Here is a 230686-nt window from a genome sequence, read left to right on the forward strand (position 1 = left end):
CTCGCCGCCCCTCCGCGAAGATCATCGCCTTCGCCAAGGGGGCCGGTTATCTTTTGAAGGATTATCGCCGCAAAACAGGCGCAGACGCCATCGGCCTCGACTGGTCGGTGCCACTCGGTTTCGCAAGGGACTTGCAGAAGGAAGGCCCGGTACAGGGCAATCTGGACCCCATGCTGATGGTGGCGGGTGGCAAGGCTCTGGAGGACGGTATCGACGCTGTGCTGCAGGCTCTGGGACAGGGCCCGCTGATCTTCAATCTCGGCCATGGCATCACGCCGCAGGCCGATCCGGAAAACGTTGCAAGGCTGGTGCAGCGGGTGCGTGCCGGCGGAGCCGGGGCATGAGCGGCGAGAAGCAGACCTCCGCCCGCTCAGGAAACAGGGCTGCCCTTCGCGCAGGTATGGCGCTCGGTGTCTTTGCCGCTTTTGTCGCTTTGTTGTTTTACGCCGATCCGGCCGATCTCTATCTGTGGATCAAGGCGCTTCATATCATCGCGGTGATTTCCTGGATGGCGGCGATTTTTTACCTGCCGCGCCTGTTCATTTACCACACCGATGCACCCACCGGTTCGCAGCAATCCGAAACCTTCAAGGTGATGGAACAGCGGTTGATCAAGGTCATCATGAACCCGGCGATGATGATCAGCTGGATATTAGGGCTTTATCTCGCATGGTCGGTTTATGGTTTTTCCGGCGGCTGGCTACATGCGAAAATCGCACTGGTGGTGCTACTAACCATCGCCCACGTCTATTTCACCCGCAGTGCCAAACGGTTCGCCCGGGATGAAAATATCAGGCCTGCCCGTCACTGGCGGTTGATGAACGAGGTTCCGACGGTACTGATGATCCTCATAGTCATACTTGTGGTTGTGAAACCCTTCGGTTAAGAGGTCGCAATGATAAATTTCGCGGAATTCGTGCTTTCCTCTTGCAGTAGCCCTATTCAATCGCTATTTTCGGACCACTCATCTCGTGGCATGTGAATTATTCAGTCATCTGCGGCTTCTCCCTCAGCATCTGATTCGCGAACACGCCCTCCCCCGACATTACATTATCAAACGGTCTTTCCTTCATGGCTGAAATGAAGCTTCAGGAACTTAAGAGCAAATCGCCTACCGACTTGCTAACTTTTGCTGAATCCCTGGAAGTTGAAAATGCGAGCACCATGCGCAAGCAGGAGCTTATGTTCGCAATCCTCAAGGTTCTCGCGAGCCAGGACATCGAAATTATCGGCGAAGGCGTCGTTGAAGTCCTGCAGGACGGTTTCGGTTTTCTACGGTCCGCAAATGCAAATTATCTGCCGGGTCCGGACGATATCTACATTTCGCCCTCGCAAATTCGCCGTTTCTCTCTGAAGACCGGCGATACTGTCGAGGGGCCGATCCGTGGGCCCAAGGAAGGCGAACGTTATTTCGCGCTTCTCAAGGTCAACACGATCAACTTTGACGATCCTGAAAAGATCCGTCACAAGGTTCACTTCGATAACCTGACGCCGCTTTATCCGAATGAGCGGTTCAAGATGGAGCTGGAGCTTCCGACATCGAAGGATCTGTCGTCGCGTGTGATCGATCTGGTCGCGCCACTTGGCAAGGGCCAGCGTGGATTGATCGTCGCGCCGCCGCGTACCGGTAAAACTGTTCTCTTGCAGAACATCGCGCATTCCATCACGGCTAACCATCCGGAATGTTACCTGATCGTTCTTCTGATCGACGAACGTCCGGAAGAAGTCACCGACATGCAGCGCTCGGTCAAGGGTGAGGTGGTGTCGTCAACCTTCGACGAACCGGCTGTACGCCACGTCCAGGTGGCCGAAATGGTCATCGAAAAGGCGAAGCGCCTTGTCGAACATGGCCGCGACGTCGTTATCCTGCTCGATTCCATCACTCGCCTCGGCCGAGCTTATAACACTGTCGTTCCGTCTTCCGGCAAGGTCCTGACCGGTGGTGTGGATGCCAACGCGTTGCAGCGGCCGAAGCGTTTCTTCGGTGCCGCACGTAACATCGAAGAAGGTGGTTCGCTGACGATTATCGCGACCGCGCTGATCGACACCGGCAGCCGCATGGACGAAGTCATCTTTGAAGAGTTCAAGGGTACGGGTAACTCGGAAATCGTGCTTGACCGTAAGGTCGCTGACAAGCGTATCTTCCCGGCGCTCGATATTCTCAAGTCCGGTACACGTAAGGAAGACCTGCTCGTGCCGCGTCAGGATCTCCAGAAGATTTTCGTGCTTCGCCGTATTCTCGCGCCGATGGGAACGATGGATGCCATCGAGTTCCTGATCGACAAGTTGAAGCAGACCAAGACCAATTCGGATTTCTTCGAATCGATGAATACCTGATCCGGAGTTTTACCGGTCCCATCGACAAAGCTTTAAAGCCGCATCCGTTCATTCGGATGCGGCTTGACTGTTTTAACCGAGGTGAATGATGCCAGCTTCCGCCGATACCATTTATGCGCTCTCCAGTGGAGCATTGCCGGCCGGCGTCGCAATTATCAGGATCAGTGGGCCCGGAGCGTTCGATGCCTTTGTCACGTTGACCGGTCGTGACCTTCCCGCACCGCGGCAGGCGGTTCTATGTTCGATTCGAAACCGAAACAATGAGATCATCGACCAGGCGCTGATGATCGTTTTCCCTGCACCAAATTCCTTCACGGGTGAGAACTGCATCGAAATCCACAGCCACGGAAGCCGCGCGGTTGTCGCATCAATTTTTGCCGAACTCGAACTGCTCGAAGGATTTCGGCCGGCGGATGCCGGCGAGTTCTCCCGCCGAGCGTTTGAAAACGGCAAGATGGATCTTCTCGAGATCGAAGGTCTGGCGGATCTGCTGCAGGCTGAAACGGAGATGCAGCGGCGTCTGGCGGTGGAGCAGAGCACCGGTAAGCTGTCAGCGCTCTACGATGGCTGGGCAGGCCGGTTGACGCGTGCTCGCGCCCTGATCGAGGCAGAGCTGGATTTCGCCGACGAGGAAGATGTGCCGGATTCAGTTGCCGCGCAGGTGTGGGACGCGATGACGCAACTTCACAGTGAAATCACCAGCCATCTCAAGAACGGCGGAAGCAGCGAGATCATTCGTGACGGGTTCAAGGTGGCGCTGGTGGGAGAGCCTAACGCTGGCAAGTCTACGCTTCTTAATGCTCTGAGCGGCCGTGACGTTGCTATTGTCACTGACATTGCTGGTACGACCAGAGACGTGCTGAGCGTTGATATTAATCTCGACGGTTACCTGGTCCGCATATTCGATACGGCCGGAATTCGGGAAACGCAGGATGTGGTGGAAAAGGAAGGTGTAAGGCGAGCCGTTCTGACAGCGGAAACCGCGGATCTCATTTTGATATTGCAAGATAACGATTCGACTCCGAAACAATCGATCATTTCGCTGGAAAATGCTCGCCATTTGCATCTACGGACAAAAACCGCGATTTCCTCTTCTACAGTTGACGCTGTTTTTGATCTTAACATCTCCGCAAGGGAAGGCGTCGGTCTCGACGAATTGCGTTTATTGATCAAGCGAGAGATTGAAAGCAGGGTTGGTGTTGCACAGACATTGGTCCCTGCCCGCGCCCGTCACAAAAAACGACTTGAAGAGACGCTGAACTATGTTAGTGATGCGCTCAATTCCAAGACCATGGACCTTGCGATAAGGTCGGAATATTTGAGACTCGCAGCAACATCGCTTGGACGCATTACGGGTCGCATCGATGTGGAAGATTTGCTGGGCGTGATCTTCTCGGAATTCTGCATAGGAAAATGATTCACGTGAAACATTGGTGGCCGATACGGCAAAGCCGATGATTTGGGATAAGGCGCAGAGATATGCACCAGTCATTTGATGTCATTGTTATCGGTGGTGGACATGCCGGCAGCGAAGCTGCGGCGGCCGCTGCACGACATGGCGCTAAAACCGCTCTCGTTACCCATAAGCGAGAGACTATTGGGGTGATGTCCTGTAACCCGGCAATCGGTGGTCTCGGTAAAGGACACCTGGTCCGCGAAATTGACGCGCTGGACGGTTTGATGGGCCGGGTTGCTGATGCAGCGGGAATTCAATTCCGTATGCTCAATCGCAAAAAAGGCCCCGCCGTCCGCGGGCCGCGCACGCAGGCTGATCGGCGACTTTATCGCGAGGCGATGCAGCGGGAAATCAATGCGATTGAAAACCTTAGCATTATTGAAGGCGATGCATTCGATATTGACATGACCAATGATCGGGTATCTGCCGTAATCATGGCGAACGGTAGCCGGATTCCTTGTGGTGCTGTTGTGTTGACGAGCGGCACTTTTCTACGCGGCCTTATTCATATCGGCTCCGAAAAGATTCCCGCAGGCCGTGTTGGTGAAAAACCGTCTGTCGGTCTTTCCGAAACACTTGCCCGCCTCGGCCTTGCCATGGGGCGATTGAAGACTGGCACCCCTGCCCGGCTTGATGGTCGCACGATCGATTGGAACGCTGTGGATCGGCAAGCGGCCGATGAAGATCCCGTTCCGTTCTCTTTTATGACGGATCGCATTGTCAATCCACAGATCGAATGTGGCGTAACCCGAACGACGCCGGCCGGACACAAGATCATTCAGGATAATATTCATCTGTCAGCGATGTATTCGGGACAGATTGAGGGTGTTGGTCCGCGCTATTGTCCGTCGATCGAAGACAAGATTACACGCTTCGGTGAACGGGACGGCCACCAGATATTCCTAGAGCCAGAAGGCCTTGATGAGCACACAATTTATCCAAATGGTATTTCGACGTCGCTTCCTGCCTCAGTTCAGGAGCAGTTTATCCGCACCATCCCCGGCCTTGAGCAAGTCAACATCATTCAGCCCGGCTACGCGATTGAATATGACTATGTCGATCCGCGTGAGCTGAAGCCTTCTCTGGAATGCCGGAAAATTCCGGGATTGTTCCTGGCAGGGCAAATCAATGGCACGACGGGTTATGAAGAGGCAGGCGCCCAGGGTCTGGTTGCCGGATTGAATGCGTCGCTATATGCAGGGAACGCAGACCCTATCCATTTCAGTCGTACCGAATCCTATATTGGTGTGATGATCGACGATCTCACCTCCAAGGGTGTCAGCGAACCCTATCGAATGTTTACGTCGAGAGCCGAATATCGGCTTTCACTTCGCGTTGACAACGCTGATCTGCGACTTACGCCTGTCGGTCAGATGGCCGGCATTATCGGGCATGACCGCCAAAAACGCTTCGCAGATTTTATCTCAGATCTGGATCGGGGTCGCGAGCTGATGAAGAGCATTTCCATCAGTCCCTCCCAGGCTGCTAAACAGGGATTGAAACTCAACCAGGACGGTCAACGTCGTTCGGTTTATGAAATGCTCGCCTACCCCGATATCACGATGGAAACTCTTACCACTCATTGGCCGGAGCTACGGGCGCTTAATACCAAGGTCGCTGAGGTTTTGGAAATCGAAGCGAGTTACGCTGTCTATATGCAGCGCCAAAGCGCGGATATTGTCGATATCAAGCGAGATGAAGAGAGAAAAATCCCCAATGATTTCGATTTTCAGTCTTTGTCCGGTCTCTCCAACGAACTGAAACAAAAGCTGGAAAAGGCACGTCCAGAGAACATTGCCCAGGCTGCGCGTGTTGACGGTATGACACCTGCTGCGATATCGCTGCTTCTCGCACTTCTGCGGAAAGGCTCCGCATCGGGAAGTGAAAAATTGCGCATGCACCAATAGCGAGTCGGACCATGAAGATAAACGGCCAGAGTGTTTCACGTGAAACACAGGAGAGGCTCGAGCATTTCGTCGAGCTTTTCAAGAAGTGGAACAAAACCACAAATCTGGTTGCGCCTTCGACTCTCACTGAGCTCTGGAGCCGGCATGTCGCGGACAGTGCACAGATATTTCAGCTCGCCCCTCAACCGCAAAAATGGATTGATCTGGGAAGCGGCGGCGGTTTTCCGGGCGTCATTACAGCGATTTTTCTCGCGGAACTGGGTGATGGTTGGGTCGATCTGGTAGAGAGCAACAATAAAAAGGCTGCGTTTTTGCGAATTGCGCTGAAGGAAACCGGCGCAAGAGGCGCGGTTCATCCAGTCAGAATTGAAAAAGCGCCTGAAACCGTTGAAAATTGCGATGCGATTTCGGCGAGAGCCCTCGCCGAGATGAATTTACTTTTCGAATATATTCACCCGTGGGCGCAGAATAATCCAAATCTCAGGGCATATTTCAATAAAGGCAGGGATTATGAATCCGAACTGCAGAAAGCGCATGGCCGCTGGCAGTTTGATCTGATAAAACACCAGAGTGCCATTGAGGCAGATTCTGTTGTTCTTGAAATCAGTAACCTCACTAAGAGGCACTGACGAGCTGGTCAGGTGCGGTATGACTTCTGAAAAAAACCGGATTATCGCAGTCGCAAACCAGAAGGGTGGCGTTGGAAAAACAACGACGGCCATCAATCTGGCTACTGCATTGGCGGCTATTGGTGAGCGGGTGCTGATCATTGATCTTGATCCGCAGGGTAATGCTAGCACAGGTTTAGGAATCGACCGCAAAGAGCGCAAGCTTTCTTCCTATGATCTTCTGGTGGGTGATCATACCGTTTCCAAAGTTGCGGTTCCGACAGCAGTTCCGAACCTCGATATCGTCCCGTCAACGATGGATCTTCTGGGCTTTGAGATGCATGTTGCGAATGTTGCCAACCGCGTCTTTCTGTTGCGTACCGCCATGGAGACGCAGGAAGCCAGAGACTATTCCTATATTTTGGTAGATTGCCCGCCCTCTTTTAATCTTTTGACGATGAATGCCATGACCGCCGCCCATTCGGTGCTGGTACCGTTGCAGTGCGAGTTCTTTGCGCTGGAAGGCCTCAGCCAGCTGCTGGATACGGTTAGCCAGATACGCGGCTCCGTCAATCCGCAGCTTGATATTCAGGGTATCGTTCTCACGATGTTCGATGCGCGCAACAATCTTGCCCAGCAGGTGGTTTCCGATGTGCGGATGCATCTGGGAGAAAAGGTTTACCACACTCTCATTCCGCGCAATGTTCGGGTTTCCGAAGCGCCGTCTTATGGTAAACCGGCAATTCTTTATGATCTGAAATGCGCTGGCAGTCAGGCTTATTTGCAATTGGCGTCCGAAGTGATCCAGAGAGAGCGTCTGCGCAAGGCGGCCTGACGTTTTGCCGGACTATATGGAGTAATATCTTATGAGTGATGATCTTTCCAAGCGTCGACTCGGACGCGGTCTTGCGGCGTTGATCGGCGAAATGGATCAGCCTGTGCCGGTGGGTGAACCGCAGCGCGCCGTTAGTGCGGATCGCGCCATCCCGATCGAGTTCATCGCTCGCAGCCAGAGAAACCCACGTCGACACTTTGACGAAAATGAGTTGCAGGATCTTGCCTCATCCATTCGTCAGCACGGGATTGTTCAGCCTGTGGTCGTGCGAACGATTGGCGTCAACCGTTACGAGATAATCGCTGGTGAACGGCGCTGGCGCGCGGCACAGCTGGCCGGTTTTACGGACGTTCCTGTCATCGTTCGGGATGTAGACGACCGCACGGCTCTGGAGCTGGCTATCGTCGAAAACGTCCAGCGTTCCGATCTCAATCCGCTTGAAGAAGCGATGGGCTATGAGCAGTTGATCGCCGAACATGGCTACACTCAGAACGACCTCGGTGAAATCATCGGCAAGAGCCGAAGCCATGTTGCAAACAGCCTTCGTCTTCTGAAACTTCCCGATCCGGTTCGGGACATGTTGGCGGACGGTTCGCTTTCCGCTGGCCATGCGCGCGCGCTTGTTTCCACTTCCGATCCGTCGGGTCTGGCTCGGACTATCGTTTCCAAGGGTCTTTCGGTGCGTGATGCCGAGCGCCTGGCGCAAAACGACATCAAGTCGCAGGGTGACGTCTTGGAGAAGCGGCCTTCGGCTGAGAAGGATTCCGATACGGTCGCGCTTGAACGCAGCCTGTCGGATGCTCTTGGTCTGGACGTGAAGATTAGCCACAAAGGCGGATCGGGACAAATCCGCATCGGATACCGCACGCTAGAGCAGCTGGAAGCCGTTTGCCGCCTTCTGGAGCAAAAATAAGCAAGTATTTGTTTTAATTGATAAAATACCCGCGTTTAGCGGGTATTTTTATGCCGTGGTGCTCAAAAGTCGATAGCGCGGCCGTTTATTTCGTAGTCACCGAAACGAACAGGTTCCGCGCCGCCGCGACCGCCGGTTTCCTGCGGCAATTGAAGATCCGCCTGTTGTTTGCGCCGTTCTTCCGCTTCCTTCAACGCACGTTCCGCCGCCGGCGAAAGCCGCTTGAGCATTTCCGCGCCGTTGTCATTATCCGCATCCTGCATGAGTAATCCTCCCTATGACGGGATATTGAAATATGTTTGCCGTTCACCAGATTATATAAACAGATGGGCTTTATAAACCCCGGAATATTTCCTGAGTGGTAACAAGGAGAATTTGACATATGAACATGATGCGCACGGCAATGCTTTTGGCCTTCATGACGGCATTGTTCATGGGTGTCGGTTTTCTGATCGGCGGTAAGGGCGGCATGATGATTGCCTTGCTTATTGCCGCTGGTATGAATCTTTTCTCCTACTGGAATTCGGACAAGATGGTCCTGTCGGCCTATCGTGCACGCGAGATCGATGAGGCGAATGCGCCTGAATTTTTCCACATGATCCGCGATCTCTCGCATAATGCCGATCTTCCGATGCCCAAGGTTTATATTTATGACAGCCCGCAGCCGAACGCCTTCGCGACGGGAAGAAACCCGCAGAATGCCGCTGTCGCCGCCTCGACGGGCCTGCTGGAGCGCCTCACCCCTGAAGAAGTGGCTGGTGTCATGGCGCATGAGCTGGCCCATGTGCAGAACCGAGATACGCTGACGATGACTGTGACCGCGACGCTGGCAGGCGCCATCTCCATGCTCGGCAACTTCGCGTTTTTCTTTGGTGGCAATCGTGAAAACAACAATAATCCGCTGGGCTTTATCGGCGTACTGGTTGCGATGATCGTGGCGCCGCTCGCCGCGATGCTGGTGCAGATGGCCATTAGCCGTACCCGGGAATATTCTGCCGACCGACGGGGCGCGGAAATTTGCGGCAATCCGCTCTGGCTTGCTTCGGCACTGCAGAAAATTTCGGGCATGGCGCAGAGCATTCATAATGAGGATGCGGAGCGTAACCCGGCGACGGCGCATATGTTCATCATCAATCCCCTGTCCGGTGAGCGCATGGACAATCTGTTTTCTACGCATCCGAATACGGAAAACCGGGTGGCGGCACTTCACGCCATGGCGCAGGAGTTTTCCCCGCGAGGATCGACGCGAACGCCATCGGGTGATAGACCTCAGCGCAAATCAGGCTCCGTTCCCAATACGGGCTGGGGACGAGGCAAAGAAAACGAGCGCAAGGGACCGTGGTCTTGACATCCGATACTCAAAATAAGCCGTCGCGGTCCAAAAAACCGGGACAGGACCATGCAAGGGGCCGCGAAGACGGCCCTTCGTCTTTCCAGGATAAACCGGGCCTTGCTGCACGCGTTGCCGCAACCCGCATTCTGGCGGCCGTTCTGGAAAAGAAAACCTCGCTGGACGGTATGCTGGACAGCGAAAACGGCAATCCCGTCTATCGCGCGCTATCCCTTGCGGACCGGGCGCTGGTGAGAGCGATCGTCAACAGCGCGCTTCGCCACCTTCCGCGTATCGAAGCCGCCTTGTCGATGCTGCTTGACGGACCGTTGCCGCAGGGCGCCCGGTCGCTTCATCACGTCCTTGTCGTTGGCGCAGCGCAAGTGCTTTACCTTGATGTCCCCGATCATTCTGCGGTCGATCTTGCCGTGGAACAGGCACACCGCGATCCGCGCAACAGGCGTTTTGCCAAGCTGGTGAATGCCGTCCTCAGGCGATTGGGCCGGGAAAAAGCAGAAATCGAAAAGGCGATCGCGGATGTGCCCGTGCTGCCGGACTGGTTCTACGCTCGGCTTGTTTCGGCTTATGGAGATGAGGTTGCCAAACGGATTTCCGAAGCGCAGTTGACGCCCTCTTCCATCGATCTCACGGTGAAGACCGATCCGGCTGTCTGGGCGGAAAAGCTGGGTGGTACGGTTTTGCCGAATGGCAGTGTCCGTCTCGGTGAATTTGAAGGCCAGATTCCCGCGCTTGAAGGCTTTGCCGAGGGTGCCTGGTGGGTTCAGGATCTCGCGGCCAGCATGCCTGTGAAGCTGATGGGCGATATTTCCGGAAAACGTGTTGCCGATCTCTGTGCAGCTCCTGGCGGCAAGACTGCCCAGCTCGCGCTTGCCGGCGCGAAGGTGACTGCCCTGGACCAGTCCGGCAATCGTCTTCGCCGCCTCAGGGAAAATCTCGACCGGCTTGGTCTTCACGCCGAAACCGTTGAAGCCAATATGCTGAAGTACCAGCCGGAACAGCTTTTCGACGCCGTTCTTCTGGATGCCCCCTGCTCGTCTACCGGCACGTTGCGTAAACATCCCGATGTCTGCTGGACGAAGGACGAGAATGATATTGCCAAGCTTGCCGCTCTTCAGGGCCAGATGTTGCGACACGCGCTCACGCTGGTGGGAGCCGGCGGCATTGTGGTGTTTTCCAATTGCTCGCTCGATCCCTCTGAAGGGGAAGCGATGATTGCACAGGTGCTGGCGGAAAACCCGGACTTCGAGCGTGTTGCCGTTCGCAAGGACGATTGGCCAGGAATGGAAGCCGCCGTCACTGCCGAAGGCGATCTTCGTACAACGCCGGATATGTTCGGCGGCATCGACGGGTTTTTTAGCAGTGTCTTGCGTAAGAAGTAGAAAAAAGCCAAGCTTCCGCGAATCATTGGATAATTGCCGATACGTTCCGATCATCACGGTTCACTCATAAAAACAAAACATGTGAAACGGGAAACACAGCTTGTCAGGGTCCTTTGCAGGCAGCATCAATGCCGCCGGTCTTCTCTCGCGGATGGCGTATCGTCATCTGTGTGTGGGCCTCGCTCCTTTGCGCCTGCGCATATCCCGGTTTGCCAATCGCGTTCCCGATGGTCTCGTGGCGGCGCCGACTGATCTGAGGGCAATCGATCCGTATTTTGCCGAGGAATTGCTGCGGGGCCGGATTGCGCTCGCCGGCCGCGTCGTCGAAACCGGCGGTCTATCGCCATTTCAGGTGGACTATCCCTCGCTGGTTTTTGAAGAGCGGCTGCATGCATTTGGCTGGCTGCGGCATATCCGTTCCGATAGATCGAGTGAGGCCAGCAAGCGGGCGCGCCGTATCGTCGCCGAATGGATGACTATACACGGCAAGCGGGTTGCGGGGATTGCCTGGTCTCCGGAGATCGCGGCACAGAGGCTGATTGCCTGGCTGTCCCATTCTCCCGTCGTTTTACATGAGGCCGATGCGGGTTTTTATCGTCGTTTCCTGAAAAGTCTTGCGTTTCACGTGCGTTATCTCGACAGGATCGTCAAATATGCGCCGGATGGGGAAGCGAGGCTGCGGATCAGGATTGCGCTGGCCGTCGCGTCCATAGCCATGCCGACCCGCCTGTCCCATATTACTCGGCACGGAATGAAGCTGGCGCAGGAAATGGAACGCCAGATTCTTCCAGATGGCGGGCATGTTTCCCGCAATCCGAGGGTCATGCTGGATTTGCTGCTTGATCTTTTGCCGCTTAGGCAAAGCTACATCAATCTCGGTCACGATCTGCCCTCGGGGCTGGTGCCGGCGATTGACAGGATGTTTCCGGCCATCCGGTTTTTCCGCCATCAGGGCGGCGATCTGGCGCTGTTCAATGGCGCCACCGCCACGCTTGCCAATGAACTGGTGTCGGTACTTCGTTATGATGAGACAGCCGGCCGGCCGTCCAAAATGCTGCCGGATGTCAATTATCATCGTCTTGCAACCGATGAGACGGTCATCATCGTGGACACTGGTCATCCAGGCTCGGCGGAGCTTTCGCGTAACGCCCATTCGGGCTGCCTGTCCTTTGAGATGTCCTGTGGCAAGAGCCGGTTCATCGTCAATTCGGGCTTCCCGAAAAACGCAGCACCCGAATATCAGCGGGCGAGCCGCTCGACGGCGGCCCATTCAACGGTCACGCTGGCCGACACGTCGTCTTGCAGACTGTCCCGCTCGAGACTGCTCGGGCCGATCATGGTTTCCGGTGTCAGTCAGGTGGAGAGCCGCCGCGGAACGGATGCAAATGGCAATGATGTCCTGTGGGCGTCGCATGACGGTTATTTGCAGAATTTCGGTTGCTATCACGATCGGGAAATTGAGCTGAATGTTGCCGGTACGAAGATAAAGGGCCGTGATCTGCTTCGGGCCGACGAGAATGTGGTGAAGGCGCAATTGCAATCCATATCGGCTGTATCGCGGTTCCATATCCACCCGCACATCCAGCTATACCAACAGGACGAGGAGTCGGTTTATCTTGAGGCAGCGGATGGAACCACCTGGCTGTTTTCGGCGCCGGGACTGGAGCTTTTCGTGACCGAGGATGTTTTTATGGCGGATGCATCCGGCATGCGGCCTTCGCAGCAGATCGAGCTGCCATTCAATCTGGCGAATACTCGGGAAATCCGCTGGATCATCGAACGCAAGGCGTAGAGGATTCCTGGCGAGTTTCAGGCAAAAACCGCCATAGTTTTCGCCGTTCCGCGTCCCCGCTGTTTATTAATATGGCAAGCTGTGTTAACGCGGCGGCAATTGCTGGATCAATCCCAGTCCAGCCTGTCCTCCCCGTCAAACGGAGTATGCCCGATGGCTGTCGTTTCCAAAAAAATCCCCGCTCCCGATAAAGTCAAAATCCGTACAGCCCTTCTTTCCGTTTCTGACAAGACGGACATTATCGAGCTGGCAACTGTCCTGTCCAAACTTGGCGTCAAGCTGCTGTCGACGGGTGGCACGGCAAAGGCCATCGCTGACGCGGGACTGCCGGTAACGGATGTTTCCGATGTGACCAATTTCCCGGAAATTATGGATGGTCGCGTCAAGACCCTGCATCCCAACGTGCATGGTGGACTTCTGGCTATCCGGGATGATGCTGATCACGTCGAGGCAATGAAGGCTCACGGTATCGAGGCGATCGATCTCTCCGTCATCAATCTCTATCCCTTCGAGGAGGTTCGCGCCAAGGGTGGCGACTACCCGACGACGGTCGAGAATATCGATATTGGCGGCCCGGCAATGATCCGCGCTTCGGCCAAGAACCACGCCTATGTCACTGTTGTCACCGATCCGTCCGACTACCCTGCGCTGGTGGAAGCCCTGCAGGCCGATGACGGTCAAACCTCCTACGCGCTGCGCCAGACCTTCGCCGCCAAGGCATATGCCCGCACTGCGGCTTATGATGCGGTGATTTCCAACTGGTTTGCTGAGGCGCTGGCTATCGAAACGCCGGATTATCGTGCCATCGGCGGTGCGCTGAAGGAAAAGATGCGTTACGGCGAGAACCCGCACCAGAGCGCCGGTTTTTACCTGACCGGCGAAAAGCGCCCCGGTGTTTCCACGGCGACGCTTCTTCAGGGCAAGCAGCTTTCCTATAACAACATCAATGATACGGATGCAGCCTACGAGCTGGTAGCGGAATTCCTGCCGGAAAATGCGCCGGCTGTAGCGATCATCAAACACGCCAACCCCTGTGGTGTTGCGACGGGTCCCACACTTGCAGAAGCCTACCGGCGCGCGCTGGCATGCGATTCCGTTTCGGCCTTTGGCGGCGTCATCGCCTTGAACCGCACGCTCGATGCGGAAACGGCAGAAGAGATCGTCAAGCTCTTCACCGAAGTCATCATTGCACCCGATGTGACGGAAGAGGCCAAGGCCATTATCGCCCGCAAGCCCAATCTGCGCCTGCTGGCAGCTGGTGGCCTGCCAGATCCGCGCGCGGCCGGCATTACGGCCAAGACGGTTTCCGGCGGTCTTCTGGTTCAGAGCCGTGACAACGGCATGGTGGAGGATCTGGAACTGAAGGTGGTCACCAAGCGTTTGCCGACACCTCAGGAACTTGAAGACATGAAGTTCGCCTTCAAGATTGCCAAGCACGTGAAGTCCAATGCGGTGATCTATGCCAAGGACGGCCAGACGGCAGGTATCGGCGCCGGACAGATGAGCCGGGTGGATTCCGCCCGTATCGCCGCCCAGAAGGCGGAAGATGCGGCCAAGGCACTCGGCCTTGCTGAGCCGCTGACGCGCGGCTCTGCCGTGGCTTCTGAAGCGTTTTATCCCTTCGCCGATGGTTTGCTTGCAGCTATTGCAGCAGGTGCCACCGCAGTCATTCAGCCCGGTGGTTCCATGCGCGACCAGGACGTGATCGATGCGGCCAATGAGCACAATGTGGCGATGGTCTTTACCGGCATGCGTCACTTCCGCCATTAAGCAAAAACGGCGCAGAGAATTTAAAAGGCCCGGAAAGTGATTTCCGGGCCTTTTGTTTCACGTGGGACAGTCCGATGCCCGTATTGGAAGCGGGTCAGGTAACCGCGCCCACCTGCCACGGCACAAATTCATTGTCGCCGTAGTCGTAAATCTCGCTGACGGTCTTGTCTCCCGAAGCGACTGCAAGAATGTGCTCGAAAATTCGTTTGCCGGATTCCTCGATGGTTTCCGCGCCGGTAACGATCTCGCCGCAGTTGAGATCCATGTCTTCCTTCATGTGCTCGTACATTTCGGAATTGGTGGCAATCTTGATGCAGGGTGCCGGCTTGAATCCCGATACGGAGCCGCGGCCGGTGGTGAAACAGATGACGTTACAGCCGCCGGCGACCTGGCCGGTCACGGCAACAGGATCGTAACCGGGCGTATCCATGAAGACGAAGCCCTGTTCAGTAACGGTTTCCGCGAATTCGTAGACCGCCTTCAGTGGCATGGAGCCACCTTTGGCCACTGCGCCCAGCGATTTTTCAAGAATGGTGGTTAGTCCACCAAGCTTGTTGCCGTGCGATGGGTTGTTGTTCAGCTCATCGCCGTTGCGAGCGGTATAATCCCGCCACCAGTCGATGCGCTGCAACAGCTTTTCGGCGACCGCAGGCGTGACGGCACGCTTCGTCAGCAGGTGTTCAGCGCCGTAAATCTCCGGCGTTTCGGCAAGAACCGTTGTACCGCCGTTGCGGACGATGAGATCTGATGCATATCCCAGGGCCGGGTTTGCCGATATTCCGGAGTAACCATCCGAACCGCCGCATTCCAGCGCGACCTTCAGTTTTGAAAGCGGCTGTTCAGTGCGCTGGGCAGCATTGACCATTGGCAGTATCGCCTTGATCTCGGCAATGGCGGCATCGATCGTTTTTCGTGTGCCGCCGTGCTGCTGGATCGTCATGGTGCGCAGCCGTTCGCCCTCCTCCATCTTGTAATGTTCGAGGATAGGGGCGATCTGGTTGGTCTCACAGCCGAGGCCGATCAGCAGAATACCGCCGAAATTCGGGTGGCGGGCATAACCCTGAATGGTGCGGATCAGAAGACGATAACCTTCCGATTTCGTATTGAGCGCGCAGCCGCCGCCATGGGTCAGCGCCACAACGCCGTCGACATTGTCGAACCCTTCAAGGCCGCCCTGCTTGTTGAAATAATCGGCGATGTAACGCGATACGGTGGCGGAACAGTTCACGGATGCGATGACGCCGATGTAGTTGCGCGTGCCAACGCCACCGAGACCCCGGTCAAAACCCTTGAAGGTCCGCCGCTCGCCCTCGGGCAGCATGCCTTTTTCCTCGATATCGACACTGAACTGATGCGTGTGTTCGGAAGGCACCATGGCGAGATTGTGCAGATGCACATGCCGGCCAGGCTCGATATCCTGTGTCGCGATGCCGATCACCTGTCCGTATTTCAGGACCTCGTCTCCGGATCTGATAAACGTCAGGGCCACCTTGTGGCCGCGTCCGATCAGCTCCCGCGCTGTCAGATCGCCTCTGCCCGTCGCACCACCGGCCGGTATCGACCGGCGTGCCACCGCGACATTGTCGTTGGCGTTCAGCAAAATGGTTGCCTCGGAATTCTCACTCACGGGTTTTTCTCCTCCCCGGTACATTGCCTGCTATGTTTTGAATTTAGCCGTCTACCCAGCGTCTCTTGGAACCTTCCAGATGGGTATGCATGGCCGCCTGCGCCAGCAGCGGATCTTTCAACTCAAGGGCCGCCAAAATCGCCTCGTGCTCCTGAAGGGCGTGGGTCCAGGTATCGCGATCCTCAAATTTCACACGCAATTGTGCCGAAATCGGGCTGTGGCGCTCATCGAAGAGGTTTGCCACCAGCCGGGCCAGAACGCTGTTACCGGATTGTTCGGCAATGGTGACGTGGAAAAGCCGGTCCTGATCGAGAGGTTTGCGCGCGGCCTCGATTTCCTGCTGCATCGTGTTGAGAATCTGGCGAAGGTTTGCAATCGTTTCATCGGTCATGCGGCTCGCCGCCAGTACGATTGTCGCGCCTTCCAGCGCTGCGCGCGCCTGCATCAGTTCGGAGGGGCTGTCGCCCAAGGATTTGGTGTTGTGGGTTGTCTGAAGGGCCTCGGTGGAGACATAGACACCGGAACCCATGCGGATTTCGACGGTGTTGTCGATTTCAAGCGCAATCAGTGCCTCGCGCAGTGATGGTCTCGAAACCCCGAGCTTCTGTGCCAGTTCCCGTTCGGCGGGAAGTCGTGTTCCGGGCAGAAACTCTCCCAGATCGATCAGCTCGCGTATCTGGTCCGCAATCTGCTGATAAAGCCTGCGTGGTTCCGCTATTTTGGCCTGACCATTCATGTGTTTTCTGACGAACCTTGTCTGTTATCTGAATTTGGCCTTACCGTAGCGCCAAGCGCATCAATACGCAAGAAATTACTTAAATGCATGAATTTACAATGTTATTTCAATAAGTCTTTTGAGATGATTTTGCGTGTACCAGACGCGGGATTCAAATTTTGGGCTAATTGGCTTGACCATTTTAAAAAAGCGGCCTAACCATTTGGCTCATTATTGCCCCCGGTGGAGCGGGGAGCGCGGGTGGAGGTTTCTTGATGTCGCAGGGCGCATCGACAATTCGAGGCGATTTTTCGCCTGAGGAGACGGCGCGCGGCCTTGGTTCAGGCCTCCTGCGTCTCGAAAACATCAGCAAGGAATTTCCGGGCGTCAAAGCGTTGTCGAATGTGCATTTCGACTTGCGCAGCGGCGAGGTTCACGCTGTCTGCGGCGAAAACGGTGCCGGAAAATCCACCCTGATGAAAATCATCAGCGGCGTTTACCAGCCAAGCGACGGAACCATCCTGCACAAGGGCGTCAAAGTGCAATATGCATCGCCGCTGGAATCCGAAGCCGCCGGCATCGCCATCATCCATCAGGAACTCAACCTCGTTCCGCATCTTTCCGTTGCCGAGAACATCTATCTCGCCCGCGAGCCGCGCCGTGGTTTCCTCGTCGACCGCAAGAAGCTGCGGCTTGATGCAAAGCGCTGTCTCGATCGGCTGGGCGTCGATATCGACCCTGACCAGATTGTCCGCGGCCTCTCGGTCGCTCAATGTCAGATGGTGGAAATTGCCAAGGCGCTTTCCCTGGATGCTGAAGTCCTCATCATGGATGAGCCGACCTCATCGCTGACCGAGCAGGAAACGCGGCTATTGTTCAAGGTGATCCGCGATCTCAAGGCTTCTGGCGTCGGCATCGTCTATATTTCTCACCGGCTCGATGAAATGGCCGAAATCGTCGACCGCGTGACGGTTCTGCGGGACGGGCGTTATATTTCGACCGACGATTTTGCATCGATCACCGTTGACGATATCGTCACGCGCATGGTCGGGCGTTCGCTGGAGGAGAAGTTCCCGGAACGCACGTCGCGCCCTACGGATGATGTTATTTTCTCGGTGGAAGGGCTGACGCGCAAGGGTGTGTTCCACGATGTCGGTTTCTCGCTGCGGCGCGGTGAGATTCTCGGCTTTGCCGGACTGATGGGTGCGGGTCGCACGGAAGTCGCACGGGCGATCTTCGGTGCCGATCCTCTGGATGCTGGCAAGGTCGTTTTCAACGGGCGGGAGCTTTCCATCAGTTCCCCGCGAGATGCCATCGAAGAGGGTATCGCCTATCTGTCCGAAGACCGCAAAAGCGATGGTCTTGCGATCAAGATGTCGGTTGCGGCCAATACGACGCTTGCCAATATCGGCGAGGTCTCCAACCGCTTCGGGCTGATCGACTTCAAGAAGCACGACGATGTCGCCAGACGTTACGTCGATCTCCTCAACATCCGTACCCCTTCGATCGAACAGACGGTGCGGCTGCTTTCAGGTGGCAATCAGCAGAAAATCATCATTGGCAAATGGCTGTTCCGGCAGTCGCGCGTGCTGTTTTTCGACGAGCCGACGCGCGGCATCGATGTCGGCGCAAAATTCGCGATCTACAAGATCATGGACGAGCTGGCTGCACAGGGCATCGGCGTCATTCTCATCAGTTCGGAACTGCCGGAAATTCTGGGACTGACGGATCGTATCGCCGTTTTCCACCAGGGCCGGATCACGGGCGTGCTTGAGACCGCCAAGACCAATCAGGAAGAAATCATGCGGTACGCGTCCGGTTACGGCCGGGCCGCGCAGTGAGGAACGACATGGCTAATATTGCAGAACCCAAGAAGAGCTTCGCTTTCAGCGACCGCCAGAAGGACATCATCCAGAAGTTTGCGGCTCTTGGCAGTCTCGTTGTGCTGGTTATGGTGTTTTCCGCCACCAGCAGCGCCTTCTTCTCCGTCAACAATGCCATGACCATTGCGCTTCAGGTGACCTCCATCGCCCTTCTCGGCATTGGTGCGACCTGCGTCATCATCACCGGCGGCATCGATCTTTCCGTTGGTTCGGTGCTTGCTCTGGCCGGTGTCGTTGCTGCGCTTGCGGTGAAGGAGTTGGGTATGCCGGTGCCGGTCGGCATGCTGCTTGGCATTCTGACGGGGTCGCTTTGCGGTCTTATCAATGGCCTCATGGTCACGCGTTTCAAGCTGCCGCCCTTCATCGCCACGCTCGGCATGATGTTGATCGCCCGTGGTGTGGCACTACAGATCACCGGCGCGCGAGCGGTTTCCGGCCTCGGCGAATCCTTCGGTGAACTCGGCAACGGCGCCCTCTTCCGCATCGTCAATATTGGTGATGACGGTTTTCCGAACGTGGTGTTTCCGGGCATCCCCTACCCCGTCATCCTTATGGTGGTGATTGCGCTGGCTGTTTCCTTCATGCTCAACCGCTCCATCCTTGGCCGTCACATCTATGCCGTCGGTTCGAATGCGGATGCTGCGCGTCTGTCCGGCGTAAACGTCGCACGCGTCACCAATTTCACCTACATCCTGTCCGGTACGCTCGCCGGGTTGACCGGTTGCGTGCTGATGTCGCGCCTCGTCACAGCCCAGCCGAATGAGGGCGTGATGTATGAGCTGGACGCCATTGCCAGCGCCGTTATCGGCGGCACATCGCTCATCGGCGGCGTGGGTACGATTTCCGGCACGGCAATCGGCGCCTTCGTCATCGGCATCCTGCGCAACGGTCTCAATATGAATGGCGTGTCCGCCTTCACGCAACAGATCATCATCGGTCTTGTCATTCTGGTCACCGTCTGGATCGACCAGCTGCGCAACCGCCGCTGATACAGGGCTGCGGACCCTATCCGCAAACAAGATCGGCACGGGAGGCCCGGTATGCCGACATCACGGAGGAAGAAATGAACAAGCTTACGACCGCCCTTCTGACATCCGCAATCGCGCTGTGGAGCGTCTCCACCGTGCAGGCCGGCGAAATCGCCGTCATCGTCAAGACCGTCAACTCCACCTTCTGGCAGAACGTTCAGAAGGGCGCCGATGCGGCGATGAAGGACTCTGCCGGCAACACCATGACCTTCCAGGGTCCGGCTTCTGAATCGGCCATCGCCGATCAGGTCAACATGGTTGAAAACGCTGTAAACCGTAAGGTTTCGGGTATCGTTCTTGCTCCTTCCGATCCTGATGCGCTGGTTCCGGCTGTCAAGAAAGCCTGGGAAGCCCGCATTCCCGTGGTTCTGATCGACTCGCAGCTCGCCAAGGGTTCCGAGCAATATTATCAGTCCTTCCTGGCGACCGATAACAAGAAAGCCGGCGAACTGGCTGCTCAGGCGCTGATCGACAAGGTTGGCAAGGAAGGCAAGATCGCCGTGATGTCCTACGTCGCCGGTGCCGGTTCGGAAATCGGACGCGTTGGCGGTTTCACCGACTATATCCAGATGCATTCCAACCTTAAAATCGTAGGTCCGTTCTATTCGCAGTCGCAGATGGCGACGGCGCTGAACCAGACAACCGACGTTCTGGCCGCCAATTCCGATCTCAAGGGCATCTTCGGCGCCAACGAACCCACCGCAATCGGTGTAGGCCGCGCGCTCGCCCAGGCCGGTAAGGCAGGCAAGGTGGTCGGCATCGGCTTCGACGGTAACCAGGACCTTCAGGGCTTCGTCAAGGACGGCACGCTGGCCGGCATCGTCGTTCAGGGTTCGTATCAGATGGGCGAAAAGGGCATCCAGACCGTTTCGAAGCTCATCAGCAAGGAAAAGGTCGAAAAGTTCGTCGACACCGGCGTTGTTGTTGTCACCAAGGACAATATCGAGAAGCCGGAAGCCAAGAACGTTCTTTATTAACGCATGCCGGCGCGCCGCTCATTGAGTGGCGCGCCTCACAAATTTCAGAAGCGGGATTTCAGTCAATACCGCATACGGTTTTCAACATCCGCTCTACCGAAAAATTCAGGAAGCCCTTGCGATGAAAGTCTCCGATACACGTAAATTGCCGCGCCGTGCCGTTGAAGTCACGGTCATGGGCCTTGGTTGCGCGCAGATGGGTAATCTCTACCGCGTTACGCCCTACGAGGAATCCAAAGGCGCGTTTGACAAGGCATGGGAAAGCGGCATTCGCTATTTCGATACCGCACCTTTTTACGGTTACACGCGTTCGGAGCGTCGTCTTGGAACCATGGTGACGGAGCATGACCGAAGCGAATACACCCTCTCCACCAAGGTCGGTCGCGTCATGGTTCCCGATGAAACTGTGGGCCCGGAAGAGGACGCCTATATTGCGCCGCTGCCTTTCCGGCCGGTCTATGATTATTCCTATGACGGTATTCTGCGCTCCTTCGAAGCGAGCCAGCAGCGGCTCGGCGTTCTGAAGCCGGATATTCTCTATGTGCACGATATCGGCTCTTTCACGCATGGCGAAAAGCACCAGCACTACTGGGAGCAGCTGACCACTGGCGGCGGCTTCCGGGCACTCGGCAAGCTGCGCGAGGAAGGGTCGACGGGTGCTATCGGCCTCGGCGTCAACGAGTGGGAAATCGTCGGCGACGCCATGGATGTTTTCGACATCGACGTTGCCATGCTTGCCGGCCGTTATACGCTTCTGGAGCAGCAGAGCCTTGCCTTCATGAACCGCTGCGCGGAAACCGGCGTTGCGATCGTGGTCGCCGGTGCTTTCAATTCAGGCATTCTGGCAGGCAACCGCAAATTCAACTATGCCGATGCGCCTGCCGACATTATCACGCGGGTGGATGCGCTTCAGGGCGTTTGTGACGACGTTGGTGTTTCGTTGCAGGCGGCTGCGCTACAGTTTCCGCTCGGGCATCCGGCTTCGGTCACGGTCGTATCCGGCGCGCGCAATGCGCAGCAACTTGCCGCAAACATCGAATGGTTCGAACAGGTTGTTCCGGACGAATTCTGGTCGGAGCTGCAAAAGCGTGGCCTGATTTCCGAAGGCGCACCCGTGCCCGGCACAAAGGCCTGAAGCGATGATCATCGATGCCCACCAGCATTTCTGGCTGATGAAGGATCGTGCCGGGCAATGGCCGCCACCGTCTCTGGCTGCCATCTACCGTGATTTTCTTCCGCAGGATCTGTTTCCTCTGCTGGCAAAGGCCGGAGTTTCCGGAACGGTGCTGGTGCAGACGATGGAAAGTACGGCCGATACGGATTTCATGCTCGATCTGGCTGGCAGCACCGATTTCATCAAGGGCGTGGTCGGCTGGGTGGACATGAAGTCCGCGGATGCTGTGGCGGAAATCTCCCGGCGGGCAAAACATCCTGCCTTCAAGGGCGTACGGCCGATGCTGCAAGGCATGGATGATGTGACCTGGATCGACGATCCCGCGCTCGATGCCGCCGTGGATGCGCTGGTGAAACATGCACTGGTGTTCGATGCGCTGGTCCTGCCGCCGCATCTGTCGCATCTTCTCGCTTTCGCGCGCCGCCATCCGCAATTGCCTGTTGTCATCGATCACGGGGCGAAGCCGCTTATCGCCACGGGCCAATATGGGGACTGGCGCAGGGACATGGCAGCTTTGGCGGCCCTTCCCAACCTCCATTGCAAGCTGTCCGGCCTTTTGACCGAGCGTGGCGAGCAGAGACCGGAAGCCGTCAGGCCCTATGCCGAAACCATTCTGGAACTGTTCGGCGGCGAACGCGTGATCTTCGGCAGCGACTGGCCGGTATTGCGGCTGGCTGGCGACTATCAGGAATGGCTGGACTTCTGCCGCGAAATCGTGCCTGAGCACGACCATGCGGCCGTCTTTGGCGGCAACGCCGTTCGTTTTTATTCCCTTCCCAACAGGTGATGCATGCTGGCGATTTTCTGCGAGACCCCCGGTCAACTTGTCCCCAAGGAACTACCAAAGCCGGCCCGTGGCGAAGGTGAAGTGCTGGTGCGTATTCGTCGCATTGGTGTCTGCGGCACGGACCTGCATATTTTCACCGGTAATCAGCCTTATCTTTCCTATCCGCGCATCATGGGCCACGAGCTTTCCGGCACGGTGGAAGAGGCGCCGGAAGGCAGCCATCTTTCGGCGGGCGATGTCGTTACCGTCATACCCTATATTTCCTGTGGTGAGTGCAGCGCCTGCCGCAAAGGAAAGAGCAATTGCTGCCGCAACATCGGTGTGCTTGGCGTTCATCGCGATGGCGGCATGGTCGAATATCTGAGCGTTCCGCAGCAATTCGTGCTGAAGGCGGAGGGCTTGAGCCTCGATCAGGCGGCAATGACCGAATTTCTGGCGATTGGCGCGCATGCCGTGCGTCGTGGGTCGGTGGAAAAGGGTCAGAAGGTCCTGATCGTCGGTGCCGGTCCGATCGGCATGGCGGTTGCGGTTTTCGCCGTTCTCGATGGCGGTGAGGTGACGATGATTGACGGGCGCACCGACCGGCTGGATTTCTGCAAGGACCATCTCGGCGTTGCCCATACGGTGACGCTTGGCGAGGGCGACAAGGATCGCCTGTCGGATATCACCGGCGGCGATTTCTTCGATGCCGTTTTTGATGCGACCGGTAATCCTAAAGCCATGGAGCGTGGCTTTTCCTTCGTCGGCCACGGTGGTTCCTATGTGCTGGTTTCCATCGTTGCCAGCGATATCTCCTTCAACGATCCGGAGTTTCACAAGCGCGAAACCACGCTGCTCGGCAGCCGCAACGCCACGCCGGAGGATTTCGAGCGGGTGTTGCAGGCGCTGCGGGAAGGCAAGGTACCGGAGGCACTCATCACTCACCGCATGACACTTGCCGATGTGCCTTCCAAATTCGCCGGGCTGATCGATCCGAAAGCCGGAGTCATCAAGGGCATGGTGGAGGTCGCATGACGACCGACACACCCATCCTGCAATTCGGTACCAGCCGCTTTCTTCTGGCGCATGCGGATTTGTTCATTTCGCAGGCGCTGGAAAAAGGCGAGGCCCTCGGGCGCATCGCAATCGTTCAGACGACCGGCAATGCGGAGAGCCTGAAGCGTGTGGCAGCATTGAACGATGGCACGCCCTATCCGGTGCGCATTCGCGGCATTCGCGACGGGCAAGAGGTGGATGAGGAAATTCCAGGTAAGGCTGTCGCGCGCGCGCTGACGGCGGCGGCCGACTGGGCCGAGGTGCGGCGCATCGCCTGCGGGGCAGGGGTCATTCTGTCCAATACGGGTGACCGCGGTTATGAGCTGGATTCGTTCGACGGGCCGGGTCTTGCCGACGACTTCACGCTTGTACCAAAGAGTTTTCCGGCAAAGCTCTGCCTGTTGCTGCTGGAACGTTTTCAGACCAATCCGGAAGCCCCTGTATCGATCTTTCCTTGCGAGCTTGTTCCGCGCAACGGCGACCGGTTGAAAGAGGTTGTTCGCCAGCTTGCCGACGAATGGCAGCTGCCGGCGGGTTTTGGCTTCTACCTGAATGAGAAATGCCGTTTTGCCAACAGCCTTGTAGACCGCATCGTTTCCGAGCCGATCGATCCGGTTGGCGCAGTTGCCGAGCCCTATGCGCTTTGGGCAATCGAGAAGCAGGAGGGCCTTGTTCTGCCCTGCACCCACCCTGCGGTGGTGCTGACTGATGATCTCGACCGCTATGAAAAGCTAAAGCTGTTCCTGCTCAATCTTGGCCATTCATATCTGGCGGAGCGATGGTTGCGGGATGCCCGTGAGAAAGACGAGACGGTGCGGCAGGCAATGGCCGACGATGCGCTTTCGGGAGATCTGGAAACGCTCTGGCGGGACGAGGTTCTGCCGGTCTTTGCCGCAGAAGGCATGGGAGAAGAAGCGCAAGCCTATATCAGTGCTGTGCGGGAGCGTTTCCTGAACCCCTTTCTCGCCCACCGGCTCGCGGACATTTCAGGCAATCACGATGAAAAGAAACGCCGTCGTTTTGTCCCGGTCATCGCAGCGGCGGAACGTCTGGGGTTAAACGTGCCGCAGCAGAAACTGCGTGCGGCGCTCGCCACCATCAAGCAATAACGGAGTTTTGTATGCAGCGCATGGGAATGGTCATCGGCGTCAAACCGGACATGATTGCGGAATATAGAAGACTGCACGCCGCCGTCTGGCCCGAAATTCTGGCGCTCATCAGCGATTGCAACATCCGCAACTACACGATCTTCCTGCGCGAACCGGAAAATCTGCTGTTCGGATATTGGGAATATCACGGCACCGATTTCAGCGCCGATATGGCGAAGATGGCGGCAAGCCCAAAGAACCAGGAATGGTGGTCTTTCACCATTCCCTGCCAGCAACCACTCGAAAGCCGCAAGGAGGGCGAGTGGTGGGCAATGATGGAAGAAACCTTCCACCACGACTGAACGATTTCCTTTGACACTGACCGCGAGTGAACGGCCATGACCAAAATTACTGATCTGCGAGTTTTCGACCTGCGTTTTCCGACCTCCCAGAGCCTTGATGGTTCGGATGCGATGAACCCCGACCCGGATTATTCGGCGGCTTACGTCATTCTCGACACCGATGAACCGGAACTGAAAGGCCACGGGCTGACCTTCACCATTGGCCGCGGCAATGAGATTTGCTGCATGGCCATCAAGGCGATGCGCCATCTGGTGGTCGGAACCGATCTCGCCACGGTGACCGAGAACCCCGGCAAATACTGGCGCCACCTGACTGGTGATAGCCAGCTTCGCTGGATCGGCCCGGACAAGGGCGCGATGCATCTCGCCACCGGCGCTGTCGTAAATGCTGTCTGGGATTTGCTGGCCAAAAAGGCGGGAAAGCCGGTCTGGCAGCTTGTTGCCGATATGAGCCCGGAAGAAATCGCCGATATCGTCGATTACCGTTATCTGACTGACGTGCTGACGAAGGACGATGCGCTTGCGATCCTCAAAAAAGCCGAAAGCGGCAAAAAGGAACGTATCGAGACGCTGAAGAACGAAGGCTACGCCTGCTACACCACATCAGCCGGCTGGCTCGGTTATGACGACGCCAAGCTGCGCCGTCTTTGCCAGGAAGCGATCGATGCCGGTTTCAACCATGTAAAGATGAAGGTTGGCCGTGATCTCGAAGACGATATCCGCCGCCTCACCATCGCCCGCGAGGTGATCGGCCCCGACCGTTATCTGATGATCGACGCCAACCAGGTGTGGGAAGTGGATCAGGCGATTGAATGGGTCAAGCAACTTGCCTTCGCCAAGCCCTTCTTCATTGAAGAGCCGACCAGCCCGGACGATGTCGCCGGCCATCGCAAGATCCGTGCAGCCATCGGCTCCGTGAAGGTGGCAACCGGCGAAATGTGCCAGAACCGTATCATGTTCAAGCAGTTCATCGCCGAAGGTGCAATCGACGTCGTGCAGATCGACAGCTGCCGCATGGGTGGTCTCAACGAGGTGCTGGCGGTTCTGTTGATTGCTGCCAAATACAATTTGCCGGTCTGGCCGCATGCCGGTGGCGTCGGCCTTTGCGAATATGTGCAGCATCTGTCGATGATCGACTATCTCGTGGTTTCCGGCACCAAGGAAGGCCGCGTGATCGAATATGTCGACCATCTGCACGAGCATTTCATCGAACCCTGCGATATTCGCAATGCCGCGTACATGCCGCCGAAGCTGCCCGGTTTCTCCATTGAAATGAAGCCGGATTCTATTGCGACCTACACGTTCAAGGGATGATTGAAGGATAACAGCGCTTCCGTGAGGCGCTGCCACTCCGCTTCGCTGCCGGGAAGGCCGAAACGCATGTCGTTCGGCCTTTCATCAAAAATGCGCACCAGAATGCCGTGCAGGCCAAGGTGATCGAACAGTTCTTTGGCCCGGTGGTCCCGCACCAGGGTAAACAGGGACGTACCGCCGGCAATCTTCAGGCCCGCTTTTTCCAGCAATTCACTCATACGCTGTGCTTCTGCCGCAAGCCGGAGGCGCATGGATGATTGCCATTCCCTGTCTGCCAAAGCCTGCGTCGCGATATTGAGCGCCGGCCCGGATACTGCCCAGGGGCCAAGCCTTGCCTCCAGCTCGGCAGCGATGTCGGGATGCGCAAGCGCAAAACCGAGCCGGACCCCTGCCATGCCATAGAACTTGCCGAAGGATCGCAGTACCACCAGCGCGTCGCGCCCTGCGACATTTGCAAGGCTTTCCGTATGTCCCGTCTCGATAAAGGCCTCGTCTACGACGAGCAGGCCGCCTTTGCGGCGCATCGCCTCGGCCAGCGACAACAAAGCTTCTCGATCCGTGATGCGACCATCGGGGTTGTTGGGATTGACCACCACCGCATAGTCGTAAGCTGACAGACCACTAATATGGTCTACCTCGGTCACTGTCAGTCCGGCCATGCGCGCGGTTCGGGCATGTTCGGCATAAGCGGGTGAGAGCACGGCTCCGCTTTTCGCTCCGCGCTCGAGTGCCAGGTGAGCCAGCAATGGCATCAGCATCTGGGTGCCGGGGGACAATGCCACATGCCCCGAGGATGGTGCGCCGAAAGAGGCGACGGCCAGCCTTTTCAATTCTTGGGCCGCGTCAGGCTCCGGCAGGCGGGCAAATGCGCTGGCGGGAACGGGAGAATGCGGGTAGGAGTGCGGATTGATCCCGGTCGACAGGTCGATCCACGGTTCCGGCGCTTCAGGAAACATCAGACGCGCCTTGCCGAGATTGCCGCCGTGACGGATCGCAGCCTGCGCTTTTTCCGGTACCTTATCGCCCATGTTCTTCGCTCTCGCTTTCCTGTCGCTCTTGATCGAACGCCTGACTGGATATCCGGACTGGCTGTTCAAACGCATCGGTCATCCCGTCACCTGGATCGGTTCGCTTATCGCGCTGCTGGACAAAAAATGGAACCGGGAGAGTGCTTCATTTTCGCAGCGCAAGGCGGCAGGCGTCGTGGCGCTTTCCGTTTTTCTGGCGCTGACGGTGCTTGTTGCATGGTTAGTGCAATCGGTTCTGCTTTTATTGCCCCTTGGTCTGTTGCTTGTTGCGGTGCTTGGGGCGTCACTTCCGGCCCAAAAAAGTCTGGAACAGCATGTGGAGGCCGTCGCCATTGCGCTGGAACGCGAGGGGATTGACGGCGGGCGCAAAGCTGTCTCCATGATCGTCGGGCGCGATCCGCAGGCGCTGGATGAGGCGGCAATCTGCCGGGCGGCAATTGAAAGCCTGGCTGAGAATTTCTCTGACGGCATTGTCGCCCCTTCCCTCTGGCTTGGTCTTCTGGGGCTGCCAGGCGGTGCGGGTTATAAGGCAATCAACACGGCCGACAGCATGATCGGTCATCGCTCGCCACGCCATGAGGCCTTTGGTTGGGCGTCGGCCCGGCTGGACGACCTGGTCAATTTGCCGGCATCGAGACTGAGCGGCGGTCTTCTCGTGGTCGCCGCGTTTTTCGTGAAGGGTGCATCACCGAAAGGGGCAATTGCCGCGATACGCCGCGATGCGCGGCATCACCGCTCTCCCAATGCCGGCTGGCCGGAGGCGGCATTGGCCGGGGCACTGAGCTTTGCGCTGGCCGGGCCGCGCTCCTATGGCGGGCAGATGATCGAGGCTCGTTTCATGGGCGAAGGCGGAAGAGCGACACTGGTTGCTGGCGATATTCGCACGGCGCTCAGGCTGGCGAGGATCGCAGACTTCCTGCTGATCGCGCTGTTCGGATTGCTGGCAATCCTTATCGCGCTATAGAAAGCAGTCTGTCGAGATCGAGGTGGTTCTCCATATGGGCCGCCAGGCGATCAAGAACGGCATGCACCTGCGCATCATAGTTCAGTTGCGTGCTCTGCCCACCAAGGCGCTCAAGCCACGCCCCGCGTTGGCGGTCATCCGCAAACAGGCCGTGGATATAGGTGCCTAAGATGCGGCCATCGGGCGAAATTGCGCCATCGGCATGCCCGTCAATGGTCGAAAATGGCAGGTTGCCCGCAGCACCCGTCGTTTCGCCAACATGCATTTCATAGCCGGATAAGGGAATTCCGTCGAAACTTTGTCCCTGGACGGAAACGAGCCTCTTGTCACCGGTCAAAACCGTCGTCACATCCAACAGGCCCAACCCATCGACCGTCATTGGTGGTCCTTCGATGCCGTCAGGGTCGGCAACGGTTTTTCCAAGCATCTGGTATCCGCCGCAGAGACCGAGAACATAACCGCCGCGGCGCACATGTGCCTTGATGTCGATGTCGAGGCCTGCATTTTTCAGCACGGCGAGATCAGCTATGGTGGATTTCGAACCGCAGAGCAGAACCAGCCGGCAATCGGCGGGAATGGTCTCGCCCTGCCGCACTCGGATCAGCTCCACATCCGGCTCCATGTCGAGCGGATCCAGATCGTCGAAATTGGAGATATGCGGCAGGATTGGCACGGCAATGCGGATTTTCGCGCCGGGCTTTTGTTGCGCCGGGCCGGTAAGCCCAAGGGCGTCCTCCGCTGGCAATTTCGCAGCATCGGAAAAATGCGGCAACAGCCCGATGGACGCCCAGCCGGTCTTTTCCGCGATCATCCGCATGCCGTCTGAAAACAGCGTAGGGTCACCGCGAAAGCGGTTCACGATGAAGCCCTCTATCATCGCGGCATCATCGCGTTCGAGAACGGTTTTTGTGCCCACGAGGCTGGCGATGACCCCGCCCCGGTCGATATCGCCGATCAGGATCACGGGAGCATCTGCGGCGCGGGCAAAACCCATATTGGCGATGTCGTTAGCGCGGAGGTTGATTTCGGAAGCACTTCCCGCCCCTTCCACCAGCACCAGATCGGCCTGTTGTTTCAGGTGCTCGAAGCTCTCCAGCACATGCGGCATCAGCCCGGCTTTCATGTGCTGATAATCGGCTGCCTTGGCATTGCCGACAATTTTGCCCTGTACGACGACCTGTGCGCCGGTTTCGCTCTGCGGCTTTAAAAGCACCGGGTTCATGTGAACCGACAGCGGAACGCCTGCTGCCCGCGCCTGCAGCGCCTGCGCGCGACCGATCTCGCCGCCATCGGCAGTGACCGCCGCATTGTTCGACATGTTCTGCGGCTTGAACGGCATGACGGACAGGCCACGCCTGACGAAGGCGCGGGCAAGGCCAGCCACCATCAGCGATTTGCCGACATCCGAGCCGGTTCCCTGAAACATCAGCACACGTGCAGTCATGTCAGTATTCTATCCCGGCCTGCGCCTTTACGCCCGCCTTGAAGTGATGTTTGACGAGGGTCATTTCCGTCACCATGTCGGCAGCGTCGATCAACGGTTGTTTGGCGTTGCGGCCGGTAACGATGACATGCAGATCGGATCTACGGTTGGAAAGCGTTTCGACGACCTCTTCCAGCGGCAGGTAATCATAGCGGAGCGCAATGTTCAGTTCGTCGAGAACCAGCAATCCGATCGTCTCGTCAGCCATCAGTGCTTTCGCTTCCTCCCAGGCCTTTGTAGCCGCCGCGACATCGCGCTTGAGGTCCTGCGTGTCCCAGGTAAACCCCTCGCCCATGGTGCGCCATTCCACCCTGTCGCCGAACAAAGTCAGGGCCTGCTGTTCACCCGTCGACCATGCGCCCTTGATGAATTGGACGACGCCGACCCGCCGCCCGGTGCCGAGCATGCGCAAAGCGAGGCCGAAAGCGGCCGTGGATTTGCCTTTACCAGGGCCGGTATTGATCATCAGCAGACCTTTTTCGATGGTCTTTTCCGCGACTTCGGCATCCTGAACCGTCTTGCGGTTGACCATTTTCTGCCGGTGGCGTTCGGCTTCGCTGTCGCTGATATCGCGTGTCATCGCGTTTTCCTTCTCGTCCAGCGGCGCGGGACCGTATGCCCCCACCATTCGGAGCGGCGACTATACTCAATTTGCCGCACCCGGCAATCGACAAGCCGGCAGCATTGACCGTCACGCCCGTTCAGCCTAAGGGTAAGGCACTGACGGTCTTTTCCCGGCAACGGGAAAAGCTAAGAGGGAACACGGTTCCACCCCATAACGGGTCATTCCGTGGCTGCCCCCGCAACTGTAAGCGGTAAGCCCGCACTATGAAGCCACTGGACCATAAAATTGGCCCGGGAAGGTGGTGCAGGGTGTTTTAAAGCCGCAAGCCAGGAGACCTGCCGTTTCAGGAAAAAACGTCTCCCGGGCGGGGTGCTCCGGTCAGCCGGTCGAATTGATTTGCAGCCGCGCTTTTCAGTGCGCTGTTTTCGACATCCGCACCCCGATGAGTTTAAAGGCGCGGAAAGCGGAACGGTTTGGATATTACCACAACATCTTCTTGTGCGGACGGGACAATGGAAGCCAACACAGCTTCCGGCGTGGTCGTTTTTGTCTGCCGAAGCTGTCGCGACGACACCGATCCCAATGCGGAGCCGCGCCCCGGCACCATCCTTGCGGAAGCTGCCATCGCAAAAGCGCGTGAATCCGGCATCGATGTTCGCTCCGTCAATTGCCTTGCCAATTGCAAACGCGGCCTCAGTGCCGTGCTGCGCGGTGCCGATGGCTGGTCCTATGTATTCGGCGGGCTGACGCCCAACGATGCGGAAGACCTGCTCACGGGCGCGCAAATGCTGGCCGCCTCCGCAGATGGCCTGATGCCTTGGCGCGGCCGCCCCGACACATTGAAGCGCTGCATGGTGGCGCGCATTCCCCCATTCGATTTTACCGAGGAGAGATCATGAGCACCCTTCTGGACCGCGTTCCCTGCACCATCGTCACTGGCTTTCTGGGGGCTGGAAAAACCACGCTGCTGCGCGGTCTCCTAGAAAAGCTTGATGGCAAGCGGCTTGCCATCATCGTCAACGAATTCGGTGATATCGGCATCGATGGGGATATCCTCAAGGGATGCGGCATTGAGAGCTGCCCGGAGGAAAACATCGTCGAGCTGGCCAATGGCTGCATCTGCTGCACGGTGGCGGATGATTTCCAGCCGGCCATCGAGCAGATTCTGAGCCGCCAGCCGAAGGTGGAGCATATCCTCATCGAGACCTCCGGCCTTGCCCTGCCCAAGCCGCTGGTGCAGGCATTTCAATGGCCGGCCATCAAGAGCCGCGTGACGGTTGACGCTGTGGTTGCCGTGGTGGATGGCGCTGCCCTTGCCGAGGGTCAGGTGGCGCATGACATGGAAGCCCTTGCCGCCCAGCGCGCAAATGACGAAGCCCTCGATCACGACGATCCGGTCGAAGAGGTTTTCGAGGACCAGATCGCCTGTGCCGATCTTATCGTGCTGACCAAGGCGGATCTGCTCGATAGCGCCGGTCTGGAAAAGGCGAAAGCTCATATTCTCGAGCATTTGCCGCGGGCCGCAAAGATCGTCGTCGCCTCGAATGGCGTCATCGATCCGGCCGTGCTGATCGGCCTCGGTCTTGCGGTTGAAGAGGATATCGAAAACCGCCGCACCCATCACGATGGTGAACTCGACCACGAACATGACGATTTCGACAGCTTCGTCATCGACCTGCCGGCCGTGATCGATCCGGAAGCGCTGGCGGCTCGTATTGCCAAGACGGCGGCTGCGGAAAATGTTCTGCGCATCAAAGGTTTCGTCGAAGTATCCACCAAGCCGATGCGCCTGCAGGTGCAGGCAGTCGGTAGCCGCGTCAACCATTATTACGACCGTCCCTGGGCGGTCGGTGAAGAGCGCCGCAGCCGCCTCGTCGTCATAGGCGAAAAGGGCCTCAACCGCGAAAAGATCGAACAGATGCTGGCCGCCTGATAGAAATGCACATTCTCGCCACCACATCTTCGTCTCTGGACGACCTGATCGAGCCGGTTGATCTCAACCAGCCGCGATCGGACGTGGTGATGCTGTCTTTTTCGGCAAGCGATCTTGCCGGGCTGGAACAGGCATGGCGGCAGGCAGAGGGCGCGCTTCCGTCCCTGTCTGCCGCCAACCTCTCCGAGCTTCGGCATCCGATGTCGGTCGATCTGTGGATTGAAAAGACGGCCGAACATGCCCGTGTCATCCTTATCCGGATTCTCGGCGGCGCGGAACGCTGGCGCTATGGCGTCGATCAGCTCAGCACGATGGCGCGGCGACGTGGCATAAAACTTATGCTCCTGCCGGGTGAATGCAGTGAGAGAGACGAAAAGCTCGAAGCAGTCTCGACTGTTGATCGCCAGACGTTGGCGTCCGTCCTCGCCTTCTTCCGCGAGGGTGGGCGGGAAAATATGGACCGGCTTGCCATTGGTCTTGCTGCCCTTGTAGGTGGTGGCGCATGGCCAGATATCGAGGCTCAACCGCTGCCGAAAGCCGGCTTTTACCGGCCGGGTAAAGGCGTCGTGGATCAGGCGGAAGCCTGCGCCGGTTTTCCCGCCGTTGCAGCTGTCCTTCCCATTCTCTTTTACCGCTCCATGCTTCTTGCGGCCGATGCGGCGCCCGTGGATGCGCTTTTTAACGCGCTCTCTCAGCGCGGTTTTGCGCCATTGCCGATTTTCGTCAGCGGCCTCAAGGATGGGGAGGCGATCCGCTTTCTCGAAACCGTACTGCCCGAACTCCAGCCCGCCGCCATCGTTGCCGCCACGGCTTTTGCCAGCCAGATGGACGACAGCGGTAAAACCCTGTTTGACCGCCTCGGCGTGACGGTGTTTCAGGTGGTTATGGCGACGACGCGACGGGACGGCTGGGCGGAAAATGCGCGCGGTCTCAACCCTTCCGATCTTGCCATGCATGTAGTTCTGCCGGAACTCGATGGCCGGATTCTTGCTGGCGCAATCTCATTCAAGCAGGTGCGGACTGATGGCGGTATCAGCCTCATCAATGTACCGGAGGCTGATCGCGTCGAACAGGTGGCAAACCGAATCGCTGCCTTTCTGCAATTAAAACAGTCCACGCCACAGGAACGGCGGATCGTCATTCTGATGCCGGATTATCCCGGTGCTGCGCCGGGGCGCACGGGTTATGCCGTTGGTCTTGATGTGCCGCAAAGCGTGCTTGAAATGCTGCGCGATCTGGCCGCGGCAGGATATGTGGTCTCGGATATTCCCGAAACGGCGCGGGCTTTGCTGCGTTGTGTCGAGCAGCAGGAAGCGGCTGTCGAACTTTCAGACTATCGTGATTTTCTTTTGGGTTTGCCTGAAGGGGTTGCCGCCTCCGTGGATAGCACGTGGGGTTCGGCCGAACAGGACGACGCACTAACCGACGGCGCATTCCGTTTTCGCGTCGCCCGTTTCGGCCAGATATTCGTGGCCCTGGCACCGGATCGTGGGCGAAATGAGGATCGGCGGGTGGATTACCATGACCCTGCCCTGCCGCCACGTCATGCGTTGGTCGCTTTCGGCGCCTGGATGCAGCGTGTCGCAGGGGCGCATGCCATTGTGCATGTCGGTGCGCATGGCACGCTGGAATGGCTGCCCGGCAAGACAGTTGCGCTTTCCCGCGATTGTTTTCCTGAAATCGTCACCGGGTCTATGCCGGTGGTCTATCCGTTCATCGTTTCCAATCCGGGCGAAGCGGCGGTTGCCAAACGGCGGATCGCTGCCGTCACGATCGGCCATGTTCCGCCTGTGCTGGTAGATGCCGGGCTTTCGCCGGAACAATCGGCTCTGGAACAGCTCGTCGACGAATATGCGCAGGCGGATGGGCTCGACCGCCGCCGCCGTGACCGGCTGGCGAAACTGATCGTAGAGAAGGCACTGGAAACCGGTCTTGCGGCGGATGCCGGTGTAGGTGCGAAGGACGATGCCGATGCGGCGCTGTCGCGCATCGACGCCTTCCTCTGCGACCTGAAGGACTTCGCCATCAAGGATGGCCAGCATGTTTTTGGCCGCAGCCCCGAAGGAGAGACCGATCTTCTGAGGCTTGAAAGTGCTGCGGCGGAAAAAACAGCGCTGCTTGCCGCGCTCGATGGCCGCCATATTGTCCCCGGTCCTTCCGGCGCACCCGCGCGCGGGCGTCTCGATGTCCTGCCGACGGGCCGCAATCTTTATGCTGCCGATCCGCGCACCATGCCGACGCCGACGGCTTTCGAGCTGGGCCGCATGGCGGGCGAAGAAGTGCTTCGGCACCATCTGCAATCCCATGGCGACTGGCCGAAACATCTGGTTTTTGATCTCTGGGGCAGCGCCAGCCTGCGCAATGGCGGCGAGGATGTGGCGCAGGCGCTGCATCTGATGGGAGCGAGACCGATCCATGACCCGGCGACGGGCCGCGTCACAGGCATCGAGGTTCTGCCGCCGGCCAGTATCGGGCGGCCGCGTGTCGACGTCACATTCCGGATTTCCGGGCTGTTCCGCGACATGTTTCCGGCGTTGATCGCTCTTCTAGACGCCGCCGCCAAGGCTGTCGCGCGGCGGGAGGAAGCGCCGGGTGACAATCCGCTGGCGGAAGAAGCGGCGGCACTCGGGCATATACCGGCACGCATCTTCGGCTCCGCACCCGGCACCTATGGTGCGGGCACTGAAGAGAAACTCGCCAGCGGAAAATGGGAGGAACGTGAGGAACTAGGGCAAGCGTATCTGGATGCGGCAAGCCATGCCTTTGGTGGTGCGGATGGGCTTGAGATTTTCGAGGATGCCGGTTTTGTCGAGCTGGTACGCCGTGCCGATCTTCTCGTTCACACCGGTGACGATCCGGGCCGGGATCTTCTCGACGGCTCGTCAGATGTCGCTTTCATCGGTGGTTTTTCCGCCGCAAAAGCACTCCTTGGCGGCGTTGCCGATATTGTGGCGCTGGATACGACCGATCCCGCGCGTCCGCGCGCGCGATCCATTTCGCAGGCGCTGACGCGCGTTGTTCGGGCCCGCGCCGTCAATCCGCGCTTCATTGCCGGCCAGATGCGGCACGGCCCGCGCGGGGCGGCGGAATTTGCCGAGACGGTTGACCGGCTGATCGGTTTTGCGGAAACCACCCATGCGGTATCTTCCTCGCTGATCGAGGAGCTTTACGACGCCTATTTCGGCAATGAGGACGTGCGCGATTTCATCCTGCGGGAAAATCCGAATGCGGCGGAGGTCATGGCGACGCGCTTTTTATCTGCCCGTCGTCGCGGGTTGTGGCACAGCCGCCGCAATGCGGTGGATGCGGAACTTGAAATGCTGATCCTGCCCCGTTCTGAAAGGGTCGGCGCATGAGGACGGCCCCTTCCGATCCGGTCCAGCCGTTTGGCCGCCGTGGGACGTGTCCGGCCTTATCGACCCCGATGCTGACCGGTGACGGATACCTGTCGCGCATCGCATTCGAGGCGGATATTGCGCCCCATGATATGATAGCACTTTGCGAACTTGCCGAGCAGCACGGCAACGGGCTGATAGACATCACGGCACGCGGCAGCCTGCAATTTCGCGGCCTGACGCGGGAAAGCGCCTGCGACCTGGAGAATGATGTTCTGGCGCTCGGTTTGCCGCTTCGCGACGGACTGGCAGTCGAGACCTCACCTCTTGCCGGTCGGGACGATCGGGAAATCGCCGATGGCAGTGCTATTGCGGATGAGATTCGCAGAGAGGCTGCCGCGCTGGCGTTGCATGACAACCTCGCCGCAAAAATGTCCGTCATCATCGATGGGGGCGGCCGTCTTTCCATGGGCGATTTGCTGGCCGATATCCGTCTGAAGGCGGTGCGGCTCGATCATCGAGTTTTCTGGCAATTGCTTGTCGGAGGTCCGGAGAGCAAGGCGCTACGGGCGGGATTTGTTGAAGCCGACAAGGCGGCGGATGTGGTCCTGTTGCTGCTCGTCCATCTGGCGGGCAAAGGACCGCTTGCCCGTGGCCGCGATCTGGATTTGCGGACGATAAAGGCGATTTGCGGAGACCGCCTGGTAGATAGCGAGAGCGAAGGCGAAACGCCTGCGCCTTCTTCGCCCCTGGGGCTGATGGCGGCCGGTGATGGTACCTTTGCTGCCGGTATCACTCCTGCTTTCGCGCAAGTTCGTGCTTCCGATCTGTCGCGGCTCTGTGGACTGGCGCACGGATTTGATATCGAAACATTGCGGCCGTCGCTCAATCATAGCCTGCTATTTTTCGGGTCGCGGGATGCTTGCGATGCGCTGATGCAGACTGCGGACAGTGCCGGTTTCATCACAAGGGCAGGTGATGCGCGGTCTTCCATCGCTGTCTGTCCCGGCACGCCGGGATGCGCTTCGGCTTTCTTTCCCACACATGATCTGGCGGCCTTTGCATCGCGGGAATTAGCCTCCATGCTCGATGGCTCCTTCACACTGCATCTCTCCGGCTGCGGAAAGGGTTGCGCGCATCCCGCCCCGTCGCTTCTGGCCTTTTCCGGCACCGCCGATGGTCTGGCCTTTTCGTTTTCGGGCCGCGCCTGCGACCCGCAGGACGGTATTTTACCTTTCGAGCAACAGAGGACGGCGCTTTCGCGGCTTGCCCGTCTTTGCGAAAAAGAACATAAGCCCGGGGAAAACGCTGCCGACCTGCTTGCCCGTCTGGGTAAGGAGGCAATCGTTGCCGCGCTTCGACAGGATGACCGATGACCGACCATGACTATATTCGCGACGGCAATGCGATTTACGAGCGCTCCTTCGCCATCATTCGCGAGGAAGCGGATTTGTCCGCTTTTACCGAAGATCAGGCGGATATCGCCATTCGCATGATCCATGCCTGCGGGCTGGTGGAAGCGGCCAGCCATTTCCGTTTTTCTCCGGATTTCGTTGTCGCTGCACGTGGTGCTTTGCTGGCGGGCAAGCCCGTTCTGTGCGATGCGGAAATGGTCGCCCACGGCGTGACCCGCGCCCGCCTTCCGGCCAATAATGACGTGATCTGCACCCTTCGCGATCCGCGCACCCCTGAGCTTGCGAAAACGATTGGCAATACCCGTTCCGCCGCCGCACTCGATCTCTGGGCGGAAAAGCTGGACGGTGCTCTCGTTGCTATCGGCAACGCGCCGACAGCGCTGTTCTATCTTCTGGATATGCTTGAAAAAGGCGCTCCACGTCCAGCTGCCATCATCGGCATGCCGGTCGGTTTTGTCGGTGCGGCGGAATCGAAGGATGCGCTGGAGGCTAGTTTGCTCGGCATTCCCTATGCCATCGTCAAGGGACGCATGGGTGGATCGGCCATGACGGCCGCTGCCGTCAACGCCGTTGCGAGGGCAGGTCTGTGAGCGCGGCTCTTTTCGAAAATTCCAAGGGTAAACTCGTGGGCGTCGGCACCGGCCCCGGCGATCCAGAGCTTCTGACGCTGAAAGCCGTGCGCGCCATCGAAAATGCCGATGTCCTCGCCTTCTTCTGCAAGAAAGGCAGCAGCGGCAATGGTCGCGGTATCGTTGAGGCCTTCATTCGTCCGGGCACACTGGAAATGCCGCTGGTCTATCCGGTAACCGTCGAGAGCGACAAAAACGGCGAGGATTATCGCGGTGCGATCGCCGCATTTTTTGATCAGTCGGCCATGGATATTGCCGCTCATCTTGATGCCGGGCGGAATGTCGCTGTGCTGTCGGAAGGCGATCCGCTATTTTACGGCTCCTATATGCATCTTCATCTGCGGCTTGCGCCTTCCTATGAGGCGGAGGTCGTTGCCGGCATTACCGCCATGTCCGGCTGCTGGTCGATGGCCGGTCTACCGCTGGTGCAGGGTGACGATATCTTGAGCGTGCTTCCCGGCACGCTTGCCGAAGATGTTCTGACAGAGCGTCTGTCCGGCACGGATGGCGCCGTGATCATGAAGGTCGGCCGCAACCTGCCGAAAATCCGCCGGGCGCTTGAAAAGGCCGGCAAGCTTAATGAAGCGCTTTACGTGGAGCGCGGCACGATGGCGAATAGCCATGCGGTGCGGCTGATCGAGCGGGACGCATCACCCGCCCCTTATTTTTCTCTGGTTCTGGTACCTGGCTGGAAAACCAGACCCGCTGGCGGTGAAGCGCCATGACCGGCAGGCTGGTCGTTGTCGGCCTTGGCCCTGGCAGTTCTGCGCAGGTGACACCGGAGGCGCTAGCCGCCGTTGAGGCGTCGGAGGATTTCTTCGGTTACATTCCCTATCTCGATCGGTTGTCGCTCAGACCCGACCAACGTCGCCATGCCTCTGACAATCGCGAGGAAATCTCCCGTGCCGAACAGGCTCTGCGGCTTGCAGCCGGGGGCGGCAAGGTCTGCGTGGTTTCGGGCGGCGATCCCGGCGTTTTTGCCATGGCGGCGGCTGTTTGCGAGGCGATTGAACATGGCCCGCGCGAGTGGCGCGAAATAGACTTCTCGGTCGTGCCGGGCGTGACGGCCATGCTTGCGGTTGCTGCACGAGCCGGCGCGCCGCTCGGGCATGATTTCTGCGCTATCTCGCTGTCGGACAATTTGAAGCCCTGGGGCATTATTGAAAAGCGGCTGATCGCGGCTGCGGAAGCCGGATTCGTGATGGCTTTCTATAATCCCGTCAGCAAGGCGCGCCCGCACCAGCTTGGCACCGCCTTCGATCTTTTGCGCGCACATTTGCCCGGCTCGGTGCCGGTGATCTTTGGCCGTGCGGCAGGCCGTGCGGATGAGCGCATCCGGGTCGTGCCTTTGTCGGAAGCATCGAGCGACATGGCGGATATGGCCACCTGCATCATCGTCGGTTCGGTGGAAACCCGTCTTATCGAGCGTTCGGACAAAGATCCGCTGGTTTACTCGCCACGTTTTTCGAAAAGAGAAAGCTGATGGCGGATGGCGGTGAGCGCAGTCGCTATATCCGGCACGTTCGCGCCATCGAGGATTGCGGCGTTCAGCTGTGGCGGCCGCTCGATCATGACAACCGGCAGGCCAAGCCGCCTCGCCGCTTCGATCTTGCCGTAACTGGCGTTGCCGCCGGAGTTCTTGGAAACCACAGTGCCGATACGGTTTTCCTCCAGCATGCGGATCTCTTCATCCAGCGCAAAGGGGCCGCGCGCGGTAATATAGCGAGCATCCGGCACCTTCAGCGGCGGCTCTACCGGATCAACGCTGCGAATGAGATAGCTGTGTTGGGGTGCGGCCTCGAAAGGAAGAAGTTCCTGCCGGCCGAGCGCCAGAAACACCCGCTTGCCTTCATCGCCGAGCGCGATAACAGCCTGTTCGACGGTATCGACCCTCTGCCATTTGTCATTCGGTTGGCGGTCCCAGGCGGGGCGAGAAAGTGCTACAAGCGGAACTTTGGCAAGTCTCGCCGCCTCCACTGCATTTGCGGAAATCCTCGCCGCATAGGGATGGGTGGCGTCGACCAGAATATCGAAATTCCCGGTGCGGATGAAATCCGCCAAACCCGCAGCACCACCGAACCCGCCACTGCGCATCGGCACCGGCTGTTCCACTGGCGAAAGCGTACGACCGGCCATGGAGAGCAGGATTCGGTAGCCGGAGTCCACCGCCAGCTTGCCGGCCAGAATGCGGGCATCCGCCGTGCCGCCAAGGATGAGTATGGAGCGTGTCATGACGTCTGAATATTCCGGAACGGGCAACGCTTCCACTCAAAAGAAGGCTTCCACTGAAAAGAAAGGCAAGCCATGGCTTTTCATCGTCGGCATAGGCGAAGATGGGCTGGATGGGCTCGGTCGGAATGCCGTGGCGGCAATAGAGGCGGCCGAGATTGTTTTCGGTGGCAAACGCCATCTGGAACTGGCGGCTGCAGCCATTCGTGGCGAGGCGCGCCCTTGGCCGGTGCCGTTCGATGCGGAGATGAGCGATGTCGTGGCGTTGCGCGGTAGACGGGTCTGCGTGCTCGCCTCTGGCGATCCGTTCTTTTATGGCGCCGGCGTCACACTTCTGCGGCGAATACCGTCGCAGGAGACAGTCTGCTATCCCTCACCTTCCGCCTTCTCCCAGGCCGCGGCGCGGCTTGGCTGGGCTTTGCAGTCGACCGAATGCGTGTCGTTGCACGGGCGTTCCATCGATCTTTTGCGACCGCATCTGCATCCCGGAGCGAGGATCATCGCGCTTACTTCGGATGAGCGCGCGCCCGCTCTCATTGCGGAATTGCTGTCTCAATCCGGTTTCGGCCAGTCGGAATTTGTCCTGCTCGAAGCTTTGGGCGGAAAGCGGGAGAGGCGGCGGCAAATCAGGGCGGTCGATTTTACCTTTGACGACATCGATCCTTTGAACGTCGTGGCTATCGATGTCGTTGCTGCGGAGGGCGCACGCGTCCTGCCTTTTGTGCAGGGGCTGGATGACAGCCTGTTCGAACATGACGGGCAGATCACCAAGCGTGAAATCCGTGCCGTGACGCTTTCATCGCTGGCTCCGCGCCGGGGCGAGCTGCTGTGGGATATCGGTGCCGGTTCGGGTTCGATTGGTATTGAATGGATGCTGTCGCACCCCTCGCTCCGTGCCATCGCCATAGAGCAGCACGCGGAAAGAGCCGAACGTATCGCCCGCAATGCCGAGGCATTTGGCGTTCCGGGGCTTGAAGTCATGATCGGTGCAGCACCTGCGGCTTTTGAAGGCCTGCCTCAACCGGATGCGATCTTCATTGGTGGTGGCGGCAGCGAAACGGGCGTGTTTGAGGCTGCTATGGAGGCCTTGAAGCTAGGCGGGCGGCTGGTTGCCAATGCGGTGACGCTTGAAATGGAAGCGGTGCTGCTTGCGGCCCATGCCAGATTCGGCGGTTCGATGATCCGTCTCGATGTGTCGCGCGTTGTTGCTGTCGGCTCCATGTCGGGCTGGCGTCCGGCCATGCCGGTGACGCAATGGAGCTGGGTCAAGCCATGGTGACTGTCGCTGGTATAGGCTGCCGCAAGGGCACGGGTTCAGATGCAATTATTGCAGCCGTGCACGCTGCCGAGCTTGCTTTTGGCATGACCGTTGAATGCTTGGCGACTGCGCCGCTCAAGGCAAAAGAAGCTGGTCTTGCGGAAGCGGCGAAACGTCTGGCGCTGCCGCTTGAAATCGTATCGAAGGAACAGCTCGAGGCGGCTGCTTCGAAAACAATGACATTTTCACAGGCAAGCCTTGATCATGCCGGGACGCCCAGCGTCAGTGAAGCGGCGGCACTTGCTGCCGTCGGAGAAAATGCGCGGCTGGTCGCGGCGCGTCTCGTGGTTGGCGATGTGACGGTAGCCATCGCCACGACGAGCGACGCGCGAAATGACCGCGCCATCGAACATGGAGAACAAAAATGACGGTTCATTTCATCGGCGCCGGTCCGGGCGCCGCCGATCTCATCACGGTGCGCGGGCGCGATCTTATCGCTGCCTGCCCGGTCTGCCTTTATGCGGGCTCGCTGGTGCCGAAGGCGCTGATCGAGTATTGCCCGACGGATGCACGCATTGTCGATACGGCAGCACTGTCGCTTGATGAGATCGAGGCGGAGTTCGTTGCGGCGGCAAAGGCCGGCAAGGATGTGGCACGGCTGCATTCCGGTGATCTGTCCGTCTGGAGCGCCATGGGTGAACAGATCCGCCGGCTGGAACGGCTGGGTCTCGAGTATACCGTGACTCCAGGTGTGCCCTCTTTCGCTGCCGCCGCTGCCACCCTGCAGCGGGAATTGACGGTGCCGGAAGTGGCGCAAAGCCTTGTTCTGACCCGTATTTCGGGCCGCGCTTCGAAAATGCCCGAGGGCGAGACGCTGAAAGCCTTCGGTGCGACGGGGGCGACACTTGCCATCCATCTCGCCATCCATGCCATCGGCCAGGTGGTGGAAGAACTGACGCCGCTTTATGGTTCCGATTGCCCAGTCGCCATCGTTGTCCGCGCCTCCTGGCCGGATGAGCGGGTCATTCGCGGCACGTTGTTCGACATCGAAGGAAAACTGGCGGCCGAACCGGTGGAGCGGACGGCGCTGATCTTCGTCGGGCACGGGCTTGCCTCGACGGATTTTCGCGAGAGCGCACTTTATAGTACCGATTATGTCCGGCGGTTCCGCTCCCCGAAGGAAGATGCGAAGGGCTGATGCGACGGCGTGGAGGCGGTGCGTCCCTTCAGCGTTCCCTGACGATCGAACACCAGAATATCAAGCTCGATGCCGGCCACCTTCAAAGCGGCAGCCGCTGTTACCCAGGCTTTTTCCGCAACGATCGCGCCGAGGTCTATCCCCGCGCGTTCGGCCAGCTCAAAGGCGTGCGCAACCATGTTGGCCTGACGAATGGCGAGGGCAAGATTTTCATCTCCGCCAGCCTCGGTTGCGAGTACCGCCAGCGCATCAAGATCGGCCAGGCCTTTCTTGGAATGCACGTCCAGCATGCCCTGGGCGAGCTTCGTCATCTTGGCGACGCCGCCGGCAATGGTTACCCGTTCGACGGGGTGGCTGCGCAGATATTTCAGCATGCCACCGATAAAATCACCCATGTCGATCAGTGCGGTCTCTGGCAGGCCGTACACTGCCTGCCCCGCCTTTTCCGAGGTGTTGCCGGTCGCGCCGAGCAGATGGGTGCAGCCGGTGGCGCGCGCCACATCGATGCCGCGCCAGATGGAGTGGATCCATGCCGAGCAGGAAAACGGGATGACGATGCCGGTGGTGCCAAGGATGGAAATGCCGCCGACAATACCGAGCCTGCCATTCAGGGTCTTTTCCGCGATTTTCTCGCCGTCCCGAACGGAAATCTCGACTTCGAAATCGGCATCGTTACCGGCTACTTCGCGAATGGCGGTTTCGATCATCTTGCGCGGTACGGGATTGATCGCGGGTTCGCCCGGCGGAAGGGGCAATCCAGGCCGGGTGATGGTGCCGACGCCTTTTCCGGCCTTGAAGGTTATGCCGCTGCCGGGCTTTCCCCGTCGCACGGTGCTTTCGATCAGCGCACCATGGGTCACGTCGGGATCGTCGCCTGCATCCTTGACGACGCCGGCTCTTGCAAAGTTTTCACCTTTTTCCTCGGTGGCGAGAGAAAATGCCGGCCTCGCGCCGCTTGGAAGTTCGACTTCGACAGGGTAAGGAAACTCGCCGGTCAGAAGGGCAGCGCAGGCCGCCTTCGTGGCGGCTGCCGCGCAAGTGCCCGTGGTCCAGCCGCGGCGAAGGGTCTTTCCATCCGTTTCCATATGAATTCCTATAGCCGGGACGGCTATTTCCGTCATCGTTAAAAAAGCAGCCGAGAAGAATGTCGATAGCGCAGGTTTTGAACAGCATCGCCGCAAAAGGTCCGGTCTTTGAGGCCGGGCATGTCTGGCTCGCAGGCGCGGGTCCGGGCGATGTGCGTTATCTGACGCTCGAAGTGGCGCTCGCCCTTTCGCAGGCCGATGTGATCGTGCGCGACGCGCTGGTGAGCGACGATGTCGTTTCCCTCGGGCCCCAGGCTGAAATCGTGTTTGCCGGCAAGCGCGGCGGCAAGCCGTCGGCAACACAGGACGACATCACTGCCTCGCTGATTGATCTCGCCCGACAGGGTAAGAAGGTGTTGCGGCTTAAGGGTGGCGATCCGTTTATTTTCGGGCGTGGCGGCGAAGAGGCGGAGGCGCTTGTCGGCGCCGGCATCCCATTTCGCATCTTGCCGGGCATGACCTCGTCGCTTGCAGCCCTTGCTTCAGCGCGCATTCCCGCCACCATGCGCGGTATCAGCCGCGCTGTCACGCTTGCCACCGGCCATGCCGCCGGGACCGAAGAGGATCTGGATTGGCTGGCATTGGCGAAGACACAGGAACCCATCGTCGTTTATATGGGGCTTAAGAACATAGGCTCGATCGCCGGTCTTCTGATGCAGGGCGGTCGTTCGGGCAAGACGCCGGTCGCCGTCATCATGTCGGCAACGACCGCGCAAGAACGTATTTTCATCGGCACACTGGAAAGCATAGCTGACGATGCAAAACGGGAAAAATTCGAGGCGCCGGCGCTGATCGTTATTGGCGAGATTGTTTCGATGCGCGACCGACTTGGGGTGCCGACCTTATGACCACACGGGCAATCATCATCGGCGCACCGCGCTCCGGATCCGGCAAGACCAGCGTAACAATCGGCTTGCTCAGGGCCTTTGCCCGGCGCGGCATCAAGGTGCGCGGCATCAAGACGGGGCCGGATTATATCGACCCCGGCTTCCATGCCTTCGCCACCGGCACATCCGGCCTCAATCTCGACAGCTGGGCCATGCAGCCGGAATTGCTTCGACACCTGTTGTTCCAACAGGCTGATGGTGCCGACCTCGTTTTGATCGAAAGCGCCATGGGCCTGTTCGACGGTATCCCCGTGGCGGAAAACCGCACCGGTTCTGCGGCGGATCTGGCCCGGCTGTTCGGCATTCCCGTGCTGCTGGTGCTGGATGTGTCGGGTCAATCGCAGACAGCCGCTGCTGTTGCCTATGGTTTTGCTCACTATGATCCTGTTGTGACCATGGCGGCGGTGGTGCTGAACCGCGCCGGCAGCGAAAGGCACCGGACGCTGTGCACGGAGGCCATCGAAAAAATCGGTCTGCCTGTCGCAGGATGCGTCCTGCGTGATCCGTCACTCATCCTGCCGGAACGGCATCTGGGCCTGGTGCAGGCCAGCGAACATCCGGAAATCGACGCGCATATAGAACGGCTGGCGGATGCGATGGAAAGGTCCATTGATCTCGATGCCTTGCTTTCGCTCGCTGCGCCTGTGGATGTGCCCTCCGGCTCGGTGGAGGCAGCGATTGCGCCGCCCGGCCAGCGCATCGCGCTTGCGGACGACGCGGCTTTCACCTTTCTTTATCCGCACCTCAAGAACCACTGGCATGCAGAGGGGGCGGAGATCGTGCCCTTCTCACCGCTGGCCAGCGAGGCGCCCGATGAGACCTGCGACATTTGCTGGCTGCCAGGTGGTTATCCTGAACTTTACGCTGGAAGGCTTGCCGATGCTGCCGGGTTTAAAGCGGGGATTGTCCGTTTTGCCGAGACGAAGCCGGTGCATGGCGAGTGCGGCGGCTATATGGTTTTGGGAGCGGCGCTGGAAGATGCCGATGGCGTCACCCATGCCATGACCGGGCTTCTGTCACATGCCACCAGTTTTGCCACGCGCAAGATGAACCTAGGTTACCGGCAGGCTGCAATCGTGGCAGATGGGCCGCTGGGCAAAGCGGGTGAGGTTCTGCGCGGCCACGAGTTTCACTATGCGCGTGTTATCGATCCGGGTCACGATGAGCCTTTCGCTCAGATTGCTGACGGGCAGGGTCGTCCGCTCGGCCCCTCCGGTGGCAGGCGGGGTCTTGTTTCAGGCACTTTCTTCCACGCGATAGCCAAAGCCGGGTAAGCAATTTGGCGTCCGGATGCGGGGTTGCGTCAAAGTGGAGCGGGCTGAGAAAGTTTGTAGTCTGGTGCGATAGGTAAGTGCTATATAACCACTGTCGTCCCGAGTTTCCGAAACGCTATTTCAATGAAAAGACTGCGCCTATTCATTTCTGCCGCCCTTGCCGTGGCCATGATACCGGTTCCGCTCGAGATCGGTGCTGGTCAGATGCAGGCTCACGGCGGCGAAGATTATGCAACGCTTGAAAAACTCGGCGCGGCGCTGTTCGATGATGCCAATCTTTCCATGAACCGCACGATGGCGTGTTCCACCTGCCATATGCAGGCGGCGGGTTTTTCCGATGCGCGCGAAAGCGACAAGGTCGGCCGGGACGTCTCTCTCGGCGATGACGGGATTTCGCTGGGCGACCGTAATGCGCCGACTGCAGCCTATGCCCGGTTCACGCCGCCATTCGGCAAGAACGCTGCGGGAGAGTATGTCGGCGGGCAATTCTGGGATGGTCGTGCCTCCCTGCTGGAAGACCAGGCGGGTGGACCACCGCTCAACCCGATCGAAATGGGCATGCCGGATAAAGCCTCTGTCGTCAAACGGCTCAAGGAAAACCCTGATTATGTTGCGGCGTTCGGCACACAGTTCGGCAACGATGTTTTTCAGAGTGACGAACGCGCCTTTGCTGCGATGACCAAGGCGCTGGCGAGCTTCGAGCGTTCCGATGAATTCTCCACCTTCGATTCCAGGTATGACCGTTTCCTGCGCGGCGAAGAAAAGCTGACCGATCAGGAGGAGCTGGGCCGGGTTCTTATCTCCTCGACGCAGTTCACCAATTGCAATACCTGCCATGAAATCCGTGGCGCCAAGGGTTTGGAAGACGGCCTCTTCACCAACCACAAATATTTCAACATCGGTGTTCCGGCCAACACGTCGGTCAGGGCAGCCAACGGCTCCAAGCCGGATGCGGTCGATCTCGGATTGGCGCAAAATCCCGCCGTGGCCGGCGATCCGGCTCAGCGCGGCAAGTTCAAGGTGCCTACCCTTCGCAACGTCGCTGTCACTGGTCCCTACATGCACAATGGCGTGTTTAAGGATCTGCGCACGGTGGTGCTGTTTTACGTGAAATACAAAAGCAAGAAACCCAGCCGGCAGATCAACCCTGAAACGGGTAAAACCTGGGATGCGCCGGAAGTACCTGATAATATCGCCATGACAGAGCTGACTTCCGCACCGGCGCTGGACGACAAGCGTGTGGACGCCATCGTCGCCTTTTTGAAGACGCTGACTGACAAAAGATATGAACATCTTTTGCCAAAGGAAGATGGGCAAGCGACCGCGCCGCCTGCCCAACCGGTTTCGGTGAGTGTTACGCCGAAAGCGCCTTGAATTCTGCGAGAACCGCGTCACCCATTTCGGAGGTGCTGACCTGACGGGAACCGTCGGACATGATGTCGGCGGTGCGGATGCCCTTGTCGAGCACGTTCGCAATTGCAGTTTCGAGCTTCGTTGCCTCATCAACCATGTTGAACGAATAGCGCAGGCACATGGCGAAGGACGCGATCATGGCAATGGGGTTGGCGATGCCCTTGCCGGCAATGTCAGGTGCCGAACCGTGCACCGGCTCGTACATGGCCTTGCGCTTGCCGGTCTTGGCATCCGGTGCACCAAGCGATGCCGACGGCAGCATGCCGAGCGAGCCCGTCAGCATGGCAGCGACGTCGGAAAGCATGTCGCCGAAGAGGTTGTCGGTCACGATCACGTCGAACTGCTTGGGCTTGCGCACCAGCTGCATGCCGCCGGCATCGGCCAGCATATGCTCCAGCTGAACGTCCTTGTATTTCGCAGCGTGGGTTTCGGTGACGACCTGGTTCCACAAAACGCCAGATTTCATGACGTTGCGCTTCTCCATGGAGCAGACGCGGTTGTCGCGTGTGCGTGCCAGTTCGAAAGCGACGCTGGCGATGCGCTCGATCTCGAAGGTGTCGTAGATCTGCGTGTCGATACCGCGCTTCTGGCCGTTGCCGAGGTCGATGATCTGCTTGGGCTCGCCGAAATAGACACCGCCCGTCAATTCGCGGACGATGAGGATATCGAGACCCTCTACCAGCTCCGGCTTCAGTGAGGAGGCTTCGGCAAGTGCCGGGTAGCAGATGGCGGGGCGCAGGTTGGCGAAAAGTTCGAGATCCTTGCGCAGGCGAAGCAGGCCGGCTTCCGGGCGGTGTTCGTAGGGAACGCCATCCCACTTTGGGCCGCCCACGGCGCCAAACAGGATCGCATCGGCGGCAAGGGCCTTTTCCATATCTGCGTCGGAAATCGCGACGCCATGGGCATCATAAGCGGAGCCGCCGACCAGGCCTTCCTGCGTGGTGAAGCCGGCATTTTTCGCGCTGTTCATATAGTCGATCAGCTTGCGGACTTCGGCCATGGCCTCGGGGCCGATACCGTCACCGGGCAGAAGGAAAAGCGTGCGGACTGTCATGAGAACCCTCCTTGGGCGGCGCGCCGGAAACCATCATGAAGGGTTTTCTATTGCGGCGAGCGCGGCGTCAAACTCGTTTCCGTCCTGCCGCCTCACAAGTCTATCGCCAGCCGAACGGGATCGGGGGCTTCTTATCCCCGCCTCAACGGCTTTTCAAGCAAAGCAAAAGCCGATCCGGTACGGTTTTGTACCGGATCGGCTTTTAAAAGAGGATAGAATTGCGGTCAGGCCCAGGGGCGGACCGAGGCATTTGCCTTTTCGAACGTGTCGATAGCGCCGGAATGCTCAAGTGTCAGGCCGATGTCGTCGAGGCCGTTCAGCATGCAATGGCGCTTGAATTCATCGATCTCGAAGGTGATCGTGCCGCCATCAGGGCCGCTGATTTCCTGGCGTTCCAGATCGATGGACAGAACGGCGTTCGAGCCGCGCGATGCGTCGTCCAACAGCTTTTCGAGATTCTCGGGGCTGACGACGACAGGCAGGATGCCGTTCTTGAAACAGTTGTTATAAAAGATATCGGCGAAGCTGGTGGAGATCACGCAGCGGATGCCGAAATCGAGAAGCGCCCATGGTGCATGTTCGCGCGAGGAGCCGCAGCCAAAATTATCGCCCGCGACGAGGATCTGGGCGTTCTGGTAAGCGGGCTTGTTCAGCACAAAATCGGGATTGGGCGAGCCATCTTCGAGATAACGTGACTCAGCAAAAAGGCCAGTGCCAAGACCCGTGCGCTTGATGGTCTTAAGATAGTCTTTGGGAATGATCATATCGGTGTCGATATTGACGACCGGCATGGGCGCAGCAACGCCCGTCAGCTTGGTGAATTTTTCCATCTGTCGCTTCCCGTGTTTCCCTAGTCACAAAATCCGGCGTGGACTGACGCCCGCCGGATATTTTCTGTCGGGAAATACTGCAAAACGGATCGCTTTAGAAGCGCAAACCCGCATTCTTCGGTACGCCGCGTGCAGCGTTCTCGCATTTTGACAGGATTAACGATCTCAGAGATCGATGATCGTGCCTTTGCCGTCGTTCCAGACGCGCATGTCGCGCTGGTTGCGGGGCTTGACCGGAATGGGTGCCGGCTTCACACGCGCCGAAAGCAGACGGGCAGCGCTGAGAACGGCGAGCACGCCGATAAAAGCGACCGTAAGCGAGGCGGTAAACAGAGCCACCAAAGCCAGAAGTGCGATGCCGGATGCGGCAATGAAAAATGAACGGATGCCTTGCATGATTCAACCTTTCTTTCCAGACGAATGTGGGCCTTCTTCTTCCGGCTTGCAAGAGGATTCAGTGGATTGTCGTGTTGCAGATGTCACAAAAGCTTGACACAAGTGCGGCATGACTAATTTTTTCGAAAATATTCCTGTGAGACCGCGCCGTTCGCTGCTATCGGTTCCGGCCATCAATGTCAGGGCGCTCGAAAAAATCCGCGATCTCGATTGCGATGGGGTTATTCTCGATCTGGAGGATTCCGTTGCACCCGATGTGAAGGGCGCGGCGCGAGAGAATCTGGGCAGGCTGTTTTCGGATGCGCCCTTTGTGGGACGCGAGATCATTATCCGTATCAATCCGCTGTCAACGCCGGATGGTATGGAGGATTTAAAGCTCGTGCTTTCCTGCCGGCCGGATGCGGTATTATTACCGAAGGTAGAGCAGTCCGCCGATATTCACGATGTGGCCGACCTTCTGGCGGAGGCCGATGCGCCCCAGGGCTTGAAAATCTGGGCGATGATCGAGACGCCGCTCGGTGTGTTGAACGCAGCGTCCATTGCTGACGCTGCCCATACGCCGGATGGACGGCTTGCCGCTTTCGTCCTCGGACTGAACGATCTGCGCAAGGAGACACGGGTTCCTTCCGTGCCCGGGCGAACCTACCTCGTGCCATGGATGATGCAGGTGGTGCTTGCCGCCCGCGCCTATGGGCTTGATGTCATCGATAGCGTGTCGAATGATTTTCGCGATATCGCGGCTTTTGGCACCGAGTGCGAGCAGGGCCACGCCATGGGCTTCGATGGCAAGATGCTGATCCACCCGGCCCAGATCGAGCCCGCCAATCGCCACTTCGGCCCCGATGAGGCCGCTGTCGCTGAAGCCAGGGCGATTATTGACGCTTTCGCAAAACCCGAATCTGTGGAATTGAACGTCATCAACATGAACGGGCGGATGATCGAACGGCTGCATGTGAGCCAAGCCGAAAGGCTGGTCGCCATGGCCGATATCATCGCACAACGAAAGGCGCAAAAGACGTGAAGGTCTATCGTTTCATTACAGGTCCCGATGACGCGAAGTTCTGTCACCGGGTCACCGAAGCTCTGAACAAGGGGTGGGAACTTGCCGGTTCGCCCAGCTACGCCTTCAACGCCGCAAGCGGCGTCATGCATTGCGGCCAGGCCGTGACCAAGGTGGTCGAGGGCAAGGAATACCACCCGGATATGAAGCTCGGCGAGCAATAAGAGGCGTGGCTGTCGGCGGGCTCAGCGCTCCGCCGCGGCCTCGTCGGCGCTTTCCTCGATCCGCTCCATGTCGTCATCCGACAGGCCGAAGTGATGGCCGATCTCGTGGATGAGGACATGGGTGATGATGTCGCCCAGCGTTTCCTCATTCTCGGCCCAGTAGTCGAGAATGGGGCGGCGATAAAGCGTGATGCGGTTCACCATCTCGCCGGTTTCCATGGTGAAACGTTCGGAGATACCGCGCCCCTCGAACAATCCCAGCAGGTCGAACGGTGTTTCGAGCGCCATGTCCTCGAACACTTCGTCTGTCGGGAAATCAGAGATCTCGATGACGAGATCCTTGGTCAATGCACGGAATTCTTCTGGCAGGTGGCCATATGCCTCGATCGCAAGCGACTCGAAGGCGGAAAGTGTCGGCGCATGGCGGTCCCGCCAATCGTCGGTCTGGTCTATGCGGGCCATTTCTGCTCCTTGTTGAAGGCCCATATAAACACTTGCTGCGCAAATTTCGAGACCTGACTGCTTCGCTTGCCAAAAAAGCATGAAATTCTTGGCGTTAGAGTTACTTTTCAAACATCCGTCATCTTGACATAAACTGATGTCTCGCGTAATTCGCACCCAAATTGATGGCGTATTGCGCCTTCTGTTTATTCCGCCCCTCAAAGGCGGCTTCACCGGCAGACTTTCAAAAGGGCATTCAGTCCTGACGGATTTCCGCTACTCCGACTGATAAAAAGACGGCCAGCTTGCTTTGGCGAGCAGAGCCGGAACGAACATGAAAGGATAACAAATGTTCGCAGTCATCAAGACCGGCGGTAAGCAGTACCGCGTAGCGGCCGATGCCGTGCTGACCATCGAAAAGCTGGAAGCAGAGGCAGGCGCAACCGTAGAATTCACCGAAGTTCTCGTGATCGGCGAAGGCGCCGACGCTCAGTTCGGTGCTCCCTTTGTCAAGGGTGCCATCGTCAAGGCTGAAGTTGTCGAGCACAATCGCGGCAAGAAGGTCATCGCCTTCAAGAAGCGTCGTCGTCAGAACTCCAAGCGTTCGCGCGGCCATCGTCAGCATCACACTGTCGTCCGCATCACGGACATCGTTGCTGCCTGATCGGCGCGACACGGGAAACAAGGTTTAAAGGAGAACTCCAATGGCACACAAAAAAGCTGGCGGTTCATCGCGTAACGGTCGCGATTCCGAATCCAAGCGCCTTGGCGTAAAGAAGTTCGGCGGCGAAGCTGTCATTCCAGGCAACATTATTCTGCGTCAGCGCGGAACCCAGTGGCATCCGGGCGCCAACGTTGGCATCGGCAAGGACCACACGATTTTCGCACTGACCGCAGGTAACGTGAACTTCCGTACGAAGGCCAACGGCCGCGTATTCGTATCCGTGGCCCCGAAAGCGGAAGCCGCAGAATAAGCCGGTAAGCGTCATATGCAGCCGGTGTCCCATCGACCCGGCTGAGACGTATCAGGTTCAGTCAAGAAAACAGGGGAGATGGGGTACCACCCAACTCCCCTTTTTCTTTAACCCCCAGGAGGGACTGAACCATGCAAGCTGAATTGTTGAGGGTTGACCAATCACGGTCACCCGAAGAGCGGCCGAGGCCCGATCGGTCGAGGAGCGATTGCCCCGTTTTACTGTCGCAGAGGCTGGTTTTACGTAAGCCTCACGAAGAAGACATCGACGCCCTTGCCCATCTTGCCAACAATGCCAATATCGCGACCATGGTGTCGCGTATGCCGCACCCGTACACGGCCAAAGACGCCGCGGACTTCGTGCGACGCACCAATGCTGGCGAGATCGGCAAGTGCGTCTATGCGATTACCCGCATGGACAATGGCGAGTTTCTGGGTTGCTGCGCGCTTGAACCGCAGGAAGACGAAAAGACGCTGGAAATCGGTTACTGGCTGGGGGAACCCTACTGGAACCGGGGCTACATGACCGAAGCCACGCATGCGCTGATCGACATGGCCTTCCGCACGCGTGAAATCGACCAGATCGATGCCCGCTGCCGGGTCACCAACATCCCCTCGCGCCGGGTCATCCAGAAGTGCGGTTTCCAGTTCCAGGGCTCCGGCATGGTCGGTTCGCTGGCACTGGGCGGCATGGTACCGGTAGAATGGTACAGGCTGGACCGCAAGACCTGGGTTTCGCTGAAGAGCTGGGGGGACATGGGATGAGCACGATCGAGCTTACCCGTCACCGGGCAACTGCGACGGTCGCGCCGCCCGGCCCCTGCCCGGTCATCGAGACGTCGCGTCTGGTGCTGCGTCCGCAGCGGCTTTCCGATGCCGGCAGCATTGCGGAATCGCTTGGCGATTTTGCCGTGACCAGGATGCTGGCCCGTGTTCCCGCGCCGTATCATCGACAGGATGCGCTGGAATGGCTGGTCCTGCGTACTTCAGGCACCCTGCCCGATTGGGATTTCGCCATCACAAGCGGTGACGATACCCTGATAGGCGTCGTCTCGGTCGAATTGCGGCATGGCGAGTGGCATCTCGGCTACTGGCTGAACCGGTTCTACTGGGGCAAGGGTTACATGACCGAGGCGGTGGCCGCCGTGGTCGAGCGGTTCTTCCGCCGCATGCCCGGTGTGGTTCTCCATTCCGGTGTGTTTGCGGATAATCCGGCTTCGCTGCGCGTGCAGGAAAAACTGGGCTTCCGGGTGACCGGCTGCCACCAGATTTACGCCACGGCGCGTGCTGCGATGGTGGCGCATATCGATACGGCGATCACGGCTGAGGATTTCGTTCCGCAGCACCGCTGACAATCAAAACAAGGCCGGTTGCCGCAAACCGGCCTTGTCTCACGCAGGCGCTTCCCGCACGATAGTCTTTGACCTTGTGGAGAAGCGCTTGTATTCGAAACGACGATATTTTTGTTTGGCACAACGCCTTGAGCTGATGTGCCCGCAAACCGACAGAACGGCAGTCCGATGAAATTTCTCGATGAAGCAAAAATCTATATCAAGTCCGGTGATGGCGGCGCGGGCGCCGTTTCCTTCCGACGCGAAAAATTCATCGAGTTCGGCGGCCCTGATGGCGGCGATGGCGGACGCGGCGGCGACGTCTGGATCGAGGTGGTCAACGGTCTCAACACGCTGATCGACTTCCGCTTCCAGCAGCATTTCAAGGCCTCGATCGGACAGCACGGCATGGGTAAGACCCGCACCGGCGCCAAGGGTTCCGACGTGGTTCTGAAAGTGCCTGTCGGCACGCAGATTTTCGAGGAAGACAACGAGACGCTGATCGTCGACCTGACAAAGGAAGGCCAGCGTTTTCGTCTTGCCGCTGGCGGTAACGGCGGTTTCGGCAACGCCTATTTCAAGTCTTCGACCAATCAGGCGCCGACCCATGCCAATCCGGGCCTTGCGGGCGAAGAAAAGACGCTCTGGCTTCGCCTGAAGCTGATCGCTGACGCCGGTCTCGTTGGTCTGCCAAATGCAGGTAAGTCGACATTCCTCGCGACCGTGACGCGCGCGCGGCCGAAGATCGCCAATTACCCCTTCACCACGCTGCATCCGAACCTCGGCGTCGCGACCATTGACGGCCGTGAATTCGTGCTGGCCGATATTCCCGGCCTGATCGAAGGTGCGCATGAGGGTGTGGGCATCGGCGACCGTTTCCTCGGCCACGTGGAGCGCACCCGTGTGCTTCTGCATCTCGTCTCCGCGCAGGAAGAAAAGGTCGGGCAGGCCTATAAGACTGTCAAGGCCGAACTGGATGCCTATGGTGGCGGCTTGACCGACAAGCCGGAAATCGTGGCGCTTTCGCAAATCGACGTGCTGGACGAAAAAGAACTGAAAAAGAAGGCAAAGGAACTGGAAAAGGCCTGCGGCCGTCCTCCGCTCCTTCTGTCTGCCGCTGCCCACATTGGTATGACGGAGGCGCTGCGCGCCCTTCGCGATATCATCGTCTCGGCAAGCAATGGCGGCGAGACTGCCCTTCCCGACCGCTCTATGCCTGTGGATAGCGAGGCCGAGGAAGAGGACGATCGCCTATGAGCCTCACCCGCAAACCGCTGGGTAGCCACCACCGGATCGTCATCAAGATCGGTTCGGCACTTCTGGTGGACCGGAAAAGCGGGCTCAAAAAAGATTGGCTTGACGCCATTTGCGAGGACATCGCTGCGCTGAAGAAAAACGGCGCAGATGTTCAGGTGGTGTCTTCTGGCGCCATCGCGCTCGGCCGCACGGTGCTCGGTCTGCCCTCCGGCGCGTTGAAGCTGGAGGAAAGCCAGGCAGCGGCGGCCGTTGGCCAGATCGCTCTGGCGCGGGCATGGTCGGAAAGCCTGTCGCGGCATGAGATCGTTGCTGGCCAGATTCTGCTGACGCTGTCCGACACCGAGGAGCGCCGCCGTTACCTCAATGCGCGCGCCACCATCAACCAGCTGCTGAAGATCGGTGCGATTCCGATCATCAATGAAAACGACACGGTGGCAACCACCGAAATCCGCTACGGCGACAATGACCGTCTGGCCGCCCGCGTGGCCACCATGACCGGTGCCGATCTTCTGGTATTGTTGTCTGATATTGACGGGCTTTACACGGCTCCGCCGCATCTTGATCCGGATGCGAAGTTCCTTGAGACGATTGCAGATATTACGCCCGAGATTGAGGCCATGGCAGGCGGTGCGGCTTCCGAGCTTTCACGCGGCGGCATGCGCACCAAGATCGATGCCGGCAAGATCGCGACCGCTGCCGGTTGCGGCATGATCATCGCTTCCGGCAAGACGCTCAATCCGTTGAAGGCCATCGAAAACGGCGCCCGCTCCTCGTGGTTTGCGCCATCAGGCACACCGGTGACGGCGCGAAAGACCTGGATTGCCGGTCAGTTGCAGCCGGCAGGTGAGATTCATGTGGATGCGGGTGCGGAAAAAGCGCTCTATGCCGGTAAAAGCCTGCTTCCCGCAGGCGTGCGGGTGGTGAAGGGCAATTTTGGACGCGGCGATGCGATTGCCATCATCGGTGTTGAGGGCCGAGAGGTCGCGCGCGGCCTTGCAGGCTACGATGCGGAAGAGGCGCGTCTTATCATCGGTCACAAGTCCAACGAGATCGAGGCGATACTCGGCTATGTCGGGCGTGCGGCGATGATCCATCGCGACGATCTGGTGATGACGGGTGCCGCCGTGAAAGTTAAAAATACTGAAAAGGATGAGGTCCATGCCTGAACAGGCCGTGAAGCAGAGCCATGATATTGATGCACTGATGATGACCATCGGTGCACAGGCAAAAGCTGCTTCGCGACCGTTGTCCATCGCAGGTACCGATCAGAAAAACCGTGCGCTTCTCGCCATGGCGTCCGCCATCGAGGCGTCGAGGGAAACGATCCTTGCCGCCAACAGGAAAGATCTGGCGGCGGCGGATAATAGCGGCCTTGCCGCTTCCTTCATCGACAGGCTTACGCTTGACGATGCGCGGATCGCCGGTATCGCCGAAGGCATCCGCTCGGTTGCCGCGCTGGCTGATCCGATTGGCGAAGTCATTGCCGCCTGGGATCGCCCGAACGGTCTGAAGATCGAGCGCGTGCGCACGCCGCTTGGCGTCATCGGCGTGATTTACGAGAGCCGTCCGAATGTGACGGCAGATGCCGGCGCGCTCTGCCTCAAGGCGGGCAATGCGGTCATCCTGCGCGGCGGCTCGGATTCGCAACATTCATCGCGTGGTATCCATGCCTGCCTCGTCGAGGGCCTGAAGATCGCCGGTCTTCCCGAGCATGCCATTCAGCTGGTGCCGCTCACCGACCGCGCTGCCGTGGGCGCGCTTCTTGGTGGATTGAATGGCGCGGTTGACGTGATTGTGCCGCGCGGCGGCAAAAGCCTGGTTGCGCGGGTGCAGTCTGAGGCGCGGGTTCCGGTCTTTGCGCATCTGGAAGGTATTTGCCATATCTATGTCGACGGATCGGCCGATCTCGACATGGCGAAACGCATCGTCGTGAATGCCAAGATGCGCCGCACCGGCATTTGCGGCGCGGCGGAAACGCTGCTGGTGGATGCCGCTGTTGTTGCCACGCATCTTGAACCGCTCGTCAAGGGCCTGATCGAGGCCGGTTGTGAAGTACGCGGTTCGCAGGCCGTGCGTAATGTTGTCGAGGGCTTGAAAGCCGCAACGGAAGATGACTGGCGCACCGAATATCTCGATGCGATCATTTCGGTTGCTGTCGTGGACGGTATTTCCGGCGCGATCGACCACATCAGCACCTATTCGTCCAACCACACGGAGGCGGTGATCGCCGAGGACCCAGCGGTGGTCGAGCGTTTCTTCAACGAACTCGATTCGGCCATTCTGCTGCATAATGCTTCCACGCAATTTGCCGATGGCGGTGAATTCGGAATGGGTGCGGAAATCGGCATCGCCACGGGCAAGATGCATGCACGCGGCCCGGTTGGTGTCGAGCAGCTCACGTCGTTCAAATACCGCGTGCATGGCACCGGTCAGACGCGGACCTGATAGTTGCTGGTCGAAACACGCCTCGACAGACGTTATCTCACCATGCCGCATGCGGAGCGCGGCATGGTCGTCGGGCTGTTTGGCGGCTCCTTCAATCCGCCGCATGCCGGCCATGCCCTTGTTGCCGAAATAGCGCTCCGCAGGCTGGGTCTAGACCAGCTCTGGTGGATGGTGACGCCAGGCAATCCGCTGAAAAGCCGCTCGGAACTGGCGTCTCTGGAGGATCGTATCGCTGCCTGCGAAAGGCTGGTCAGCGATCCCCGCATCAAGGTGACGGCTTTTGAAAAATCGCTGGGGATCAGCTACACGGCCAATACGCTTGCCAAGGTGAAAGCAAAAAATCCGCATGTCCGCTTCATCTGGATCATGGGAGCCGACAATCTGAAAAGCTTCCATCGCTGGCAACAATGGCGAAGGATCGCCGAGACCTTTCCGATTGCGGTGATCGACCGGCCGGGTTCCACCCTCTCCTACCTCTCCTCCACCATGGCGCAGGCCTATAGCCAGGCGCGGATCGATGAGGATGATGCGGGTGTTTTGTGGAAAAAAAAGGCGCCTGCCTGGGTCTTTATCCATGGTCCGCGTTCCACGCTCAGTTCGACGGCGCTCCGCAATAATCACAAATGATGTATGCGACAGCCGTTGAAGGCTCCATATCTTGAAAAGTTAATGCTTTGGTGCCACCTTAATCTGGTGACGCACAGATTCGCGTCGCCAGTGCCTGTTTTGTCATTCTTGGAAAGGGAAAACCTCTGACAACAGTACACGCCAAGGGAAGAGCATTTGTTGCTATCCCGAAGGGTCAGGACAGTGGCGCCGATGCCGCCGACCACGCCCTCGAAACCGTCCTCGCGAGCCTCGAGGACTCCAAGGCTGAAGATATCGTATCTCTCGACATTGCCGGAAAATCGGCGCTTGCGGACTACATGGTGGTGGTCTCCGGGCGATCGAACAGGCATGTCTCGGCGATCTGCGAGCATCTTCTCAAGGATATGAAGGATGAAGGGTTTGGAAGCGCCCGCGTCGAAGGTCTCGAGACCGGAGATTGGGTGCTGATCGATACCGGAGATATCATCGTTCATGTGTTCCGTCCGGAAATCCGTGTCTTCTACAACATTGAAAAAATGTGGGCGACGCCGGAAATGCCGGAAGACACGCTGCATTGATGCGGTGAGCCTTTGACGTCGCACATCGGGCCTCCCGAATATCATTTTTGATTTCGGGTCGATGTGTGTGGTCGGAAAGCAAGCCGGCCGCATAGGAATCCGTAGGCTATGCTGTTAAGAGCGTGACCCTGTTGGGTCACGATGGATGCAGGTTTGCGATGCGGATTTCGATTTTTGCGGTGGGACGGCTGAAATCCGGCCCGGAAAAGGATCTTGCGACCCGTTATATCGAACGCCTTGCCAAGACCGGCCCGGCGATCGGGCTGGAGTTTTCGCGCGTGATTGAGGTCGCGGAAAGCCGGGCATCGAACGCGGAGACGCGCAAGCGCGAAGAAGCGGCGATGCTGGAAAAACATCTGGCTGATGGTACCGTGCTCGTGCTCCTGGACGAGCGCGGCAAGGCGCTGGATAGCCCGGCCTTTGCCTCGTTTTTTGGCGATCTGCGTGATAGCGGCAAGCGCGACCTCGTGATCGCGATTGGTGGCGCCGACGGCCTAGATCCTGCACTTTACGATAGAGCGGCGGCCGTTCTTAATCTCGGCAAGCTCACATGGCCGCACCAGATCGTTCGTATTCTGATCGCCGAACAGCTTTACCGCGCCGTCACCATCCTCTCCGGTCATCCCTATCATCGCGTTTGAGCGTGATCTTCATGTGGAAAATTGTCTCAATTTCAACATGAAGCTTCGCGAGACGGAAAGGCGTGAAGGCTTTGAAGCCAGCCTGTTTCTGGCCTCTTGGAAGATTGGGGCAAAATCCCTAGTATCGGCGCTCCTGCTTCGGCATCAAAGAAAGTTCAAATGGACAAGAGGTCTCAACGAAAACGCCACGCTGCCCTTGCGGGCGCGGTTTTCGCTGTCCTTGTCCTGGGGATTTCCCCCGTTGAACGCGCCTTTTCGCGCGATGATGCGGGTGCCGCGCCTGCTGGTGAGGGTGATTCGTCGCCGGAGGCGCTTCAGACGCTGGAAAAGCGCCGTGATCAGAACCGCCAGGATCTGGAAGAGCTGGTCGACAGCATCGGACTTTCGGAAGACAAGACCCGAAATCTCGAGGAGAGCATTGCTTCCCTTAATCAGGACAGCGCCCGTATCCGCGAGGAGCTGATAGCGTCGGCTGCACGCCGCAAGGCGCTGGAAACCAAGATCAGCGATGGCGAGGATCGTCTGGCCAAGCTTTCGGTCCGCGAAGATGGCGTCAAGGCATCCCTGCGCGAGAGGCGTGGTGTGCTGGCGGAGGTTCTGGCGGCGCTGCAGCGTATGGGCAGAAACCCTCCCCCCGCCCTTCTCGTTTCGCCTGATGATGCGCTGGCTTCGGTGCGCAGCGCCATTCTTCTCGGCGCCGTCGTGCCCGGCATTCGCGGTGAGACCGACAAGCTGGTTTCTGCTCTCAAAGAATTGACCGACGTCAGGCAGGCAATCGCTCGCGAAAAGGACGATCTTACGGGTATGATGACGGCAAGTCTGGAAGAGGAAAAACGCCTCGACTTGCTGCTTGCTGAAAACGACCGCAGAAATTCGCAGACGGCCGCGGCGCTGGAGGCGGAACGCAAGCGATCCGAGGAGCTTGCAAGCAAGGCGACCAGCCTCGAAGGTCTGGTCGGTTCGCTTGAAAGTGAGATCAGTTCGGTGCGGGAAGCTATGGAAAGGGCGCGTGCGGAAGAGCAGCGCGTGGCCCGTCTTTCCGAAGCGGAACGTGAGAAGGAGCGTGCCGCAGCCGAGGCGGGAATGCCCGATAAAAACCGTATTGCGCCCGCATATCCCTTCGCGAGTTTGAAGGCAAAGCTGGACCTGCCGGTGGCTGGAGATGTGTTGCGCCGGTTCGGCGATGCGGATGGTACGGGCCACTTTTCCAAGGGAATTGTCGTCGCGACCGGGCCTGAGGCCATCGTGACGGCACCCGCAGACGGCTTTGTTGTATTTGCCGGAGATTTTCGCAGTTACGGCCGAATGATCATCCTCAATACGGGTGACGGATACCATGTGGTCATGACGGGAATGGACAATGTGAGGACACGACAGGGAATGTTTGTGTTCTCCGGAGAGCCAATCGCCTCCATGGGTGCAAAAAGAGTAGCGAGTGCAGCAGCATTGGCGCTGGAAACCGACCGGCCAACGCTCTACATTGAGTTCAGGAAAGATGGTGTGCCGGTTGATTCCCAACCTTGGTGGACCGCAAAAAATACCGGAAGGGCGCACAATGATTCGTAAGGTTTCGCTTCTCCTTATCGGTGGGCTTATGGGCGCCACGGCGATGAGTGTGATTTATTCGGCGAGCATGCCGGCACAGGCGGCCGGGCCTTCGACCTATAAGGAACTGTCAATCTTTGGCGACGTGTTCGAACGGGTGCGTGCGCAATATGTGACGCCGCCGGATGACGAGAAGCTGGTCGAGAATGCCATCAACGGCATGCTCAGCTCGCTTGATCCGCATTCGAGCTTCATGAATGCCAAGGACGCCAACGACATGCGCACCCAGACCAAGGGTGAGTTCGGCGGTCTCGGCATCGAAGTGACCATGGAAAATGAACTGGTCAAAGTCATCTCGCCGATGGACGACACGCCGGCTTCGCGCGCAGGCATTCTTGCCGGCGACTATATTTCGGAAATCGACGGTACGCCGGTTCGCGGTCTGAAGCTGGAGCAGGCGGTCGAGAAGATGCGCGGCGCGGTCAAGACGCCGATCAAACTGACGATCATCCGCCAGGGCGCCGACAAGCCGCTCGAATTCACCGTCATGCGTGATGTCATTGCCGTACGCGCGGTCAAGTCCCGTGTCGAGGGCGATGTCGGTTATCTCCGCGTCATCTCATTTACCGAGAAGACCTATGACGATCTCGAAAAGGCGATCAAGAAGATCAAGACGGATGTGCCGGCTGACAAGCTGAAGGGCTACGTGCTCGATCTGCGTCTCAACCCCGGTGGTCTGCTCGATCAGGCGATCAATGTTTCCGACGCCTTCCTCCAGCGTGGCGAAGTCGTTTCGACCCGTGGCCGTAACCCGGACGAGACCCGTCGCTTCAATGCGACAGCTGGCGATCTGACCGATGGCAAGCCGGTTATCGTGCTCATCAACGGTGGCTCTGCTTCGGCGTCTGAAATCGTCGCCGGTGCGCTGCAGGATCTGCGTCGCGCGACTGTGGTCGGCACGCGCTCCTTCGGCAAGGGTTCGGTCCAGACGATCATCCCGCTCGGCGAGGCCGGCGCGCTGCGTCTGACCACGGCGCTTTATTACACGCCGTCTGGCAAATCGATCCAGGGCACGGGCATTACGCCTGATATCAAGGTCGAACAGCCGCTGCCGCCGGAATTGCAGGGTCGTGTCACGACAGAAGGTGAATCCAGCCTGACCGGCCATATCAAGGGCCAGAGCGAAACGGACGAAGGTTCGGGTTCTTCAGCTTACGTTCCGCCGGAAGCCAAGGACGATATCCAGCTGAATTATGCGCTGGACCTGTTGCGCGGTGCCAAGACCGATCCGTCGTTCCCGCCGAACCCGGACAAGGCTGTGGTCAACAAGCAGTAAGATGGATGCGCCGGCCAGCCGGCGCATTTTCTCGATTGCCTAACCGTTTGGACGGATCGTTCATTGCCTTCTGACCTGCGAAAACCGCTTCTGGGTCGACAGAAAAAAAGCGCCGGTATCAACCGGCGCTTTTCCGTCATTATGGTTCTGTCCGCGCTTGCAGTTCTGACGATCGGCGGGCTTTCCGTCTATACGGCCCTGTCGCCCGGCAATCTCCAGAAGACGGCTTCCGGGCCGGACACCCAGCCCCAGCTCCCCGAAGATGCTCCGAAAACGGCAGCAGCCGATGTGGCGGATCCTGACGACACGGCTGGTCTGAAGCCGGAAAGCGGCCGCTCCGGCGCGAATATAAATCAGGCGACGATGCCGGATGGCAATGTGGTATCGGTCTATTCTCCTCGCCCCCGTGACAGCGACGGACCGGTGCTGATGAGCGGCCAGACCTACGGTCAGGATCCGCGCATGGCCACGCGGCCGAATGATGCATTACTGGAAGAAACCGCATTCGGCAGATTGCCGGTCGTCGGTGCCGATGGTTTGCGGCCGATGGAGCAATATGCCCGGCCATGGTCCGGCGCGCGCGGCACCCGGGTGGCGATCGTGGTCGGTGGTCTCGGCCTCAGCCAGACGGGTTCGCAAAAGGCGATCCGGGAACTGCCGCCGGAGGTGACGCTCGGTTTTGCTGCAAGCGGCAACAGCCTGCAGCGCTGGATGCAGGAAGCACGCCGTGAGGGGCATGAAATCCTTCTCCAGATACCGCTGGAGCCCTTCGGGTATCCCGGCACCAATCCCGGCCCGGACACGCTGCTGGCGGGCGATCCCGCGAAGGTCAATATCGACCGGCTGCATCGCTCCATGGCGAAAATTACCAATTATACTGGCATCATGAATTATCTCGGCGGGCGTTTCCTTTCCGAGCAGGCGGCGCTCGAGCCGGTCATGCGCGATATCGGCAAGCGCGGGCTGCTTTTTCTGGACGATGCCTCTTCGGCGCAGTCGCTGAGCGGCGGGATTGCCAAAGCCATTTCCGCGCCGCAGGGCTTTGCCGATGTTCTGCTTGACGGTGAGGTCACCGAAGCCACTATCCTGCGCAAGCTGGACGAATTGGAGCGGATCGCGCGACGTAACGGTCAGGCGATCGGCGTTGCCTCGGCTTTTGACGAAAGCATCGCTGCAATCTCGAAGTGGTCGCGGGAAGCGGGCGGTCGCGGTATTGAGATCGTTGGTGTTTCTGCGCTTGTCTCGCAGCAGGCGGGGCAGTAAACCTTCTGCGCGGCCATTCCTTAGCGCCTTTTCGGCGCGCAGACAGTGCGGGTTTCCAATGACAATCAAAGCAGAAGATTTGCCTTACCGTCCCTGTGCGGGGATTATGGTTCTGAACGCCGAAGGCCTTGTCTGGGCCGGCCGGCGCATCAGGGAAGGCAATTCGGAATATGACGGTTCACCGCAATTGTGGCAGATGCCGCAGGGCGGCATCGATGACGGTGAACGGCCTTTGACGGCCGCCATTCGCGAACTTTACGAAGAGACGGGGATGAAAACGGTGACGTTGCTGGCGGAAGCGAGCGACTGGATCCATTATGATCTGCCGCCCGAACTGATCGGCATCGGCCTGAGAGGCAAGTACCGCGGGCAGGCGCAACGCTGGTTTGCCTTCCGTTTCGGTGGCGACGAAAGCGAAATCCAGATCGACCCACCTCCAACAGGGCATACGGCTGAATTCGACGCCTGGGACTGGAAGCCGATGGAAAGCCTGCCGGAGCTCATCGTGCCCTTCAAGCGCGCGGTCTACGAGAAAGTGGTTGCGGAATTCCGGCACCTTGCCGGCAAGTAATAAAAAAGGCGGCCACTGGCCGCCTTTTCTTTGGTCGATTGCGAAAGCTTATTCTGCTTCGTTGGCGGAATCGGCGTTGAGTTGGCCGTATTTTTCCGCACCGATCTTGCCGAGAAGTTCGAGCTGGGTCTCAAGGAAGTCGATGTGACCTTCCTCGTCGATCAGCAGTGCTTCGAACAGCTTCATCGAGACATAGTCTCCGGCCTCGGAACAGATGTCGCGCGATTTCTTGTAGGACGTCCGTGCGTCATATTCGCCCGCCAGATCGGCTTCGAGCACTTCCTTGACGTTCTGACCGATGCGCAGGGGAGCCAGGGTCTGGAGGTTGGGATGACCTTCCAGGAAAATGATACGATCGATGATCTTGTCGGCGTGCTGCATCTCTTCGATGGATTCCGCACGCTCCTTCTTTGCAAGCTTGGTGTAGCCCCAGTCATTCAGAAGTCGGTAGTGAAGCCAATACTGGTTTACCGCACCGAGTTCTAGAAAAAGGGCTTCGTTAAGCCGCTCGATGACTCTTGTGTCGCCTTTCAATGTCCGCTCTCCTGTTCTCTTCATGGAATCGCTTCAAGCGGGACATAAAATCAAAAACATCTGCTTCCGTCGAGTGGCGACGGGCGTGATATTCTTCAGTTGTCTGTATGATCAGGTCGACGACAGTCGGGAAACAGCCGCAGCAGCGGCCACGTTTTTCCATGGCATGATACACTTTTGCCGGAACGATAAGCTGCCAACAGTCCTCATCGAGGAGTTCGTTAATGACGTCCCGGATATCGTGGTCGGTGATGTAATTGCAGCTGCAAACCAGCATGATCGACTGCCTGTATGACGCAACACGTTGTTTTCGTTCTTAAACCAAAACAGGACACCCACTGTCAAGAAAAACCTCCGAGGATATCCGAAAGTGAACTCTGGATTCATTCTAAACTATACGAAAACTGTCGTATTTTCATTAGTTTAGCAGTTCCTATATTGCGGTATTTTTCGATCAAGTTTTTGTGCGTGGCGATATCATCAGGGCAAATATCACGAAAAGTTTACCTGCTTCCTTCCCGTTAGAAGGGTGCCGATCTCAGGCGAAATATTGCCCGCCATTTGCGGTCATCGTGGAGCCGGTTATGAAACCAGCCTCGTCCGACACGAGAAACAGGACGCAGCGCGCGATTTCTTCCGGTTCGCCCAGGCGCCCGACCGGGATTTGCGGCACGATCCGCTCGGCCAGCACTTTCTCCGGTATAGCCCTCACCATCTCCGTGCCGATGTAACCGGGGCAGATGGCGTTGACGGTAATGTTGCGGCTTGCGCCTTCCTGGGCGAGCGCCTTGGTGAAGCCGATATCGCCAGCCTTTGAGGCGGAATAGTTGACCTGGCCTGCCTGGCCCTTCTGGCCATTGATGGAGGAAATATTGACGATGCGACCGAAGCCGCGATCGCGCATACCCGACCAGACTGGATGCGTCATGTTGAAGACGCCGGTGAGGTTGGTGTCGATCACCTCGCGCCATTGCTGCGGTGTCATCTTGTGAAACATCGCATCGCGGGTGATGCCGGCATTGTTGACGAGAACCTCGACGGGGCCGAAGGCCTCTTCAACCTGGGCTATGCCTTTCACGCAGGCATCATAGTCTCGCACGTCCCATTGAAACGCGGGGATGCCGGTTTCTTTCTGGAAGGCCTCTGCCCTATCGGTCGTGAAGGCGTAATTGACGGCCACCTGGTAGCCGGCTGCCTGCAAGGCGCGGGCTATTGCTGCGCCTATGCCGCTTGTCCCGCCCGAAATCAACGCAACCCGGCTCATATGGCCTCCATTTCCTGAACTGTTTTAGCCGTGCTCAACGGCCACAGAAATGCGGCCAATGGGAGACCGCTTCTACCCTATTGGCCGCTGAACCGGAATTGCTTTTTGGAAGGCCGCACGGCGGTTTTCAGAGCGCCTCGATGCACATGGCAACACCCATGCCGCCGCCGATGCAGAGCGTTGCGAGGCCCTTCGATACGTTGCGGCGGCGCATCTCGAAAATCAGCGTGTTCAGCACACGGGCGCCGGATGCGCCAATCGGATGGCCGATGGCAATCGCACCGCCATTGACGTTGACGATATCAGGATCAAGACCAAGCTCACGCACGACAGCGCAGGACTGTGCGGCAAACGCTTCGTTCGCCTCAACGAGGCCGATATCGCCGATCGACCAGCCTGCCTTGGCCAACGCCTTGCGCGAGGCGGGGATGGGGCCGGTTCCCATGATCTGCGGATCGACACCCGCCGTCGCCCAGGAGGCGATGCGCGCCAGCGGTTTGATACCGCGCTTTGCCGCTTCCTGCTCCGACATCAGAAGTGTGGCAGCCGCGCCATCATTGAGGCCGGAGGCGTTGCCGGCCGTTACCGTGCCCTCCTTGTCGAAGGCGGGGCGCAGCTTTGCCATGGTTTCCAGCGAGACGCCGGTACGGATATGTTCGTCAGCATCGATGATGATATCTGCCTTGCGGCCCTTGACCGAGAAAGCCACGATCTCATCTGCAAAACGGCCGGCGCTCTGCGCGGCTTCGGCCTTGTTTTGCGATGCGACAGCGAACTGGTCCTGTTCATCACGGGAAAGCTGCCATTGCCGGGCGATGTTCTCGGCGGTTATGCCCATGTGGTAGCCGTAAAAGGCATCCGTCAGGCCGTCTTTCAGCATGGTGTCGATCATCTTGAAATCGCCCATTTTCACGCCACCGCGCAAATGCGCGCAATGGGGCGCCATGGACATGGATTCCTGCCCGCCGGCAATGATGATGGCCGCGTCGCCGGTAACGATCTGCTGCATGCCGAGTGCGACGGCGCGCAGGCCGGAACCGCATAGCTGATTGATGCCGAAGGCGGTTGCCTCCTGCGGAATGCCGGCTTTCATCGCCGCCTGGCGCGCCGGGTTCTGCCCTTCGCCTGCCGTCAACACCTGACCGAGGATGACCTCATCGATTTCACGGGCTGCGACACCGGCGCGCTCCAAGACGGCGTTGATGACGGTTGCCCCAAGCTCGTGGGCGGGCGTATTGGCAAAGCCACCATTGAAAGAACCGACGGCAGTGCGCGCAGCGCTGGCAATCACGATTGAAGGCGTCATCTGTTTCTCCTCACTTGCGGGCGGAGACTGGCAAAGCTTTGAATACAAGTCAAATGCCGAAAGTTGCTTTAAAAGATGTTGCTAAATCAAGCCGGAATCTTGCGGAAAATTGCTGCGCAAAAAACAAACTGTTGCGATGCACAAAACATTTGTCACGAGGCTTGTTTTGCGCATACACTTCGCGCGGGAAGAGCAATAACACCAAAAAACAAGAAAATACCATCATCGCGAGGAGGCGGGCATGGCAAAACACGACGGCGAAACAATCATTAAAAAATATGCCAACCGGCGGCTCTACAACACCGGAACCAGCACCTATGTGACGCTGGATGATCTGGCGCAGATGGTTAAACGCGGCGAGGACTTCAAGGTTCAGGACGCCAAATCATCCGAAGACATCACTCATGCGGTTCTGACGCAGATCATTGTTGAACAGGAAGCCAAAACCGGCAATACGCTTTTGCCAACGGCGTTTCTGCGGCAATTGATCTCCTACTACGGTGACCAGATGCAGATGGTCGTTCCGACATTTCTCGAACATTCGATGAAAACCTTCTCCGATCAGCAGAGCCAGATGCAGGAGCATATGGCCAAGGCGTTCGGTGACGGGTCGCTTGCCCGGAATTTCCAAGCTCCATTGCAAATGATGGAAGAGCAGATCCGCCGCAATACGGAACTGTTCCGGCAGGCAATGCAGGGGTTCACACCTTTTGCAATGCCGCAGGCGCCCAAGGAAACGCGCAAGCCGAATGCATCCGAAATAGATGAGCTGAAGTCGCAGCTGCGCGCATTGCAGCAAAAACTCGATCAGCTCTGAAGGAGGCTGGAGCATTTCGGGTGAGACCCCTCAAATGCTCTCTCCGGTTCTTCAGTTTGCTGCCCGTTCCGGGACGCGCAACAACAGAACAAACCCCAACCCCAGAAACACGATGAGGGTGGCCATGCCGATGTGTGCGGAGCCACTGAGGTAGGTTGCTATTGAAAAGGACAGCGTCGCCATGAAACTGGTGGCGCGGCCCGATAGCGCATAGATGCCGAAATAGCGTCCCGCCTCGGCAATGGTGATGTTGCGCGCCAGATAGGAACGCGACGAGGCCTGAACGGGACCGAAGGCGAGGCCAATCAATATGCCATAGAGCAGATAGGCCTTTTCAGCGCCGGTTGCGAAGATGCCGCCATTGTCCGCTGTCGGCAATTGGATCCAGCCAAACAGTGTCGAGCCCTTTTCTGTCGAGATGATGCCGACCGTCGCGATGAGCAGAAGAACCAGGCTGATGAGGATGGTGATCCGCGAGCCAAGTTTCTGATCGACGCGCCCGGCCGCAAAGCAGCCCACGATGGCGACAACGTTGAGCAGGATGCCGAAGAGGCCGATTTCCATCGTCGCCCAACCGAACATTCCCGCCGCAAATACGCCACCCAGAATGAGCACGCCGTTGACGCCGTCCTGATAAAGCATACGTGCAATCAGGAACCGCAACAGGACAGGTCTGTCTCGAAGTTCGCGCAGGGTTGTCTTGAGCTCCGCAAGACCAGAGCGGATCGCCGCTCCGAAGGGTAGGCCCCTGTCCGCATCCGGGGTCAGCAGAAACATCGGCAGAATGAAGAGCAAATACCAGATTGCAGCTATCGGGCCGGTTATTCTGGCGTCCTCGCCGGTTGCGGGATCGAGACCGAAAAGCGGCTTGATACCGGCGATAGTCAGCCCTGTCTGTGGATTTGCGGCCAGAAGCGTCACTACGGCAATCAGCACCACCATGCCGCCGAGATAACCGAGCCCCCAGGCGAGATTGGAAATGCGTCCGACATTCTGCGGATTGGTCAGTCGCGGCATCATGGAATCGTTGAAGACGATCGAAAACTCCGCCGCGATGGATGCGAATATCATGCAGACGATGGGCAGGATGATCGGCGAACCCGGTGCTGCAAACCAGAGGAATAAAAGACTGACGATCTTGATGGCGGCAAAAAAGGCGATCCACGGTTTGCGCGCGCCGGACTGGTCGGCAATGGAGCCGAGGATGGGCGAGAAGAGGGCGATGATGATCGAGGAGACCGTCGCCATATTGCTCCATGTCGCCTGCGCCGAAATAGGATCATCGGTGAGGCGGGCGACAAAGTAGGGTCCGAAAACGAAGGTCGTAACGACCGTGAAAAAGGGCTGTGCCGCCCAATCGAACATGACCCAGCCCCAGATGCCGCGTTTGGCAACCACTGTTTCCGCATTTGGGGAGGGGACAGTCATTCATCGTCCTATCGGATATGGGGGATAAAATGCGTGATGCCGGCGCAAACGCTTCATTTATGGCCATCCGGGCCAGTCACCCGGATGGCGTTTGTCGAATGGTCGATCAGCGCGTCTGAACGATATCACCAAGCAGCCCTGCCGCCACTGTCAGGCGGGCGAGATTGGTATCGCCGCTTTCGCTCAGTGCACCGAGTTCCGAGACGATGCGATTGACGCGCACGCGGTCGGCCGCATACCAGGCCTGAACCGGGTCCTTTTCCTTCGCATACTCGGTGAGGGCCGAGATGACGATCCGGCGTCTCGACAAGGCGATCTGGTCCTGGCTGCGCAGAAGAGCCAGGCTCTCGTAGTGATCGGCCGGCGTGATGCGCTGGCTGGCATCCAGCAGCCGCGCGACACGGAAGGTCGAGGATACCGTGGCGTAGCTTTCGGCGGCGCGGGCAAGCGTCGTGCCCGCATTTTCGGCGATACGCATGATCTCTGGCACATAGACCAGCAGGGAAAGCGTATCCAGCTCTTCCAGAAGGCCAGAGGGAACACCGTCGATTTCCGTGACCCCAAGCTCGCGGCGATATTTCGCCGCTGCCGGCGATAGCGTCTTGATGGCAGTTTTCAGGCGCTCGATTTCGGTTGCCATGTCGCTCGTTCCAGCGCCCACGCTCCCGGTTTGCAAATAAAGCCTGCTTGCATCGGAGTAGATGCGGGTGATCGTGGCATAAAGTCCGTTCTGGACTTCTCCGCCGATCTTTCCGTCAAGCGCGTCGACCTCGCTCCAAAGACGTTTGAGGCCGAAACCGTCCTCCACGATCACCGCTGCCTTGACGACATCCGCCGACAGGAGGCCGCTCGCATCGGCGAGTTTCTGCACGAAGCCAGGGCCGCCGCGGTTTACCACGGCATTGGCGAGCGCTGTCGCAACGATTTCGCGGTGCAGGCGATGCGCCTTGATATCGTCTGCATAGTTCTTCTGCATCTTGGCCGGGAAATAGTCTGCGAGCAGATGCTGGAGATAGGGTTCGTCGGGCAGCGGGCTTGCCACCAGAGCGTCGAACAGTGTCAGCTTGGCATAGGAAAGCAACACGCCGATTTCCGGCCGGGTCAGCGGCTTGCCGGTGGCATATCTTTCGCTGAGCTCGGCATTGCTCGGCAAGGTTTCGACCTTGCGGTTCAGTTGGCCGGTTGCCTCCAGCGCGCTCATCAGGCGGCCGAGTTCTTCCCGGTTTGCAAGCCCAAGCCGCTCCGTCAGCGAGATTGCCAGCGATTGCAGGTAGTTGTTGCGCAGCACCAGCTGCGCCACTTCCGGCGTCATGGAGGCAAGAAGCTGGTTGCGCTTCGGCATCGTCAGGCGACCGCTATTGACCGCGGAGGCGAGGGCGATCTTGATATTGACCTCGACGTCGGAGGAGTTCACGCCGGCCGAGTTGTCGATGGCGTCGGAATTGCAACGCCCACCCGCCAGCGCATAGGCGATACGGCCCTTCTGGGTAATGCCGAGATTGGCGCCTTCGCCGATGACCTTGGCGCGCAGCTCGGTGGCGTTGACGCGGATGGGGTCGTTCGCCCTGTCACCCACCTCGGCGTTGGTTTCCACCGCCGCCTTGATATAGGTGCCGATGCCGCCGAACCACAGAAGATCGGTTGGCGCCTTCAGAATGGCGGTCATGATCTCGAAGGGTGTAGCGACGGATTTGTCGATGCCGATGGCAGCGACGGCTTCCGGCGTCAGCGTCACCGATTTTTCGGAACGCGAGATGATCATTGCGCCTTTAGAGAGCGTTGAACGGTCGTAATCCTGCCAGCTTGAGCGTGGCAATTCGAAAAGCCGCTTGCGCTCAGCGAAGGATTTGTCGGTATTGGGATCCGGATCGATGAAGATGTCGCGATGATCGAAGGCTGCGATCAGCCTGATCTTTTCCGACAGCAACATGCCGTTACCGAAAACGTCGCCGGACATGTCGCCGACACCTGCCACTGTGAAGGGCGTGGTCTGGATGTCGGTGTCCATTTCGCGGAAATGACGCTTTACCGTTTCCCAGGCACCGCGTGCGGTGATTCCCATCTTCTTGTGGTCGTAACCGGCGGAACCACCCGATGCGAAGGCATCGTCCAGCCAGAAGCCGGCGTCGTGGGCGAGGCCGTTTGCCGTATCGGAGAATGTCGCTGTCCCCTTATCGGCGGCGACGACGAAGTAGGGATCGTCCCCATCAAGCCGCAACGTATCGGCCGGCGGTACGACGGCGTCGTCGACGATATTGTCGGTGATGGACAGAAGAGTGCGGATATAGGTCTTGTAGGCTTCACGGCCTGCATTGAAGACCTCGTCGCGGGAGCCGCCAACAGGCAGGTTCTTCGGGAAAAAGCCGCCCTTGGCGCCAACGGGAACGATCACCGCATTCTTGACCTGCTGCGCCTTGACGAGACCGAGCACTTCCGTGCGGTAATCCTGGCCGCGATCCGACCAGCGCAGACCGCCGCGCGCCACTTTGCCAAAGCGCAGATGCACGCCTTCTACTTCGGTTCCGTAGACGAAGATTTCGCGGAAGGGACGCGGATCGGGCAGGCCGTCCAGATGTTTGGGATCGAACTTGAACGCCAACAGGTCACGCGGCGTGCCATCGGTGTTTTTCTGGAAGTAGTTGGTACGAAGCGTGGCGTCGATGGCGTTGACATAACGCCGCAAGGTGCGGTCTTCGTCGAGATTGGGAACACCGCTCAATGCCGCTTCGATCGTCTTGTGCATCTCTGCCAGTTTCTTCAGCCGCTTCTTCTCGTCGATGGACGGATCGAAGCCAGCCTTGAACAGCGCGAAAATATTCCGTGAAATGGCCGGATATTTAAAGAGCGTTTCGGAAATATGCTCCTGGGAATAAACGATTCCGGTCTGGCGCAGATAACGCGCATAGGCGCGCAGGACGGACACTTCGCGCACGGTTAGGCCGCAGGCGAGGATCAGCCGGTTGAAGTTGTCATTATCGACCTTGCCCGAGAAGGCAGCAAGGAATGCTTCTTCGAGTTTCTGTCCGTATTGCGGCAGATCCAGCGTCACGCCCTTGGCGACGGCGAGTTCCATATCATGCAGCACGATGTCGCGCTTTTCGCCATCCGAGATGACGCCGATGTCGAAGGTGCGCTCACTGATGACGTTGAAACCGAGGTTTTCCAGCAGCGGCACACGGCGCGACAGTGGCAGATGGCCATCCCGATGGAAGATCTTCAGCGACAGCGTCTCAGCTGACTGGCCTTCCTGCTGGTAAAACTCGATGCGGACCGGCTCACCCTTCACGGTGGCCAGAATATCCGCCATGTCGCCAATCGCCTCTTCCGGCGTGAAGGCTTCCTGATAGGCCTGATCCACCTCCAGCACCGGTGCACCCGGTTCGGAAAGGGCAACGAAATGGTCTATCCAGCGTGCTGCGATATCGCTGACGGCATCCTCCAGCTTGTCCTGCGCGATACGCGGCGTCTTGCCTTCCGTGCGGCCGACGATGAAATGGACGCGGGCGACAGCGCCTTCGGGGAAGGCCGGGTAATAGGCGGAAATATGCCCGTCATAGATCTTGCTCAGATAGTCGCCGATCTTCTCGCGCACATAGGAATTGTATTCCTCGCGCGGCACGAAGATGATGGCCGAGACGAAGCGGTCGAAACGGTCGATACGTGCGAGGACGCGCACGCGTGGGCGGTCGCTCAGTTCCATGATTTGCTCGATGAAGCGGATCAGAAGATCCGTTTCGATCTGGAAGAGATCGTCGCGCGGATAGGCTTCCAGCGTGTTCTGCAGAATGCGGCCGGAGTGGCTGTTCGGATCAAAACCGAAATGCCGCTCGACATCCGCAATTTTGGCACGCAGCAGCGGGATGTGCTTTACCGAACGCGTATAGGCGGTGGCGGTGAAAAGGCCGACGATGCGCAATTCACCGATGACATTGCCATCCTCGTCGAAGCGCTTGATGCCGATATAATCCATATAAGCGCGGCGATGCACGATGGACTTCACATTTGCCTTGGTGACGATGAGGAAATCCGGACCGTCGAGGAAGGCGAGGATTTCAGGCGTCGTCGTCACGGCGTCCTTGCCAAGGCGCAGCACGCGCACATCCGGATCGCTCAAACTGCCGAGGCCGATGCCGTCACCGCGCTCGATTTTCGCGTTCTTTCCCTTTCCGGAATAGGTGTAATCGCGCATGCCGAGGAAGGTGAAATTGTCGTTTCGAAGCCAGTTGAGAAACTCGACGGCTTCCGCGCGCTCGGTCTTGCGCCGCGAGGAGCCGCGTTTTGACAATTCGTCTAGGGCTTCGTCGAGTTTCGACAGCATGGGCCGCCAGTCTCTGTAGGCGGACTGAACCTGCGCCAGCACGAAACGCAATCTTTCTTCCAGCGCCGTTGCGGCCTGCTGGGTCAGTGGGGCGATGTGCAGCTGGATGAGGCTGATATTCCCGGCGGGATCGTCATCAGGCTCCGCAAGGCGATAACCCGCCTGCGCCGTTGCATCCGGCACCAGAATGGGGTGGACCGCGAGATAGAGGCCGCGATAGCTGCTTGTGACCTCACCCATGACGGAATCGTAGAGGAAAGGCATATTGCGGCCGATAATCGTCAGAACCGTTACCGGAATATCCCGCGGGGTGACGCCCTCCACCTGGGCGATGCTGATATGGGGCGCGTCTCCAGTCCAGCGCGAAAGAGCCTCGAAACTGTGCGCCGCGCTTGCGGCCAGCATTTCGGCGGAATAATATTCTATGTCGTCGGCGCTTGCTCTTCCATAGAGTATACCCGGATCAAGAAATGGCGCGTTTTCGGCAATTGCCTGCTGTCGTGCTTTTTCGATCTGTTTTTCGCGTTTTGGATTATTTCTGTAGCCCATTTGATGTGGATTCCTCCAAAAATCACACTTTAACGTAAAAAAGCACCGTCAATTTGCGGATTTTGCCTTTTCATTCGAATCGGATATTGGCGTGTAATTACGAAGAGTTTAAGAGGCTTTCGTGTTTCTTCACTTGGGAAGTGAAATTTTTTTGCTTCTTATACGGTAGGGACCGGTTACGAAGCATTTGACAGTATTCCGGTAGCCCATTTATAGGTGGTTCTTTGGCCGCCATGTGATGTTGCGGCCACGGTCGAAGCAAATTATTGATTTGTGCCTATTTTTGTGGTACACCAACGATACTGATCCACAGCGTGGCATTTGTGTGCCCAAAAACACCACGAAAGCAACACCTCTTTTGCACGCGGTTTCCGTGACATATCGAGCGTTTACGTTATCGAAGCCCGCAATGCGGGAAGGTGTGTTTTTGCGTGCACGGCTGGACCAGTGCGGAGTCACCTGACGGTTCCCCCGTCTCATCAGGGCCTGACCGACCCAACCCCGGCGTTGCCGGGTATGTAACAGGGAGTTTTTAGAACGAATGACGACCCAGCAGAAGAAATCTCCAGCACATCACGGTTTCAAAACCGGTGAAGCGATTGTGTATCCCGCTCATGGTGTCGGTACCATTTCTGCCATCGAGGAACAAGAAGTTGCCGGCATGAAGCTTGAGCTTTTTGTCATCGATTTCGAAAAAGACAAGATGCGTCTTAAAGTTCCCGTCGCTAAAGCCGTGAGCATCGGCATGCGCAAGCTTTCCGAAGGCGATTTTGTCGAGCGGGCGCTGAAAGTGGTGCAGGGCAAGGCGCGTGTGAAGCGTACCATGTGGTCGCGCCGCGCCCAGGAATATGATGCGAAAATCAATTCCGGCGATCTTATCGCGATTGCTGAAGTTGTGCGCGATCTTTACCGTGCGGAAAACCAGCCGGAGCAGTCCTATTCCGAGCGTCAGCTTTACGAAGCTGCTCTTGATCGCATGGCGCGCGAAATTGCTGCTGTCAACAAGATGTCTGAAACCGAGGCTGTTCGCCTGGTGGAAGTCAACCTTGCGAAGGGTCCGAAGCGCGGCAAGGCCGTCGAAGAGGACGATTCTCAGGAAGAAGCCGCGTAATCACCGGCTTTCTCCTTTTTTAAAAAAACCCGCCAAGAATGGCGGGTTTTTTTGTGCCTGATCTACAGGATGCGAATTTTCGTACCCTTGCGCATATGAGGCAGAATGCGCCTCATGTCGCGGGGATGGAGAGCGACGCAGCCGGCGGTCGGCTCGTATCCCGGGCGGATCATGTGCATGAAGATTGCCGAACCGCGGTTCCGACTCCTCGACGTGATGTTCCAATCGAGGACGAGGCAAACGTCATAAAGGCCGTCCTTTCGCATCATCTCCTCGTGGCTCAGTGCGAAAGGGGACTTGACCAACCTGTTGTAACTGGCGCTGCGTGGCTCGTCGCACCAAAGCATGGATTGCTGCGTCCGTTGCATCGGCAATGTCGTGGCGATGGCGGGGGTTCGGTCGCCGCGATAAAATCCGTGCAGCAGGCGCGTGACGGAAATCGGTGACTTTCCATCTCCCTCGCGTTTGAGCACGGTACGGCCGTTGCGCCCGATCGCTGCGGGAAAGGTGAGATGCCCGAGCTGAACGATGGCCCGGCTTATTTTCAAAGGCGCCGGCCGAACCATGAGCGTCGATGCGCGTTTATGTTGCTTTACGGGCTGTCTGCTCATGTTTTTCACGAGATTTTGCTTTGCAGGTTATCTAACGTGAAGTCATAGCACTTCGTAATATCATGGCAATGGGTTGACCTTTTATCGGCAAACCGCTGAATTGGCTGACAATTAGAGCGCCGTGCCTTATTTCGGAGGCACAATGGATGCTCTAACTCTTTTAAACTACGCATTGCGCTTTCCGAAAATCAACGGCGATTTTTGGGCCGATGCGCTAAAGTAAGAAAGGCTGAGAATCCGAATGACGGCTCGCACTATCCTTTTGGTGGACGACGACGACGATCTTCGGGAGACGCTGACTGAGCAACTATCTCCCTACGAGGAATTCTCGCTTCTGAGCGGCGCAAACGCTGCGCAGGCGATGCAGACCGCAAAGACTGCCCAGGTCGATCTTCTGATCATGGATGTCGGTCTTCCTGACATGGATGGCCGCGAGGCGGTGAAGCTGCTGCGCAAGGGTGGCTTCAAGGCACCGATCATCATGCTGACCGGGCACGATACCGATTCCGACACTATTCTCGGTCTCGAAGCGGGCGCCAATGATTATGTGACGAAGCCATTCCGCTTCGCCGTCCTTCTGGCCCGCATCCGGGCGCAGCTGCGTCAATACGAGCAGAGCGAGGACGCGGTTTTCACCGTTGGCCCCTATCAGTTCAAACCCAGCCAGAAGCTGCTGACGACTGAAGACGGCAAAAAAATCCGGCTGACGGAAAAGGAAGCGGCGATCATCCGTTATCTGTACCGCGCCGGGAGCGCCGTCGTTACCCGCGACGTCTTGCTGGAAGAGGTCTGGGGTTATAATTCCGGAGTGACGACGCATACGCTCGAAACGCATGTGTATCGTCTGCGCCAGAAGATCGAGCGAGACCCCTCCAATGCCGAAATTCTGGTGACCGAGAACGGCGGATACAAGATCGTTCCCTGAACGAACGCCCTTTCTGCGTCCGAGAGGACGCAGAATATTCTAACATCTTGTATTTTGAAGGCCGATATCCGAAAACCGCTATAGTGGTGCAGGCGGTTTTCTGGAGTAGCAATCGACATGGCCTTGACGGATGACATCATGCTTCTGGGGCAAGTGCCGTTGTTTGCGGGCTTCAGCGACGATCAGTTGCGGCTGATCGCCTTCGGCGCGGAACGCCGCCGCGTGGCGGCGGGTCAGACTTTGTTCCGGGAACATTCCCCGGCCGAGTGCGCCTTCGCGGTGACGTCAGGCCATTTCGAGCTATTTACGGCCGGGCGGGATGGAAAACCCGCGTTGCAGGCGACACCGGGCAAGGGGGCGCTTCTTTCGGAGCTGGCGCTTTTCACGCTCTGTGAGAGGAAATTCACCGCTATTGCCGCGGAGGATTCCGAGGTCATCCGGATAACGCGCATTCTCTTTCACCGGCTTGTGGAGGAGTTTCCGGAGGTTGCCGATATCGTGTCGGCACGCATTCGCGATAATATCGCCGCACTCGCGGCGGGCGCGGCCCGTTTGCAGAACCGCTTCTCCTGATTTTAAAGAGACAGCGCTTCAGAAACGGAAATGGGCCGTAACCGGAACGTGGTCGGATGGCCGGTTCCAGCCGCGTGCTTCGCGCAAGATATCGATCTTTTCAAGCGAGGGGCCGAGATCCTGCGACGACCAGATATGGTCGAGACGGCGGCCACGGTCTGCGGCTTCCCAATCCTTCGCGCGGTAGCTCCACCAGGTATAAATCTTTTCACTATCAGGCACGTTCAGCCGCATCAGGTCGAGCCAGTTGCCCTTCTTCATGATATCGAGCATGCCGTCGGTTTCCACCGGCGTATGGCTAACGATCTTCAGCAGTTGCTTGTGCGACCAGACGTCATTTTCAAGCGGCGCGATGTTGAGATCGCCCACGAGAATGGACGAGGTGCCGGGCAAGCCGTCGGCGCGAAGCGCCTTCATCTCTTCGATGAAATCCAGCTTGTGGCCGAATTTCGGGTTTATCGACCGGTCGGGTTCGTCACCGCCAGCCGGAACATAGAAATTATGCAGCCGTATGCGGCGCGATCCAACCTGAAAAATCGCGGAAATGTGTCGTGCATCGCCTATACCGCAATAGTCCTGACGGTGATCTTCTGTCAGCGGAATTTTCGAAGCGATCGCCACACCGTGATAGCCCTTCTGGCCATGGATGATGACGTGCTCGTAACCGAGCGCCTTCAGCGGCTTCATCGGAAACTCGCCATTCGGGCATTTCGTTTCCTGCAGGCAGAGAATGTCGGGTTTGTAACGCACCAGAAACTGCTCCACGATCGGCATTCTGAGCCTGACCGAGTTGATGTTCCAGGTGGTTATCGAAAACGACATGCATGTGCTCCGCTTCTATAGCCTCGAAGCCGATTGTTCCGAGACATGTTTCCGGGGCGCAGGCTTATAACATCGCGATGAAAACGGGAATGCATTTTAGCGGCAAAATGAAAAAGGCGACCGAAGGGCCGCCTTTTGAACTGTCGCCGTGGACCGCCCGGCCTTTAGCCGCGTTTGCGGACTTCTTCGTAGTTGATGTTGAAAACGCGTTCGTCGAGGTTAACGCCCGTCTGCACGTTGAAGATCATGACAGTCGTGTCCTTGTTCTGGGCATCGGTCGTCGTCCATTGCCTCAGATCGAAGGTTTTCGGGTCAAACATCAGGGTAATGGTGGAATCGCCGAACACGCTCTTGTCACCCAGTACGATGGTGGTCAGGTCCGACTCTTCCTTCACGTTCCGGACCTTCTGGTTGCTCAGATCGATCTTGTCGGACAAAAGCAGGCTGAGCGGGGTCTTTGACAGTGGATACAAATCCCATGTCTTCAGCTTCATGTTGCCGATGACGACATTCTTGCCGTCGGAGATGACCCGCATGGGCGACGGGTCTTCATAATTGAAGCGAAGCTTGCCGGGCCGTTCGATGTAAAATTTGCCGCCGGTCTGTTCACCGCGCGGGCCAAACTGGACAAACTCTCCCATCATGGTTTTGACCGACGAGAAGTGATTGGCAATTTTCTGCGCGGTCGCGCTGTTACCGGCAGCCTGAGCAAATGCGTTGAGCGGCGACAGGCCGGCCATGACCGCAGCCATGGAAAACGCCGTCAGCACGCCACGTCGCGTCACGCCGTTCTCTGGTGTGTTTGCGGTGGCAATCTCGCCGGTGGTGAGGTCGTTCATTCTGTTCTCCTTCATCGCAGCGATTTTCCGCATAAAGGCGGCGGCTTCATGACGTTGAAAGCGTGTAGTAACGCTTCTTCGCCCCGCTTGGTTGCCGTCTTCGCCTCACGCATGTCGTTATCCCGAAACCACGACAGCCTTTTGGGCGACGGGCATTACCGCTCGATGATGTCTGCTTCCGTTGGTACGAGTATTTCGCGTTTTCCGGCATGATTGGCGGGGCCGATAATGCCTTCCTGCTCCATGCGTTCGATCAGCGAGGCGGCGCGGTTGTAGCCGATGCCGAGACGCCGCTGGACGTAGGAAGTGGAAGCCTTGCCGTCCCTCAGCACGACAGCCACGGCCTGATCATAGGGGTCTTCCGAATCGGAGAAATTGCCGGCGCCAGCCGGGCCGCCGCCATTGCCTTCCTCATCGTCTTCCTCGGTGATCGCTTCCAGATATTCCGGCGTGCCTTGCGTCTTGAGATAGGCGACGATCTCTTCCACTTCATTGTCGGAAACGAAGGGACCGTGCACGCGCTGAATGCGGCCGCCACCGGCCATATAGAGCATGTCGCCCATGCCGAGCAGCTGTTCGGCGCCCTGTTCGCCCAGAATGGTGCGGCTGTCGATCTTCGACGTTACCTGGAAGGAGATGCGGGTCGGGAAGTTCGCCTTGATGGTGCCGGTGATGACGTCGACGGACGGACGCTGGGTTGCCATGATGACATGGATACCGGCGGCACGCGCCATCTGAGCGAGGCGCTGTACGGCACCTTCGATGTCCTTGCCTGCCACCATCATAAGATCCGCCATTTCGTCGATAATGACGACGATATAGGGCAGGGGCTTCAGGTCGAATTCTTCCGTCTCGTACATTGCCTCGCCGGTCTGGCGGTCGAAGCCGGTCTGCACCGTGCGGGTGAGGATTTCGCCCTTGTCGATGGCCTGCTGCACACGGCTGTTGAAGCCATCGATGTTGCGCACACCGATCTTCGACATCTTCTTGTAGCGCTCCTCCATCTCGCGCACCGTCCACTTCAGCGCCACGACGGCTTTTTTCGGATCGGTAACGACGGGGGAGAGCAGATGCGGAATACCGTCATAGATCGATAGTTCGAGCATTTTCGGGTCGATCATGATCAGGCGGCATTGCTCCGGCGACATGCGGTAAAGCAGCGACAGGATCATGGTGTTGATGGCGACCGACTTGCCCGAACCCGTGGTACCGGCAACGAGAAGATGCGGCATTTTGGCAAGATCGGCGATGACGGGTTCGCCGCCGATGGTCTTGCCGAGCGCCATGGCGAGCTTGGCCTTGCTGTTTTCAAAGTCGCGGCTGCCGACCAGTTCACGCAGGAACACGGTTTCCCGCGTCTGGTTTGGAAGCTCGATGCCAATGGCGTTGCGGCCAGGCACGACGGCAACGCGCGCGGCGATCGCGCTCATGGAGCGGGCGATGTCATCGGCAAGGCCAATGACGCGCGAGGATTTGATGCCGGGTGCTGGTTCCAGTTCGTAGAGCGTGACGACCGGGCCGGGGCGGACGTGAATGATTTCACCCTTGACGCCGAAATCCTCGAGAACCCCTTCCAGAAGGCGGGCATTCTGCTCCAGCACTTCCTCGTTCAGCGTATGGTCGCGAACGACGTTCTTGGGTTCCGCCAGAAGATGCACGGTGGGCAGCTGGAAACCGTCTGCGGCAATAAAGGAGGCTTGCGCTTCCCTTGCCACGCGCTCGCTGGGCTTCGGGCGTGCGGAAGGGGCGGTTATTCTGGGTTGGCCGCGCCCAGGTGCCTGTCTTGCCACGAACTTCGGGTCGTTCTCGTCCAGGCTGTGGTCGTCCGAGAGAATGCCGTTGGGCAATCGCCGACCGTCTGCGTCCAACGACGGTTCGTCGTCCCCGTCCGCATCATGATCGGGCGCGATGGAGGGAGGCGACATCTGGCGACGGGATGCGGCGCGTTCTTCGAAAGACGGTTCCGCGCGCTGGTCGAGGCGGTTGATCGCCGTCTTGAGGCGGGAGGGTTCGTTCAGCGTGCCGAATTCATATTCGTTGAAATCGTAAGGGTGTTCGAATTCGCCGTGCAGGGATTTCGACTTCAGGCCGAACAGGCGGCGAAGGCGGGCCTGCGAGATGTACCAGTAATGTGCGATTGCGCCGAAGGCGAGAATATTGGCGAAGAAGCCTTCGCCCTCGTCATCGTCTTCTTCCTCTACCTGACGGGTGGCACGGGCCTTGTTTGCGACCGGCGCGCGTTCTTCCTGTTCCAGGTCATCTTCCGGGCGTCCCACGAGACCGGCGGCAAACAGCATCATCAAGGCGGCGGGAGCAGCGAATATAGCGCCCAGCACCGTCGCAATCGTGCCGGTGGGGTAAGCGCCGATGAAGAGAGCTGGGAAGCGCAGGATCATATCGCCGATGACGCCACCGATGCCGTTCGGCAGCGGCCATGTCACGGGCGCGGGAAAACAGCCGAGCGAGGCGGCGCAGACGATGGCGCCGGCGATCCAGGCGACGAGGCGGGCGGGTATCCGGTTGAACTTGCGACCGGCGATCAGGGCGATCGCCCAGGCAATCACCGGCAAAAGCGCGATGATTGCGGAAAGGCCGAGGAACTGCATCACGATATCGGCGAAGATTGCGCCGCCGTAACCGAGAAGATTGGTGGGTTGGTTGCCTGTTGCATAGGACAGGCTCGGGTCCGCCACGTTCCATGTGGCAAGTGCGGTAATCCCCAGCGCAATCGTGGCAAGCAAGGCAAAACCGGCAAGAGCCATGACCTGCCGCACGAAAAACGCCGTCAGCACGAAACGCGTGTGACGACCGTCGAATGTCGGAGAATTCATTCTGCCCATGTCCCTGAACCCGTAGTTTTTGTGGTTTCGGCAAGATCCGGCAGTTGACCAGATCCCGGATTGACAGGGAAAACTAACAGCTTGCTGGTTAATGTCGTGTTAACCATGCGGTTTTTTAAAAGCCGCTTCCGGATTTGCGGCAAAGAAAAGGCCCGCCGAAGCGGGCCTTCTTTTGGGAGAGGGGATGGAGAACCCCTTTTCCCGGATATCAGGAGTGGTAGGCGGCTTCGCCGTGGGTCGCAAGGTCGAGACCTTCGCGTTCCGCTTCGACCGGAACCCGCAGACCAACGATCACGTCGACGATCTTGTAGAGGATTGCCGAGACGACTGCGCACCATACGATGGTGATGGCGACGGCAACGAACTGCGTCCAGAGCTGCGAGGAGATGGAGAAGTCCGCCTTGCCCGTGCCGCCAAGCAGCGGAGACGTGAAGATGCCGGTGCCGAGGGCGCCGATGATGCCGCCGATGCCGTGGACACCGAAGACGTCAGCTGTGTCGTCGTAGCCGAACTTGTTCTTCACAACCGAGACGAAGAAGTAGCAGATCGGCGAGACGATGAGGCCGAGAACGATAGCGCCCATGGGTCCGACGGAACCGGCCGCAGGCGTTACGGCGACGAGGCCGGCGATCATGCCCGAAGCTGCGCCCAGCATGGAAGCCTTGCCGCGGGTGAAGCTTTCAACCAGCGACCAGGAAACGATGGCTGCTGCAGTGGCGAGGAAGGTGTTCATGGTTGCAAGAACCGCACCGCCAGATGCTTCGAGGTTGGAGCCGGCGTTGAAGCCGAACCAGCCGAACCACAGCATGGCTGCGCCAACCAGCGTCAACGTCATGGAGTGCGGGGCCATCATGTCCTTGCCGAAGCCAGTACGCTTGCCAACCATGATCGCGCCGATCAGACCGGCGATACCGGCATTGATGTGAACGACCGTGCCGCCGGCGAAGTCGAGAGCGCCCATGCCGAAGATCAGGCCGTTCGCGTCCCAGACCATGTGAGCGATCGGGAAGTAGACGAAGGTGGCCCACAGGATGGTGAACAGGATGACTGCCGAGAACTTCACGCGTTCCGCGAATGCACCGATGATCAGCGCGGGCGTGATGGCCGCAAAGGTCATCTGGAAGGCGATGAAGGTGTATTCGTAGATCACGACGCCCTGGGAGAAGGTTGCCGAGGTGCTGTCAAGCGAAACGCCGGACAGGAACAGCTTGCCGAAACCACCGAAATACGGGCCGGTGCCGCCGCCGAAGGCGAAGGAGTAACCGTAGATTACCCAGACGAGCATCATGACCGCGCCGATGACCGTGCACTGCATGAGAACGGAGAGCATGTTCTTGGTGCGCACGAGGCCGCCATAAAACAGGGCGAGACCCGGAATGATCATGAAAAGCACGAGGATCGTCGCGACATACATGAATGCGGTATCGGCTTTTTCCGGAACGGGGGCCGCCGCTGCTACTGCCGGCGCGGCATCCTGCGCAAAGGCGATTGCCGGGGCCATCAGGGCTGCCACACCGGCACCCAGTTTGCCGAGCGTTGAAAACTTGTTGAGTTGCATAGCTAGAAAACTCCCTGTCAGCCGTGCTTCAAAGCGCTTCTGTGTTGGTTTCGCCGGTACGGATGCGCACGGCCTGTTCGATAGAGTAGACGAAGATCTTGCCGTCGCCGATCTGCCCGGTTTTTGCAGCCGACGCGATTGCCTCGACAGCCTTGTCGACGACGTCTGATGCAACCGCGATCTCGATCTTCAGTTTGGGAAGAAAGCTCACCGCATATTCCGTGCCGCGATAAATCTCGGTATGTCCCTTCTGGCGTCCGTAACCCTTTACCTCGGTCACGGTCAGGCCTTGGATGCCGACGCCGGTGAGCGCTTCGCGCACTTCATCCAGCTTGAACGGCTTGATAATGGCCATCACAATTTTCATCTGGTTTCCCATCCTTTGTTTGTCCTCGGCACGGAGCCGACTCTCCTCGCGCTGGCAGATCAGTAACAGCGACTACGGACATACATTCAAGGGGCGTGCCAGTTTTGATGCGGCCTCTAAGTTATTGAAATATAAAAATTATATGACAGGCGTCTGAAAAACGGGCATTGGGTGGCGCAATTTTCGTCTATTAAATGTGCGATTTTTTAAAAAAGCGCATTATTTAAGCATTTGCCCTTTTGCGGATCAAACCTTCCTGTGCGACGGAGGCGATCAGTTCACCCTGTCTGGTGAAAATATTGCCACGGGTCAAACCGCGTGCTCCCGAGGCGCTGGGGCTGTCCTGCGTGTAGAGCAGCCAGTCGTCCAGCCGGCAGGGACGGTGGAACCACATGGCGTGATCGAGGCTCGCCACCTGAATGGCCGGATCGAAGATCGTCGTTCCGTGGGCATAGAGCGACGTGTCGAGCAATGTCATATCCGAGAGATAAGCGAGAATGGCCGACTGGAAACGTGGATCGTCAGGCACATTGCCGACAGCGCGAACCCAGATATCCTGCTGCGGTTCCAGCTTTTCCTTCGAAATATAGTGGGTCAGCGAAACCGGCCTGATCTCTATCGGGCGCTTGTTGCTCCAGTATTTGCGGATCGAAGCGGGTGCGTTGGCGAGGAAGGCCGCCTGCATCTCATCTTCACTCATCAGCCTTTCGGGCGGCGTCACATCCGGCATTCTTATCTGATGATCGAAGCCGTCCTCGACGATCTGGAACGACGCCGACATGGAGAAAATCGCCTTGCCATGCTGGATGGCGACCACGCGCCGTGTGCAGAAGCTTGCACCGTCGCGAATGCGTTCCACCTGGTAGAGGATGGGCACCAGCGGGTCGCCGGGGCGCATGAAATAGGAATGCAGTGAATGAACGAAACGGTCGTCATCCACGGTTCGTTGAGCTGCGATCAATGCCTGCGCGATGACCTGGCCGCCGAAAACGCGCTGCCAGCCGATTTGCGGGCTTTCACCCCGAAACAGGTTTTCTTCCAGCTTCTCGAGATCGAGTGTGGAGATCAGATTGGCCATCGGATCTGACGTTTGCGAGGGATGCGACATTTTTTCGGCCTGCTCCGGCTGTAGGAAGACGTCACATGGTCTATAGTGCGCCGATGATGCGTGCACAAGATTTGAGGAGAAGCGCGATGCTGGACGTGGTGGTGGCAGGCGGCGGTTATGTCGGCCTTTCCGTTGCTGTCGCAATTAAGCAGGCAGCCGGACATCTTAATGTGCAGGTGGTTGAAGCCGCTCCCGAGGATGTCTGGAAGAAGGACGTCCGCGCCTCCGCCATTATCGCGGCGGCCACACGCATGCTCGACGTTTTCGGTATATGGAACGAGATTGAGCCGGAGGCCCAGCCGATCCACAAGATGATCGTCACCGATTCGAAGACCGCCGATCCGGTTCGCCCGGTGTTTTTGACATTCGACGGCGCGGTGGAGGAGGGCAGGCCCTTCGCTCATATGGTCCCGAATGTCGCGATGGTGGGTGCGCTGCGAGGCCTGTGTGAGCGCCTCGGCGTCGAAATCCGCCATGGTCTCAGTGTTTCCGGCTTTTCCGCCGGCCCGCAATCGACGGCTATTTCACTTTCCGACGGCTCGTCGCTTGAGGCGCGACTGCTCATAGCCTGCGATGGGGTCCGCTCGGCTTTGCGGGATATGGCAGGAATAAAAACCGTGCACTGGAATTACGATCAGTCCGGGATCGTCACCACCGTTGAACACGAGCGGCCGCATGAGGGCTGCGCGGAGGAACATTTTCTGCCGTCGGGGCCTTTCGCCGTGCTTCCCTTGAAAGGGAACCGCTCCTCGCTTGTCTGGACCGAACGTACGGCCGATGCCGACAGGCTGGTTGCTGCCGACGATCTGGTGTTCGAGGAGGAACTTGAACGCCGGTTCGGCCACAAGCTCGGTCCGGTCCGTCCCGTCGGTCCCCGTCGCGCCTTTCCGCTGGGCTTGACGCTGGCGCGTTCCTTCGTCGCGCCACGTTTTGCACTTGCCGGCGATGCGGCGCATGGAATTCACCCGATTTCCGGTCAGGGCCTCAATCTCGGCTTCAAGGATGTTGCGGCACTGGCCGAAACCGTGGTCGAGGCCGACCGTCTCGGCCTTGATATCGGCTCTCTCAACGTTCTCGATCGTTACCAGTCCTGGCGGCGTTTCGACACGTTGCGGATGGGCGTGACGACGGATGTGCTGAACCGGCTTTTCTCCAATGATGTCGGTCCCATTCGCGTCATGCGTGATTTCGGTCTGGGTGTGGTCGATCGTTTGCCGGGTCTGAAATCCTATTTCATCGGTCAGGCTGCCGGCACGACAGATGCGGGCGCGCCGCGCCTGCTTGCCGGCGAGGCGCTCTGATACTGCCGTTCCTGCCTGTGCCGGAGCGGCTTTCCAGCGATTGCCGCTTGACAGTCGATTCCGGTGTTTTCCGCCGGAAGCCGGTGCCGCAAAGCTGAATCCGGACAATGACTTACCCGGATTCACAATCTGGTATAGGGCAGGCATCTGCCAACCAGATGTTGCGGAGAACAAAAGCTGAATCCATTGGAGTCAGCGATTCGTATTCGATTCGTTCGCAGACTGTTCCGTATCCGAATCGATTCCGGTTTCGCCGGATTCTTTTTAATATTTCAAGTATCTGAATAAAAAAGGAAAATTCCGGCGAGGAAGGACCTGTTACCACTTTGCGGACAAGGCCTATTGCCTTTGTCGGCGGGCATTGCCATGTGTGTTGCGTGTGCGGCCCGTATCAGTGAATGGCGGGCGGTACAGCAAGCAGATGAAGTCGATTCACGGATAGTACGTTGAATTTTCGCCCCATGATCCTGAGCGGCCGCGGTGTCACGGCCGTTCTCGGCCCCACCAATACCGGCAAGACCCATTACGCCATCGAGCGCATGGTGGCACATGGCAACGGTGTCATCGGCCTTCCGCTGCGCCTTCTGGCGCGTGAGGTCTATACCCGTCTTGTCGAAAAGGTGGGCGCGCCGAATGTGGCGCTGATAACCGGCGAAGAAAAGATCGCCCCTCCTAAAGCCAAATATTCCGTCTGCACGGTGGAAGCCATGCCGCGCGAGACAACGGCCGCATTCGTCGCCATCGATGAAGTGCAGCTGGCCGGTGATCTGGAGCGCGGGCATATCTTTACCGACCGCGTGCTGCATCTGCGCGGGCGGGAGGAAACGCTGCTTCTGGGTGCGGGCACGATGCGCCCGATCCTCGAAAAGCTGCTGCCGGGAATTACCGTGGTCGAACGTCCGCGCCTGTCGCAGCTTTTTTATGCGGGCCAGAAGAAGATAACCCGCCTGCCGCAACGCACGGCAATCGTCGCCTTTTCGGCGGAAGAGGTCTATGCAATTGCCGAGCTGGTGCGTCGCCAGCGTGGTGGCGCAGCCGTTGTGATGGGCGCGCTTTCGCCGCGTACGCGCAACGCCCAGGTGGGGCTCTACCAGTCCGGCGACGTCGAATATCTCGTGGCGACGGATGCCATCGGCATGGGCCTCAACCTTGACGTCGATCATGTCGCCTTTGCGCAGGACCGCAAGTTCGACGGCTATCAGTTCCGAAATCTCAATCCGGGCGAGATCGGCCAGATCGCCGGCCGCGCCGGCCGCCATCTTCGCGATGGCACCTTTGGCGTGACGGGGCGCGTCGATCCATTTGACGACGAGTTGGTGGAGCGTATCGAAACCCATCAGTTCGACTCGGTAAAGGTGCTGCAATGGCGGACGAAAAATTTCGATTTTTCCTCCATCAGCAATCTGCGTCTGAGCCTCGAAGCCGCCCCGGCGATCCAGGGACTGTCACGGGCCTTGCCGGCGATCGACCAGCAGGCGCTCGAATATCTGTCGCGCTACCCTGAAATCATCGACGTGGCGACGACGGAGGCGCGGGTGGAAAAACTCTGGGAGGCCTGCGCGCTTCCGGATTATCGCCGCATTGCGCCCGCTCAACATGCTGATCTGATCTCAACGCTCTATTTCGATCTGGTAAAACGTGGCACGGTGAACGAAGATTTCATGGGCGAACAGGTGCGCCGCGCCGATCGTACCGATGGAGAGATCGATACCTTGTCTGCAAGGATTGCGCAGATCAGAACATGGACTTATGTATCGAACCGCCCAGGATGGCTTGCCGATCCGACACACTGGCAAGAAAAGACGCGGGAAATCGAAGATCGATTGTCCGATGCTCTACATGAAAGGTTGACGAAACGCTTTGTTGATCGCAGGACATCTGTGCTCATGAGGCGCCTGAGAGAGAATGCGATGCTTGAAGCTGAAATCAGTGTAAATGGTGATGTCTTCGTAGAAGGACATCACGTCGGCCAGTTGGCCGGGTTCCGGTTCACGCCGGTGCCGGGAATGGAAGGGCCGGATCAGAAGGCCGTGCAGGCTGCTGCGCAGAAGGCGCTCGCGCTCGAATACGAGGCGCGTGCCGCGCGTCTGCACGCCAGCGGAAACGGTGATCTCGCTTTGAGCTCCGATGGTCTGGTTCGCTGGTTGGGCGAACCGGTGGCCCGCCTTTCGGCAGGCGACAATATCATGAAGCCGCGCGTGATCCTCTTTGCCGACGAGCAGTTGAGCGGCAATGCCCGCGATCATGCGCTGGCGCGCGTCGAACGTTTCGTTAATCATCAGATTGCGACCGTGCTGAAGCCGCTGGACGATATTTCGCGCGCCGAAGACCTTCAGGGTCTGGCGAAGGGGCTGGCGTTCCAGCTGGTCGAAAATCTCGGTGTCCTGTTCCGCCGTGACGTCACCGAAGACGTGAAGTCGCTGGATCAGGACGCACGCGCCTCCATGCGCCGCTACGGCGTGCGTTTCGGCGCCTATCACGTCTTCCTGCCCGCGCTTCTCAAGCCAGCTCCGGCGGAGCTTGTGACGCTGCTCTGGGCGCTGAAGAACGATGGTCTCGGCAAGCCGGGTTATGGCGATCTCATTCCGGTGCTGGCCGCCGGTCGCACCTCTGTCGTGACGGACCCGACCTTCGAGCGGATGTTCTACAAGCTCGCCGGTTTCCGTTTCCTCGGAAAGCGCGCCGTGCGTATCGACATTCTCGAGCGTCTGGCCGATCTCATCCGTCCGCTGTTGCAGTGGAAGCCCGGTCAGCAGCCGCGTCCGGAAGGCGCTTATGACGGCCGCCGTTTCACGACGACGACCGCGATGCTTTCCATTCTCGGCGCAACGCTCGACGACATGGAAGAAATCCTCAAGGGTCTCGGTTATCGTGCCGATCAGGTAACGGCGGAAGAGGCGCAGGCCTTCCTCGCCAACCAGACCGGTGCTGCCGCTCCGGCCGCTTCTGAAGCGGTGACGGAAGACGAGAGTGCAGAGACCGAACACGAGGAACCGGCTTCGGAAGAGCAGGTTTCCGAGACGACGACTGTCGAAGCTGCTGAAGAAGCGCCGGTTGCGGAAGCTGTGGGCCAAGAGGCTGCTGTTAGCGAGGCTGCGCCGACGGAAAGCGCCGAGGCTGCTGAGCCGAAGCCTGTTCTTCTTTGGCGTCCGGGTGGTCGCAACGAAAACCAGCGTGGTGAAAACCGTCGTCCCGGCAACCGCGGTCAAGGCCGTGGCGAGGGTCGCGATCAGGCGCCACGCGAACAGGGTGAACGTCGTGGCGAAGGCCGTCGCGATAATCGTGACGGAGCAAATCGCGAGGCTGCCAATCGTGGCGGTGACGGTGAGCGTAAGCGTGATGGCGGACGTCCCGACCGTGGCAACAACCGCAATAATGATCGTCAGGATCGCGGGGAGCGCAAGGACAGGCCGGACCGCAATGACCGTGGCGGGAAACCGCAGGGTCAGCAGCGTTTCGAAGCCAAGCCGCCGCGTAAGGAAAAGCCGATCGATCCGGATTCGCCCTTCGCCAAGCTTGCTGCTCTCAAGGAGCAGCTGAAGAAGTAAGCCATGGGGAGCAACGAACAGCCACTCGAAAGCACGCGTCAGCGTCTGGACAAGTGGCTGTTCTTTGCCCGCATGGCCAAATCCCGTTCACTTGCCCAGAGTTACATTCAGTCGGGCAAGGTCAAGGTCAACGGTGTCTCCATTCGCCAGCCCAGCCATCTGGTAAAGGCCGGTGACAGGCTCGATATCGGTTTCGAGCGCATGGACAAGGTGCTTGTCGTCAAATCCGGGGGCGAGCGGCGCGGACCCTATGAAGAGGCCAGACTTCTCTACGACGATCTGACGCCGCCGCGCGAGCCTTCCGACAGGCTGAGCCCGCTGGAGCAGGCGATACGTCAGCCGGGAAGCGGTCGCCCCACCAAAAAAGAGCGCAGGGCGCTCGACAGGTTCCTGTCGGACAGCGACGGAAACAAAGAATAGAATAAACCTTCAAGTCTTAGCGGTTTTTCAGAATTGTTTATCCTTGCTATCTGAAGGCAAAGGCATTACCTCACTTGCAAAATTGCCCTGTCTGAATTCCGGGCGACGGCTTGTGTTCCGAAGCCCACAGACCCGGCCTGCATATTCTGGAGTTCATCATGACATATGTCGTGACCGACAATTGCATCCGCTGCAAATACACCGATTGCGTTGAAGTCTGCCCTGTCGACTGCTTTTACGAGGGTGAAAATTTCCTCGCTATCAATCCTGACGAATGCATCGATTGTGGTGTGTGCGAACCGGAATGTCCTGCCGAAGCGATCAAGCCCGACACTGAGCCGGGTCTCGACAAGTGGCTGAAGCTGAATACGGAATATGCGGCGATCTGGCCGAATATCACCATCAAGCGCGACCCCTTGCCGGAAGCCAAGGAAATGGATGGCGTGACAGGCAAGCTCGAGCTTTACTTCTCTGCCGAGCCGGGTAAGGGCGACTGAGTTCTCAACGACTGGTGTCCTTGGTATCATGATTTTAAAAGCCCTCGCAGCGTCAGCGTGAGGGCTTTTTGCCGACCTTCAGCGAGTTATCCGCCGCGGCCTGATTGCAATGTGGTCGATAGCAGGGTCAAAAGCGCCACGCTGTCTTCCAGGCTTTGGCGCTGGCGGCTTTGCAATATCGCCGCTTGCAGGCGGTTCATCTCACGGGCGATCGCCGCTGGCTGCCAGGTTCGCAGCGCCCTTTCGATAACCGGTTTCCTGCGAAAATGGATGTGGCGTCCAAGCGTTTGCATGACCTGCCCGGCCTGCTGCTTTTTCTCATCCATTTCGGCGCGCATCTGATCCAGCAACTGAAATTGCTTGAGGCATCCCTGAAGCACGAGAAAGATCGGCGTCTTCGACGAGACGATCTTCTGGGTGGCGTGGAAAAAGGCGTTTCTGTCGCCCTTCAGGATGGCATCGACGGCGTCGTCAGCCGAAACCGTGCTGGCATCGCCGATGATTGCCAGCACATCATCTTCCTCGATCACCTCTGCGCCACGGCAATAGAGCGCAAGCTTGCGGATCTCGTTGCGCGAGGCAATCCGGTCGCCGCCCAACTGCTCGATCAGCCTCTGCCGTGCGGCCGGGGCAATGCGCAGATTGTCGGCAGACAGTTCCTGATCGATCAACGCATTCAACGAACGGGCGTCATCCGCATAACACGGGATTGCTGCGATAGAGCGAGCGGGTTCTGCGATCTTGCGCAGGCCCGTGCCTTTTTTAATGTCGCCGGCCTCGATGATGAGAAAGCTGGCTTCGGGCGGCGTCTCAGCCAGAATCTGGAGAGCATCCACCAGAGCCTTTTCAGCCGAGGCACTTTTGATCCAGACGAGTTTTTCGCCACCGAAAAGGCCGATGGCGTTCACCTCGTCGAGAAGGCGGCCGGGATCGCCCTGCAGGTCGGATGCGCTCAGCTTCAACGATGCAAATGCGTCATCCGGGTCAATGCCGGTCTTTTTGGCGATGAGGTTGGCCCGCTCCGACACGAGGCCGCGATCCGGGCCGTAGAGCACGAAAACGCGAAAGCGCTCCGCCGGATTTTCGGCGAAGCGCTCAAATTCATGCGATTTTATCTCTGTCACGGCCGCCGCTCTCAGCGGCCAAGGGTGGCAGCGATATCGGTACGGATGATTTCAGCCAGTTCCCGGGCCGCACGGTTTTCTGCGTCGCGGATCGCCCTGATCTTGGCGAATTCCTGCTGTGGCAGATCCACCTGCGCCGTTACGCTACGCCGCGCGGAGCGCAGGATCTGGCCGTCGGAAATACGCGTCAGGACGTAATTACCGTTCATCACAACACGGCCTGGGTAAGGGCCGTTATAATTGCTGTTGGTACGGGTCGTCAGATCGTAGTTCTCGACTTCCGTGGACGTGGCGCTCGAGCTTACGGATAACTTGACGTTGTACTGAGCCGTAGCCGGTTCACCCGCACCGCCGGACACCAGGAAGATCAGCTGATTGCGCACTTCCTGCGTTATGCGGTCGCCGGCATTCGAGATGCTGACAGCCGCCAGTCTCTCCTTGGTTCCGGAAGCCTCGCCGTAAAGCGGGCGCACCTGGCAGCCTGCCAGAAGACCGGCCATCATCACGACGGAAACTGCTGCCGCAACGCGGCTCCATCTCGAAAAAACGTCAGACAACAATGTTCACAATCCTCTGCGGAACCACGATGACTTTTTTGGGCTCGCCACCGGCAAGAATGGATTTGACGGCATCCAGCGCAAGGGCAGCCGCTCGGACCGCATCTTGATCCGCATCGCGCGCGATTGTCAATTCGCCGCGCTTCTTGCCGTTGACCTGAACAGGCATGACCACATCGTTTTCCTCGACCAGCGAGGGTACAAAAGTTGGCCACGGCGTCTGGGCGACGAGACCCTCGTTGCCCAGCGCCGACCAGCATTCTTCGGCCAGATGCGGCGTCATGGGGGCAATGATGCGAATGAGGATTTCGACGGCATCACGCGCCGCCGCCTTGACGTCATCAGGCTTGCCACCAGCCGCGACATCCGCCAACGGAGCTGCGAGCGCGTTGACCAGTTCGTAGATGCGGGCGATCGCCTTGTTGAAGGCAAGCTTGTCCAGATCCTCCTGAACGGCCTTCAGCGTCTTGTGGGCCGCCTTGGATACCGCCAGGCCCTCGCCCTCGCTCGCGGGCTTCGGCGTGACGCTCTTCAGTTCGGTCGCGACTTCGCCGATGATGCGCCAGACGCGCTGTACGAAGCGGTTTGAGCCTTCCACACCGGCTTCGGACCAGATGACGTCGCGGTCGGGCGGGGAATCCGACAGGACGAAGAAGCGAGCGGTATCCGCACCGTAGGATGCGATGATGTCATCCGGGTCGACCACGTTCTTCTTCGACTTCGACATCTTCTCGATCGAGCCGATCTTCACTTCCGCACCGGAGGACAAGAGGAATGCCCGGCGGGCACCGTCAGTCTCTTCGATGCGCAGGTCGGCGGGCGCTACCCATTCACGGGTCAGGCCTTCACCGTGGCTATAGGTCTCGTGCACAACCATGCCCTGCGTGAACAGGCCCTTGAAGGGCTCCTTGACGCCGACATGGCCGGTCTCGCGCATGGCGCGGGTGAAGAAGCGCGAATAGAGCAAGTGCAGAATAGCATGCTCGATGCCGCCGATATACTGGTCCACCGGCAGCCAGTGGTTTGCGGCCTTCGGATCCGTCGGCTCATCTTCCCAAGGCGCGGTGAAGCGCGTGTAGTACCAGCTGGAATCGACGAATGTGTCCATCGTGTCGGTTTCACGGCGTGCGTCATGGCCGCATTGCGGGCAGGCAACGTGACGCCATGTGGGGTGGCGATCCAGTGGGTTGCCGGGCACGTCGAAGGTCACGTCGTCGGGCAGCTTGACCGGCAGGTCCTTCTTCGGAACCGGAACTACGCCGCAGACTTCGCAATGGATGACGGGTATCGGGCAACCCCAGTAACGCTGGCGGGAAATGCCCCAGTCGCGCAGGCGGAAATTGACCTTGCGCTCGGCCTGCGGCGTGTTGCCCAGCGTCTGGGCAGAGAGCTTCTGCACGACCGCCTCAAAGGCGTCAGTCGTGTTCATGCCGTTCAGGAAGCCGGAGTTGATCATCACGCCATCATCGGTGAAGGCGACGTCTTCAATGGTGAAGCTGGCAGCGTCGGGGCCTTCCGGCGCAACGACGGCCACCACCGGCAAATCGTATTTACGGGCGAAATCCAGATCGCGCTGGTCACCCGAAGGGCAGCCGAATATCGCGCCGGTGCCGTAGTCCATCAGCACGAAGTTGGCGACATAGACCGGCAGTTCCCACGTCGGGTCCAGCGGATGCACGACCTTTACGCCGGTATCGATACCCTTCTTTTCCGCTGTTTCCAGCGCCGCGAGAGACGTGCCATGGCGGCGGCACTCGTCGCAGAACTCGGCAATATCAGGGTTCTTCTCCGACAGCTCTCTTGCCAGCGGATGGTCGGCGGCGATTGCCAGGAAGGATGCGCCGAACAGGGTGTCGGGACGCGTTGTATAAACGGTGATATCGGCAAAGCCTTCCGGCACTGTGCCAGCAACGGTCTGCCAGCGCAGCGACAGGCCTTCGGAGCGGCCGATCCAGTTCTTCTGCATCAGGCGTACTTTTTCCGGCCACTGATCCAGCGTGTCCAGCTCGTCCAGCAGATCCTGGCTGAAATCGGTGATTCGGAAGAACCACTGCGTCAATTCGCGCTGTTCGACCAGCGCGCCGGAGCGCCAGCCGCGGCCGTCTATGACCTGCTCATTGGCCAGAACGGTATGGTCGACCGGATCCCAGTTGACCTTGGACTGCTTGCGGTAGACCAAACCCTTTTCCATGAAATCGACGAACAGCGCCTGCTGGCGGTGGTAATATTCCACATCGCAGGTCGCAAATTCGCGGGTCCAGTCCAGCGACAGGCCCATGGATTTCAGCTGGCCACGCATGGTGGCGATGTTCTGATAGGTCCAGTCCTTCGGGTGAACCTTGTTCTGCATAGCCGCGTTTTCGGCAGGCATGCCGAAGGCGTCCCAGCCCATGGGGTGCAGAACGTTGAAGCCGCGCGCGCGCTTGTAGCGCGCAACGACATCGCCCATCGCGTAGTTGCGGACGTGGCCCATGTGAATGCGTCCCGACGGGTAGGGAAACATCTCTAGAACGTAATACTTCTCGCGCGGATCGCTGTTGTCGGTCACGAAAACCTTGTCTTCGTTCCATTTCTGCTGCCAGCGCGGCTCGGCGTCGCGAGGATTGTAACGTTCGATGGCCATTGTTTAGAATTCCGGGTATCGAGGGGAAAAATTTGCGCTGACCTTCACCATGAAACGACCGGGGCGTCAAGTTTGGCGGGGCCTCCGGGCGTTCAATCTTGGCCAGCGTGCCTCAAATGGTGCTAAACCCGCTTGGCATCAAGGCAATCGGCGTCTAGTTAGCGTTCAGAATGTTTCAAATAGAGGTCCTGTGATGGAAATCGAAGCACGTCTTGAGGATGTCAGGCAACGCATAGCGGAGACAGCGGAAAAGTCCGGCCGCAAGGCGACGGATGTTTCTCTCGTCGCCGTCTCGAAGACGTTCGATGCGCAAGAGATCCAGCCGGTGATCGACAGCGGCCAGCGCGTGTTCGGCGAGAACCGCGTACAGGAAGCGCAGGGCAAGTGGCCTGCGCTTAAAGAAAAGACATCGGGTATAGAGCTGCACCTGATCGGGCCGCTGCAGTCCAACAAGGCGGCGGATGCCGTTGCGCTGTTCGACGTCGTACAGAGCGTTGATCGGGAAAAGATCGCCCGTGCGCTTTCCGAGGAGTGCGTCAAACAGGGCCGCAGCCTTCGTTTTTATGTGCAGGTCAATACCGGGTTGGAGCCACAGAAGGCCGGCATCGATCCACGCGAGACCGTCGCCTTCGTGGCTTTTTGCCGGGACGAGCTGAAATTGTCGGTCGAGGGCCTGATGTCCATTCCGCCTGCGGATGAAAATCCCGGTCCGCATTTTGCGCTTCTGGCGAAGCTTGCCAGACAATGCGGCCTCGAGAAGCTTTCCATGGGCATGTCGGGGGACTTCGAGACTGCGATAGAATTCGGCGCCACCAGCGTGCGTGTCGGCTCGGCAATCTTCGGTGCCCGCTAGAGCATTTCCGGTAAAAGCGCATAGCCGGTTTACTGGAAATGCCCTGAAGCTCTGAAAACAAAAAACCCGGCACGACGGCCGGGTTTTCATAAACGGAAAGACTTTCGATCAGTAGTGATCGTCCTCGTCTTCGTCCTTCGGAGCCGATTTCAGCGAGCTGAGCTTCTTGAAGACGGCGTCCGCGTCGATCTGCTTTTCTTCTTCGTCGCGCTGGAAGTTGTAATCCAGACCTTCCGTCGCCGTTGCCGGCTGCAGCGTGTTGCCAAGCTCTTCTGCTGTCGGCAGCGGGCGGCCGCGCGATGCGCGTTCAACTTCAAGATCTAGATCGATCTGGCTGCAGAGACCAAGCGTTACCGGGTCCATCGGGGTGAGGTTTGCCGAGTTCCAGTGGGTGCGGTCGCGGATCTGCTCGATGGTGGATTTGGTGGTGCCAACAAGACGCGAAATCTGCGCGTCCTTCAGCTCAGGATGATTGCGGACCAGCCAGAGAATGGCGTTCGGACGATCCTGACGCTTGGAAACCGGCGTGTAGCGCGGGCCACGGCGCTTGGATTCCGGCACACGAACCTTTGGCTCGGAAAGCTTGAGCTTGTGGTTCGGGTTGCCTTCAGCGCGGGCGATCTCGTCGCGGGAAAGCTGTCCGGTCGCGATCGGGTCGAGACCCTTGATGCCCTGCGCGGCTTCACCGTCGGCGATTGCCTTGACTTCGAGCGGATGCAGTTTGCAGAACGTGGCGATCTGATCGAACGACAGCGCGGTGTTGTCTACCAGCCATACAGCCGTAGCTTTTGGCATGAGCAATTGTTGAGCCATAGATACAGTCCTTCTGTCCGTCCGCGCCGGGGTCGCGGGCGTGGTATCAACCACTGATTTCCGGGATATTGGCGCTCTATAACTGGATTGCATCATAATTGCAATTCTTTGCGAAACAAATGCCTTTGTCTAATTGCCGTGTGCATTTGAACTGCTATGAATTCAACACATGCCTGAGGTGGGAGTCTCAAGGTCGCGCATATCAAGCCATATCTGGTTCCAGGAGGAGTTCATGTCTGCCAAAATCTACCCCGTGCTCAAATCGGCGAAAGCCCGCACGCTCATCGACAATGAGCGTTACCAGAAATGGTATCAGGAGAGCGTCGAGGATCCCGAGAAGTTCTGGGACAAGCACGGCCGGCGGATCGACTGGTTCAAGCCCTATACCAAGGTCAAGAACACGTCCTTCAAGGGAAGAGTGCCGATCAAGTGGTTCGAGGACGGCCTGACGAACGTCTCCTACAACTGCATCGACCGGCACCTGAAGACGCATGGCGAACGCACGGCGATCATCTGGGAAGGTGACAATCCCTATATCGACAAGAAGATCACCTACAATCAGCTCTATGACTATGTCTGCCGCCTGGCGAACGTGCTGAAGAAGCATGGTGTCAAGAAGGGCGACCGGGTCACCATCTATATGCCGATGATACCCGAGGCGGCCTATGCCATGCTCGCCTGCGCCCGCATCGGCGCCATTCATTCGGTCGTGTTCGGCGGCTTCTCGCCGGAAGCCCTGGCCGGCCGCATCGTCGATTGCCAGTCCACCTTCGTCATCACCTGCGATGAAGGCGTGCGTGGCGGCAAGCCGATCCCGCTCAAGGAAAATACCGACAAGGCGATCGATATTGCCGCCAAGCAATATGTCATCGTCAACAAGGTTCTGGTCGTGCGCCGCACCGGCGGCAAGACCGGCTGGGCGCCCGGCCGCGACATCTGGTACCATCAGGAAATCGCCACGGTGAAACCGGATTGCCCGCCGGTGAAGATGAGGGCGGAAGATCCGCTGTTCATCCTCTACACGTCAGGCTCCACCGGCAAGCCGAAGGGCGTGCTGCACACCACGGGCGGCTATCTCGTCTATACGTCGATGACGCATGAATATGTCTTCGACTACAAGGACGGGGAGGTCTTCTGGTGTACCGCCGATGTCGGCTGGGTCACCGGCCATTCCTACATCGTCTACGGGCCGCTGGCGAACTGTGCGACGACGCTGATGTTCGAAGGCGTTCCCAACTTCCCGGATCAGGGACGGTTCTGGGAAGTCATCGACAAGCACAAGGTCAACATCTTCTACACCGCACCGACGGCGCTCCGATCCCTGATGGGGGCGGGCGACCAGTTCGTCACGCGTTCGTCGCGCGAAAGCCTGCGGCTTCTCGGCACGGTGGGCGAGCCGATCAATCCCGAAGCGTGGGAGTGGTATTACCATGTGGTCGGCGAGGATAAGAGCCCCATCGTCGATACCTGGTGGCAGACGGAAACGGGCGGCATTCTCATCTCGCCGCTGCCGGGTGCGACGGACCTGAAGCCGGGTTCGGCGACAAGGCCGTTCTTCGGCGTGCAGCCGCAGCTGGTCGATGCCGAAGGCAACGTGCTGGAGGGGCCGGCCGACGGCAATCTCTGCATCATCGACAGCTGGCCGGGCCAGTCGCGGTCCGTTTACGGGGATCACCAGCGCTTCGTCGACACCTACTTCTCGACCTATAAGGGCAAGTATTTCACCGGTGACGGCTGCCGGCGCGATGAGGACGGTTATTACTGGATCACTGGCCGCGTCGATGACGTGCTTAACGTCTCCGGCCACCGCCTCGGCACCGCCGAAGTCGAGTCGGCACTTGTTTCGCATCATCAGGTTTCGGAAGCGGCGGTCGTGGGTTACCCGCATGCCATCAAGGGGCAGGGCATTTATTGTTATGTCACGTTGATGGCGGGCCAGAGCGGCGACTATGCGCTGCGCGAGGAGCTGGTAAAGCACGTCCGCAACGAGATCGGGCCGGTTGCGACGCCAGACAAGATCCAGTTCGCGCCAGGCCTGCCGAAGACCCGTTCGGGCAAGATCATGCGGCGTATTCTGCGCAAGATCGCGGAGGATGATTTCGGCGCGCTTGGGGATACATCGACGCTTGCAGATCCCGCGGTGGTCGAAGATCTCATCGCCAACCGGCAAAACCGCACGGCGTCCTGATTTTCTGGAAGAGGCTGCTTTGGCAGCCTTTTTCTTTTCTGTATTCGCATAAACAAAAACACCCGGAGGCTGACCTCCGGGTGTTTTAATTTTATCCAGACAGGATTACTGGCCGCGGATCTTCTTCAGGTCCGCCAGAACGGCGTCAACGACGTCGGCACCGATTTCAGCCTTGTGCTTTTCGTAGACGACCATCGACTTTTCGCGGATACGTGCCTGCTCTTCCGCAGACAGCGAGTTCACTTCAAGTCCTGCAGCCTTGATCTTTTCCAGCGACTTCTGGTTCAGTTCGCGGATGACCTTGCGCTCTTCGTCACGGCCGACGACTGCGCATTCGCGCAGGGCCGTCTGTTCTTCGGGCGTGTAGCTGTCGAAGATCGGCTTGGAGAAGAGGAAGAGGAACGGCGTGTAGGCGTGGTTCGTCTCGGTGATGTACTTCTGCACCTCGTAGAACTTGGAGGTGTCGATCGTCACATAGGGGTTTTCCTGTGCGTCGATCGCGTTGGTTTCAAGTGCCGAGAACACTTCACCGAAAGCCATCGGCGTTGCATTGGCGCCGAGGTTCTGGAAGGTGTCGAGGAAGATGTTGTTCTGCATCACGCGAACCTTCAGGCCGGAAAAGTCTTCCCACTTGTTTACGGCGTGCTTGGAGTTCGAGAGGTTGCGGAAACCGTTTTCCCAGTAGGCCAGGTTTACGAGGCCCTGTTCTTCCAGCTTCTTGTTCATCATGTCGCCGAAGGCGCCGTCCATCACGGCATCGGCTTCCTTGGCATTGGAAAACAGGAACGGCAGGTCGAAGACGCCGAGCGACGGGATCAGGCCGACGAGCGGTGACGAGGACGTAACAACCGCTTCCTGAACGCCGGAGCGCAGGGCCTGCGTCGCCTGAAGGTCACCGCCGAGAGCGCCGCCCCAGAATGCCGTCAGCTTCAGCTTGCCGCCCGACTTGTCGTCGAGGCAGGCCTGCATGGCCTTGATGCCGTTGCCGACCGGGTGGTCCTGGTTGATGCCGTTCGAAACGCGGATGTTGCGGCTGTTGAATTCAGCCATTGCCGGGGCTGCGGCGCCCACCGCGAAAGCGATGGCCGTGGTGGTCAGAAGAAGCTTTCTCATAATATCCTCCCTTGGATTTTGGTTGAGAAGTGGCGATTAACGAAGGTACTGCAGCGGAACCATCACGATGTCCGGGAAAATCACGAGCAACGCCAGAACGATGGTTTCTGCAACGAGGAAAGGCCAGACACCGATCGTGACCTTGCCGAGCGGGATGCGTCCGACGCCTGAGACGACGTTCAGCACGACACCGACCGGCGGGGTAATCAGGCCGATGGCATTGTTGATGATGAAGAGGACGCCGAAATAGACCGGGTCGATGCCTGCCTGCTTGACGATGGGCATCAGAACGGGCGTCAGGATCAGGATGGTCGGTGTAAGGTCGAGCGCGGTTCCTACGATGAAGACCAGCACCATCATGGCAACCATCAGAAGCATCGGACGATCGATCAGCGGTTCGATATAACCGGCGACTTCGTTTGGAATGTTCGCAGCCGTGATGAGCCATGCGGAGACGAGGGCTGCGCAGACAAGGAACATGATGATCGAGGTGCTCTTGGCAGCGCGCAGAAGAACGTGGAACAGATCCGCCGGCTTCAGTTCGCGGTAGATCACCATGCCGACGAAAAGAGCGTAGCCGGCAGCGACAACGGCGGCTTCCGTCGGCGTCATGATGCCTGCCTTGATGCCGCCCAGAATGATGACCGGCATGCCAAGCGCCCAGCCGGCGCGGACCGTGGCAACCAGACGTTCCTTGCCCGAGGTCTTGGGCAGCGGCTTGATGTTATCCTTTCGGACCACGATCAGCCAGGCGATGATCAGCGAAATGCCCATCAGAATGCCGGGTACGATACCGGCAAGGAAAAGCTGGGTGATCGAAACGTTTGCGGCGACGCCGAAGACGATGAAGGCCATGGAAGGCGGAATGACCGGGGCAATGATGCCGCCTGCAGCGATGAGGCCGCCGGAGCGCGGAATGTTGTAACCAGCTTTCGCCATCATCGGGATGAGGATCGCGGCAAGGGCTGCGGTGTCGGCAGCGGCCGAACCGGAGATGCTGGCCATGATGATGGCCGCGACAATCGCCACGATGCCGAGACCGCCCCTGATATGGCCCACAAGCGCAATCGCAAAGTCGATGATGCGGCGGGAAAGACCACCGGAGTTCATCAGTTCGCCAGCCAGAATGAAGAAGGGAATGGCGAGCAGCGTGAAGGTGTCCGCGCCCGAGATCATGTTCTGGGCGATGATCGCGGTGTTGAACATGCCCATGTACCACATGAGCACGACGCCACAGAACATCAGCGAGAAAGCGACGGGAACGCCAATCGCCATGGCTCCGAGAAGAGAGCCGACAAAAACGAAAAGTGTCATGGTATCAGCGCTCCGAAAGCTGTTCGATCGTGAGGTTCTCGCCGGCGAACTGGGCGATTTCATCCTCTGTCACGCGGCCCGTCACATAACGGTAGAGGCGTTCCAGAGCGATGATGAACATCAGGCCGCCGGTGAACATGCCGATGCCGTAGACCCAGATCATCGACAGCTTGGTGACAGGCGCATGCATGCTGGCGTTGATGGCAGACTGCTTCCATGTTCCCCAGAAGAAGATGGCGGAACAGCCCAGAATGATGATGTTCGACAAGACCATGCAGACGACACGGGCGCGGCGCGACAGGAACATCACGAGAGTTTCGATGCCCATATGGCTGTTTTCACGGAAGGTCAGTACGGCGCCGATGAAGGTCAGCCATACGAAGAAGTATCGCGACAATTCTTCCGAGATATTTATGCCGGAATTCATCGTGTAACGCATGACAACGTTGACGAAGACCATGATCGACATGCCGGCGAGCAGCAGGACGAGAATGATTTCGAGAATCCGGTAAAAGAGATTGATGGTCTTTTGCATTTTCCCCTCCCGAAGAAATATCTGGAGCATTTTCGACGAAGGATCGCCCTCAATGCTCCACCTATGGGTTTTCGCAATTCTGGGCGCAAAACCGCGATGCAGTTTTGCTGGATTGCCTAGAGCAGCCCGCGTTTCGCCAGGTTGCGCATGAGGGCCGCGGTGCCGAATGTCCATTCCGGGCATTCGTCTGTCGTCGTGACCCAGTTGATCAGCTTGCCGAGCTTGGGCGTGGAGATTTCGACACGGTCGCCCTTGGAGTGGGTGAAGCCGAGACCCGGGCCATGGCGGTCCTTTACCGGCGCGAACATCGTACCAAGGAAAAAGACGGCGCCGTCAGGATACTGATGGTTGCGGTTCAAGAGCTGGGAAGCGAGGTTTTCCGGCGTGCGGCTGATCGCCTGCATTGCGCTTGCACCGGTCATGGTGAAGCCGTCCTCGCCTTCGACCAGAAGCGATATCTGCGCCTTCTTCACTTCTTCGATGGTAAAGCGTCCATCAAACAGGCGGATGAAGGGACCGATTGCGCAGGATGCGTTGTTGTCTTTTGCCTTGCTGAGCAGGAGGGCGGAGCGGCCCTCGAAGTCACGCAGGTTGACGTCGTTGCCGAGCGTCGCGCCAACGATACGGCCGTCGGAGGCAATGGCCAGCACCACTTCCGGCTCCGGGTTGTTCCACTGCGACTTCGGGTGAACGCCGATCAGCGCGCCGCAGCCGACGGAGGCCATGGCCTGCGCCTTGGAGAATATCTCCGCATCCGGACCGATGCCAACTTCCAGATATTGCGACCACAGGCCCATTTCCTGCAGCAGTTTCTTCACTTCGGCTGCTTTTTCCGAACCGGCCTCAAGTCCCTTGAGATTGTCGCCGAGAACCGGCGCCAGCCGTCCGCGTATTTCCTGCGCGCGAAGTGGATCGCCCTTGGCCTGCTCCTCGATCACGCGTTCCAGCATGCTGTCGGCGAAGGTCACGCCTGCAGCCTTGACGGCCTGAATATCGTTGGGGGCGAGAAGTTCACCAGCGGAGCCATCCAGAAAGGCCTCGAGCGCGCCAAGCGCCACGAATGTGCCGGTGTCTGCAAGCAGCTCCACCAGATCCGTCTTTTCCAGAAGTTCCGACATGGTCGGCGAAAGAGAGGTGAGGTCGTATAGCACGCCGCCCTTTAGCAGAACGGGGCAGGGGCCGCCTTCGCTTTTCGACCATACGCGGCCGACGAGCAGGGCGTTTTCAAAGTCTTCAGGCAAAATAGCGGTAGCGTCGATGGACCTTGAGCCGGTCATATATATCCTCCCCTTCAGCCCTCCGACAGCCGCCTCCTGCGGTCATATTGTCTGGATGTCTGACAACCTAATCTCATTCTTCTTAGTATGACTTTTACAGCGAGTCTAGCGGCACCGCAGACAAAATTATCGTCTTTCGCCTCTGGATTGCCGGAAAGCAGCGAAACCTGTCCTATAGCTTTGCCGTTTAAGCTTCTGTTTGCGGCTCAGAAGATATCCAGTTCCAGATTGACCCGGCTTGCTGCCCCGAGCAGATGTTTGCGCATCGCATCCTTGGCCGCAGTCGCATCGGCGCGTTCGACGGCTTCGAAGATTGCCACGTGTTCGGCGATCGTCACCTCGAGGATTTCCCCGAAAATAGCACGGGAGAAGGCGATGTTGATAGCCGAGCTGATGCGTTCTGCGATAAAGCCGAGAAACATCAGGAAATATTCGTTCTGCGTCGCTTCCGCCAGAATACGGTGAAAGTCGAGATCGGCCGCAACGCCCTCCGTCGACCAGTCGTCGGTCGTTCGCATCTTTTCCAGTGCCGCCGCCAGCCGCGCCAGCTGCTGCGGGTTGCGGTGGAGTGCTGCCAGACCCGCCGCCTCGATTTCCATCGGCATGCGAAGCTGGAAGAGATCGCGGAAATTTTCCGGATCGTTCAGACGGGACCGCTCGATGCGAATGGACAGTCTCTGCCGGGGATCGGTGACGAAAGCGCCCACGCCTTGCCGTGTTTCGACAAAACCTTCGTTGCGCAATTGCGCGATCGCTTCACGGATGACCGAGCGGCTGACGCCGAAGGTTTTCGCTAGAACATGTTCCGTCGGCAGCCTGTCGCCCGGCCCGAGTTTCGAATCATTGATTTCGCGGGCGATCTCCGCGGCGATCCGGCCGGGCAGATGATCGTTGCGATGTATCTGACTGAACTCCAGCGTCATGATTGCTCCCGTTCCACAGAAACGATTGGTCCGTTTTTCCCGCGGCAGGCGACTTCCTCCTTCGCCGTCAGCGGGGTTTTCAGAGGCGGCGTATTCCGCCGCCTTTGCTGTTTCTCGATTAGCTATCCGGTTGCAGGGTTATCTGGCAACCGGGATTCATCCGCAAATCGGGGTCAAAGGCATTTTTCAAACCCGTGATCATCCGGCGCTGCACATCAGATAGCCGGCTTTCGAAATCGGGGCGTTTCAGGCGGCCGATGCCGTGCTCGGCGCTGATGCTGCCGACGTAACGGTCAAGGACTTCGTTGACGAGGGTTTTCGATTTGTAGATGAAGGCTTCGCGCTCCTGCGGCGTTGCTCCGTTTGGCGGCAGCACGTTGAGATGGACGTTGCCGTCTCCGACATGGCCATAGGAAACCGCCAGGCATTCCGGCAGTTTTTCCGCCAGTTCAGCCTCTGCTTCGGCCACGAACGCCGCAAGTTTTGACAGCGGCACGGAAATATCGGTGCGCATATGGCTGCCGCGCAGCGCCTGACCCTCGTTCATGCCCTCGCGGAAAAGCCACAGCGATTGCGCCTGTGCTCGCGAGGAGGCGATGACGCCGTCCAGCACCAGACCGTCTTCCATGACGCCCTCGAGGAACCGTCCCATCAGGTCGGCAGTGTCTACTAGCCCCGAGCCGGAAATTTCCATCAGCACATAGGCCGGATAATCTCCGGCGATCGGCATTTTAAGGTCGGGGATTGCTTCGATTGCGAGCGTGAAGGCGACGGGCGGCATGAATTCGAAGGCGGACATCAGGTCGCAGCATTCGCGGCGGGCGCGGCGATAAAGCTTGATGGCGTCATCCAGCGAATTGAGGCCGAGCAGTGCCGTCTCGACATGTTCTGGATTGGGGTAGAGCTTTACGGACACGGCCGTGATGATGCCGAGTGTTCCTTCCGCGCCGATGAAAAGCTGCTTCAGGTCAATGCCACGATTGTCCTTACGCAGCGTCGACAGGCCATTCCAGATGGTGCCATCAGGCAATACCACTTCGAGACCCAGCACCAGTTCACGGGTCATGCCGTAACGCAGAACGTTGATGCCGCCAGCATTGGTGGAGACGTTGCCGCCGATGCGGCAGCTGCCCTGCGCGCCGAGCGACAGCGGAAAGAACATTCCCTTGTCCTGAACCGCATCCTTGAATTCCGACAGAATGCAGCCGGCTTCAACGACAGCCGAAAAATCGTCGCTGTCTATTGTGCGGATGGCGTTCATGCGCTCGAGGCTCAGCACGACCTGACGCTTTGGCTCATCGGGAATGCCGCCGAGCACCAGCCCGGTATTGCCGCCCTGAGGGATGATGGCGAGACCGAGTTCGGCGCAGGCGCGAACCGTATCGGAGACTTCCTTGGTCGAACGGGGGCGGATGACGGCTACCGCCGAACTGGTGACGTCGCCATGCCAGTCGCGGCAATAGCGCAGCATGTCTTCCTGCGATGTCAGCAGCAATGCCTCGCCCAGCCTGTTCTTCAGCGAGAACCGCAATTCCTCGATATCGTGTTCGCTCACGATCGTCATTCCACCCTCTCCGTCCAATCCGCCCTAAAATATCCGGGCAAAGGTCTTTCGCCCTTGCTTTTGCCGGTTTGTGAAAAAATACTATTTTCAATCAAACCATATAAGGTTATCAGACAACCTTACAAGCTAATTTATCGGTTCACGAGCCGATGATGTTTTTTCGGTCTCGGGAGAATGACCGGGCCAAAGAGGAGGAAGATATGCATATCGCAATCATCGGTGCTGCAGGCATGGTTGGCCGTAAGCTGACGCAGCGTCTCGTCAAGGATGGATCGCTTGGCGGCAAGTCGATTGACAGATTCACGCTTATCGACGTGTTTCAGCCTGAAGCGCCCGCCGGCTTCTCCGGTGCGGTTGATGCGCGCGCAGCCGATCTGTCCGCGCCGGGCGAAGCCGAAAAGCTGGTCGAAGCCCGCCCCGATGTGATCTTTCATCTTGCTGCCATCGTATCCGGTGAAGCCGAACTTGATTTCGACAAGGGCTACCGTATCAATCTCGATGGCACGCGTTATCTCTTCGACGCCATCCGCATTGCCAACGGCAAGGACGGTTACAAGCCGCGTGTGGTCTTCACCTCGTCGATCGCCGTATTCGGTGCGCCGCTCCCTTATCCGATTCCGGATGAGTTCCACACCACGCCGCTGACCAGCTACGGCACGCAGAAAGCGATCTGCGAGCTGCTGCTCTCTGATTATAGCCGTCGCGGTTTCTTCGACGGTATCGGCATTCGCCTGCCGACGATCTGCATTCGTCCCGGCAAGCCCAATGCGGCCGCTTCCGGCTTCTTCTCCAATATCCTGCGCGAGCCGCTGGTTGGCCAGGAAGCGGTTCTGCCGGTGCCGGAAAGCATTCGCCATTGGCACGCTTCGCCGCGTTCCGCTGTTGGTTTCCTTCTTCATGGCGCAACGATCGACGTGGAAAAGGTCGGTCCGCGCCGCAACCTGTCCATGCCCGGCCTCAGCGCCACCGTTGGCGAACAGATTGAAGCGCTGCGCAAGGTTGCGGGCGAAAAGGCCGTTGCCCTCATTCGCCGCGAGCCGAATGAGATGATCATGCGAATGTGCGAAGGCTGGGCGCCCAGTTTCGAAGCAAAGCGCGCCCGTGAACTTGGCTTTACGGCTGAAAGCTCCTTCGAAGAGATCATTCAGGTTCATATCGAGGACGAACTGGGAGGTTCACTGAAATGAGTGTCGGCGGGGAGGAGAAGAAGCGGTCGGTTGCCTTTATCGGCACAGGCCTGATGGGCGGGCCGATGGCCCGGCGTCTGCTGGGCGCGGGCTTTTCGGTTGCGGTGTGGAACCGCAGCGTCGAAAAGGCTGAGGCGCTGGTTGCCGATGGCGCGGTTCTCGCGGCATCGCCGGCCGAAGCCGCCAGGGGTGCCGATATCGTCATCACCATGCTGAGCGATGGCAAAGCCGTGGGCGAGGTGCTGTTCGAGGCGGGTGTGGCCGACGCGCTGGAAAAAGGCGCTGTTGTCATCGACAGCAGCTCCATTGCGCCGCCTATTGCGCGCGAGCACTCCTCCCGGCTACGGGCAATGGGCATTCATCATGTCGATGCGCCGGTCTCCGGCGGTGTGCCGGGCGCAACGGCGGGTACGCTCGCGATCATGGCCGGTGGCGATGAGGCGCTGATCTCTGGTCTTTCGGATTTCTTCGCGCCGATGGGCAGGCTCACCTATGTCGGCCCCTCCGGTGCTGGCCAGCTTTGCAAACTCGCAAACCAGCAGATCGTCGCCATCACCATCGGCGCGGTTGCCGAGGCGATGATGCTTGTGGAAGCGGGCGGGGCATCCCGCGAAGGGTTTCGTAACGCCATACGTGGCGGTTTTGCCGAAAGCCGGATATTGGAATTGCACGGCGAACGCATGGTGAAGCGCAATTTCGCGCCAGGCGGACCCTCCAAGTTCCAGCTCAAGGATCTGAACGGGGTGCTGGCGACGGCGAAGGATTTGTCCCTGACGTTGCCTTTGACCCAGCAGGTAACGCGGGAGTTCGACGATTTCGTCAGCGATGGTGGAGCCGATATCGACCATAGCGGTATCCTGCTTTACCTCGAAAAACTCAACAACCGGGAACAGGGCTGAGGCGGTCTCATGAGCGACGACAAGACACCCGTGCGGCGGCTGCGATCCCAGGACTGGTTCGACAACCCTGACCATCTCGACATGACGGCGCTCTATCTGGAGCGCTTCATGAATTATGGCGTGACGCCGGAAGAGCTGCGTTCCGGCAAGCCGGTCATCGGCATCGCGCAGAGCGGCAGCGACCTGACGCCCTGCAACCGCGTCCATGTCGAACTGGTCAAGCGGGTGCGCGATGGTATCCGTGATGCGGGCGGTATCCCCATCGAGTTTCCGACCCATCCGATGTTCGAAAACTGCAAGCGACCGACAGCGGCGCTTGACCGCAATCTTGCCTATCTCAGCCTGGTGGAAGTGCTTTACGGTTATCCACTCGATGGCGTCGTGTTGACCACGGGCTGCGACAAGACCACGCCTTCGGCGCTGATGGCGGCAAGCACGGTTGATATTCCGGCTATCGTCTTATCCGGCGGGCCGATGCTCGACGGATATCATGACGGCGATCTGGTTGGTTCCGGCACGGTCATCTGGCGCATGCGCCGCAAATACGGCGCCGGCGAAATCACCCGCGAGGAATTCCTGCAGGCGGCGCTCGAATCCGCTCCTTCGGTCGGTCACTGCAACACCATGGGCACGGCCTCTACCATGAATGCCATTGCCGAAGCGCTCGGCATGTCGCTGACCGGCTGCGGCGCAATCCCGGCCGCTTACCGCGAACGCGGCCAGATGGCCTATCGCACCGGCCGCCGCGCCGTCGAACTGGTTGTCGAGAATATCAAGCCTTCGGATATCATGACGCGCGAGGCGTTTTTGAACGCGATCCGCGTCAATTCGGCGATCGGCGGTTCGACAAATGCCCAGCCGCATCTGGCGGCGATGGCGAAACATGCGGGCGTCGAACTTCGCGAGGAAGATTGGCAGGTTCACGGTTATGACATTCCGCTCATCGCCAATGTCCAGCCCGCCGGAAAATGGCTGGGCGAGAAATATCACCGTGCCGGCGGTACGCCCGCCATCATGTGGGAGCTTCTGAAGGCAGGCAAGCTTGACGGGAGCTGTCCGACCGTGACCGGCAAGACCGTGGCGGAAAATCTGGACGGGCGGGAATCGACCGACCGCGACGTAATCCTTCCTTACGATAAGCCGCTCAAGGAACGGGCCGGTTTCCTCGTCCTCAAGGGCAATCTGTTCGATTTCGCCATCATGAAGACGAGCGTGATCTCGGCGGAATTCCGGCAGCGTTATTTGAGCGAGCCGGGTCGTGAGGGGATTTTCGAGGGCAAATGTGTAGTTTTCGATGGTTCGGAAGACTATCACGCCCGTATCAACGATCCTTCTCTCGATATCGATGAGCGCACCATTCTCGTCATTCGCGGGGCCGGACCGCTCGGCTGGCCGGGTTCGGCTGAGGTCGTCAACATGCAGCCGCCGGACGCGCTGTTGAAAAAAGGCATAACCAGCCTGCCGACAATCGGCGACGGCCGGCAATCGGGAACCGCGGATAGCCCGTCGATCCTCAATGCCTCGCCAGAAAGTGCCGCCGGTGGAGGACTGGCATGGCTTCGCACGGGTGATGTAATCCGCATCGACTTCAATCAGGGCAAGTGCGACGCGTTGGTACCGGATGCAGAGCTTGCTGCCCGAAAGGCCGATGGCATTCCTGCGGTGCCTGCGGATGCCACGCCCTGGCAGCGCATCTATCGTCAATCGGTGACCCAGCTTTCGGACGGTGCGGTTCTGGAAGGGGCCGCGGATTTCCGCCGGATTGCCGAGAAGATGCCCCGGCACAACCATTGACCATTCATTTGCAAGCGCATGACGAAAGATCCCCGGCCAAGACCGGGGATTTTTCTTGTCCAGCCGGTTTCACTATTAATTGCGACCTCCTAATGTACACCCAACATCCGCATTACAGGGGCAGGGCATGACAGATATTTCGATGATTGAGGCAGCGCGCCAGCGCATCGGCGAACATGCGGTGCGGACACCGCTTCTGTCGTCGCATTTTCTGGATGAGATTGCCGGGCGAAAGCTGTTCGTGAAGGCCGAGTGCCTGCAAAGAACGGGTTCGTTCAAATTTCGCGGCGGCTGGTCGGCGGTATCCGGTCTGCCGGCCGATGTGCGCGCCCGTGGCGTGATCGCCTTTTCCTCGGGCAACCATGCGCAGGGCGTCGCGCTTGCTGCTCGTCTGCACGGCGTGCCTGCCGTGATCATCATGCCCTCCGATGCACCAAAAATCAAAATCGACAATACCCGCGACTATGGTGCGGAAGTGGTGCTCTATGACCGCGCGAATGACGATCGCGACGCCATTGGCGACCGCCTGTCGAGCGAGCGCGGACTGACCCTTATCAGGCCCTACGACGAACCTCTGGTGATTGCAGGGCAGGGGACTGTCGGGCTGGAAATCGCCGAACAGGGCTTGGAACTCGGTATCGATGCGGCCGAGGTTCTCGTGCCTTGCGGCGGCGGCGGCCTCACATCCGGCATCTCCCTTGCCCTTGCGGCGAAAGCGCCGAACTACAAGGTCAGGACGTCAGAACCCGAGCGGTTCGACGATGTGGCGCGCTCACTCGCAGCGGGCAGGATTGAGCGGAATGCAACGACTTCCGGTTCGATCTGCGATGCAATCGTCACGCCTCAGCCCGGTAACATCACCTTCCCGATTATGGTTGGGCTTTGCGGAAAAGGCATTGCCGTAACCGAAGATGAAGCACTGCGGGCCATGGTTCTCGCCTTCAATAGGCTGAAGGTCGTCGTTGAGCCGGGCGGCGCGGTGGCCTTGGCGGCGGCGCTGTTTCACGGCAACGAGCTGGAGAGCGAAACGGTGATTGCGGTTGCCTCCGGCGGCAATGTCGATCCGGAGATCATGGCGAGCGCACTGTCCCGTTTCGGCTGAGATCAGGTGGGATCAGGCCTCGAGCCGTGCCGCAACCTCGTTGGCCATCGCCAGCGAGGCGGTGAGGCCGGGGCTTTCGATGCCGAAAAGATTGACGAGACCGGCAAGTCCGTGGGTTTCCGGCCCGTCGATGCGAAAATCCATGGCCGGTTCATCGGGTCCTGAAATCTTCGGCCGGATGCCCGAATAGGCCGGGACCAGCGCGTGTTCCGGTAGGCCCGGCCAATAGCGGCGGATCGCGTCGCCAAAACCCTCCATGCGGCGGGGATCGACGGCATAATCAATAGTGTCGACCCACTCCACATCCGGCCCGAAACGGGCCTGACCGGCAAGATCCAGGGTGAGGTGCACGCCAAGGCCGTGGGTGTGCGGAGCGGGGTAGATGAGCCGTGAAAAAGGCGACTTGCCGGTCAGCGAAAAATAGCTGCCTTTGGCGAAACGCGCCTCCGGGATCGTGTACTTCGGCAATCCCTCGATCTGTTTTGCCGCCAGCGGTGCCAGAAGGCCGGCGGAGTTGACGAGTAGCCGGCATGTCAAGCTGAGAGGTTCCTTGCCGCCAACGTGAACGCGGAAACCGTTGCTGGTCGCTTCCGCCCTTTCGAACGGTGCATTCAGGGCGAGGGCTGCGCCATGGTCTTGCGCGTCGCCGAGCAGCGCCAGCATATAACCATGGCTATCAATGATGCCGGTCGAATGTGAAAGCAGGGCCGCTACGCAGTTGAGCGCAGGCTCGAGCGACAGCGCCTGCGTGGCATCGATCAGTTCGAGGTCGTCGCAGCCATTGGCGTTACCCTTTTCCTTGAGTGTCGCCAACAGAACCGTTTCGTCCGCATTCGCTGCCACGATGAGTTTGCCGCAGCGGCGGTGCGAAACGCCATGGCTCTGGCAGAACGTATAAAGCCGCTCCCTGCCTTCAACGCAAAGGCGTGCCTTGAGGCTGCCTTCAGGATAATAAAGCCCGGCGTGAATAACCTCGCTGTTGCGCGAAGAGGTGGCGGAACCGAATTCCTTTTCGCCTTCGAGGATGATGACGGAAAGACCACGCATCGCCAGCTCGCGGGCCGTCGCCAGTCCGATCACCCCGGCTCCTATGATGATGGCGTCGATATCCGTCATGGTCCTTATCCGAGCCTGCCAATGATTTTGAACGGAAATGCCGTCTGCGACGTTGATCCTGCGCAATGGGTAGATTGATGCTTGTCCGGCGGCAAGTCGCGATCCGTATTTTTCCCAATGCGCCGAACTTATGGAATTTTATCTCTACTGAAACAGTGGGGAATAAAGCTATTCTTAACGGGAAATAAGCAGTGCCCGCTTTGACGGGCCGAGCAGGGAAGGGAGTTGTACAATGTCTTATTCCAAGGCCGGAAAAGCAAAAGACTTTGTCTCGCAGCCCCAGTCGCAGCGAAACTGGAGAGATTCGGTTCACGCGGCTCTTGTCGGCGTGTGCGTGGCTTTTGTCGCGGCGGTCATACTCGGTCTCGTTCCCTGATCCTCCCAGATTTTCTCATCAGGAAACTTGAGAAAAAAAGGCCGGTCGCTCCTCCGACCGGCCTTTTTATATTCATTCACGCCTTCAGATAATCCTCCGCCAGATCGACCCAGAAGGCTGTTCCGATTGGCAGAATGTCGTCGTTGAAGTCGAATTTCGGATGGTGCAGCGGCGGGTCGTTTTCGGTGCGCGCGGTGCCGAGGAAGAAGTAGCAGCCGGGCCGTTTTTCAAGCATGTAGGCGAAGTCTTCCGCGCCCATGGACGGGCGCTGCATTTCAACCACCTTTTCCGCCCCGGCAAAACGACGGGCCAGACCGGCGACATATTCTGTTTCCGCCTTGTGGTTGACTGTCGCATTGTAGCCGCGCTCGTAATCGAGCATGACACTCATGCCATAGCTGGCCGCTTGGCCTTCGGCTATCGCCCGGATACGCTTTTCCAGTTCGTCGCGCACACCCGCGTCGAAAGAACGGATGGTGAGCAGCATTTCCGCCTTCTCGGGAATGACGTTGCTCGCAACACCAGCATGGAATGCGCCAACAGTGACGACCGCCGACAGTTGCGGATGGATGTTACGGGACACCACCGTCTGCAAGGCCATGATGATACTGGCGCCCGCAACGATAGGGTCGGCCGCATCCTGCGGTTCGGCGCCGTGGCCGCCATATCCGTTGACGGTGATCCTGCATTCATCGACGGCGGCAAGGATCGGGCCGTCACGCAGGACGAATTGTCCGAAGGGCACGCCGGGATCGTTATGGAGGGCAAAAACCGCATCACATGGGAAGCGGTCGAACAGTCCGTCCTCGATCATGATGCGGGCGCCGCCGAAATTCTCCTCCGCCGGCTGGAAGATCAGATGCAGGGTCCCATCGAAATTCCTGCGTTCGGCGATGATCTTCGCGGCTCCCAGGAGCATGGCCGTGTGTCCGTCATGGCCGCAAGCATGCATGACGCCATCATTGGCGCTTGCATATTCCGCTCCAGTTTCCTCACGGATCGGCAGGGCATCGATATCGGCGCGAATGCCGAGCGTGCGGGCACTGTCGCCATTGCGGAGCGTGGCGACGATACCGGTTCCGGCAAGTCCGCGCGTTACTTCGTAACCCATTTCCACCAACTGTCCGGCAATGAAATCCGAGGTCTGGAATTCGGAAAGACCGATTTCGGGATGCCGGTGCAGGTGGCGGCGGATTGCCACCACATCCGGCATATGGTTGGCGAAGGAGGCAATGTTTGCGGTCTGTCTGGTCATTTTCGAAGTCCCTGGTTACGCCGCTTTTTTCCAGCGCTTTTTGCAAATTTCATAGCAGCATATACGCGGGCATGTAAGGGGCGTTCCCGGAGCCGGAATGCCTTGAAATTCATCGCTTGCATCGTATCGCGACAGGTGGCATGGAACTATAGACGTCCTGGGGCATTAGCGTTTCGGATGTGGCGCAGGCCTTCTCGGCCTCGCGTTGCCCTTCAGGTGTCAAAGGGGGACTATCTGACGTTGCGCGAACAATTTTCGCCGTGGGGGAAGGTGCGAAATCCGGTTGGAACGGCATTGCCGGGCCATAGGGCGAAATTTTCCTGTCGTCGAAAATCCATTCTCCGCAGAGATCCCCGGCTTTGCATGGTCGGAGGGATCGCGCAGCAAAACGCCGTGCTTGCGGATATTCGCCGTTTGACGATGCGTTGCACACAACGTCTGATCCGGTTCACCGAAGGTTCAGGATAAGTCATAAATATAGCGTGGCCCGATTTCGTGCGTATTCCCGCCACGGACGAAACGCCGGTCAAGTCGAACAGTTCTCCATAAAGTTCAGAATACGAGCCGATGTCATTTCATATTACCCCGACCGCCGCCGCCCGTGATTCCGAGACGAAGCAGATCGATCACAATGATTCGATCCGCGCGTCCTATATGACGGTCGAGGAACTGCATGATGCCGGTGCCGCGCTTTCGCGCGACGGTGCCGATACCCTTCCCGGCTTCATGGAGTTCGACTTCTTCGAGCGCCACCGTGAGAACGAGAAGGAAATCCTGCGGGTCTACCGCACAACGGCCGTCGACGCGGAAAATGGCGCGACGATAACGCCGGCGGCGGAATGGCTGCTCGACAACCACTACGTCATCGAAGAGGCGATCCAGGAAGTCCGCCGCGATTTCCCGCGCAAGTTCTATCGCCAGCTGCCGACAATGACGGTGGGCGGCGTGACGATCCCGCGGGTCATGGCGCTCGGCTGGCTTTATGTCGCCCATACCCACAGCACGGTCTCGCGCGAGAACATGACGGCGCTGGTGGATGGCTACCAGACGTCGAAGACGCTGCAGATCGGCGAATTGTGGGCGCTGCCCTCCATCATCCGTTTCGTCCTCATCGAAAATCTTCGCCGCATCTCCATTCGCGTGGAACGCTCGCGCCGCATGCGCCAGAAGGCGAATGAAGTCGTCGACGAAATCATTCGCCTGAACGATGCGGAAGCCTCCGCGGCACTTCTCAAGCAGGTCGATTCGCTGGTCGATGACCCGACCTTTGCGACGCAGTTCCTCTATCGCCTCAGAAACGGCTCGCAGACTTCGGGTTTTGCGGTGGCCTGGCTTGAAGAACGCCTGCATGCTGCGGGTACCGACGCTGAAAACGTCATGATGTCGGAACACAACCGGCTGGCCTCCGGCAATGTGACGATGGGCAATATCGTCAAGAGCCTAAGGGAAATCGACGATACCGAATGGTCGGTGTGGTTCGAGGAAGTCAGCCATATCGACAAGGTCCTGCGCGAGGAAACCGATTACGAGATTCTCGATTTCGGTTCGCGCAACACCTATCGCAACACGATCGAGCTTCTGGCGCGTCGCTCCCCCAAGACAGAGGTAGAGGTCGCGCGTGCCGCCGTGGAAATGGCGAGATCCGGCGAGCCTGCCGAGGTGTCTGAAAACCATCGCGTCAATGTCGGCTCCGTACTCGTCGGCCAGCGCCGGTTCGAGCTTGAAAAGGTGCTCGCTTACAGGCCGCTGGTCTCGCAGCATATCGTCCGGTCAATGCGCAAGTTCAACTGGCTCGCAATTGCGGCGCCAGTGTTTCTCATCACCGCGCTCGTCATGCTTGCCGTCGGCTGGTTCCTGGCCGAAGCGGGCATGCCCTGGTATGTGGTAACCGCATTCCTCCTGATGTTTGCATTGCCCGCTTCGGAAGGCGCGACCGGTCTGTTCAACACGCTCGTCACTTTCTTCGTGAAGCCGTTCCGGTTGGTCGGATACGAGTTCAAGAACGGTATTCCACAGGACGCCCGCACGCTTGTTGCCGTGCCCTGCATGTTGACCAGCCGCGACAGCGTCGACGAGATGATGCGCAATATCGAGGTGCATTATCTCGCCAATCCGCATGGCGAGATTTATTTCGCGCTGGTCAGCGACTGGCGCGATGCCCAATATGAGCAGTCCGGCGACGATCTCGAGATTCTCGAATATGCCAAGCGCGAACTGGCGGCGCTGAACAGCCGTTATGCCTTCGATGGCAAGACGCGTTTTTACCTGCTGCACCGCCGCCGCATCTACAACCCGTCCGAAGGCTGCTGGATGGGCTGGGAGCGCAAGCGTGGCAAGCTTCATGAACTGAACATGCTGCTGCGCGGCGACAAGGACACGACATTCCTCGGTGGCGCCAATATCGTGCCGGCCGATGTCAAATATGTCATGACGCTTGATGCCGATACGCGCCTGATGCGCGATGCGGTGACCAAGCTCGTCGGCAAGATGCATCACCCGATCAACCGCCCCGTCATCGATCCGGTCTCGGGACGTGTGGTTGAAGGTTATGGCCTGTTGCAGCCGCGCGTTACGCCTTCGCTGACGACGGGCAAGGATGCCTCCGTCTTCCAGCGTGTCTTCTCGATCAATCGCGGTATCGACCCTTACGTCTTCACCGTTTCCGACGTTTATCAGGACCTGACCTCCGAAGGCACCTTCACCGGTAAGGGTCTTTACGACGTGGATGCCTTCGAGGCGGCTCTTAAGGGCCGGATCGAGGAAAACTCCATCCTCAGCCACGATTTGCTCGAAGGATCCTTTGCGCGATGCGCGCTGGTGACCGATGTGGAACTGGTCGAGGATTTCCCAACCCGCTACGAGGTGGAAGTCTCGCGCCAGCATCGCTGGGCGCGTGGCGACTGGCAGCTGCTTCCCTATATTCTCGACCGCGCCCGTGGTGTTACCGCGATCGGCCGGTGGAAGATGGTCGATAACCTGCGCCGTTCGCTGACGCCGATTGCCTGGTTCTTTGCCTCGATCCTCGGCTGGTATTTCATGGACCCGCTCGGCGCGCTGATCTGGCAGATCCTGCTGATCTTCTCGCTGTTCGTCGCTCCGACGCTCTCGCTGCTTTCCGGCCTCGTGCCGCGCTCCACTGATATCGTACCGCAGGCCCATTTCCATACCATCTGGTCGGAAATCCGCGCCACCAATGCGCAGGTTGCGCTGCGTATCGTCTTCATTGCCGATTCTGCCTGCATGATGACGGATGCAATTGTCCGTTCGCTCTACCGTCTGCTCGTCAGCCACAAGCTGATGCTGGAATGGCGCACCGCCGCCAGCATGCAGTCTAGCGCCCAGGGCGGCATCACCTATTATTTCCGCCAGATGTGGCATGCGCCTGTTGTGGCCATGCTCGGCCTGTTGTTTGCGGCGCTGCCCGGTGACAATGCCTTCCTGATCGGCATTCCATTTACTCTGCTCTGGGTTCTGTCTCCCGCCGTTGCCTGGTATGTCAGCCAGTCGGCGGAAACCGAAGACCGGCTGTTCGTTTCGGAACACGTCTCTTTCGAGCTTCGCAAGATCGCGCGTCGCACATGGCGTTATTACGAAGCCTTCGTGACACCGCAGGAAAACCACCTGCCGCCGGACAACTTCCAGGAAACGCCGGAGCCGATTGTTGCCTCGCGTACATCGCCTACCAATATCGGCGTTTACCTGCTTTCCATCATTTCGGCGCGCCAGTTTGGCTGGATCAGCTTTGCCGATACGCTGGAGCGGATCGAGAACACGATCCAGACCGTCGAGAAGATGGAGAAACATCGCGGCCATCTCTACAACTGGTACCATACGGACACGCTGCAGACGCTTGGTCCCCGTTACGTTTCGGCGGTGGACAGCGGTAATCTCGCCGGTCACCTGATTGCGGTTTCGTCTGCCTGCCGCCAGTGGGCAGAGGCGCCTTCCGCGCATCTTCAGGGTAATCTCGACGGTATCGGCGATCTCGCCGGTATTCTGCGCGAAACGCTGAAAGCGCTGCCTGACGACCGCAAGAACCTGCGTCCGCTGCATCGCCGCCTCGAAGAACGCATCATCGGTTTTTCGAACGCTCTTGCCTCGGTCAAGCGCGAGCATGAATTCGCATCGATCCGCGTCATCAATCTTGCGGTACTCGCGCGCGACATCCAGAAGCTCGCTACCAATGTCGATCACGAAGTGAAGTCTGCGCAGAGCGCGGAAGTGACGCGCTGGGCGCAATTGCTCGTGGATTGCTGCGAGGCGCATATTTCAGACAGCGCCATCGACCTCACCAATATGGAGCCGCTACGCCAGCGTCTTGCATCGCTGCGCGACCGCAGCCGCAACCTCGCTTTCTCGATGGATTTCACGTTCCTTTATCGCAAGGATCGCCGTCTTCTGTCGATCGGCTACCGCGTCGAAAGCAAGGAACTGGACGAGGCCTGCTACGACCTTCTGGCTTCCGAATGCCGCCTGACCAGCCTGTTTGCCATCGCCAAGGGCGATCTGCCGACCGAGCACTGGTACCGTCTCGGCCGCCAGGTCGTGCCGATCGGTGCGCAGGGCGCGTTGGTCTCCTGGTCGGGTTCGATGTTCGAATATCTGATGCCTCCGCTTGTCATGCAGGAGCGTCAGGGTGGCATTCTCAACCAGACCAACAATCTGATCGTCAAGGAACAGATGAACCACGGCCGCCGTCTCGGCACGCCATGGGGCATTTCCGAAGCGGCGTTCAACGCCCGCGATCACAACATGAACTACCAGTACACCAACTTCGGTGTGCCGACGCTTGGCCTCAAGCGCGGTCTCGGCCAGAATGCTGTCATCGCGCCCTATGCGTCGATTCTCGCCAGCCAGTACGATCCTGACGGTGCGCTGGAAAACCTCGACAAGCTGCGCAAGCTTGGCGCGCTTGGACAGTACGGCTTCCATGATGCCGTGGATTTCACGCCGACACGTGTGCCTGACGGCAAGGTCTGCGCGGTGGTCTACAACTATTATGCCCACCACCACGGCATGTCGATCGCGGCTGTCGCCAACGTCGCCTTTGACGGTGTGTTGCGCGAACTCTTCCATTCCGACCCTGTAATCGAGGCGGCCGAACTCCTGTTGCAGGAAAAGGCACCGCGCGAAGTGCCTGTCATGAGCGCCAAATACGAGCCGGAAACCCCAGGCAAGGAACAGGCAGACCTGCTGCGTGCGGAAGTGCGCTCCATCGCCGACCCGGCCGTGCGCGACCGCGAAGTGGTGTTCCTGTCGAACGGCCATTATTCGACGATGCTCACCTCAACCGGTGCTGGATATTCGAAATGGAACGGTCAGGCGATTTCCCGCTGGAAGGCCGACCCGACCGAAGATCGTTGGGGAACCTTCATCTTCCTGCGCGATACCACCAATGGACAATGGTGGAGTGCGACGGCTGAGCCGCGTGTCATCGAAGGCGAAAAGACCAAGACGATCTTCACCGACGACAAGGCCGAATTCCACAAGAATGTCGGCGATCTGCAGAGCGTCGTTGAATGCATCGTCGCCACCGAGCACGATGCCGATGGCCGCCGCGTCACGCTGCTCAATGTCGGTTCCGAGGATCGCTACATTGAAGTGACCTCCTATATGGAGCCGGTCATTGCGTCGGAAGACGACGACAACGCCCATCCGCTGTTCTCGCGCATGTTCGTGCAGACGGAGATCGGCCGGCGCGGCGATGTCATCCGCGCCTGGCGTAACCGCCGCAGCCCGAATGAGCCCGGAACGATCATCGCGCATCTTGCTGCCGATAACGCCGGCCCATCGCGCCCGACGGAGTTCGAGACGGACCGTGCCAAGTTCATCGGCCGCGGCCGATCGCTCGGTGAAGCGGCTGCATTCGATACGGGTGCCACGCTTTCCAACACCGACGGCTTCACGCTCGATCCTATCCTGTCGTTGCGACGCACTGTGCGCGTACCGGCCGGCAAGAAGGTGAGCGTGATTTTCTGGACGATTGCCGCGCCGAGCCGTGAGGAAGTCGACAAGGCGATCGATCGTTATCGCCATCCTGACGCATTTGCCCATGAACTCGTGCATGCATGGACGCGCACGCAGGTGCAGATGCGCCATGTGGGTGTCACTTCGCAGCAGGCCGCCGCTTTCCAGCATCTCGGCCGTTATCTGACCTATCCGGACATGCATCTGCGCGCGGATTCGGAAACGCTGAAAACGGGTCTCGCTTCGCAGCGGGCGCTTTGGCCGCTTGCCATTTCGGGCGATTTCCCGATCTTCAGCCTGCGTATCAACGACGATATGGACATGGATATTGCCCGTGAGGCGCTCAGCGCTCACGAATATCTGCGTTCGCGCGGCGTGATCTTCGATCTCGTCATCGTCAACGAACGGGCCGCGTCGTATGCACAGGATATGCAGCATGCGCTGGATCATATTTCCGAGGCACAGCGTCGCATCAATCCCGCCGATGGTGGTAGGCCGCATGTGTTCTCCGTTCGCCGCGACTTGATGGACGAAGAGACCTGGAGCGCGCTTCTGGCGGCCTCCCGTGTCGTGCTGCATGTGCGGAATGGCAAGATCGTCGACCAGATCAACCGCGCCGTGTCGCTTTTTGCGGCGCATCGCGGTCCTGACGGCGCGACTGAGGCCGCGCAGGCTCGCCTGCCGGTGCCTGCGTTCCCCGTCGCTGAGGCTGTCGAGGATGCGGGCGATCTCGATTTCTGGAACGGTTTTGGCGGTTTCGCCAAAAGCGGAGAGGAATATGTCGTGCGCCTGCATGGTGGGCAATCCACACTGCATCCTTGGATCAACGTCATCTCGAACGAAAGTTTCGGCTTCCATGTGTCGGCGGAAGGCGCTGGTTTCACCTGGAGCCGCAATTCCCGTGACTATCAGCTGACACCCTGGAGCAACGATCCGGTCATCAACCGGCCGGGCGAGGCCTTCTATGTTGCCGATGTGGAAACAGGAAAGCTCTATACGCCCTGTGCTGCCCTTTCGCGTGATCCGGAAGCCCTGTTCGAAACCCGTCATGGTCTCGGTTACTCCGTAATGACCGGCAAGACGGATAAGCTTGAAGTCGAGGTGACGCAGACGGTAGACCGTGAAAAGCCGGTCAAGTTCTCGCAGCTCATCGTACGCAACAAGGGTTCGAAAAGCCGCCGCCTGAAAGTCTATGCTTATGTGGAATGGGTGCTGGGCAATAATGGCCAGAAATCTGCGCCGTTCATCCTGAGCAGGCACGATGCCGGCAGCAATGCGATTTTTGCCTCCAACCCTTACAGCATCGACTATAGCACCCGCACTGCCTTCCTGACGCTCGACAGCGAGGCAAGCGGCTTTACCACCAGCCGCCGTGAATTCATCGGCCGCTTCGGTTCTGCACAGGCTCCACAGGGCATTATGTCCGGTGCGGCACTCAGTGGCAGCACCGAGGTGGACGGCGATCCCTGCGCCGCCTTGATGCAGGAAATCCACCTGAAGCCGGGCGAAGAACGGCATATGACCTTCATTCTCGGCGATGCCGACAATGCGGAGGAGGCGGCAACGCTGGTCGAACAAGTCCGTGCGGCGGATTTCCAGTCGGTGCTGGAGGGCAGCAAGGCGTTCTGGACTGGCTTTACCGGCCAGTTGCAGGTTACCACGCCCGATGCCGGCTTCAACCACATGGTCAATAGCTGGTTGCCCTATCAGGCGCTGGCGTGCCGCATCCTGGCGCGCACGGCCTTCTATCAGTCGAGCGGCGCCTTCGGCTTCCGTGACCAGCTTCAGGACACGCTGGCATTCCTGCTCTACCAGCCGGATCTCGCTCGCAAGCAGATCCTGCGTGCGGCAGGCCGCCAGTTTGCGGAAGGCGACGTCCAGCATTGGTGGCTGCCTTTGACCGGTGCAGGTGTCCGCACGACGATCTCTGATGACGTGGTCTGGCTCGCTTATGCGATCAACCAGTATGTCTCGGCTACGGGCGATGCGGCCATCCTTGATGAAAGCATCCCCTTCATCAAGGGACCGGCATTGATGCCGGGGCAGCACGATGCCTTCTTCCAGCCGGAGACGAGCGACAAATCCGCTAGCCTCTACGAACACGCGGCTCTGGCGCTTGATCTCGCGATCCATCGCACCGGCGAAAACGGTCTGCCGCTGATCCTCGGCGGTGACTGGAACGACGGCATGAACCGTGTCGGCATCGGCGGCAAGGGCACCAGTGTCTGGCTTGGCTGGTTCCTGGCCGGAGCGCTTCGCGATTTCATAGCGATCGCCGAAAAGCGCGGTGATACAGACCGTGTCGGCAGGTGGTCGGCGCATCGCGAAAAGCTTCGCAATGCTCTCGAAACTGCGGGTTGGGACGGCAGCTATTACCGTCGCGGTTATTTCGATGACGGCACGCCGCTCGGTTCCGCCACCAGCGAGGAATGCCAGATCGATTCACTTGGCCAAAGCTGGAGCGTTCTTTCCGGCGAGGGTGAAGAAGGGCGGTCACGGCAGGCGATGGACGCTGTCATTGAGCATCTGGTCGATGAAAAGGCCGGTATCATCCGTCTGTTCACCCCGCCATTCTCGCGGGCACCGCATGATCCGGGTTATATCAAGGGATATCCGCCGGGTGTGCGCGAAAACGGCGGACAATATACCCACGCGGCGACCTGGGTAGTGCTTGCCCTTGCCAAGCAGGGGCGTGCGCAGGAGGCGTGGAACTGCTTCAAGCTGCTCAACCCCGTCAACCATGCGCTCGACGCGGCATCCTCCGAAACCTATCGGGTCGAACCCTATGTGGTGACCGCCGATGTCTATGGTGAGGGCGCTTATGCGGGTCGCGGCGGCTGGAGCTGGTACACGGGTTCCGCCGGCTGGCTCTATCGCGCCGCGATCGAGGGCATTCTCGGTATCACCCGAACCGAAGGCAAGCTTCACATCGCGCCGTCGCTGCCCGAAGACTGGAGCGGCTTCTCGGTGAAGATCACGCTGGACGGTAAAGCAAAGGACATCGTCGTCAGCCGTAAGGCCGGCACGGCAGAGGTCTCTGTATCCGTCGACGGCAAGCCCCTGTCGGCTGACGATCGGGTGATCCCGTTCGACTGACGACCGGCTCTACGTTTGCTTTTAAAATCAGGCTCCTGCGGTGACGCAGGGGCCTTAATTTTTATTGTGGCTGCCCTGGTATTGTTTGTCTGTACGGAGGCGCGGTAACAGCTTTGTCCTGGCGGGTATCTCCAGCATCATCTCAATTAGAGAAATGACACAGCCTCGCGACGGTCTTGCAAGGGCCAACGAGAATGTGAGCCGTGCTCCTCTCGACGTGGCACGCAGGCAGAGCAGTTTTACAGAGCCATGTTTCTGCGCTGTTTTATCGCTGAATGCTGATGGCCAAGGCCAAGGCCAAGGCTAAGGCTAAGGCTAAGGCTTGGCCCTTTCCTGCATTATCAAGGCACATGTCTGCAGCTTCGCAGACCTTGGAAAACGGACAAAGAAAAAGGGCGGACACCACGGTGCCCGCCCTTATTATATTCCGTAAGCCAGAGTGTCAGGAGGCGATGGCTTTCGGCCGGGGCTGGCCCTCGTCCTCTGTCAGCAGGCCGCTGGTGCGCAGCAGCGAGGTGAAGCGTCCGCCACGCTGGCTGAGCTCGTCGAACGTGCCCTTTTCAATGATACGGCCCTGATCGAGGAACAGCACCTGATCGGCATCGCGCACCGTGGAAAGGCGGTGGGCGATGATGAAGGTCGTGCGGTTCATTCTCAGCGCGTCCACGGCGGCCTTAACCCGTGCTTCCGTTTCCACGTCCAGCGCGCTGGTTGCCTCGTCAAGGACCAGGATGGGAGCGTTCTTCAGGATAGCACGCGCAATGGCGATACGCTGGCGCTCGCCACCGGACAGGCGGTTGCCGCGTTCACCCACCTGGGTCAGGTAGCCGGTGATACGGCTGTCGATGAAATCCGTCGCAGCAGCAGCTGCTGCTGCTTCCACGACCTCCGCGTCGGTAGCAGATTCGCGACCAAGGCGGATGTTTTCGCGGATGGAGCGGTTGAGAAGGCCGGCATCCTGGAACACCGTGGCGATGGAGTTTCTGAGCGAGTTCTTCGTCACCGTCGAGATGTCGGTTCCATCGATCAGAATCTGGCCTGAATCCGGATCATAGACACGCTGCAGAAGATTGATGAGCGTGGTCTTGCCCGCGCCCGTCGGTCCGACGATGGCAATCGTCTGGCCGGCCTTGGCCGTAAACGAGATGTCGTGGACGCCCTGCTTGGTGTTGGCGAAACCGAAATTGACGTTGCGGAACTCCACGGTGCCGGAGACATTTGACAATTCGCGGGCGTCGCCCGGTTCTTCCCGTTCCTTGACGGAATCCTCCAGCACGAAGAAATCCTCGAGCTTTGCGCGCGCCTCGAAAATCTGGGTCACGAACTGACGCATCTGATCGAGACGGCCGATGAGAAGATTGGCGAAACCGATGAAGGCAATGACGTCACCGACGCGCAATTCGCCGTTCTTCACCAGCACGGTGCCGATGACGAGGATGATCATCATCGAAACGGTCGACGCAGTGCGGTTCAAGGCACTTGCGAAAGCCCACCAGTCGAGCACCGGATATTGGGCGCTCAGCAGTTTTTCGGTGAAGGATTTCAGCGCCTTCGTTTCAGCCTCGATGCGGTTGTAGCTGTGCAGGACGGACACGTTGCTGATGGAATCGCTGACATGGGCAAAAACGCTGTGATAATGCTCCTCGACCGAAGCCTGGCCATCCTTGGTGCGGCCCATCACCCACTTGCCAATGAACCAGTAGACGATGCCAAGACCGATCAGGACGAAGCTGAGGCGCAGGTCCATGGCAATGGCTGTCGGAATAAGCAGTACGAGTGCGACGAAAGTCGCCAGATGCGTGCGCATGAATTCGAGCCACAGGCCGAACAGCGTCTCGCTGGCGCGCAGAAGCGTATGCAGCGCGTTCGAGGTGCCGCGCAGATGGTGCCAGGAGAGCGGCATGGAGATGATCCGGCCGAAGGCTTCCGTCAGCAGGGTCGCGCGGCGACCGTGGGCCAGCCGGTCGGCCTCGCGGGCGACAGCGACATAAGCCACGGTGTTGAAGACGCCGAAACCCGCCCACAGGATGAGGATGGACGTGACATCGGAGCCGGAGGAGATGGCGTCGATGATCCGTCCAAACAGCACGGGTTCGGCAATGGTGATCGCTGCAAGAATGATGTTGGCGATGACAACGATCAACACCCGCCATTTATGTACGGTCAGATAGCGCAGGGCGCGTGTGTAAACCTGAAACAAAGTCAAATTTTCAATCCAGTCCAGCGTCTGTTTCGAGCGGTTGATTGTTCGGTCTCAATACAATGCTGTTTTAGCAAGGTTGCATGAGACGGCGAAATTTGTGTAATTATCGCTCTTTCAGTCTGAATGGCGGCTTAACAAACCGAGCACGCGTGCGAACCGAAAAAAAACTGAACCCGATGTTTCTAGGGGACGCCGTCACAAGATTTTGCATGTTCGTTTCAGGGATTGCTAACGACGATATGTTCAGTCTGAACCGACCGGCGCCCGAGTAACATGACGTACTCGTGGGACCATGTCCTTCATGTCATCCCTTCCAGCCAAGCTCCGGGCATGTGTCTTTATGCATGATATTCTTCACTTCATCTCTGCGTGCTACCAGGCGGGAAACGCTGATCGTGTTCGCTCCGAATTTGTAACACTTATTCGCGAATATGGTTTCGAATATTTCCTCGTCAGCCGGCGGATGACCGGGGAGCTTGCTTCCACCGGCCAGATTCTCGCACAACATCTCCCGGAAGGGTGGATCGAGGTCTACCGCGCCAAGAAATATAATCTTGTCGATCCCGTCCGTAAGGTGATCGGCATGGTGCACAAGCCGTTTCAGTGGAAAGAGGCGCTTGAGGGCCTGCCCCGCGCGATGCATCGAAAAAGGGCGAATGTGTTTTTTCACGATGCCGGCCGTTACGGTCTGCAGGGTGGGTATGCCTTTCCGGTGCACGGGCGCGCGGGATTCATCGGCGCGGTGTTCCTTGGCGGCGAGGACCGGCAATTGCCCTCGTTGCACGTTGAGCTGCTGGATGCGGCCACGCGCGCGGTGTTCTGGCGTCTGCTCGATCTTTCAGGCCAGGTCCATAACCTCAACAACGCGCCGAATGTTTCCGCTCTTGAACTTACAAGGCGGGAAATGGAAGTTCTGACGCTGATGGCTGATGGCATGACCTCAACCGAAATTGGACGCCAGCTATCGATCTCCAATCACACGGTCGACTGGTATATCAATGGAATCCAGCGTCGGTTCAGCGCCAAGAACAGGCAGCATACTGTAGCACTCGCCTTTCGCAACGGCTTGCTGAGCTAGTTACGACAGTACGCTTCTCTCCCGAATTGCCCTTTTCAAGACCGGGTTTTGCTGCTTAATTCCGCAGTGCAGCAGAAATTCTGTTTTGGCGTGTGGGGAGACCGTCTTGAAAATATCGAAAATACTTGTTGCCAACCGATCCGAAATTGCGATCCGAGTTTTCCGGGCAGCGAACGAGCTGGGGATAAAAACCGTCGCCATTTGGGCGGAAGAGGACAAGCTGTCTTTGCACCGCTTCAAGGCGGATGAAAGTTATCAGGTCGGCAGGGGTCCGCATCTCGCCAAGGATATGGGACCGATCGAGAGCTATCTTTCGATTGAGGAGGTCATCCGCGTGGCCAGACTTTCCGGCGCGGACGCGATCCATCCCGGTTACGGCCTTTTGTCCGAAAGCCCCGAATTCGTTGAGGCCTGTAACAAGGCTGGCATCACCTTCATCGGACCGACGGCGGATACGATGCGCCAGCTCGGCAACAAGGTTGCCGCCCGCAATCTGGCGATCTCGGTCAATGTTCCCGTTGTTCCTGCAACCAAGCCGCTGCCGGACGATATGGCCGAGGTGGAGCGGCTGGCCGAAGAGATCGGTTATCCCGTGATGTTGAAGGCCTCCTGGGGCGGCGGCGGTCGCGGCATGCGCGCCATCCGCAAAAAGGAGGATCTGGCACGCGAGGTCACCGAGGCCAAGCGCGAGGCGAAGGCCGCTTTCGGCAAGGACGAGGTCTATCTCGAAAAGCTGCTCGAGCGCGCCCGCCACGTCGAGAGCCAGGTTCTCGGTGATACCCACGGCAATGTCGTGCATCTGTTCGAGCGCGATTGTTCGATCCAGCGCCGCAATCAAAAAGTGGTTGAGCGCGCGCCGGCACCCTATCTCAGCGAAGCGCAGCGTCAGGAACTGGCCGCCTATTCCTTGAAGATCGCGGCTGCGACCAATTATATCGGCGCCGGCACGGTCGAATATCTGATGGATGTCGATACCGGCAAATTCTACTTCATCGAGGTCAATCCGCGCATTCAGGTGGAGCATACCGTCACCGAAGTCGTGACCGGCATCGATATCGTCAAGGCGCAAATCCATATTCTGGAAGGGGCCGCCATCGGCACGCCGGAATCGGGTGTGCCGAAACAGGAGGATATCCGCCTCAACGGCCATGCGCTGCAGTGCCGTATCACCACGGAAGACCCGGAGCACAATTTCATTCCCGACTACGGCCGTATAACGGCGTACCGCTCGGCGTCCGGCTTCGGCATTCGTCTGGATGGCGGGACGTCCTATTCGGGGGCGATCATCACCCGTTATTACGATCCGCTTTTGGTGAAGGTAACGGCCTGGGCGCCGCAGCCGGATGAAGCGATCAGCCGCATGGACCGCGCGCTGCGCGAATTCCGAATTCGCGGTGTTGCGACCAACCTCACCTTCCTCGAGGCCATCATTGGCCATGCGAGTTTCCGCAACAACACCTATACGACCCGCTTCATCGATTCGACGCCGGAGCTGTTTGCACAGGTCAAGCGTCAGGACCGCGCTACGAAGCTGCTCACCTATCTTGCCGATGTGACGGTGAACGGGCATCCGGAAACCAAGGGCCGCGTTAAGCCACCGGCAAATGCGGCACAGCCGGTGGTTCCCTACATCGATGCGCCGACGCCTGATGGCACCAAGCAATTGCTCGACCGGCTGGGGCCGAAGGGCTTTGCCGACTGGATGCGCAACGAAAAGCGGGTGCTGGTAACGGACACAACGATGCGCGACGGCCATCAGTCGCTGCTGGCCACGCGCATGCGTACCCATGACATTGCCGGCGTCGCAAGCGTCTATGCCAAGGCCTTGCCGCAGCTTCTGTCTCTGGAGTGCTGGGGCGGCGCCACTTTCGACGTTTCCATGCGCTTCCTGACGGAAGACCCGTGGGAGCGCCTGGCGCTGATCCGCGAGGGTGCGCCGAACCTGCTGCTGCAAATGCTGCTGCGCGGTGCGAACGGCGTCGGGTACAAGAACTATCCAGACAATGTCGTGAAATATTTCGTCCGTCAGGCTGCGAAGGGCGGTATCGACCTGTTCCGCGTGTTCGACTGCCTGAACTGGGTGGAGAATATGCGCGTATCGGTGGATGCGATCGCCGAGGAGAACAAGCTCTGCGAAGCGGCCATCTGCTACACGGGCGATATCCTCAATTCTGCGCGTCCAAAATACGACCTGAAATATTATACCAACCTCGCCGCCGAGCTGGAGCGTGCAGGCGCGCATATCATCGCCGTCAAGGATATGGCGGGACTTCTGAAGCCTGCCGCTGCCAAGGTGCTGTTCAAGGCGCTGCGGGAGGCGACCAGCCTGCCTATCCATTTCCACACGCATGACACATCCGGCATTGCGGCTGCGACCGTGCTTGCCGCCGTCGATGCGGGCGTGGATGCGGTGGATGCCGCCATGGATGCGCTTTCGGGCAACACGTCCCAGCCCTGCCTCGGTTCCATCGTGGAAGCGCTGGCCGGATCGGAACGCGATACGGGTCTCGATACGGAATGGATCCGCCGCATCTCCTTCTACTGGGAGTCGGCGCGCAACCAGTATGCGGCTTTCGAAAGCGATCTGAAGGGCCCTGCCTCGGAAGTCTATCTGCATGAAATGCCGGGTGGGCAATTCACCAATCTCAAGGAGCAGGCGCGCTCGCTCGGTCTTGAGAGCCGCTGGCACGAGGTCGCGCAGGCCTATGCCGACGCCAACCGGATGTTCGGCGATATCGTCAAGGTCACGCCGTCCTCCAAGGTTGTCGGCGATATGGCGCTGATGATGGTGAGCCAGGATCTGACGGTCGCCGACGTGGAAAATCCTGATCGCGAAGTGTCCTTCCCGGACTCGGTGGTTTCGATGCTGAAGGGCGATCTTGGGCAGTCGCCAGGCGGCTGGCCGGAAGCCCTGCAGAAAAAGGCGCTGAAGGGTGACGCGCCCTATACGGTTCGTCCCGGCTCATTGCTGCCGGATGCCGATCTCGATGCGGAGAGAAAGGCGATCGAGACCAAACTCGAGCGTTCCGTGAACGACTTCGAATTCGCATCCTATCTGATGTATCCGAAGGTGTTCACCGATTTCGCGCTGACATCCGAAACCTACGGTCCGGTTTCCGTGCTTCCCACCCATGCGTATTTCTACGGCATGGAGGACGGTGAAGAGCTGTTTGCCGATATTGAGCGCGGCAAAACGCTGGTCATCGTCAATCAGGCCTCTTCAGGCACTGACGATAAGGGCATGGTGACGGTGTTCTTCGAGATCAACGGCCAGCCGCGCCGCATCAAGGTGCCGGATCGCGCTCATGGCGCATCCGGCTCTGCGGTGCGCCGCAAAGCGGAACTCGGCAATGGCACACATATTGGTGCGCCGATGCCGGGCGTGATCAGCCGCGTCTTCATCAACCAGGGTCAGGAGGTCAAGGCCGGCGACGTGCTGCTCTCCATCGAAGCCATGAAGATGGAAACTGCGCTTCACGCCGAACGCGATGGCAAGGTCGCCGAGGTTCTCGTGCGCCCGGGTGACCAGATCGACGCAAAGGATCTGCTGATCGCTTACGCGGAATGATGCCCACACGGCATCGCTAGCCGCGATATTTTGTCTTTCATTATAAACGCCCGCCCTCCCGGCGGGCGTTTTGCTGTTGCACCTTCGCTAAAACTCAAATATGCATGTTCGTGCACGTTTGTTCCTGTTTATGCATGAGTCCCGATGAGCGATCATTTTGTCAGCGAGCGGCAGGCGCTCATCCTTGCACAGTTGCGGCAAAGCGGCCGCGTGCTTGCGCAGGATCTCGCCCAGAATTTCGGCGTTTCGGAAGACACGGTCCGCCGGGATCTGCGGGATATGGCGGCGCGCGGGGAGTGTCTGCGCGTCTATGGCGGGGCGTTGCTTTCCGATAGCAAGACGGTGCCGCTGAAGACACGGATCACCGAGGATGCCGATCGCAAGGCTTCGTTGGCACGCGCAGCAATTCCGCTGCTTGAGCCGGGCATGGTCGTCTTCATCGATGCCGGCTCCACCAATCTGGCCATTGCAAGGGCTATCCCCGCCGGTCTCAAATTGACGGTGGTAACGAATACGCCTGCTATTGCCGCTGAACTCACGGGGCGCGCCGATATCGCTTTGATCATGATCGGCGGCAAGGTCGATCCGGCCGTCGGTGCGGCCATCGACGCCATGGCGTTGCGGCAACTCGAGCTGATGCGGCCCGAGCTGTGTATTCTTGGCGTTTGCGGTGTTGCGGCTGAGACCGGCCTGTCGGCGGATATTTTCGAGGATGCCGTGTTCAAGCGGCTTGCCTGCAGCGCCAGCCAGCGGATTGTTGCCGCCATCACCACGGAAAAGCTGGGCCACAAGGCGGCGTTTCACGTGCACGACTTTTCTCCGCCTCTTTCCCTGGTGCTGGAACATGACGCCGACCGCACATTGGTCGAGGCGCTGTCGGCTAAAGGCGTACAAGTTCATTTCGGCGGCGATGACGCCGTCCAACTCTCTCACGGTCAAGTCTGAAGGATATTACCGATGAACGGCCCCACGACATTTTCGCCGACGGTCAAGCGCTCGTCCTATCTGACGCGGCACAGGCTCGGTGTATCCCTGCTGTTTTTGATGAACGGTTTCATGATGGGATCGTGGGCGCCCAAAATACCGGAATTTGCGGCGCGGTTATCCCTCAGTGAAAGTGCGCTTGGCCTGATCATTCTGGTTTTCGGCGTCGGCTCGCTGGTTTTCATGCCGATCGCCGGTTCCCAGATCGCCCGTTTCGGATCGCGAACGGTCAGCCTTGCGAGTGCGGCTATTTTCTTGCCGACACTGCTTTTCATCTCCTGGGCAGACACGATCTGGGCGGGTGTGATTGCGGTTTTCCTGTTCGGTGGGCTGACAGGGGCGATGGATGTCGCCATGAACGCCAATGCGGTGGCGGTCGAGCGTGACATGCGCCGCGCCATCATGTCGTCGTGCCATGCTTTCTGGAGCCTGGGCGGCCTGATCGGCGCCGGTCTTGGCGGTTATCTCATCACGGCCATTGGCGTGCAGGGGCATGCGATCGCGTTGACGGTCATCGCCCTTGTTTTGCTCGTCGTCGCGTGGCCGCGCGTTCTTGCGGATCGCCCGCATGCCGAGGAGGAGCGTCCGAAAGGTCGCTTGCCGCTGACGCCCTTGCCGTGGATTATCGGTCTGATGGCGCTGTTTTCGATGATTCCGGAAGGCGCGATCCTCGATTGGGGTGCCCTTTATCTGCGCAATGAACTCGGCGCTTCCGTGTCCCAGTCCGGTTTTGCTTTCGCGGCCTTTTCCATGACCATGGCGGCCATGCGTTTTGCCGGCGATCTGGTGCGCGACCGGTTCGGCGCGGTCAATACCCTGCGGTTCTGCTCGGTCATGTCGATTGCGGGCCTTCTGATTGCGGGTCTTGCGGGAAATTCCACGTTTGTGATCATCGGCTTCGCGATTGCCGGCATCGGTATTTCCAACATGGTGCCGATCGCCTTTTCGGCGGCGGGGAACATGCCGGGATTGGCACCCGGCATCGGCCTGTCGGTCGTCACCACCATGGGTTATTCCGGGATTCTGGTAGCACCCTCGGCCATCGGCTTCATTGCCGAACATACCGGCCTTGCCAGCGTATTTCTCGCTCTGCCGTTGTTGCATGTGGTGGTTTTGCTGCTTTCGCGGCTCGCCCGGCATGCGGATGGTGCGGGCAAGGAATAGGCGTCTCGAATTTTGCCATGATTGCGGTAAAGTAGAAGCTCTTATGCGTTGGGTGTTGACAAGCAGGCCCCCTTGTTTCACCTCAATTGCCAGACCTTGCCGCAAGCTCCAGAGACCGCCATGACGTCACACGCCGATTACGATCCAAAGCCCCGCCGTGCATCCGTTGCCGTCGACGTAGGGGGCGTCATCGTGGGTGGCGGTGCGCCTGTCGTCGTACAATCCATGACCAATACCGACACGGCGGATATCGACGCCACCGTGCAGCAGGTGGCGGCACTTTTCCAGGCCGGTTCTGAAATGGTGCGCATCACCGTCGATCGCGATGAGAGCGCTGCCGCTGTGCCGAAAATCCGCGAACGGCTGCTGCGCCTTGGCATGGACGTGCCGCTGATTGGCGATTTCCACTATATAGGCCACAAGCTTCTGGCCGATCATCCGGCCTGTGCCGAAGCACTGGCGAAATACCGCATCAATCCCGGCAATGTCGGCTTCAAGGACAAGAAGGACAAGCAGTTCGGCGAAATCGTCGAAATGGCGATCCGTTATGACAAGCCGGTTCGCATCGGCGTGAACTGGGGGTCGCTCGATCAGGAATTGCTGACGACGCTGATGGACAAGAACAAGGAGCAGGGTTTTCCGCTCTCTGCCCGTCAGGTCACCCGCGAAGCCATAGTCCAGTCGGCACTGATTTCCGCAGAGCTTGCCGAAGAAATCGGCCTGCCGCGCAATCGCATCATCCTGTCTGCCAAGGTCAGCCAGGTACAGGACCTGATTGCCGTTTATTCGATGCTGTCGGAACGTTCCAACCACGCACTGCATCTCGGTCTTACCGAAGCCGGCATGGGTTCCAAGGGCATCGTCGCCTCGTCTGCTGCCATGGGTTATGTGCTGCAGCACGGTATTGGCGACACGATCCGCGTCTCGCTGACGCCGGAGCCGAACGGCGACCGCACCCGCGAGGTGCAGGTGGCGCAGGAATTGCTGCAGGTCATGGGTTTCCGCCAGTTCATTCCGGTGGTTGCGGCATGTCCCGGCTGCGGGCGCACCACCTCTACCGTCTTTCAGGAACTTGCCCAGAATATCCAGAATGACATTCGCAAGAACATGCCGATCTGGCGTGAAAAATATCCCGGTGTGGAAGCGCTCAATGTTGCTGTCATGGGCTGCATCGTTAATGGCCCCGGCGAAAGCAAACATGCCGATATCGGCATTTCACTGCCCGGAACCGGCGAAAGCCCCGCTGCACCGATCTTCATCGATGGCGAGAAGGCGCTCACCCTGCGCGGTCCCAACATCGCCGCGGATTTTGAAGCGCTTGTGATCGATTACATCGAAAAGCGTTTTGGCCGGAAAGATGCGGCGGAGTAAAAACTACCGTGAAAATGCCGAAATTCCACTGTCATACCGCCTGAACCCTTCGGAGCATCAAAACACATGATCAAAAAAATCGCGATCGTTGCCCTTTGCGGGACCTATCTTTCCGCCTGCACCACCACCGATCCCTATACGGGTGAGCAGAAGATGTCGAACACGGCGGGCGGCGCTGGTATCGGCGCTGTCGTCGGTGCTCTCGGTGGTCTGGCTGTCGGCGGTTCGCCGGTCGGTCGCCGCAACGCAGCCCTCATCGGCGCCGGCATCGGTGCACTCGCCGGTGGCGCAATCGGCAATTACATGGATGGTCAGGAATCCGAGCTTCGCGCCCAGCTTCAGGGCACTGGCGTTTCCGTTAGCCGCCGTGGCGACAGCATCGTTCTCAACATGCCGTCGAACATCACCTTCGCGACGGATCAGGATCAGGTCATCCCGCCCTTCTATCAGACACTCGATTCCGTCGCCATCGTGCTGAACAAGTTCAACCGCACGCTCATCGACATCAACGGCCATACCGACTCCACCGGCAGCCAGCAGCACAACCAGGCGCTTTCCGAGCGTCGTGCGGCGTCTGTTGCAAATTATCTCGGCGCACGCGGCGTCGACCAGCGCCGTATTTCGACGCTCGGCTTCGGCCCCTCGCAGCCGATCGCTTCGAACGCAACGCCGGATGGCCGCGCCCAGAACCGTCGTGTCGAAGTGCTGATTTCGCCGCTCAAGGGCTGATTGGCTGAAAAACGGTGAGCCGGGAAACCGGCTCAGCTTTTCCGTTCGGCGATGAATCTGGCGGCCGCGATGAGTATCGCGGCCTTTTCGCCGTAGGGGGCCAGAAGTTCGGAGGCTCCCGCCACCTGTTCCTGAAGCTTGAGGCGCGCCCAGTCTTCACCGCGTAGTGCCACCAGCGTTCCCTTGCCGCGTGCGGCATCCTTGCCGGTTGCCTTGCCCATGGTAGCGGCATCGGCGGTCAGATCCAGGAGATCGTCGGCAAGCTGGAAGGCAAGGCCGATCTTTTCACCGAAGAGGCGCAGTCTTTGCCTTTCGGAAACATCGCTGCCGGCGATGATCGCGCCTGCCTCGCAGGCGAAGCGCAGCAGCGCACCGGTTTTCATAGCCTGCAACGTAATAATGCCGGCCTCATCAGGTGCGTTCTTTTCCGCAGCCAGATCGAGCGCCTGACCGCCCGCCATGCCGCCGATGCCTGCGGCGCGGGCGAGCGAGAGCACGAGAGCCGCCTTGCGGTCTGCCTCAAGAGGATTTTCGTCCGACGCGATAATGTCGAAGGCGAGTGTCAGCAGGCTGTCGCCTGCGAGAATGGCGGTCGCCTCGTCGAATTTGCGGTGCACTGTCGGCTGGCCGCGGCGCAGGTCGTCGTCATCCATCGCTGGCAGATCGTCGTGCACCAGCGAGTAACAATGCAGGCATTCCAGCGCGGCACCGACATAATGGGCTGCTTCGGCATTTCCGCCGAGCAAGGCCGTGCTTTCTATGACGAGGAAGGGCCGCAGGCGTTTGCCGCCGTTCAGCACACCATGACGCATGGCGTCGAGCAGGTTTTGCGGGCGCGTAATCTCATCCGCACGCGCCTCTGCGGAAAGCAGGCGACCAAGCAGGGATTCGGTCTGTGCCGCGTTATCGCGCAGCTTCGTTTCGAAATTCGTCATCTGAGCGTCCATGCCGCGCTCTTTGGCATGGCGCGCGGGGCCAGGCAACCTTTTCGTGATTCCTGAGGTCAACTGTTTGACCGGACTCGCCTTGAAGGCGGCAATGGAATATGAAAGGCTTCGATTGGTGCGGGGCTTTGACGAATATTGAGTAGTACGCCTGAAAGCGACGCAGATTACGCCGTGCTGGCGGAAGACCGGAGCAGTCCGAAGGTGGATTTTCGCACGTTGGCAAAGCGTATCATCATGACCTTGCTGGCGTTGCTGATCCTGCCCTATCTGCTGATCCCGGTTTACGCCCTGCCTTTCATGCGGCCGGTCTCGACGCTGATGCTTGCCGATCTGGTGACACTTCAGGGTTATGACCGGCGCTGGGTGCCGCTCGAGGATATTTCGCCGCGCCTTGTGCAATCCGTAATGATGTCCGAGGACGGACAATTCTGTTTCCACGGCGGCGTTGACTGGAACCAGATGCAATCCGTCGTCAACAATGCGCTCGAAGGCGCGTCCACCCGTGGCGCCAGCACCATTCCCATGCAGACGGCCAAGAACCTGTTCCTCTGGAACGGTCGCTCGTTCTTGCGCAAGGGGCTGGAGTTGCCGCTGGCGATTGCTGCCGATTTCGTCTGGTCCAAAAAACGGATGATGGAGATTTATCTCAACGTTGCGGAATGGGGACCCGGCATTTACGGCATCGAGGCAGCAGCACAGCACCATTTCAAGGTACCGGCGGCAAAGCTCAGCTCCCGCCAGGCGGCACTGCTTGCCGTTTCTCTGCCCAATCCCATCGATCGCGTTGCCAGCAAGCCGGGGCGTGGTTTGCAACGGCTTGCCGGCCTTATCGAACGGCGTGCCCGAGCATCGGGCGGTTATGTGGGATGCGTGCTGGACTGAGCCCAGCCCGCCGCCTCAACCCTTCTTGAAAATATAGTCGGTTTCCTGACGCAGGGTCTCGCCGGGACGCAGGATCGCGTAGGGGAAATCGGGATGATTGACGGCATCAGGCCATATCTGCGTTTCCAGACAAAAACCGGCAAATGGGCCATAATGGCGGCCATCGAGGCCTGGAACGGGAACATTCAGCTTGAAGGCTGAATAGAATTGCACGCCGGGTTCGGTGGTGTGAACCTCAAGGGCAATGTCGGAGGCGGGCGAATAGGCGCGGGCAACCTTGCGCTTGGCGCGACGCTCGGGCGAAAGGCAGAAATTATGGTCGTAGAGCACCTGCTCGCCATCCTCCGTTCGCCGCATCGGCGTCGGGTGGCGCAGGTCGAAGACGGTGCCTTCGACGGAGCGGATTTCGCCTGTCGGGATCTGTTTGTCGTTGGTTGGCAGATAAAAGTCAGCGGCGATGCTGATCTCATGTCCAAGTGCGGTATCAGCACCGTCGAGGTTGAAATAGGAATGCTGGCAGATATTGGCGATGGTCGGTTGGTCGGTCACCGTTTCATAGACCACCGAAAGCACGCCGCCGTCGCGGATCGTATAGGTCGCGGTCACCGTGCAATTGCCGGGATAACCGGCGCGGCCGTCGGGATCGATGATCTGCAGAACCGCATGGCTTTCGCCGTGTTCCATCAGCATCCAGTTACGTTTGCCCATCCCGTCGCTGCCGCCATGCAGGTGGCTGACGCCTTTTTCGTTCAGTTCCAGCTGGTATTCGTGCCCGTCGATCGAGAATTTTCCGTCACCGATACGGTTGGCGTTGCGGCCGGGTGTGGCGCCGAAATAGGATGAATATTTGTAGTCCTCGAATGTATCGAAGCCGAGAACGAGCGGCGGCTGGTGCCCATCGAGGCGTAGGTCCTGAATGACGGCGCCCCAAGTGATAACCTTGGCCGTCAGCCCGCCCCTCGAGATGGTGACGCGCTCAACCTTTTCGCCGGTTGCCGTGAAACCGAAATTCTCCCGTGCCGCCGCGTCGCTCATTGCGTCATTCTCCCGATATCTTTGAATTGCCGGCGGACGTTGCGTCATTTTCCGGCAATTCGCAATCCCGCAATTTACGCCGCTAGTTTGCCGATTGCTTCGAGGTCATAAGGCGTCGTCTGATATATCTCGTTGATCCAGTTGCCGAAAAACAGATGGGCATGGCTGCGCCAGCGGTTGAGCGGGGCAAGCTCCGGATCATTGTGCGGAAAATAATCATGCGGCAGCTTGATTGGGACGCCCGAGTTCACATCGCGGAAATATTCATCCGAAAGCGAGGTTGAATCATATTCGACGTGGTTGAACATATAGAGGCGGTTGCCCTCTTTTTCATGCACCAGACATACGCCCATTTCCTCTGACTCCATCAGGATTTCGAGTTCCGGGTGTTTTTCGATGTCGGCGCGGCGCACTTCCGTCCAGCGTGAGACCGGAACCTGAAAGTCGTCGGAAAAACCGTTGAGATATATCGACGAGGGGCAGAGATTGCGGTGACGATAGACACCGAAAGCCTTTTCCTTCAGTTCGTATTTCGGCACACCATGGAAATGGTAGATGGCGGCCATCGCGCCCCAGCAGACGTTCAGCGTCGAATGGACGTTGGTTTGCGTCCAGTCGAAAATCTTTTGCATCTCGTTCCAGTAGGTGACGTCTTCATAGTCAAGCATCTCGATGGGCGCGCCTGTGATGATGAAACCGTCGAACTTGCGGTGGCGCACTTCCTCCCATGTCTCATAGAAGGACAGAAGGTGCTCTTCCGGCGTATTCTTGGCACGATGGCCGCCAATGCGGATCAGCGAAAACTCCACCTGCAGCGGCGATGCGCCGACGAGGCGCGCCATCTGCACTTCCGTCTTGATCTTGTTCGGCATGAGATTGAGAAGCCCGATCTGGAGCGGGCGGATATCCTGCCGGATGGCCGCCGTTTCTGTCATGACCCGCACGCCCTCATGAACGAGGGTGTCGAAGGCGGGAAGCGTATCGGGAATCTTGATCGGCATGTCGAACTCTCTTTTCGGATGACGTAAAGAACGTTGCGAAAACAAAAAAACCGGCAGCGAAATCGCAGCCGGTCCCAGGAAATTACCCTTTTCCTCGACCCTTTAGCGACTTCTTTAAAGTGGCTGCAAGCCGGTCGGCAAATCACCACTGAGGCGTTTCATAATCCCGAAGCCGACGAAAATCAATATCGGCTGATTTCATCGGGTTTCTGCCTTTCCATTTTTGCCTGAGGTGCGATAAGGCAGGGCATGGATAGAGAACGCTTCACCATTCTGCTTGGCGGCGATGTCACCGTTACCGACCGCCTCAAAGCGGCGGTTGAGGGTAGCCGTGTGATTGCGGCCGATGGCGGCATGCGCCATGCCGCACCGCTCGGGCTCACTCCCGAGCTCTGGGTGGGGGATTTCGATTCCACCGACAAGGACCTGCTGAACGCCTGGCCCGATGTGGTGCGACAGCCCTATCCCGCTGCAAAGGCTGTGACCGATGGCGAAATTGCGGTGTCGGAGGCACTTGCCCGCGGCGCGCGTTCTCTGGTGCTTGCCGGTGCGCTTGGTGGAGCGAGAAGCGACCACGCACTTCAGCACCTTCTTTACGCGGTGGCGCTTACTGAGCGTGGTCTCAACGTTACGCTGACCTCCGGCGAAGAGGAGGCCCGCCCGCTGCTGGCAGGGTCGTTCGATCTTGATCTGCCTCCCGGTGCGCTGTTTTCCGTTGCCGGGTTTACCGACCTTGTGGGGCTCGATATCGGCAATGTGCGTTATCCTCTCAAGGATTTCCCGCTTGCTTTCGGCTCTTCCCGCACTATTTCCAATGTCGCGAATGGCGGCCCTGTGCATTTCTCGCTGAAAAGCGGAAAAGCCATCGTGCTCGCCCGCCCTTATGATCTGACCGGAGCCTGACGCCTTGGCACCCCCAATTTTGAAACTCGATGACATCAAGCTGACCTTCGGCGTGACCCCGCTGCTCGACGGCGCCAATCTTCAGGTGGAGCCGGGCGACCGCATCTGCCTTGTCGGACGCAACGGTTCGGGCAAGTCGACCCTGATGAAGATCGCCGCCGGTCTGGTCGAGGCGCAGTCGGGCGAGGTTTTCCGTCACCCCTCCGCCACCATCCGTTATCTGGAACAGGCGCCGGATTTTGCCGGTTACGACACCGTGCAGGCCTATGCCGAGGCGGGGCTGGGACCTGGCGACGATCCCTATCGCGTTACCTATATTCTCGAGCATCTGGGCCTGACGGGACAGGAACATCCGGATAGCCTGTCCGGCGGCGAAGCGCGGCGTGCGGCCCTTGCCCGCGTCATGGCGCCTGAACCCGATATTCTGATGCTGGACGAGCCGACCAACCATCTGGACTTGCCCACCATCGAATGGCTTGAAGGCGAGTTGCAGCAGACGCGTAGCGCGCTGGTGCTGATCTCGCACGACAGGCGTTTTCTGGAGAAGGTTTCGACCTCGACCGTGTGGCTGGATCGCGGCCAGTCCCGTCGTCTCAATCGCGGTTTTGCGCATTTCGAGGAATGGCGCGACAAGGTGCTGGAAGAGGAAGAGCTGGAGCAGCACAAGCTCGGCAAGGCCATCGAGCGTGAAGAACACTGGATGCGTTACGGCGTGACCGCGAGACGCAAGCGCAACATGCGCCGCGTGGGCGAGCTTCAGGCAATGCGTGCGGACTATCGCGGCCACAAGAGACCGCAGGGCAGCGTGCAGGCGACGGCTGCGGAGGTGCGGGAATCCGGCAAACTGGTCATCGAGGCAGACGCAATCACCAAGTCTTACGGCGAGCGCGTGATCATCGCGCCGTTTTCGCTGCGGGTGCATCGCGGTGATTGCATCGGTCTCGTCGGGCCGAACGGTGCCGGCAAGACAACGCTTTTGAAGATGCTGACCGGCCAGCTTCAGCCCGATAGCGGCACGGTAAAGCTCGGCACCAATCTGGAGATCGCGACGCTTGACCAGAAGCGTGAGGATCTCAATCCAAACGATACGCTCGCTCATTACCTCACCGACGGTCGCGGCGACAATTTGCTGGTCAATGGCGAGTTGAAACATGTGACGGGTTACATGAAGGACTTCCTGTTCCAGCCGGAACAGGCCCGCACGCCCATCCGCAACCTCTCCGGTGGTGAGCGCGCCCGTCTTATTCTTGCGCGCATTCTGGCGCGGCCTACCAACCTGCTGATCCTTGACGAGCCGACCAACGATCTCGATATCGAAACGCTCGATCTGTTGCAGGAAATCGTTGCGGGCTTTTCCGGCACGGTCATTCTCGTCAGCCACGACCGCGACTTCCTCGACCGTACCGTCACCTCCACAATCGCGCCCGCCAATCCGGACCAGCCTGATGGACGCTGGATCGAATATGCCGGCGGCTATTCGGACATGATGGCGCAACGCAAGGGTGCCGCAGAAGAAAAGCGCAAGGCGGAGAAGCAGGAAAAGGCAAAGACCGCCCCTTCCGCCTCCGCGTCGCAGGACCCTTCAAAGGCCAAGGGCAAGCTTTCCTTCAAGCAAAAATTTGCGCTCGAAAACCTTCCAAAGGAAATGGAGAAGGCGCAGGGCGAAATCGCCAAGCGTGAGCAGCGCATGGCCGATCCCAATCTGTTCACCAAGGACCCGGCTACCTTCAATACGCTGGCGCAGGAAATGACGAAGCTGCGCGAAAAGCTCGAAGCCATGGAAGAGGAATGGCTGGAGTTGGAGATGCTGCGCGAGGAAATTGAAGGGTGACTTGGTCGCGATTTCTTGACTGAGGTCTCATCCACCTTTGACAGGGAGGTGGAATTGCCGTTTCCTGTGCGGGTTCGGAGGAGTTCACAAAATGCGCATGATCTTCGTCAATCTGCCGGTCAAGAATATCGAGACATCGAGAAGCTTCTTCACGGCTCTCGGTTTCACCTTCAATCCGGAATATTCGGATGACCGCACGCTCTGCATGATCGTTGAGGAGAACATCTTCGTGATGCTTCTTCAGGAGGAGCGTTTTCGCGATTTCATCAATGGCGATATCGCCGACGCCACACGCAGCACCGAGGTCCTGACCTGTCTCACAGCGGGAAGCCGTGAGGAAATCGACCGGATGATCGAAACGGCGCTTGCCTCCGGTGGCAACACCTGGAAACCGGTTCAGGATCACGGTTTCATGTATGCCGGTAGTTTTCAGGATCCCGACGGCCATGTCTGGGAACTGGTGCACATGGTGCAGCAGGCCTGACGGCAGCCATCTTGCCAATCAGAGACAGCGGGACTACATCATCATCTTGATCTAACGGGGTGTCTTTTGTGCTTGCGTGCAAAAGGCTGAGAGGCTTGCCAACCCGAAGAACCTGATCCGGTTCATACCGGCGGAGGGATTAGACGGCTTAAGGCAAGCGGCTATTTCCCTTTTCGTTTTTTGAGGAGATACCCGTGCGCCGTCGTCTTTTCTTGAATTCCCTCGTTGCCGTTTCGTTGTTTCTGCCCGGTATTGCCACTGCTCAGGACAGACAGGAACTGACCGTCTATACCTATGAAAGCTTCGTTTCCGAATGGGGTCCCGGCCCCAAGGTGAAAGAGGCCTTCGAGAAGGTGTGCAATTGCACGGTCAATTTCGTCGGTGTGGCGGATGGCGTGGCGCTGCTCAACCGCCTGAAGCTTGAAGGGGCGGCGTCGAAGGCGGATGTCGTTGTTGGTCTCGACACCAATCTGGTCGCGGAAGCGAAACAGACCGGCCTCTTCGATATCAGCGGTATCGATGCATCGGCGGCCAAGGTGCCGGGCGGTTACAAGGACGACGTTTTCGTCCCTTACGACTACGGTCATTTCGCCGTTGTCTACGACACGCAGACGATAAAAAATCCGCCGACGAGCCTGAAGGATCTGGTGGACGGCGATCCTTCACAGAAAATCGCCATTCAGGACCCGCGCACCTCCACGCCGGGGCTTGGCCTGCTCCTCTGGGTGAAGTCCGTTTACGGCGACAAGGCACCGGAAGCCTGGGCGAAGCTCCGGAAGCGCATTCTAACCGTCACGCCGGGCTGGTCGGAATCCTATGGCCTTTTCACCAAGGGTGAGGTGCCGATGGTGCTCTCCTACACCACGTCGCCTGCCTATCACATGGTCTCGGAAAAGACGGATCGCTATCAGGCCGCGGGTTTTTCCGAGGGGCACTACATCCAGATCGAGGTTTCCGGCCTTCTCAAAAACGCGCCGCACAAGGAACTGGCGAAGCAGTTCCTCGCTTTCACGCTCACATCAGGATTTCAGGATGCCATTCCGGAAAACAACTGGATGATGCCGGTCGCGGCAACGTCCACGCCCCTGCCCGAGGCATTTTCCAAACTCGTCGTACCGCAGAAGACCTTCCTGATGGACCCGGAAGAGGTGGCGAAGAACCGCAAGGCCTGGATCGACGAATGGCTTGCGGCCATGAGCATGAACTGAGCAAGAGGCACGCCCGCGCATGATGCTGCGTCGCGACTACAGATGGTCGATCATTGGCGGAACGGCGGCGTTTGCCGCCGTTTTCCTGTTCATGGCGCTTGCTGTCTCAGCACTCCTGTCTTTCGATGCCGGCACATCCGCCGCCGGAATCGTGGATGCCTACACGCTGCGCATCCTGCGCTTCACGCTCTATCAGGCAACGTTGTCCACTGTTCTTTCCATTGTTCTCGGACTGCCGGTGGCGCTTGCGCTCTCCCGCAGACAGGATTTTCCGGGGCGGATTTGGATTATCAGGTTGATGGCTGTGCCGATGGGGCTGCCGGTCATCGTCGGCGCCTTCGGCATTATCACGATCTGGGGCAGGCAGGGTGTTTTGAATACTGCCCTTGTTTTTGCCGGTGCGGAGCAGCCCTTCAGTATTTACGGCCTCTCCGGCATTCTCATCGCCCATGTGTTTTTCAATCTGCCGCTTGCGGTGCGGCTGATGCTGGCCGGGCTGGAGCGGATTCCGGGCGAATATTGGCGGATGGCAGCAAGTCTTGGCATAGGGCCGGTTTCGGTTTTCCGCTTCATCGAGTGGCCGGCCGTCTCGCGGCTTGTTCCCGGTATTGCCGGGCTTGTCTTTATGCTGTGCGCCACCAGCTTCACGCTAGTGCTTCTGCTGGGCGGTGGACCGGCGGCGACGACACTTGAGGTCGCAATCTATCAGGCGCTGCGGTTTGATTTCGATCCGCAACGGGCAATCGCGCTTTCGGTTTTGCAGATTGCAGTCACAGCAGTTCTGCTCGGCCTTCTTGCCTTTTTGCCATCGCCCGAGGCGGAAATTGCCTCGCTTGGCCGCCCTGTTCGCCGTTTCGACGGCAAGAGTGTTGGCGCGCGCCTGTGGGACGGAGCGGCAATCATTTTTGCGGTTCTGCTGGTCGGCCTGCCGCTTGTTGCCATAACCGTCTCGGGTTTGGGGGCCGATCTGCCGCGTCTTTTGTCAGCGCCGATCTTCCTGCGTGCGGCGGCGACCAGCCTTGCAATCGCTGCGTTCTCCGCAACTCTCGTCGTGCTCTGCTGCTTTGCGATCATCGGTGCGCGACAGGCCGTGGGTTCCAAACGGCACGCGGCTCAACCCTTGCGCCTTTTGTCCGCCACGCTCGGGGCGGGGTCATCGCTGGTGCTGCTGGTGCCGCCCGTCGTGCTGGGAAGCGGGTGGTTCCTGTTGCTGCGGCCCTTTGGAGATGTCAGTTTTTATGCTCCCGTTCTCGTGGCACTCATCAACATGCTGATGGCGTTGCCGCTTGCCATGCGGGTGCTGGAGCCAGCCTTTACCAGTCATTTTTTACGCACGTCCCGGCTCTCCGCCAGCCTTGGGCTTCAGGGATTGACGCGGCTGCGGTTCGCCGATCTGCCGGTTCTGCGGCGGCCGCTGCTGATGGCATTTTCCTTTGCCATGGCCCTGTCGCTCGGTGATCTCGGGGCGGTTGCCCTGTTCGGATCGGAAAATTTCATCACCTTGCCATGGCTGGTCTATAGCAATATGGGCAGCTACCGCACCAATGATGCCGCCGGATACGCGTTCATCCTTGGCATCGTCTGCCTGTTGCTTGCCGCGGGCGGCGTTTCACGGCAATCCCAATCAGCAAGGGCGAGCATATGACGGGTGACGAATTCGCCGTGGGGCTGGACAAGGTCAGGCTGCGGCTCGGAACGCAGGATTTCGATCTCGATTGTACATTCCCGCAAGGCCAGATGACCGCCGTCGTCGGTGCCTCCGGTTCTGGCAAGTCGACGCTCCTCAATCTCATTGCCGGTTTTGAATTGCCCGATTCCGGGCGCGTCCTGATCGGCGGGCGGGACATGAAGGCGCTCGATCCTTCCGAGCGACCGGTCTCTTCGATCTTCCAGGATAATAATCTTTTCGCCCATCTCGATATCTTCACCAATGTCGCGCTCGGCATCAGCCCCGGGCTGCAGCTGGGGGCGGAAGACAGGCAGAGGATCGACGTGGCGCTCACACGCGTTGGTCTTGCGGGTTTTGACAAACGTTTGCCGGGCACGCTTTCCGGCGGGGAAAGGCAAAGGGCGGCGCTGGCGCGTGCGCTGGTCCGGAAAAAACCGGTCATGCTGCTGGACGAGCCTTTCGCGGCCCTAGATCCGGGGCTGCGGGCGGGCATGACCTCCCTGCTTCTCGACTTGCATGCCGAAACAAAAAATACGGCGATTATTGTTACGCACCATCCAGACGACATAAAAAAGCTGGCGCAGCGGGTGGTTTTTCTTGATCGTGGCCGCGTTGTCTATGCGGGCTCGACCACAGATTTCTTCGCCACACAAAATGTGAAGGCGGTCGACAGTTTTCTGAACGGCTGATCGCCTTATTTTCGACGCGTGCCGCTGGCAATCGCTTTAGATAACTTCAATGGCGTTAATTTGCACTTGCCAGTTTCAAGTCGTTGCCCGAGAAAAGACGAGAATTATTGCGTTCTTCAGGAATATTCCGGACTTGATGGATCGTTTTTACCGTTTCGACATTCATGGCTCGTTGGGGCGAATCTGTTATTCTGGTCTGCAATTAACGGATGATCAGGAACGTTAGGGGCAGGCATAGAGAATGAGAAATAGCATGACTGCGCAGTGGAGGCTTTTCTCCCGTTCAGGCCTTCGCCGTTCGGGCAGGATGGCTGCCGTGTGTTCCGTGCTGACGGCGTCTGCCGTATTCCTGTCATCGTGTCAGTCTCTCTTCAGCCCGGCCTACCAGTCCACCTTGCGGCCTTCGGACAATCCGCAGACCGTGGAAGAGGTGCAGAAGAATGATCCCCGTGCGCAGATGGGCGCGCGCGAACATCCGCGTATTGTGGCGAGTTATGGTGGCGAATATCGTGATGCCAAGACGGAGCGGCTTGTCGCCCGTATTGCCGGCGCGCTGACGGCTGTTTCGGAAAATCCGCAGCAATCCTATCGCATCACCATCCTCAACTCGCCTGCTATCAACGCTTTTGCGCTGCCGGGGGGGTATCTTTACGTGACGCGCGGGCTTCTGGCACTCGCCAACGATGCATCGGAAGTGGCCGCCGTGCTTTCGCATGAGATGGGCCACGTTACCGCAAACCACGGCATCGAGCGCCAGCGCCGGGAAGAGGCGGAGGTGATTGCAAGCCGTGTGGTCGCCGAGGTTCTGTCGAGCGATCTCGCCGGCAAACAGGCGCTTGCGCGCGGCAAGCTGCGGCTTGCGGCTTTTTCGCGCCAGCAGGAATTGCAGGCAGACGTGATTGGTGTGCGCATGTTGGGTGAGGCCGGCTACGACCCCTTCGCATCGCCGCGGTTTCTGGATTCCATGGCAGCCTATGCGCGTTTCTCCTCGGCTGATCCCGAAAATGACCAGAGCCTCGACTTTCTTTCCAGCCACCCCAACACGCCGCAGCGCATCGAGCTTGCACGCCGGCATGCCCGCGCCTTCGGTCAGGACGGTCAGGTCGGGGATCGTGGTCGCGACTGGTTTCTGGATGGCATAGATGGCCTGCTTTACGGCGACAGCCCGCAGGAGGGTTATGTCCGAGGCCAGACCTTCCTGCACGGAACGCTCGGTATCCGTTTCGATGTGCCGGAAGGTTTCGTCATCGACAACAAGGTCGAGGCCGTTCTTGCGACGGGTCCGGGCGATGTGGCGATCCGTTTCGACGGCGTGGCCGATCCGAAACAGACCACTCTTGCCAATTACTTGACCAGCGGCTGGGTTGCCGGCCTAATGCCGGAAACCGTGAAGGAAACGCAGATCAACGGTCTGGAGGCTGCGACAGCCCGTGCGACGGCGGACAAATGGGACTTTGACGTTACCGTCATCCGTGTCGGTCAGCAGATATTCCGCTTCCTGACGGCCGTGCCGAAGGGGAACACGCAGCTCGATTCCATCGCCAACGTGTTGCGAACGAGTTTCCGCAAGATGACGCCGCAGGAGATCGCATCGTTAAAACCTCTGCGCGTGCGCGTGGTGACGGTCAAGCCCGGTGAAACCGTGGCAACGATTGCCGCACGTATGATGGGGACCGACCGCAAGCTCGACATGTTCCGCATGATGAATGCGATGAGCGCCACCGCCACGCTTCAGCCCGGCCAGCGGGTGAAGATCATTGCGGAATGAGATGCTAACAAAAAACCCCGGATTGTGATCCGGGGTTTTTCGTTTCAGACGTTATCGATAATTACCGCCACTCGCGCACATCGACGAAATGACCGGCGATGGCCGCCGCCGCTGCCATGGCGGGGGAGACGAGGTGGGTGCGGCTCTTATAGCCCTGGCGGCCCTCGAAGTTGCGGTTCGAGGTGGAGGCGCAACGTTCGCCAGGCTTGAGGCGGTCGTCATTCATGGCAAGGCACATGGAGCAGCCCGGTTCGCGCCATTCGAAACCGGCTTCGAGGAAAATCTTGTCCAGACCTTCCTTTTCCGCCTGCTCCTTCACGAGACCGGAGCCGGGCACGATCATGGCCGAGACGGTGGGCGCGACCTTGCGGCCGTCGACGATCTTTGCCGCTGCGCGCAAATCCTCGATACGGCCATTGGTGCAGGAGCCGATGAAAACGCGGTCGATGGCGATATCGGTGATGCGCGTACCGGGTTTCAAGCCCATATAATCCAGCGCACGCCACTTGGAAGTACGCTTGTTTTCTTCCTCGATATCATCCGGATTGGGAACGATGCCCTCGACGGACGTCACGTCCTCAGGCGATGAGCCCCAGGAGACGATCGGCGGCAGATTGGCGGCGTCCAGCACCACGATCTTGTCGTAATGGGCGCCCTCATCGGATTTCAGCGTTTTCCAGTAGGCGATGGCCTGTTCCAACGTCACGCCCTTTGGTGCGCGCGGCTTGTCCTTGATGTAGTCAAAGGTGGTCTCATCAGGCGCGATCAGACCTGCACGGGCGCCGCCCTCGATGGTCATGTTGCAAACCGTCATGCGGCCTTCCATGGAGAGCGAGCGGATTGCCTCACCGGCAAATTCAATCACATGGCCGGTGCCGCCCGCTGTGCCAATCTCGCCGATAATGGCGAGGATGATGTCCTTGGCGGTGACGCCTTCCGGAACCTTGCCATCGACACGCACCAGCATGTTCTTGGCCTTTTTCTGGATCAGCGTTTGGGTCGCCAGCACATGCTCCACTTCCGACGTGCCGATGCCGTGCGCCAGCGCGCCGAAAGCACCATGGGTGGAGGTGTGGCTGTCGCCGCAAACAATCGTCATGCCCGGCAGGGTGAAGCCCTGTTCCGGGCCAACGATGTGGACGATGCCCTGACGCTTGTCGCGCTCGGAATAATATTCGACACCGAAATCCTTGGCATTTTGCGCAAGCGCTTCCACCTGGATACGGCTTTCCTCGTTCTTGATGCCTTCCAGCCGGTCGGCTGTGGTTGGCACGTTATGATCGACGACGGCAAGCGTGCGGGTGGGCGAATGGACCGGACGGCCGGCGATGCGCAGGCCTTCAAAGGCCTGCGGGCTCGTCACCTCATGGACCAGGTGACGGTCGATATAGAGAAGACAGGTTCCGTCCGGGTCACGATTGACGACGTGGTCGTCCCAGATCTTGTCGTATAAGGTGCGGGGTGCGCTCATGGCTCTATGCCTTGTCATGGAAAGGTAAAATCAGGGTTCAGTAAGGCGGTGGACAGCGGGTGCTGTCAGGCGAGCCTAAGTCGGCTGTTGAGCGCCCCGGAAATGCGCGCAAAAAACCGTGCCGGCAGACGCTTGTGGTCCTGCAGCACATAAACATTCTGCGCGAGACATCCGAATTTAGATCCCATGGCGGTCTTCATAGCAGATTGCCGGTTTCGCGGCAATATGAATGCACGCAGACCGCAAAACGGTGACCCGGCGGCTTTGATGTGCGCCGCATCATGTACTCAGGGCTTTAAAATGCCGGTTTCGCAGCCCTTTCGGCATTGGTTATGATGCAATGCAACTTGCGTATCTTGCGGCGCACATATAGATGGGTCCCCTTATCATTTGCATTTCGACGAGCAATCGAAGGGAGGGAAAAGCACATGGTATCGGAAAAATCCCTAATCTCGAAGATCACCTGGCGGCTGATGCCGTTTCTTGGCCTTCTCTATCTCATCGCCTATATCGACCGGCAGAATGTCAGCTATGCCAAGCTGCAGATGGTCGATGCGCTGAGCCTCAGCGAATATGCCTACGGACTTGGCGCTTCGCTGTTCTTCATCGGCTATTTCCTCTTTGAGGTTCCGAGCAACCTTTTCCTCAACCGTTTCGGCGCCAGCAAATGGTTCGCCCGCATTCTGGTGTCCTGGGGTGCCGTCACCATCGCGCTTGCCTACACGCAGAATGCGACGATGTTCTACATCCTGCGCTTCCTGCTCGGGCTTTGCGAGGCCGGTTTCTTCCCGGGCGTGCTGTTCCTTATGACGCTGTGGTTCCCGCGCGATTATCGCGGCCGCATGATCGGCCTGTTCATGATCTTCAGTGCGCTTGCCAATGCCATCGGCGCACCGCTTGGCGGCATGCTGCTCGATCTCGATGGTTTCCTCGGTTATGCCGGCTGGGAATGGGTGTTCCTGGCGACGGGTATTCCCGCCGTGATCGCCGGTATCGTTACCTTCTTCTATCTGGACGATACGCCGGAAAAAGCGAAGTTCCTGACGCAGGCCGAGAAGGACTGGTTGAAGAACCGACTGGCCGAAGAAAACAAGGGCATGGAAGAGCATGCGGAGGACGGCTTCAAGGCGCTGATCAATCCGCGCGTGCTGTTCATGGCGCTTTGCTATGTCGGCTTTCCGCTGGCGGCCTATGGTCTCAGCTACTGGCTGCCGACGATCGTAAAGAGCTTCGGCGTTTCCAACACCGCCAATGGCTTCATCAACATCATCCCCTGGGTGATCGTGGCCGTCGCTCTCTTCGTCGTGCCCCTGGCGGCTGACAAGGCAAAAAACAAAACGCCTTATATCGTCGGCCCTGCCTTCGTCGGCGCGTTTTGCCTGCTGATGTCGGCGCTGCTCAGCGATCCGGTATTGCAGTTCGCCTTCCTTTGCATCGCCGCTGCGGGCATTTTTGCTGGCCAGCCGGTGTTCTGGAGCCTGCCCGGCCGCTTCCTCAAGGGAGCCGGTGCCGCTGCCGGCATCGCCGCCATTAATTCCGTCGGCAATCTCGGTGGTTTCGTGGCGCAGAACGTGGTGCCTTGGATCAAGGACCAGACCGGCAGCACGATTGCGCCGATGTTCTTCCTTGCCTTCTGCCTTGCGCTGGCAGGTGTGCTCGTCATCATCGCGGCGCGAAAAATGGGCAATCAGGCCGAGGCCGCCTGATCTGCAAGATAGTGGCAGCCGGCATAATTTCCGAACCGCCGCATATGTAAAAAATCATGGCCCGGATATGTCCGGGCCATGATACATTTAAACGGTAACCGATGAAATTCTCTTCGAGAGAAATTACGCCGTGAACCAATCACTGCCGGTCAGGTGAACGCCGGAGAGAATGATCTTCTCACCCTTGTGCTCGCCAGTAACGTTGTAGCTGAGGACGGTATCGTTATCAAAGGTCGAAACCGCCCAGTTATCGATCACTGTACCGACCAGCTTGAGCTTGTCCATGGAGGCGTTGAAGCCTTCGATGGTATCTGTGGCAAAGCTCTTCGCCATGTCACCCAGATTGAAGACGAAGGTATCGGCGCCACCGCTTGCGATGATGTGGTCGATGCCCTTGCCACCGGTGACCAGCGACGAAGCGAGCTTTACACCGCTCAGGTCGATAGAGTCGTTACCCGCACCGGCATCGATCTTGACGGAGGTGTAGCTGCCGTCGGTGATACCAGCACCACCATTCACAGCGCCGGTATTGGCGGCAAGACCGCCCGTGCCCGCAGCCGACGTGTCATTGAAGGCAGCGCCGGCCTTGACGGTGATCGTGTCGTTGCCTGCGCCGGTGTCGATGTTGAAATTGTTGACCCAGGTCTTTTCGTTCGAAACGACAGATACGGTAACCGTGTCGTTGCCTGCGCCGGTCGTGATGTTACCGCGCTTGGCATTGAGAACTTCAACGGTGGACGAACCGGTGCCGCCGAGGTGAACGTCTACCTGTACGAAATCCTTGAACTTAAGGTTTTCAGAGGTGTCAGACTGGGCAAGAGCGTTCTTCACCGAATTCCATGCCGAGGATACGTCAAATGTGAAGCCGTTTGCGTTGGGGTCGTAGCCGACATCGACAGTGCCACCAGCACCGGTACCGGCAACCGCCACAGCGCCAACGCTGACAGCGCCTGAATCGAGCGTAGAGCCGTTTTTGACCTGTGCTGTGGATTCCGTGAGGAGCTTATATGCTTCCTGATCGATCAGGCTGGTGAGCGACGAAACCGATGCCGCGCCGCCATTACCAAGAGTTACTTTTAACGCCATTTTACTCTCCTATAAATTTTTGAGAATTCGATGTATCGAAATTAAATTTAATAAATATTGCGGGTGATAATTAGTACATTATAAATGGCAAGACAATATGAGAAATTGTTTTTTTTGGAAAAATTCTCGCTCTTGGTGTATTTGCGAATCGTTTCTAAGAAAACATGTAATGAAAGTCTTTTATTCCTGCAGGAACGTCTTTCTAAGCCTGTCCTGGAACGGTTTGACAAAATAGGAAAGAACGCTTCTTTCGCTTGTCTGTATGAAGACTTCGGCCGGCATGCCCGGATACAACCGTCCACCTGGTATATGGTCCATTCCAGTTTTGCTCGGCTTGATGCGCAGTGCGTAAAATGACGCACCGCTTCGGGAATCTGTCTGCAAGTCCGGGGCGACGACTGCGACTTCAGCGCTTACATCCGGCGTCGTGCTCTGATTGAAAGCCGTGAAGCGAATGGTCACTGGCTGCCCGACATAGATCTGGTCTATGTCGTTTGGAAGAACATTGGCGTCGATTGCAAGATCTTCCTTTGCCGGCACCACCAGCATAAGCACTTCGCCCGGCTGGATGACGCCGTTTATGTTGTGCACAGACAGCTGGTAGATACGCCCCGCAATCGGCGAGCGAATATCGAGGCGGTTGAGCTGGTCGCGTGTTGCCGCAAGCCGTTCCTCGTATTCCGCAACGGTGGCTTCGATTGACGTCAGATCTTTTGTGACCTCGGACTTGCGGTCCTCGTCAAGCTGAAGCGACTGCAAGTCCATTTCGCTCAGCTTGCCTACCGTCTGCGCACGCGCGGCCATATACTGGCCCTGCTGACCTTCGAGATTGGAAAGCTGCCGCTTGAGAAGGTTGAGGCGCTGAAGCGTTACCAGCCCCTTGGCATATAGCTCCCGTGTCTTTGAGACGTCTTCCCTTACGATAGCAAGTTCATTGTTGGTCGCCTCAATCTGCACGTCCATGCCCCGCGCTTCATCGGCTAGCTGATCCTTGCGCGTTACCAATTGCTTCTTCATGCCAATCAGTGCACTGCGACGGCTGTTGAAAAGGTTCTGCTCACTGTCGATGAATGTTTTGGCAGCTTTCGAATTGGTTAAGACGGCCAGATCTTCAGGCGTTGTGAAAGAGTCGGCGTCGGAGATTTCGGCACGCAGACGCGCGCGGCGTGCATAAAGCTGCGCGAGCGTATTTTCGACAATGGACAGGTTTGCCTGAACGATCGTGCCACTCAGCCGCAGCAAAACCTGACCGGCCTCCACCGTGTCACCTTCCGCAACATTGATCTGGCTGACGATACCGCCGGAAAGGTGCTGAATTTTCTTGGAGTTGCCTTCGACAACGACCCGGCCCGTGGCGACGACTGCCCCCGAAAGCTTCGCGAGAGCCGCCCAGCCACCCAGGCCGAAAAGAAGGCCGGCAGCAAGAACGACTACGGCGGTTGAGTGTTTGACGATAGATGTTTTCGTCACGCCGGTTTTTTCTCCCTCAACCATTTTCACCCACCCGGCTTTCCAGCTTGCGTACTTCTTCTTCTGTTTCCGGCACCTGGCGAATATTTTGACGCAGGATTTGCGCAAGCACCTCTTCCTTGGTGCCGAAGCGAAGCATGCGGCCGTTGCTCATCACCATCACAAGATTGACGCTTTCGATGGCGCTCGGACGATGGGCAATGACGACCACGATGCCGCCCCGCGCCCTTATGTCGCCAATGGCGTTGCGCAAGGCTGCCTCGCCTTCGCTGTCCAGATTGGAGTTCGGCTCATCGAGGATGACAAAGAATGGCTCACCGAAAAGTGCCCGCGCCAGGCCGATGCGCTGTTTTTGTCCGCCTGACAATGCCTCTCCACGGTCGCCGATATAGGTGTCGTAACCGTTGGGCAGGTTCAGGATGAGATCATGAACCTGAGCGGCCTTGGCTGCCGAAACGATGGCTTCCGCCGTTGCGTCACGGTCGAAGCGCGCGATATTTTGCGCGGCCGTGCCTGGCATCAGCTCCACCTGCTGGGGCATGTAACCGATGGATTTACCGAGAACCTCGAAATCCCACTGGTTCAGTGCGGCCCCATCGAAGCGCACGGAGCCGCGCTCATAGGGCCAGATACCGGTTATCAAACGTGCCAGCGTGGATTTACCGGAAGCGCTCGGCCCAATGATGCCAAGGCCATCGCCCGCGTTCAACGTGAAGGAAATATCGGCCACGGTATCTCGCGCACCATTGGGCGGACCGCCGGTCACGCGATCGATGGCAACGGTGTATTTCGGTGGTGGCAGGGAAAGCGGCTGTGCAGGTTCCGGTACGAGTTCGAGAAACTCGTTGATGCGTTTCCAGCCCTGTCTCGCAGTCATGAAGCTGCGCCAGTTTGCAATTGCGTGTTCGACAGGGCCCAGCGCTTTGGCCGAGAGGATGGAGCCTGCGATGATGCTACCCGCTGATGCATGCCCCTCGATAACCAGCAGGGCGCCGATTGCCATCACACCCGACTGTAACAAAAGGCGGAATGTTCGGGAAATCGCGGCGAGCATGCCCGCCGTGTCCGACGTCGAGAGTGTGACGGCGCGGTAATTGGAGTGCAGATCGTCCCACATCGACGTCACCGCATTCATCATGCCCATGGTTCTTATGGACTCGATGTTGCGCTGGCTGCTGCCGACGAGTGCATTTCTCTGTCCGCGCACGGTGTAGGCCTGTTTGGTCGCCCTTTCGGTCAGCCAGTTGGTTATGAGCGTCAACACGACAAGGACCAGGGCGCCGCCAAGCACGGCAAAACCGATCCAGGGATGCAAGGCAAAACAGATCAGCAGATAGATGGGCAGCCAGGGAATATCAAAGAAAGCTGCTGGTCCCGGCCCGGACAGGAATTGACGTATCTGATCGAGATCGCCGACGATCTGCAGCCCGTCTACCTTGCCGTAGGCGGCAAGTGGTGCGCTGATTGATGCCCTGAAGAGCTTCTGATTGAGCTCGTCGTCCATATTGTCCGAGATGCGAGCCAATATCCTGCCGCGCAGAGCATCGAACCCGACGAGAAAGGCATAGAGAATAACCAGCAGAACAACGAGAGCGACAAGAGAAGGAATACTCTTGCTCGGCAGAATCCGGTCATAAACCTCCAGCATGAAAAGGGAGCCGGAAAGGTTGAGAATATTCATGAGTGCGCTGGCAAGGCCGACAGCAAAGAAAGCGCGCTTATTTTTTGTTAAAAAAGAATTAAAAAAAAACATATCAACACCTAAAACTGCGCGAAAATTGCACAATAAGTGAAACTAGGCAATGCTATTAGAGAATGTTCTAAATAAATTAGGCAAAGAGATAAGTAGCAATACGACTTTGATCTTGATCTGTCGATACGGAGATGGGGTCGAAGGCTGGACGTGACGCTATGTCGCCCACCAGAGTGTTATGGCGCATCGATGCAACAAAAAAGGCGGTCCAAAGACCGCCTTCTCCGTAAATCCATCAAAATGGAAATCTTATTCCGCTGCAGTTTCCGCAGCCTTTGCTGCTTCTTCTGCTGCCTTGGCTTCTGCTGCTTCGGCTGCTGCCTTTTCGGCGGCGAGAGCCTGTGCTGCTGCTACCTTTTCAGCTTCCAGACGTGCCTTTTCTTCGGCGACTGCCTGGCGCTCGGATTCGTTCAGCTTGCGGGCGCGCGTACCAGTGTTTTCAACGATACGGGCAGCCTTGCCGCGACGATCGCGCAGGTAGTAGAGCTTCGCGCGGCGAACCTTACCGCGGCGAACGATTTCAACGCCTTCGACCAGCGGGGAGTAGATCGGGAATACGCGCTCGACGCCTTCGCCGTAGGAGATCTTGCGAACGGTGAAGCTCTCGGAAAGGCCGCCGCCGGAACGGGCGATGCAAACGCCTTCGTAAGCCTGAACACGGGTACGGTTACCTTCGGTAACGCGCACGTTGACGCGCAGCGTGTCGCCCGGAGAAAACTCAGGCAGGGTGCGCTTTGCTTCGATCTTGGCAGCCTGTTCGGCTTCCAGCTGCTGAATGATATTGGTCATGTTAACCTCTGATTTCTTCTGAAACAGCCAGAGCGCTCAACGTTTCGTCTGTCGGTCAATGCCTTCAGACCATGCCGTGCGGCAGGAGCGGGTTCGCCATTCTTTGCTTGCGGTTAAAGGGGAAAACCCCAATTCCACGCGGGCACATACACGAGGCAGCGCCATTTGTCATCCCTTCATGACAATATTTTATCAATTGTGGGCGACGTACGGGCTGTTGCGAAGGTGCGTTTACCCGGTTATGGCATGAAAACCTTGGGAGGGGCCATGTCCGTACTTATTATCATGATGCTGTTTGCGACCGGCTTTCTATCTGGCGTGGTCAATGCGATCGCCGGTGGCGGCACCTTTTTGACCTTCGGGGCGATGACGCTTGCAGGCCTGCCGCCGATTGTCGCCAATGCCACGTCGGCAATCGTGCAGTTTCCCGGTTACATCACCTCCGTGATCGCCTACGGGCCTGAAATCCGCGCCCACTGGCGCGAGGCGATCCTCCTGTCGGCCGTCTCCATCGTCGGCGGGCTGGCGGGGTCGCTTTTGCTCCTGTCGCTCGACAACCCCTCCTTCCGCCAGCTTGTGCCATGGTTGCTTCTGGCCGCAACCGTTGTTTTTGCCGCTGGCCCGTGGCTGCGACCGAAGGCCAGTGCCGAGCGTTCACCCGGTAATGTGCCGAGCCTCTTCTTTCAGGGGCTCGCCTCCATCTATGGTGGTTTTTTCGGGGCGGGCATGGGCATCATGATGCTGGCCATCCTCGGAATGACCTCGGGTGGCAGCTATCATCATCTGAATGCCCTGAAGAACCTGCTCTCGGTGGTGATCGCGATCATCGCCATTACGATCTTCGTCAGCGGCGGCGTCGTTTCCTGGTGGGCCGCCCTCATCATGTTCCCGGCGGCCGCGCTTGGCGGATATGTGGGGGTGCACACGGCAAGGCGGGTGCCGCAGTGGATCATCCGCTGGCTGGTCATTGCCGTCGGGCTGGTGCTGACGGCCTATTATTTCGTCTCGGTTTAAACCTTGGCCTTTTCCAGCAGGTCGGGCCGTCTTTCCTTCGTCAACGCCAGCGCCTGCTCGTGCCGCCATTTGTCGATGACGGCGTGATTGCCAGAGGTGAGAACGGCTGGGATGTCGCGGCCTTCCCAGACCTGCGGACGGGTGTAGTGCGGATGCTCCAGAAGCCCACCCTCGAAGCTTTCATGCACGCCTGAGAGATCGTTGCCCATGACGCCCGGCAGAATGCGGACAATGGCGTCCAGAAGCGTCAGGGCGGCCGGCTCGCCGCCGGAGAGAATGTAATCGCCGATCGACACTTCCTCCAACCCGCGCGCCTCTATGACCCGCTGGTCGACGCCTTCGAAGCGGCCACACACGATAATCGCGCCGTCGCCTGCCGCCAGTTCGCGCACTCGGTCCTGCGACAGTGGCTTGCCGCGCGGGCTCATCAGCAGACGCGGTCGCGTATCTCCATCTGAAACATGGTCGATGGCTGCGGCCAGAATGTCGGGTTTCAGCACCATGCCGGCGCCGCCGCCTGCCGGGGTGTCGTCCACGCTTCTGTGCCTGTCGGTGGCGAATTCACGGATCTGCACGGCCTCAAGTGACCATTGCTCGCGCTCCAGCGCCTTGCCCGCCAGCGAATATCCGAGATGCCCGGGAAACATTTCCGGGTAGAGCGTCAGAACTGTTGCCTTGAACGTCATGGCCTTATTTCTTGCCGAAAGGCGATGCGCCGGTTTCGTCTTTGTCGTCCGGATTGTCGATCAGGCCAGCGGCCATGGGATCGATGAGAATGCGTCTCGCCTCCAGATCAATTTCAAGCACGGCTGCTTCCGAAAAGGGGATGAGGGCGGGACGGCGGCCCGCACCTTTCAGCTCCAGGAGGTCGCCTGCGCCGAAATCGTAAACGGCGCTGACGGCGCCATAGCTTTTGCCTTCGGCATCGACGGCTTCCAGCCCTTCGAGGTCGGCATAATAAAATTCGTCGTCGTCCAGCTCGTCATCCGGCAGATTGTCGCGTTCGATGAACAGTTCGAGCCCGTTCAGGCTTTCCGCCGCATTGCGGTCGTTGATACCCCTGAAGCGGACGACAACCACATTCTTGCCCTCGCGCACTTCCAGAATTTCGAAGACGCGGCCATCGGCGCTGACCAGATTGCCGTAATCGCCGAGCGCCATCGGTTCGTCCGTATAGGTGCTGACGCGGACTTCGCCGCGCAATCCCTGTGCGCCGCCGATCTTTGCCATGAGTATCGGGTTTTCCAGCTTTGCCATCGGGCCGTCCGTCTTCTGGTGTTGGTTGCGTCTGGTTTACAGCATCAGCGTGAAAATCGGAATCGATTTTCACAGGGCACGATGCGCAGATCCAACGCGTTAGAGCATAGTTCCTGACGCTCTAAAGTTTGTTGATACCAAAATAAACAAAAAACGGGCGGCATGGAAAACCACGCCACCCGTTCTCTAAAATTCTATTGCAGATTATTCTGCAGCAGAAGCTTCTGCTGCGGCAGCAGCTGCGTCTTCAGCCTTCTGCTTCTTTTCTGCAACGCGTTCCAGAGCGCGCTTGCCCGGCAGTGCCTTTTCCGGGTTGCTGCGAGCGGCGCGATCGGCAAGGCCTGCCTCTGCGAGGAAGCGCAGAACGCGGTCGGTCGGCTGTGCGCCCTTGGCGATCCATTCCTTGATGAGGTCAGCCTTCAGCTCGATGCGCTGCGGGTTGTCCTTGGCGAGCATCGGGTTCCAGGAACCGACCTTCTCGAGGAAACGGCCGTCGCGGGGCGAACGGGCGTCAGCAACGACGATCTGGTAGTACGGGCGCTTCTTGGAACCACCGCGTGCGAGACGAATTTTAAGTGCCATGTTATTTACTCCTTGAGATAGCTTGTCCGCCGGTTAGGCGGTCTTTTCATTACCGCCATGTTCGGCGGCTATTGCTTCATGATGCCGGATGACTTCCTTGATGACGAAGTTTAGAAACTTCTCGGCGAAATCCGGATCCAGATTGGCATCCTTTGCCAGACGGCGAAGGCGTTCGATCTGGTATTCCTCGCGCGCCGGGTCCGCCGGCGGCAAATTGTATTTTGCCTTCAGCACGCCCACCGCCTTGGTACAGCGGAAACGTTCGGCAAGAATGTGAACCAGTGCGGCATCGATATTGTCGATCGACTGGCGGTATTCGGAAAGCTGGGCTTTCACTTCTGCGTTGTTCACTGGCGTCGCCCTCACTTCTTTTTGGGGAAGCCGGGCAGGCCCGGCATGCCGCCAAGACCCGGCAGCTTTGTCCCGCCCAGACCGGGTAGCCCGCCGGGCAGACCACCGAGACCGGGCATTGCGCCCGGCTTGCCAAGACCGGCAGCTTCAGCCTGTTTTTGAAGCGCTTCGAGCTGCTTCGGGTCGATGTTCGACAGATCAGGCATGCCGCCGCCCATCATGCCACCAAGCCCCATCTTGCCCGCAAGGCCGCCCATCATCTGCTTCATGATGCCGCCCTTGCCCTTGCCGCCCATGGCTTTCATCATGTCGGCCATTCCACGGTGCATCTTCAAGAGCTTGTTGATTTCGGCTGCATCGGTGCCGGAACCGGCGGCGATGCGCTTTTTGCGGCTGTGTTTGAGGATATCGGGATTGGCGCGTTCGGCCTTGGTCATCGACGAGATGATGGCGATCTGGCGGTCGAACATCTTGTCGTTGAGGCCTGCGGAAGCCATCTTGTCCTTCATGCCGGCCATGCCGGGCATCAGCCCCATGATACCGCCCATGCCACCCATCTTCTTCATCTGGGCAAGCTGGTCGGAGAGATCGTTAAGGTCGAACTTGCCCTTGGCCATCTTCTCGGCCATGGCACGGGCTTTTTCCGCATCGATGTTTTCGGCAGCCTTCTCGACCAGCGAGACGATGTCGCCCATGCCGAGAATACGGTCGGCGATACGGCGCGGATGGAACTCGTCGAGTTCGTTCATGCGCTCGCCGATACCGATCAGCTTGATCGGCTTGCCGGTGACGGCGCGCATGGAGAGGGCCGCACCACCGCGCCCGTCGCCATCCATACGGGTGAGCACGAGACCGGTGATGCCGACGCGTTCATCGAAGTTGCGCGCCAGATTGACGGCGTCCTGACCGGTCAGCGAATCCGCGACCAGCAGGATTTCATGCGGGTTGGACTTCTTCTTGATGTCGGCCATTTCCAGCATCAAGGGTTCGTCGATATGGGTGCGGCCGGCGGTGTCGAGAATGACGACGTCATGGCCGCCGAGCTTGGCGGCCTGCACGGCGCGTGCGGCGATATCTGTCGGCGACTGGCCGGCGATGACCGGCAGCGTGTCGACACCGGTCTGCACGCCCAGTTGGCGAAGCTGTTCCTGTGCGGCCGGACGGCGCGTGTCGAGAGATGCCATCAGCACCTTCTTCTTGTCGCGGTCGGTCAGGCGCTTGGCGATCTTGCCTGTGGTCGTGGTCTTGCCCGAACCCTGCAGACCCACCATCATTATGACGACGGGGGCGGCCGCATGCAGATCGATCGAGACGCCTTCGGTGCCGAGCATCTCGACAAGTTCGTCATGCACGATCTTGACGACCATCTGGCCGGGCTTGATGGATTTCAGAACGGCTGCGCCGACAGCCTTTTCACGCACCTTGTCGGTGAAGGAACGCACGACTTCCAGCGCAACGTCCGCTTCCAGAAGCGCACGGCGAACCTCGCGCAGGGCGGCGGCAACATCGGCTTCCGTCAGCGCGCCACGGCCGGTCAGTCCATTCAGAATGGAACCAAGGCGGTCCTGGAGGTTTTCAAACATCGTTTCTTCCTTCTTCGTTCCGGGATCTCCGAAACGTCGGTGCTTTCGCTGCCAAAAACAAGACGCAAAGCCAAAAAGCACCCGAGGGCGCATCGCGCTGTCGGGTGTTGACCTCCGGGATCTCTTTATACCTTTGCGGGTCCCGGTCGGCGGCTTGGAGTCATGAAACTGCCAGCTGATTGGCCGCGATAAACAGGAAAGTGCCGTGAAAGTCAAGGGAGTGCCGGTTTTCATGCGGCAAAGCGTGCCTTGTCATCTTTACGTGATCAGACGAAAGCTGCGATGGCGGTGCTTGAACGGCGTCGCCTGGCTTCTTATACCTTTCCCATGAAACGTCGAAACTTCTTTCGTTTTTCCGCACTTGGTCTGCTTGCTCTTGCGGGCGGCGGCCTGTTTGCGCGCCGCTCTAACGCCAGCGCCTATTATACTGGGCCGGTCTCCGATCATTTCGACGGGGTGCGTTTCTTCAATCCCGGCGGTTCGCCGCCCGGCAATTTCATGGGCCTCCTGAAATGGCGCTTCAACGGCGAGCGCGCCACGTGGCCGGAAAACTATCCCAGCCCGTTTCCGTTCGCAAAGCCGGAGCCCCGCATCGACGGCAAGGACATTCGCGTCACCTTCGTCGGTCACGCCTCCTTTCTCATCCAGACGGCAGGGCTGAATATTCTCATCGATCCGGTGTGGTCGCAGCGTACCAGCCCGTTCAGCTTCGCCGGTCCCAAACGCGTCAACCCGCCGGGCATCCGTTTTGAGGATTTGCCGCCGATCGATCTGGTGCTGGTGACGCATAATCACTACGACCATCTGGATATGGAAACGCTGAAGCGCCTGCATGTCGCGCACAAGCCGCTTTTCATCACGCCGCTTGGCAATGACGCCATCATCCGCACCGGCGTCGAGGCAGCGCGCATCAAGGTGGGGGACTGGGGCGATGTCCTTGAGATTGGCTCGGTCAAAATTCATTTCGAGCCGTGCCACCATTGGTCGGCGCGTGGGCTGAATGACCGGCGCATGGCGCTGTGGGCGGCCTTCGTCATCGAAACGCCTTATGGCAAGATTTATCATATCGGCGATACCGGCTTCCACGACGGCCTCAATTATCACGCCGCGCGCAAGAAACACGGTGAGTTCCGTCTCGCCAACCTGCCTTTCGGCGCCTATGAGCCGCGCTGGTTCATGAAGGGCCAGCACCAGAACCCGGCGGAAGCGGTGGAAGGCATGAAGATCTGCGGTGCGGCACATGTCTGCGGCCACCATTGGGGCACTGTGCAACTGACCGATGAAGCGGTCGAAGCTCCTCTTGTCGCGCTGAAGGCAGCGCTTGCTGAGCAAGGGATAGAGGAGAGCCGCTTCCAGCCCATGCGGCCCGGCGAAGTCTTCGACGTACCTTCCGCCTGAGCGGCTCAGCGGTTTGCGCCGCAACAGTCTGGTAATTTGCCGTCCTTTCCGCCATATAGAGCGAAAGTGCGGGCAAAGCCCGTCTTTGTTCCGGTTTCAGGTAGTTTTCAGGTTCAGTACGATGGCGGATACGGTCGAATTTGCGAAGATGAACGGGCTTGGCAACAAGATCCTCGTTGTCGACATGCGCGGCCGCAGGGATATGGTGACGCCTTCGGCGGCCATCGCGCTCAATGCCGATCCCGCCACGCAGTTCGATCAGATCATGGCGATCCACGATCCGCGTGTCGGCGGCACCGATGCATTCATCGATATCCTCAATTGCGACGGCACGAAGGCGCAGGCCTGCGGCAACGGCACGCGCTGCGTGGTGCAGGCGCTGTCCTCTGAAACCGGCAAGACCACCTTCACCTTCCAGACGGTGGCGGGCATCCTTAACGCCGTTGAGCATGAAGACGGCATGATTTCCGTTGATATGGGCCTGCCGCGTTTTCGCTGGAGCGACATTCCGCTTTCCGAAGAGTTCCACGATACGAGCCGCATCGAGTTGCAGATCGGGCCGATCGACGCGCCAATCCTGCATTCGCCCGCCGTCATGTCCATGGGAAACCCGCACGCCATTTTCTGGGTGGATCGCGATCCGATGGAGTTCGATCTGGAACGCTTCGGTCCGCTTCTGGAAAACCACCCGATGTTCCCTGAAAAGGCCAATATCACCCTGGCACAGGTTATTTCCGACAGTGCGCTTCGCACCCGCACCTGGGAGCGCGGCGCCGGGCTGACGCTCGCCTGCGGTTCTGCCGCATGTGCCGCTGCCGTTTCCGCTGCGCGCACCGGCCGCACGGGCAGGAAGGTCACTATCGATGTTGCCTCCAGCCCCGTGCGTGTGCCGCTTACAATTGAGTGGCGCGAGGACAACCACGTCATCATGACCGGGCCGGCCGAATGGGAATGGTCCGGCATGGTCGATCCCATCAACGGCGCCTGGTCGCGCGATGCCGTGGCTGAGCAGGGGGCCATATGAGCGGCGTCGAGGTCATAACCTTCGGCTGCCGTCTCAATACCTATGAATCGGAAGTGATGCGGGCGGAGGCCGAAAAGGCTGGGCTCAACAATGCCGTCTTGGTCAATACCTGCGCGGTGACCGGCGAGGCGGTGCGCCAGGCGCGCCAGGCCATCCGTCGGGCAAGGCGCGACAATCCGCATGCGCGCATCATCGTGACCGGCTGTGCTGCCCAGACTGAAAAACAGACCTTTGCCGAGATGCCCGAAGTGGATGCGGTGCTGGGCAATGAGGAAAAGCTGAAAAGCGCCTCCTATCGCGCACTGCCGGATTTCGGCGTTTCGGCGGAAGAAAAGCTGCGCGTCAACGACATCATGAGCATCAAGGCGACGGCGCCGCAGATGGTCAAGCACATTGACGGGCATGTCCGTGCCTTCATTCAGGTGCAGAACGGCTGCGATCATCGCTGTACCTTCTGCATCATTCCCTATGGGCGGGGCAATTCCCGCTCCGTGCCGATGGGCGCTGTGGTCGAGCAGGCGCGTAGGCTGGTGGAAAGCGGCTATTGCGAAATCGTGCTGACCGGGGTGGATGCTACCAGCTACGGTGCCGACCTGCCGGGCGAACCTTCGCTAGGGCTTCTTGCCAAAACATTGCTGAAGCAGGTGCCGGAAATCTTGAGACTTCGGCTATCCTCGATCGACAGCATCGAGGCCGACCACCATCTGATGGATCTGATTGCCGGTGAGGCGCGTTTCATGCCGCATCTTCACCTGTCCCTCCAGCATGGCGACGACATGATCCTGAAACGCATGAAACGCCGTCATTTGCGGGCCGATGCCATCCGTTTCTGTCACGAGGTGCGGTCGCTCCGGCCGGATATCGCATTCGGTGCTGATATGATCGCCGGTTTTCCGACCGAGAACGAAGAGATGTTCGAAAACGCCGCGACGCTTGCGGAAGAATGCGGCATTTCCAGCCTGCACGTATTTCCCTACAGCCCGCGTGCCGGCACGCCGGCGGCGCGTATGCCGCAGCTCGACCGTGCGCTGGTGAAGGAGCGGGCGGCGAGGCTTCGCGAACGTGGCGAGGCACTCAGGCTCGTGCATCTGCAAAACATGCTCGGTTCGACGCAAACGATCCTCGTTGAAAACACCGGTTTTGCGCATACCGACAATTTCACGCTGGTGGCGGCGCCCGATCTTCTCCCGCGCACTCTTGCGCAGGTTGAGATTACCGGCCACAACGGCAAACATCTGAACATGAAGCTTCTCGCAGCGGACGCGGCCTGAAGCGGCACAGGAAAAGACACGGGAACGACCATGGCCCTCGGCTTCATCAAAAAAGTCTTTTCTTTCGGCAAGGACAAGGCCGGGACTGACGGCAAGCCGCAAGAGGATTCCGCGCTTGAACGCGCCAGAGAAAATGTCTCTTTCGATGAGGCACTGAGCGAAGCCGAAGCGCATCCCATTGTCGAGAAAGACCCTGTTTCCGAACTGGAGATTGAGACGGCCGGTGGGCCTGCTCCGGATGCCGATGCGGCCCTTTCCAACGACCAGGAGGAAGAGGACGCGCCGCTTCTGCCCGGCGCCGAGCAGGCCGGAGACATCGGCGTTGTTCCGCTGTCGCTGTTGCAGGCCGAAGCTGCTGCCGAAGAACAGGCCGAGGTTTTGCCCGAACCTGCCGATGCCGTGCTCGATGCAGATGCGATGGATGCGCTGCTCGATGAGGCGGAGGCTGCCGGTGCCGTCGAGCCCTCTGCCGTTTCGCCGATCTTGCCGAAAGGTTTTGCGGCGGCAAGCGAGCGCGAAGAGCCTGTCGCCGAAGCGCCGCAGCCGAAGCTCAGCTGGTTCCAGCGCCTGCGGGCCGGGCTTGCGCGCACCTCCTCGCAACTTACCACCCAGATTTCGGCGCTGTTCACCAAGCGCAAGCTGGATGAGGATACGCTCGACGAACTGGAAGACCTTCTCATCCAGTCGGATCTCGGTGTCGAGACCGCCATGCGCATCACGGGCGCCTTGTCTTCGGAACGTTACGGCAAGGATGTCAGTGGCGAGGATGTGGCGCGCATCATGGCGGGTGAGATCACCAAGGTCCTGAAACCTATCGCCAAGCCGCTGGAACTCGATCTTTCACACAAGCCGCATGTCATTCTCGTCGTCGGCGTGAACGGCACCGGCAAAACCACGACCATCGGCAAGCTCGCCTCCAAGCTCTCGGGCTCTGGCCTCAAGGTTATGCTCGCGGCCGGCGATACGTTCCGTGCGGCGGCAATCGAGCAGCTCAAGATCTGGGCGGATCGCACCGGCTCGCAATTCATTGGCACCAAACTCGGTGCGGATGCCTCGGGTCTCGCTTACGACGCCTATGAGCAGGCGCGTGCGCAAAAAAGCGATGTGCTCATCATTGATACTGCCGGCCGTTTGCAGAACAAGACGGAGCTGATGGCGGAGCTGGAAAAGATCGTGCGCGTGCTCGGCAAGCTCGATCCCGATGCGCCGCATACCGTGCTTCAGACACTGGACGCCACGACCGGGCAGAACGCCTTGAACCAGGTGGAGATATTCCGCAATGTTGCGGGTGTTTCGGGCCTGATTATGACAAAATTGGATGGCACGGCGCGGGGCGGTATCCTCGTGGCCATTGCCGCCAAACACAAGCTGCCGGTGTATTTTATCGGTGTGGGTGAAGGCGTGGACGATCTGGAGCCCTTCGAGGCGGAAGATTTCGCCAAGGCCATTGCGGGAGTTTGAGTATGGATATTGAAAGCAATTCCAAGGAAAGCGAAAAGATGGTGGCGGAAATCAGCCCGCTCCTGAAATTCGTGCTCGAGCTTGGCCCGCTTATGGTGTTCTTTTTCGCCAATTCCCGCGGCGAATGGCTGGCCTCCACTTTTCCGGTACTGACGGAGTTCGGCGGGCCGATCTTCATCGCCACCGGCCTGTTCATGATCGCAACCGCAATTGCGCTTTCCGTCTCATGGATGCTGACGCGCAAGCTGCCGATCATGCCGCTGATATCAGGCATTGTGGTTCTCGTGTTCGGTGCGCTGACGCTGTGGCTGCAGAACGATACCTTCATCAAGATGAAGCCAACCATCGTCAATGCGCTGTTCGGCGTCATTTTGCTGGGAGGCCTGTTTTTCGGCCAGTCGCTGCTTGGCTATGTCTTCAATTCGGCCTTCAGGCTAAACGATGAGGGCTGGCGCAAGCTGACGCTGCGCTGGGGCGTGTTCTTCCTCTTTCTCGCCGTGCTGAACGAGGTGGTCTGGCGCATGTTCTCAACCGACGCATGGGTTGCGTTCAAGGTGTGGGGCACGATGCCGATCACGATCATCTTCACCATGGCGCAAATGCCGCTCGTCATGCGTCATTCGCTCGAACCGCTGAACAAGGACGAAAAATGACAGTTGCAGAGATGCCGGCTTCCCGTCCGCGCTCGTTCAAATGGTTCGGTGTCGCCGGCGGACTTCTTCTCCTACAGATCGTCATCCTCCATGCCATGGGCCGCATTCCCATTTGCGAATGCGGTTATGTGAAGCTGTTCGAACCCGGTGTGAACACGCCGGGCAATTCCCAGCATCTTGCCGACTGGTACACGCCCTCACACATTATCCACGGCTTCTTGTTTTACGGGCTCGCCTGGCTGCTGTTTCGCAAGAAACCCCTTTCCATGCGGCTTTCTTTTGCGGTTTTGATAGAGGCAGCGTGGGAAATTCTCGAAAACTCGCCGCTCATCATCGATCGTTACCGCACGGCGACCATGGCGCTGGGTTATACCGGCGACAGCATCCTGAACTCCGCGATGGACACCGTTTTCATGGCGCTGGGTTTCCTTTTCGCCGCCCGCGTGCCGGTGTGGCTGACGGTTGCGATCGCCATCTTCTTTGAAATCTTCACCGGCTGGCTGATCCGCGATAATCTGACGCTGAACGTAGTGATGCTTGTCTGGCCCGTCGAAGCGATCAAGCAATGGCAGAACGCGCTCCCGCCAATGTGAAGATATCTGTCCGTACGTGCGTCGGAAAGGCACGAAAACCCTGCCTTATATGCAAGTTTTCTTAAGGGCATTGCGGTAGTGTCCGGGCTCAAAGGCTCGTCTTTTCGTCCGGCAGAACACTGTGCAAGATAATTTCGCCTACCTTCTCCCCTTCATCATGCTGACATTCGGTGTGGTATTCCTGTTCCTGCAGAGGACCGGCCACGCTTCGGCGCGATATTGGGGTTTCGGATATCTTTCGGCGGCGTTTGGTTTTGCCGCACCTCTGGTGCTTGGCGGCTTGCCCTTCGAAGTACAGGCGATCGTCTCGAACCTGTTGTTTTTCTCGGCCTTTTTTCTCTACGGCCATGCGCTGCTCACCCATTTCGGACGGCCGCTTTATACGACGGCGCGACTGTCGATCGCGGCTGCGGCGGTTTTGCTGGTCTCGTTCCATGTCTTCATCACACCGGATCTGAAACGTGAGCTGGTCATCGGTGATCTTGTCTGCGCCCTGCTGCTCGCCATCCCGGTCTGGATCGTGCGGAAGCGGCCCCTGGCGCTTGCAGACAGGCTGATGGTGGCGATTGCGTCACTCGTGGTGCTCGAAACGCTGGTGCGCATCGGCATGTTGCTGGTGATGACGCCGAACGGTTCGATGATCGAACTAAGCGAATTCTTCGAATCCGATTATGCTTTCTACATGCAGCTTGCCGCGAGCATATTCGGCTTTCTCCTTGCGCTATCCGTACTCGCGAGCCAGATTTCCGTGACCGTCGACCGGCACCTGCAAGCGGCTGAGCACGATCCGCTGACGGATGTGCTGAACCGCCGTGGGTTCGACCGGCGGGTTCCCGATTTTCGCAGTGGGACACCAATAGGCGCAGTAATTGCGTGCGACATAGACCATTTTAAGCGTATCAACGATGACTATGGCCACGCCGCCGGTGATATCGTTCTCATCGGCCTTTCGGACCTTCTCAGGAAAAGCGCGCGTAGCGACGCTCTGGTGGCGCGTTTCGGTGGCGAGGAATTCGTGGTTTTCCTGCCCGGCCACACCGCCGCCGCGGCCGGTCACCTCGCCAATGCCATGCGTTTGAACCTTCTGTCGCTGGATTGGCGTAGCCGTGGCGTGGCCACCAAGGTCACGGCAAGCTTCGGCGTTTCAGCTGTCGCGAGGGGAGATCATTCAATTCACGATGCGATCAAACGCGCTGACGACAGCCTGTATGCGGCAAAGCGTGGTGGCCGCAATCAGGTCGTGCTTGAAGGAATGGGTTTGCAGGCGACAGCCGAAGGGCCGTCGCTAAGGGTGATTTCCAAGGTATAGTATCGTTCGGCGCGCGGGCTACTTTCCGGCCGCAGCGGTGATTGCCGGCAATAAATCCCGCTCGACGCTGCGGGCATCGAAGGGGCCGACCTTTTTGTAGAGGATCGTGCCGTCGGCGCCGACCAGATAGCTTTCAGGGATACCATAGACACCCCAGTCGATCGCGGCCTTGCCGTTCGGGTCTACGCCTATCGCGGCAAAGGGATTGCCGAGTTCGCCGAGAAAACGAAGCGCGTTGTCCGGTTTGTCCTTATAGTTGATGCCGACGACGGCGATGCGTTTGTCTTTCGCCAATTCCTGAAGGATGGGATGCTCCTGACGGCACGGAATGCACCAGGAGGCGAAGACGTTGACCAGCGTCAGCTTACCCTTGACGGCGGCATCGTTGAGGGCCGGCAGGTTTGAGCCTTCCAGCGGCGGCAGCGACAGTGCGGGCGCCTTGGTTCCGATGAGCGCCGACGGAATGGCGCTGATATCCAGCCCGTTGACGTCCTGATCGTAGAGCATCTTGCCGGCGATAATGGCAAAACCGCCGAAAAGCAGAAGCGGCAGAAGCGCCAGGGCATATCGCGTGCGCCCCGTGCTTTTGGCTTTGGTGTTCTGGTCCTGGCTGGCCTGTGTCATCGGGTTTCACCCGCAGAACCGGCTTTTGCCCTGCGGCGCACGCCGGATGCTTCCAGTTCTTTCAGTTCCCGTTTGCGCGCCTGACCATCCAGGATGACCCAGGCGATGAGACAGAGGACGACAAGGCCCGTCGCCGCATAGGACATGCCGATATAAAAGGCGTGTGTCATGGCCTCATGTCTCCCGGTTTGCCATGCGGGCGGCAAGCCGCCGTTGGGCTGCCACGCGCCGGCGCCAGATTTCGTTACGCATGGCAGCGATGTGCAACGTGAAGAACAGTAGCGTGAAGCCGATCGCCATGGTCAGAAGCGGCCAGAGAAACTCCGAATCGATTGCCGAGCCGCCCATGCGGATGACGCTTGCCGGCTGGTGAAGCGTGTTCCACCATTCAACTGAAAACTTGATGATGGGAATATTCACAAAACCAACGAGGATGAGCACGGCGCTGACACGGGCGGCTCTGGAAGGGTCGTCCATGGCGCGGTTGAGCGCTATCAGGCCAAGATACATCAGAAAAAGCACGAAGACGGACGTCAGCCGCGCGTCCCATACCCACCAGGTTCCCCACATGGGTTTACCCCAGAGCGAGCCGGTAACAAGCGCAATCAGCGTGAAGGCAGCGCCTATGGGTGCGGCCGCCTTGTGGCTGACATCCGCAACCGGATGACGCCAGACGAGCGTGCCGATCGCTGAGACCGCCATGACGGTATAACACATCATCGAAAGCCATGCGGAGGGGACATGCACATACATGATGCGCACGGTATAACCCTGCTGGTAGTCGCCATCTGTCGTGAAAGACAGATAGAGACCGGCGGCCAGCACCAGTGCCGTCAGGACCGCAAGCCAGGGCAGAATGCGTGCCGAGAGCGCCAGAAACCGCGTGGGATTGGCGAGATCACTGAATTTGGTGATGGTGAAAGTCTGCTGGTTCATGCCGTTTGTGTAACCCGAGAATGGCTGCCCCGCAATTGATCGCCATCAATCGTAGATCGGCAATTGCGGTTTCATCAATCCATAACATTGCGCAATGCCAAAGCGGCAAAGAAAGGACCGGTCACGGCTGAAAATAACGTGATCGCGCAGAGAATGAGGAAGGGCGGCAGAAAGGGTGCCGGATCCTGCACCGCCGCATAGGACGCGCTGACGCCGAAGATCAGTACCGGAATGGCCAATGGCAGCACAAGGATGGAGACCAGAAGGCCGCCGCGCGGCAAGGCAACGGCGACAGCGGCACCCACCGCGCCGATGAAGGTAATGGCGGGCGATCCGACAAGGAGTGTGAGCATCACCGCGCCGATCGCCACTTCGTCCATGTTCATGAACAGGCCGATGAGCGGCGAGGCGATGACCAGTGGCAGACCCGTTCCCACCCAATGTGCCAGGCATTTGACGAGCACGGTCAGCACAAGCGGGTTTTCCTGCATGAGTATGAGGTCTAGCGAGCCGTCATCCCGCTCTGCCTGAAACAGCCTGTCGAGGCCGAGGAGGGTGGAGAGCAGCGCGCCGATCCAGACGATGGCCGGGCCGATGCGTGCAAGCAGATTGAGATCAGGCCCGACACCGAAGGGGATGACGGCGACAACGGTCATGAAGAACAAGACGCCGATCAGCGCGCCACCGCCGGCGCGGATGGAGAGTTTCAGGTCGCGGAGGAAGAGGGCGGTCATTGGAGACGCCTCGGTAGGCGGGCATACCCCGCACACGCACCCATCACGCCCAAGCCTCCACACCTGCAAATCCCGTCATCTGCAATTCCCGCGCATTGTCGAGCCCAAGCGGCTGATGGGTCGCAGCCATGACGATGCCGCCTCTCCTCAGGTGGCTCTTGACCAGATCCGTAAACATGCCGTCCGCTGCTTTGTCGAGCGCCGCTGTCGGCTCGTCGAGAATCCACACCGGCCGCCACGCGATCAAAAGCTTTGCCATGGCAAAACGTCGCTGCTGGCCTGCGGACAGGTAACCGAAGGGCAGGTGGGTGATGCCCGCAAGGCCGACGATGTCTGCCGCCTCATCGATATCGACACCGGCGCCGCCGGCGAAGTCACCGAGAAAGTCTTTCCAGAACCGCAGATTCTCCGAAACCGTCAGTTCCGTTTTCATTGCGTTGCGATGGCCGAGATAATGGCAGGCCTCCGATGGACGCATGTCCGTTTCTATTCCTTTGCCGGCTATCTTTACCCAACCCTGCTCGGGGCGCAGCAGGCCGGCCACAGTGCGCAGAAGCGTGGATTTTCCCGAGCCGTTGCGGCCGGTCAGCACCAGCGCTTCGCCGTCACTTAACTTGAAGGAAATGTTCATGAATATGAAATCTTCGCCGCGTCGCACGCCAAGATTTTCCGCCGTCAAATCCATGCTGCGTTTCCGTATAAGATTTTCATCGTCTCGCATAAAAAAATCGATTTGATTTCCTGAATGGTCTGGCACGTTTCTGAGAAATTATCTATATGGGTGTCAACCACGCCAGCGGCCGGCGTGAACATCATCTTGCGCCGGACTTGACGATTGCGAGGAGCAATTTTCACGTGCGGACAGCGGAAATGGTCGTACCCGCATCCTGATGTGCATGAGTGCATAGGTGTCCGCACGCACGTGTTGGCTATCAGAGTAAGCGGGGTTTTTTATCCATGCCCAAATCACTCGACAGTTTTCATTGTCGTTCCGTCCTTACCGTTGATGGTAAGGACTACGTCTATTTCAGCCTTCCCAAGGCTGAGGCAAACGGCCTGAAGGGCGTTTCCAAGCTCCCCTATTCCATGAAAGTTCTTCTGGAAAACCTGCTTCGTTTCGAGGACGGCCAGTCCGTTACCAAGGAGCATATTCTGGCCGTTGCTGAGTGGCTGAACAATAAGGGCCTGACCGAAAACGAAATCGCTTATCGTCCCGCCCGCGTTCTCATGCAGGACTTCACCGGCGTTCCGGCTGTGGTCGATCTCGCCGCCATGCGCGATGCCATGGTGTCGCTCGGTGGCGACCCGGAAAAGATCAATCCGCTCGTTCCCGTCGACCTCGTGATCGACCACTCTGTTATCGTTGACGAATTTGGCACGCCGACGGCGTTTGCCCGAAACGTCGAGCTTGAATATGAGCGCAATGGCGAGCGGTACCGCTTCCTGAAGTGGGGCCAGCAGGCATTCAAGAACTTCCGCGTGGTTCCGCCCGGTACTGGCATCTGTCACCAGGTCAACCTCGAATATCTCGGCCAGACCGTCTGGACCAAGGAAGAGGACGGCGAAACGATCGCTTACCCGGATACCTGCGTCGGCACCGACAGCCACACCACCATGATCAACGGTCTTGGCGTTCTCGGCTGGGGCGTTGGCGGTATCGAGGCTGAAGCAGCGATGCTCGGCCAGCCTGTCTCCATGCTCCTGCCTGAGGTCATCGGCTTCAAGCTGACCGGCAAGGTGAAGGAAGGCGTGACTGCGACCGACCTCGTGCTGACCGTCGTGCAGATGCTGCGCAAGAAGGGCGTGGTTTCCAAATTCGTCGAATTCTTCGGCCCCGGCCTCGATTCGATGACGCTGGCCGACCGTGCCACCATCGGAAATATGGGTCCGGAATATGGCGCTACCTGCGGCTTCTTCCCGGTTGATGGCGAGACCATCAACTATCTGACCATGTCCGGTCGCACCAAGGACCGTATCGCGCTTGTCGAATCCTATTCGAAGGCACAGGACATGTGGCGGACCGGCGACGGTTCCGACCTCGTCTTCACCGACACCCTTGAACTCGACCTCGGCGACGTCGTGCCATCCATGGCCGGTCCGAAGCGTCCGGAAGGCCGTCTGCCGCTCGAAACCATTGCACCGAATTTCGCGACGGCTCTCGAGAACGACTACAAGAAGCCCGGCCAACTCCATAGCCGCTATGCGGTTGAGGGCGAGGAGTTCGATCTCGGCCATGGCGATGTGGCGATTGCTGCCATCACCTCCTGCACCAACACGTCCAACCCTTCCGTTCTCATCGCTGCCGGCCTTCTCGCCCGCAATGCGGTTGCCAAGGGTCTGAAGTCCCAGCCGTGGGTGAAGACCTCGCTGGCGCCGGGGTCGCAGGTCGTTGCCGAATATCTCGACAAGTCGGGTCTGCAGAAGGATCTCGATGCGATTGGCTTCAACCTCGTCGGTTTCGGCTGCACCACCTGCATCGGCAACTCCGGCCCGCTGCCCGCACCGATCTCCAAGACGATCAATGACAAGGGCCTGATCACGGCCGGCGTCCTCTCCGGCAACCGCAACTTCGAAGGCCGTATCTCGCCCGATGTTCAGGCGAACTATCTCGCCTCGCCGCCCCTCGTCGTGGCCTACGCGCTTGCCGGTACGGTCCAGAAGGACCTGACGAAGGAGCCGATCGGCGACGACCAGAACGGCAATCCGGTCTATCTCAAGGATATCTGGCCGACCTCGCAGGAAATCCAGGAATTCATCCTGAAATACGTCACTCGCGAACTTTACGAATCGAAGTACGCTGATGTCTTCAAGGGTGACGCGAACTGGCAGGCCGTTCAGGTTCCCCCGGGCCAGACCTATGCCTGGGACGACAAGTCGACCTATGTTCAGAACCCGCCTTACTTCGTGGGCATGGGTAAGACCGGTACGGGCCTTACGAACATCAAGGGCGCCCGCGTTCTCGGTCTCTTCGGCGACAAGATCACAACCGACCACATTTCCCCGGCCGGTTCGATCAAGGCTGCTTCGCCCGCCGGCGCCTATCTGACGGAGCACGGCGTGGGCGTTGCCGACTTCAACCAGTACGGTACGCGTCGCGGCAACCATGAAGTCATGATGCGCGGCACCTTCGCCAATATCCGCATCCGCAACCACATGCTCGGCCCGAACGGCAAGGAAGGTGGCTACACCATCCACTATCCGTCGAAGGAAGAGATGTCGATCTACGACGCTGCCATGAAGTACAAGGCGGAGGGCGTTCCGCTCGTCATCTTCGCCGGTGTCGAATATGGCAACGGGTCTTCCCGCGACTGGGCGGCGAAAGGCACCAACCTGCTCGGCGTCAAGGCGGTCATCGCACAGTCCTTCGAGCGTATCCACCGCTCCAATCTCGTCGGCATGGGCGTCGTTCCCTTCGTCTTCGAGGAAGGCACGACCTGGGCGAGCCTTGATCTCAAGGGTGATGAAGTCGTCGAGATCGATGGTCTCGAAGGTGAAATCAAGCCGCGTGAAAAGAAGATCGCCAAGATCACCTACAGCGACGGTTCGGTGAAGGAAGTTCCACTTCTATGCCGCATCGATACGTTGGATGAAGTGATCTACATGAACAATGGCGGCATTCTGCAGACGGTTCTTCGCGATCTGGTTGCCTGACAAAGCTCAGACCAACAAAGGACGCCGGGATTTTTCCCGGCGTCTTTGCGTTTCATCATCTCTTTTTTTGTGATTGCCACTCACCCCTTCGTGACTTTCTATTGAAGTGGAATAGACGCTATTTTCCGGTTTGCATCCGGTTGGGTTGATCGCATCAATTCGTCTGGATATCTGCTCCGGACAAAGGTTCTTGTAATGCCGCTGAAATTGCCCCTGTCGATATGTCTTCTCGGCACGTTCCTCGTCACATCCGCGCATGCGCAGGAGGCTGTGAAGGGCGTTGTCGAGTTGTTTACATCGCAGGGATGCGCGTCCTGCCCGCCGGCGGACGAAGCGTTGCGCAAGATGATCCAGAAGGGTGATGTGGTCGGCCTCTCCTACCATGTCGACTACTGGAATTATCTTGGCTGGACAGATTCCCTGGCATCGAAGGAAAATACAGAGCGGCAATATGGCTACATGCGCGCTCTCGGCCGCAACGGTGTCTATACGCCTCAAGCCATCCTGAACGGTCGCGACCACGTCAAGGGTGCGGATGTCCGCGGGATTTACGACAGGCTGGATGCTTTCAAGCGCGAGGGTCAGGGGCTGAACGTGCCGGTTGCGTCCAAATTTGCCGGTGACGAGGTGGAGATCGATATTGGCGCCGGTAGCGGCAAGGCCGATGTCGTGGTCGCCTATTTCACGCGCGAGCAGACGGTAGACGTGCAGAAAGGCGAAAACCAAGGGAAGAAAATGTCCTACTGGCACAGCGTCTATGACGTGCAGACCGTCGGCATGTGGGATGGTTCACCGATGACGGTGAAGCTTCCGGCAAGCGTGGTGGCAAAGGTGAAAAAGGGTGGCTGCGCCGTGCTGTTGCAAACGGCAAATGCCAGCGGCGATCCGGCGGCAATCGTCGGTGCAAGTATTTTACTGGGGAATGAAACACCCTGATCGCCTGTCTGGCGATGGAAGATCCGATCCGGGCATTGGGGGCTGGGGGTAAAGGGTCAATGCACCGGATCGGGTCATCTTGGTGCCTAGGCATCAATTGACAATAGGACTATTCCATTCAATTCGGGCCATGGTTTGACCGAAATACGGCAGGCCATGCTAAAATGGCTGCCTAAATGGTTACCTTTTTTACCCCTGCTTTTTTCTAAGGCAGCGTCCTTATGGGCATTGGCGGGTGTCTTTCTGCGTCGCAGACGCCGGGTTTCGCTGTCGTCCTAAGACCGTAAAACCCTCCTCCAAAGTTGCGATCTCATGTTCAATGGCTGTTCGAGACTTGCAATTTTGTCTTCTCCGGCTCACATTAATCGGACGACTTGGGTGGAATCGGAGGTATTGGATGACCGATCAACCGGATGTGCAGCAGGTTCAAACCGCTTCACGCGACAGTTCCACCGTTGTCGATCTCCGCGAGTACAAAAAAGACAAAGACCCTCTGCCAATTACATTCCATCGGCGTGAGCTGGATGCGATCCTGCGCATCTATGGCCGCATGGTGGGAGAGGGCGAGTGGCGTGACTATGCCATCGACCACTTGAGGGAAAAGGCGGTATTTTCAGTCTTTAAACGCTCGGGTGAAATGCCGCTCTACAGGATCGAGAAGAACCCCAAGCTGGCGGCGAAACAGGGCGCCTATTGCGTGGTGAATACGGATGGCCGCATTCTCAAACGTGGCCACGAACTGCCGCAGGTTCTCAAGGTTTTCGACAAGGTCCTGAAGCTTATCGAGTGAGATGGGAATACGGGTTACCCATTCCGCCGCTTGATGCCACAGCGGGTTGGGAAACGGTCAGGTTTTGAATTTCTTGTAAATAAAAAGGCGGCCGAATGGCCGCCTTTTGCATGTTTGCCAGTTGGGTTCCTGCCCTTACTTGTCACGGTTGCCCATGAACTGCAGGAGGAACATGAACAGGTTGATGAAGTCGAGATAGAGCGTCAGCGCACCCATGATCGCCTTGCGGCCAGCCACGGCAACTTCGTCGCCATCGAAATACATTTCCTTGATCTTCTGCGTGTCATAGGCGGTGAGGCCAGCGAAGATCAGCACGCCAATCGCGGAGATCGCGAACTGCAGCGCGGAAGAGGCGAGGAAGATGTTGACGATGGACGCGATGATCAGGCCGAACAGACCCATGATCAGGAACGAACCCATGCCCGAAAGGTCTTTCTTCGTCGTGTAACCGTAAAGCGAGAGCGCGCCGAACGAGGCAGCGGTCACGAAGAACGTCTGTACGACGCTCTGGCCGGTATAGACCAGGAAGATCGAAGACAGGGACACGCCCATCAGCGCCGCATAGACCCAGAAGGTCATCTGGGCGGCAGAAACGCTCATGTTCTGGATACGGAAGCTAAGAAAGAACACCAGTCCGAGCGGTGCGAGCATCACAACCCAGCGCAGCGGCGATGCATAGAGCAACTGGGCGAAAGCCGGATTGGTGGTCGCGAGCGTGAAGGTAGCGAACGCAGCAACACCGGTGATGACCAGAGCCAGTGCCATAAGGTTGTAAACCTTAAGCATGTAGGCGCGAAGACCTTCGTCGATCATCGCACCAGTCTGTGCACGGGTCTGGGCCATGCGGTTCTGGTAGTTATTGAAGTCAGCCATTGTTTCCTCTTTTGAGCTCCGTAATTGCTACGGTGTCGGGATACCTCCCGGGCGCCGCTGCGGAGCTTCAGCAAGCCTGCCCAAGAATATGATGGCAGAACGTGTCCGATACAAGGCCTTTCGCAGTCGAAAAGACACCATATGCGCGAAAAGCGCTCACGTTTCAGCGATCATTACAAAGAATTAATCGTTAAAGTTAAGCAGCGCACAACCGAAGATTATTCACCCGCCTGCCGCAAAACCGGAGCGGCCTTCTGCCCGAGGATTCGCCATGTGCCCATGAGGCCGATGCCTACCGTCATGACGAGGGCGACGACGACCGTGCCGATCGCCACATCCGGCAGGAAGCTGGAGGGCAGCTTCATGATGCGGGAAATGACGAACCAGGCGGAGACGCCGCCGGCAAAAAGCGCAAAAACGGCGGTGGCGAGACCGAGCATCATATATTCATAGGAGAAGGCGCGGATCAGCAGGCTGCGTGTACCGCCCAGTGTTTTCAGGATGACCGCATCATGGGTACGGGCACGGTTTCCGGCGGCAAGAGCGCCGGCGAGGACGAGGACGGAGGCTATGAGCGCAACGGCCGCTGCGGCGCGAATTGAGGTTGCAAGCTGGCCGACCAGCCGGTTGACCACATCGAGCGCGTCCTTCACGCGTACGCTTGTTATCGTCGGGTAGGCGTTGGTAACGGCGCGCAATATCTGGCCCTCCTCGCTTGCGGATGCGGAGGGGTCGGCGAGTGTGGCAAGCCAGGCATGTGGTGCGCCACGGAAGGTATTGGGTGAAAACACCATGACGAAATTGATCGACAGCGATTCCCATTCGACATTGCGCAGATTGGCGATCTTTGCCGTGATGCTGCGGCCGAGCACGTTGACGGTAACGGTGTCGCCGATCTTGAGGCCCAGTTCCTGCGCCTCTTTCGCCGCAAAAGAGACCAGCGGCTCGCCGCTATAATCCGGTCCCCACCATGTTCCTTCGGTCAGCTTGGCGTTTTCGGGAGCATCCTGCGAATAGGTTATGCCCCGATCACCGCGCAGCAGCCAGCGGCCGGATGGCGGCACATCTATCTTCGTCACGTCCTCGCCATTAAGAGCCAGAATGCGGCCGCGCAGCATCGGCACCTCGGTCAGCGTGCCCTGAGGCGCTTCTTGCCTGAGAAGATCGCGGAAGCCCTGCAACTCGGTGCCCTGAATATCCACGAAGAAGAAATTCGGCGCTCGTTCCGGCAGGCTGTCGGTCAGTTCGCGGCGCAGATTGCCGTCGATAAGCGTCAGGGTCACCAGCAACGTCAGCCCGAGGCCGAGGGAGAGAACGACGGAGGGGGTGAGCGCACCCGGCCGGTGAATATTGCCGATCGCCAGGCGAAGGGCGGCGGAATGAACGCGCGGGCTGCGTTTGGCGATGGCCTTGACGCCTGACGCCACCAGTCGCAGCACCACAAACGCGAAGGCGATGGCGGCGAGGAAAACCGAGGCGATGAAACGTTCTTCTGCCGAAAAGATGGCAAGTATGGCCAGCGCAGCCAACAACAAGCCCGTCACTGCGAGATAAGGCCAGGACGGCCAGCTGCCCTCCTCGAACCCCTGCTCTCGAAAAAGGGCGGTCGCGGGAACTTCGCGCGCCTGGCCGAGTGGCACGATGGCGAAGGCAAGTGTCGTCAAGATGCCGAACAGGGCGGCAAGACCAAGTGCTGCTGGATAAAAGGCAAGCTCTTTCGGCACCGGAAGCACACCCTCCAGAAACCGCATGGCGATCAGCGGGGCGATGGCGCCCACAGCGAGGCCGATGATGATGCCAACGGCGGCAATGAACACGATCTGGAAGAGATAGGTCATGGTGACCACGGAAGCCGGCGCGCCGAGGCATTTCAGCGAGGCGATCGTGGTGCGCTTGGAATCCAGGAACGCGCGAACGGCGTTCGCAACGCCGACACCACCAACGATGAGGGCGGTCAGGCCCACCAGCGTCAGGAATTGCGAGAAGCGGTTGACGTTTTCGGTAAGGGATGGCGCTGCCCGGTCACTCGTGCGGATGGACCAGCCGGCATCGGGAAACGTCTTGTTGGCTGCATCGGTCATCGTTGCCCGCGCTGCAGGATCGTTCAGCATGATCTTGTAAGCGTGTTCGACCAGACTTCCGTTCTGAACGAGACCTGAGGCGAAAAGCGCATCGCGGCTGACCATCAGCCTTGGGGCAAAACCGAAGCCGTCGGACAGGGCATCCGGCTCGTCGACAACCGTGCCGGTCAGTTTCAGCTTCACATTACCGAGAAGGATGTCGTCGCCGACCTTGATGCCCAGCCGCTCCAGGAGAAGCGGCGCGGCCACGGCGCCATAGGTATCGCCGTTCGCAGCCAGAAGCTCGCTCAGAGGCCGGTTTGGATCTGCCACGAACGTGCCGTAGAGCGGATAGGCGCCGTCTACGGCCTTCACTTCCGTCAGCGTCTGTTCGGAACCATCGGCAAGGCGGGCCATGGAGCGCAGCCCTGTGGAAACCGCAATTTTGCCGAGGCCATCGAGGTAGGCCCGTTCCTCTGCGGTTGCCTCCCTGTTGCGCAGCTCGAAGCGCACATCGCCAGCCAGTATCGATTGGCCTTCCGTCGCAATCGCGCTGGTGACGGCGCGTGACACGGAGTTGACAGCGGCAATGGCGCCGGTTCCGAGCGCGATGCAGGCGAGGAAAATATAGAAGCCACGCAAACCGCCGCGAATTTCGCGCCGCGCGAGCCTCAATGCGTTTTTGATGTTGGCAACAGACGGGAGAATGGAGCCGATCATGCCGATACCGCCCTGGCCATATGGGCAGCGGCGCTGTCACCCTCTATCTCGCCGGAGCGCACCTTGATCTGTCTTGAGCAACGGGCGGCCAGTGACGGATCATGGGTGACAAGGATCATCGTCATGCCGCGTTCGGCCTGTTTTGAGAAAAGAAGATCGGCGATCTGCTGGCCCGTATCCGCATCCAGATTGCCGGTCGGTTCGTCTGCGATCAACACGGCGGGGGAGGGTGCAAGCGCGCGGGCGATCGCAACACGCTGCTGTTCGCCACCGGAGAGCTGGCCGGGATAATGGTTGAGGCGTTCGCCGAGACCGACAGCGACGAGTTCCCGTTTGGCGATCTCGAAGGGGTTCGGCACGTTGGCCAGTTCCAGCGGAACGGCTACGTTTTCCAGCGCCGTCATATTGGCGATGAGGTGGAAAGACTGGAAAACGATGCCGATATTCTTGCCGCGGAAATCCGCGAGAGCATCCTCGCCGAGCTTATGCAATTCCGTGCCCGCTATGACGATCTCGCCGCTATCCAGCCTTTCGAGACCGGCAAGTACCATCAGAAGGGTCGATTTTCCCGAACCGGAAGGGCCGACGATGCCCACCGCCTCGCTTTCGCCAATGGCAAGATCGATGCTCTTGAGAACGTGAACGGAGGCGGCGGCGTTGCCGAGCGTGAGGTCGGCCTTCTTAAGCTCTATGATGCTTTTCGTCACAATTCTCGTTCCTATATATGATGAAAACAGTCTGGCGGTGTCGATGCGGACGGTATTTCAGACAATGTAAACCAAGTTAGGAAAGCCGTGATGAGATTTAAAGCTGCCCTGTTTCACTTCATCGTCATTTTCGCCGCCGCCTTTTCCGCCTCGGCGGCCATGGCGCAGGAGCGGACATTGCAACTGGTTGGCCTGGGCGACAGTCTCATGGCGGGTTACCAGTTACCCCCCACCGATGGCTATACGGCACAGCTTGAAGCTGCATTAAAGGCCAAGGGCATCAATGTTACCGTCACCAATGCCGGTGTGTCCGGCGATACGTCCTCAGGCGGTCTGGCTCGGGCGGAATGGTCGGTTCCCGATGGCACGGACGGGGTCATTCTGGAACTCGGCGCCAATGATGCGTTGCGCGGTATTGCGCCGGAACAGACGGAAAAGAACCTCGACGCCATCATTTCCGGCTTTCAGAAACGCAACATAGCGGTGCTGCTGGTCGGCATTATGGCACCGCCGAACATGGGTGACGATTACGCCAAGCGCTTCAACCCGATCTATCCGAAGCTTGCAGAAAAATACAACCTGCCGCTTTATCCGTTTTTTTTGGATGGCGTGGTGACGGATGATAAGTTGAAGCTGAAGGACAAGATGCATCCCAATACGCAGGGTGTGGCGATGATGGTGGAGAAATCTTTGCCGGCTGTTGAAAGCTTCATCAAGACAATCGGTGCGCAAAAAAAATAAGCACTTGCGCCCGCCTGCATTGCATGATTCGCTATGCTTGTTCTGCCAAGAGATTCGGGGAGCTCGCCATGCCGAGACTGTTTATCGCCCTCGAAATTCCGCGCAATGCGGCTATGAGCCTGTCATTGTTGCGCGGTGGTCTGCCGGGAGCCCGGTGGATCGATGTGGAGAATTATCACATAACCCTGCGTTTTATCGGCGATATCGACGGGAGAACCGCCGATGAGGTCGTTGACAGGCTGGACCGGATCGACAGGCCGGAATTCCAGCTCAGTCTCAACGGGATGGGTTCCTTCGGCTCCAAGAAACCGCATTCGATCTGGGCGGGGGTTTCCCCCTCGCCGGAAATGAATGCGCTTCAGGCGGAGGTCGAAAGAATCTGTCAGAGGATCGGCCTGCCGCCGGATCCGCGCAAGTTCATGCCGCATGTGACGCTGGCGCGGTTGCGCTCTTCACGGCTGGACGATGTGGTGCAGTATCTTTCCGGGCGCGGCAATTTCCGCACATCCGCCTTCACGGTCGGTCGTTTCGTGCTGATGTCGTCCAAGGAATCGGTGGGTGGCGGACCTTACATCGTGGAAGAGGTGTTCCCGCTTCACGAAGCGCGGTCCAGCGCCATCTTCTCGAGCAACGAGCTGCATCCCGCAAAAAGCATGTTGTAGACGACCAGAAATCCGTCGTCGCCACCGAAGTAGGGATCGGGCACGTTTTCGTGGCGTCCCGAAGCGTAGTCCAGGAACAGGTGGATTTTGTGCTTCCGGTTTTCGGGCGCCTTTCGGAGCAGTTTCGCGAGATTTCCTCCGTCCATGGCAAGGATGAGATCGAAGGTCTCGAAATCGGCCTGGCTGACCTGCCGTGCACGCTGCAGGGAAATATCGATGCCATGCTTGCGGGCGATTGCGATGGATCTGCGATCCGGGGCGGTACCGGTGTGCCAACCGCCGGTGCCGGCGGAATCGACAGTGAGTTGGCGAGATACGCCTTCGGTTTCGGCAAGGTTTGTCAAAATGCCTTCGGCAAGCGGTGAGCGGCAGATATTGCCCATGCAGACAAAAAGAACGGCTGTATGTTTCATGGAATATGCGTCGATCCGGTCGTTGAGGCGTTAATGTTTCTCCGAAAGAGCGGATCGCATGTCAAGCGGAGGCAAGATGCATGAAATATCCCAGACTTGAACCGGAAGCCGTCCGGCAGGCGCTTTTAAAACTCGAAGGCTGGTCCTTGCGCGAGGACGGGGCGGCAATCGTCCGGTCGTTCAAGTTTGCGAGTTTTGCGGAGGCTTTCGGTTTCATGGCCGAGTCCGCACTCGTGGCAGAAAAGCTCAATCATCATCCAGAATGGTCCAACGTCTATTCGCGCGTCAGGGTCTGCCTCACCACCCACGATTCGCAAGGCGTGACCGAGCGGGATTTCCTGCTCGCAGAGGCCATGCAGAAGGCGGCAACGGGCCGTGGGAATTGAACGGCGGGCTTTAACTCCCATATAATAACCGCGACCGGAGGACCGTCGATCATGGATGATGTGAAAATCGGTGAAATTCTTTTGCCCGGGGAAACGGGCAGCGAGGGCGAACGCGAAAGCGTCGTGCGCGCCAAATTCTGGCCGAAGCTTAAGCGTGTGATGACCAAGGTGCCCTTCGCGCGCGATGCGGCAGCAGCCTATTATTGCGCGATCGACCGGGATACTCCGCTGCGTGCCAAGGGCATCATTCTGGCCGCGCTTGCCTACTTCATCATGCCGTTTGATGCCATACCGGACATGCTGGCGGTCGTTGGATTTACCGACGACATCGCGGTCATTACGGCCGCGCTTGCGATGATCCGCGCCCACATCAAGATGGAGCATTACGATGCGGCGGATGCCATGCTGAAACGGCAGCAGGAGGCCGAATAACACGTCTGTGATGACGAGGCTCCTCCGAGCCGGGCAGGTGACAAATTGTTGCCTGAATTTGTGTGTCATAGACATGACGGGGAGGGCGTGCCACGCCTTTCTTCTCAGGGTGCGGGCGTAGCCGATCTGTAACACTTCAAGACGTTTTCGGCATTTTATACGTGTTGTTGACGGTTTGGTAACCGCTTCCTGACCACAATGAGAAAAGACGATCCGCACCTGAACGTGGCCGATCCATAAACATGGAGCCCGCCGCTGCTTCGGGCCAATGGAAGACAATAACCCGGCAGGAAATTCTATGTTTGTAAGAAGTGTAGCAACCGCAGTGGCCATTTTGCTGACCAGCGTCGGCGTAGCATCTGCACAGTCGCCCACGCGCATCCAGCAGTTCAATGCATGGGGCGCCTATTCGTACAAATCGGGCAACAGCACCGTCTGCTACGTTCTTTCCATCCCAACTTCCAAGGAACCGGCGAGCGTCGATCACGGCGATATCTTCTTCATCGTGTCGCAGCGTCCGGGCCAGAATATTTCCTACGAGCCGCAGGCCATGGTGGGTTACCCGCTGAAGCAGGGCTCCAAGGTCAATGTCACGATCGACAACAAGAACTTCGTGATGTTTACCAAGGACAAGGCTGCCTGGGTTGAAAATGCTGCCGAAGAACCCGCTCTCGTTGCCGCGATGAAGGGCGGCAAGTCGATGACGGTGAAGGCGGTCTCCGGCCGCGGCACCGCGACTTCCTATTCCTATTCGCTTTCGGGCATTTCGGCTGCTTTTAAGCAGATCGAAAGCTGCAAGTAATCCTGACGCTTCGTCAACTTTGTGATTGGCCGGTCATCGACCGGCCATTTGCGTTTTTGCTTGTTTGATGCTAAAGGCGCGGCAACATTGACAGGCGGATGCGCGAAAAGTGCTCCGCCTTTGATTTTCTCGACATGCAGACGATTTTCCGCCTTTCCTAAAGGCCGGTCGTGCGATGCATTGGATGATGGGATAGCGTGATGTCCGTATTGCATGCCCCTGCCGGTCTGGCAGTTAAAACTCCCCTGATCGCCAATAGCGATCTCATGTCCGGCAAGCCGTCGCTGATCGGCATGACGCGTGAGGAAATGGGCGAGGCGCTGGCCGAGATCGGCGTGCCGCAGAAGCAGGTGAAGATGCGTGTCAGCCAGTTGTGGAACTGGCTGTATGTGCGCGGCGTCTCGGATTTCGACAACATGACCAATGTTGCCAAGGAACTCAGGGAAAAGCTGAAAGCAGCCTTCACCATTGCCCGCCCGGAAATCGTCGAGGAGCAGATTTCCAACGACGGCACCCGCAAATGGCTGATGCGTTTTCCGCCGCGCGGTGCGGGACGCCCTGTCGAGATCGAGACGGTCTATATTCCCGAAGAAGGACGCGGCACGCTTTGCATTTCGAGCCAGGTGGGCTGTTCGCTGACGTGTTCCTTCTGTCACACGGGCACGCAGCGTCTGGTGCGGAACCTGACGGCCGAGGAAATTCTCTCCCAGCTTCTGCTCGCCCGCGACCGGCTCGGTGATTTTCCTGACGGTTCGACGCCGGTCGGCGCCTATGTGCCGAGTGAAGGCCGCAAGGTCTCCAACATCGTGATGATGGGCATGGGCGAACCGCTCTACAATTTCGAACATGTGAAGACCGCACTTCTGATCGCCACCGATGGTGACGGCCTGTCGCTCTCCAAGCGTCGCGTGACCCTGTCCACCTCGGGCGTCGTGCCGGAAATCTTCCGCACGGGCGATGAGATCGGCGTCATGCTGGCGATTTCACTGCATGCGGTGCGCGACGATCTGCGCGACATGCTGGTGCCGATCAACAAGAAATACCCGCTGAAGGAGCTGATCGAGGCTTGCCGCAATTATCCGGGTGTCTCCAACGCCCGCCGCATTACCTTCGAATATGTGATGCTGAAGGATGTGAACGACAGTCTGGAAGACGCCAAGATGCTGGTGCAGCTTCTGAGGGGCGTTCCAGCCAAGATCAATCTCATTCCGTTCAATCCGTGGCCAGGCACGAATTACCAGTGCTCCGAATGGGCGCAGATCGAGAAGTTCGCGGATTTCATCAATCAGGCGGGTTACGCTTCGCCGATCCGTACGCCGCGCGGCCGCGATATTCTCGCTGCCTGCGGCCAGCTGAAATCGGAATCCGAGCGCATGCGCAAAACCGAAAGGCTGGCTTTCGAGGCGATGATGATTGCCAACCACGGTGCGGACGACTGAATCGACGCCAATCGCGGCAGAAAGCTTGGTTCGTTACGGTTCTTTGATTGATTTCGGGCGGTCTTGTTTCTAATAAGACGGCAATAAGAAACCAACTGGAGGATACCTATGCGTGCATTCATTCTGGCGCTCGCGGCCGCGAGCGCCCTCGTTCTGCCGGCCAAGGCTGAAAACGTCACCGTTGCCGTCACCGCCATTGTCGAACATCCGGCGCTTGACGCCGCACGTGACGGCGTCAAGGCAGCGCTTGCCGAAGCCGGTTACAAGGAAGGCGAGAACCTCAAGTTCCTCTACGAGTCCGCGCAGGGTAATCCAGGCACCGCAGCGCAGATTGCGCGTCAGTTCGTGGGCGAAGCCCCCAATGTCATCGTACCGATCTCCACACCGTCCGCCCAGGCTGTCGTTGCAGCGACGCGCGACATTCCGGTTGTCTTCACGGCTGTTTCCGATCCGGTTGGCGCACAGCTCGTTAAGGACATGCAAAAGCCCGGCCGCAACGTGACCGGACTTTCCGACATGCTGCCGGTTGCTGAGCATCTGGCGCTGATCAAGGAAATTTCGCCCAACGCCAAGTCCATCGGCTTTATCTACAACTCCGCCGAAGCCAACTCCGTCTCGACGCTTGCAGCGCTGAAGGCTGAGGCTGAAAAGGCCGGCCTGAAGGTCGTTGAATCTGTCGCCACTAAATCCGCCGAAGTGCAGGGCGCGACGCGCGCACTGGTCGGTAAGGCCGACGTGATCTACGTGCCGACCGACAATACCATCGTTTCCGCTTTCGAGGCGGCAGCTGGCGTTGCGAGTGAGGCGAAAATTCCGCTTTATGCCGCCGATACGGATTCCGTTGCGCGCGGTGCGGTTGCGGCTCTCGGCTTCAACTATTTCGACGTTGGCAAGCAGACCGGCGCTGTCGTTGTTCGCATTCTCAAGGGTGAGAAGCCCGGCGACATTCCGGCAACCGTTGCCGTCGGCACCGATCTGGTGATCAACAAGAAGGCTGCTGAAAAAGCTGGCGTCACCTTCCCCGAAAGCGTGACGAAGCGCGCCACCAAGGTCATCGACTAAACCGGACTTCGGGCGGCGGTCACTCGCCGCCCGCTTTGCGCGGCACGCAACGGTGCCCGTATCCGCCGACGCGGCGGCAATAACAAGGACATTACCGTGAGCCAAATCGCTTTCTGGGGTGCCGTGGAACTGGGACTGGTCTTCGCCTTCGTGGCGATCGGCGTCTATCTCGCTTTCCGGGTACTTGATTTTCCTGATCTGACCGTTGACGGTTCCTTTCCGCTCGGCGCAGCCGTTGCGGCCGTGATGATCATCGCCGGCCTCAATGCTTGGGTCGCGACGGCGATTGCGATGGTTGCCGGCGCCGGTGCTGGCATCGTTACGGCCACGCTCAACGTTCGGTTCAAGATACTCAACCTGCTTGCGTCAATCCTGACGATGATCGCGCTGTTTTCGGTGAACCTTCGGGTGATGGGAAAACCGAATGTGGCGCTGCTCAATCAGGATACGATGATCTCGCCGTTCTACGGTCTCGGTCTTTCCGAATATCTCGTGCGGCCACTCTTTATCGGCGTTCTGGTATTGCTCGCTGTCATTCTCGTCTGGCGTTTCCTTGAGAGCGACGCGGGCCTTGCCATGCGGGCGACGGGCGCGAATGCGCGGATGGCGCGCGCCCAAGGGGTGAAGACCGGCAACCAGATCTATCTTGGCATGGCGCTTTCGAATGCACTGGTCGCGCTCGGCGGCGCGCTTTTTGCGCAGACCAATGGCTTTGCCGATGTGACTGCCGGTGTCGGCACCATCGTCGTCGGGCTTGCGGCCGTCATCATCGGCGAAACGCTGTTCGGCTCGCGGGGCATTCTGATTGCGCTCATCGGCTGTGTTTTCGGCTCCATCGCCTACCGCCTTGCCATCCAGCTCGCTTTGTCGAGCGATGTGCTGGGTCTCAAGGCCTCCGATCTCAATTTCGTTACGGCGGTACTGGTAGCCATTGCATTGATCCTGCCTCGACTGCGCCGCGGGGGAGCAACATCGTGATTTCCCTTTCCGACATTCAGGTCATCTTCGGGCGTGGCACACCGCTGCAAAAGCAGGCGCTGGCCAAGATCGATCTTACCATCGAGGATGGTTCCTTCGTTACCGTGATCGGCTCCAACGGTGCCGGCAAATCCACGCTTCTCGGCGTTCTCGCGGGCGATGTCCTGCCGACGGCCGGAAAGGTGATGGTTGGTGGCGCCGATGTCACACGCAAAACAACCGCCAGCCGGGCTGGGCGGGTGGCGCGCGTGTTTCAGGACCCATTGGCTGGCAGCTGTGGCGCGCTCACAATTGAGGAGAACCTTGCGCTTGCGGCGTCTCGCGGAGAGCGTCGCGGCTTGTTGCCGGCGCTTGGGCGCGGCAGGCGGGATTTCTTCCGGGAGCGTATCGCTTCGCTCAATCTCGGTCTGGAAAATCGTTTGAAGGACCGCATGGATCTGTTGTCCGGCGGGCAAAGGCAGGCGGTCTCGCTTGTCATGGCAACGCTTTCCGGTTCGGACGTGTTGCTGCTTGACGAACATACGGCAGCACTCGATCCCGGCATGGCGGAGTTCGTGATGGAGCTGACCCGCAAGGTGGTTTCCGAGCGCAAGCTGACGACACTGATGGTTACCCATTCCATGCGTCAGGCGCTGGACTATGGCGACCGCACGATCATGCTGCACGCCGGTGAGATCGTGCTCGATGTGTCCGGCGAAAGCCGCAAGGGTCTTCAGGTCGAAGATCTTATCGACATGTTCCGCAAGATACGCGGCCAGACGCTTGATGACGATGAGCTATTGATCGGCTGATGAGTTAACCGAAAGGCGCCTGCGGGCGCCTTTTTTATTTGTGCGTCATCGCGTCTGGGTGAGGAAAATCTTGACGGCGAAAAGCGAAAATACACCGGCGATCGTATAATCCAGCCCGCGCAGAACCTTCTTGTTGCGCTGGAGCCAGGCCGACAGCACATCGGCGGCAACGACGATGCCGATGCCGATCGGCAGCGCCACGATGATTGACCAGAGCCCAAGGAAAATAAGCTTGCCGGTGACATGCGGATCGGATGCGCTGACGAATTGCGGCAGGAAGGTCATGAAAAAGATGATGACCTTTGGATTGAGCAGATTGACCCAAATACCGTTCAGCAAGGCGGATTTCAGTGAAGATTGCTGTTTTTCGCCCGTGGTCTTGACCATCACGAAATCCGAGCCCTTGCGGATCGCCTGAATGGCGAGCCAGACAAGATAGGCGGCCCCACCGGTCTTCAGGATGAGGAAGGCTGTCGGCGATGCGACGATGAGGGCCGCTACGCCGAAGGCAACCAGCATCGTATGCACGGTAATACCGAGATTGGTGCCCACTAGGGTCATGAAACCCGCTGCCCGGCCCTCGCGTATTGACCGGCTGATCCATAGCGTCATGTCAGGCCCGGGCGTTACCGCCAGAAGCAGGATGGCGACGGTGAAGGCGGCAAGTGTTGGCAGGCTCGGAACGAAATCCATCGCGGCACCCGTAAAGCTGGAGACTGCCGTTGCTTAACGCGAATTCGCGTTTCTGCCAATGTTTTTGCGCGCCGGGACATTGATACGAAAACCGGGGATGATCAAAAGTGGATAGCCGCCGCAACTTTCAAAGTGCGGCGGCGTCGGGCGATCAGTTTTTGAGGAAGCTGGTGAAGGCGGCGGAATATTCGGTGTGCCAGCGCGACAGTGGCGGACGATTTTGGACGATGTCTTGAGCTGCCCAAAGAATACGTTTCTCGTCCGTCGGGCGATCCACTTCGCCATCCGGGCAGAGAATGTAGAAATCGCCCCTGGCGATGCTCTCGATCATGAAATCAACGGTCTGCTCGCCGGTCCAGGCTCCTGCTGGTTTTTCCGTCCTGCCATTTGCCGTGAGGCCGGTGAAGACGAAACCGGGGATCAGGAGATGGGCGGAAACCGCGCTGTTCGGAATATTGCGCAGCTCGTGCTGTAGCGCTTCCGTGAAGGCTTTGACGCCGGCCTTCGAGACATTATAGGCCGGATCGCCCGGCGGGGTGGTGATGCCCTGTTTCGAACCGGTATTGATGATGAGCGCGGCCTCGCCATGGGCGACCATGCCCTGCCCAAACACCCGGCTGCCGTTCACGACACCCATCAGGTTGACGTTGATGACTTTTTCCCAGTTGGCCTGAGCGCCGAAGATGGCGCTGCCCGGCTGGATGCCGGCATTGTTCATCAACACATGAACCCGCCCGAAACGCTGGATGACAGCGCGTTCCAGCGCCTCCAGCTCATCGAGTTTCGACACGTCGGTCGGTATTGCGACGATCTGTGCTTCGCCATCCTTTGCGATGGTCAGAATATCAGCATGCGCTGCGGCAAGCCTGTCACCGTCGAGATCGACGAGGACGACGCTCATGCCGGAACCGGCGAATTTCCGGGCCGCGGCAAGTCCGATACCGGAGGCCGCGCCGGTGATGACGGCGACATTATCTTCCTTGAATGCGGGGTGGATGGTCGTCATAGGTTTTCCTTTCGCGTCGTTTTGTGCTGTTTCCAGCCGTTTGCAACGTTGCCTGAACCCTGAGTGGCTTCATTCACGGTCTTCAAGTTGATCGCGCCGCTTCATGTTAAAGCGCGAAATCGCATAATGCATGTGACAATTCGTTCGTTCCAGTCATGACGCGCTGTTGCGGGGATCTGACCTTTCGCAAATGCCTATTGCCCTTTCGTCCTATTCGTTGTTTTGTCGGGCATCTTTTCCGAAAATCGCTTCACAGTTTTCGGGTTGCACTGTAAAAGTGCCGAAATCCCAAGGAAATGGCGGTACCCCGATGCCGTCATCATGCAGATGGACATCATAATGGCACTCCCGAAAGACGTTAAGAAAGTCGTTCTCGCCTATTCCGGCGGCCTCGACACCTCGATCATCCTGAAGTGGCTTCAGACGGAACTCGGCGCTGAGGTCGTGACCTTCACCGCCGATCTCGGCCAGGGCGAAGAGCTTGAGCCGGCGCGCAAGAAGGCCGAGTTGCTGGGCATCAAGGAAATCTTCGTCGAGGACGTCCGCGAAGAGTTCGTGCGTGATTTCGTTTTTCCGATGTTCCGTGCCAACGCCGTTTATGAAGGTGTCTATCTGCTCGGTACCTCCATCGCCCGTCCGCTGATTTCCAAGCACCTGATCGAGATCGCCAAGAAGACCGGTGCCGATGCCATTGCGCATGGCGCCACCGGCAAGGGCAACGACCAGGTCCGTTTCGAGCTTTCGGCCTATGCGCTGAACCCGGATATCAAGATCATCGCCCCATGGCGCGACTGGACTTTCAAGAGCCGGACCGACCTTCTGGAATTTGCCGAAAAGAACCAGATTCCCGTGGCCAAGGACAAGAAGGGCGAAGCGCCGTTCTCCGTCGACGCCAACCTGCTGCACTCCTCGTCCGAGGGCAAGGTTCTGGAAGACCCGGCTAAGGAAGCCCCGGAATATGTGCACATGCGCACCATTTCCCCGGAAGCGGCGCCTGACAAGGCAACCGTTATCAAGGTCGGTTTCCGCAAGGGTGATGCCTGCTCCATCAACGGTGTGGAAATGTCGCCTGCCACGCTTCTGGCGACGCTCAACAATTATGGTCGCGAAAACGGCATCGGCCGTCTCGATCTGGTCGAGAACCGCTTCGTCGGCATGAAGTCGCGTGGCGTCTACGAAACGCCCGGCGGCACCATCCTGCTGGCTGCGCATCGTGCGATCGAATCCATCACGCTCGACCGGGGTGCCGCGCATCTGAAGGACGATCTGATGCCGCGTTACGCCGAACTCATCTATTACGGCTTCTGGTTCTCGCCCGAGCGCGAGATGCTGCAGGCCCTGATCGACAAGAGCCAGGAGCATGTGGAAGGCGAAGTGACGCTGAAGCTCTACAAGGGCAACGTCATGGTGACCGGCCGCGAGAGCGCGAAGTCGCTCTATTCCGACGCGCTGGTGACGTTCGAGGACGACCACGGTGCTTATGACCAGAAGGACGCAGCTGGCTTCATCAAGCTTAATGCCCTGCGCCTTCGCACCCTTGCGAAGCGTAATCTCGGCAAGTAATTCTGCTGAAGCATGAATTGGAAAAACCCGCAGGTGGCAACGCCTGCGGGTTTTTTCATGTCTCTCTTCTGGAAACGGCGCGAAAGCCGATGTAGCTGGCAACGGCCACGAATTCCATAACCGGAATGATGATGCCGAAGCTGGTCAGCGGGGAACCAATGAGCGAGGCCATTGCCCCACCCGCAAAACCAGATCCCATCTGGATGAAACCCATCATGGCCGATGCCGAGCCGGCGATATGCGGGAAGGGGGCAAGGGCCGCCGTGACCATCGAAGGCGTCAACAGCGCGATCCCGACCGTCGCCACCGCGACGGGTCCCATGATGGAGAGGAAGGATGGCGGCACGAGGAAAACCGACAGCATGATGAGAAGACCGCCCGTGCCGGAAAAACAAAGGCCAAGCACGACGGAACGCCGGTCGCCCAGTCTTGGCGCAATGTAACGCAACGCAATCGAACCGAAGAAATAGGCGCCTGTTTGCATCAGCATGCCGACACCGAAGGCCGTGGGGGACATGCCGACTTCGTTGATAAGGATGAAGGTCAGCATGGTGGCTTGCGCATAAAGTGCGCCGATGGAGCCGCCGAGCACGAGGGCGGCCAGAAGAAAACGCGGCTGCTTTAGCAATGTGCCATAGGCAGACAGAAGGTGTCGGGGTCGGATCCTGGTTTTGTCAGGCACCGTCGTTTCACGCAGAAAAAGCACCACCGAAAGGATGGCGATAGCTCCGAGACCGGCCATGAGGAAAAACACCGATTGCCAGCCAAAAGCCGCAAGCGACAGACCACCGATCGTCGGCCCCATCGCAGGGCCGATCGCCAGCATGATGCCGATGAGGTTCATGATGCTGGAGGCTTCCGGGCCGGTGAACTGATCGCGCACCACGGCGCGCGCAACAGTCATGCCAACGGAAGCGCCGATGCCCTGAACGAGGCGCGCGAACAGCAGCACTTCGATGGTTGGGGCCAAGAGGGCGAGCACACCACCGCCCAGAAAGATCGACAGGAAGACGAGGCTCGCCTTGCGCCGCCCGAAGGCGTCGGATGCCGGCCCGGCAAGCAATTGGGCTAAGGCAAAACCGGCAAAATAGAGCGAGAGGCTGAGTTTTATGGCAGATTCGGTGGTTGCGAAAACCCGTGTCAGTTCCGGCATGGCCGGCGTGTAAATCGACATGGAAATGGGCGCCAGCGCTGTCAGCAATGCTCCGAGCAAAGCCGTGCGTTTTCTGGACATGATCGTTTTCGACATTGCGATCAGCCGTTCTGGCCCTGCTGTTCCGGTTGCAGATTGTTGCGAAGTGTCTGCAGGAAGCTACGGAAAAGCGCGACTTCCTCTTCGTTCAGTCCCTGTGTGGCCTGAAGAACGAGCTGGTCGATTTCATGACCGACAGCTTCCAGCATGTCGGCGGATGTTTTCGTCAGGACGATACGTTTGGAACGCCTGTCCTGCGGGTCCTGCTGGCGTTCTATCAGATTGAGTGACTGCAACTTGTCGAGATAGGCGCAGATCGTCATGGGTTCGATGCCGAGACGGGCGGCGATGTCAGCCTGTTTGCTGCCATCGATAACCGCAACTGTCAGCAATGCTCTTGCTTCGCCGGGGGTAAGGCCCAGTCCGGCTTCCGAGATACGGCGCTCAAATGCACTGTTCAGCAGGCGTGCGCCGCTGTTCAGCAAAAATGCCAATGAATCTTTTTCGCGTGTGCCCATGCTTCGCCTTTTGGTAAGTCAGCCTTACTAAGTTTCGGACGATAAGCAATGGCGCATAAATCATATTATCGAAAATTGCGTAAAGTATTCGTCAGTTCGATTGCGGGACGTCCAACAACATTGCCTGTCATCGTCACGTCGAAGCAAAAAAAGACAATACACCCTGCATTTTTTCCACTTCATCCGTCGTGCCAATGGAACGGGCAATCTCGATCCGGTCAGAAAAATACGTCACAAAGTCGAAATCCGTGTCGTCGGTCACGTCGGCAATGTCAATCACCTCGCCATTGGCATTCAGCGTCTGTGCCGGAAGTTCGGACGAAAGCTCAAGCCAGGTATCGTGGCTGATTTTTCCGGTATCGTAATATGCCTGCGCGATTTCCCGCAATTGCCGGGGGCTGACACTGGTGAAATCGATGCGGTCTATCGTTTCTTCAAAGCCGGTGGCCGCGTCGGATGGGGCTGCCTTGCCGAAATCGGGGCTTCCCACGGGTCTGCTGTTTTTGGGATTGTCCCTGAAAAGGAAACTATTGGCAGACCTTAAAGAATAAATCTCCATAATACATATCTCCATCATGGGATATTATTGCGAGAAATCAAAACATGCCATCGCCATGCCGGTCAATACTTGGCGGTGTTGACGATCATGTCTTCCACACCAAATTCTGGCATATTGAATTGGCGGTGGAGGCATGCCCATATGGGCGTAAACCGGAATTGTACAAGGAAGATGAAATGCCATCCACGACCGCGCCCTATCCCGCACTCGTTACCTGGAACGGTCAGAACGGTCTGCCGAAATTCGATGCGGTCAAGGATGAGGATTTTGCTCCGGCCTTTGAAGCCGCCCTTTTGTCCCATGAACAGGAAATCGATGCGATTGCCGGCAATCCGCAGGCGCCGACCTTCGCAAACACCGTGACCGCGCTTGAAATCGCAGGCGACGAACTCTCGCGCATTTCGGCGCTGTTCTGGAACAAGGCGGGTGCCCACACCAACAGCGTCATTCAGGCACTGGAGCGGGAAATCGCGCCGAAAATGTCACGGCACTATTCCAAGATCGGCATGAACGAGGCGCTGTTCAGACGCATCGACACGCTGTGGGAAACGCGCGATGCGCTTTCCCTGACCGGCGAGGAAAAACGCGTTCTCGAACGGCACTGGAAGGGTTTCGTGCGCTCCGGCGCAAAGTTGCAGAAGGACCGTCAGGAGCGTCTGGCGGCCATCAATGAAGAGCTTGCCGGTCTCGGCGCCAAATTCGGGCAGAATGTTCTGGCGGATGAAAAGAGCTGGAAGCTTCTGCTTTCTACCGATGACGAGCTTTCCGGCATTCCCGGTTTTCTGCGTGATGCCATGGCGGGTGCCGCGCGCGAACATGGCGAAGACGGCAAATTTGCCGTTACCCTTTCCCGCTCCATCATCGAGCCATTCCTGACCTTCTCCGAACGCCGCGACTTGCGCGAGCAAGCCTTCAAGGCCTGGGTGGCTCGCGGCGAAAATGGTGGCGATACAGACAACCGCGCGACCGTCCGCCGTACGCTGGAACTGCGTGAGGAAAAGGCACAGCTTCTCGGCTACAAGAATTTTGCTGCCTACAAGCTGGACGACACGATGGCAAAAACCCCGGATGCCGTGAACGGTCTTCTGGGCCAGGTCTGGGAAAAGGCCGTGCTGCGCGCAGGTGAGGAGGAGGCTGAACTTGCCGCCATCATCGCCGCGGAGGGCAAGAACCACGAGGTGATGCCCTGGGACTGGCGCCATTACGCCGAAAAGCTGCGGGCACAGAAATTCAGCTTCTCCGAGACTGAATTGAAGCCGTATCTGCAATTGGAAAAGATCATCGATGCGTGTTTCGATGTGGCCAACCGGCTGTTTGCAATTCGTGCCGTCGAGATCAAGGGTGTCGCCGCCTATCATCCCGATGTGCGGGTTTTTGAAATCCGCGACGACAAGGGCGACCTGAAGGCCATGTTCCTCGGCGATTATTTCGCCCGCCCGTCCAAGCGTTCCGGCGCGTGGATGAGTTCGTTCCAGTCGCAGCACAGGCTGCCTTTGAAGAACGGCACCGTCGGTGAAATACCGATCATCTACAATGTCTGCAATTTTGCAAAGCCGGCAGAGGGGAAGCCTGCGCTGCTTTCGCTGGATGACGCGCGCACGCTGTTTCACGAATTCGGCCACGCCCTGCACGGCATGTTATCTGATGTCACCTATCCTTCCGTTTCCGGAACGGGTGTGTCGCGCGATTTCGTCGAGTTGCCGTCACAGCTTTACGAACACTGGCTGACCGTGCCGGAAATTCTGGAGAAATATGCCCTGCATTATGAAACCGGGGCACCGATGCCAAAGGCGCTGCTGGACAAGGTTCTGGCAGCACAGACCTTCAATGCCGGTTTCAGCACGGTGGAATTCACTTCTTCGGCTATCGTCGATATGGCGTTCCACACCCGTGACAGCGTCGGCGATCCCATGGTCGTGCAAGGTGAGGTGCTTTCCGCCCTGAACATGCCCAAGTCCATTGTCATGCGGCATGCGACGCCACATTTCCAGCATGTGTTTTCCGGTGATGGTTATTCGGCCGGTTATTACTCCTACATGTGGTCGGAGGTGCTGGACGCCGACGCGTTTTCTGCCTTCGAGGAGACCGGCAACGCCTTCGATGGTGAAATGGCGCGCAAGCTGAAAGAGAATATCTATTCAGTCGGTGGCTCGATCGATCCGGAGGAGGCGTATCTCGCTTTTCGCGGCAAGATGCCAAGTCCTGATGCCATGCTTTTGAAGCGCGGCCTCGTATAAAAGACTGTCATATTCTTGAGCTAGAACCTGAGCGCAGGGGGCATATGACAATGCCCCCCTTTCGCATTTGCAAAAAAAAGGTTATGAGCGCGCCAAACTAAATTGGCGCATCTCACGACGGTAGCGCCCAACCTCAGAGATTTTGAACAATGGCAATTCGCAACATCGCGATTATCGCGCACGTTGACCATGGAAAAACGACGCTCGTTGACGAGCTTCTGAAGCAGTCCGGCTCGTTCCGCGACAACCAGCGCGTTGCGGAACGCGTGATGGATAGCAACGATCTCGAAAAGGAACGCGGCATCACCATTCTTGCCAAGGCGACTTCGGTGGAGTGGAAGGGTGTTCGCATCAACATCGTCGACACCCCCGGCCACGCCGATTTCGGCGGCGAAGTTGAGCGTATCCTGTCGATGGTGGATGGCGCGATCGTTCTGGTCGATAGTTCCGAAGGCCCGATGCCGCAGACGAAGTTCGTCGTCAGCAAGGCGCTGAAGGTTGGTCTTCGCCCGATCGTCGCGATCAACAAGATCGACCGTCCGGATGGCCGCCATGAAGAGGTCATCAACGAAGTTTTCGACCTTTTCGCAAATCTCGATGCTACCGACGAGCAGCTCGACTTCCCGATCCTTTACGGTTCCGGCCGTGACGGCTGGATGAACGTCAACCCAGAAGGTCCGAAGGATCAGGGTCTTGCACCGTTGCTCGATCTGGTTCTCGAACATGTTCCGGAGCCTACGGTTGAAGAAGGCCCGTTCCGTCTGATCGGTACGATCCTCGAAGCCAACCCCTTCCTCGGCCGTATCATCACCGGCCGTATCGCTTCCGGTTCGATCAAGCCGAACCAGGCCGTGAAGGTGCTTGGCCAGGACGGCAAGACGATCGAAACCGGTCGTATTTCCAAGATCCTCGCATTCCGCGGCATTGAGCGCACGTCCATCGATGAAGCCCATGCAGGTGACATCGTCGCCATCGCTGGTCTTTCCAAGGGCACTGTTGCCGATACCTTCTGTGACCCTTCCGTCACCGAGGCGATGACCGCACAGCCGATCGATCCGCCGACCGTTACCATGTCCTTCATCGTCAACGACAGCCCGCTTGCCGGCACCGAAGGCGACAAGGTCACGAGCCGCGTCATCCGCGACCGTCTGTTCAAGGAAGCCGAAGGCAACGTCGCGCTGAAGATTGAAGAGGCTGAAGGCAAGGATTCGTTCTTCGTTTCCGGGCGTGGCGAATTGCAGCTGGCAGTTCTCATCGAAACGATGCGTCGCGAAGGCTTCGAGCTTGCAGTTTCGCGTCCGCGCGTTGTCATGCACAAGGATGAGAACGGCGCCATGATGGAGCCGATCGAAGAAGTCGTGATCGACGTCGATGAAGAGCACTCCGGCGTCGTCGTTCAGAAGATGTCCGAGCGCAAGGCTGAAATGGCTGAGCTCCGTCCCTCCGGCGGTAATCGCGTTCGTCTGAAGTTCTACGCTCCGACCCGCGGCCTGATCGGCTACCAGTCGGAACTTTTGACCGACACGCGCGGCACGGCGATCATGAACCGTCTGTTCCACGACTATCAGCCGTACAAGGGTGCGATTGCTGGTCGCGTTAACGGCGTTCTTTTGTCGAACGGTTCGGGCGAAGCTGTCGCCTACGCCATGTTCAACCTGGAAGATCGTGGCCCGATGATCATCGAGCCAGGTGAGAAGGTTTATGCCGGCATGATTATCGGCATTCACTCTCGCGATAACGATCTCGAAGTGAACGTGCTGAAGGGCAAGCAGCTGACCAACATCCGCGCCGCCGGCAAGGATGAAGCCGTAAAGCTGACGCCGCCGATCCGCATGACGCTCGACCGCGCGCTTTCCTGGATCCAGGACGACGAGCTGATGGAAGTGACGCCGAAGTCCATCCGTCTGCGCAAGATGTTCCTCGACGCCAACGATCGCAAGCGTTTCGAAAAGGCGAAGCTCGCAGTTTGATTGCGGCTTCCCGTCAAAAATTTGAAAAAACCCGGCCGCGAGCCGGGTTTTTTTATGCGCATGTTTTATTTGTGCATGAGTCGAAATACCCTTGTGTCAAAGGTTAAGGATGCGTTAATTTTTCTCGGTCGTCCACATGAATAGGCTGTGGGTAAGCTTGCTGTCGTTAACCTTTATGGCTGGCAAGTTTTCATGGTCGGGGCCAGAATCGCGTTATGAAAACGTTATCCATAGATGTTCGCCGAGCCGAACCGCAAGATGCGCGCGCAATAGCCGAAGCGCACCGTCTGTCATGGCAACAGGCCTATGCCGGGCTGATCCCGCACCGACCGCTGACGCAGATGCTGGAGCGCCGCGGCGAAATCTGGTGGAAGAAGGCGACCCGGGGTTCCGCAACCATGCTGGTGGTGGAAGTGAAGGGCGTGGTTGCCGGATATGCCACGCTGGGCTTAAGCCGTGCGCGTGGGCTGCCGCATGACGGCGAGATCTACGAGCTTTATCTGCGGCCGGAATATCAGGGCATCGGTCTTGGCTCGCTGCTGTTCACGGAAGCTCGCCGGCTGCTGACCTCGCTCGGCTGCAATGGTGTTGTGGTCTGGTGTCTCGAAGATAGCGAGGTCGCCAATCGGTTTTTCCGTTCGCATGGCGGCCGGGACATCGCCGAGGGCATGGAAGATTTCGGCGGCAGGTCACTGCGCAAGATCGGTTTCGTCTGGAACTAAGTACGCAGCCGGGTGATTTCACGCCGGTTTCATTTTTTCCGGTCGGCCATTCACAATCCCGATGCCCTCAAATTCGGCATTCTGCCTTATCCGCCTAAAGCCATGTTGCAATACGTCGACTTTCCCAGTATCGAAAACCAAATCCAACCCCGTCGAATGAGGGAAGCGAATGCGTATCGATGCAATTTCCATTGGCAAGAATCCGCCGGAAGACGTGAATGTTATTGTCGAGGTGCCGGTTGGCGGCCAGCCGATCAAGTACGAGATGGACAAGGACGCCGGTGCGCTGATCGTCGATCGTTTCCTCTACACGCCTATGACCTATCCGGGTAACTATGGCTTCGTGCCGCACACGCTTTCCGACGATGGCGATCCGATCGACGTTCTTATCTGCAATACCCGCCCGCTGGTTCCCGGCTGCGTGATCAATGTGCGCCCCATCGGCGTCATGATCATGGAAGACGACGGCGGCAAGGACGAGAAGATCCTCGCCGTTCCGGTTCCGAAGCTGACGCGCCGTTACGATAAGGTCCACAACTACACCGACCTGCCGGAAATCACGCTGAAGCAGATCGAGCACTTCTTCGAGCACTACAAGGATCTGGAGCCCGGCAAGTGGGTGAAGATGGGCGGTTGGCAGGATGTCGACGTTGCCAAGAAGCTGATCGTCGAAGCCATCGAGCGCTACAAGACGCAGGGCTGATTTCAGCCCGTTGCTTTAGACACCCAGCTTTCTAAAAAGCTTTTCGAAATCCTCCGGGTCGGTATCGATCCGGAGGATTTTTTTACGCGCTGTTTCACCTGAAATGAAGGTGATGGACGATTTGGGCAGGCCGAATTTTTTCGCCAGCAAAATAACCAGGGCCTTGTTCGCCTTGCCGCCCTCAGGCACTGCACTGACGCGGGCCTTCAGATGGGCATTTCCGTCAGCATCCTGCTCCACGCCGTCAATGGCATCGCGTCCCCCGTTCGGGGTGAGGCGAACGGACAGGCGTATGTGATCGCCGTGTTTTTGCCAGAGGTCGCTCAAGCGACCATGGGATAGAGCGTATTCCACATGAAGGAGCGGATGAAGAAGATGATCAGCAGCAGGATGATCGGCGAAATATCGATGCCGCCGAGGTTAGGCAGAATGCTACGGATTGGGCGCAGGACCGGCTCGGTGACGTTGACCAGAAAGCTGCCGATGGCATTCACGAACTGGTTGCGGGAGTTGATGACGTTGAAGGCGTAAAGCCAGGAAAAAATGGCGCTGGCGATCAGCACCCACGTATAGAGGTTCAAAGCCAGATCGATGGTCTGAAACAGGGCAAGCATCAATATCTCCGTATCTTGATTGCAAGACATTTAGACATTCGCTCGTGAACCGGCAAGTGTTGCGCCTATAGGGCTGGCGATTCTTGTCGTATCGCTCTATTGCAGACTTCTCATATTGTCTCGAGAGCACCCAGCCGATGTCCCTGCCTTCTGCCGAAAACCGCTTCGGTGCATTCCGGCATAGTTCCTATCGCCGTTTTTTCAGCGCCCGGTTTTTTTCGGCCTTCGCAATCCAGATCGTCAGCGTTTCCGTGGGCTGGCAGATGTATGAGGTCACCGGCAATGCCTTTTATCTCGGCTTGATCGGTCTTTTCCAGTTTCTGCCATCGCTGCTTTTGATCCTTGTCACTGGAACGGTGGCGGACAGGCACAATCGCCGGCGCATTATGGCCGTATGCCTTCTGATCGCGGCCGGTTGCGCGGCGGCTCTGCTCGGCCTGACATTGGCACACAGCTTTTCTCCCTGGCCGGTCTTTGCCATTCTCGTCGTGTTCGGCATAGAGCGGGCTTTCATGGGGCCGGCGGTGCAATCGCTGGCTCCCAATCTTGTGCCTGTCGAGGATTTGCCGAACGCTATCGCCTGGAACTCCTCTTCATGGCAGATGGCGTCCATTCTTGGCCCTGTCGCCGGTGGCCTGCTTTATGGTCTCGGCGCTTCCGTGGCCTATAGCGTGGCGCTCGTGCTGTTCATCGTGTCCGCTATGCTGGCGGTGACGATCCGCAAACCGGAGCAACGGGGTCCGGCGAAAGCGATCAGCCTCGAGACCATGCTGGCCGGGTTCAAATTCATCTCGCAGGAAAAAGTGGTTCTCGGCGCCATCTCGCTCGATCTTTTTGCCGTGTTGCTCGGCGGCGCTGTCGCCCTGATGCCGATTTTCGCCAAGGAAGTGTTGACACTCGGGCCTTGGGGGCTTGGGCTTCTGCGCGCGGCACCCGGTATCGGCGCCATAACCGTCGCGGTCATTCTGGCGTTCAGGCCCATCCGCCACCATGCCGGCCTGCTGATGTTCGTCGGTGTCGGGTTTTTCGGCATTTCCACCGTGGTGTTCGGACTTTCTCAAACCGCATGGGTGTCGATTGCCGCTTTGGTGGTCATGGGCGCATCGGACATGGTGTCGGTTTATGTGCGGGAAACGTTGATTGCGCTCTGGACGCCCGATGAGGTGCGCGGGCGCGTGAATGCGGTGAACATGGTGTTTGTCGGGGCGTCCAACGAGCTGGGCGAGTTCCGCGCCGGCACCATGGCCCATGTCGTCGGGGCCGTGCCAGCCGTCGTCATCGGCGGGGCGGGCACGCTTGCGGTTGCGGTCATCTGGGCACTCGGCTTTTCGAAGCTGCGCAGGATCGATAATCTCGACGCACCACGCTGACGCTGACGCGCCTCAGCGCTGCGGTTTGCCTTCGAAAACCAGATCAAGGAAATTGCCAAGCCAGGACCGGAGCGGTGTGTCGAACAACATGCGCCCCTCCAGATGCTGGCTGCCGACCTGCGCATTGGGCATGCCGAAACGCTGTGCGCCACGCACCACCCAGCTGTGCATCATCGCGCGGGTCAGTTCTGCGTGAAACTGAAGGCCCCAGGCGTTTTTTCCGTATCGGTAAGCCTGGTTGGGATAGGTTTCGCCCGATGCCAGAAGCTCCGCTCCCCGCGGCAAATCGAACCCTTCGCGGTGGAAATGATAGACCATCTTCGGCCAATGCGGCATCAGCAATCGCCCGTGTTCGGTCGCATGAAGCGGATACCAGCCGATTTCCACCTTGCCTTCACGGTCGGCCTCTACCTTACCACCCAGATGTTTGGACAGCATTTGTGCGCCGAGGCAGATACCGAGAAAGGGTTTGTTTTCCTTCAGCGGCACTTTTAGCCAGTCAATTTCGGCTTTGATATAGTCATGCGGGTCGTTGGCGCTCATGGGACCGCCGAAGATAATGGCGCCCGCATGTTTCTCCAGCGTTTGCGGCAGATCGTCTCCAAGCGCGGGGCGCCTTATATCCAGCCGATAGCCTTTTTCCACCAGCATCTGGCCGACGCGGCCGGGCGTGGAACGTTCCTGATGCAGGATGACGAGCAGCGAAGGTTGTTTTCTCTGTTGCCTGGAGGGGTCAAACAGCATCGTCTTCGTTTTCGCTTTCTTCAGCGGGTCCGGACCTGGTGGCGGCCTGCTGACGTTGCAGAACCCTGTCGCGCACGGAAACACCGAGTAGATCGGCCACGCGCCAGATCACATGATCTTCCATCTCGCTTCGTTCGCCGTCAGCGTAAACAATATCCCAGAGGATGCCAATAAGCTCCACGCGCTGCTCTTCATCGAGATGGCGGCGGATATCGGTGGTGAAGCGATAATAGTCTACGGCTTCCTTGCCGGCCTCCTGGCCTGCGGCAAGAAGCGCGTCCAGCTTGCCGGCATCGAGATGATAATAGTCGTGGAGGATCTCACGAAGGCGATCACGCTCGCTTTTGGAGACCGTGCCGTCCGCTTCCATTACCTGAAAACAGAGGGCGGCCACCGCGACCCTCAGATCATCGGGGCTGAATTCATCCGCATGCTGGCCAACGAGGTTTTGAATAAACGACTGGATCTGGTTGAACATCGATAGCCTGTCAGAAGAGTTTTAGCCGGGTTTTGGGTTCGGCTTCCACGCCGGGTTTCTTGACGCCGGGATCATCCGGTGCACCACCGAAAAATGGCACTGGTTCTGTCTTCGCATCCGCTGGCCTGGCTTCCACCGGAACTTCATTTGTTGCCGGCTTTTTCTCCTTCGGGGCAGATACGTCCGGCTTGACCTCGATGGGTGCGGGTTTCGTCACAACAATGGGCTGAGGTGCCACTTCAACAACGATCGGGGTCGGAGCCTGTTCGGTCCTTGCCGGTGCTGCTGCAATCGCATTTTCGATTGTCAGGTCTTCGACAGGTCCTTCAAGCTGGCCAAAAGGCGCTTTCCACTCGAAGGCGTCGAGACGGCCTGTCACGGGCGAAACCGGAAGCCATTTCTCCGAAGTGACACCATCTGCCACCCAGACGGGATCACGCGGTGCGCGCAGCGCCTGCGCCATCCAGTAACGCACCCGCCCCTGATCGCCGGTTTCGGCTTCCTCGATGTCGGCCATCAGCAGGAAGATGCTTTCACGCGGCTCGATCCGGGCGGCGGCTTCCGCTTTGGCACGTGCCTTGGCAAATTCCTTGGCGTCGAGAGCTGCCTGCGCCACGGCAAACAGGGATTCGATGTTGTTGGGTTTCAGGCTCTCAAGCCGTCCGGCACGTTTAAGGCGATCAATGGCCGTATCGCCGCTGCGCGCCCGAACATAGAGATCGGCGATCTGCGAGTGGGGATCGTTCTTCCATACCGGTTCCAGAACCGCTGCGGCCTTGCGCAGATTGTCTTCGCGCAGATAGGATTTTGCTGCGATCAATGCTGCGGGCACAAGGCTTTTTGCAAGCTTGAGGGCTTGTTTTGCGTCTTCGCGCGCACCCACCGGGTCGCTCTCCAGTTTTTCACCGGCCTTTGCGGTAAGAAGCACAGCTTTCAGCCGCTCAGCCTCGCCGCGTTGGATGACGCCTGCTGCTTTTTGCTGGTCGAGCAGGCGGATCGCGTCATCCCACTCGCCGTTGCGGCAGCGGGTTTCCAGCGTCGCCTGTGCTGCCCAAGGCAGGTAGGGGGCTTTTTCGGCTGCGTCCTCGGCATATTGCTGGGCTGCTTCATGGGCTCCCTGTCGGCGCGCCTCGATGTAAAGGCCGCGAAGGCCAAGTTCGCGGGTTTCAGGATCGCGGGCCATCGCCTCGAATTTGCGCCGCGCCTCGTCATATTTGCCTTCGATGAGGTCGGCCTGCGCATCAAGCAGGTGGATCAGCGGCTCCTGATCAGCACTGAGAAGCCCCTGCGTGCGGGCCGTCATCTTGCGGGCCAGAATGGCGTTGCCGGCGCCGGCGGCGATGAGGCCGGTGGAGAGCGCCTGATAACCACGGTCGCGCTTGCGGGCGCGAAAATAGCGTCGTGCCGCGTTCGGCGATGTCCATATGGCATTGACGACCCACCAGACCAGCATGACGGCCGCAACGAATGCAGCAACGATGGAGGCGGCGACCATCAGGCTCATTTCGATCAGCTGGCCCTGCCAGACGATTGAGAGGACACCGGGCCTGTCCGCCAGCCAGGAGAAACCGAAACCGAGCGCCAGAACGATGAGGACGAAAGTCAGAATTCTGGTCATGCCTTACCCCTGCTTGCCGGTGCTGGTGATGGCGCGGTTTAACGTGCCTCCCACCAGGTTTTCGACCTCGATGCGCGCATCCAGAGATTTTTTATAGTCGGCGGATGCTGTCTTGGCGGCCTCCGGAAGCCCATTCCATTCAAGTGCCGCACCCTGCAGATCTCCGTTGCGCAACTTGTTTTCCATGCGCGCGATCATGGCGTCGGGGGTCTCGCCTTCGATGTTTCCGACGGGGCGGACCTTCACCAGCGAAAAGGCGCTTTCCGTCAGACGTTCCATGATGCCCTGATTGGGGTCGGGCCGATTGATCGCCGAAAGCATCGCATTCGCAACGTCGGGGAATTTCTGCATCAGCTCCGAGCGCGATGGCACGCCGGTTGCGGCGAAAGACTGCAAGGATGCGATTGCCGGATCGTCCGGGGTTACCTTAGACAATGTGTCGAGTTCAGTGAGGAACGGCCCACCGCGATCGATCGCGGCTTTCAGTGCGGCCGACGCAATGGCGCGGGCGACTTCGATATCGTCGCGCGGTTCATTGATCTTGGTTTCCGCGTCAGTCAGGCGGCGTGTCAGTTCCGCCGTTGCTGAGGCCTGCGCGGAACGCTCTGACGTGAGCGCGGATTCCAGCGCGGTTATTTTTTCCGAAAGTGCGTCCACCTGCGGGGCTTCGCCCTTTGCGCCCTCAAGAGCGGCGATGCGCTGTTCCAGCGCCGAGGTATCCCCTCCTGCTGCGGGAACATTGGCGAGCTGCTGACGCAGGCTCCCTAGCTCGGTTCTCAATGCGGCAATCTCATCGCTTCCGGTCTTGCTCACATTAAACGAGGGCAGAATGCCGGCATATTGCATGCTGCCAGCAGCTGCGAGCGCCACGAGGCCACCCACGATACCCGCCGCGATCACACCGGAGGTTGCCGCCTGTTTGCGCTCGGATTGCTGTGGCGTGGATGGCTTGGCCGGTCCGGAGGATGACGCGCCTGTCGATGGCTTTGCACCAGTAGTCGCGCTTCCGGATGCTGCGGACGACGATGTGGAAGCAAAAGTCGCAGGCTTTGCGCCCGCCGAGGAAGCGGAAGCAGCGCTTGCGTCAGTCGCGCTGGTCACCGGTTTCGCTTCGGGTTTTGGCGAAGTTGTCTCAGGCTGTTTGTCGGCAGGTTTTTCCACCTGGGGCTTGCCGGTTGCCGGTTCTGCCTTGTGAACGTTCGGTGCAGGCTCCATGGGTGTTTTATGCGTCTGTTCCCAGACGGGAGCAGGGCTGGACGTTTCGGCTGCTTCTGGCTTGGGAGGAACGTTTGGCTGAGCTGCTGCCGGTGTCGTCTCGCCGGTCTTGTCATCAGTCTTCGCAGCATCCACGTCGGCGGAAATTGCTTTCACGTCTTTTGCGTCCAGGTCGATGGTGACCGGTTCGGCGTTGGACTTGGAGTGGCGTGGCGGCTTTCCCGATACCATGACAACCTCATTTCTGCCTGCAATAGTCTAAACCTAGTCAGTGACGGCGGCAAAGGAAAGAGGCGAGCCTGAATTAGGTTCCAGACTTTCGGTGGAGAAGTTCAAACATGGCTGCCTCGTTTGCCCCTTCGGCGGCTGCGGCGTTCGCGCGGAAGATTTCCGGAACCAGTGAAAGCACATTGCGGCTGATGCAGACGAATTGTGTGGTGGTCAGCGCCACCACATATTTTTCCGACGATGCGTGGCGGAAAAAGGCCCGTGCGGCTTCCGACGAATAGAGCAGGACCACATCGGCAGCTGTCTTCACAAGCGCTGTCTCGAGCATATCGTCTGAAAGGTCTGACGGCTGCATTTCGTAACACTCGACGGTCCGGAAGGAAATTCCCGCAGCGGCAATGCCGTCCTCGAACACGGCGCCTCGCGGCGTGCCGGCAAGATAGAGCAATGGATCTGTGCTCTCCGTTAGGGGGCGATGCTCCGAGACAAGCCCCGCGAGAGCCACCGCATCGCCAGATCCGGTGAGGATGTTTTGGAAGCCGATTTCCCTCGCCGCTTCCGCCGTCGCCTCACCGACGGCGAAAAGCGGTTTCGAAAGATGGGGCGCAAGTCGGTGGCGGAAATCTCTAAGCGCCCGCAAGGCCTCGGCGCTGGTCACGGCGATGGTCGAGAGCGGCTCCGATAGCGCTGATATGGCGCGCTCGCCGTGGTGGACGGGATGAAACAGCGGAAGAAGCACCGGCTCGTGACCGAGGGCTTCAAGCTTTGCGGCCGTCTTTTCGCCCGAACGAAGCGGCCGGGTGACGACGATCCGCATCGGCTCAGCTCCAGCCGTCGAAGAAGTTGCTGCCTGCCCTGGCGCGCACGTCTTCACCGGCCTTTCGACCCAAGTCCTCGGCATCCTTGCGAGCACCGGAAATCTCGACGCTGTGGCTCGTCTGTCCATCCGGTGTGAGGATCAGGCCGGAGAAATGAAGTTCCTCGCCGTGGCAGGTAGCAAAGCCTGCAATCGGGGTGCGACAGGAACCATCGAGGGCGGCCAGAAAGGCGCGCTCGCAGGTAACGGCATCGTAGGTGGGTATGTCGTTGATAGGTGAAAGCAACTCGTCCATGCGTGTGTCGCCAATACGGCTCTCGACGCAGATCGCGCCCTGCGCGGGGGCTGGTGGAAATTCCTTCGGGTCGAGAATGTCCGTCGGGACGTTCTCCATGCCCAGCCGTATCAGGCCGGCAAAGGCGAGAAGCGTGGCATCCGCCTGGCCTTCCTCCAGTTTGCGCAGGCGGGTTTCGACCTGGCCGCGAAAGATGATGACGCTCAGGTCCGGACGCAGGCGGCGGATCAGCGCTTGGCGGCGCAAGGATGCGGAGCCGACAACGGCGCCCTGCGGTAGTTCCAGAAGCTTTGGTGCGGTGCGACCAATGAAGGCGTCGCGCATATCCTCGCGCGGCAGGAAAGCGGAAAGATAAAGGCCCTTCGGCAAAACGGTCGGCATGTCCTTGGAGGAATGCACGGCAATATCGAGCTCGCCGGAAAGAAGTTGGCTCTCCAGTTCTTCCGTGAACAGACCCTTGCCGCCGATCTCCGACAAAGCGCGGTCGGTTATCCGGTCACCCTTGGTGGAAAGCACGACGATTTCGAACATATCTTCCGGCAGACCGTGTGCCGACATCAGCCGGTTACGGGTCTCGTAAGCCTGTGCGAGCGCCAGAGGGCTGCCGCGCGTGCCGATTCGGAAAGGTTTTGTTTGCATCCGCGTCTATCCATTGTTACCGGAGTTGTCTTAGACCAACTCAGCGCATGATCGCAATGAACGAACAGAATTGATGACCCCCTTTCTTCGTATCCTCGGCATAGAGACAAGCTGTGACGAAACCGCTGCATCCATTGTGGTTCGGCATGCGGACGGACGTGGCGAGATCGTGTCCGACGTCGTTTTGTCGCAGCTTGAGGAACACAGCGCCTATGGCGGCGTGGTGCCCGAAATTGCTGCCCGCGCCCATGTCGAGGCGCTGGACACGCTGGTGGAAGAAGCGCTGGAACAGGCGGGTGTCACCCTTGCCGATGTCGATGCCATCGCGGCCACGTCCGGCCCCGGCCTCATTGGCGGTCTGCTGGTGGGCCTGATGACCGGCAAGGCGATTGCGAAGGCTGCAGACAAGCCGCTTTACGCCATCAACCATCTCGAAGGCCATGCGCTGACGGCGCGTCTGACCGACGGTCTTTCCTTCCCCTATCTGATGCTGCTGGTCTCCGGCGGCCACACCCAGCTTGTGCTGGTTCGCGGTGTGGGTGAATACGAGCGCTGGGGTACGACCATTGATGACGCGCTTGGGGAAGCCTTCGACAAGACTGCGAAGCTTCTGGGATTGCCCTATCCCGGCGGGCCTGCGGTTGAAAAGGCAGCAGCGAAAGGCAACCCTGACCGTTTTGCACTGCCGCGCCCGATGGTCGGCGAGACGAGACTCGATTTTTCCTTCTCCGGTCTGAAGACAGCGGTGCGGCAGGCGGCAACCGCGATCGCTCCGCTTTCGGATCAGGATATTGCCGATATCTGCGCCTCCTTCCAGAAGGCGGTGTCACGCACGCTCAAGGACCGTATCGGTCGTGGCCTTGCCCGCTTTAAGGAAGAGTTTCCGCATCTCGAGACGGAGCCCGCTTTGGTAGTGGCCGGCGGCGTTGCCGCCAATACGGAAATCCGCCAGACCCTCCAGGCGCTTTGCGATGCCCACGGGTTCCGCTTTGTCGCACCGCCGCACCGGCTCTGCACCGACAATGCCGCGATGATTGCCTGGGCCGGGCTGGAGCGGATGGCATGCGGCCGGGAACCCGATGCGCTGGAGATCGCGCCGCGCTCGCGCTGGCCGCTTGATGGCAGCGCGGAGACATTGATCGGTTTCGGCAAAAGGGGAGCCAAGGCCTGATGCAGCGGGAGAAAATCGTCGTCATCGGCGCTGGCGCCTTCGGAACCGCGCTCGCCGTCGTCATCGCGCTGGAGAACCGGCATAACGTGACCCTGCTTGGCCGTGATGCGTCCCTGATGGCCGATCTAAGGGCTGATCGTATTCACGAGGCTGTCCTGCCGGGTGTAGACCTGCCGGACGCGCTGGAATTTTCCGTTGAGCCGGATGTACTGGCCGATGCAGGCATCGTGTTGTTTGCCATGCCCTCTCAGGCCCATGCCGATGCGGCGCGACATTACGGTCCTTATCTGGCTAATGATTGTATCATCGTTACCTGCGCCAAGGGCATCGACCGGGTGTCCGGCCGGCTGCTGACGGAACTTCTGGAAGCGGAACTGCCGCATCATCCAATCGCCGTTCTCTCCGGGCCTGGTTTTGCGGCCGATATCGCGCGCGGACTGCCGACGGCGATGGCGATTGCGGCGGAAGACGCTGTCATCGCCGAGCGGCTGGCGACCACGATTTCCGGCAGAACCTTCAGGCTTTATGCCTCGACCGACCGCACGGGCGTGCAGCTTGGCGGCGCGCTAAAGAATGTGCTCGCCATTGCCGCCGGCATCGTTGAAGGTGCGGGCCTCGGCGATTCCGCACGGGCGGCGTTGATTTCGCGGGGGCTTGCCGAGATGTCGCGTCTGGTCGTTGCCATGGGCGGCAAGGCCGATACGGTGCGCGGTCTTTCCGGCCTTGGCGATCTCGTGCTGACCGCCACAAGCCACCAGTCGCGAAACCTGCGTTTCGGCATCGCGCTTGGCCGGGGCGAAGGCAAGGACATGTCCGGCGGGCTGGTAGAGGGCGCCTTTGCGGCAGCCGTTGCCGCCCGGCTCGGCGAACATCACGCTGTAGACATGCCGGTGACCGAGGCGGTTGCGGCCATCATCGACGGCAATCTGGACGTGGCGAGCGCCATGCAACAATTGATGACAAGGCCCATCACCACTGAATGAGTGTGGCCTTCGAATAGTTTTTACGCATGTCCTGGTCCCAAAACCGCTTACACTTTTGGGAGACATGCGCCAGCGAGGAGACGAAAATGCTGTTTGCCTTTATCTGCAAGGACAAGCCCGGCCATCTGAACGTGCGCATGGACACGCGCCCGGCTCATCTGGAGCACCTGAACAAATTGAACGCCGAAGGCACGCTGAAGATTGCCGGACCGTTTCTGGATACCGAAGGCAAGCCGAATGGCAGCCTTGTCATCGTGGAAGCTGCCGACATCGATGCGGCCAAGGCTCTTGCCGATGCCGATCCCTATGCAAAGGCCGGACTGTTCGAAAGCGTGGATGTGAAGCCCTATAACTGGGTCTTCAACAATCCGGGGGCGTGACCGGCCATGGCGAATTACTGGCTTTACAAGTCTGAGCCGTTCAAATGGTCCTGGGAAATGCAGAAGGCCAAGGGCGAGGCCGGCGAAGAATGGACCGGCGTGCGCAATTATCAGGCCCGCAACAACATGCGCGCCATGAAAATCGGCGACAAGGGTTTTTTCTACCACTCGAATGAAGGGCTTGATGTCGTCGGCATCGTGGAAGTCTGCGCCCTTTCACACCCGGATTCGACCGCAGAGGGCGATCTGAAGTGGGATTGCGTGGATATCCGCGCCGTTTGCGACATGCCGAAACCTGTTTCGCTGAAGGATGTGAAAGCCAATCCGAAACTCGAAAAGATGTCGCTGGTCACCTCCATGCGGCTTTCGGTGCAGCCGGTGACGGAAGAGGAATATCTCGAAGTCTGCCGCATGGGTGGCCTTTCCAATCCACCGAAATCTCCGGACTGAGCTTTCGGTGAGGACCGATCCCGAACGCTTCATTCTCGACAATACCGGCATCATGCATCCACCACATGTGCCGGAATTGCGCCTTCATCTTGCGACCGAAGCGCATGAGCTGTGGCTGAAGACGGAGGAGGAGTTGGAGGAGATCGGCCTGCCGCCGCCATTCTGGGCTTTCGCCTGGGCTGGTGGACAGGGACTTGCCCGCTACGTTCTCGATCATCCTGAAAGTGTCTCCGGCAAGCGTGTGCTGGATTTCGCCAGCGGTTCCGGACTGGTCGCCATTGCCGCCGTAAAGGCGGGCGCCGCGGCTGTTGTCGCCGCCGATATCGATCCGTGGACGGAAACGGCCATTCGGCTGAATGCGGCTCTCAATGGTGTGGCCATCGATTTTACCGGCCGCAATCTGGTTGGGACGCCGGTTGAGGCGGATGTTCTGCTGGCCGGCGACGTGTTTTATGATCGCGCCTTTGCCGATTTCCTCGTGCCTTGGTTTCTGGAACTGGCGGATAGAGGCGTGACCGTGCTCGTCGGCGATCCGGGGCGGGCCTACCTGCCCAAACAGCGCCTTTACGCCGAGGCAACCTATCAGGTGCCGGTGACGCGGGCTCTGGAAGACAGTGAAGTCAAAAAAACCACCGTCTGGCGTTTTGTCTGATTATATCAGGGCCTGATGATGCAGACGCCGTGCTGGTAATCGCAGGCGTCGCCTGTCGTTTCGGCGCGGACGTTGATGATTTTCGCCTTCGGTGCCAGCTGCGCGCCCATATTGACGGTTGCGCCTTGTCGCGAAAGCCCACCATTGATCGCGAAATAATTGCCGTTCCCACGGACTCTCAAGGCGGATATTCCACCCACATAAGTGCCGCCGGAAAGCGTGGAGGGCAGTCCGTCCGTGGAGAAGCTCAATTGTGACTGACGATGCTGATAATGGTGGCGACTATAAAAATCACCTGCCGCAGCAGGAGGCAGTGCCGTGAAAATAATGCCTGCAGTCATCACCGCCAGAGCTGCGATTCGACGCTGTAACATGAGCCTCATTCTCCGGATTTTTTTGGTTAACGAATAGTAAATTACATGATTTCGAAATTACGTAAAGGTAAATATTTTGAAGGCGTAAATCTTGGAAATGCTCGTTTTTTTATTTTCGAGCAAAAAAATTCCAAAAAAAATTCGTGAACCAATCGATTAAATTGGAATCGGTCATGAAATGTGCTTGTCGTGATGCTCCCATGTGATTAAACGTCGCGGTTGGTGCAATGCACATTCTTTCGTCATGTGCTGTTGCTTGGGGGCGCCCGATCTGACGGGTGCACGGGAAAACGCCGCGAGGTTCTGATGGCGAACGTGACAAATAACCGGCCTCTGTCGCCGCATCTTCAAATTTACAAGCCGATTCCGACGATGGTCGCATCCATCGTGCACCGCATCACGGGTGCGGCGCTTTATTTCGGAACGCTTCTTGTCGCCTGGTGGCTTATTGCACTTGCTTCCGGCCCTGCCTATTACGACTGGGTCAGCTGGGCAATGGGTACGATCATCGGCAAGCTTATCCTGATCGGATATACCTGGGCTCTCGTTCACCACATGCTGGGCGGCCTTCGCCACTTCATGTGGGATCTCGGCCATGGCTTCGAGAAGAATTTCAACACGAAACTCGCCAAGGCGACCTTTGTAGCGTCGATCTGTCTGACCGCGCTGATCTGGGTCATCGCCCTGATCGTGCGCTAAGGAGATAGCCTGTCATGGATATGCGTACACCTCTCGGAAAGGTTCGTGGCCTCGGCTCCGCCAAGGAAGGCACCGACCATTTCTGGCGCCAGCGCCTTACGGCTGTCGCCAACGTGCCCTTGCTGATCTTCTTCGTGGTCTTTCTCATCAAATATGCCGGCGCTCCCTATCCGGAAGTTGCGGCGGCGCTTTCCAACCCTCTCGTTGCGGTCATCATGGGTCTGGTGCTGGTTTCCGGCCTCATTCACATGAAGCTCGGCATGCAGGTCATCATCGAAGACTACGTTCACGGCGAGGTTTCGAAGCTCGTTCTTCTGATGCTCAATACGTTTTTCGCGGTTCTCATTGGCGGTCTTTGCATCTTCGCCATTCTGAAAATCGCATTCGCAGGATAAATCGGCCATGGCATCGATCAGTTCACCTTCCCAGAATGGCAAGGCTTACACCTACGTCGATCACTCCTATGACGTGATCGTGGTGGGCGCCGGCGGCGCGGGTCTGCGCGCAACGCTCGGCATGGCGGAACAGGGGTTCCGCACGGCCTGCATCACCAAGGTTTTCCCGACGCGCTCCCACACGGTCGCGGCGCAGGGCGGTATCGCCGCTTCTCTCACCAACATGACGCCCGACTGTTGGCAGTGGCACCTTTACGACACCGTAAAAGGCTCCGACTGGCTGGGCGACGTCGACGCGATGCAATATCTCGCCATGGAAGCGCCAAAGGCGGTCTATGAGCTGGAGCATTACGGCGTGCCCTTCTCGCGTAATGCCGAAGGCAAGATCTACCAGCGCCCGTTTGGCGGCCATATGCAGAACTATGGCGAAGGCCCGCCGGTGCAGCGCACCTGTGCCGCTGCCGACCGTACCGGCCACGCCATTCTGCACACGCTTTACGGCCAGTCGCTGCGCAACAATGCGGAATTCTTCATCGAATATTTCGCGCTCGACCTCATTATGGCGCCCGATGGCCGCTGCACGGGCGTCGTGGCGTGGAACCTCGATGACGGCACGATCCATCGCTTCTCCGCCAAGATGGTGGTGCTGGCGACCGGTGGTTACGGCCGCGCCTATTTCTCGGCAACGTCTGCCCATACCTGCACCGGCGACGGCGGCGGTATGATTGCACGTGCCGGCCTGCCGCTTCAGGATATGGAATTCGTTCAGTTCCACCCGACCGGCATTTACGGCGCGGGCTGCCTGATCACCGAAGGCGCGCGCGGCGAGGGCGGTTATCTCGTCAACTCCGAAGGCGAGCGCTTCATGGAGCGTTATGCTCCTTCGGCGAAGGACCTTGCTTCGCGTGACGTGGTGTCTCGCTGCATGACCATGGAAATCCGCGAGGGTCGTGGCGTCGGCAAGAACAAGGACCACATCTTCCTGCATCTCGATCACCTTGATCCGGCGATCCTGCACGAGCGTCTTCCGGGCATTTCCGAAAGCGCCAAGATTTTCGCCGGCGTTGACGTGACGCGCGAGCCGATCCCGGTCCTGCCGACCGTTCACTACAATATGGGCGGCATTCCGACCAACTATTGGGGCGAAGTGCTGAACGCCAACGCCGAGAACCCGGAACGCATCGCTCCCGGCCTGATGGCCGTTGGCGAAGCCGGTTGCGCCTCGGTTCACGGCGCGAACCGTCTCGGCTCCAACTCGCTGATCGACCTTGTGGTCTTCGGCCGCGCTGCCGCCATCCGTGCAGCCCAGGTCATCGACCGCGATGCGCCGGTTCCGGCTCTCGACACGGCTGCCTGCGACAAGATCATGGATCGCTTCGACAGCCTGCGTTATGCCAACGGCTCGACGCCGACGGCGGTGCTGCGTGACAAGATGCAGCGCGCCATGCAGGACGATGCCGCCGTATTCCGCACACAGGAATCGCTGGAAAGCGGTTGCCAGCGCATTTCCGCCATTTGGAAGGAACTGCCTGACGTCAAGGTTACCGACCGGTCGATGGTTTGGAATTCCGATCTGGTGGAAACGCTCGAGCTCCACAATCTGATGGCCAACGCGATCACCACGGTCTACGGCGCGGAAGCGCGCAAGGAAAGCCGCGGTTCGCATGCCCGTGAGGATTTCGTCGATGGTCCGTTCGGCGGTCGCGACGATGTGAACTGGCGCAAGCACACGCTTGCCTGGGTCAGCCCTGAAGGTGATGTCAAGCTCGACTACCGCCCTGTTCACACCGACCTGATCGCCGAGGGCATCGATCCGAAAAAGATCGAGCCGAAGGCTCGCGTCTACTGATTTGAGGAACTGGATATGGTTGAACTCGCTCTCCCCAAGAATTCCCAGATCAGCGAAGGCAAAGTCTGGCCGAAGCCGGATGGTGCCAAGAACGTTCGCGAATACCGGATCTATCGCTGGAACCCGGATGATGGCCAGAACCCGCGCATCGATACCTATTATATTGATATCGACGATTGCGGGCCGATGGTTCTCGATGCGCTGCTGTACATCAAGAACAATATCGACCCGACGCTGACGCTGCGCCGCTCCTGCCGTGAAGGCATTTGCGGTTCCTGCGCTATGAACATCGACGGCACCAACACGCTCGCCTGCACCAAGGGCATGGAAGAGATCAAGGGAACGGTGAAGGTCTATCCGCTGCCGCATATGCCAGTGGTGAAGGACCTCGTTCCGGACCTATCGAACTTCTACGCGCAGCACCGCTCCATCGAGCCGTGGCTGAAGACGGTTTCGCCGGCGCCTGCCAAGGAATGGAAGCAGAGCCATGAGGACCGCCTGAAGCTCGACGGTCTCTACGAGTGCATTCTGTGCGCCTGCTGCTCCACTTCCTGTCCCAGCTACTGGTGGAACGGCGACCGTTACCTCGGCCCCGCCGTTCTGCTGCAAGCCTATCGCTGGCTGATCGACAGCCGCGACGAAGCGACCGGCGAACGTCTTGATGATCTCGAAGATCCGTTCCGTCTTTATCGCTGCCACACCATCATGAACTGTGCGCAGGCTTGCCCGAAGGGTCTCAACCCGGCCAAGGCGATCGCCGAAATCAAGAAGATGATGGTCGAGCGTCGCGTCTGAAGACGATTCGTTTGGACAGAAAATCTATCGGGCCGCGGTTTGGACCGCGGCCCTTTTTTACAACCGGGCGCGGGAAATTTCGGTAAAAATCGACCGAAATGGTAATTATCCCAGCCATCGCTTGCGCAAGATAAGGCTTTGGTAATAATTCAGCCTTCTTGTTTGATCATGGTCTTTCCGGAAGCGAGAGAATCGGGAGCTTGATATGCAATTCAGATATGTGGTGACGGGTCTTGCGGTTGTAATGAGCCTGGCCGGTTGCCAACGTACCTCCTACGATTACAACAACAACACCAGCAACAATCCCGGTTATACGCCGCCGTTGCAGGCACAGCCGGTTCCCTCCGTTCAGTCTGGCGCCCTGCCGCCACCCGGTGGTGCTTCCGGCAGTCAGTTCCCGTCAGCACCCGCTTCTGCGACGCCTGGCGGCACTGATATGGCGTCTGCCGCTCCGCCGACAACGGCGCTTGATGTCACCAAGGAATCCATGGTTGGCAACTGGCGCGTTTCCAATGGCGGCGCCAATTGCGACATGTTCCTGACGCTTACCAATCTCGGCAGCGGTTCTCGTGGCGGCACGCGTGGCTGCTCCGGCGAACTCACGGCGATGGGGTCCTGGGAAGTGTCCGGCAAGATGGTCCTCTTCAAGAACCGTTCCGGCGACACGATCGGCCGCGTCTACAAGAGCGCCGATGCGCGTTTTGACGGCACGACGAATAGCGGCCAGCCGCTGAGCCTCAGCCGATAGAGCATCTCCGGTGCATCCGGATCGCCTCGCCTGTTTCAAGCCATTCCATTCGTCGCGGGCGTCCGTCCGCGACCGGGGCGCTTTTCCATGAAGCCATTGCCTGACTACAACCATAGTGTCGTTGAACAGCTCAACGCATTGACGGCAGCTGGCACTTTGCAGGCGGATGCCGCGCAACGCGGCGTTGCGGCCCACCTCGACCGTATCCTTGCCGATTTGAAAGCGCGCAAACCCGCCAGGAAAAAAAGCGCACTCGGCTGGATGTTCGCTCGCAAGGCTGGCCCGTCCGCCTTCGTCAAGGGACTGTATGTCCATGGCAGCGTTGGCCGCGGCAAGACGATGCTGATGGACATGTTCTACGAGATGGCGCCCGTCTCTTCCAAACGGCGCTGCCATTTTCACGAATTCATGGCTGATGTCCATAATCGCGTGCACGCGCATCGGCAGAAGCTCAAGAATGGCGAAACCAAGCAGGCCGATCCCATTCCTCCAGTGGCAGCCCAGCTTCTGGCGGAAGCGGAGCTTCTTTGCTTCGATGAGTTCACCGTCACGGATATTGCCGATGCGATGATCCTCGCCCGGCTGTTCAGCGAGCTTTTTGCCAATGGCTGCACATTGGTAACAACGTCCAATGTTGTGCCCGACAATCTTTACAAGGACGGGCTTAATCGCGGCCTGTTTCTGCCCTTTGTCGATTTGCTGAAGAAGCATGTGGAAGTGGTGACGCTGGACAGTCCCACCGATTACCGCATGGAAAAGCTGGAAAGCCTGCCGGTCTATGTCACGCCACTCGACGGTGCGGCGGATCAGGCGATGGATATGGCCTGGCGGCACATGACCGGTGGCCATCTTGTCGCGCCAACCGAAATACCGATGAAGGGCCGCTCCATTCTGGTGCCGCGCGCCAGCGGCCGTGTGGCCCGCTTTTCCTTCTCCGACCTTTGCGAAAAGCCGCTCGGCGCTTCTGATTTTCTCGCGATAGCCAATCGTTTCGATACAGTCTTCATCGACCACATCCCGTTTCTCAATGCCGACAAACGGAACGAAACCAAGCGTTTTATCATTCTCATAGACGCGCTGTACGATCACAGCGTCCGCCTCTTCGCCTCCGCTGCGGCCATGCCCGAAGACCTGCTCGGCAAGCGCAAGGGCACCGAAGGTTTCGAGTTCGATCGCACCGCCTCGCGCCTGTTTGAGATGCGCAGTGCAGATTATCTGGTGCTCCACCATGAAAAACGGCAGAAAGTTTGACACTTTCGTGACGCATTCTCTTACGTTTACGTAAGAAAATAATGATCTAAACGATTGAAAATATTCATGCCAAAAGAATCTGTTGCCAATTTTGGTCAATGGGGCTAATCGAAGTGCGACAATTTGGCTGCCGGTGGCGTGGTGAAATTGAATTGAAGCTCTAGAGGAAGCATTCGATGGCTCGCAAAAAGATTGCACTTATTGGTTCTGGCATGATCGGCGGCACGCTGGCGCATCTCGCCAGCCTGAAGGAACTGGGCGATATCGTCCTCTTCGATATTGCCGACGGCATCCCGCAGGGCAAAGGTCTGGATATTGCCCAGTCCGGACCGGTTGAAGGTTTCAATGCCAAGCTCACTGGCGCGTCCGACTACGCTGCCATCGAAGGCGCTGATGTCTGCATCGTCACCGCAGGCGTCGCCCGCAAGCCCGGCATGAGCCGCGACGATCTTCTCGGCATCAATCTCAAGGTCATGGAGCAGGTCGGCGCCGGCATCAAGAAATATGCCCCGAACGCTTTCGTCATCTGCATCACCAACCCGCTGGACGCCATGGTCTGGGCGCTTCAGAAGTTCTCCGGTCTTCCGAAGAACAAGGTCGTCGGCATGGCCGGCGTTCTCGACAGCGCTCGCTTCCGCCTGTTCCTCGCCGAAGAGTTCAACGTTTCGGTTCAGGACGTAACGGCATTCGTTCTCGGCGGCCATGGCGATACGATGGTGCCTTTGGCGCGTTACTCCACCGTTGGCGGCATTCCGCTGACCGATCTCGTCAAGATGGGCTGGCTCACCGCCGAGCGTCTCGAAGAGATCATCCAGCGCACCCGCGACGGCGGTGCGGAAATCGTCGGCCTGCTGAAGACCGGCTCGGCCTATTACGCGCCAGCCGCTTCGGCGATCGAAATGGCTGAATCCTACCTCAAGGACAAGAAGCGCGTTCTGCCCGCCGCTGCCCATCTGTCGGGCCAGTACGGCGTGGACGATATGTATGTCGGCGTGCCCACCATCATCGGCGCCGGTGGTGTCGAGCGCATCATCGAGATCGAGCTGAACAAGGATGAAGAAGCCGCCTTCCAGAAGTCCGTCGGCGCTGTTGCCGGTCTTTGCGAAGCCTGCATCAATATCGCTCCGTCGCTGAAGTAATAGCCTGACGCATCGGCGCAAAACCGGATTGGATTTTTGCAAGGCACGATGCGTAGATTCAACAGCTTGAAGCGCCCTGCGTCAGATAAGGATGCAGGGCGCTTCAAGCGGCTCCAAACAGGGATTATTCCATGAATATTCACGAATATCAGGCCAAGGCTCTTCTGAAGGGCTATGGTGCGCCGGTCGCTGAAGGCGTCGCCATCCTCAAGGTCGAAGAAGCCGAAGCCGCCGCAAAGCAGCTTCCCGGCCCGCTCTACGTCGTCAAGAGCCAGATTCACGCCGGCGGCCGCGGCAAGGGCAAGTTCAAGGAACTCGGCCCCGACGCCAAGGGTGGCGTTCGTCTCGCAAAGACGATCGAAGAAGTCGTTTCCCACTCCAAGGATATGCTCGGCAACACGCTGGTAACGGCGCAGACGGGCGATGCCGGCAAGCAGGTCAACCGCCTTTACATCGAAGACGGTGCGGATATCGCTCGCGAGCTTTACTGCTCGCTGCTGGTCGATCGCTCGGTCGGTCGCGTTGCTTTCGTGGTTTCCACCGAAGGCGGCATGGATATCGAAGCTGTTGCCCATGACACGCCCGAGAAGATCCACACCATCGCCATCGACCCGGAAAAGGGTGTGAGCGACGCTGACGTTGCCGCGATCTCCAAGGCGCTCGAGCTTGAGGGTGTTGCTGCGGAAGACGCCAAGGCGCTGTTCCCGATCCTCTACAAGGCCTTCAACGAGAAGGACATGGCTCTCCTCGAGGTTAACCCGCTGATCGTCATGGAAAACGGTCATCTGCGCGTTCTCGATGCCAAGATGTCCTTCGACGGCAACGCGCTGTTCCGCCATGACGACGTCAAGGCGCTGCGCGATGAGACCGAAGAAGACGCCAAGGAAATCGAAGCCTCCAAGTGGGACCTCGCTTACGTTGCGCTCGATGGCAACATCGGCTGCATGGTCAATGGTGCCGGTCTCGCCATGGCGACGATGGACATCATCAAGCTTTACGGCAAGGAGCCGGCAAACTTCTGTGACGTCGGCGGCGGCGCCGGCAAGGAGAAGGTTGCTGCAGCTTTCAAGATCATCACTGCTGACCCGAAGGTCGAGGGTATCCTCGTCAACATCTTCGGCGGTATCATGAAGTGCGACGTCATCGCCGAAGGTGTTATCGCCGCGGTGAAGGAAGTCGGTTTGCAGGTTCCGCTCGTTGTTCGCCTCGAAGGCACCAACGTCGAACTTGGCAAGAAGCTCCTGAACGAATCGGGCCTTGCGATTACGGCTGCTGACGACCTGGACGACGCAGCCAAGAAGATCGTCGCGGCGATCAACGGCTAATTGAGGGACCGGAAATAATGTCTATTCTCGTTAATAAAGACACCAAGATCCTCGTTCAGGGTCTGACCGGCAAGACCGGTACCTTCCACACCGAACAGGCGCTTGCTTATTACGGCACGCAGATGGTCGGTGGTATTCACCCGAAGAAGGGTGGCGAAACCTGGACCGGCTCCAAGGGCGAAAGCCTGCCGATCTTCGCAACGGTTGCCGAAGCCAAGGAAAAGACCGGTGCAGACGCATCCGTGATCTATGTTCCGCCGGCAGGTGCAGCCGACGCCATCATCGAAGCCATCGAGGCTGAGATCCCCTTCATCACCTGCATCACCGAAGGTATTCCGGTGATGGACATGGTGCGCGTCAAGGCTCGCCTCGACCGTTCGAACTCGCGCCTGCTCGGTCCCAACTGCCCGGGCATCATGACGCCTGAAGAATGCAAGATCGGCATCATGCCGGGCTCGATCTTCCGCAAGGGTTCGGTCGGTATCGTTTCGCGCTCCGGCACGCTGACCTATGAAGCCGTATTCCAGACATCCAACGAAGGCCTCGGCCAGACGACGGCTGTCGGCATCGGCGGCGATCCGGTCAAGGGCACCGAGTTCATCGACGTGCTGGAAATGTTCCTGGCCGACGAAGCCACGCAGTCGATCATCATGATCGGCGAAATCGGCGGTTCGGCTGAAGAAGATGCGGCACAGTTCCTGATCGACGAAGCCAAGAAGGGCCGCAAGAAGCCGATGGCTGGCTTTATCGCAGGCCGTACGGCCCCGAAGGGCCGCACCATGGGCCACGCCGGCGCTGTCGTTTCCGGCGGCAAGGGCGATGCGGAATCGAAGATCGCAGCGATGGAAGCTGCCGGAATCAAGGTATCGCCTTCCCCGGCGCGCCTCGGCAAGACGCTGGTTGAAGTCCTCAAGGGCTGAGACCACATGAGACCGGTAACGGGCGGTGCGGCTCTAACGCCACGCTGCCCGAAGCCGCAAAGAACGACAGACAGACGGCATACCGCCCCGGCGGCAGACAGCAATAATCAAGCGGCAGGCCGATAAACGGCCCTAACGGCATCGAGGAGGCGGACGGACAAGTCCGCAAGAACACAATGGCAAGGCAAGAAGCGAACGAGCAGTTTCAGATCACGTCGTTTCTGGACGGCGCGAATGCAGCCTATATCGAGCAGCTCTATGCCCGGTACGAAGAGGATCCCTCTTCCGTGTCGCCGGAGTGGCAGAGCTTCTTCAAGGCGTTGTCCGACAATCCGGAAGACGTGAAGAAGGCAGCCAAGGGCGCCTCCTGGAAGCGCGCCAACTGGCCGATCCCGGCAAACGGCGACCTGGTATCCGCGCTTGATGGCAACTGGGCTACGGTCGAGAAGGCCATCGAGAAGAAGGTTCAGGCGAAAGCCGAGGCCAAGAGCGCCGATACCGGCAAGGCCGTCAGCCCAGCCGAAGTGCTTCAGGCGACCCGTGACAGCGTCCGCGCCATCATGATGATCCGCGCCTACCGCATGCGTGGCCATCTGCACGCCAAGCTCGACCCGCTCGGCATCGCCAGCGCCGTTGAGGACTATAACGAGCTTTCGCCGAAATCCTATGGCTTCGAGGAAAGCGACTACGACCGCAAGATTTTCATCGATAACGTCCTCGGTCTCGAATACGCGACCGTGCGCGAAATGGTCGATATTCTCGAGCGCACCTATTGCTCGACGCTCGGCGTCGAATTCATGCATATGTCCAACCCGGAAGAAAAGGGCTGGATCCAGGAACGCATCGAAGGTCCGGACAAGGGTGTGGACTTCACGCCGGAAGGCAAGAAGGCCATTCTGTCCAAGCTCGTCGAAGCCGAAGGCTACGAGCAGTTCCTCGACGTGCGTTTCAAGGGCACCAAGCGTTTCGGCCTCGATGGCGGTGAATCGCTGATCCCGGCACTTGAGCAGATCATCAAGCGCGGCGGCCAGGACGGTCTGGAAGAAGTCGTGCTCGGCATGGCTCACCGCGGCCGCCTGAACGTTTTGACCAACGTGATGGGCAAGCCGCACCGCGCCGTGTTCCACGAGTTCAAGGGCGGTTCGTTCAAGCCTGATGACGTCGAAGGTTCCGGTGACGTGAAGTACCATCTCGGTGCCTCCTCAGACCGCGAATTCGACGGCAACAAGGTTCACCTCTCGCTGACGGCAAACCCGTCGCACCTTGAAATCGTCAACCCTGTCGTCATGGGCAAGGCCCGCGCCAAGCAGGACCAGCTTGCCAAGACATGGGACGGCGACATCATTCCGCTGTCGGAACGCGCAAAGGTGCTGCCGCTCCTGTTGCACGGCGACGCCGCTTTTGCGGGTCAGGGCGTGGTTGCCGAAATTCTCGGCCTCTCCGGCCTGCGCGGTCACCGCGTTGCCGGTACCATGCACTTCATCATCAACAACCAGATCGGCTTCACGACGAACCCGGCCTTCTCGCGCTCGTCGCCCTATCCGTCCGACGTTGCCAAGATGATCGAGGCGCCGATCTTCCACGTTAACGGTGATGATCCGGAAGCGGTGGTTTATGCGGCAAAGGTTGCAACCGAATACCGCATGAAGTTCCACAAGCCTGTCGTCATCGACATGTTCTGTTACCGTCGCTTCGGCCATAACGAAGGCGACGAGCCTGCATTCACGCAGCCGAAGATGTACAAGGTCATCCGTGGCCACAAGACTGTCGCCCGCATCTATGCTGACCGCCTGATTGCAGAAGGCCTGATCACCGAAGGCGATTTCGAGAAGATCAAGGCCGATTGGCGCGCCCATCTCGAGCAGGAGTTCGAGGCAGGCCAGTCCTACAAGCCGAACAAGGCCGACTGGCTGGATGGTCAGTGGTCCGGTCTGCGCGCCGCCGACAATGCCGATGAGCAGCGTCGTGGCAAGACCGGCGTGCCGATGAAGCAGCTGAAGGAAATCGGCAAGAAGCTGTCGACCATTCCGGAAGGCTTCAGCGCACACCGCACGATCCAGCGCTTCATGGAAAACCGTGCTCAGATGGTCGAGACCGGTGAGGGGCTGGACTGGGCGATGGCTGAGGCTCTGGCCTTCGGTTCGCTGGTCGTAGACGGCCACAAGATCCGTCTGTCCGGTCAGGACTGCGAACGCGGCACCTTCTCGCAGCGCCACTCGGTTCTCTATGATCAGGAGACAGAAGAGCGTTACATCCCGCTTGCCAATCTTTCGCCGACGCAGGCCCGCTACGAAGTCATCAACTCGATGCTTTCGGAAGAAGCGGTTCTCGGTTTCGAATATGGCTATTCGCTTGCCCGCCCGAATGCACTGACGCTCTGGGAAGCCCAGTTCGGCGACTTCGCCAACGGCGCCCAGGTAGTGTTCGACCAGTTCATCTCTTCGGGTGAACGCAAGTGGCTGCGCATGTCCGGTCTCGTCTGCCTCCTGCCGCATGGTTATGAAGGTCAGGGTCCGGAACATTCGTCCGCCCGTCTGGAACGCTGGTTGCAGATGTGCGCCGAAGACAACATGCAGGTTGCCAACGTTACGACGCCGGCTAACTACTTCCATATCCTGCGCCGCCAGATGAAGCGTGACTTCCGCAAGCCGCTCATCCTGATGACGCCGAAGTCCCTGCTGCGTCACAAGCGCGCCACCTCGTCGCTTGCGGAGCTTGCAGGCGAGTCCTCCTTCCACCGTCTCCTGTGGGACGATGCGGAGGTCATCAAGGATGGTCCGATCAAGCTGCAGAAGGACTCGAAGATCCGCCGCGTCGTCATGTGCACGGGCAAGGTCTATTACGATCTGCTCGAGGAGCGTGAAAAGCGCGGTATCGACGACATCTACCTGCTGCGTGTCGAACAGCTCTATCCGTTCCCGGCCAAGGCGCTCATCAACGAGCTTTCCCGTTTCCGTAACGCGGAAATGGTGTGGTGCCAGGAAGAGCCGAAGAACATGGGTGCGTGGTCGTTCATCGATCCCTACCTTGAATGGGTTCTGGCGCATATCGACGCCAAGTACCAGAAGGTCCGTTACACGGGCCGTCCGGCTGCCGCCTCTCCGGCGACCGGCCTGATGTCCAAGCATCTGGCGCAGCTTGCTGCGTTCCTGGAAGACGCGCTGGGAGAGTGAGAACTCTCCCGCATCGCCCCGCAAAAAAGACACCCGAATAACGGAACTATATCATGGCCACTGAAATCCGCGTACCAACCCTCGGCGAATCCGTCAGCGAAGCGACCGTCGGCACTTGGTTCAAGAAGGTCGGCGATACCGTCAAGGCCGACGAACCTCTCGTTGAACTCGAAACCGACAAGGTTACCGTCGAAGTTCCGGCGCCCGCCTCCGGCGTGCTGACCGAAATCGTCGTGCAGAACGGCGAAACCGTCGGTCTCGACGCCCTTCTCGGCCAGATCGCCGAAGGTGCTGCCGGCGCCGCAACTTCTGCACCCGCAGCAAAGCCTGCTGCGCCTGCTGCTGCACCGGCACCTGCCGCAGCCGTGGCCGCCGCTCCTGTTGGCAGCGCCATGCCGCCGGCACCGGCCGCTGGCAAGCTGCTTGCTGAAAACAATCTTTCCGCCGATCAGGTCGACGGTTCGGGCAAGCGTGGCCAGGTTCTGAAGGGCGACGTTCTCGCCGCTGTTGCCAAGGGTGTTTCGGCACCTGCCGCCGCTCCGGTCGCTGCTGCTGCTCCCCGTCCGGTTTCGGCCGAGCAGGATCAGGTTCGCGAAGAGCGCGTCAAGATGACCCGCCTGCGCCAGACGATCGCACGTCGCCTCAAGGATGCACAGAACACGGCCGCCATGCTGACCACCTATAACGAGGTGGACATGAGCGCCGTCATGGATCTGCGCAACCGCTACAAGGACGTTTTCGAGAAGAAGCACGGCGTCAAACTCGGCTTTATGGGCTTCTTCACCAAGGCCGTGACCCACGCGCTGAAGGAACTGCCCGCCGTCAACGCTGAAATCGACGGCACGGACATCATCTACAAGAACTATTGTCACGTCGGCATGGCTGTCGGCACCGACAAGGGTCTCGTCGTTCCGGTCATTCGCGATGCCGACCAGCTCTCCATCGCTGGTGTCGAAAAGGAACTCGGCCGTCTCGCCAAGGCAGCGCGCGACGGTTCGCTCGGCATGGCCGACATGCAGGGCGGCACCTTCACCATCACCAATGGCGGCGTCTACGGCTCGCTGATGTCCTCGCCGATCCTCAATGCGCCGCAGTCGGGCATCCTCGGCATGCACAAGATCCAGGAGCGTCCGGTCGCCATCGGTGGTCAGGTCGTCATCCGTCCGATGATGTATCTTGCGCTCTCCTACGATCACCGTATCGTTGACGGCAAGGAAGCCGTGACCTTCCTCGTTCGCGTCAAGGAAAGCCTCGAAGATCCGGAACGTCTGGTTCTCGATCTCTGATCGGTCTTGCTTTTCGTTTCAGCGGGGTTTCAAGTCGATCCCGCTGAAATGCCATCAGGAGAGCGAAAGTGCAGCCGACATTTCTTGCCGCGTCACCCTTTTTGCCGCTGATCGGGCTCAGCGTTCTGCTGCTGGCCGCCCACATTGCGCTGCAGGGAATGACGGCAACGCGTGAATTCGGGCTGGACTGGAATGCCGGTCCGCGGGATGCTGAAAAGAAGCCGCAGGGCAGGGTTGCCGGACGCGCCGCGCGTGCCTCTGCGAATTTTCGCGAGACCTATCCGGCTTTCATTGCGCTCGCCTTCGGTGTCATCATGGCCGGCGATCCGTCCGGGCTGGCCTTCACCGGCGCTTTGATCTGGCTGATCTGCCGGGTGGTCTATATTCCACTTTATCTCGCTGGTGTGCCCTATATCCGCTCGCTGGTCTGGCTCGGTTCGACGCTCGGTCTTGGGCTGATGCTTTTCGTGTTGATGTTTTAGAGGTTGATTTTCCCATGCATCAGTATCTGATCGAACTTGCATCCCTGATGGCGATCTTCTTTTTCGCGATCGTTTCTCCCGGCGCCGATCTGGCGATGGTCATGCGTCAGGCCATGGTGCATGGGCGCAAGCAGGCCATCATCACCAGCTTCGGTGTTGGCACATCCCTGATGTTCCACGTCACCTATACGATCCTTGGACTTGGTCTCATCATTTCCCAGTCGATCTATCTCTTCAACATCGTCAAGTGGTTGGGTGTCGCCTACCTGATCTATATCGGCATCAAGGCGCTGCGCGCAGGCAAGACCGAATTGCCGGCTGCGGAAGGCGAAGATGGCGTTCGGGCCAGAAGCGGCCAGACTGCATTGAAGGCCTTCACGCTCGGTTTTGCCGCCAACGCGCTCAACCCCAAACCGGTGTTTTTCTTCCTGTCGATCTTTTCGACGGTGGTTCACGCGCATACGCCTGTTGGCATCAAGTTCGGATATGGGCTCGTCATGGCAAGCTGCCTTATCCTGTGGTTCGTCGGCGTCAGCCTGTTCATGACGACGCCGCGCATGCGCGCAGCTTTTCAGCGCGCCAGCCAATGGATCGACCGCACCAGTGGCGTGGTCTTCATCGCTCTCGGTATAAAACTCGCAACGGAAAAAGCGGCCTGAGTTTTAGGTCAAACGGAAGCAGGGCGGTTCAAAATCCTGCCCGCAATCAATCAGGAACAGAAACATGGCATATGATGTAGTGGTAATCGGTACGGGCCCCGGCGGTTATGTTTGCGCGGTCAAGGCGGCACAGCTTGGCTTGAAGGTCGCAGTGATCGAAAAGCGCGCGACCTATGGCGGCACCTGCCTCAATGTCGGCTGCATTCCTTCCAAGGCATTGCTGCACGCTTCCGAAACCTTCGCGCATGTGGCCCATGGCGTTGATACGCTTGGTATCGAAGTCGCCGCTCCGAAGCTGAACCTCGAGAAGATGATGGGGCACAAGGACAGCGTGGTGAAAGCCAATGTCGACGGCGTTGCCTTCCTGTTCAAGAAGAACAAGATCGATGCCTTCCAGGGCACGGGCAAGGTTGTATCCGCCGGCAAGGTCTCCGTCACCAACGACAAGGGCGAGAGCCAGGAAATCGAAGCCAAGAACATCGTCATCGCCACCGGTTCTGATGTTGCTGGTATTCCCGGCGTCCAGGTGGATATCGATGAAAGCGTCATCGTTTCCTCCACCGGCGCAATTGCGCTCTCCAAGGTTCCGGAAAAGCTCATCGTGGTGGGCGGCGGTGTCATCGGCCTTGAGCTTGGTTCGGTCTGGTCGCGTCTTGGCGCGAAGGTCACCGTCGTCGAATATCTCGACACCATTCTCGGCGGCATGGACAGCGAAGTCTCCAAGCAGGCTCAGCGTCTGCTCGCCAAGCAGGGTCTCGATTTCAAGCTCGGTGCCAAGGTGACGGGCGTTGAAAAGACGGGAACCGGCGCAAAGGTGGTGTTCGAGCCGGTCAAGGGTGGCGCGGCTGAAACGCTGGAAGCCAACGTTGTGCTGATCTCCACCGGTCGCAAGCCCTACACCGAGGGTCTCGGTCTTGCGGAAGCCGGTGTCGTGCTGGACAGCCGCGGCCGTGTCGAAATCGACGGCCACTTCAAGACCAATGTGGATGGCATCTACGCCATCGGCGACGTGGTGAAGGGCCCGATGCTGGCACATAAGGCGGAAGACGAGGGCGTCGCTCTTGCGGAAATTCTCGCCGGCCAGCGCGGCCATGTGAACTACGATGTCATTCCGGCCGTGGTCTATACGCAGCCGGAAGTCGCTTCCGTCGGCAAGACGGAAGAAGAACTGAAGGCCGCTGGTGTCGCCTACAAGGTCGGCAAGTTCCCCTTCACCGCCAATGGTCGCGCCCGCGCCATGCAGGTGACTGATGGGTTCGTGAAGATCCTCGCTGACAAGGAAACCGACCGGGTTCTCGGCGGCCATATCGTTGGTTTCGGCGCTGGCGAAATGATCCACGAGATCACCGTGCTAATGGAATTCGGTGGTTCCTCGGAAGATCTCGGCCGTACCTGCCATGCGCATCCGACCATGTCGGAAGCGGTGAAGGAAGCGGCGCTGGCAACTTTCTTCAAGCCGATCCATATGTGATTTTAGCCAATATTAAATTTCAGCCATAAAGGGAACCCCGGCTTGCAATGCAGGCCGGGGTTCAGCATATTTGCGCCATAGCCTGTCTAACCTTTTGATAAAAGGCAATAAAATGGCGTCCTCCACTCAATTTTCCTTCTCCGTTCCGCAGCGTATCCTTCACTGGACGATGGCGCTTCTGATCTTTTTCAACCTTCTGTTTCCAGATGGCATGGCCCATGCGTATCGGTTGATGCGGCGGGGTGAAACGCTGACGCCGGAACAGATCTCCTCGGCCAATATTCACGCGTATGTCGGCTTTGCCGTCCTGTCCCTTGCGGTTCTGCGCCTCTGTCTGCGGTTTTTCCAGGGGGTGCCGCCGCATCCCGCCAATGAACCGCGCGCTTCTCAAATCGCCGCGAAGGTCGCGCATTTCACCTTTTACGCGCTGTTTTTTGCCCTGCCATTGTCGGGCATTGCGGCCTATTATTTCGGCGCGCGAGTAGCAGGAGAATTGCATTCCGGGCCGTTCAAGGGGCTGATGTGGGTGTTGATCGCCGGCCACGTCGCCGCAGTTCTGGTTCACCAGTTCTATTGGCGCACCAATGTTTTGAAGCGTATGACGCACGGCTAAAGCACTACGCTTTTCCAAAAGCGAAAACGCTCTATCTCTCTGTCTCTTCGTATTTTCTGAAGCTAAACCCGCTCGAATTGCCATTAGCGGCGGTTTGTCACGTTCCCGGATGATCGGAAATAGTGATGATGAGCCTCGCCACACAAGGCGGCAATGAGGTTATGGGATGCGGGATAGCGAAGACATATTGCCGGGCGCGGACTGGCGGGATTGCTTTGAAGGAGAGATGGTGACGGCCGCATCGAGTTCACTCGACGTGAGCAGACTTCTCCTCGATCATCCTCCGGCATGGATCAGCGGCCTTATGGCGCTTCGAAACCGTCTCGTATCGCTTTTTGGTCTCAGAACGGTCGAGCTGGCGGCGGGTACTTCGGCGGGCGGATTTCCCGTGCTGTCGTCTACTTCGGACCGGACCGTGCTCGGCTTTGACGACAACCATCTCGATTTCCGTATCGTCGTCGATGTGGAACAGGAGCTTGGTCGGCAGATCGTGAAGGTCACGACTATCGTCCGGCGCAAGAACCTGTTCGGGCGTCTCTATCTTTTCGTCGTCGGGCCGTTTCATCGTCGCATCGTGCCGGCGACGATGCGGCCGTTTTGCGCCAATGTCCGCCCCGTCAAGACCGGAGACGAGTTTATCAGTCGACCCGTGTGAGGGTAAAGCCCTGCGCACGCAGGAGTTCAATTACGCCTTCTTCGCCCGGCAGGTGCAAAGCGCCGACGGCCATGAAGACATTGCCTTTGGCAAGCTCAGGGGCCGATCGCTCCGCCATGACGTGGTTGCGATCGGTGATGATGCGTTGCTCGAAGGCGGCGTAGCCCTGGTCATTTTCAGACGCTTTCTTGGGATCGATGCTCTTCAGCATGGGCATGGTCATGCCGATATCACCGCTGACATAAAGATCGGTCATGGTCGTCATAATGTCGTCCATGCGGTCGCCCAATTCGAGCGTTTCGATCAGCGCCTGCAGATGAAATTCCATTGGCAGCTCAGACATGGCCGCAAGCTGCTCCACCATGGTCTCCAGCCCGACAAGATGCTTTCCGTCCGCGACTGCATCTTCAGCGAGCTTCTTATCCAGGAAAGACAGGCCAGTGGCCTTGCGGGCAAATTCGCAGGCCGGAAGGGCGACGAAACTCGACAGCATCCATGGCTTCATGCGCGAAACGGCACTCATCGGAATGCCGCGCTCCTTAAGACCCTTTTCAAGGCGTGCGACATTTTCGGGTGACAGGATGTCGGTGATCGACTTGCCGTCCATAAACATGGTGAGGTCGGGTCTTGTCAGCAGCGATGCCGCAATTTTCTTGTCATCGACGATTTCGTCCGATTCCACGATGACCGTCGCGGCTTTTTCAAACGCGGGTGTTGCGGCGGCTGGCATGCCAAGAACGCGTGGATCGGTGACGTGCATGGTGCCGAGAAGAAAGGACGGCGCCGTTCCAGCTTTTTCGATGCGCCAGAAGTTGCCCTTGCCGTTCGGGATAGCTGCCGCTTCCTGTTCGATCTTCGCGAAGCCCTGCGGGTCGCTCTTGCGCATCTCCACGAGAATATCGCTGCCCGTGCAGCTTATCTCCTGTTCGGCGGCTTGCGCCTCACCCAACGATAGCAACGTTGCGAAGAGGATTGCGACAGCAGTGACGTGCAGCGCGGCGAGCAACCAGAGCAGGGTGTCGCCGGTCTTGCCCATCAGGGTGGCGGTGAGATTTTGTGGCTTTATCAGGCTTTGCATAGGTACTATCCGGTTCTAGTCCACTTATAGAACGGCGGCTTGGACGTCTGATTAATGACTATGGTTAAGCATTTCCTGCTTCATGCGCGCGGGTGGGCATTATCGTAGATTTCCAGCAATCTTGCGGTATCGACGCCGGTATAGATCTGCGTGGTGGAGAGGCTGGCATGGCCGAGCAGTTCCTGAATGGTGCGCAGGTCGCCGCCGCCGGCCAGTAGATGGGTGGCGAAGGAGTGGCGCAGCGCATGCGGTGTGGCGTTTTCCGGCAGGCCGAAAGCGCCACGCAACTTCTGCATCTCGCGCTGGATGATGGCAGGTTGCAGCTTGCCGCCGCGCGCGCCTAGGAATAGCGGCTGGTCGGCAGCCAGATGATAGGGGCAGAGCTTTTTGTAGGCCTCAACCGCTTCCGTTACCACCGCCAGCAAAGGCACCATCCGGGTCTTGTTGCCTTTGCCGGTGATGCGAAGGCTGCGGGCGTCGGGCGTGAAATCGGCCGGAGCCAGCCCGAGCGCCTCGGAGATGCGAAGACCGCAGCCATAAAGAAGCGAGAGAACCGCAGCGTTACGGGCGGCAATCCACGGCTCTTCATTCAATTGTGCCTCGGTGGTGGTTATTTTCAGCGCCTGCCGGTCCGTCAGCGGTTTCGGCAGAGATTTCGGCTGTTTAGGCGAGCGCATGGCGGTGGCCCCGGCCGCATTCACCAGACGTTTCTTTTGCAGATAGTGGAGAAAGGAACGCAGGCCCGCCAGATGCCGCCCCAGCGAGCGTGCGCCGGCGCCTTCCTTGCGACGACTGGCCAGAAAGGCGCGAAGATCGACCGGGCGCAGATCGGCGATATCGGCGATTGAAGCTGACTTGCCGATGTAACCGGTGAGGAATGTCAAAAACTGGCGAGTGTCGCGCTCATAGGCCTCGACGGTATTGTCCGCAAGGCGGCGTTCACCGGCAATCGCGGCAAGCCAGGATTGGCGCTCGTTCAAGAGATCGGGTGTGGCAAAAGTCAGAATTTCGGTCACGGGGCGCTCCATTCCTCTCCCAACGCTATGCCCTTATGGTCAGTATTTGGTTAAGGCTAGCGCCTGAGCTTCGCATCTGGCGTGGACTTTACCGGGGTCAGCCATTACATCCGGGCGGTTTCCTTTTTCATTCCGCCGGGGCATGTTCGCCACATCATGGCAAAAGATTCGTCCGATCTGTTTGGGGCTCTGTTCGACCCGCCGTCGCTCACGCGCACGGTGCCCGTTCTCGTGCCGATGCCGGCGCCGGGACCCTACAGTTATGCCGTGCCTGACGATATGGTGGTGGAGACCGGCTCCATCGTTCAGGTACCGCTTGGACCACGGCAGGTCTTCGGCGTGGTGTGGGACGATGCAGGAGAGAAGAGCGTCGATCCGAAAAAGCTGCGGCCCATCACCAAGAGTTTCGAGTGCCCGCCGCTGAAAGCGGAAATGCGGCGCTTCATCGACTGGGTTGCCGCCTACACGCTTTCTCCGCCCGGCCTTGTGGCGCGCATGGCCCTACGCGCGCCCGCCGCCTTCGATCCCGAGCCTATGATCGAGGGGCTGCGGCTGACCGAAGGCAGGCCGGAGCGGCTTACTCCCGCCCGCGAGAGAGTGATGGAACTGGCGGCCCAGGGCCATGGCTGGACGAAGAGCGGCCTTGCCCATGCCGCCGGCGTTTCTACCAGCGTTGTCGATGGTCTGGTCAAGCAGGGCGTATTCGAGACGGTTTTTCTGCCCGCGCCGCCTGTTGTGGCCGAGCCTGATCCTGACTATGCCGAGCCGCGACTGGAAGGCCCGCAGAAACAGGCGGCATCGGAAATTCTCGAGGATGTGCGCAAGGGTGGTTTCCATGTTTCACTGATTGATGGTGTGACCGGCTCCGGCAAAACCGAGGTCTATTTCGAGGCGGTGGCGGAAACGCTGCGACAAGGCAAGCAGGTCCTCATCCTGTTGCCGGAAATCGCGCTGACGGCGGCCTTCCTGGATCGCTTTCACGACCGCTTCGGCGCCAAGCCAGCTGAATGGCATTCTGACCTGTCGCCGCGCATGCGCGAAAAGGTCTGGCGACAGGCGGTGACGGGTGAGGTGAAGGTGGTGGCCGGCGCGCGCTCGGCGCTGTTCCTTCCCTTCGACAATCTCGGCCTCATCATCGTCGATGAGGAGCATGACCCGGCCTACAAGCAGGAAGACCGCGTCTTTTACAACGCCCGCGACATGGCGGTCGTCAGAGCCCGGATCGGGGATTTCCCGGTGGTGCTGGTCTCCGCCACGCCGTCAGTGGAAAGCCAGGTCAACGGCAGTTCTGGCCGCTATAACACCATCCATCTGCATACGCGCTTCGGCGATGCGGCGATGCCCGATCTGCATCTGATCGATATGCGTCGCCATCCGCCGGAAAGGGGAGGGTTTCTTTCGCCGGTTCTCCTGCGCGGCATCGGCAAAACCATCGAAAAGGGCGAGCAGTCCCTGCTCTTTCTCAATCGTCGCGGTTACGCGCCGCTGACGCTCTGCCGGGTCTGCGGTCACCGTTTCCAGTGCCCGCAATGTTCGAGCTGGCTGGTGGAGCACCGGTTCCGCAATCAACTGCAATGCCACCAGTGCGGTCACAACGAGCCGACGCCGGACCACTGCCCGGAATGCGGCACCTTCGATCATCTGGTGGCCTGCGGGCCGGGGGTAGAGCGGATCGCCGAGGAGGTGGAGAAACACTTTCCCGAGGCCCGCACCATCGTGCTCTCCTCTGACCTGATGGGCGTCAAGCGGCTGCGTCTGGAGCTGGAGGCGATCGTCAAGGGAGAGGCGGACATCGTCATCGGCACGCAGCTGGTTGCCAAGGGGCACAACTTCCCCCTTATGACGCTTGTCGGTATTGTCGACGCCGATCTCGGGCTTGCCAATGGCGATCCGCGCGCAGCGGAGCGAACGTTCCAGCTGCTCTCGCAGGTGACCGGTCGCGCCGGGCGAACCGGGCTGAAAAGCCACGGCCTGTTGCAAACCTACCAGCCGCAACACCC

204 protein-coding genes, 1 pseudogene and 3 riboswitches (2 of these 208 only partly in view) are annotated in these 230686 nt (G+C 58.7%); of the genes and pseudogenes, 129 read left to right on the top strand and 76 right to left on the bottom strand.

Features of this window, described 5'->3' with window-relative positions:
• The 8 genes from hemE to ACQZ5Y_RS14920 all read left to right on the top strand — a co-directional run.
• On the top strand, nt 1-344 hold the 3' end of the coding sequence (gene hemE / locus ACQZ5Y_RS14885) for a uroporphyrinogen decarboxylase (protein ID WP_174050240.1). Its footprint begins 691 nt before the window's first position; only the last 344 of its 1035 coding nucleotides appear in the window; its start codon lies beyond the left edge, outside the window; it ends in the stop codon at nt 342-344.
• Nucleotides 341-886: a protoporphyrinogen oxidase HemJ gene (gene hemJ, locus ACQZ5Y_RS14890; RefSeq protein WP_026330887.1), complete on the top strand. Its 546-nt coding sequence runs from the start codon at nt 341-343 to the stop codon at nt 884-886. The genes hemE and hemJ overlap by 4 nt, the downstream gene beginning before the upstream one ends.
• A 185-nt stretch (nt 887-1071) precedes the next feature.
• Nucleotides 1072-2337, top strand: coding sequence for a transcription termination factor Rho (gene rho, locus ACQZ5Y_RS14895; RefSeq protein WP_013637014.1), 1266 nt, complete (start codon nt 1072-1074; stop codon nt 2335-2337).
• Nucleotides 2338-2422: 85 nt separating this feature from the next.
• Nucleotides 2423-3754: a tRNA uridine-5-carboxymethylaminomethyl(34) synthesis GTPase MnmE gene (gene mnmE, locus ACQZ5Y_RS14900; RefSeq protein ID WP_174050238.1), complete on the top strand. Its 1332-nt coding sequence runs from the start codon at nt 2423-2425 to the stop codon at nt 3752-3754.
• A gap of 62 nt (nt 3755-3816) precedes the next feature.
• Nucleotides 3817-5700, top strand: a complete 1884-nt coding sequence (gene mnmG / locus ACQZ5Y_RS14905) for a tRNA uridine-5-carboxymethylaminomethyl(34) synthesis enzyme MnmG (protein WP_174059894.1) — start codon at nt 3817-3819, stop codon at nt 5698-5700.
• A gap of 11 nt (nt 5701-5711) precedes the next feature.
• Complete coding sequence (gene rsmG, locus ACQZ5Y_RS14910; RefSeq protein ID WP_065662924.1) at nt 5712-6329, top strand: 16S rRNA (guanine(527)-N(7))-methyltransferase RsmG; 618 nt, start codon at nt 5712-5714, stop codon at nt 6327-6329.
• A gap of 19 nt (nt 6330-6348) precedes the next feature.
• A complete protein-coding gene (locus ACQZ5Y_RS14915) occupies nt 6349-7143 on the top strand; it encodes a ParA family protein (protein WP_174059893.1) in 795 nt (264 codons plus the stop codon).
• 31 nt (nt 7144-7174) lie between these two features.
• A complete protein-coding gene (locus ACQZ5Y_RS14920) occupies nt 7175-8056 on the top strand; it encodes a ParB/RepB/Spo0J family partition protein (protein WP_013637009.1) in 882 nt (293 codons plus the stop codon).
• Nucleotides 8057-8118: 62 nt separating this feature from the next.
• On the opposite strand, the gene ACQZ5Y_RS14925 is transcribed toward ACQZ5Y_RS14920, so the two are convergent.
• Nucleotides 8119-8319: a DUF1674 domain-containing protein gene (locus tag ACQZ5Y_RS14925; protein WP_003516384.1), complete on the bottom strand. Its 201-nt coding sequence runs from the start codon at nt 8317-8319 to the stop codon at nt 8119-8121.
• A 119-nt stretch (nt 8320-8438) separates the two neighbouring features.
• Here ACQZ5Y_RS14925 and htpX point away from each other — a divergent pair, with 119 nt between their 5' ends.
• The 4 genes from htpX to purH all read left to right on the top strand — a co-directional run bounded on the left by htpX (nt 8439) and on the right by purH (nt 14348).
• Nucleotides 8439-9404 carry a zinc metalloprotease HtpX gene (gene htpX / locus ACQZ5Y_RS14930; RefSeq protein WP_065662925.1) on the top strand — a complete coding sequence of 322 codons (966 nt, stop codon included), beginning with the start codon at nt 8439-8441 and terminating at the stop codon, nt 9402-9404.
• Nucleotides 9401-10786: an RsmB/NOP family class I SAM-dependent RNA methyltransferase gene (locus ACQZ5Y_RS14935; RefSeq protein WP_174050232.1), complete on the top strand. Its 1386-nt coding sequence runs from the start codon at nt 9401-9403 to the stop codon at nt 10784-10786. Before htpX ends, ACQZ5Y_RS14935 begins: the two co-directional genes overlap by 4 nt.
• A 151-nt stretch (nt 10787-10937) precedes the next feature.
• Nucleotides 10938-12578: a heparinase II/III family protein gene (locus tag ACQZ5Y_RS14940; protein ID WP_236762949.1), complete on the top strand. Its 1641-nt coding sequence runs from the start codon at nt 10938-10940 to the stop codon at nt 12576-12578.
• Nucleotides 12579-12731: 153 nt separating this feature from the next.
• Complete coding sequence (gene purH, locus ACQZ5Y_RS14945; RefSeq protein WP_174050230.1) at nt 12732-14348, top strand: bifunctional phosphoribosylaminoimidazolecarboxamide formyltransferase/IMP cyclohydrolase; 1617 nt, start codon at nt 12732-12734, stop codon at nt 14346-14348.
• Nucleotides 14349-14442: 94 nt separating this feature from the next.
• Here purH and ACQZ5Y_RS14950 read toward each other — a convergent pair whose 3' ends face one another.
• Together ACQZ5Y_RS14950 and ACQZ5Y_RS14955 are read right to left on the bottom strand one after the other, a co-directional pair.
• Nucleotides 14443-15975 (bottom strand): UxaA family hydrolase, encoded by a 1533-nt coding sequence (locus tag ACQZ5Y_RS14950; RefSeq protein ID WP_419457025.1) that lies wholly within the window; start codon nt 15973-15975, stop codon nt 14443-14445.
• Between the two features lie 43 nt (nt 15976-16018).
• Nucleotides 16019-16711: a FadR/GntR family transcriptional regulator gene (locus ACQZ5Y_RS14955; protein ID WP_013637003.1), complete on the bottom strand. Its 693-nt coding sequence runs from the start codon at nt 16709-16711 to the stop codon at nt 16019-16021.
• A gap of 254 nt (nt 16712-16965) precedes the next feature.
• Between ACQZ5Y_RS14955 and ACQZ5Y_RS14960 the strand changes: the two genes are divergently transcribed.
• The 9 genes from ACQZ5Y_RS14960 (at nt 16966) to ACQZ5Y_RS15000 (ending at nt 26338) form a co-directional block, all read left to right on the top strand.
• A complete protein-coding gene (locus tag ACQZ5Y_RS14960; protein ID WP_013637002.1) occupies nt 16966-18531 on the top strand; it encodes a sugar ABC transporter ATP-binding protein in 1566 nt (521 codons plus the stop codon).
• An 8-nt stretch (nt 18532-18539) separates the two neighbouring features.
• Nucleotides 18540-19562: an ABC transporter permease gene (locus ACQZ5Y_RS14965; RefSeq protein WP_003516396.1), complete on the top strand. Its 1023-nt coding sequence runs from the start codon at nt 18540-18542 to the stop codon at nt 19560-19562.
• Between the two features lie 74 nt (nt 19563-19636).
• Complete coding sequence (locus ACQZ5Y_RS14970; protein WP_003516397.1) at nt 19637-20578, top strand: ABC transporter substrate-binding protein; 942 nt, start codon at nt 19637-19639, stop codon at nt 20576-20578.
• 121 nt (nt 20579-20699) lie between these two features.
• Nucleotides 20700-21713 (top strand): aldo/keto reductase, encoded by a 1014-nt coding sequence (locus tag ACQZ5Y_RS14975; RefSeq protein WP_038492598.1) that lies wholly within the window; start codon nt 20700-20702, stop codon nt 21711-21713.
• A 4-nt stretch (nt 21714-21717) separates the two neighbouring features.
• Nucleotides 21718-22539 carry an amidohydrolase family protein gene (locus ACQZ5Y_RS14980; protein ID WP_174050226.1) on the top strand — a complete coding sequence of 274 codons (822 nt, stop codon included), beginning with the start codon at nt 21718-21720 and terminating at the stop codon, nt 22537-22539.
• Nucleotides 22540-22542: 3 nt separating this feature from the next.
• Nucleotides 22543-23553, top strand: coding sequence for a zinc-binding alcohol dehydrogenase family protein (locus ACQZ5Y_RS14985; protein ID WP_174050224.1), 1011 nt, complete (start codon nt 22543-22545; stop codon nt 23551-23553).
• Entirely contained in the window at nt 23550-24683 is a 1134-nt protein-coding gene (locus ACQZ5Y_RS14990; RefSeq protein WP_174050222.1) for a mannitol dehydrogenase family protein, read from the top strand. The genes ACQZ5Y_RS14985 and ACQZ5Y_RS14990 overlap by 4 nt, the downstream gene beginning before the upstream one ends.
• Before the next feature lie 11 nt (nt 24684-24694).
• Nucleotides 24695-25024 carry an L-rhamnose mutarotase gene (locus ACQZ5Y_RS14995; protein ID WP_003516404.1) on the top strand — a complete coding sequence of 110 codons (330 nt, stop codon included), beginning with the start codon at nt 24695-24697 and terminating at the stop codon, nt 25022-25024.
• Nucleotides 25025-25060: 36 nt separating this feature from the next.
• Nucleotides 25061-26338 (top strand): L-fuconate dehydratase, encoded by a 1278-nt coding sequence (locus ACQZ5Y_RS15000; RefSeq protein WP_003516405.1) that lies wholly within the window; start codon nt 25061-25063, stop codon nt 26336-26338.
• Here ACQZ5Y_RS15000 and cobD read toward each other — a convergent pair.
• Complete coding sequence (gene cobD, locus ACQZ5Y_RS15005; RefSeq protein WP_174050220.1) at nt 26320-27366, bottom strand: threonine-phosphate decarboxylase CobD; 1047 nt, start codon at nt 27364-27366, stop codon at nt 26320-26322. The two genes, ACQZ5Y_RS15000 and cobD, sit on opposite strands and share 19 nt — an antisense overlap.
• Between cobD and cbiB the strand changes: the two genes are divergently transcribed.
• On the top strand, nt 27365-28330 hold the full coding sequence (gene cbiB, locus ACQZ5Y_RS15010; RefSeq protein ID WP_174050218.1) for an adenosylcobinamide-phosphate synthase CbiB: 966 nt from the start codon (nt 27365-27367) through the stop codon (nt 28328-28330). The two genes, cobD and cbiB, sit on opposite strands and share 2 nt — an antisense overlap.
• Here cbiB and ACQZ5Y_RS15015 read toward each other — a convergent pair.
• Nucleotides 28317-29774: a cobyric acid synthase gene (locus tag ACQZ5Y_RS15015; RefSeq protein WP_174050216.1), complete on the bottom strand. Its 1458-nt coding sequence runs from the start codon at nt 29772-29774 to the stop codon at nt 28317-28319. The genes cbiB and ACQZ5Y_RS15015 overlap by 14 nt on opposite strands.
• A 1-nt stretch (nt 29775) precedes the next feature.
• Nucleotides 29776-30393: a cob(I)yrinic acid a,c-diamide adenosyltransferase gene (cobO, locus tag ACQZ5Y_RS15020; RefSeq protein ID WP_035252400.1), complete on the bottom strand. Its 618-nt coding sequence runs from the start codon at nt 30391-30393 to the stop codon at nt 29776-29778.
• A gap of 127 nt (nt 30394-30520) precedes the next feature.
• Nucleotides 30521-30735, top strand: a riboswitch (cobalamin riboswitch).
• A gap of 155 nt (nt 30736-30890) precedes the next feature.
• On the opposite strand from cobO, the gene ACQZ5Y_RS15025 reads away from it, so the two are divergent.
• The 7 genes from ACQZ5Y_RS15025 to ACQZ5Y_RS15055 are packed head-to-tail and all read left to right on the top strand — an operon-like array spanning nt 30891 to nt 39173.
• The gene (locus ACQZ5Y_RS15025) at nt 30891-31277 is read left to right on the top strand and encodes a DUF1636 family protein (RefSeq protein WP_174050214.1); all 387 of its coding nucleotides are present in this window, start codon (nt 30891-30893) and stop codon (nt 31275-31277) included.
• On the top strand, nt 31274-32311 hold the full coding sequence (gene cobW / locus ACQZ5Y_RS15030) for a cobalamin biosynthesis protein CobW (protein WP_174050212.1): 1038 nt from the start codon (nt 31274-31276) through the stop codon (nt 32309-32311). The genes ACQZ5Y_RS15025 and cobW overlap by 4 nt, the downstream gene beginning before the upstream one ends.
• Nucleotides 32312-32316: 5 nt before the next feature.
• Nucleotides 32317-35667, top strand: coding sequence for a cobaltochelatase subunit CobN (gene cobN, locus ACQZ5Y_RS15035; protein WP_174050210.1), 3351 nt, complete (start codon nt 32317-32319; stop codon nt 35665-35667).
• Nucleotides 35664-37022 (top strand): precorrin-3B synthase, encoded by a 1359-nt coding sequence (gene cobG / locus ACQZ5Y_RS15040; RefSeq protein WP_174050208.1) that lies wholly within the window; start codon nt 35664-35666, stop codon nt 37020-37022. The genes cobN and cobG overlap by 4 nt, the downstream gene beginning before the upstream one ends.
• Nucleotides 37019-37651: a precorrin-8X methylmutase gene (locus ACQZ5Y_RS15045; protein WP_112161622.1), complete on the top strand. Its 633-nt coding sequence runs from the start codon at nt 37019-37021 to the stop codon at nt 37649-37651. Before cobG ends, ACQZ5Y_RS15045 begins: the two co-directional genes overlap by 4 nt.
• The gene (locus ACQZ5Y_RS15050; RefSeq protein ID WP_174050206.1) at nt 37648-38415 is read left to right on the top strand and encodes a precorrin-2 C(20)-methyltransferase; all 768 of its coding nucleotides are present in this window, start codon (nt 37648-37650) and stop codon (nt 38413-38415) included. The genes ACQZ5Y_RS15045 and ACQZ5Y_RS15050 overlap by 4 nt, the downstream gene beginning before the upstream one ends.
• Nucleotides 38412-39173, top strand: a complete 762-nt coding sequence (locus ACQZ5Y_RS15055) for a precorrin-3B C(17)-methyltransferase (protein ID WP_038492574.1) — start codon at nt 38412-38414, stop codon at nt 39171-39173. The genes ACQZ5Y_RS15050 and ACQZ5Y_RS15055 overlap by 4 nt, the downstream gene beginning before the upstream one ends.
• On the opposite strand, the gene ACQZ5Y_RS15060 is transcribed toward ACQZ5Y_RS15055, so the two are convergent.
• Nucleotides 39140-39922, bottom strand: coding sequence for a cobalt-precorrin-6A reductase (locus ACQZ5Y_RS15060; RefSeq protein WP_174050204.1), 783 nt, complete (start codon nt 39920-39922; stop codon nt 39140-39142). The two genes, ACQZ5Y_RS15055 and ACQZ5Y_RS15060, sit on opposite strands and share 34 nt — an antisense overlap.
• Between ACQZ5Y_RS15060 and cbiE the strand changes: the two genes are divergently transcribed.
• The 3 genes from cbiE to cobM are packed head-to-tail and all read left to right on the top strand — an operon-like array spanning nt 39921 to nt 42375.
• Nucleotides 39921-41198, top strand: a complete 1278-nt coding sequence (gene cbiE, locus ACQZ5Y_RS15065) for a precorrin-6y C5,15-methyltransferase (decarboxylating) subunit CbiE (protein WP_174050202.1) — start codon at nt 39921-39923, stop codon at nt 41196-41198. The genes ACQZ5Y_RS15060 and cbiE overlap by 2 nt on opposite strands.
• A complete protein-coding gene (locus tag ACQZ5Y_RS15070) occupies nt 41192-41605 on the top strand; it encodes a cobalamin biosynthesis protein (protein ID WP_097101008.1) in 414 nt (137 codons plus the stop codon). The genes cbiE and ACQZ5Y_RS15070 overlap by 7 nt, the downstream gene beginning before the upstream one ends.
• A complete protein-coding gene (gene cobM / locus ACQZ5Y_RS15075; RefSeq protein ID WP_113556114.1) occupies nt 41602-42375 on the top strand; it encodes a precorrin-4 C(11)-methyltransferase in 774 nt (257 codons plus the stop codon). The genes ACQZ5Y_RS15070 and cobM overlap by 4 nt, the downstream gene beginning before the upstream one ends.
• Here the strand turns inward: cobM and ACQZ5Y_RS15080 are convergent.
• Nucleotides 42330-43460: a cobalt-precorrin-5B (C(1))-methyltransferase gene (locus ACQZ5Y_RS15080; RefSeq protein ID WP_174050200.1), complete on the bottom strand. Its 1131-nt coding sequence runs from the start codon at nt 43458-43460 to the stop codon at nt 42330-42332. The two genes, cobM and ACQZ5Y_RS15080, sit on opposite strands and share 46 nt — an antisense overlap.
• 59 nt (nt 43461-43519) lie before the next feature.
• Between ACQZ5Y_RS15080 and cobA the strand changes: the two genes are divergently transcribed.
• The 3 genes from cobA (at nt 43520) to ACQZ5Y_RS15095 (ending at nt 46995) form a co-directional block, all read left to right on the top strand.
• Nucleotides 43520-44308 (top strand): uroporphyrinogen-III C-methyltransferase, encoded by a 789-nt coding sequence (gene cobA / locus ACQZ5Y_RS15085; RefSeq protein ID WP_174050198.1) that lies wholly within the window; start codon nt 43520-43522, stop codon nt 44306-44308.
• On the top strand, nt 44305-45621 hold the full coding sequence (locus ACQZ5Y_RS15090) for a cobyrinate a,c-diamide synthase (protein ID WP_174050196.1): 1317 nt from the start codon (nt 44305-44307) through the stop codon (nt 45619-45621). The genes cobA and ACQZ5Y_RS15090 overlap by 4 nt, the downstream gene beginning before the upstream one ends.
• Before the next feature lie 123 nt (nt 45622-45744).
• Nucleotides 45745-46995: a cytochrome-c peroxidase gene (locus ACQZ5Y_RS15095; RefSeq protein WP_174050194.1), complete on the top strand. Its 1251-nt coding sequence runs from the start codon at nt 45745-45747 to the stop codon at nt 46993-46995.
• On the opposite strand, the gene leuB is transcribed toward ACQZ5Y_RS15095, so the two are convergent.
• The 3 genes from leuB to ACQZ5Y_RS15110 all read right to left on the bottom strand — a co-directional run bounded on the left by leuB (nt 46976) and on the right by ACQZ5Y_RS15110 (nt 49314).
• A complete protein-coding gene (leuB, locus tag ACQZ5Y_RS15100; protein WP_003516442.1) occupies nt 46976-48088 on the bottom strand; it encodes a 3-isopropylmalate dehydrogenase in 1113 nt (370 codons plus the stop codon). The genes ACQZ5Y_RS15095 and leuB overlap by 20 nt on opposite strands.
• A 224-nt stretch (nt 48089-48312) precedes the next feature.
• Nucleotides 48313-48918 (bottom strand): 3-isopropylmalate dehydratase small subunit, encoded by a 606-nt coding sequence (gene leuD / locus ACQZ5Y_RS15105; protein ID WP_025594665.1) that lies wholly within the window; start codon nt 48916-48918, stop codon nt 48313-48315.
• A 165-nt stretch (nt 48919-49083) separates the two neighbouring features.
• The gene (locus tag ACQZ5Y_RS15110; protein WP_112153247.1) at nt 49084-49314 is read right to left on the bottom strand and encodes a hypothetical protein; all 231 of its coding nucleotides are present in this window, start codon (nt 49312-49314) and stop codon (nt 49084-49086) included.
• A 109-nt stretch (nt 49315-49423) separates the two neighbouring features.
• On the opposite strand from ACQZ5Y_RS15110, the gene ACQZ5Y_RS15115 reads away from it, so the two are divergent.
• Together ACQZ5Y_RS15115 and ACQZ5Y_RS15120 are read left to right on the top strand one after the other, a co-directional pair.
• A complete protein-coding gene (locus ACQZ5Y_RS15115; RefSeq protein WP_174050192.1) occupies nt 49424-50335 on the top strand; it encodes an HpcH/HpaI aldolase/citrate lyase family protein in 912 nt (303 codons plus the stop codon).
• Entirely contained in the window at nt 50332-50538 is a 207-nt protein-coding gene (locus ACQZ5Y_RS15120) for a DUF1737 domain-containing protein (RefSeq protein ID WP_003505258.1), read from the top strand. The genes ACQZ5Y_RS15115 and ACQZ5Y_RS15120 overlap by 4 nt, the downstream gene beginning before the upstream one ends.
• A 21-nt stretch (nt 50539-50559) precedes the next feature.
• Here ACQZ5Y_RS15120 and ACQZ5Y_RS15125 read toward each other — a convergent pair whose 3' ends face one another.
• Nucleotides 50560-51000 (bottom strand): metallopeptidase family protein, encoded by a 441-nt coding sequence (locus tag ACQZ5Y_RS15125; RefSeq protein WP_003516449.1) that lies wholly within the window; start codon nt 50998-51000, stop codon nt 50560-50562.
• 328 nt (nt 51001-51328) lie between these two features.
• Between ACQZ5Y_RS15125 and rplU the strand changes: the two genes are divergently transcribed.
• From rplU to ACQZ5Y_RS15195, 14 genes and pseudogenes are all read left to right on the top strand, one after another.
• Nucleotides 51329-51643 carry a 50S ribosomal protein L21 gene (rplU, locus tag ACQZ5Y_RS15130; RefSeq protein WP_003516451.1) on the top strand — a complete coding sequence of 105 codons (315 nt, stop codon included), beginning with the start codon at nt 51329-51331 and terminating at the stop codon, nt 51641-51643.
• A 40-nt stretch (nt 51644-51683) separates the two neighbouring features.
• Nucleotides 51684-51953: a 50S ribosomal protein L27 gene (gene rpmA, locus ACQZ5Y_RS15135; RefSeq protein WP_003492686.1), complete on the top strand. Its 270-nt coding sequence runs from the start codon at nt 51684-51686 to the stop codon at nt 51951-51953.
• A gap of 131 nt (nt 51954-52084) precedes the next feature.
• Nucleotides 52085-52717, top strand: coding sequence for a GNAT family N-acetyltransferase (locus tag ACQZ5Y_RS15140; protein WP_003516453.1), 633 nt, complete (start codon nt 52085-52087; stop codon nt 52715-52717).
• Nucleotides 52714-53304, top strand: coding sequence for a GNAT family N-acetyltransferase (locus ACQZ5Y_RS15145; RefSeq protein WP_025594658.1), 591 nt, complete (start codon nt 52714-52716; stop codon nt 53302-53304). The genes ACQZ5Y_RS15140 and ACQZ5Y_RS15145 overlap by 4 nt, the downstream gene beginning before the upstream one ends.
• 168 nt (nt 53305-53472) lie before the next feature.
• Complete coding sequence (obgE, locus tag ACQZ5Y_RS15150; protein ID WP_003516456.1) at nt 53473-54540, top strand: GTPase ObgE; 1068 nt, start codon at nt 53473-53475, stop codon at nt 54538-54540.
• Nucleotides 54537-55706 (top strand): glutamate 5-kinase, encoded by a 1170-nt coding sequence (gene proB / locus ACQZ5Y_RS15155; RefSeq protein WP_003516458.1) that lies wholly within the window; start codon nt 54537-54539, stop codon nt 55704-55706. Before obgE ends, proB begins: the two co-directional genes overlap by 4 nt.
• Nucleotides 55699-56985 carry a glutamate-5-semialdehyde dehydrogenase gene (locus tag ACQZ5Y_RS15160; RefSeq protein WP_174050190.1) on the top strand — a complete coding sequence of 429 codons (1287 nt, stop codon included), beginning with the start codon at nt 55699-55701 and terminating at the stop codon, nt 56983-56985. The genes proB and ACQZ5Y_RS15160 overlap by 8 nt, the downstream gene beginning before the upstream one ends.
• 42 nt (nt 56986-57027) lie before the next feature.
• On the top strand, nt 57028-57612 hold the full coding sequence (locus ACQZ5Y_RS15165) for a nicotinate-nucleotide adenylyltransferase (protein ID WP_075807713.1): 585 nt from the start codon (nt 57028-57030) through the stop codon (nt 57610-57612).
• Nucleotides 57613-57706: 94 nt separating this feature from the next.
• Nucleotides 57707-58151, top strand: a pseudogene (gene rsfS / locus ACQZ5Y_RS15170) (ribosome silencing factor).
• Nucleotides 58152-58309: 158 nt separating this feature from the next.
• Nucleotides 58310-58792, top strand: a complete 483-nt coding sequence (gene rlmH / locus ACQZ5Y_RS15175; protein WP_003516464.1) for a 23S rRNA (pseudouridine(1915)-N(3))-methyltransferase RlmH — start codon at nt 58310-58312, stop codon at nt 58790-58792.
• Between the two features lie 159 nt (nt 58793-58951).
• Entirely contained in the window at nt 58952-60358 is a 1407-nt protein-coding gene (locus ACQZ5Y_RS15180) for a murein hydrolase activator EnvC family protein (RefSeq protein WP_174050188.1), read from the top strand.
• The gene (locus ACQZ5Y_RS15185; RefSeq protein ID WP_003516467.1) at nt 60348-61673 is read left to right on the top strand and encodes a S41 family peptidase; all 1326 of its coding nucleotides are present in this window, start codon (nt 60348-60350) and stop codon (nt 61671-61673) included. Before ACQZ5Y_RS15180 ends, ACQZ5Y_RS15185 begins: the two co-directional genes overlap by 11 nt.
• Before the next feature lie 63 nt (nt 61674-61736).
• Nucleotides 61737-62936: a divergent polysaccharide deacetylase family protein gene (locus ACQZ5Y_RS15190; protein WP_174050186.1), complete on the top strand. Its 1200-nt coding sequence runs from the start codon at nt 61737-61739 to the stop codon at nt 62934-62936.
• Nucleotides 62937-62994: 58 nt separating this feature from the next.
• Nucleotides 62995-63507 (top strand): RNA pyrophosphohydrolase, encoded by a 513-nt coding sequence (locus ACQZ5Y_RS15195; RefSeq protein WP_026330894.1) that lies wholly within the window; start codon nt 62995-62997, stop codon nt 63505-63507.
• Nucleotides 63508-63555: 48 nt separating this feature from the next.
• Here the strand turns inward: ACQZ5Y_RS15195 and bfr are convergent, their stop codons facing one another.
• The 4 genes from bfr to ACQZ5Y_RS15215 all read right to left on the bottom strand — a co-directional run bounded on the left by bfr (nt 63556) and on the right by ACQZ5Y_RS15215 (nt 66611).
• Nucleotides 63556-64041, bottom strand: a complete 486-nt coding sequence (gene bfr, locus ACQZ5Y_RS15200; protein ID WP_003516472.1) for a bacterioferritin — start codon at nt 64039-64041, stop codon at nt 63556-63558.
• Nucleotides 64007-64318: a (2Fe-2S)-binding protein gene (locus ACQZ5Y_RS15205; protein ID WP_013636971.1), complete on the bottom strand. Its 312-nt coding sequence runs from the start codon at nt 64316-64318 to the stop codon at nt 64007-64009. The genes bfr and ACQZ5Y_RS15205 overlap by 35 nt, the downstream gene beginning before the upstream one ends.
• Nucleotides 64319-64579: 261 nt before the next feature.
• Nucleotides 64580-65305, bottom strand: coding sequence for an acetoacetyl-CoA reductase (gene phbB, locus ACQZ5Y_RS15210; protein WP_003516474.1), 726 nt, complete (start codon nt 65303-65305; stop codon nt 64580-64582).
• A 127-nt stretch (nt 65306-65432) separates the two neighbouring features.
• On the bottom strand, nt 65433-66611 hold the full coding sequence (locus ACQZ5Y_RS15215; RefSeq protein WP_174050184.1) for an acetyl-CoA C-acetyltransferase: 1179 nt from the start codon (nt 66609-66611) through the stop codon (nt 65433-65435).
• A gap of 241 nt (nt 66612-66852) precedes the next feature.
• On the opposite strand from ACQZ5Y_RS15215, the gene phaR reads away from it, so the two are divergent.
• Nucleotides 66853-67428, top strand: coding sequence for a polyhydroxyalkanoate synthesis repressor PhaR (gene phaR, locus ACQZ5Y_RS15220; protein WP_003516476.1), 576 nt, complete (start codon nt 66853-66855; stop codon nt 67426-67428).
• Nucleotides 67429-67479: 51 nt separating this feature from the next.
• Here phaR and ACQZ5Y_RS15225 read toward each other — a convergent pair whose 3' ends face one another.
• Together ACQZ5Y_RS15225 and ACQZ5Y_RS15230 are read right to left on the bottom strand one after the other, a co-directional pair.
• Complete coding sequence (locus ACQZ5Y_RS15225) at nt 67480-68856, bottom strand: MFS transporter (protein ID WP_174050181.1); 1377 nt, start codon at nt 68854-68856, stop codon at nt 67480-67482.
• 106 nt (nt 68857-68962) lie between these two features.
• Nucleotides 68963-73723, bottom strand: coding sequence for an NAD-glutamate dehydrogenase (locus tag ACQZ5Y_RS15230; protein WP_174050178.1), 4761 nt, complete (start codon nt 73721-73723; stop codon nt 68963-68965).
• A 541-nt stretch (nt 73724-74264) separates the two neighbouring features.
• On the opposite strand from ACQZ5Y_RS15230, the gene ACQZ5Y_RS15235 reads away from it, so the two are divergent.
• Nucleotides 74265-74834: a CarD family transcriptional regulator gene (locus ACQZ5Y_RS15235; protein ID WP_003492641.1), complete on the top strand. Its 570-nt coding sequence runs from the start codon at nt 74265-74267 to the stop codon at nt 74832-74834.
• 62 nt (nt 74835-74896) lie between these two features.
• On the opposite strand, the gene ACQZ5Y_RS15240 is transcribed toward ACQZ5Y_RS15235, so the two are convergent.
• Nucleotides 74897-75400 (bottom strand): L,D-transpeptidase family protein, encoded by a 504-nt coding sequence (locus ACQZ5Y_RS15240; protein WP_111782624.1) that lies wholly within the window; start codon nt 75398-75400, stop codon nt 74897-74899.
• A 286-nt stretch (nt 75401-75686) separates the two neighbouring features.
• On the opposite strand from ACQZ5Y_RS15240, the gene ACQZ5Y_RS15245 reads away from it, so the two are divergent.
• Nucleotides 75687-76370 carry a response regulator transcription factor gene (locus tag ACQZ5Y_RS15245; protein WP_003492637.1) on the top strand — a complete coding sequence of 228 codons (684 nt, stop codon included), beginning with the start codon at nt 75687-75689 and terminating at the stop codon, nt 76368-76370.
• A gap of 117 nt (nt 76371-76487) precedes the next feature.
• Complete coding sequence (locus ACQZ5Y_RS15250; RefSeq protein WP_003516486.1) at nt 76488-76943, top strand: cyclic nucleotide-binding domain-containing protein; 456 nt, start codon at nt 76488-76490, stop codon at nt 76941-76943.
• Between the two features lie 18 nt (nt 76944-76961).
• Here the strand turns inward: ACQZ5Y_RS15250 and ACQZ5Y_RS15255 are convergent, their stop codons facing one another.
• The 6 genes from ACQZ5Y_RS15255 to tesB all read right to left on the bottom strand — a co-directional run bounded on the left by ACQZ5Y_RS15255 (nt 76962) and on the right by tesB (nt 84477).
• Nucleotides 76962-77765: an exodeoxyribonuclease III gene (locus tag ACQZ5Y_RS15255; RefSeq protein ID WP_111799149.1), complete on the bottom strand. Its 804-nt coding sequence runs from the start codon at nt 77763-77765 to the stop codon at nt 76962-76964.
• A gap of 164 nt (nt 77766-77929) precedes the next feature.
• On the bottom strand, nt 77930-78604 hold the full coding sequence (locus ACQZ5Y_RS15260; RefSeq protein ID WP_013636963.1) for an outer membrane lipoprotein carrier protein LolA: 675 nt from the start codon (nt 78602-78604) through the stop codon (nt 77930-77932).
• Between the two features lie 155 nt (nt 78605-78759).
• Nucleotides 78760-81435 (bottom strand): DNA translocase FtsK, encoded by a 2676-nt coding sequence (locus tag ACQZ5Y_RS15265; protein ID WP_019565992.1) that lies wholly within the window; start codon nt 81433-81435, stop codon nt 78760-78762.
• A 217-nt stretch (nt 81436-81652) separates the two neighbouring features.
• On the bottom strand, nt 81653-83002 hold the full coding sequence (locus ACQZ5Y_RS15270) for an ammonium transporter (protein ID WP_003516494.1): 1350 nt from the start codon (nt 83000-83002) through the stop codon (nt 81653-81655).
• 28 nt (nt 83003-83030) lie between these two features.
• Nucleotides 83031-83381 (bottom strand): P-II family nitrogen regulator, encoded by a 351-nt coding sequence (locus ACQZ5Y_RS15275; RefSeq protein WP_019565993.1) that lies wholly within the window; start codon nt 83379-83381, stop codon nt 83031-83033.
• A gap of 211 nt (nt 83382-83592) precedes the next feature.
• Nucleotides 83593-84477 (bottom strand): acyl-CoA thioesterase II, encoded by an 885-nt coding sequence (tesB, locus tag ACQZ5Y_RS15280; protein ID WP_112290141.1) that lies wholly within the window; start codon nt 84475-84477, stop codon nt 83593-83595.
• Here tesB and ACQZ5Y_RS15285 point away from each other — a divergent pair.
• The 4 genes from ACQZ5Y_RS15285 to fdxA all read left to right on the top strand — a co-directional run bounded on the left by ACQZ5Y_RS15285 (nt 84426) and on the right by fdxA (nt 90243).
• Nucleotides 84426-85778, top strand: coding sequence for a ubiquinone biosynthesis hydroxylase (locus ACQZ5Y_RS15285; RefSeq protein ID WP_371179238.1), 1353 nt, complete (start codon nt 84426-84428; stop codon nt 85776-85778). The genes tesB and ACQZ5Y_RS15285 overlap by 52 nt on opposite strands.
• Before the next feature lie 461 nt (nt 85779-86239).
• A complete protein-coding gene (locus tag ACQZ5Y_RS15290; protein ID WP_080800038.1) occupies nt 86240-89326 on the top strand; it encodes a helicase-related protein in 3087 nt (1028 codons plus the stop codon).
• A 3-nt stretch (nt 89327-89329) separates the two neighbouring features.
• Nucleotides 89330-89746 carry an RNA-binding S4 domain-containing protein gene (locus ACQZ5Y_RS15295; RefSeq protein WP_013636959.1) on the top strand — a complete coding sequence of 139 codons (417 nt, stop codon included), beginning with the start codon at nt 89330-89332 and terminating at the stop codon, nt 89744-89746.
• 158 nt (nt 89747-89904) lie between these two features.
• The gene (gene fdxA / locus ACQZ5Y_RS15300; protein WP_003516508.1) at nt 89905-90243 is read left to right on the top strand and encodes a ferredoxin FdxA; all 339 of its coding nucleotides are present in this window, start codon (nt 89905-89907) and stop codon (nt 90241-90243) included.
• A gap of 86 nt (nt 90244-90329) precedes the next feature.
• Here fdxA and holA read toward each other — a convergent pair whose 3' ends face one another.
• Genes holA through leuS form a run of 3 tightly spaced genes read right to left on the bottom strand, consistent with a single transcriptional unit; the run spans nt 90330 to nt 94547 of the window.
• Nucleotides 90330-91367 carry a DNA polymerase III subunit delta gene (gene holA, locus ACQZ5Y_RS15305; protein ID WP_013636958.1) on the bottom strand — a complete coding sequence of 346 codons (1038 nt, stop codon included), beginning with the start codon at nt 91365-91367 and terminating at the stop codon, nt 90330-90332.
• Between the two features lie 11 nt (nt 91368-91378).
• Nucleotides 91379-91870 (bottom strand): LPS assembly lipoprotein LptE, encoded by a 492-nt coding sequence (gene lptE / locus ACQZ5Y_RS15310; RefSeq protein ID WP_003516512.1) that lies wholly within the window; start codon nt 91868-91870, stop codon nt 91379-91381.
• 46 nt (nt 91871-91916) lie between these two features.
• Nucleotides 91917-94547 carry a leucine--tRNA ligase gene (gene leuS / locus ACQZ5Y_RS15315; protein ID WP_003516514.1) on the bottom strand — a complete coding sequence of 877 codons (2631 nt, stop codon included), beginning with the start codon at nt 94545-94547 and terminating at the stop codon, nt 91917-91919.
• A 193-nt stretch (nt 94548-94740) separates the two neighbouring features.
• Between leuS and ACQZ5Y_RS15320 the strand changes: the two genes are divergently transcribed.
• Nucleotides 94741-95400 carry a YggS family pyridoxal phosphate-dependent enzyme gene (locus ACQZ5Y_RS15320; protein ID WP_174059892.1) on the top strand — a complete coding sequence of 220 codons (660 nt, stop codon included), beginning with the start codon at nt 94741-94743 and terminating at the stop codon, nt 95398-95400.
• 108 nt (nt 95401-95508) lie between these two features.
• Here ACQZ5Y_RS15320 and ACQZ5Y_RS15325 read toward each other — a convergent pair whose 3' ends face one another.
• A complete protein-coding gene (locus tag ACQZ5Y_RS15325; RefSeq protein ID WP_003516519.1) occupies nt 95509-96213 on the bottom strand; it encodes a DUF1013 domain-containing protein in 705 nt (234 codons plus the stop codon).
• A gap of 232 nt (nt 96214-96445) precedes the next feature.
• On the opposite strand from ACQZ5Y_RS15325, the gene acs reads away from it, so the two are divergent.
• Nucleotides 96446-98401 carry an acetate--CoA ligase gene (gene acs, locus ACQZ5Y_RS15330; protein ID WP_003516521.1) on the top strand — a complete coding sequence of 652 codons (1956 nt, stop codon included), beginning with the start codon at nt 96446-96448 and terminating at the stop codon, nt 98399-98401.
• A gap of 105 nt (nt 98402-98506) precedes the next feature.
• Here acs and ACQZ5Y_RS15335 read toward each other — a convergent pair whose 3' ends face one another.
• From ACQZ5Y_RS15335 to ACQZ5Y_RS15360, 6 genes are all read right to left on the bottom strand, one after another.
• Complete coding sequence (locus ACQZ5Y_RS15335) at nt 98507-99514, bottom strand: TRAP transporter substrate-binding protein (protein ID WP_003516523.1); 1008 nt, start codon at nt 99512-99514, stop codon at nt 98507-98509.
• A 36-nt stretch (nt 99515-99550) separates the two neighbouring features.
• Complete coding sequence (locus tag ACQZ5Y_RS15340) at nt 99551-100828, bottom strand: TRAP transporter large permease (protein ID WP_003516526.1); 1278 nt, start codon at nt 100826-100828, stop codon at nt 99551-99553.
• A gap of 4 nt (nt 100829-100832) precedes the next feature.
• Nucleotides 100833-101363, bottom strand: a complete 531-nt coding sequence (locus ACQZ5Y_RS15345) for a TRAP transporter small permease (RefSeq protein ID WP_003516529.1) — start codon at nt 101361-101363, stop codon at nt 100833-100835.
• Between the two features lie 116 nt (nt 101364-101479).
• Nucleotides 101480-102640, bottom strand: a complete 1161-nt coding sequence (locus ACQZ5Y_RS15350) for a fumarylacetoacetate hydrolase family protein (protein WP_174050176.1) — start codon at nt 102638-102640, stop codon at nt 101480-101482.
• A gap of 206 nt (nt 102641-102846) precedes the next feature.
• Nucleotides 102847-103563: a FadR/GntR family transcriptional regulator gene (locus ACQZ5Y_RS15355; RefSeq protein WP_003516533.1), complete on the bottom strand. Its 717-nt coding sequence runs from the start codon at nt 103561-103563 to the stop codon at nt 102847-102849.
• A gap of 118 nt (nt 103564-103681) precedes the next feature.
• Nucleotides 103682-105127, bottom strand: a complete 1446-nt coding sequence (locus ACQZ5Y_RS15360; protein ID WP_112290133.1) for an FAD-binding oxidoreductase — start codon at nt 105125-105127, stop codon at nt 103682-103684.
• A 200-nt stretch (nt 105128-105327) separates the two neighbouring features.
• Here ACQZ5Y_RS15360 and denD point away from each other — a divergent pair, with 200 nt between their 5' ends.
• The 4 genes from denD (at nt 105328) to ACQZ5Y_RS15380 (ending at nt 110109) form a co-directional block, all read left to right on the top strand.
• Nucleotides 105328-106314, top strand: a complete 987-nt coding sequence (denD, locus tag ACQZ5Y_RS15365; RefSeq protein WP_174050173.1) for a D-erythronate dehydrogenase — start codon at nt 105328-105330, stop codon at nt 106312-106314.
• Nucleotides 106311-107213, top strand: a complete 903-nt coding sequence (locus tag ACQZ5Y_RS15370; RefSeq protein WP_065662961.1) for an NAD(P)-dependent oxidoreductase — start codon at nt 106311-106313, stop codon at nt 107211-107213. The genes denD and ACQZ5Y_RS15370 overlap by 4 nt, the downstream gene beginning before the upstream one ends.
• A gap of 9 nt (nt 107214-107222) precedes the next feature.
• A complete protein-coding gene (locus ACQZ5Y_RS15375; RefSeq protein WP_003516539.1) occupies nt 107223-109007 on the top strand; it encodes an IlvD/Edd family dehydratase in 1785 nt (594 codons plus the stop codon).
• 127 nt (nt 109008-109134) lie between these two features.
• Nucleotides 109135-110109 (top strand): threonine ammonia-lyase, encoded by a 975-nt coding sequence (locus tag ACQZ5Y_RS15380; RefSeq protein WP_065659969.1) that lies wholly within the window; start codon nt 109135-109137, stop codon nt 110107-110109.
• Between the two features lie 12 nt (nt 110110-110121).
• On the opposite strand, the gene ACQZ5Y_RS15385 is transcribed toward ACQZ5Y_RS15380, so the two are convergent.
• Both ACQZ5Y_RS15385 and ACQZ5Y_RS15390 read right to left on the bottom strand, forming a co-directional pair.
• Nucleotides 110122-111225: an NAD(P)/FAD-dependent oxidoreductase gene (locus tag ACQZ5Y_RS15385; protein WP_174050170.1), complete on the bottom strand. Its 1104-nt coding sequence runs from the start codon at nt 111223-111225 to the stop codon at nt 110122-110124.
• 452 nt (nt 111226-111677) lie between these two features.
• On the bottom strand, nt 111678-112856 hold the full coding sequence (locus tag ACQZ5Y_RS15390) for a M20 aminoacylase family protein (protein ID WP_174050168.1): 1179 nt from the start codon (nt 112854-112856) through the stop codon (nt 111678-111680).
• 567 nt (nt 112857-113423) lie between these two features.
• Here ACQZ5Y_RS15390 and ACQZ5Y_RS15395 point away from each other — a divergent pair.
• Nucleotides 113424-121919 carry a GH36-type glycosyl hydrolase domain-containing protein gene (locus ACQZ5Y_RS15395; protein ID WP_174050165.1) on the top strand — a complete coding sequence of 2832 codons (8496 nt, stop codon included), beginning with the start codon at nt 113424-113426 and terminating at the stop codon, nt 121917-121919.
• Nucleotides 121920-122361: 442 nt separating this feature from the next.
• On the opposite strand, the gene ACQZ5Y_RS15400 is transcribed toward ACQZ5Y_RS15395, so the two are convergent.
• Nucleotides 122362-124125 carry a glucan ABC transporter ATP-binding protein/ permease gene (locus ACQZ5Y_RS15400; RefSeq protein ID WP_013636948.1) on the bottom strand — a complete coding sequence of 588 codons (1764 nt, stop codon included), beginning with the start codon at nt 124123-124125 and terminating at the stop codon, nt 122362-122364.
• A gap of 337 nt (nt 124126-124462) precedes the next feature.
• Here ACQZ5Y_RS15400 and ACQZ5Y_RS15405 point away from each other — a divergent pair, with 337 nt between their 5' ends.
• From ACQZ5Y_RS15405 to ACQZ5Y_RS15430, 6 genes are all read left to right on the top strand, one after another.
• On the top strand, nt 124463-125200 hold the full coding sequence (locus ACQZ5Y_RS15405; protein WP_003516548.1) for a LuxR family transcriptional regulator: 738 nt from the start codon (nt 124463-124465) through the stop codon (nt 125198-125200).
• Nucleotides 125201-125306: 106 nt separating this feature from the next.
• Complete coding sequence (pyc, locus tag ACQZ5Y_RS15410; protein WP_174050162.1) at nt 125307-128768, top strand: pyruvate carboxylase; 3462 nt, start codon at nt 125307-125309, stop codon at nt 128766-128768.
• A gap of 144 nt (nt 128769-128912) precedes the next feature.
• The gene (locus ACQZ5Y_RS15415; protein WP_174050159.1) at nt 128913-129713 is read left to right on the top strand and encodes a DeoR/GlpR family DNA-binding transcription regulator; all 801 of its coding nucleotides are present in this window, start codon (nt 128913-128915) and stop codon (nt 129711-129713) included.
• Nucleotides 129714-129725: 12 nt separating this feature from the next.
• Entirely contained in the window at nt 129726-130916 is a 1191-nt protein-coding gene (locus ACQZ5Y_RS15420) for an MFS transporter (protein ID WP_003516553.1), read from the top strand.
• A gap of 120 nt (nt 130917-131036) precedes the next feature.
• A complete protein-coding gene (gene ispG, locus ACQZ5Y_RS15425; RefSeq protein ID WP_038492469.1) occupies nt 131037-132287 on the top strand; it encodes a flavodoxin-dependent (E)-4-hydroxy-3-methylbut-2-enyl-diphosphate synthase in 1251 nt (416 codons plus the stop codon).
• A gap of 66 nt (nt 132288-132353) precedes the next feature.
• The gene (locus ACQZ5Y_RS15430; RefSeq protein WP_019566011.1) at nt 132354-133016 is read left to right on the top strand and encodes an OmpA family protein; all 663 of its coding nucleotides are present in this window, start codon (nt 132354-132356) and stop codon (nt 133014-133016) included.
• A 32-nt stretch (nt 133017-133048) separates the two neighbouring features.
• Here ACQZ5Y_RS15430 and ACQZ5Y_RS15435 read toward each other — a convergent pair whose 3' ends face one another.
• On the bottom strand, nt 133049-133963 hold the full coding sequence (locus ACQZ5Y_RS15435; protein WP_174050156.1) for a polyprenyl synthetase family protein: 915 nt from the start codon (nt 133961-133963) through the stop codon (nt 133049-133051).
• 135 nt (nt 133964-134098) lie between these two features.
• On the opposite strand from ACQZ5Y_RS15435, the gene mtgA reads away from it, so the two are divergent.
• Nucleotides 134099-134845: a monofunctional biosynthetic peptidoglycan transglycosylase gene (mtgA, locus tag ACQZ5Y_RS15440; protein WP_003516563.1), complete on the top strand. Its 747-nt coding sequence runs from the start codon at nt 134099-134101 to the stop codon at nt 134843-134845.
• A 15-nt stretch (nt 134846-134860) separates the two neighbouring features.
• Here the strand turns inward: mtgA and ACQZ5Y_RS15445 are convergent, their stop codons facing one another.
• Both ACQZ5Y_RS15445 and metA read right to left on the bottom strand, forming a co-directional pair.
• A complete protein-coding gene (locus ACQZ5Y_RS15445; RefSeq protein ID WP_025594609.1) occupies nt 134861-135880 on the bottom strand; it encodes an aldose epimerase family protein in 1020 nt (339 codons plus the stop codon).
• Nucleotides 135881-135954: 74 nt separating this feature from the next.
• On the bottom strand, nt 135955-136881 hold the full coding sequence (metA, locus tag ACQZ5Y_RS15450; RefSeq protein WP_003516567.1) for a homoserine O-acetyltransferase MetA: 927 nt from the start codon (nt 136879-136881) through the stop codon (nt 135955-135957).
• 82 nt (nt 136882-136963) lie between these two features.
• A riboswitch (SAM riboswitch) is annotated at nt 136964-137040 on the bottom strand.
• Between the two features lie 90 nt (nt 137041-137130).
• On the opposite strand from metA, the gene ACQZ5Y_RS15455 reads away from it, so the two are divergent.
• The 7 genes from ACQZ5Y_RS15455 (at nt 137131) to ACQZ5Y_RS15485 (ending at nt 145433) form a co-directional block, all read left to right on the top strand.
• Complete coding sequence (locus ACQZ5Y_RS15455) at nt 137131-137784, top strand: thiamine diphosphokinase (protein WP_065659962.1); 654 nt, start codon at nt 137131-137133, stop codon at nt 137782-137784.
• Between the two features lie 4 nt (nt 137785-137788).
• The gene (locus ACQZ5Y_RS15460; RefSeq protein WP_174050153.1) at nt 137789-139615 is read left to right on the top strand and encodes an ABC-F family ATP-binding cassette domain-containing protein; all 1827 of its coding nucleotides are present in this window, start codon (nt 137789-137791) and stop codon (nt 139613-139615) included.
• 91 nt (nt 139616-139706) lie between these two features.
• On the top strand, nt 139707-140099 hold the full coding sequence (locus tag ACQZ5Y_RS15465) for a VOC family protein (protein WP_065705148.1): 393 nt from the start codon (nt 139707-139709) through the stop codon (nt 140097-140099).
• Nucleotides 140100-140144: 45 nt separating this feature from the next.
• A riboswitch (TPP riboswitch) is annotated at nt 140145-140255 on the top strand.
• A gap of 38 nt (nt 140256-140293) precedes the next feature.
• A complete protein-coding gene (gene thiB / locus ACQZ5Y_RS15470; protein ID WP_019566015.1) occupies nt 140294-141307 on the top strand; it encodes a thiamine ABC transporter substrate binding subunit in 1014 nt (337 codons plus the stop codon).
• A gap of 19 nt (nt 141308-141326) precedes the next feature.
• Nucleotides 141327-142952 carry a thiamine/thiamine pyrophosphate ABC transporter permease ThiP gene (gene thiP, locus ACQZ5Y_RS15475; protein WP_174050150.1) on the top strand — a complete coding sequence of 542 codons (1626 nt, stop codon included), beginning with the start codon at nt 141327-141329 and terminating at the stop codon, nt 142950-142952.
• Nucleotides 142949-143665 carry an ATP-binding cassette domain-containing protein gene (locus ACQZ5Y_RS15480; protein WP_174050147.1) on the top strand — a complete coding sequence of 239 codons (717 nt, stop codon included), beginning with the start codon at nt 142949-142951 and terminating at the stop codon, nt 143663-143665. The genes thiP and ACQZ5Y_RS15480 overlap by 4 nt, the downstream gene beginning before the upstream one ends.
• A 307-nt stretch (nt 143666-143972) precedes the next feature.
• A complete protein-coding gene (locus ACQZ5Y_RS15485) occupies nt 143973-145433 on the top strand; it encodes a M48 family metalloprotease (protein WP_025594597.1) in 1461 nt (486 codons plus the stop codon).
• Between the two features lie 61 nt (nt 145434-145494).
• Here ACQZ5Y_RS15485 and leuC read toward each other — a convergent pair whose 3' ends face one another.
• Entirely contained in the window at nt 145495-146904 is a 1410-nt protein-coding gene (gene leuC / locus ACQZ5Y_RS15490; protein WP_113473322.1) for a 3-isopropylmalate dehydratase large subunit, read from the bottom strand.
• Nucleotides 146905-147332: 428 nt separating this feature from the next.
• On the opposite strand from leuC, the gene ACQZ5Y_RS15495 reads away from it, so the two are divergent.
• On the top strand, nt 147333-148610 hold the full coding sequence (locus ACQZ5Y_RS15495; protein ID WP_003516599.1) for an MFS transporter: 1278 nt from the start codon (nt 147333-147335) through the stop codon (nt 148608-148610).
• A gap of 123 nt (nt 148611-148733) precedes the next feature.
• Here ACQZ5Y_RS15495 and ACQZ5Y_RS15500 read toward each other — a convergent pair whose 3' ends face one another.
• From ACQZ5Y_RS15500 to rplS, 4 genes are all read right to left on the bottom strand, one after another.
• Nucleotides 148734-149696 carry a rhizobiocin gene (locus ACQZ5Y_RS15500; RefSeq protein ID WP_174059891.1) on the bottom strand — a complete coding sequence of 321 codons (963 nt, stop codon included), beginning with the start codon at nt 149694-149696 and terminating at the stop codon, nt 148734-148736.
• Nucleotides 149697-149876: 180 nt separating this feature from the next.
• Nucleotides 149877-151190, bottom strand: a complete 1314-nt coding sequence (locus ACQZ5Y_RS15505; RefSeq protein ID WP_174050144.1) for an HlyD family type I secretion periplasmic adaptor subunit — start codon at nt 151188-151190, stop codon at nt 149877-149879.
• Entirely contained in the window at nt 151183-152919 is a 1737-nt protein-coding gene (locus ACQZ5Y_RS15510; protein WP_174050141.1) for a type I secretion system permease/ATPase, read from the bottom strand. The genes ACQZ5Y_RS15505 and ACQZ5Y_RS15510 overlap by 8 nt, the downstream gene beginning before the upstream one ends.
• A gap of 249 nt (nt 152920-153168) precedes the next feature.
• On the bottom strand, nt 153169-153708 hold the full coding sequence (gene rplS, locus ACQZ5Y_RS15515) for a 50S ribosomal protein L19 (RefSeq protein ID WP_003492508.1): 540 nt from the start codon (nt 153706-153708) through the stop codon (nt 153169-153171).
• Nucleotides 153709-153975: 267 nt separating this feature from the next.
• Between rplS and ACQZ5Y_RS15520 the strand changes: the two genes are divergently transcribed.
• A complete protein-coding gene (locus tag ACQZ5Y_RS15520) occupies nt 153976-154722 on the top strand; it encodes a sulfite exporter TauE/SafE family protein (protein WP_003516607.1) in 747 nt (248 codons plus the stop codon).
• Here ACQZ5Y_RS15520 and trmD read toward each other — a convergent pair.
• From trmD to ffh, 5 genes are all read right to left on the bottom strand, one after another.
• The gene (gene trmD / locus ACQZ5Y_RS15525; RefSeq protein WP_038492438.1) at nt 154719-155408 is read right to left on the bottom strand and encodes a tRNA (guanosine(37)-N1)-methyltransferase TrmD; all 690 of its coding nucleotides are present in this window, start codon (nt 155406-155408) and stop codon (nt 154719-154721) included. The two genes, ACQZ5Y_RS15520 and trmD, sit on opposite strands and share 4 nt — an antisense overlap.
• 4 nt (nt 155409-155412) lie before the next feature.
• Nucleotides 155413-155979 (bottom strand): ribosome maturation factor RimM, encoded by a 567-nt coding sequence (gene rimM / locus ACQZ5Y_RS15530; RefSeq protein WP_003516610.1) that lies wholly within the window; start codon nt 155977-155979, stop codon nt 155413-155415.
• Between the two features lie 204 nt (nt 155980-156183).
• A complete protein-coding gene (gene rpsP / locus ACQZ5Y_RS15535; protein ID WP_003516612.1) occupies nt 156184-156561 on the bottom strand; it encodes a 30S ribosomal protein S16 in 378 nt (125 codons plus the stop codon).
• Nucleotides 156562-156594: 33 nt separating this feature from the next.
• A complete protein-coding gene (locus ACQZ5Y_RS15540; protein WP_013636924.1) occupies nt 156595-156912 on the bottom strand; it encodes a chorismate mutase in 318 nt (105 codons plus the stop codon).
• A gap of 11 nt (nt 156913-156923) precedes the next feature.
• On the bottom strand, nt 156924-158495 hold the full coding sequence (gene ffh / locus ACQZ5Y_RS15545; protein ID WP_003516616.1) for a signal recognition particle protein: 1572 nt from the start codon (nt 158493-158495) through the stop codon (nt 156924-156926).
• A gap of 282 nt (nt 158496-158777) precedes the next feature.
• On the opposite strand from ffh, the gene ACQZ5Y_RS15550 reads away from it, so the two are divergent.
• The 7 genes from ACQZ5Y_RS15550 to ACQZ5Y_RS15580 all read left to right on the top strand — a co-directional run bounded on the left by ACQZ5Y_RS15550 (nt 158778) and on the right by ACQZ5Y_RS15580 (nt 166204).
• Nucleotides 158778-159893: an MBL fold metallo-hydrolase gene (locus ACQZ5Y_RS15550; protein ID WP_162696494.1), complete on the top strand. Its 1116-nt coding sequence runs from the start codon at nt 158778-158780 to the stop codon at nt 159891-159893.
• 121 nt (nt 159894-160014) lie between these two features.
• On the top strand, nt 160015-160917 hold the full coding sequence (gene dapF / locus ACQZ5Y_RS15555; RefSeq protein ID WP_080800083.1) for a diaminopimelate epimerase: 903 nt from the start codon (nt 160015-160017) through the stop codon (nt 160915-160917).
• On the top strand, nt 160914-162188 hold the full coding sequence (mtaB, locus tag ACQZ5Y_RS15560) for a tRNA (N(6)-L-threonylcarbamoyladenosine(37)-C(2))-methylthiotransferase MtaB (protein WP_111790484.1): 1275 nt from the start codon (nt 160914-160916) through the stop codon (nt 162186-162188). Before dapF ends, mtaB begins: the two co-directional genes overlap by 4 nt.
• A 30-nt stretch (nt 162189-162218) precedes the next feature.
• A complete protein-coding gene (gene ftsY / locus ACQZ5Y_RS15565) occupies nt 162219-163649 on the top strand; it encodes a signal recognition particle-docking protein FtsY (protein ID WP_174050137.1) in 1431 nt (476 codons plus the stop codon).
• 2 nt (nt 163650-163651) lie between these two features.
• The gene (locus ACQZ5Y_RS15570; protein WP_003516625.1) at nt 163652-164302 is read left to right on the top strand and encodes a septation protein A; all 651 of its coding nucleotides are present in this window, start codon (nt 163652-163654) and stop codon (nt 164300-164302) included.
• Nucleotides 164299-164895, top strand: coding sequence for a DUF2585 domain-containing protein (locus ACQZ5Y_RS15575; protein ID WP_174050134.1), 597 nt, complete (start codon nt 164299-164301; stop codon nt 164893-164895). The genes ACQZ5Y_RS15570 and ACQZ5Y_RS15575 overlap by 4 nt, the downstream gene beginning before the upstream one ends.
• Nucleotides 164896-165016: 121 nt before the next feature.
• A complete protein-coding gene (locus ACQZ5Y_RS15580) occupies nt 165017-166204 on the top strand; it encodes a diguanylate cyclase (protein ID WP_174050131.1) in 1188 nt (395 codons plus the stop codon).
• Nucleotides 166205-166222: 18 nt separating this feature from the next.
• Here ACQZ5Y_RS15580 and ACQZ5Y_RS15585 read toward each other — a convergent pair whose 3' ends face one another.
• From ACQZ5Y_RS15585 to ccmA, 5 genes are all read right to left on the bottom strand, one after another.
• Entirely contained in the window at nt 166223-166828 is a 606-nt protein-coding gene (locus ACQZ5Y_RS15585) for a DsbE family thiol:disulfide interchange protein (protein WP_174050128.1), read from the bottom strand.
• A complete protein-coding gene (ccmD, locus tag ACQZ5Y_RS15590; RefSeq protein ID WP_013636916.1) occupies nt 166825-166998 on the bottom strand; it encodes a heme exporter protein CcmD in 174 nt (57 codons plus the stop codon). Before ccmD ends, ACQZ5Y_RS15585 begins: the two co-directional genes overlap by 4 nt.
• Before the next feature lie 4 nt (nt 166999-167002).
• Complete coding sequence (locus ACQZ5Y_RS15595; protein ID WP_065662981.1) at nt 167003-167764, bottom strand: heme ABC transporter permease; 762 nt, start codon at nt 167762-167764, stop codon at nt 167003-167005.
• Between the two features lie 74 nt (nt 167765-167838).
• Nucleotides 167839-168498, bottom strand: coding sequence for a heme exporter protein CcmB (gene ccmB / locus ACQZ5Y_RS15600; RefSeq protein ID WP_003516632.1), 660 nt, complete (start codon nt 168496-168498; stop codon nt 167839-167841).
• Between the two features lie 43 nt (nt 168499-168541).
• A complete protein-coding gene (gene ccmA / locus ACQZ5Y_RS15605) occupies nt 168542-169183 on the bottom strand; it encodes a heme ABC exporter ATP-binding protein CcmA (RefSeq protein ID WP_174050125.1) in 642 nt (213 codons plus the stop codon).
• A 272-nt stretch (nt 169184-169455) separates the two neighbouring features.
• Here ccmA and acnA point away from each other — a divergent pair, with 272 nt between their 5' ends.
• From acnA to ACQZ5Y_RS15620, 3 genes are all read left to right on the top strand, one after another.
• On the top strand, nt 169456-172149 hold the full coding sequence (acnA, locus tag ACQZ5Y_RS15610; RefSeq protein WP_174059890.1) for an aconitate hydratase AcnA: 2694 nt from the start codon (nt 169456-169458) through the stop codon (nt 172147-172149).
• 195 nt (nt 172150-172344) lie between these two features.
• On the top strand, nt 172345-173085 hold the full coding sequence (locus tag ACQZ5Y_RS15615; protein WP_003516643.1) for a DUF1223 domain-containing protein: 741 nt from the start codon (nt 172345-172347) through the stop codon (nt 173083-173085).
• A 397-nt stretch (nt 173086-173482) separates the two neighbouring features.
• Nucleotides 173483-173875, top strand: coding sequence for a DUF2794 domain-containing protein (locus ACQZ5Y_RS15620; RefSeq protein ID WP_003516645.1), 393 nt, complete (start codon nt 173483-173485; stop codon nt 173873-173875).
• Between the two features lie 135 nt (nt 173876-174010).
• On the opposite strand, the gene ACQZ5Y_RS15625 is transcribed toward ACQZ5Y_RS15620, so the two are convergent.
• From ACQZ5Y_RS15625 to ACQZ5Y_RS15635, 3 genes are all read right to left on the bottom strand, one after another.
• On the bottom strand, nt 174011-174748 hold the full coding sequence (locus ACQZ5Y_RS15625) for a Bax inhibitor-1/YccA family protein (RefSeq protein WP_013636912.1): 738 nt from the start codon (nt 174746-174748) through the stop codon (nt 174011-174013).
• A gap of 218 nt (nt 174749-174966) precedes the next feature.
• Nucleotides 174967-177528, bottom strand: a complete 2562-nt coding sequence (locus ACQZ5Y_RS15630; protein ID WP_174050122.1) for an ABC transporter permease — start codon at nt 177526-177528, stop codon at nt 174967-174969.
• Nucleotides 177525-178235, bottom strand: coding sequence for an ABC transporter ATP-binding protein (locus ACQZ5Y_RS15635; protein WP_038492408.1), 711 nt, complete (start codon nt 178233-178235; stop codon nt 177525-177527). The genes ACQZ5Y_RS15630 and ACQZ5Y_RS15635 overlap by 4 nt, the downstream gene beginning before the upstream one ends.
• Before the next feature lie 90 nt (nt 178236-178325).
• Between ACQZ5Y_RS15635 and ACQZ5Y_RS15640 the strand changes: the two genes are divergently transcribed.
• Nucleotides 178326-178976: an arylesterase gene (locus ACQZ5Y_RS15640; protein ID WP_174059889.1), complete on the top strand. Its 651-nt coding sequence runs from the start codon at nt 178326-178328 to the stop codon at nt 178974-178976.
• 68 nt (nt 178977-179044) lie between these two features.
• The gene (gene thpR, locus ACQZ5Y_RS15645) at nt 179045-179638 is read left to right on the top strand and encodes an RNA 2',3'-cyclic phosphodiesterase (protein WP_003516655.1); all 594 of its coding nucleotides are present in this window, start codon (nt 179045-179047) and stop codon (nt 179636-179638) included.
• Here thpR and ACQZ5Y_RS15650 read toward each other — a convergent pair.
• The gene (locus tag ACQZ5Y_RS15650) at nt 179572-180051 is read right to left on the bottom strand and encodes a low molecular weight protein-tyrosine-phosphatase (protein ID WP_035252380.1); all 480 of its coding nucleotides are present in this window, start codon (nt 180049-180051) and stop codon (nt 179572-179574) included. The two genes, thpR and ACQZ5Y_RS15650, sit on opposite strands and share 67 nt — an antisense overlap.
• 80 nt (nt 180052-180131) lie before the next feature.
• On the opposite strand from ACQZ5Y_RS15650, the gene ACQZ5Y_RS15655 reads away from it, so the two are divergent.
• The 7 genes from ACQZ5Y_RS15655 to ACQZ5Y_RS15685 all read left to right on the top strand — a co-directional run bounded on the left by ACQZ5Y_RS15655 (nt 180132) and on the right by ACQZ5Y_RS15685 (nt 185941).
• Nucleotides 180132-180437, top strand: a complete 306-nt coding sequence (locus tag ACQZ5Y_RS15655; protein ID WP_025594571.1) for a 4a-hydroxytetrahydrobiopterin dehydratase — start codon at nt 180132-180134, stop codon at nt 180435-180437.
• Nucleotides 180438-180488: 51 nt separating this feature from the next.
• Complete coding sequence (locus ACQZ5Y_RS15660) at nt 180489-180869, top strand: YkvA family protein (protein ID WP_174050116.1); 381 nt, start codon at nt 180489-180491, stop codon at nt 180867-180869.
• Between the two features lie 298 nt (nt 180870-181167).
• Nucleotides 181168-181671, top strand: coding sequence for an invasion associated locus B family protein (locus ACQZ5Y_RS15665; RefSeq protein WP_003516662.1), 504 nt, complete (start codon nt 181168-181170; stop codon nt 181669-181671).
• A 266-nt stretch (nt 181672-181937) separates the two neighbouring features.
• On the top strand, nt 181938-183110 hold the full coding sequence (gene rlmN, locus ACQZ5Y_RS15670; protein ID WP_075807724.1) for a 23S rRNA (adenine(2503)-C(2))-methyltransferase RlmN: 1173 nt from the start codon (nt 181938-181940) through the stop codon (nt 183108-183110).
• A gap of 108 nt (nt 183111-183218) precedes the next feature.
• Complete coding sequence (locus ACQZ5Y_RS15675) at nt 183219-184172, top strand: ABC transporter substrate-binding protein (RefSeq protein WP_003516666.1); 954 nt, start codon at nt 183219-183221, stop codon at nt 184170-184172.
• Between the two features lie 96 nt (nt 184173-184268).
• Nucleotides 184269-185150, top strand: coding sequence for an ABC transporter permease (locus ACQZ5Y_RS15680; protein WP_003516669.1), 882 nt, complete (start codon nt 184269-184271; stop codon nt 185148-185150).
• Complete coding sequence (locus ACQZ5Y_RS15685) at nt 185147-185941, top strand: ABC transporter ATP-binding protein (protein ID WP_019566037.1); 795 nt, start codon at nt 185147-185149, stop codon at nt 185939-185941. The genes ACQZ5Y_RS15680 and ACQZ5Y_RS15685 overlap by 4 nt, the downstream gene beginning before the upstream one ends.
• Before the next feature lie 45 nt (nt 185942-185986).
• Here the strand turns inward: ACQZ5Y_RS15685 and ACQZ5Y_RS15690 are convergent, their stop codons facing one another.
• Both ACQZ5Y_RS15690 and ACQZ5Y_RS15695 read right to left on the bottom strand, forming a co-directional pair.
• Nucleotides 185987-186634 carry a LysE family translocator gene (locus ACQZ5Y_RS15690; protein WP_003516674.1) on the bottom strand — a complete coding sequence of 216 codons (648 nt, stop codon included), beginning with the start codon at nt 186632-186634 and terminating at the stop codon, nt 185987-185989.
• A gap of 151 nt (nt 186635-186785) precedes the next feature.
• Nucleotides 186786-187640: an SDR family NAD(P)-dependent oxidoreductase gene (locus ACQZ5Y_RS15695; protein ID WP_174050114.1), complete on the bottom strand. Its 855-nt coding sequence runs from the start codon at nt 187638-187640 to the stop codon at nt 186786-186788.
• Nucleotides 187641-187979: 339 nt separating this feature from the next.
• Between ACQZ5Y_RS15695 and ACQZ5Y_RS15700 the strand changes: the two genes are divergently transcribed.
• Nucleotides 187980-189203, top strand: a complete 1224-nt coding sequence (locus ACQZ5Y_RS15700; RefSeq protein ID WP_003516677.1) for an argininosuccinate synthase — start codon at nt 187980-187982, stop codon at nt 189201-189203.
• 55 nt (nt 189204-189258) lie between these two features.
• On the opposite strand, the gene ACQZ5Y_RS15705 is transcribed toward ACQZ5Y_RS15700, so the two are convergent.
• The 3 genes from ACQZ5Y_RS15705 to ACQZ5Y_RS15715 form a co-directional block, all read right to left on the bottom strand.
• Nucleotides 189259-190437 carry a multidrug effflux MFS transporter gene (locus tag ACQZ5Y_RS15705; RefSeq protein ID WP_111782627.1) on the bottom strand — a complete coding sequence of 393 codons (1179 nt, stop codon included), beginning with the start codon at nt 190435-190437 and terminating at the stop codon, nt 189259-189261.
• Between the two features lie 20 nt (nt 190438-190457).
• Nucleotides 190458-190913 carry a MarR family winged helix-turn-helix transcriptional regulator gene (locus ACQZ5Y_RS15710; protein ID WP_003516681.1) on the bottom strand — a complete coding sequence of 152 codons (456 nt, stop codon included), beginning with the start codon at nt 190911-190913 and terminating at the stop codon, nt 190458-190460.
• Nucleotides 190914-191046: 133 nt separating this feature from the next.
• Complete coding sequence (locus tag ACQZ5Y_RS15715; RefSeq protein ID WP_112290085.1) at nt 191047-191472, bottom strand: hypothetical protein; 426 nt, start codon at nt 191470-191472, stop codon at nt 191047-191049.
• A gap of 176 nt (nt 191473-191648) precedes the next feature.
• Here ACQZ5Y_RS15715 and ACQZ5Y_RS15720 point away from each other — a divergent pair, with 176 nt between their 5' ends.
• From ACQZ5Y_RS15720 to ppa, 4 genes are all read left to right on the top strand, one after another.
• On the top strand, nt 191649-193709 hold the full coding sequence (locus ACQZ5Y_RS15720; protein WP_112290083.1) for a M3 family metallopeptidase: 2061 nt from the start codon (nt 191649-191651) through the stop codon (nt 193707-193709).
• A 149-nt stretch (nt 193710-193858) separates the two neighbouring features.
• Nucleotides 193859-195679 (top strand): translational GTPase TypA, encoded by a 1821-nt coding sequence (gene typA, locus ACQZ5Y_RS15725; protein WP_003516684.1) that lies wholly within the window; start codon nt 193859-193861, stop codon nt 195677-195679.
• 215 nt (nt 195680-195894) lie between these two features.
• Entirely contained in the window at nt 195895-196401 is a 507-nt protein-coding gene (locus tag ACQZ5Y_RS15730; protein ID WP_003516685.1) for a GNAT family N-acetyltransferase, read from the top strand.
• Between the two features lie 169 nt (nt 196402-196570).
• Nucleotides 196571-197104, top strand: coding sequence for an inorganic diphosphatase (ppa, locus tag ACQZ5Y_RS15735; protein WP_003516686.1), 534 nt, complete (start codon nt 196571-196573; stop codon nt 197102-197104).
• A 15-nt stretch (nt 197105-197119) separates the two neighbouring features.
• Here ppa and ACQZ5Y_RS15740 read toward each other — a convergent pair whose 3' ends face one another.
• The gene (locus ACQZ5Y_RS15740; RefSeq protein WP_174050111.1) at nt 197120-197431 is read right to left on the bottom strand and encodes a DUF167 domain-containing protein; all 312 of its coding nucleotides are present in this window, start codon (nt 197429-197431) and stop codon (nt 197120-197122) included.
• Complete coding sequence (locus tag ACQZ5Y_RS15745; protein ID WP_003516688.1) at nt 197428-197718, bottom strand: YggT family protein; 291 nt, start codon at nt 197716-197718, stop codon at nt 197428-197430. Before ACQZ5Y_RS15745 ends, ACQZ5Y_RS15740 begins: the two co-directional genes overlap by 4 nt.
• A 137-nt stretch (nt 197719-197855) precedes the next feature.
• Between ACQZ5Y_RS15745 and ACQZ5Y_RS15750 the strand changes: the two genes are divergently transcribed.
• Nucleotides 197856-199088 (top strand): MFS transporter, encoded by a 1233-nt coding sequence (locus tag ACQZ5Y_RS15750; RefSeq protein WP_003516689.1) that lies wholly within the window; start codon nt 197856-197858, stop codon nt 199086-199088.
• Between the two features lie 12 nt (nt 199089-199100).
• Here the strand turns inward: ACQZ5Y_RS15750 and ACQZ5Y_RS15755 are convergent, their stop codons facing one another.
• From ACQZ5Y_RS15755 to hemC, 6 genes are all read right to left on the bottom strand, one after another.
• A complete protein-coding gene (locus tag ACQZ5Y_RS15755; RefSeq protein WP_003516697.1) occupies nt 199101-199832 on the bottom strand; it encodes a glutamine amidotransferase in 732 nt (243 codons plus the stop codon).
• On the bottom strand, nt 199822-200310 hold the full coding sequence (locus ACQZ5Y_RS15760; RefSeq protein ID WP_003516699.1) for a tellurite resistance TerB family protein: 489 nt from the start codon (nt 200308-200310) through the stop codon (nt 199822-199824). The genes ACQZ5Y_RS15755 and ACQZ5Y_RS15760 overlap by 11 nt, the downstream gene beginning before the upstream one ends.
• 10 nt (nt 200311-200320) lie before the next feature.
• The gene (locus ACQZ5Y_RS15765; RefSeq protein WP_174050108.1) at nt 200321-201928 is read right to left on the bottom strand and encodes a heme biosynthesis HemY N-terminal domain-containing protein; all 1608 of its coding nucleotides are present in this window, start codon (nt 201926-201928) and stop codon (nt 200321-200323) included.
• Between the two features lie 3 nt (nt 201929-201931).
• On the bottom strand, nt 201932-203374 hold the full coding sequence (locus tag ACQZ5Y_RS15770; protein ID WP_111803896.1) for a mitofilin family membrane protein: 1443 nt from the start codon (nt 203372-203374) through the stop codon (nt 201932-201934).
• A 73-nt stretch (nt 203375-203447) separates the two neighbouring features.
• Nucleotides 203448-204188 (bottom strand): uroporphyrinogen-III synthase, encoded by a 741-nt coding sequence (locus ACQZ5Y_RS15775; RefSeq protein WP_111803897.1) that lies wholly within the window; start codon nt 204186-204188, stop codon nt 203448-203450.
• A gap of 4 nt (nt 204189-204192) precedes the next feature.
• Complete coding sequence (hemC, locus tag ACQZ5Y_RS15780) at nt 204193-205122, bottom strand: hydroxymethylbilane synthase (protein WP_111803898.1); 930 nt, start codon at nt 205120-205122, stop codon at nt 204193-204195.
• A gap of 73 nt (nt 205123-205195) precedes the next feature.
• Between hemC and tsaD the strand changes: the two genes are divergently transcribed.
• The 5 genes from tsaD to ACQZ5Y_RS15805 all read left to right on the top strand — a co-directional run bounded on the left by tsaD (nt 205196) and on the right by ACQZ5Y_RS15805 (nt 208758).
• Nucleotides 205196-206293, top strand: a complete 1098-nt coding sequence (gene tsaD / locus ACQZ5Y_RS15785) for a tRNA (adenosine(37)-N6)-threonylcarbamoyltransferase complex transferase subunit TsaD (RefSeq protein ID WP_013636893.1) — start codon at nt 205196-205198, stop codon at nt 206291-206293.
• The gene (locus ACQZ5Y_RS15790; protein ID WP_174050106.1) at nt 206293-207276 is read left to right on the top strand and encodes an NAD(P)H-dependent glycerol-3-phosphate dehydrogenase; all 984 of its coding nucleotides are present in this window, start codon (nt 206293-206295) and stop codon (nt 207274-207276) included. Before tsaD ends, ACQZ5Y_RS15790 begins: the two co-directional genes overlap by 1 nt.
• A gap of 86 nt (nt 207277-207362) precedes the next feature.
• Nucleotides 207363-207656, top strand: a complete 294-nt coding sequence (locus tag ACQZ5Y_RS15795; RefSeq protein ID WP_174050103.1) for a YciI-like protein — start codon at nt 207363-207365, stop codon at nt 207654-207656.
• Nucleotides 207657-207662: 6 nt separating this feature from the next.
• Nucleotides 207663-208106 carry an EVE domain-containing protein gene (locus tag ACQZ5Y_RS15800; RefSeq protein WP_003516712.1) on the top strand — a complete coding sequence of 148 codons (444 nt, stop codon included), beginning with the start codon at nt 207663-207665 and terminating at the stop codon, nt 208104-208106.
• Nucleotides 208107-208113: 7 nt separating this feature from the next.
• Nucleotides 208114-208758, top strand: a complete 645-nt coding sequence (locus tag ACQZ5Y_RS15805) for a class I SAM-dependent methyltransferase (RefSeq protein WP_174050101.1) — start codon at nt 208114-208116, stop codon at nt 208756-208758.
• Nucleotides 208759-208763: 5 nt separating this feature from the next.
• On the opposite strand, the gene ACQZ5Y_RS15810 is transcribed toward ACQZ5Y_RS15805, so the two are convergent.
• Nucleotides 208764-209132 (bottom strand): hypothetical protein, encoded by a 369-nt coding sequence (locus ACQZ5Y_RS15810; RefSeq protein ID WP_019566047.1) that lies wholly within the window; start codon nt 209130-209132, stop codon nt 208764-208766.
• Nucleotides 209133-209438: 306 nt separating this feature from the next.
• Here ACQZ5Y_RS15810 and sdhC point away from each other — a divergent pair, with 306 nt between their 5' ends.
• The 16 genes from sdhC to ACQZ5Y_RS15890 all read left to right on the top strand — a co-directional run bounded on the left by sdhC (nt 209439) and on the right by ACQZ5Y_RS15890 (nt 226592).
• Nucleotides 209439-209831 carry a succinate dehydrogenase, cytochrome b556 subunit gene (gene sdhC, locus ACQZ5Y_RS15815; protein ID WP_013636889.1) on the top strand — a complete coding sequence of 131 codons (393 nt, stop codon included), beginning with the start codon at nt 209439-209441 and terminating at the stop codon, nt 209829-209831.
• 14 nt (nt 209832-209845) lie between these two features.
• Nucleotides 209846-210226, top strand: a complete 381-nt coding sequence (sdhD, locus tag ACQZ5Y_RS15820; RefSeq protein WP_003516716.1) for a succinate dehydrogenase, hydrophobic membrane anchor protein — start codon at nt 209846-209848, stop codon at nt 210224-210226.
• Nucleotides 210227-210233: 7 nt separating this feature from the next.
• Nucleotides 210234-212075, top strand: a complete 1842-nt coding sequence (gene sdhA / locus ACQZ5Y_RS15825) for a succinate dehydrogenase flavoprotein subunit (protein ID WP_111790496.1) — start codon at nt 210234-210236, stop codon at nt 212073-212075.
• Between the two features lie 15 nt (nt 212076-212090).
• Nucleotides 212091-212870 (top strand): succinate dehydrogenase iron-sulfur subunit, encoded by a 780-nt coding sequence (locus ACQZ5Y_RS15830; RefSeq protein ID WP_111782585.1) that lies wholly within the window; start codon nt 212091-212093, stop codon nt 212868-212870.
• A gap of 205 nt (nt 212871-213075) precedes the next feature.
• Nucleotides 213076-213618, top strand: a complete 543-nt coding sequence (locus tag ACQZ5Y_RS15835; protein WP_003516719.1) for a protease inhibitor Inh/omp19 family protein — start codon at nt 213076-213078, stop codon at nt 213616-213618.
• 87 nt (nt 213619-213705) lie between these two features.
• Nucleotides 213706-214869, top strand: a complete 1164-nt coding sequence (zapE, locus tag ACQZ5Y_RS15840) for a cell division protein ZapE (RefSeq protein ID WP_003516721.1) — start codon at nt 213706-213708, stop codon at nt 214867-214869.
• Between the two features lie 176 nt (nt 214870-215045).
• Nucleotides 215046-216008: a malate dehydrogenase gene (gene mdh, locus ACQZ5Y_RS15845; protein ID WP_174050098.1), complete on the top strand. Its 963-nt coding sequence runs from the start codon at nt 215046-215048 to the stop codon at nt 216006-216008.
• A 131-nt stretch (nt 216009-216139) separates the two neighbouring features.
• Nucleotides 216140-217333 carry an ADP-forming succinate--CoA ligase subunit beta gene (sucC, locus tag ACQZ5Y_RS15850; RefSeq protein WP_003516725.1) on the top strand — a complete coding sequence of 398 codons (1194 nt, stop codon included), beginning with the start codon at nt 216140-216142 and terminating at the stop codon, nt 217331-217333.
• 17 nt (nt 217334-217350) lie between these two features.
• Nucleotides 217351-218253 carry a succinate--CoA ligase subunit alpha gene (gene sucD, locus ACQZ5Y_RS15855; protein WP_003516727.1) on the top strand — a complete coding sequence of 301 codons (903 nt, stop codon included), beginning with the start codon at nt 217351-217353 and terminating at the stop codon, nt 218251-218253.
• A gap of 176 nt (nt 218254-218429) precedes the next feature.
• Entirely contained in the window at nt 218430-221426 is a 2997-nt protein-coding gene (locus tag ACQZ5Y_RS15860) for a 2-oxoglutarate dehydrogenase E1 component (RefSeq protein WP_003516728.1), read from the top strand.
• A gap of 53 nt (nt 221427-221479) precedes the next feature.
• Entirely contained in the window at nt 221480-222712 is a 1233-nt protein-coding gene (gene odhB, locus ACQZ5Y_RS15865; protein WP_025594550.1) for a 2-oxoglutarate dehydrogenase complex dihydrolipoyllysine-residue succinyltransferase, read from the top strand.
• Between the two features lie 68 nt (nt 222713-222780).
• Nucleotides 222781-223194 carry an MAPEG family protein gene (locus tag ACQZ5Y_RS15870; protein WP_174050095.1) on the top strand — a complete coding sequence of 138 codons (414 nt, stop codon included), beginning with the start codon at nt 222781-222783 and terminating at the stop codon, nt 223192-223194.
• A 14-nt stretch (nt 223195-223208) separates the two neighbouring features.
• Complete coding sequence (locus ACQZ5Y_RS15875; protein WP_003516732.1) at nt 223209-223853, top strand: LysE family translocator; 645 nt, start codon at nt 223209-223211, stop codon at nt 223851-223853.
• Nucleotides 223854-223917: 64 nt separating this feature from the next.
• Nucleotides 223918-225324, top strand: coding sequence for a dihydrolipoyl dehydrogenase (gene lpdA / locus ACQZ5Y_RS15880; RefSeq protein WP_019566054.1), 1407 nt, complete (start codon nt 223918-223920; stop codon nt 225322-225324).
• A 112-nt stretch (nt 225325-225436) separates the two neighbouring features.
• A complete protein-coding gene (locus ACQZ5Y_RS15885) occupies nt 225437-225937 on the top strand; it encodes a cytochrome b (RefSeq protein WP_019566055.1) in 501 nt (166 codons plus the stop codon).
• Between the two features lie 166 nt (nt 225938-226103).
• Entirely contained in the window at nt 226104-226592 is a 489-nt protein-coding gene (locus ACQZ5Y_RS15890; protein WP_026330903.1) for a DUF2867 domain-containing protein, read from the top strand.
• On the opposite strand, the gene ACQZ5Y_RS15895 is transcribed toward ACQZ5Y_RS15890, so the two are convergent.
• Together ACQZ5Y_RS15895 and ACQZ5Y_RS15900 are read right to left on the bottom strand one after the other, a co-directional pair.
• A complete protein-coding gene (locus tag ACQZ5Y_RS15895) occupies nt 226576-227670 on the bottom strand; it encodes a TraB/GumN family protein (RefSeq protein ID WP_174050093.1) in 1095 nt (364 codons plus the stop codon). The two genes, ACQZ5Y_RS15890 and ACQZ5Y_RS15895, sit on opposite strands and share 17 nt — an antisense overlap.
• An 80-nt stretch (nt 227671-227750) precedes the next feature.
• Complete coding sequence (locus tag ACQZ5Y_RS15900; protein ID WP_174050091.1) at nt 227751-228698, bottom strand: tyrosine recombinase XerC; 948 nt, start codon at nt 228696-228698, stop codon at nt 227751-227753.
• Nucleotides 228699-228842: 144 nt separating this feature from the next.
• Between ACQZ5Y_RS15900 and ACQZ5Y_RS15905 the strand changes: the two genes are divergently transcribed.
• Nucleotides 228843-230686: the 5' portion of a primosomal protein N' gene (locus ACQZ5Y_RS15905; RefSeq protein WP_113556190.1), read on the top strand. Its footprint extends 373 nt past the window's final position; only the first 1844 of its 2217 coding nucleotides appear in the window; the start codon lies at nt 228843-228845; its stop codon lies off the right edge, out of view.

Source organism: Agrobacterium sp. A3-95, from assembly GCF_053521785.1.

Bases quoted from the DNA above. Each gene is read 5' to 3' on its own strand.
- hemJ (WP_026330887.1), top strand. From the start codon at position 341: ATGAGCGGCGAGAAGCAGACCTCCGCCCGCTCAGGAAACAGGGCTGCC.
- rho (WP_013637014.1), top strand. From the start codon at position 1,072: ATGGCTGAAATGAAGCTTCAGGAACTTAAGAGCAAATCGCCTACCGAC.
- mnmE (WP_174050238.1), top strand. From the start codon at position 2,423: ATGATGCCAGCTTCCGCCGATACCATTTATGCGCTCTCCAGTGGAGCA.
- mnmG (WP_174059894.1), top strand. From the start codon at position 3,817: ATGCACCAGTCATTTGATGTCATTGTTATCGGTGGTGGACATGCCGGC.
- rsmG (WP_065662924.1), top strand. From the start codon at position 5,712: ATGAAGATAAACGGCCAGAGTGTTTCACGTGAAACACAGGAGAGGCTC.
- ACQZ5Y_RS14915 (WP_174059893.1), top strand. From the start codon at position 6,349: ATGACTTCTGAAAAAAACCGGATTATCGCAGTCGCAAACCAGAAGGGT.
- ACQZ5Y_RS14920 (WP_013637009.1), top strand. From the start codon at position 7,175: ATGAGTGATGATCTTTCCAAGCGTCGACTCGGACGCGGTCTTGCGGCG.
- ACQZ5Y_RS14925 (WP_003516384.1), bottom strand. From the start codon at position 8,319: ATGCAGGATGCGGATAATGACAACGGCGCGGAAATGCTCAAGCGGCTT.
- htpX (WP_065662925.1), top strand. From the start codon at position 8,439: ATGAACATGATGCGCACGGCAATGCTTTTGGCCTTCATGACGGCATTG.
- ACQZ5Y_RS14940 (WP_236762949.1), top strand. From the start codon at position 10,938: ATGGCGTATCGTCATCTGTGTGTGGGCCTCGCTCCTTTGCGCCTGCGC.
- purH (WP_174050230.1), top strand. From the start codon at position 12,732: ATGGCTGTCGTTTCCAAAAAAATCCCCGCTCCCGATAAAGTCAAAATC.
- ACQZ5Y_RS14955 (WP_013637003.1), bottom strand. From the start codon at position 16,711: ATGAATGGTCAGGCCAAAATAGCGGAACCACGCAGGCTTTATCAGCAG.
- ACQZ5Y_RS14960 (WP_013637002.1), top strand. From the start codon at position 16,966: ATGTCGCAGGGCGCATCGACAATTCGAGGCGATTTTTCGCCTGAGGAG.
- ACQZ5Y_RS14965 (WP_003516396.1), top strand. From the start codon at position 18,540: ATGGCTAATATTGCAGAACCCAAGAAGAGCTTCGCTTTCAGCGACCGC.
- ACQZ5Y_RS14970 (WP_003516397.1), top strand. From the start codon at position 19,637: ATGAACAAGCTTACGACCGCCCTTCTGACATCCGCAATCGCGCTGTGG.
- ACQZ5Y_RS14975 (WP_038492598.1), top strand. From the start codon at position 20,700: ATGAAAGTCTCCGATACACGTAAATTGCCGCGCCGTGCCGTTGAAGTC.
- ACQZ5Y_RS14980 (WP_174050226.1), top strand. From the start codon at position 21,718: ATGATCATCGATGCCCACCAGCATTTCTGGCTGATGAAGGATCGTGCC.
- ACQZ5Y_RS14985 (WP_174050224.1), top strand. From the start codon at position 22,543: ATGCTGGCGATTTTCTGCGAGACCCCCGGTCAACTTGTCCCCAAGGAA.
- ACQZ5Y_RS14990 (WP_174050222.1), top strand. From the start codon at position 23,550: ATGACGACCGACACACCCATCCTGCAATTCGGTACCAGCCGCTTTCTT.
- ACQZ5Y_RS14995 (WP_003516404.1), top strand. From the start codon at position 24,695: ATGCAGCGCATGGGAATGGTCATCGGCGTCAAACCGGACATGATTGCG.
- ACQZ5Y_RS15000 (WP_003516405.1), top strand. From the start codon at position 25,061: ATGACCAAAATTACTGATCTGCGAGTTTTCGACCTGCGTTTTCCGACC.
- cbiB (WP_174050218.1), top strand. From the start codon at position 27,365: ATGTTCTTCGCTCTCGCTTTCCTGTCGCTCTTGATCGAACGCCTGACT.
- cobD (WP_174050220.1), bottom strand. From the start codon at position 27,366: ATGGGCGATAAGGTACCGGAAAAAGCGCAGGCTGCGATCCGTCACGGC.
- ACQZ5Y_RS15015 (WP_174050216.1), bottom strand. From the start codon at position 29,774: ATGACTGCACGTGTGCTGATGTTTCAGGGAACCGGCTCGGATGTCGGC.
- cobO (WP_035252400.1), bottom strand. From the start codon at position 30,393: ATGACACGCGATATCAGCGACAGCGAAGCCGAACGCCACCGGCAGAAA.
- ACQZ5Y_RS15025 (WP_174050214.1), top strand. From the start codon at position 30,891: ATGGAAGCCAACACAGCTTCCGGCGTGGTCGTTTTTGTCTGCCGAAGC.
- cobW (WP_174050212.1), top strand. From the start codon at position 31,274: ATGAGCACCCTTCTGGACCGCGTTCCCTGCACCATCGTCACTGGCTTT.
- cobN (WP_174050210.1), top strand. From the start codon at position 32,317: ATGCACATTCTCGCCACCACATCTTCGTCTCTGGACGACCTGATCGAG.
- cobG (WP_174050208.1), top strand. From the start codon at position 35,664: ATGAGGACGGCCCCTTCCGATCCGGTCCAGCCGTTTGGCCGCCGTGGG.
- ACQZ5Y_RS15045 (WP_112161622.1), top strand. From the start codon at position 37,019: ATGACCGACCATGACTATATTCGCGACGGCAATGCGATTTACGAGCGC.
- ACQZ5Y_RS15055 (WP_038492574.1), top strand. From the start codon at position 38,412: ATGACCGGCAGGCTGGTCGTTGTCGGCCTTGGCCCTGGCAGTTCTGCG.
- cbiE (WP_174050202.1), top strand. From the start codon at position 39,921: ATGACGTCTGAATATTCCGGAACGGGCAACGCTTCCACTCAAAAGAAG.
- ACQZ5Y_RS15060 (WP_174050204.1), bottom strand. From the start codon at position 39,922: ATGACACGCTCCATACTCATCCTTGGCGGCACGGCGGATGCCCGCATT.
- ACQZ5Y_RS15070 (WP_097101008.1), top strand. From the start codon at position 41,192: ATGGTGACTGTCGCTGGTATAGGCTGCCGCAAGGGCACGGGTTCAGAT.
- cobM (WP_113556114.1), top strand. From the start codon at position 41,602: ATGACGGTTCATTTCATCGGCGCCGGTCCGGGCGCCGCCGATCTCATC.
- ACQZ5Y_RS15080 (WP_174050200.1), bottom strand. From the start codon at position 43,460: ATGGAAACGGATGGAAAGACCCTTCGCCGCGGCTGGACCACGGGCACT.
- cobA (WP_174050198.1), top strand. From the start codon at position 43,520: ATGTCGATAGCGCAGGTTTTGAACAGCATCGCCGCAAAAGGTCCGGTC.
- ACQZ5Y_RS15090 (WP_174050196.1), top strand. From the start codon at position 44,305: ATGACCACACGGGCAATCATCATCGGCGCACCGCGCTCCGGATCCGGC.
- ACQZ5Y_RS15095 (WP_174050194.1), top strand. From the start codon at position 45,745: ATGAAAAGACTGCGCCTATTCATTTCTGCCGCCCTTGCCGTGGCCATG.
- leuB (WP_003516442.1), bottom strand. From the start codon at position 48,088: ATGACAGTCCGCACGCTTTTCCTTCTGCCCGGTGACGGTATCGGCCCC.
- leuD (WP_025594665.1), bottom strand. From the start codon at position 48,918: ATGGAAAAATTCACCAAGCTGACGGGCGTTGCTGCGCCCATGCCGGTC.
- ACQZ5Y_RS15110 (WP_112153247.1), bottom strand. From the start codon at position 49,314: ATGCAAGGCATCCGTTCATTTTTCATTGCCGCATCCGGCATCGCACTT.
- ACQZ5Y_RS15115 (WP_174050192.1), top strand. From the start codon at position 49,424: ATGACTAATTTTTTCGAAAATATTCCTGTGAGACCGCGCCGTTCGCTG.
- ACQZ5Y_RS15125 (WP_003516449.1), bottom strand. From the start codon at position 51,000: ATGGCCCGCATAGACCAGACCGACGATTGGCGGGACCGCCATGCGCCG.
- rplU (WP_003516451.1), top strand. From the start codon at position 51,329: ATGTTCGCAGTCATCAAGACCGGCGGTAAGCAGTACCGCGTAGCGGCC.
- rpmA (WP_003492686.1), top strand. From the start codon at position 51,684: ATGGCACACAAAAAAGCTGGCGGTTCATCGCGTAACGGTCGCGATTCC.
- ACQZ5Y_RS15140 (WP_003516453.1), top strand. From the start codon at position 52,085: ATGCAAGCTGAATTGTTGAGGGTTGACCAATCACGGTCACCCGAAGAG.
- ACQZ5Y_RS15145 (WP_025594658.1), top strand. From the start codon at position 52,714: ATGAGCACGATCGAGCTTACCCGTCACCGGGCAACTGCGACGGTCGCG.
- obgE (WP_003516456.1), top strand. From the start codon at position 53,473: ATGAAATTTCTCGATGAAGCAAAAATCTATATCAAGTCCGGTGATGGC.
- proB (WP_003516458.1), top strand. From the start codon at position 54,537: ATGAGCCTCACCCGCAAACCGCTGGGTAGCCACCACCGGATCGTCATC.
- ACQZ5Y_RS15160 (WP_174050190.1), top strand. From the start codon at position 55,699: ATGCCTGAACAGGCCGTGAAGCAGAGCCATGATATTGATGCACTGATG.
- ACQZ5Y_RS15165 (WP_075807713.1), top strand. From the start codon at position 57,028: ATGCCGCATGCGGAGCGCGGCATGGTCGTCGGGCTGTTTGGCGGCTCC.
- rlmH (WP_003516464.1), top strand. From the start codon at position 58,310: ATGCGGATTTCGATTTTTGCGGTGGGACGGCTGAAATCCGGCCCGGAA.
- ACQZ5Y_RS15180 (WP_174050188.1), top strand. From the start codon at position 58,952: ATGGACAAGAGGTCTCAACGAAAACGCCACGCTGCCCTTGCGGGCGCG.
- ACQZ5Y_RS15185 (WP_003516467.1), top strand. From the start codon at position 60,348: ATGATTCGTAAGGTTTCGCTTCTCCTTATCGGTGGGCTTATGGGCGCC.
- ACQZ5Y_RS15195 (WP_026330894.1), top strand. From the start codon at position 62,995: ATGACAATCAAAGCAGAAGATTTGCCTTACCGTCCCTGTGCGGGGATT.
- ACQZ5Y_RS15205 (WP_013636971.1), bottom strand. From the start codon at position 64,318: ATGCTGGTTTGCAGCTGCAATTACATCACCGACCACGATATCCGGGAC.
- phbB (WP_003516474.1), bottom strand. From the start codon at position 65,305: ATGAGCCGGGTTGCGTTGATTTCGGGCGGGACAAGCGGCATAGGCGCA.
- ACQZ5Y_RS15215 (WP_174050184.1), bottom strand. From the start codon at position 66,611: ATGACGCCTTCAATCGTGATTGCCAGCGCTGCGCGCACTGCCGTCGGT.
- phaR (WP_003516476.1), top strand. From the start codon at position 66,853: ATGGCAAAACACGACGGCGAAACAATCATTAAAAAATATGCCAACCGG.
- ACQZ5Y_RS15225 (WP_174050181.1), bottom strand. From the start codon at position 68,856: ATGACTGTCCCCTCCCCAAATGCGGAAACAGTGGTTGCCAAACGCGGC.
- ACQZ5Y_RS15230 (WP_174050178.1), bottom strand. From the start codon at position 73,723: ATGGGCTACAGAAATAATCCAAAACGCGAAAAACAGATCGAAAAAGCA.
- ACQZ5Y_RS15235 (WP_003492641.1), top strand. From the start codon at position 74,265: ATGACGACCCAGCAGAAGAAATCTCCAGCACATCACGGTTTCAAAACC.
- ACQZ5Y_RS15240 (WP_111782624.1), bottom strand. From the start codon at position 75,400: ATGGTTCGGCCGGCGCCTTTGAAAATAAGCCGGGCCATCGTTCAGCTC.
- ACQZ5Y_RS15245 (WP_003492637.1), top strand. From the start codon at position 75,687: ATGACGGCTCGCACTATCCTTTTGGTGGACGACGACGACGATCTTCGG.
- ACQZ5Y_RS15250 (WP_003516486.1), top strand. From the start codon at position 76,488: ATGGCCTTGACGGATGACATCATGCTTCTGGGGCAAGTGCCGTTGTTT.
- ACQZ5Y_RS15255 (WP_111799149.1), bottom strand. From the start codon at position 77,765: ATGTCGTTTTCGATAACCACCTGGAACATCAACTCGGTCAGGCTCAGA.
- ACQZ5Y_RS15260 (WP_013636963.1), bottom strand. From the start codon at position 78,604: ATGAACGACCTCACCACCGGCGAGATTGCCACCGCAAACACACCAGAG.
- ACQZ5Y_RS15265 (WP_019565992.1), bottom strand. From the start codon at position 81,435: ATGAATTCTCCGACATTCGACGGTCGTCACACGCGTTTCGTGCTGACG.
- ACQZ5Y_RS15270 (WP_003516494.1), bottom strand. From the start codon at position 83,002: ATGCAACTCAACAAGTTTTCAACGCTCGGCAAACTGGGTGCCGGTGTG.
- ACQZ5Y_RS15275 (WP_019565993.1), bottom strand. From the start codon at position 83,381: ATGGGAAACCAGATGAAAATTGTGATGGCCATTATCAAGCCGTTCAAG.
- tesB (WP_112290141.1), bottom strand. From the start codon at position 84,477: ATGTCGCATCCCTCGCAAACGTCAGATCCGATGGCCAATCTGATCTCC.
- ACQZ5Y_RS15290 (WP_080800038.1), top strand. From the start codon at position 86,240: ATGATCCTGAGCGGCCGCGGTGTCACGGCCGTTCTCGGCCCCACCAAT.
- ACQZ5Y_RS15295 (WP_013636959.1), top strand. From the start codon at position 89,330: ATGGGGAGCAACGAACAGCCACTCGAAAGCACGCGTCAGCGTCTGGAC.
- fdxA (WP_003516508.1), top strand. From the start codon at position 89,905: ATGACATATGTCGTGACCGACAATTGCATCCGCTGCAAATACACCGAT.
- lptE (WP_003516512.1), bottom strand. From the start codon at position 91,870: ATGATGGCCGGTCTTCTGGCAGGCTGCCAGGTGCGCCCGCTTTACGGC.
- leuS (WP_003516514.1), bottom strand. From the start codon at position 94,547: ATGGCCATCGAACGTTACAATCCTCGCGACGCCGAGCCGCGCTGGCAG.
- ACQZ5Y_RS15320 (WP_174059892.1), top strand. From the start codon at position 94,741: ATGGAAATCGAAGCACGTCTTGAGGATGTCAGGCAACGCATAGCGGAG.
- ACQZ5Y_RS15325 (WP_003516519.1), bottom strand. From the start codon at position 96,213: ATGGCTCAACAATTGCTCATGCCAAAAGCTACGGCTGTATGGCTGGTA.
- acs (WP_003516521.1), top strand. From the start codon at position 96,446: ATGTCTGCCAAAATCTACCCCGTGCTCAAATCGGCGAAAGCCCGCACG.
- ACQZ5Y_RS15335 (WP_003516523.1), bottom strand. From the start codon at position 99,514: ATGAGAAAGCTTCTTCTGACCACCACGGCCATCGCTTTCGCGGTGGGC.
- ACQZ5Y_RS15340 (WP_003516526.1), bottom strand. From the start codon at position 100,828: ATGACACTTTTCGTTTTTGTCGGCTCTCTTCTCGGAGCCATGGCGATT.
- ACQZ5Y_RS15345 (WP_003516529.1), bottom strand. From the start codon at position 101,363: ATGCAAAAGACCATCAATCTCTTTTACCGGATTCTCGAAATCATTCTC.
- ACQZ5Y_RS15350 (WP_174050176.1), bottom strand. From the start codon at position 102,640: ATGACCGGCTCAAGGTCCATCGACGCTACCGCTATTTTGCCTGAAGAC.
- ACQZ5Y_RS15355 (WP_003516533.1), bottom strand. From the start codon at position 103,563: ATGACGCTGGAGTTCAGTCAGATACATCGCAACGATCATCTGCCCGGC.
- ACQZ5Y_RS15360 (WP_112290133.1), bottom strand. From the start codon at position 105,127: ATGACGATCGTGAGCGAACACGATATCGAGGAATTGCGGTTCTCGCTG.
- denD (WP_174050173.1), top strand. From the start codon at position 105,328: ATGCATATCGCAATCATCGGTGCTGCAGGCATGGTTGGCCGTAAGCTG.
- ACQZ5Y_RS15370 (WP_065662961.1), top strand. From the start codon at position 106,311: ATGAGTGTCGGCGGGGAGGAGAAGAAGCGGTCGGTTGCCTTTATCGGC.
- ACQZ5Y_RS15375 (WP_003516539.1), top strand. From the start codon at position 107,223: ATGAGCGACGACAAGACACCCGTGCGGCGGCTGCGATCCCAGGACTGG.
- ACQZ5Y_RS15380 (WP_065659969.1), top strand. From the start codon at position 109,135: ATGACAGATATTTCGATGATTGAGGCAGCGCGCCAGCGCATCGGCGAA.
- ACQZ5Y_RS15385 (WP_174050170.1), bottom strand. From the start codon at position 111,225: ATGACGGATATCGACGCCATCATCATAGGAGCCGGGGTGATCGGACTG.
- ACQZ5Y_RS15390 (WP_174050168.1), bottom strand. From the start codon at position 112,856: ATGACCAGACAGACCGCAAACATTGCCTCCTTCGCCAACCATATGCCG.
- ACQZ5Y_RS15395 (WP_174050165.1), top strand. From the start codon at position 113,424: ATGTCATTTCATATTACCCCGACCGCCGCCGCCCGTGATTCCGAGACG.
- ACQZ5Y_RS15405 (WP_003516548.1), top strand. From the start codon at position 124,463: ATGCATGATATTCTTCACTTCATCTCTGCGTGCTACCAGGCGGGAAAC.
- ACQZ5Y_RS15415 (WP_174050159.1), top strand. From the start codon at position 128,913: ATGAGCGATCATTTTGTCAGCGAGCGGCAGGCGCTCATCCTTGCACAG.
- ACQZ5Y_RS15420 (WP_003516553.1), top strand. From the start codon at position 129,726: ATGAACGGCCCCACGACATTTTCGCCGACGGTCAAGCGCTCGTCCTAT.
- ispG (WP_038492469.1), top strand. From the start codon at position 131,037: ATGACGTCACACGCCGATTACGATCCAAAGCCCCGCCGTGCATCCGTT.
- ACQZ5Y_RS15430 (WP_019566011.1), top strand. From the start codon at position 132,354: ATGATCAAAAAAATCGCGATCGTTGCCCTTTGCGGGACCTATCTTTCC.
- ACQZ5Y_RS15435 (WP_174050156.1), bottom strand. From the start codon at position 133,963: ATGGACGCTCAGATGACGAATTTCGAAACGAAGCTGCGCGATAACGCG.
- ACQZ5Y_RS15445 (WP_025594609.1), bottom strand. From the start codon at position 135,880: ATGAGCGACGCGGCGGCACGGGAGAATTTCGGTTTCACGGCAACCGGC.
- metA (WP_003516567.1), bottom strand. From the start codon at position 136,881: ATGCCGATCAAGATTCCCGATACGCTTCCCGCCTTCGACACCCTCGTT.
- ACQZ5Y_RS15455 (WP_065659962.1), top strand. From the start codon at position 137,131: ATGGATAGAGAACGCTTCACCATTCTGCTTGGCGGCGATGTCACCGTT.
- ACQZ5Y_RS15465 (WP_065705148.1), top strand. From the start codon at position 139,707: ATGCGCATGATCTTCGTCAATCTGCCGGTCAAGAATATCGAGACATCG.
- thiP (WP_174050150.1), top strand. From the start codon at position 141,327: ATGATGCTGCGTCGCGACTACAGATGGTCGATCATTGGCGGAACGGCG.
- ACQZ5Y_RS15480 (WP_174050147.1), top strand. From the start codon at position 142,949: ATGACGGGTGACGAATTCGCCGTGGGGCTGGACAAGGTCAGGCTGCGG.
- ACQZ5Y_RS15485 (WP_025594597.1), top strand. From the start codon at position 143,973: ATGGCTGCCGTGTGTTCCGTGCTGACGGCGTCTGCCGTATTCCTGTCA.
- leuC (WP_113473322.1), bottom strand. From the start codon at position 146,904: ATGAGCGCACCCCGCACCTTATACGACAAGATCTGGGACGACCACGTC.
- ACQZ5Y_RS15495 (WP_003516599.1), top strand. From the start codon at position 147,333: ATGGTATCGGAAAAATCCCTAATCTCGAAGATCACCTGGCGGCTGATG.
- ACQZ5Y_RS15500 (WP_174059891.1), bottom strand. From the start codon at position 149,696: ATGGCGTTAAAAGTAACTCTTGGTAATGGCGGCGCGGCATCGGTTTCG.
- ACQZ5Y_RS15505 (WP_174050144.1), bottom strand. From the start codon at position 151,190: ATGGTTGAGGGAGAAAAAACCGGCGTGACGAAAACATCTATCGTCAAA.
- ACQZ5Y_RS15510 (WP_174050141.1), bottom strand. From the start codon at position 152,919: ATGTTTTTTTTTAATTCTTTTTTAACAAAAAATAAGCGCGCTTTCTTT.
- rplS (WP_003492508.1), bottom strand. From the start codon at position 153,708: ATGACCAATATCATTCAGCAGCTGGAAGCCGAACAGGCTGCCAAGATC.
- ACQZ5Y_RS15520 (WP_003516607.1), top strand. From the start codon at position 153,976: ATGTCCGTACTTATTATCATGATGCTGTTTGCGACCGGCTTTCTATCT.
- trmD (WP_038492438.1), bottom strand. From the start codon at position 155,408: ATGACGTTCAAGGCAACAGTTCTGACGCTCTACCCGGAAATGTTTCCC.
- rimM (WP_003516610.1), bottom strand. From the start codon at position 155,979: ATGGCAAAGCTGGAAAACCCGATACTCATGGCAAAGATCGGCGGCGCA.
- rpsP (WP_003516612.1), bottom strand. From the start codon at position 156,561: ATGGCACTTAAAATTCGTCTCGCACGCGGTGGTTCCAAGAAGCGCCCG.
- ffh (WP_003516616.1), bottom strand. From the start codon at position 158,495: ATGTTTGAAAACCTCCAGGACCGCCTTGGTTCCATTCTGAATGGACTG.
- ACQZ5Y_RS15550 (WP_162696494.1), top strand. From the start codon at position 158,778: ATGGCGGTGCTTGAACGGCGTCGCCTGGCTTCTTATACCTTTCCCATG.
- dapF (WP_080800083.1), top strand. From the start codon at position 160,015: ATGGCGGATACGGTCGAATTTGCGAAGATGAACGGGCTTGGCAACAAG.
- mtaB (WP_111790484.1), top strand. From the start codon at position 160,914: ATGAGCGGCGTCGAGGTCATAACCTTCGGCTGCCGTCTCAATACCTAT.
- ftsY (WP_174050137.1), top strand. From the start codon at position 162,219: ATGGCCCTCGGCTTCATCAAAAAAGTCTTTTCTTTCGGCAAGGACAAG.
- ACQZ5Y_RS15570 (WP_003516625.1), top strand. From the start codon at position 163,652: ATGGATATTGAAAGCAATTCCAAGGAAAGCGAAAAGATGGTGGCGGAA.
- ACQZ5Y_RS15575 (WP_174050134.1), top strand. From the start codon at position 164,299: ATGACAGTTGCAGAGATGCCGGCTTCCCGTCCGCGCTCGTTCAAATGG.
- ACQZ5Y_RS15585 (WP_174050128.1), bottom strand. From the start codon at position 166,828: ATGACACAGGCCAGCCAGGACCAGAACACCAAAGCCAAAAGCACGGGG.
- ccmD (WP_013636916.1), bottom strand. From the start codon at position 166,998: ATGACACACGCCTTTTATATCGGCATGTCCTATGCGGCGACGGGCCTT.
- ACQZ5Y_RS15595 (WP_065662981.1), bottom strand. From the start codon at position 167,764: ATGAACCAGCAGACTTTCACCATCACCAAATTCAGTGATCTCGCCAAT.
- ccmB (WP_003516632.1), bottom strand. From the start codon at position 168,498: ATGACCGCCCTCTTCCTCCGCGACCTGAAACTCTCCATCCGCGCCGGC.
- ccmA (WP_174050125.1), bottom strand. From the start codon at position 169,183: ATGGATTTGACGGCGGAAAATCTTGGCGTGCGACGCGGCGAAGATTTC.
- acnA (WP_174059890.1), top strand. From the start codon at position 169,456: ATGCCCAAATCACTCGACAGTTTTCATTGTCGTTCCGTCCTTACCGTT.
- ACQZ5Y_RS15615 (WP_003516643.1), top strand. From the start codon at position 172,345: ATGCCGCTGAAATTGCCCCTGTCGATATGTCTTCTCGGCACGTTCCTC.
- ACQZ5Y_RS15620 (WP_003516645.1), top strand. From the start codon at position 173,483: ATGACCGATCAACCGGATGTGCAGCAGGTTCAAACCGCTTCACGCGAC.
- ACQZ5Y_RS15625 (WP_013636912.1), bottom strand. From the start codon at position 174,748: ATGGCTGACTTCAATAACTACCAGAACCGCATGGCCCAGACCCGTGCA.
- ACQZ5Y_RS15630 (WP_174050122.1), bottom strand. From the start codon at position 177,528: ATGATCGGCTCCATTCTCCCGTCTGTTGCCAACATCAAAAACGCATTG.
- ACQZ5Y_RS15640 (WP_174059889.1), top strand. From the start codon at position 178,326: ATGAGATTTAAAGCTGCCCTGTTTCACTTCATCGTCATTTTCGCCGCC.
- thpR (WP_003516655.1), top strand. From the start codon at position 179,045: ATGCCGAGACTGTTTATCGCCCTCGAAATTCCGCGCAATGCGGCTATG.
- ACQZ5Y_RS15650 (WP_035252380.1), bottom strand. From the start codon at position 180,051: ATGAAACATACAGCCGTTCTTTTTGTCTGCATGGGCAATATCTGCCGC.
- ACQZ5Y_RS15655 (WP_025594571.1), top strand. From the start codon at position 180,132: ATGAAATATCCCAGACTTGAACCGGAAGCCGTCCGGCAGGCGCTTTTA.
- ACQZ5Y_RS15660 (WP_174050116.1), top strand. From the start codon at position 180,489: ATGGATGATGTGAAAATCGGTGAAATTCTTTTGCCCGGGGAAACGGGC.
- ACQZ5Y_RS15665 (WP_003516662.1), top strand. From the start codon at position 181,168: ATGTTTGTAAGAAGTGTAGCAACCGCAGTGGCCATTTTGCTGACCAGC.
- rlmN (WP_075807724.1), top strand. From the start codon at position 181,938: ATGTCCGGCAAGCCGTCGCTGATCGGCATGACGCGTGAGGAAATGGGC.
- ACQZ5Y_RS15675 (WP_003516666.1), top strand. From the start codon at position 183,219: ATGCGTGCATTCATTCTGGCGCTCGCGGCCGCGAGCGCCCTCGTTCTG.
- ACQZ5Y_RS15690 (WP_003516674.1), bottom strand. From the start codon at position 186,634: ATGGATTTCGTTCCGAGCCTGCCAACACTTGCCGCCTTCACCGTCGCC.
- ACQZ5Y_RS15695 (WP_174050114.1), bottom strand. From the start codon at position 187,640: ATGACGACCATCCACCCCGCATTCAAGGAAGATAATGTCGCCGTCATC.
- ACQZ5Y_RS15700 (WP_003516677.1), top strand. From the start codon at position 187,980: ATGGCACTCCCGAAAGACGTTAAGAAAGTCGTTCTCGCCTATTCCGGC.
- ACQZ5Y_RS15705 (WP_111782627.1), bottom strand. From the start codon at position 190,437: ATGTCCAGAAAACGCACGGCTTTGCTCGGAGCATTGCTGACAGCGCTG.
- ACQZ5Y_RS15710 (WP_003516681.1), bottom strand. From the start codon at position 190,913: ATGGGCACACGCGAAAAAGATTCATTGGCATTTTTGCTGAACAGCGGC.
- ACQZ5Y_RS15715 (WP_112290085.1), bottom strand. From the start codon at position 191,472: ATGGAGATTTATTCTTTAAGGTCTGCCAATAGTTTCCTTTTCAGGGAC.
- ACQZ5Y_RS15720 (WP_112290083.1), top strand. From the start codon at position 191,649: ATGCCATCCACGACCGCGCCCTATCCCGCACTCGTTACCTGGAACGGT.
- typA (WP_003516684.1), top strand. From the start codon at position 193,859: ATGGCAATTCGCAACATCGCGATTATCGCGCACGTTGACCATGGAAAA.
- ACQZ5Y_RS15730 (WP_003516685.1), top strand. From the start codon at position 195,895: ATGAAAACGTTATCCATAGATGTTCGCCGAGCCGAACCGCAAGATGCG.
- ppa (WP_003516686.1), top strand. From the start codon at position 196,571: ATGCGTATCGATGCAATTTCCATTGGCAAGAATCCGCCGGAAGACGTG.
- ACQZ5Y_RS15745 (WP_003516688.1), bottom strand. From the start codon at position 197,718: ATGCTTGCCCTGTTTCAGACCATCGATCTGGCTTTGAACCTCTATACG.
- ACQZ5Y_RS15750 (WP_003516689.1), top strand. From the start codon at position 197,856: ATGTCCCTGCCTTCTGCCGAAAACCGCTTCGGTGCATTCCGGCATAGT.
- ACQZ5Y_RS15755 (WP_003516697.1), bottom strand. From the start codon at position 199,832: ATGCTGTTTGACCCCTCCAGGCAACAGAGAAAACAACCTTCGCTGCTC.
- ACQZ5Y_RS15760 (WP_003516699.1), bottom strand. From the start codon at position 200,310: ATGTTCAACCAGATCCAGTCGTTTATTCAAAACCTCGTTGGCCAGCAT.
- ACQZ5Y_RS15765 (WP_174050108.1), bottom strand. From the start codon at position 201,928: ATGACCAGAATTCTGACTTTCGTCCTCATCGTTCTGGCGCTCGGTTTC.
- ACQZ5Y_RS15770 (WP_111803896.1), bottom strand. From the start codon at position 203,374: ATGGTATCGGGAAAGCCGCCACGCCACTCCAAGTCCAACGCCGAACCG.
- ACQZ5Y_RS15775 (WP_111803897.1), bottom strand. From the start codon at position 204,188: ATGCGGATCGTCGTCACCCGGCCGCTTCGTTCGGGCGAAAAGACGGCC.
- hemC (WP_111803898.1), bottom strand. From the start codon at position 205,122: ATGCAAACAAAACCTTTCCGAATCGGCACGCGCGGCAGCCCTCTGGCG.
- tsaD (WP_013636893.1), top strand. From the start codon at position 205,196: ATGACCCCCTTTCTTCGTATCCTCGGCATAGAGACAAGCTGTGACGAA.
- ACQZ5Y_RS15790 (WP_174050106.1), top strand. From the start codon at position 206,293: ATGCAGCGGGAGAAAATCGTCGTCATCGGCGCTGGCGCCTTCGGAACC.
- ACQZ5Y_RS15795 (WP_174050103.1), top strand. From the start codon at position 207,363: ATGCTGTTTGCCTTTATCTGCAAGGACAAGCCCGGCCATCTGAACGTG.
- ACQZ5Y_RS15800 (WP_003516712.1), top strand. From the start codon at position 207,663: ATGGCGAATTACTGGCTTTACAAGTCTGAGCCGTTCAAATGGTCCTGG.
- ACQZ5Y_RS15810 (WP_019566047.1), bottom strand. From the start codon at position 209,132: ATGTTACAGCGTCGAATCGCAGCTCTGGCGGTGATGACTGCAGGCATT.
- sdhC (WP_013636889.1), top strand. From the start codon at position 209,439: ATGGCGAACGTGACAAATAACCGGCCTCTGTCGCCGCATCTTCAAATT.
- sdhD (WP_003516716.1), top strand. From the start codon at position 209,846: ATGGATATGCGTACACCTCTCGGAAAGGTTCGTGGCCTCGGCTCCGCC.
- sdhA (WP_111790496.1), top strand. From the start codon at position 210,234: ATGGCATCGATCAGTTCACCTTCCCAGAATGGCAAGGCTTACACCTAC.
- ACQZ5Y_RS15830 (WP_111782585.1), top strand. From the start codon at position 212,091: ATGGTTGAACTCGCTCTCCCCAAGAATTCCCAGATCAGCGAAGGCAAA.
- ACQZ5Y_RS15835 (WP_003516719.1), top strand. From the start codon at position 213,076: ATGCAATTCAGATATGTGGTGACGGGTCTTGCGGTTGTAATGAGCCTG.
- zapE (WP_003516721.1), top strand. From the start codon at position 213,706: ATGAAGCCATTGCCTGACTACAACCATAGTGTCGTTGAACAGCTCAAC.
- mdh (WP_174050098.1), top strand. From the start codon at position 215,046: ATGGCTCGCAAAAAGATTGCACTTATTGGTTCTGGCATGATCGGCGGC.
- sucC (WP_003516725.1), top strand. From the start codon at position 216,140: ATGAATATTCACGAATATCAGGCCAAGGCTCTTCTGAAGGGCTATGGT.
- sucD (WP_003516727.1), top strand. From the start codon at position 217,351: ATGTCTATTCTCGTTAATAAAGACACCAAGATCCTCGTTCAGGGTCTG.
- ACQZ5Y_RS15860 (WP_003516728.1), top strand. From the start codon at position 218,430: ATGGCAAGGCAAGAAGCGAACGAGCAGTTTCAGATCACGTCGTTTCTG.
- odhB (WP_025594550.1), top strand. From the start codon at position 221,480: ATGGCCACTGAAATCCGCGTACCAACCCTCGGCGAATCCGTCAGCGAA.
- ACQZ5Y_RS15875 (WP_003516732.1), top strand. From the start codon at position 223,209: ATGCATCAGTATCTGATCGAACTTGCATCCCTGATGGCGATCTTCTTT.
- lpdA (WP_019566054.1), top strand. From the start codon at position 223,918: ATGGCATATGATGTAGTGGTAATCGGTACGGGCCCCGGCGGTTATGTT.
- ACQZ5Y_RS15885 (WP_019566055.1), top strand. From the start codon at position 225,437: ATGGCGTCCTCCACTCAATTTTCCTTCTCCGTTCCGCAGCGTATCCTT.
- ACQZ5Y_RS15890 (WP_026330903.1), top strand. From the start codon at position 226,104: ATGCGGGATAGCGAAGACATATTGCCGGGCGCGGACTGGCGGGATTGC.
- ACQZ5Y_RS15895 (WP_174050093.1), bottom strand. From the start codon at position 227,670: ATGCAAAGCCTGATAAAGCCACAAAATCTCACCGCCACCCTGATGGGC.
- ACQZ5Y_RS15900 (WP_174050091.1), bottom strand. From the start codon at position 228,698: ATGGAGCGCCCCGTGACCGAAATTCTGACTTTTGCCACACCCGATCTC.